The organism is Streptomyces odontomachi (assembly GCF_024435355.1).
GTDB lineage: Bacteria > Actinomycetota > Actinomycetes > Streptomycetales > Streptomycetaceae > Streptomyces > Streptomyces odontomachi.
In genome coordinates, this window is sequence record NZ_JAMJWG010000001.1 from 230,687 (window position 1) to 461,372 (window position 230,686).

Here is a 230,686-nt window from a genome sequence, read left to right on the forward strand (position 1 = left end):
GTCAGGTAGCGCCGCAGCCGCCACAGGGTGAGCGGCTGGCCGTCCGCAGACGGGTCCGGGACGACGACGGCGCAGGTCCCCTCGCCGTAGATCTGATGGGGGAACCCGACGACGGCGACCGCGCGCACCAGCGGGTGGCGGACGAGCAGTGCCTCCACGTCGTCGGCGGGGATCTTCTCGCCGGCCCGGTTGATCACGTCCTTCAGCCGGCCGGTCACCACGACGTTGCCGTCGGGGGTCATCCGCACCAGGTCGCCGGTGCGGTAGTGCCCCTCGGGCCCGAAGCGGCCCGTCTCCCGCTCGGCCCGGCCCGCGTAGGCGGTGATGACGCTGGGGCCGCGCACCCACAACTCGCCTTCCTCGCCGGCGGGAACCGGGCGTCCGTCCTCCCCGACGACGAGCAGCTCATCCCCGGGCGCCACGGGCCTGCCCTGGACGGCCACGACGACTTCGTCGGGGTCGTCGAGCCGGGTGAAGCACACCAGGCCCTCGCTCATCCCGTACCCCTGCTGCAAGCGCCAGCCCAGCTCCGTGCGGACCCGGCCTGCCGTCACCGGGTCCAGGCGGGCACCACCGACCTGGATGACGGGCTTCAGGTCCCGCGGCACGGGACGCAGGGGTGCATACTCCAGCAGCTGCTCGACGAGGGCCGGGACGAGCGCGCAATGGGTGGGTCGCACCGACTCGAACAGATCGAGCAGCAACTCGACGTCCCCTTCCGCAGCCAGCGCGACGGCTCCCCCGCTGGCCAGCGTCCCCAGCACACCGGGGTAGGCACAGGTGAAGCAGTGCGTCGCCGGCAGTGCGGCCAGGTAGACGCTTTCCGGCCCGAGACCGGCGACGACCGAGGCGTGACGCAGGACGAAACCGAGCGCTTCATGGGTGCGAGGAACCGGCTTGGGAGGGCCCGTGGTGCCGCTGGAGAGGAAATACAGGGCAGTGTCTCCAGCTTGCGTCCGGTGCGTAGGGCGCTGGGCAGAAGGGGCCGCCGCGCCCAGCGCCTCCTGGAGGTCGACTTCTCCCGGGCCCAGGGCCTCGCTGCCGCCCAGCACCAGGGTCGTGGCCAGGGCGGACTGGTGATGACGCAGCTCGCGCACCATCTCCGGGTGGTCGAAGGCACCGCTCCGGGCGGGAACGGCTGCCGCCACCGGGGCCAGATCGGCAACCACCGGCAGGAGTTCGTGCCGCCGCAGCGCCGGATGCGCCAGGATCGGCGGGCAGCCCATGCGCAGCAGGGCCAGGGTGAGCGCCAGCAACTCGACGGAATTGGGCAGCTGGACGAGTACCGGACGCGGCGCCTTCAACCCCAGGTCCGTCAGGCCCTGCGCCGCTGCGTCCACGGCTGAAGCGAGCCCGGCATGCGTGAGCGCCTGCGCGCCGACGACCGCGGGACGGTCACCTGCGCCGGCCGCATGACGTAGCACCAGCTCATCGAGCCGCTCGGGGCGCCACCAGCCTCTGGCCCGGTACAGGGCAGGGCTTGCTCCATCCGTCTCCACGGGCATCCCTTCGGCGATCTATCCACGAACTACGCATCATCGGCGTAAGAGACCATAACTGCACTAAAAGCTTCAGGATAGGAGATTCATCGCTTCGTGTGACACGATCTGTCCAGGAGCCTCGCAGGAGGTGAAGTGCAGGGGCAGGGAGCCGGGTCACGATTCCCCGGCCGGCCGCCCATGAAGACGTCCCGACCCGAGCGGCGAGGTGTGCGCGTGTGTCCTCGCCAGCGGGCGACGGGCGGCTGGGGTCCTGCTCGCCCGACCTGGTCGAGCAGGACCTCGCCGGCGCCTTCCACCGGGCCCGCATGACGCTCCGTCCGACTCTCGCTCCTGGCTCAGGAGCACCACAGGCCACCTCCGCCCTGCCGCCGTGGCCGTCCTTACCGGCGAGCCACGGGCCCGCGATCCGCTGCGTACTCGTGGCGCGGCAGCCTCTTCTGGCTGCGATCCATACAGGTGAACCACGTTGGGGCGGGGCAGCGCCTTGCCGCGCGCAGGGAGGACGGGCGGCCGTGCGCACCGAGCCACGTGTCCGTTCGGCAGGACGAGACAACCCGGCTTTTCCGGCGCCTCAACGCCAGCATCTCGCCGCTGACCTGCCGGAACGGTTCGCCGTTACCTATACCGGGCCTGCCACGTTCACCCAGGTCACCCGGGAGGACTTCGCGGGCCTGTGTCTCGCCGAGGTCAACGCTCGGGGCCAGCGTTCCTGACCAGAAACGGCATTGGGGAACCTGCCGGCTCGTACACGCGGCAGGCACCACGATGTCCAGCCCGCCCTCACCATCCGCAAAGGTTGCGCCATGCCCGTACCCCCTCTTCCCACCTCAACCGTGCTGACGACTCTTGCTCTGGACGGGCACAGCCTCACTCTCGATCACGTATCCTCCGCCGCCACCCGGCCCGGCCCGGTGGTCTGCGCGCTGACGGACGAGGCCCGGGTTCGCATGGCGGCCTCGGTACGTGTCAAGAACGACCTGATCGCTTCAGGTGCCGCCCTGTACGGCGTCACCACCGGCTTCGGCGACAGCAGTGACCGACAGATCTCGGCCGCCAAAGCGGAGGCCCTCCAACGCAACCTCTTGCGGTTTCTGCGGGCGGGGGTGGGCTCGTACGCGCCCGACGACGTCGTGCGGGCCACCTTGCTCATCCGTGCGAACTGCGCGGCCCGCGGCTCCTCCGCCATCCGTGAAGAACCCGTCACGCTGCTGCTCGAGCTGCTCCGCGCCGATCTCCTGCCGCTCATCCCCGAACGCGGCTCGGTCGGCGCCAGCGGCGACCTGGCTCCGCTGAGCTACGTCGCGGCCGTGCTCACCGGCGAAGGCAACGTGCGCTGCCAGGGTCGCGAGCTGCCCGCGGCCGAGGCGCTACGCGCGCGCGGCCTGCACCCCGTCCACCTCCGGGCCAAGGAGGGCCTCGCCCTGGTCAACGGCACGTCGTTCATGACCGCCTACGCCACCCTCGCGCACGCCGAAGCCCGCGAACTGGCCTGGATCGCGGAGCTGTGCACCGCCTGGGCCACCGAGGTCCGGCGCGGCCCTGCCGAACAGTTCGACGCCTTTCCCCACACCCACAAGCGGCACCGCGGGCAGGCCGCCAGCGCCGCTCACATCCACCGCCTGCTCACCGGCTCCCGCCTGACCGCCGTACCACCGAGCGCGGAGACCTCCGAGACCGGCTACGCCGAACTCGACCGCAACATCCAAGACCCCTACTCCCTGCGCTGCGCACCCCATGTCATCGGCGTACTGCGCGACACCCTGGAATGGACCGGTCATTGGCTGACAACCGAGATCAACTCCTCCAACGACAACCCGCTGTTCGACGCCGCCACCGGCCGTGTCCACAACAGCGGCAACTTCTACGGCGGACACGTCGCCCAGGCCGCCCAAGCGTTGACCAGCGCCGCCGCCTCCGTGGCCGACCTCCTCGACCGCCAGCTCCAATTGCTCCTCGACGACTCCTACAGCAGGGGCCTCCCCGCGAACCTGGTCGCCCCGGTCGCCTCGGCCGAAGCAGGGGTACACCACGGCTTCAAGGGCACGCAGTTGACCGCCTCGGCCCTCACCGCGGAGGCACTGCACCTGACCATGCCGGTCAGTTCCTTCTCCCGGTCCACCGAATCCCACAATCAGGACAAGGTCAGCATGGGCACGATCGCTGCCCGGCACGCCCGCACCTCGATCGGCCTTGCCACCGAGGTTGCCGCGATCACCCTGCTCGCCCTGGCCCAGGCTGCTGATCTACGGGGCCCGCACCTCCTCGCTCCGGCCACCCGCGCGGCACACACCACGATGCGTCAGTCCATCGCCTTCCTCGACCAGGACCGGCCCCTCGACACCGACATCCATCGCGCCACCGCCCTGATCCGCACTGCCGCCATCCGACGACTTTCCGATGCGAGCGAAGCCGCTCACAGCGTCTGACAGAAGTCAGGCAGAGGGCGAGGCGGCCTCCGACGACGGTGAGGACCTTCTCCCACGTCCCGTCGACGGCTCACCTGGACCCCACAGACGCAACCCGCCCGGAGACGACTGGCGGGACGGCCCTTAGTACGTACAGGGGGCAGTGTCCGTGCCGTTGCGTGCCACGACCACGGTGGCGACTCGTCCGCGGTGCCGGGGGAGTGCCTTCACGGGTGTGCCGTAGCTGAGTTCGGTGAGCTTTGCGTCGTCTGAGACGGGTGCGTTGAAGGCGTAGAAGTGGAATCTGGCGTGCACGGCTGCCGCCTCACCCACGATCGCCTTGGTGCTCTGCCAGGTGTTCGCGTCGACAGCATCGACGGCCACGCTTGCAAGGTAGTACTCGCGGTCGGTCTCACTGCGGAACGCGACCCATGTGCGGTAGCCGTTGGGCGCGCGGCCTGTTCCCCTCATGCTGGTACAACGTGGGATCAGGCCCTTCGAGGGGCGGACGAAGGCGAGGTCGGAGCCGTTTGACGGGGATGCAGTCGTCGGCTTCGGGGCGGCTGAGTGCGTGGCTTTCTGCGGTGCCGGTAATCGCGGAGACGAGGTGTGGAAGCCGAAGTAGAGGCCGGTGATCGCCGAGGCGAGTCCCGCTACTGCTCCGAGTACGTTCCAGGTGTGGATGCCCAGTCCGAATCGTCTGACTTCCCCGAGCTGCCCGCGCCGAGGCTCGGCCGGCTCGACGTCGGAAGCGCCGGGGGCTTCGCGGTTCTCAGTGGTGGGCTCGTCCCCGGAGCGGGAGTCGACACCAGAATCTGAGGAAGGGCTGCTCATCGTTCCCCCCAGGATGAATGCAGCTCGGCAGGGAACTGCTCGACCTTGAGGCTTTTCATCCTAGGCGGGCGGGGTCGCACGAGCTTCGCAGCAGCGATCTGAGGTCTGCGTCCTCCGGCGGTGGACTGGAAGGCGTGGATCAGTACTGTCTGGCGCGGGTCCGGTATCCCGACTGACGTATCGGGACGGCCCCGCGCAGCTGACGCGGCGGCCCACGCAGGACTCGTCAGTCGCCGGTGGCATCGGACCAGGCGGATGCGTGGTCGTACGCCTCCGCCGGCGAAGGCGTACGGTTCGAGGCCGTTCGCACGGCGCTCGGCGGCACCAACGACGCGTACGGATACGTCGCCTCGCAGCGCACACCCGCCCGGGTGCACGCACGCGGCCGGCTTCGTACGAGGCGTCAGGCGGTGCCGAGTGACGGACGTGGGGCGGGCTCGGTGCCCAGGGTCTCGTGCAGCCACGTCTCGCCGGAGGGCGGATGGCGGGTGAGGGTGGGAAGCAGCTGGCGGGCCGCCTGCGTGGCCTGGCCACGGCCCGTGCCGGTGGTGCGGTAGCGGCGGAGGGCGGTCCAGAGGCGTTCGACATCCGGGTCCGGATCGCCGTCGTACGCTGCGCCCTCACCGGCCGATTCGGGCGTGCTGCCGAGGCCCGTGCCGGGTGGGGCGATGTCGAAAAGGGCGTACAGCGCGGCATGACGCAGCCGCAGCTCCGAGCTCAGGGCGGCGGATACGCTCGTGCCGTCGGCCCGGTCGAGCGCGGCGACCGCGCGCGTCAGTGCCTCCCCACCGCGTGCCGGCTCGTCGAGGTGGACGTGGGCGGCGCTCAGGTCGATCAGGGCGGTCACGAGGTGGGGCAGGGTGTCGCAGCGCCGCCAGTGGTCGACGGCCCGGGCGCGCAGGTCCTTTGCGGTCCGGTGGTCGTCGAGGCCTTCTGCCGCACGCGCCCCGTTCCCGCACGCGACGGCCGCGGACCACCAGTCGCCGATCCTCGTGCACGCGGTGACGGCGCGCTGCGCCAGTACGAGCGCCTCGGAGTGGTTTCCCATCCACAGCTCCGCGCGCTGTCTTTGAAAGAGCGCCGACGCCCGTAGCTCCGCGGTGCCGTGTCCCTCAGCAAGTTCATGGGCCTGGCGCGCCAGGGCGCCGGCCTCTTCCGGACCCGCCGTTTCGAAGGCCAGTTTGGAGTTGTTGACGGCGACAGGGACGGCGGTGGCCGCCAGGCCCAGGGCGGTCAGCGCCGCGACCGAGCGCCGGCCGGACGTCAGGGCACCCGCTGCGTCGCCCTGGCTCCACTGCATGAGCGAGATCACGAAGTCGGCCTCGGCAGCGCCTGCGGGCAGGCCGTGGGACCCGGCGATGTCACGGGCCCGTCGCGCGTGCCCCAGTGCGCGCGCACCGTCGGTGTCCCGCAGCAGCTCCGCGTTGTCCCAGCACAGTCGTACGGCTTCGGCCGCTTCCCCGCGGCGCAGGTGGAGGGCGACGCGTACGTCGTTGGCCGCGACCTCGCCGTCGAGTTCGCCGCGTGTCCGGTACAGGCCTGTCACCCCCTCCGCCAGTTCCAGGGCCAGATCGAGCCATCCCCGTTCCTCCGCCATGCGCTGCGCCGCGTGGAAGCGGGCCGGGTCGAGGGCACCGGACAGCTCCGCGTCGGGATCTTCCCGGTTGATCCGGCCGAGCCGGTCGCGCAGGAAGGCGACGGAGCGGTACGTGACGTCATGCACGTCCTCCTCCGGCTCCTCCTGCGCCAGGCGCTCCTTGGCGAAGAGCAGGACCAGGTCGAAGAGCGCGAAGGAGGCGAGCACGCCGCCGGAGAAGGTGGGAACGAAGGCGGCGTGTCGGGCGAGGCTGCGGTCGACGAGCCTGTTCAGGAGCAGCTCCTGGCGCAGCGCCGGGGCGGCGAGGCAGGCGCCCAGTTCCTCGCCGGTCGTCACCGCGCCGGGCACGGCGGCAACCAACCGGAAGGTGCGGCGTGCCGCGGCGTCCAGGTTGTCGTAGCTGAGCCTGATGGCCGCGCGCACCGCTCGGTCGCCCGAGTCCAGGTAGTCGAGCCGGGTCGCTTCCTCCTCCAGCAGGTGCAGCAGGTAGTCCACCGGCAGGTCGGGGCGGCTCGCCAGCCGTCCGCCGACCATCCGCAGCGCCAGCGGCACGTCCGCACAGAGCCGGGCCAACCTGCGCAGTACGGCAGGGTCGTGCCTGCGCTCGGGGTCGCACGCGGCGAGCACCCGGGCCGCGGCGTCGCGCTTCAGCGGCTCCACGCGGAAGACGAGCGACCGGTCGGCGTAGCCCTGGACGCGGTCTCGGGAGGTGACGATGACCGCGCAGGTGGCCGGGGGCTTCACCAGGGGAGCGACGTGGGCGGCGTCCAGGGCGTCGTCCAGCACCAGCAGCACCCCCCGGCCGTGGAGCTCCGCAGCGAACCGGTCGAACAGCGCGGCGTCGCCAAGGCGCTCCCCCGCCCCGAGGTCCGCGCCGGCGTCGAGCCCCAGCGCCTCCGCCGCCATCCGCGCGGCGGTGAGGGCGGGTCTTCGGGCGTTCGGGACCAGGCCGTGGAGGTCGAGGTGGAGGACCCCGCCGGGGAAGTCCGGCACGAGTGCGCGGGCGGCCTCGACGGCCACGGTGGAGGTGCCGACGCCCGGCTGCCCCGACAGGAACGCGGTCGCCTTGCCGTGTCGTGCCATGGCCCTGCGCACCTTGCGGACCACGTCGGCAACCAGATCGGTACGGCCGAGAACGAAGGGATCGGGATCGGGAAGGCGGCACATCCGGGCTGCGACCGAGGCCCGCCGTGCGCGGCGCTCGACCTCGGCAGCCACGGGGGCGGCGGTGGTCGTCCCATCGTGCTGGCCCTGGGCGGGGTTCGGGTCCCGGTTCAGGTCGGGGTCCCGGTTCGGGTCCGGATCCGGCGTACGGATCATGACGGCGCGGGTGGAGGCCGTACGCAGCGCCGGGAGCCGTGCGGTGAGGGCGGTGAGGAAGGCCTCGAGGTGAGGGGTCCGGCCGTCGGTGAGCACCGCCCGCAACTGCCGCCGGCACACTGCGGAGAGTTCGACGAAGAGCTCTCCGGAGAGTTCGTCGACCAGGACGTGCCGAAGGGAGTCGAGCAGCGTGCAAGAGGTTTGGGGTGCGGAGTCGCTCGGGCCGGAGCCGTTCAGTTCGGTGTCCGGTGGCTCGGTGCCGTACGGGTCGTTCTGCGGGCGTACGCCGTCCGGCGAGGCCGACCAGCGGCACAGGGCCTCCTCGTGCTCCGGGTGCGAGAGCAGCAGCACCCGAGGGTCGAGCCCGCGCAGCCGGGTGCGGCGCCGGAAGTCCCGTACGACGTCGCCTGCGCATCGGCCGTGGGCGACGGCCCGCGACAGGAGCCACTCCGCCGCGTCCACGGCCCCGCCGACGCCGCGGTACGCGTCGTCCAGCGCCATCAGCGCACGGGCGGCCTCCACCGCGGCCTCATTCAGGCCCCCGACACCTTCGTGCGCCGCCCGGCCTGGGGCGGGCCCCGGATCCGGGGCGCCGCGGGCGGCCATCGTGCCGGCCGGTCCGCGGACCAGGGCGGTGTCCACGGTACGGAGGGACAGCACGGTGCCGACCTCGTCGGCGAAGACCAGCCGCCGACGCACGTCGATCCCAGGAACGGTCGACAACAACGCGGCGACGTCCTCGACCCGGGCCACCCACACGGAGCCCCGCAGCCAGCCGTCCGCGCTGTTGTACCGCGCCGAGACCACGCCGACGGCAGCACGATCCGACAGTCGCAGCACGGGGGCACCGCTCATCCCCGGCATGACGTCCGCAGACCTGACGCGCCACAGCATCACCCGGCCATCCCGCACGGTGCCGCCCTGCCAGCTCCCCGAGGCATCGAGCGACTGGTAGGTGTGGCCAGGGTCGTCGACCTCGGCGACGCCGGTCACGACGACGTCCGCCTGGAAGGCCACCGGGTGCATGGAGACGGGGACCGACTCCGCCAGCGGCTCGGCCCGGCGCACCACAGCGAGGTCCCGGGGCTCGTCGACCGCCACCACCTGCGCGGGCGCGCGCTGCGCTGCTCCGTTCAGGGCGTCCACGGACAACGACGCACCGGTCCGGTCGCATCCGAGGTCCGCGAGGACGTGCGCCGCCGTCACCAGCACGCCGGGGGACACCTGGAAGCAGGTACCCACGGGCGTACCGTCGACGTCGAGGATCCGGCCCAGGAAGCCGGGGACCCTCGCGTCCGCCACCGCGTCCACCACCTTTGCGCTCCCGTCTCTCCGCGAACGCCGCTGCCGCGTACATCTCCTTACGGACGGCGCAGCCAGGTGCGCAGTTCCGTCTCGGGTGCGTGGTCCCGTCCCGGCATACGCCGCGGGCGGTCAGTCGGCGCGGTCGGCTGCGGTGCCGCTCTGCTCAGCTCGGGGCGCGGGATACTTCAGCCGGACCACCAGCGATGCTTCGCCGGCCGCGCCGGCGACCACGAGGTTGCCCTGTGTGGAGAACTTCAGCCCGAACTCCACCTCCACCTGCTCGGGGCGGGTTGCCTCGTGCCTCAGCCGGCAGATGGCCTCCCCGGTGGCGGAGGCGATCTCCACGATCGCGTCACGCGCGTGGTCGAAGGCGTCCACGACCCGTCCGCTCGCGTTCCGCAACCGCGAGGTCGGCTCCGACCCGGCGACTGCGACCGTCTCGACCAGGAGGTCAACGTCACCAACACGCAGCGGAAGTAGTCGACTTGTCATGCGGACACCTTCCCATAGCGAGCTTCGCCGCGCCGTGCGACAACGGGGACCGGCGAAACCCGCGGCCACCTCGGGTGCAGACCAGGCCCCGCTCATCGGTGCCGGTCTCCTGCACGCGGCCTCGGTGCGTTGGGCCACCAGGCGCGGACGCCCATGTCGCGGACCAGGGCGGGGACGAGCAGGGAACGGACGACGAGAGTGTCCAGCAGCACGCCGAACGCCACGATGAAGGAGATCTGGGCGAGGAACGACAACGGGATGACGATGAGCGCGGCAAACGTCGCGGCGAGGACCACCCCAGCCGATGTGATCACTCCGCCGGTGGCGGTCAGCCCGCGCTGCACGCCTTCGCGTACCCCGTGGAGCAGCGACTCCTCGCGCACCCGGGTCATCAGGAAGATGTTGTAGTCCACGCCCAGGGCCACGAGGAAGACGAAGCCGTACAGCGGCACCGAGGCGTCCGTGCCGCTGAAGCCGAAGAGGTGCCGGAAGACCAGCGAGGACACCCCGAGCGTCGCTGCGAAGTTGAGCGCGACCGTGGCCACCAGGAGCACCGGCAGCATCAGGGATCGCAGGAGCCCGATGAGGATGACGAGGATGATGAGCAGCACCACCGGAACGATGATGGTCCGATCATGGGCCGCGGTGGTCTGCGTGTCGTACCGCTGGGCCGTGTAGCCACCCACCAGCACGTCGGCGCCCGGGATGGCATGCGTGGTCTTCCGCAGCCGCCGGACCGTGTCCTTCGCCGCGTTGCTGTCGGGGGCGTCCTGGAGGGTGGCATCGATCTCCACCCGGTCGCCGACGACTTTCGGCGGACCTCCCGGCCGCCCACCCGCCCCGACCGGTGCTGCCTCGCTCACGCCCTCCGTCGCCTCGGCTGCTCTCGTCACCGCCGAGGCCCGCCCGGCCCGGGAGATCAGTACGACGGGTTGCCCGGACCCGCCTGGGAAGTGAGCGTCCAGCGCGTGCTGGGCCTCGACCGAGGACGCCTTGTTGATGAAGGTCTCGTCCAGGGGCACCCCCGCGGAGTGCAGCGTCGGCGCGAACGACGCGAGGAGCGCCAGCACGACCAGCGTGCCCGCCCAGATGGGCCGCGGGCCGCGGTCCACTCGGACGGCGACACGACGCCAGAGAGCATGCCCACCGCCACCCGACCCGGAGGGGCTCGGACGTGACGGCCAGTAAGCGGCAGGGCCGAGCAGGAGGAGTACCGCCGGTAGGAAGGTGAGGGTGGCCAGCACCGCGCACACGATGCCGATGGCTCCGACCGGCCCGAGCGCCCGGTTGTTGGTCAGGTCGCTGAGGAGCAGTGCGAGCAGGCCCAGGGCGACGGTGGCGGCGCTCGCGGCGATGGCGGCCACGGAGCGACGCAGCGCGTCGCGGGCGGCAGCAAACCGATCACCGTGCCTGGCCAGTTCCTCCCTGAACCGGGCGGTGAGCAGCAGCGCGTAGTCAGTCGCTGCACCGATGACCAGGATGGAGAGGATGCCCTGCACCTGGCCGTCGACGCGCACCACGTCGTGCCGGGCGAGCGTGTACACCACGGCGCAGGCCAGTCCCAGGGCGAAGACGGCGCTGAGGATGACCAGGAACGGCATCAGGACGCTGCGGTAGACCAGCAGAAGGATCACCAGCACCGCCACCAGTGCCACGGCGAGCAGGAGGCCGTCGATGCCGGAGAACGCGTCGGACAGGTCGGCCTGGGTGGCGGCGGGGCCGGCGATCTGAGCACGGGACCCGTCCACGACGTTCACCTCGGACCTGAGCGCGGCGACGGTGTCCGGCAGTTTCCTGCCGAGGTCGGGCCGGAGCTGGATCACGCCCTGAAGGGCCCGGCCGTCCTCGGCGCGCAGCAGGGGTGAAGGTGCCCCGACCGCCCCGTCCACCCGGGCCGCGGCAGCGAGCGCCCGGCCGGCCCGGGCGCGCTGGCTCGCGGTGATCGGGCCGTCGTCGCCGGTCCACACCACGACGGCGGGCAGGGTCTCGCCCTGCCGGAAGTCCTTCTGCCTGTCGAGGACCCGGGTGGACTCCGCGCCCTGCGGGAGGAACGCGGCCTGGTCGTTGGTGGCGACCTCGCTCAGCCTGCCCGCATAGGGACCGAGCGTTCCACCGATGCCCAGCCAGGCAACGAGGACGACCACGGGGACCAGCCAGCGGAACGATCGGGGCTGGCTTGTCATGGACTCTCCCAGGGGTGGCGCGGAGGTGAGCGGGCGGTGACTCCACCGTGAAGTATCTCGACGATGAAGGTTTACTAGACTGTACGCATGCCACTCGACGGCGAAGGCGAACAAGCGGCTCTCGACGACGTCGACCTGAGCGGCTTCGCCAGGGAACTGCGCCTGATGAACAGCGAGTTCAACCGCGTCGCCCACGACTTCGCCCGGTCCCGTGGGTTGCACCCCACCGACGTGCAGGCACTCATCGCCATCATGGACGCCCCCACCTCGCAGGGGTCCGCCATGACGCCGAGCGCGCTGTGCCACCACCTCCAGCTCACTTCCGGCGCGGTCAGTGCCTGCCTGGACCGCCTGGAGCGGGCCGGACACGTTCGCCGGTCCCGGGACACTCAGGACCGCCGGGTGGTCCACCTCGACCACTCACCGGCCGCCACCGCCGTGGCCCGGGCCTTCTTCCATCCCCTCGCCGACAGCACCCGCGTCGTACTGGAGGGCCTCTCCGGCGACGAACGGCGCACGGTGCTGGGCTTCCTGCACGCGCTCAACCAGGAGTTGGCGACGCGGCGAACGGAGGACCCCCGCCCCTGATCTCGACTTACTTCGCCGGCGGGCGGGGCTGATCAGGGCGTACGGAGAAGGCCGTGTCACCTGCCACGGCCACGATCGCGTCCCGCACGAGGATGACGCTCGGCATCCGTTTCTCCGCCGAGGACCCGGGATCGTCCAGCTTCTTCGTGGTCCACCGGGTGGCGCCCGTCGCACGGTCGAGGGCGACCAACCGGCCGTAGCGGTTGGCGAAGTAGAGGGTGCCGTAGGTCGTGGACCGGGTGGGTGCCGAGAGGTTTTCCACCTGCGTGTTCTTCTGCCACATCTGCTTGCCGCTGGTGGCGTCGACGGCGGTGACCGTGCCGTCCGGACGTACGAAGTACACGGTGCCGTCGATGAGGGTGGGCGTCCCCTGCACGGTGCTCTTCAGGGGCACGCGGGTGAGGGATCCGGAGTGCGGGTCGGCGCTCAGGAGGGCCGAGTGCGGGGCGTCGTCCCTGTTGTCGTCCGCAGCGTCCTGGCTTGCGAGCACGGCGAAGACCGGCCGTCCCGCGGCTGAGCCGAGCGGTTCCACCGTCAGGGGCAGTGGACTCAGTTCCTGTGGGGTGCCGTCGGCGGGATCGAGGCGCAGGAAGCCGACTTTGCCCTTGAAGGGGTCCTCCGCGTTCGTGCACAGACCGTAGGGGGCGCCCGCCAGCGCGAGAGGGGCGCAGCCGGTGCCCTGCGACGATGTCGCAGGGGCGCGCCAGAGGTCCTTGCCGGTGGCGGCATCGAGGGCGACGAACTCCTTCGCGCCGTCCGGCATCGCGAGGACGCCACCGCTGAACAGGGAGGCGGGGTGGCCCGCGTCGACGGTGCGGGTCCAGACCTGCTGGCCGGTGGCGGTGTCGATGGCCACGAGCTGCTGGGCCGAGTACACGGAGTCCTCGTCCGGCGGCACCGACACGTACACGAGTCGGCCCCGGACGCCGAGGGGCCGCTCTGCGGCCTGGCTGCTGTCGCCGAACCGCCATCGGACCCGGCCGGTCGCGGCATCGATCCGCGCGACGGTGAAGCCGGTCCCCGCGCAGTACACCGATGACCCGCCTGCCACGCAACCGGAGTCCACGGTGTCGACGTTGACGGCCGTTGACTCCTTGACGGGTCCGGTCAGATCCGTCCGCCAGGACCGCCAGCCGTCGGGCAGTGACACCGGGGCGGCGGAGGCGACGGCGCCGCCGGGCTGCTTGTCCGACGTGTTCGACTTGTCCGAGGTGAAGTAGTACGCCGACACGCCTGCAACGGTGACGGCCAACGCGGCGCCGACGGCGAGGACGAGCCGACTCGGCCGGCGCCGCCCCCGTCCGGGGGAACGTGTACTGCCCTGCGTCTCTGCCCGCGTGTCAGGCGCTTCGTGGCTCTCCCGCGCACCCAGCGTCCCCTGGCCGACCGGCTGTGCCGCGGTGGGCGCCCCGGCCGGCGGCGGGGGCAGGGCGGTGTCCGGCAGCGAGAAGAACAGCTCCTGCAACTCGTCGAGTCCCGGCCGCCGGTGCGGGTCCTTGTCCAGACAGCGCTCGACGATGGAACGAAGCGGTTGTGGAGTACGGTCCAGGGCCGGCTCGCCGTGCACGACCCGGTAGCCCGTCAGATACGGGCTGTCGCCATGGAACGGGCCCTTGCCGGTGGCCGCGTACACCAGCAGGGAGCCGAGCGAGAACACGTCGGACGCGGCGGAGACGTCGCGGGGCGAGGCGAACTGCTCCGGCGACATGAAGGGCGGTGTGCCCATCATCCGCCCGGTCACGGTGAGGGCCTGGTGATCGGCCGCGTGCGAGATGCCGAAGTCGATGACGCGTGGACCGTCCTCGGCCATCAGGACGTTGGCGGGCTTGAGGTCACGGTGCACCACGCCCACCCGGTGGATGTCCCGCAGCGCCTCGACCAGACCCAGCGCCAGCAGACGCAACGCACGCCCGAACAGCGGCCCTTCCTCCGCCACGACGCTGCTCAGCGTGCGGCCCGGCACGTACAGAGTTGCCATCCAGGGCTGCTCCGCGTCGGGGTCGGCATCCACGACGGGTGCGGTGAACGCCCCACTGACCCGGCGGGCAGCCGCGACTTCCTGCCGGAAGCGGACCCGGAACTCCTCATCCTGCGCGTACTGCGCGTGAACGACCTTGACCGCGACCCGGCGTCCTGAGGACGACTCTCCCAGGTGCACGATGCCCATGCCGCCGCTGCCAAGCTTGCCGAGAAGCGCATAACCGCCGATGAAGCCTGCGGACGCGGGTTGTCCGATGTTCCCCGGCATCGACGACAAGTCTTCCCAACCCTCCCGCGTCCCACAAGGCATGTTCTGCCGCAGCGGCCTCAGCGTAGCGCCTCAGCGGTACCGTGATCGACGCTCCGGCCGACGCGGCGTGCGTCAGCCACATGCGCACTCCTCCTCGATCCGCAACCGTCAGCTCAGGTTGAGCCAACTTGGCAGCGACCGAGGCCAGATCGCCGGCAGAGACGTTGTCGTGTCTGCCACGAACTCGTTTACTGCGGGTAGCAGCCGAGAATCAAGGAGGCGCATCAGTCTCATGATCAAGTCAATGGCCGTCCTGACGGCACTCGTCCCGGCCCTGCTGAGCACCACGGTGGGCGTCGCCTCGGCGCAGTCCGCGCCACACGCGACTGCGGCGGTGGTCACCCTGACCTATGACACCGGCGATGCCGGTCAGTGGGCGGGCGCGATCGATCAGGCGGCGCAGAACTGGAACGACGTGCTGCACAACGTGCGCCTGGAGCCGGCCAGTACCCCCGGCTCAGCCGACTACGTCTACGAGGCGACCAGCGGCTGGCCGCAGTCGACGTTGGGGCCGATCTTCCCCGGTGGCAACGGAGACGTGCAGTTGGGCCAGCAAGCGGTGGACGAGGGCTACGACACGATCCGGATCGCGGCGCACGAGACCGGGCACATCCTCGGGCTGCTCGACGACTACAGCGGCCCGTGCTCGGAGATCATGTCCGGCCACGGCCCCGGCACGTCCTGCACGAACGCCACGCCGGACGCGGCCGAGGCGGCGCAGGTCGACAGGAACTACGCCGCCGGCACGCGGGCGGTACTCCCGCGTCACCACCAAGTGGTGATCGACATCTGGTCCGGCAGGGTGCCCACCGGCTCGCGCTGACCGGCCGGCAGCATGCCTTCCGCAGCGTCAACCGGCCGCAGGGTGCCGGCCGGTTGACGCGTGCCGAGGAACCGGCGGTCCAGCGCCCGCTGCCACCTGCTGTCTCTGTCCGCACGCCAGGGCAGTACCAGGTGGCACGGCTCCTGCCCTAGCCGATACCCAGGACGGGCAGGCACTCCTCGACGCCGATCAGCTCGATGTCGTCCCGGCGGACCCGTTCCCACGCGTCCCGAGTGAGCCGCCACCGCTGGATCCGCGCGGGCTCGCCGCGACGGGTGTCCCAGTCCGTGCCGTTCGGTTCGTAGCCGAGGCCACGGGACACGCGGTGGGATGCTTCGTTGTCGACGAAGGCGTCGCTGCCGGCTTCGCGTGCGCCCAGCCCGGCGAAGGCCAAGTGGAGGACCGCCGCCCGCATTTCCCTGCCGAGCCCCCGTCCGCGGCTGGCGGGGGCCAGCCACGAGAAACTGGACACCGTGCCGAACCGTGCGAAGTCCGTGCCGATGAGGTCCTGCATGCCGGCCGGCTCGCCGTCGACGAGCACGGCGAAGTACAGCCGCCACGAGTCCGGGCTCACGCGAGCACGGCCCGCCCAGATGGCGCGCAGCCATTGCCATTCGCGTTCGGGGCTGTCGGCATAGAACGAGATCGGGTCGTCGAACGGCCACGGCTCGGCGTCGGCGACTCCGGCCCGCACGTGCGGCACGAGGAGTTCCAGCAGCTCGTCGGACGCGCCGGCCAGCGTCAGGCGCGGCGTGCGGACTGCGACGTTCAGCGGGGGATAGGTGTGGGCCACGCCCGGACGGTAGCCAGCCCGCCCGGCCGCCGCATCCGCTTTTCCCCAGGCGCCGACGGAGGTAGTCGGTTGCCGTACGCCCGCGTCTTTCCGTATACCCGCGGCGGTGCGGCAGGCCCGGCTCGCCTCACCGGTCCTCGGCAACCAGCTCGTCGGCGCGGTCGAGGACCCGGTCCATGATGGCCAGCCCCTCCCGTGCCTCGGCCTCGGTGATCGTGCACGGGGGTACCAGGTGCACCCGGTTGGAGTTGGTGAACGGCAGCAGCCCCAGCTCCTTGGCCGTGCGCACCACCTCGGCCATCACCGGGCTGCTGCCGCCCGTCGGCGCCACGGGGGTCCGTTCCTCCCGGTCGCCGACCAGCTCGATCGCCCAGAAGACACCGCGCCCGCGTACCTCGCCCACGCTCGGGTGCCGCGCGGCGAGCCCGGCCAGTTCGGGGCCCAGTACGTCGGCTCCGATGGTCCGCGCGTTGTCGATGATCTTCTCGTCCTCCATCGCCGTGATCGCGGCGACGGCGGCGGCGCACGCCAGCGGATGGCCCGAGTAGGTGAGGCCGCCGGGGTAGGGGCGCCGCGCGAAGAAGTCGGCGATCCGCTCGGAGATCGCGACCCCGCCCAGGGGCACGTAACCCGAGTTCACGCCCTTGGCGAAGGTCAGCAGGTCCGGCACCACGCCCTCGTCGGCGCTGACGAACCAGGAGCCGGTCCGGCCGAAGCCGGTCATCACCTCATCCACGATCAGCACGATCCCGTGGCGGTCGCACAGGTCCCGCACCCCGGCCAGATAGCCGGGCGGTGGGACCATGATCCCGGCGGTCCCCGGGATCGCCTCCAGCAGCACCGCCGCCACCGTCCGGGGGCCCTCGAGCTCGATCACCTGCTCCAGGTGTGCCAGGGCGCGCTCGCACTCCTGCTGCTCGGTGGTGGCGTGGAACTGGCTGCGATACAGGTAGGGCCCGAAGAAGCGCACGACACCCGCGGTGCCGTTGTCGTTGGACCAGCGGCGGGGGTCGCCGGTGAGGTTGATCGCGGTCTGCGTGCCGCCGTGGTACGAGCGGTACCGGGTGAGCACCTTCGGTCGCCCGGTGACCAGCCGCGCCATGCGCACGGCGTGCTCGTTCGCGTCGGCTCCGCCGTTGGTGAAGAACACCCGGTCCAGGTCCCCCGGGGTGCGTTCGGCGATCAGCCGTGCCGCCTCGCCACGCTGGTCGTTCGCGTGCTGCGGGGCGATCGTCGACAGCCGCTGCGCCTGTTCGGCGATGGCGGCCACCACACGGGGGTGCTGATGGCCGACGTTGGTGTTCACCATCTGCGAGGAGAAGTCCAGCAGCCTGTTCCCGTACCCGTCCCAGACGTGGCTGCCCTCGGCCCGTGTGATCACCATCGGGTCCAGGGCGGCCTGCGCCGACCAGGAGTGGAACACGTGGCGGCGGTCCAGTTCGTAGGTGCGGGCGGCTTCCGGGCCGAGGTGCCGTTCGGTCATGTCTGCTCGCCTTTCTCAGATGTTCCGCGGGAAGCCGAGGTCCACGCTGCCCTGGCTCGTCACCGGCCAGCGGCTGGTGACCACCTTGGCGCGGGTGAAGAAGTGCACGCCCTCGGTGCCGTGCGCATGGGTGTCGCCGAACAGCGAGTTCTTCCAGCCGCCGAAGCTGTGGTAGGCGACCGGCACCGGGATCGGCACGTTGATGCCGACCATGCCGACCTCGACCTCGTTCTGGAACCGTCGCGCGGCGCCGCCGTCGCCGGTGAAGATCGCGGTGCCGTTGCCGTACGGATTGGCGTTGACCAGGGCCAGGGCCTCGTCGTAGGTGTCCACGCGCAGCACCGACAGCACGGGTCCGAAGATCTCGTCGGTGTAGCAGCTCATCCCGGTGCGCACCCGGTCCAGCAGGGTCGGGCCCAGCCAGAAGCCGTCCGGTTCGCCTTCCGGACGCACCTGGCGGCCGTCGACGACGATTTTCGCGCCGTCCCGCTCGGCCTGGTCCACGTAGGCCCTGACCTTGTCCCGATGCGCCCGCGTCACCAGCGGCCCCATGTCGGTGCCGCGGGTGCCGTCGCCGGTCCGGACCGTCCGGGCCCGGTCGGCGATCCGTGCCACGAGATCGTCACCGATGGCGCCGACCGCGACGACCGCGGAGATCGCCATGCAGCGTTCGCCCGCCGACCCGAAACCGGCGTTGACCATGGAGTCGGCGGCGTGGTCGAGGTCGGCGTCGGGCAGCACGACGGCGTGGTTCTTCGCGCCGCCGAGCGCCTGCACCCGCTTGCCGGCCGCCGTGGCCGTGGCGTACACATGGCGCGCGACGGGGGTGGAGCCGACGAAGCTGACCGCCTTGACGTCGGGATGGACGAGCAGCTCGTCGACCGCTGCCCTGTCGCCCTGGAGCACGTTGAACACCCCGTCCGGCAGCCCGGCCTCGGCCCACAGCCGGGCCAGCCACAGCGCCGCCGACGGGTCCTTCTCGCTCGGCTTGAGCACGACGGTGTTCCCGGCCGCGATCGCCACCGGGAAGAACCACATCGGCACCATCGCCGGGAAGTTGAACGGCGAGATCACCGCGACCACGCCGAGCGGCTGGCGGATCGAGCTGACGTCGACCGAGGTGGAGGCGTTCTCGCTGAAGCCGCCCTTGAGCAGATGCGGGATCCCGCACGCGAACTCGACGACCTCCAGGCCGCGGGTCACCTCGCCGAGCGCGTCGGAGAGCACCTTGCCGTGCTCGGCGGTGATGATCGCGGCGAGTTCGTCCTTGCGCTCGTTCAGCAGTTCACGGAACCGGAACAGGATCGTCGTACGCCTGGCCAGCGAGCTGTCCCGCCAGGCCGGGAACGCGGCGGTCGCCGCAGCGATGACGTGCTGCGCGTCCCGGGCGTCCGCCAGCGCGACCTCACCGGTGACCTCGCCGGTGGCCGGATTGGTGACCGGCGCGTAATCCCCGCTGCCGCCCGGGTAGGGCTGGTTGCCCGCCCAGTGCACGATCCGTGCCGTGGTGCCGTCTGCCATGGTCCGTCCTCACTCGAAAGCGACTGCCGGCGCTGTCCGCCTCCCCTGACCCTGCCGGTCAGCGGGCCGACATGTTGTATGGATCACTGGTGGATTCTTTACAGAGTGTCGATACGCTGGGGCGATGATTCCGACCGTGCGCGAGGTGCTCGGGCTTCCGCTGGTCAAGGCGGGCAGGCCCGAGGTGATCGGTGGCCGGGGCGGTCTCGACCGGACGGTGCGCTGGGTGCACATCAGCGAGTCCAGCGATCCCGCCGGTCTGCTCAAGGGGGGTGAGCTCGTGCTGACCACCGGGCTGCCGCTGCTGGGCGAGCCGGCGAAGGTCGCCGCGTATCTGCGGGTCCTCGCCGACCACGGCGCCGTCGGCCTGGTGGTCGAACTGGGCACGCACGTGAAAGCGGTGCCCGAGCGGCTGGGCGAGGCGGCCGACGCCGCGGGCCTGCCGGTGGCGGTGCTGGCCCGGCCCATCCGGTTCGTCGAGGTCACCCAGCAGGTGCACGAGCTGATCGTGGCCGACCGCTACGAGGAGGTGGAGTTCGCGCGCACCGCGCACGAGGTGTTCACCTCGCTCAACATCGCCCGCGCCTCGATGACCGACATCGTCACCCGGGCCTCGCAGATCCTCGGTGCCCCGCTCGTGCTGGAGGACCTCAACCGGCACGTGCTGGCGTTCTGCGCCGCCGGAGAGCCTGCCGCGCGGCTGCTCGACGCATGGGCGGAGCGGTCCCGCCGCACCGGGTCTGCGCCGGACAGCGCCTCGGCGCCGGACGCCGGCTGGTCGGCGGTCGGCGTGGGCCTCGGACCCGAGCGCTGGGCCCGGCTCGTCCTCCCCGAACGCGCCGACGACCCGGCCCGGGCCATGATGGTCCTCGAACGCGCGGCACAGTCCCTCCAGCTGCACCGCATGATCCAGCAGGAACGCGACGCACTCGTCGGGCACGCACACGGCGGGCTCCTCGACGACCTGCGCGCCGGACGGATCACCGACGACGCCGAAGCGCTCGCGCGCGCCGCGGCCCTGGGCCTCTCGGCCGGCGCCCAGTACGTGCCCCTGGTCGTCCGCTCACCCCGCCACCTCCAAGGCGACGCGATCGGCAAGAGCGCGTCGGACCGGGCCCTCCTCGCCGCGGTCCGCCGGTCGATCACGGCCACCGGGCACACCGCGATCGTCTCGCTGGCCCGGGAAGGCACCGTGGCCGCGCTCTTCTCGTGCGCGAAGCCGGACCGCGCGCTCGCCACCTGCGTGGAAAACCTTCGCCGGCAACGGATGCACCCCGGCACGGCGGACAGCTGGGTCGCCGGAACGGCACCTGCCGCGCCGAGCCTCGTCCGGGCCGCACACGGCCTCACCGAGGCGGACCACGTTGCCGAGGTGGGCCTCGGCCTGGGCGAACTGCGGCGGCTGCTGCGCTCCACCGACGTCCGGTTGCGCGGTCTGCTGACGCTGCTGAAGGACGATCACCGGGTCCAGGCGTTCGTCGAACGGGAACTGGGCCTGCTCCTCGAGCACGACGCCCGGGCGCAGGTGCCGCTGCTGCCCCTGCTGCGCACCCATCTCGACGGTGGCGGTACCAAGGCACGCACCGCCGCGGTCACCGGGCTGAGCCGTCCGACGCTCTACAGCCGTCTGCGCACGCTGGAACGCATCCTCGGTGTCTCGCTCGAATCCCCGGAGTCGAGGACGTCCCTGCACGTCGCGCTGATGGCCTTGGACACCCGGAAAGCCGAGGCGTAGCCGGGCCTCGACCACCGCCACACGTCAACCTCAGAATTCTGAGGAAGAACCACAGAGGTCTTGTGAGGTGCCTCAGTGGTGTGTACTGTCGCCGCAGTGAACGGAGGATGTGGTCACATCGGCGGCAGGGGGCACGGTGGAATCGCAGGACACCGACAGCGTCGGGGCGCGCTTGCGGCGGAGACGGCTCGCGCTACGCATGACGCTCCGTCAGGTAGCCGAGGCGACGGGCCTGTCGGAGGGGTTCGTCTCGCAACTGGAGCGGGGAGTCCATTCGGGCAGCATCGCGACCCTTCAGAAGATCGCGGCGCTGCTCGGCCTCGAGGTGGGCGACCTGTTCACCTGGGACCGGTCGCCCGCAGTGCGTCGGTTCACCGATCAGCAGGGGTTCTCGTTCGGGGTGTCCGGGCGGAAGGTCCGGCTGACACCCAAGCAGTTCAACCACCTCGAAGCGTTCCTCGGCGTGTTCGAGGCGGGCGGTTCCACCGGTGTCGAGCCCTACAGCCACGGCGAGTCGGAGGAACTGCTGTTCGTGGTCTCCGGTGAGGTCGAGGTGACGGTCGGAAAGACCGTGCATCACCTGGCGGCCCTGGATTCCCTTACCTATTCCAGCAGTGAACCGCATCGAGTCATGGAAAAGGCGGGGGACACGGCGATGGTGCTGTGGGCGATGGCACCACCCAGCTACTGATCCACCCCGTTTCCCGTTATCTGTCCAGGTCCACAGCTATCCGTAGCTGTCCGTGCCTGTCCATCCAAGGAGGGTGTAGTGCGCATCGGCGTCGAATGCGGCGGAACTTTCACCGATCTCGTGGTCCTGGACGACGACGGCGTCCTGCGCGCGACCGACAAGGTCTTCTCCACCCCGGCGAGCCCGGACCGGGCTGTCACGGCCGGCCTCGGCGACCTGCCCGAGGAACTGCGTGAGGGCGCGGTACTGCTGCACGGTTCGACGGTCGCGACGAACGCGCTGATCGAGCGCAAGGGTGCGCGGGTCGGCCTGATCGTGACCCGCGGGTTCCGGGACGTGCTCGAACTCCAGCGCCAGGACCGCACCAGCATGTACGACCTGGCCTATCGCAAACCGGAGCCCCTGGTGCCGCGGGAGCGGGTCGCCGAGGTGACCGAAAGGATCGACCGCTCCGGACGGGTACTGCTGTCGCTGGACGAGGACAGCGTGCGCGAGGCGTTCACGGCGCTCGTGTCCGCCGGAGTGGACGCCGTCGCCGTGAGCCTGCTGCATTCCTATGCGGCACCGGCGCACGAGCGCCGGATAGCGGAACTGGCCGCGGCGGAGTTCCCCGATCTCGTCGTCTCGCTGTCCAGCGCCTGCGCGCGTGAGTTCCGTGAATACGAACGCACCACGACCACGACGATCGACGCCTTCCTGCGGCCGCGTATCTCGCGTTACCTGTCCGAACTGGAGGCTTCGGCGCACGAGCTCAAGGTCGCCGAACTCCATGTCATGCAGTCCAACGGCGGCATGGTGCCCGCGCACGCGGCGGGCTCGGCGCCGCTGAGCATGCTCCGCTCGGGCCCGGCGGCCGGTGTCGCCGGCGGGATCGCGGTGGCCCGGAACGCCGGTGTCACCAGCATCGTGACCTTGGACATGGGCGGTACGAGCACCGACGTCGCCGTGGTCCACGACGGCAGGCCCGAGCTGACCACGGAGGTCACGGCGGACGGCCTGCCCGTGCGGGTCCCGATGGTCGACATCACCGCGGTCGGCGCCGGAGGCGGCAGCCTCGTCGCGGTCGACAGCGGTGGGCTGCTCACCGTCGGACCACGGTCGGCGGGCGCGGACCCGGGGCCGGTCTGCTACGGCCGGGGCGGCACCCAGCCGACGGTGACGGACGCCAATGTCGTCCGCGGCCTGCTGCGTCCCGAGACGTTCCTCGGAGGGCGGCTCACCCTGCACACCGACGCCGCCCGTGACGCCCTGCGCCCGCTCGCCGGCAGCCTCGGCCGGTCGGTCGAGCAGCTCGCCGAGGACGTCTTCCAGCTGGCGAGTGTCGCGATGGCCGGCGCCATCCGCGTCACCACGACCGAGCGCGGCCACGACGTCGAGTCCTACACCCTGGTCGCGTACGGCGGTGCCGGCCCCCTGCATGCCGCCACCGTCGCCGAGGACCTCGGGATGAGCCGCGTGATCGTCCCGCCGCACGCCGGTCTTGCGTCGGCCTACGGACTGCTGACCGCCGGGTTCCGCCGAGAGTTCGCCGTCACGCAGCTGACCGACCTCGACGCGCTGCCGCCCGAGGGGCTCGCCCCGGCGCTGAACAGGCTGCGGGACACGGCCGAGCAACATCTGCGTTCCCAGTCGATTCCCCTGCACGACGCGGATTTCGCGTTCTCCGCGGACATGCGCTACCACGGGCAGGGCTTCGAGATGGCCGTCGACCTGCCGCGTGCCGAGAAGACGACGGCCAAGGAGTTCGAAGAAACGTTTCACCTTGCCCATGCCCGTCGCTACGGGCACGCGGAGACCTCTCGAGCGGTGCAGATCGTCACCATCCGGCTGACCGTCACCCGGCCGCGGCCCGAACTGGTCCTGCTCACCGTGGACATCGACCCGTCGCTGCCGGTCGCCGTGCAGCCCGTCATCGAAGGGGGCGCGGCGGTCGAGGCCGCCTTCCGCTCCCGCCGGAGCCTCGCCGTCGGTGCCGAACAGCCCGGGCCCGCGGTTCTCGAGGACGGCACCTCGACGACCTTCGTGCCGACCGGCTGGACCGCCCGCGTCGACGAGCACACCAATCTCGTCCTGGAACGGAGCTGATCATGCGTCTCACCCCCAGCCAGCTCAGCGTCATCAAGTCCGGCCTCGACGCGATCGGCCGTGAGATGGCCGTCAACCTCCGGCGCTCCGCCACCTCCTCCATCGTGCGGGAGGCGCGGGACTTCTCCGTCGCGCTGACCGACGCACGGGGCGAGGTGGTCGCCCAGGCCGAGTGCATCCCCATCATGACCGCAGGCATCGCGCTGGCGCTGCGCGGTGTCGCCGAGCGCATCGACCTGACGAGCCTCACCGAGGACGACGCGCTGCTGATGAACGACCCGTACCAGGGCGGTCAGCACCTCCAGGACATCTACCTGCTCACCCCGATATTCGTGGCCGGGCAGCTGACCGGGTTCGGGGCCTCGGTCGCGCACCACGTCGACATCGGCGGTTCGCACGCCGGCCTGTCGGCGCACGCGACGGAGCTGTACCAGGAAGGCCTGCGGCTGCCCCTCTCCCGGTTCTCGGTGGCACGGGACTTCAACGACCCCAACGGTTTCGTGCGGCAGATCATCGCCGCGAACGTCCGCGTGCCGGACGCCGTCATCGGTGACCTACAGGCGCAGTTCGCAGCGAACGCGACGGCCGCGCGGCGGCTTGCCGAACTCATCGCACGGCACGGCAGCGACGAGGTGTCGCAGGCCATGACGGACGTCAAGGACTACGCGGAAAAGCGCGTGCGGGTCGCCATCGATTCCATTCCGGACGGGACGTACGAGGCGACGGAGACCTTCGACACCACCCCCTGGGGCGGCGACACAGCCAGTATCACGGCCCGTGTGACGGTCACCGGAAGCGACATCCGCGTCGACTTCACCGGCAGCGCCGAGCAGATCCCCGGCAACGTCAACTGCCCCTGGGCCTCCACGGTCTCGGCCGTCCAGTCGGCGGTGCGCTGCATGCTCGAAGCCCCCGACATCGGCTTCAACGAGGGCTGCAACCGTCCCATCAGCGTGTCGGCGCCGTACGGTTCGGTGCTCAACCCACGCCCGCCCGCAGCGGTCCGCGCCCGGCTCACCCCGGCGTCCCGGGTCTTCAACGCGGTGGTGAGGGCGCTCGGGCAGGCCCTGCCCGAGCGGGCGGTCGCCACCGGGTTCGACACCACGACGGCGATCGCGGTCAGCAAGAGCGGCCGGGACGGCTACCAGGTCGCCCTGGAGATCCTGGGCGGCGGCTGGGGCGCCTGCGCCGAGCACGGCGGAGGCGACGGCCTGGACAACCCGATCTCCAACTGCGCCAACGCGCCCGTCGAGGCCCTGGAAACCGACTTCGACCACTTCCGCATCGAGGAGTACGCGCTCGTCGCGGATTCCGGCGGCACGGGTACGCACACCGGCGGCCGGGGGATCCGGCGGACCTATCTGGCCACCGCGGACGGCGTCTCGGTCGCGGGCTACGCCGACCGGCACAGCGTGGGTGCCCAGGGGATCAACGGCGGTGGCCCCGGTGGCACGGGGCACTTCGCGATCCACCGCGCCGACGGCCGCATCGAGGAGCTGAGCTGCGTGTACGAGGAGACCCTGAACACCGGCGACAAGATCGTCATCACCACCGGTGGGGGCGGTGGCTACGGACCGGCCGCCCTGACACCCGCCCCAGACGAGAGGTGACTTCATGAGCACCACCGCCTCAGCGACGCCGGCAGGGCGCATCGCCGCCGCGTCGTTCGTCGGCACCGCCATCGAGTGGTACGACTACTTCATCTACGGCACCGCGTCCGCGCTGGTGTTCAACGCGGTGTTCTTCCCCGAGAGCGATCCGCTGGTGGGCACCCTGCTGTCCTTCGCGACCCTCGCGGTCGGCTTCATCGTGCGACCGCTGGGCGCCATCGTGTTCGGGCACTTCGGTGACCGCTGGGGCCGCAAGAGCACGCTGGTCGTCACGCTGCTGGCGATGGGGATCGCGACGTTCCTCGTCGGGCTGCTGCCGGGCTACGCCACCATCGGGGTGGCCGCGCCGATCCTGCTGATCGTGCTGCGCCTCGTCCAGGGCCTCGCGGTCGGTGGCGAATGGGGCGGCGCCGTGCTGATCGCGACGGAGAACGCACCCGAACGGAAGAAGACCCTCTACGGGTCCTTCGCCCAGTTCGGCAGCCCGGGCGGCCTGCTGGTGGCGACGGTCGTGTTCACCGTGCTGAGCCGGACCCTCGACGAGCAGAGCATGCAGGGCTGGGCCTGGCGCGTGCCGTTCCTGCTCTCGGCGCTGCTGGTCCCGGTGGGCCTGTTCATCCGCCTGAAGATGGCCGAGACGCCGGAATACCGGAAGGCCGCCGAACGGCAGGAGCAGGCACGGGTTCCGTTCCTCCAGGTGCTGACCAAGGAGCTCCGCCCGGCCGTCGTCGGCACCCTCGCCTTCACCGGAGTCTTCCTGACCTACTACCTGCTCACGTCGTTCGTGCTGACCTACGCCACCGAGACGCTGGGCATGTCGACCGCGATCACCCTGCCGGCGAACCTCATCGCGGCGATCGTCGAGGGCGCGTTCATCTACGTGGGTGTGCTGCTCGCCAAGCGCATCACCGCGCGCGGTGTCGCCATCGCCTCGGCGGTCGGCCTGCTCGTCTGGGCGGGCCCGGCGTTCGCCCTCATCCACACCCGCGATGCGTTTGCGCTGTACACGGCCGTCGCGGTGGCGATGGTGTTCGTCGGCACCTCCTACGGGGTGCTCGCCGGCGAGGTGGCGGAACTGTTCACCCGCGAGGTTCGCTACACCGGCACCAGCCTGTGCTACCACCTCGCCGGAATGATCGGCGGCGGGTTCGGGCCGATCATCGCCACCTATCTGCTGTCGCACACCGGGTCCGTGTGGCCCGTCGCCGCATGCACCGGGGCGGTCTCGCTGCTGATGGCCGTCGCCTGCTTCGCCCTGCCCAGGAGGGAATCCGTCCGCGCACCCGCGACGCCCGCGCCCGCCGAGGTGAACGCATGAGCAGCGGATACCGCAACGGCCAGGTCTCGCACTGGCTCGCCGGCACCGGCCCCACCCGGACATCGTGGGCACCCGGAACCGGTCCGCGGGAGGTCGACGTCGCCATCGTCGGAGGCGGGCTGACCGGCTTGTGGGCGGCCTACTACCTCCAGGAGCACCGGCCCTCCCTCAGCGTCGCCGTGCTGGAAGCCGAACACGTCGGCTACGGCGCCTCCGGACGCAACGGCGGCTGGGCCTCGCACCTGATCCCCGGCAACCGCGCGCGCTACGCCCGGGGGCCGCGCGGGGCCGCCGGAGCACGGGACTTCCAGCGGGCGATGTTCGACGGGATCGACGAACTCCTCGCGGTCTGCGCCCGCGAGGGGATCGACGCGGACCAGACGCGGGGCGGCAACCTCGTGCTCGCCACCACCCCTGCCGCCGCGGGCCGCCTCACCGCACGACGGGACGGCGACCTGCGCTTCGGCCTGACCGAGGACCAGGTCCACTGGCTCGACGGCGCACAGGCACGTGCCCGGGTCAACGCCGAGCACGTCACCGGCGGCCTCTACTACCCGGCGGTGGCCCGGATCCATCCCGGCAAGCTGGTGACCGGGCTCGCGGCGGTGGTGGAACGCCGCGGCGTGACGATCTTCGAACGCAGCCGTGTGCAGGCCGTGGGCCCGGGTGGCGTGCGGCTGGCGACGGGCGACCTGAAGGCCGGGCACGTCCTCGTCTGCACCGAGGGATACGGCATTCCCCTGCTGGGCCGCCGCAGCATGATCCCGGTCAACAGCTCGATGATCGTCACTCATCCACTCTCCGAGCGGGACTGGGACGATATCGGCTGGGGCGCCGCCGAATGCCTCAGCGACGCCGCGCACACGTTCGTCTACGCCCAGCGGACCGCGGACGGCCGGATCGCGATCGGCGGCCGGGGAGCGCCCTACCGGTTCCAGTCGGGCACCGGGGGCGACGGCGTCACCCCGGCGGCAACGGTCCGGCAACTTGTCGGCCGGCTCGACCGCTACTTTCCGCGTGCGGGCGTCGAGGTCGCGCACGCCTGGTCGGGCGTCCTCGGCGTCACGCGGGACTGGTGCGCGCGGGTGAGTTACGACCGCGGCACCCGCGTCGGAACGTCGGGTGGATACGCCGGCCACGGGGTCACGGCAACGAACGTGGGAGCCCGCACCCTGGTGGACCTCACCCTCGGCCGCGACACCGCTCTGACCCGGTTGCCCTGGGTCGGCTACCGATCGCCGCGCTGGGAGCCGGAGCCGCTGCGCTGGCTCGGCGTACACGGCATGTACGAGCTGTTCCGCATCGCCGACGCGCGGGAGGAGAAGCGCAGTCTGGCGAAGACTTCGCTGATCGCCCGCGTGGGCAGTCGGCTGGCGGGGCTCCACGAATGACGGCGGGCGGGGTGCTGCTTTGGGCCTCGTCACCCCCCGCATCCGGCAGGATCCAGTCCTCCGGGAAAGCTGCGCCGGGCGTGTGGAAGGGACCGGGGGGCTACGGGCCGATGTGGACGTAGCCGGCCCATCTGGCTGGAAATCGTGGGTAGCGGGCCCGTAGCTCGACCGCCGTCGTGTGCAAGGCCTGTGCTGCCCGGTCCGCGTCCAGCTCGGAGGGCAGGTTCTCGTAGAACAGGCGCGCTGTTTCCGTGGCCGTTCCGTCGGTGACGCGCCACAGGGTGCCGACGACATGGCGGAAGCCTGCCGTGTGGAAGGCGGAGCCCAGGTGGATCACCTCGTCGGCCACGGCCGGGTCGGCCAGTACGGTCTCGCATGCCGACAGGTAGACCAGGTGGCCCCGGCCCGGCCTCACCGCGAGTACGTCGAGTGCTGTCAGCGGGCCGTCGGACAGGTGCAGGGCGCTGTCGACCGGCCGGGCCGTGTAGCTGCTCGCGTGGCAGGCGACGTGGGCCCAGCCGACCTCGCGGAAGGCGGCCAGCACACCGTCCCGGGAAGCCGCCGTGCCGGACAGGTGGCCGAAGGCCGGAAAGCGCTCTGCCAGCCGGGCGGCCTCCGCCGCGGCGCCGCGTAGTGGTGGCAGGCCGGGTGCGGCCGCGACGGCAACCACCTGACCGGTCAGCACCGTGTCCGGCGGGCGCTGGGTCTGTGCCGCGCGCAGCGCCCTGATCGTCGGCGCGTACGACGACACCGCCTCGTCGAGCGCGGCCGCGTGCAACGGCAGTGCACCGAGGAGACCCGTCGGGACCCACCACACCCGCTCGTGCCCCTCCAGACGTTCGAACACCGGCCCTATGACGGTCTCCCGAAGCCAGGACAGCGTGTTCCGCAACGGTTCCTGCGCGCCGGCGGTCGCCTCCTCGTCGTCCGGGGACAACTCCGCGAACGGCAATGCGGCGAGGAACCCCGCCGCTCGCTTGCGCACCTCTGCGTCCGACAGTCCCGGCAGCGGCACCACCGTCACCCCGGCTTCGGTCAGCACGAGCGCGTCGCAGCCGAATCGGCTCACATTCACCGTGATCACCGGGCCGTCGACGGCCGCAGTGATCAGGTCCGACAGGCGGGGCGGTGCGAGGAAGTCCTCGAAACCCGGCGCCATCCGGATCGCCGCGATGGCTCTGTCCCACTCCTGCACGAGTTCGATCCGACGGTCGGCCACGCTCGGGACGCCCGGCACCGCAGGGGCGTGCGGGTCCACCTCCTCGGCCAGCCGGTCACCGGCATCGCGCAGCGCCTCCGCCAGCGCGGGCTCCGCCTGCGCCAGCGGGTCGAGATCGTGCTGCGTGTCCAGCACGTACCCGATCAGCAGCCCGCGACCCTGCTCCAGCAGCTCCAACGCCCGCGCAGGATCACCGTTTCGGATCGCCGCAGCGGCCGCGTCCCTCGCCAGCCCGGTGAGCTGTGACAGCTGCCGCAGATGGTCGCCGTGGCCGAGGTGCCGCGCGGCGAGTCGGGGGAGCAGGTCGATCGCGAGGCCGTATGCGTCGTCGGCGACCTCCCAGCGCTCCGCCTGGGCGGCGAAGTGCCCTCGTGCCTTCGCCGCGACGAGCCGGAACAGCGTCGGCACCGTGTCCACCGCCGCAGCCCGTCCCAGACACGACAACGCCTCGCTCAGATCGCCGGTGTCCCCGTGCCGGTGGAAACGGTCGTGCAGTGCGAACCCGAGCTCCGCCTCATGCGCGGCGCGGTGCCAGCCGGGCAGGCCCACGGTCAGCTCGCGCAGCCGGGCGATGTACTCGTCAGCGAACTCGCCACCGGACGCCCGCGCCCGCGCGTTCAGCGCGTCCACCAGTTCGTGCAGTGCGGCCGTCCGCTCGTCCCCGGTCGTCCCGTCGAGTCGCAACCGGGAACTCTCGATCACCGCGTCGACTTCGTCCAGAAACATCGGGTCAGCGAGGACGCTCTCACCGGCCATCGCCGCCAGCTGGCCATACGGCATGTTGAAGAACGACTTCAGCATGCCGGCCCGCTTGTCACGGTGTTGAAGAATGCGCATGATCTGCGCGAGCTGGTTCGCCCGGTGATCACCGACCGCCTCGGCACGGCGTTGCAGCGCGGTCGCCGCAGCGGCGAATCCCGGTGCGTCCTGCGGGTTGTCCCGGTACCGGTCGGCAGTTCCTCCGTGCAGGGCGATGGCCTCATCCAGGTCGGACAGGTGCCCTGACACCCGGTAGCGCAACACGAGCAGCTCGCACAGCCCCTGCACGCACGCGTCCCGTGACGACTCCGTGTCCGCGTGCCGGTACGCGACCCGGAAGGCCGCTATGCCCTCGTCCACGTCGGGGGAGCCGGGGGCGGACAGGGCACGCTGCCACAGCGCGTACCCGAGGGCCCCGAAATGCTCCACGTCCACCCCGCCTGAGGCCTCCGTGCCCTGGGTGACCTCCCGCGGCGCTGCCACCGCGATCCGGCCGGACGGGGGCACCACCGCGCCGTAGGGGCGGGTGGGCCGCATAGATCATTACGGACATGTCGGAGTTCCCGGCCGCCGGAACACATCGTCTGGGCTGATCCGGGGAACCGGGCGCCGGCATCGGCAGCCATGCAGCCATACCGGCTGCTCGCGCAGCAGGTGCACGAACGGCCGCGCCGGCTTCCCCCGCGGGAGCTACGGATGACGCGGGCAGGTGTCCACCACGGGGTGACGACGCGGGCCTGCGGCGACCCTAGATTTTCGTCCGTTGCCGGGTGTGACCGGCGGCGAGCCGACCACCGTCGTGAGCCGTGCTCCCCTCTTCCTGCTTTCTTCCTGGAGGCCCTTGATGTTCCGCACCTTCGCCAAGGCCATCGCCGCCATCGCGGTTGTCTGCACCGTGGTCGGTGGAGGGCTCGTCCTCAACGAGGAGTACGGCAAGGCCAGCTCGGAGGACAAGGACGCCGCCGCGGGCTCAGCGGGTGACACCTTCACGGGCGTCAAGAAGATCCGCGTGGACGGGCACACGGTCAACGTTTCCTGCTCGGGCCGTACCGGCACCGACCAGCCCCTGGTGATGCTGATGCCCGGCGGTGGCGAAGGCCTGGGCAACATGGCCCAACTCCAGAAGTCCCTCAGCAAGACTCTCCGGGTCTGCTCCTACGATCGCCTCGGCGAAGGCGCCAGCGACAAGGCCGACGGTCCGCAGTACATCGAGGACAGCAGCCGGATCCTCACCCAGGTACTCGACCGCCTCGCCGGCGACCGCCCCGTCGTGCTGGCCGGTCACTCCCTCGGCGGCTACATCGCGGCCCGCTACACCCCGGCCAACACCGGGCGCGTCAAGGGCCTGGTCCTCCTCGACGCCACGATCCCCCACCTCACCCGCGACATGAAACGGACCATCCCCGCCGACGCCCAGGGAGCACCCGCGCAGGTGCGCGACGGTGCGCTCGCCGCCAACCAGGGCAAGAACCCGGAGCAGTTCGTCATCGCCGACGGCCCCGTCCGCTCGGCCGGACACATCCCCGTGCAGATCCTCGAGCACGAGTCCGAGTACACCCAGGTTCCCGAGTACCGGCCTGCCCTGGAGCGGATGTGGGCCAAGGGGCAGCAGGAGTGGCGCGCCATCTCGACCGACAGCCACCTCACCACGGCGAAGGGCAGCGGCCACTACATCCACAAGGACCGCCCCGACCTCGCCCTCAAGGCCGTCCAGGACGTCGCCACCCGCGTCGCCCACCAGCGCTGACGCCGAGCGCCGCGCCGTCCCCCGAGCGAGCTACAGCAAGGTGCCCACCCCGAGGGGACGACCTTCGGCGGCCTGGTGCGTAGCTACCCAGCAGCCCGCGACACCTCTGTGACGGGCCCGACGAAGGAGTTCCCGTGCGGTTCGTCCGGCAGTTCCCTGCCGCGGTGGCGGCCTACGCGCCCGGCGGCAACGCCACCGACGTGGGTGGAGGAGGGCTGAGGCGCCGGGGCGATGGCCGGACGGGGCTGCGGGACGCCACGGCATCAGGCCCGGAGCTGCGCACGGGCGGTGAGCTCGGACCGGAGGGCAGCGTGCACTTCGGCCCCGAGGGCAGCGTGTACTTCGGTCCCGACGGCAGCGTGTACTCCGTGGGCTTCGGTGTGCTGCCGAGGCTCGTCCTCCTGCGGTTGGCCCGCTGCCGCGGAGACATCGTGCCGCGGGTTTTCCGGCCCGGCTCGGAGATCAACTCCCCGGCTACACTTCCCCGATGATCGACCGCCGACGGATCCTGGAGCTGTGGCGCGGGCTCGATGTCACCGTCCGCGACCTCCCGCTCGGGGTGCTTCTTCTCGTCGCGTCGCTGCTGCCGGGCCTGCGGGGCGACGGAACGGAGGTCGGTGGCCTGCCGACCCGGCCCGTCGACCTGCTCGCCGGTGCGGCGGCCGTCCTCCAGTGCCTCCCGCTCGCCGCACGCAGGCGCTGGCCGCTCGTCTGCCTCGCCCTCGTGTCGCTCGGCTTCGCCCTCGACCAGCTCCGCGGCTACCACCTGTTCGCCGGAAGCGCGCTGCCCATCGCCCTCCTGAGCGCCGGTTCGTACGTGGAGCGCTACCGGCGAGCCGCGCTGGCCGTCGCCTCCGTGGCGTTCGTGGCGTTGGCGGTCGAGCTGCGCCGGCGCAGCAGCTCGGACGAGCCGGTCGCCGAGCTGGTGACCTTCTACCTGGCGCTGGCTCTCGCCTGGGGCATCGGCGCCTGGATGCGCTCGGCGCGCGCCGCGGAGGCCGAGCGGCGCAGCCGGGTCGCCGAGGACGCCCGCAGGGCCGAGCGCACGCGCATCGCCCGCGAACTCCACGACGTGGTGACCCACCACGTGACCGCCATGGTCGTGCAGTCCGAGGCGGCACGGTATCTGACCGCCGCACCCGACCGGCTCGACGAGACCCTGGCCGCCGTCAGCGACACCGGGCGGCGGGCCATCACCGACCTGCGGCACCTGCTCGACCTGCTCAACCCGGATCACGGCACCGGGCAGCCCCGCACGCCGCCGGTCGGCCGGGTGCTCACGCTCGTCGAGCAGACGCGGCTGGCCGGGCAGCCGGTGGACTTCACCGAGGAGGGCACGCCCGCCGCGTCGACCGGCAGCTCCGATCTCGTGGCCTACCGCGTGGTGCAGGAGGCCCTGACCAACGCCCTCAAGTACGATCACGGCGGCAGGACTTCGGTCCTGGTGCGGCACGGCGAGAGCGGGATCACGGTGGAAGTGCACACCGACGGCTCGGGGACCAGGGACGCGTCCGCCGGCGGGAGCGGCCGGGGGCTGGCCGGCCTCAAAGCACGGGTCGACGTCCTGGGCGGCGAGTTCAGCGCCGGACGCGCGCCGGCGAACGGCTTCGTCGTCCGCGCTCGGATACCCGCAGGGAGCAGTTCATGAGTGCGCCGACCCGGGTCCTGATCTGCGACGACCAGGCGATGATCCGTGCCGGTCTCGCGACGATCGTCGACGCCCAACCCGACCTGGAGGTGGCGGGTCAGTGCGGCGACGGCCGGACGGCGGTGCGCCTCGCGGCCGAGCTGAAGCCCGACGTGGTCGTGATGGACGTGCGCATGCCCGTCCTCGACGGCATCGAGGCCACCCGGCTGCTGGCCGCGGCGGATGTCGAACACCCCGTCAAGGTGCTCGTGGTGACGACGTTCAACCTCGACGAGTACGTGTACGAGGCGCTGCGCGCGGGTGCCAGCGGGTTCCTGCTCAAGGACGCGCCGCCCGACCGGCTGCTGCACGCGATCCGTACGGTCGCCCTGGGCCAGGCGCTGCTCGACCCCGACGTGACGCGCCGCCTGGTGGGCCAGTACGCCGCCCGGATCCGCCCCGCCCCGGGCGCTCCACGAGACCTCCCGCTGACGCCCCGCGAACTGGAGGTGCTGCGCCTGATCGCGGACGGCCTCTCGAACAGCGAGATCGCCGCAGAGCTCGTGATCAGCCGCGAGACCGTCAAGACCTTCGTATCCCGCATCCTCACCAAGCTCGGCCTCCGCGATCGCGTGCAGGCGGTCGTCTTCGCCTACCGCCACGGGCTGGTGCCCTGACGTCGCCCCGGTCAGCCGGTGCGAGGCGGGCGCAGGCGGATCCACACGGTGAAGAACGTCGACAGGAGCAGCATGGCGGCTCCGCCCCACAGCTTGAGGTTGATACCGCCGGACCTGGCGATCTCCGCGTGGCGGTGGCGAAGACGCCGAGCAGCGCGGGGGAGCGGTACCGGGCGGCGTCGCCCAGCACGCTTTCCCTGCGTCGCATCTGGCGCATGGTCAAGCTCCGGACCGGCCCGACCAGTTCGTCATCCGGCTTGCGGCCCATCGCCTCACGGAGCAGCAGCCGCAGGAGCGCTCCCGCGTTCCGGTCGCGGATGGAACGGTTCAGCGAAGTGGCGGTGGGACGCAGGAGCACGGCTGCGTCGTATGCGGCGGTCCCGCCCGGCCCCGGTGGGCCGGGGCGGTGGCCGTGCCGTCCTGCGCGTGCGGCGTGCACCGGCCGTCCGCGCCGCGGCCCGGTCCGGCCCGGCCCGGCCCGGTACGCGTTCAGCTGCCGTGGACCGCCCGTGCCGCCCGCGCCAGCAGGTCGGCCGTCGCGTCCAGCGCCGTGCCGTCCTCCGGGAGCCGGCCGGTGGCCACCCGTACGTGCGGCGGCTGCGGGGTGAGGCAGAACCGGCTGCCGGGTGAGACGGTGGTGCCCCGGGCGGCAAGCGTGACCAGGGCGGAGGTCTCGTCCGCGACCGGCACCCACAGCTGGAGCCCGTCCAGGTTCCGGGTGGGGACGCCGTGCACGGCCAGCCGTTCCGCCAGCCCCGTGCGGCGCACCGCGTACCGGTGTGCCGCATCTGCCACCCGCTCGCCGGTCGACGGGTCGCACAGCAGGTGGGCCAGCGTGTCCTGGAGGATGCGGCTGGTCCAGCCGGTGCCGTAGGTGCGCAGCACGCGCACCCGCTCGACGACGTCCTGCGGGCCCCCGATGACCGCGAGCCGCAGATCGGGACCGTACGCCTTGGAGTAGGAGCGCACCACCACGGTGCGCCGGGGCAGCCGGGTGCCCACGCTGTGCGCGGGGTGCCGGGCCAGAGGCCCGATGCCGTCGTCCTCCAACACCACGGTGTTCGGCGATCCCTCCAGCGTCGCGGCGAGTGCGCCGGCCCGCCCGGCGGTCAGCGACCAGCCCTGCGGCGTCTGCGCCCGCGGCTGGTAGAGGAAGAGGGCGGGCCGGTCGACGAGCGCCTCGTCCAGCGACCCGGGCAACGGCCCCTCGTCATCGCAGGCCACCGGAACCGCGCGCACCTCCTGCGCGTCGAGGATGTCCAACAGGCGCGGCGCGGTGGGCTCTTCCACGGCCACCCGGTCCCCGGGGACCAGCAGCGCCTGGCACAGCAGGTGCACGCCCTCGAAGCCGCCGCCGACCGCCAACCACGCTTCGGGCGGGAACGGCCAGGAGTCCTGCACGGCCGCCAGCAGTGCGGGGGTGATGGCGGTGCGGGAGTAGTCATGCAGCCGCGGGGTGCGCGCCCCCGCCGCCAGGGCGGCCTCCAGCGGCGGCAGCAGCGCCGGGTCCGGGGCGGCGACCGCCAGGTCGAGGGTGAGGTGGTCGCCGAAGTCGCCCACCCGCTCGTAGCGCACCGGGTGGGTGATGGCCGGCGGGCCGCTCACCACGCTGCCGCGCCGGCCCTGCGTGGTGATCATGCGATGCCTGCGCAGCACCGACCAGGCGTCGGCGACCGTACCCGGGCTCACACCGAGCCGGGCGGCCAGGGCCCGCACCGTGGGCAGCACCGCGCCCGGGGCCAGCTCGCCGCCCCTGATCAGGTCGGTCATCGTCCCGGCGATGCCCCGCGCGCTCGGGTCGGTCAGCCGTCCGGCCAGCGTCTGTGCCGTCAGCCGGCGCGCGGAGGAGTCCGCGCCGTCGTCCACCGCGTCTTGCGTGTCTGTCACGTCGCTCCCTGTGCCGATCGCGCCGCTGCCGCAGCGTAACCACCGGATCACCCTCGGGGAAAGCTATGTTCAGGAACAAAATCGGTCTTGTACGCCCGTGGGCCTGAACAATAGCCTCCTGATTCTGCGGGGACGTCCTGGTGCTTACGGCACGCTGCCGGACGAACCCCACGAAGTACGACGCAAGGAGCGCACGTGTCCCCACCCGTCATCCGTCTCGGACTACGCGACTGGGACCATCTGGTCCCGCTGGCCTCCGGACGGATCGCAACCCCCGGGTTCACCTTCCGGATCGACGCGCGCGACATCACGCCGGACGTCCTGGCCGAACCCGGCCTCGACGGCGGCGAGACCTCCTTCAGCCGCTACGCACAGGCCCGCGCCGCGGGGGACGACCGGCTCGTCGGCATCCCGGCGTTCGTCATGCGCGGCTTCCGCCACCGCTGCGTGCTGGTGCGTTCCGACAGCACGCTCACCCGGCTCTCCGAGCTGGCCGGCACCAGGATCGGGCTCACCGGCTGGCCCGACTCCGGCAACACCTGGACCCGCGCCCTGCTGCGCGCCGAGGGCGTGCGGCTCGACTCCGTCGACTGGCGGGTGGGCCCGCTCACGGCCGACGAGACCGGCAAGGACCGGCTCGGCAGCCGTCCCCTTCCTGGAAACGTCTCCGTCATGGCCGAGGGCGAGTCGCTCGTCGAGGAACTGGCCGCCGGCCGGCTCGACGCCGTGCTGAGCCCCTTCATGCCCTCCGAACTGTTCACCCGGGACAGCCGTTTCCGGCACCTGCTCGCCGACCACGCCGCCGCCGAGCGCGCCTACTTCGGCCGGCACGGCTTCGTGCCCGGCATCCACCTGGTCACCGTGCGCCGCGAGGTCGTCGAAGCCCATCCGGATCTCGCCGGCGTCCTGCTCACCGCCTTGGAGGAGTCCAAGCGCCGCTGGGTGCAGCGCCGGCGGCTGCTCGCCGACACCTCGCCCTGGCTGCTGCGCGAGCTCACCGAGTCCGCGCTGCTCTTCGGCGACGACTGGATGCCGTACGGCACCGACGGCAACGCGGCCATGATCCGCGCGTTCTGCGAGGAGCTGCACGCCCAGGGCATCTGGCCCGAGCCGATCGACGCCGACGCCCTCTTCCCCGATCCGGCGCTGGCCGCCCCCGGCGCGCCGGCCGCCGCCACCCACTGAACCGCGGGTCCCCGCCCACGGGCAGGACCGCCGAGCACGGAGTACCTCGATGCGCACCGCCGTCGGACAGTTCACCGCAAGCCCCGACTGGAAGGACAACCTCACCGCCTGCCGGGACCTCACCACCGAGGCCGTCCGCGCCGGAGCCGACCTGCTCGTTCTCCCGGAGGGCGTGCTCGCCCGCTTCACCGAGGACCGCCACCGCATCCGCGAGGTGGCCCAGCCGTTGGACGGCCCGTTCGTCACCGAACTGGCGCGCGCCACCGAGGGCGAGGCCATGACCGTCGTCGTCGGTGTCCACGAGCCGTCCGGTGACGGCAGGGTCTTCAACACCCTGGTCGCCCTGCGCGACGGCAGGCTCGTCGCCCGCTACCGCAAGCTGCACCTGTACGACGCGTTCGGCGACCTGGAGTCGGCCAACGTGCGACCCGCCGACGAGCCGCCGGTGCTGCTGGAGGTCGCCGGTACCCGCGTCGGCCTGATGACCTGCTATGACGTCCGCTTCCCCGAGCTCGCCCGGCTGCTGGTCGATGCGGGCGCCGAGTTGCTCGCGTTGCCCGCCGCCTGGGTGCGCGGCCCGGGCAAGGAACGCCACTGGGAGGTCATGATCGCCGCCCGCGCCATGGAGAACACCTGCTGGGTCGCGGCCAGCGGCGAGTGCGGCCCGCGCAACACCGGCCACAGCATGATCGTCGACCCGCTCGGCAACGTCCGAGCCCGTCTGACCAGCACCCCCGGTCTGACCTGGACCGACGCGGACCCCAAGGCCACCGCCGCGGCCCGTGACATCCTCCCCGTCCTGGCGAACCGCCGCTTCGCGGTCAGCCCCACCATCCTCGCCCCCGGAGGACCCCGATGAACCCGTTGCCCCCCGTGCACGCCGCCTTCCGCCGACCGCTCCGCCTCACGGTGGCCGCCGTCTGTGCGCTGGCCTGTCTCGGCCTCGCCGCCTGCGGCAGCAACCCGCCGCAGGCGGAGGGCGCCCGGCAGGACGGCGGGAAGTCCGCCGAGCGACCCGCCCTCAAACAGGACCCCGAGCTGCACGCGATGCTCCCGGCGAAGATCCGTGCGTCGAAGAAGCTGGTCTCGGTCAACAACGGCTCCTTCCCGCCCTACGAGATCGCCGGCTCCGACGGCCACAGCCTCACCGGTGCCTCCGCCGACCTCGCCACCGCCCTCGGCCAGCTCCTGGGGGTGAAGGTCGAGCACGTCACGGCGGACGGGCTGCCCAGCTCGCTGACCGGCATCAAGGCCGGCCGCTACGACCTGGCACTCGGCCCGATCGGCGACTTCGAGGACCGCCAGGTCTCCAACGACTTCGTCGACTGGGTACGCGAGTACGTCGTCTTCGCCGTGCAGAAGGGCAACCCGAAGAAGATCGAGTCGCTGGCGAGCACCTGCGGCAGGCGCATCGCGGTCATGGCGGGCGGCTCCGCCGAGGGCGTCATCAAGCAGCAGGCCAAGGACTGCGCGAAGGCGCGCAAGCCGGCCGTGCAGGTGCAGTCCTACAAGGACCAGCCCGGCTCCATCCTCGCCGTGCGGTCCGGACGCGCCGACGCCTTCTTCTCCTCCCAGGCCCCGCTGACGTACTTCGTCCAGCAGGCCAAGGGCCAGCTCGAACTCGCCGGCACCGGAAAGGGCAACGGCTTCGACGACCTCTACCAGGGCGCCGTCATCCCCAAGGACTCCCCGCTGCGCAAGGTCCTCGTCAAGGCGCTGACGAAGCTCATGGACAACGGCACCTACGCATCGGTCATGAAGAAGTGGGACCTGTCGGACAACATGCTCGACAAGCCCGGAGTCAATCTCGGCGGTCCGGCCTGATCCCGCCCACGCCCCGTCCCGACAGGAGTGAGCCGACCATGGCCGCCGCACCTCCACCGCCCACCCACACCTCCCCCGACGCCGACGCCGATGTCGCGCGGGCCTCCGGCGCCTCCCGAGTTCCCGAAGTCGACGTCGCCGGCGCGGCGCCGGTGCGCCGCCCGCTGCGGTGGCTCGCCGTGGGCGTGCTGGCCGTACTCGCCGCCCAGCTCGGCCATTTCCTGGTCACCAACCCGCACTTCGAGTGGGGGACGGTCGGTGACTACTTCGGCGCGCAGATCATCGGTGCGGGCATCGTCACCACCCTGGAGCTGACCGCCGTCGCCATGGCGATCGGCATCGTCCTCGGTGTCCTCATCGCCGTGGGCCGGATGTCCGACAACCCGGTGCTCAGCGGCGTGTGCGGGGCGTACGTCTGGTTCTTCCGGGGTGTGCCCGTGCTGGTCCAGCTCGTCTTCTGGTACAACCTGTCGGCGCTGCTGCCGCGCATCTCCTTCGGTCTCCCCTTCGGCCCCGAGTTCGCCAGCGGGCAGACGAACACCCTCATCACCCCGCTGCTCGCCGCGATCCTCGGCCTCGGCCTCAACGAGGCCGCCTACATGGCCGAGATCGTCCGCGGCGGCCTGCTCGGCGTCGACCCCGGCCAACGCGAGGCGTCCGCCGCGCTGGGCATGTCGCACGCGCGCACCCTGCGGCGCGTGGTGCTTCCGCAGGCCATGCGCTTCATCGTGCCGCCCACCGGCAGCCAGGTCATCAACATGCTCAAGGCGACATCGCTGGTGAGCGTCATCGCGCTGGCCGACCTGCTCTACACGGTCCAGTCCATCTACAACCGCACCTTCGAGACCATCCCGCTGCTGATCGTGGCATGCCTGTGGTACCTGGTGATGACGTCCGTCCTCTACGTCGGCCAGTCGTTCATCGAACGCCACTACGCGCGCGGCGCCACCCGCAACGCCCCCCAGGGCTTCTGGGACTTCGCACTCTTCCGGCGACGGCGCGCCCCGCGCCGTACCGCGCAGGAGCCGCGGGCCGGTCAGCAGCCGCGGGCCAGTAAGGAGAAGACGCCGTGACGACCCCAGCAGCCACCGGGACTCCCGGGACCACCGCGCCCGGGCCCGCCGAGGGCGACCTGCCGATGATGCTCGCCCGCGGCGTCCGCAAGAGCTTCGGGCCGCTGGAAGTGCTCCGAGGCATCGACATGGAGGTCGCCGCCGGCGAGGTCGTGGTCCTCATGGGCCCCTCCGGCTCCGGCAAGTCGACCTTCCTGCGGTGCATCAACCACCTGGAGACCATGGACGGCGGCTCCATCCACGTCGACGGGCAGCTCATCGGCTACCGCGCCCACCGGGGCCGGGTCCACCACCTGCGGCCCCGTGAGGTGACGCGGCAGCGGCGCGACATCGGCATGGTCTTCCAGCACTTCAACCTCTTCCCGCACCAGACGGTGTTGCAGAACATCGTCGAGGCCCCCGTCGGGGTGCTCAGGCGGCGGCGGGCCGAAGCGCAGGAGCACGCCCGCGAACTGCTGGCCCGGGTGGGCCTTTCGGACAAGGCCTCCGCCTATCCGCGGCAGCTCAGCGGCGGGCAGCAGCAGCGCGTGGCGATCGCCCGGGCACTGGCGATGCGGCCCAGGCTGATGCTCTTCGACGAGCCGACCAGCGCCCTCGACCCGGAACTGGTCGGGGAGGTCCTGGCAACGATGCGCGACCTCGCCGGCGAGGGACTGACCATGATCGTGGTCACCCACGAGGTCGCCTTCGCCAGGGAAGCGGCGGACCGGGTGGTGTTCATGGACGGCGGCGTGGTCCTGGAGGAGGGCCCGCCGAGCCTCCTGGACCACCCGGCGCACGAGCGCACCCGGTCGTTCCTCAAGCGCTTCCTGTGACGGGTCCCGGATGAGAGCGACCCAGGGCGCCGTCCGGCGCCGACCTTGGCCCGCGGGGTCGATCCGGCGGTAGCGTGATCGCCATGACGGCTGATGGCGAGGCGCTGGTCGGCGGCATGGTGAACGTGGGGGCGGTCTTCCGGCGGGGCGCGCTGGTGGAGCGCCCGGCGCCGCACAACGCGCGGGCCCTGCATGCCTTCCTTCTCGCGTTGAAGGAGCACGGCTTCGATGCGGCGCCGGCCCCTGTCGGTCTCACCCCGGACGGTCGTGAGCAGCTGACCTTCATCCCCGGCGAGGTGGCTCTGCCGCCGTTCCCGGACTGGGCGATGACGACGACCGCCCTCGCATCGGTGGGGAGCCTGCTGCGCCGCCTGCACGAGACCAGCGCGGCCGTCGAGGTCGACACGCACGCCGCGTGGCCCCGGGACCTTGCCGACCCGGAGGGCGGAACGATGGTGTGCCACAACGACGTGTGCCCGGAGAACGTCGTCTTCCGCGACGGCCGTGCCGCCGCCCTGATCGATTTCGACCTGGCGGCCCCGGGCCGTCCCCTGTGGGACGTCGCCATGACCGCCCGCTACTGGGTGCCCATGGCCGACCCCGCGTCCGTGGCCACTTCTCACCCCCGCCGGGCTGGATGTGCCGGCACGGCTGCGGATCCTCGCCGACGGCTACGGCCTCTCGTCGCGTGACCGCTCCGAGTTGCCCGGCGTCATCGAGCAGGCCACGGCGGTCTGCCGGGCCTTCGTCGCCGCCCGCGTGGCTGACGGCGACCCCGGCTATCTCCAGGCGCTGGCAGAGCGTGGTGGATGGGAACGCTGGGACCGCATGCAGACCTGGCTGGCGGAGGGACGCGAGACGTTCACGGCCGCCCTGCTGAGCTGACCGGCCCGACGGCGTCGTCGCCTGGACCGGCGACCACGCTTCCGACCTCGATGCCCTGCCGCGCCGGCACCGCGACCTACTGCGCCGCGATCACGCCAGGGCCTCCCGCCACCCGGGGAGCCAGCTCCCTGGCACGCGCGCGTACCGCCCCGACGGCCAGGGCCCCATGGTCCGCAAAGGTGGCGTACCGGGCCTCGAGCCAGTGCTCGTCGGGCTTGGTGTGGTGCTCGCGTTCGGCGTTCCTCGCGCGCGTGAAGTACCCGATGGCGTACTCCTTGTGCTTCCCGCCCTCCGCCAGGCACAGGTCGGCGATCTCGTCGAGGAAGGCGGGGAGGAACCTGGGTGCCGTCGTGGCCAGGTGCTCCAAGGTGTCGTCCGCGGCGGACTTGTGGATGCGAGGGCTGCCCCAAAGGCTCCAGCCGAAGTCGTAGGCCGCCTCCAGGGCCTCCCGCTCCTGACCGGGGTGCGCCGCCATCAGCCGCTCGGGAAACGGGAGTTCGGTGTCCTCGGGAACCCGGATGCCGGTCGCGAACGTGTCCGTGAGCGCCCATTCCTCCTGCGACTCCACGAGTGCGTCCCAGTGCCGTGCGAAGGAGGTCCGCAGGAGGAGCGTCATGGTGTGGTCGTCGGGGTGGACGTAGGTCCGCGCGGTGAGCGCCGTCTCGTCGTCATCCGGTGCGGGCGGGTCTGCTGCCGGCTCGACGCCGGCGTCGTCGAGCGCTTCGCGCCACACGGAGTCGGCCTCGGCGAGGGCCATGGGCACGCGCGTGCCTGCGGTGGCCCAGGCCTCGGCCTGCACGCGCGCCTGCCTGGGGTGCTCGCTCAGCGTCCGCCGCAGCTTGTACAGCCGGCGCACGCCCTGGGTGTCCGCGAGCTGGTGGGGTATCTGCTGAAGCTTCTTGCCGCGTGGGTTGCGGTAGACGACCTGCAAGTCGTCGCACAACTCGGCGGTGTACCCGTCCACTGCGTAGCGCCGGCCCATGATCTGGTGCTCGCTCCCCGTCTCGTCCCCCGCGGCCGTCCGCGCCGTCCGGTCAGGCGCGTCCCCTGCCCTGGCGAGCGTCGCGCGCTCGCGTGCCGGCGCCACACGACGATAACGGAGGCCCGGCAGGGGACCGGGTGGGGGAGAGTCGCCGGGCAACTGGGCGGCTCGCCCCGGGCAGCCGGCGCGATGCCGGCAGGGCACCGCGCCGGAGCACGCGGGGTACGCGGAGTGTGGGGGTTACGCGGCGCTACAGCCGCCGATCGACGGCGCGGTGGTGTTGGAGCTGTTGACGGTGAAGCCGAAGCTGGTCGACTGTCCCGCGCTCAGGGTGCCGTTGTGGCTGGCCGCGGTGACGGTCACCACGTTCCCGCTCCGGCTGGCCGTGCCGTTCCAGACCGAGGTGAGCGTCTGGTCGCTGGCGAACGTCAACGGCACCTTCCAGTTCGTGACGCCGTTGCTGCCCGCGGTGATGGTCACCTCACCGTTGAAGCCGCCGTTCCACGAGGTGGTGGTGGTGTACCTGGCGCTGCACGTGCCGGATCCCGGAGGGGGAGTGGTGCTGCCCCCGTCGTCCGGCGGCGTGGTGCCCCCGTCGCTCAGCGTGATGTTGGAGCTACCGGTGCTCTGGTAGCCCTCGGTGGCCATGATCATGTAGTAGTTGAAGGCGCCCATCGGCATCCCGGCTGCTTCCCAGGCGTCGAAGTGGGTGCCGGTGTTGATGGATCCGCTGGTGCGCGAGCTGTTCCGGACGCTCCAGTACTGCTGGAAGGTCTTGGTGCCTTCCACCGACGGCTGGTTGGTCCGTGTGGACTCGTAGATGGTGTAGGTACCGCCGTCGGCGTTGACCGTGCCGCGCTGCGTGCCGCCCGAGCCGGGGTTGTACGGCCCGTGCGCCTCCACGATGTAGTACTCCACCAGCGGGTTGGCGGTCCACCCGTAGAGCGAGAGGTAGCCGTTGCTGCCCGGGTTGAAGGTGCCGGAATAGGTCACGGTTCTTCGGCTGCCGTTGCTCCAGCCGAGGCCGCCTACCCAGTTGTTGGTGTTGCTCCAGGTGCTGCTGTAGTGGCCGGCGGCGCCCAGCGTCATGGAGACGGAGCCCGGGTCGTCGGTCCAGAAGGAGTAGTAGTACCCGTTGTACGTACCGGTGGCGTTGCTGGTGAGGGTCTGGTCGGCGCGGGCCGTGCCGGGCAGCAGCAGGGTTCCTGCCCCGGCGGCTGCCAGTGCCCCGGCACCGCCGAGAAGCAGTTTCCTGCGGCTGACCTGAGGCAGGTTGGGGCGGGGGGTTTCGCTCATGGGTGTTTCCTCCTCGCGGATGGCACCGTCGGTGACCGTGGGATACGCGAGCACACGCCGGCGTCCCTCGACGAGGCGACGTAGCCGGTCGTGCGCATGCCGTGCATGACCTGAAAACGTGACAAGAGTCGGTCTTGGCGGGGAGGTTGTCAATGTTTCCCGCAATGTTTTCGAAAACCTGTCGATGCCATAGATCGCTGCTGCCCTGGACAGGGAGGGTGTAGACGGAGGTCGAGAGAGGCTGGTCGGAAGGCAGTCGACCTGCCGTTTACGAAAATTTTCGACGCTTCCGACAGGTGCCGCGACAGCGAGGCGGGGGCGACGACACCTGGGCACGCTCACAGCAGTGCGTGCACAGGAAAGGGGCCACCCGGCCCACTGCCGGACAGCCCCTCACGCATTATTCTTGAACGTTATTCCAGGCCCAGTCGCTTTTTCTGCGGCGACTCACCACCCGCTGTCCCACGGCGTCCGGTGCACCGGCCGCAGTCGTTCAGATGGTGGGAGTGTCATCGACGACCTGCTTGTGCGGCTCCATGACGAACTTCCAACCAGCGCTGGGCTCCATGAACTGCGCTCGGGTGGGGTAGATGTCCCAGGCGCGGCGGTCGCGGACACCGTTCGCGCTCTTGCGTCCCCGAGTTGGCTCCTCGAACAGGTCGACCTTGATATCCGGCACCTCGATGACTTCCTCGGCCCAACGCTGAACGAGTCCCGCGCCGAAAGCATTCCGAGCGGCGGAGTAGAGCGACTCCAGCGACTCCGTGCTTCCGTCGGGTACGAAGAGGGCGAGGTTCAGGAGGACGCCGGCGCTCTGGAGGACCTCGATCTCTTCCCCGGTCTCGTCGGCGACCCAGATGCCGCTCTCGTCCTTGTCGTCCGGGAGCACGTGCAGGGTCTCGCCGTAGACCGTCCTCGCGACGAAGGATCCTCCCTCGAAATACTTACCTGCCTTCGTCAGGAAAGCCGGTGCGAAGCAGCCGAGGGGAAGGATTTCCGTATCCGCCGAGACGAACATCTCGTCTTTGGGACCCAACTCCGATACTTCCTCGGCCGTAAGGCGTCGGGCCGTGATTTTCTTGGTGTTCATGCTCTTCCCCTTCTTGGTGCTGCGCCCCGAATTACTTGCAACTCTATCATGAATCGGACTGCTGTCGTTGGGACTTGAGCCCGGACGGAAAAGCATCACCGGGAACAGAAAGGGTTTTATCGCATTTCTTCAAACCTGTGCTTAGCGGTCATCTCGACCGGTGGATTGAAGTGCGCGCGCCACGGCGGACCGAGTAACTGGGGGACGGTGCGACGATGCAGCGATGCGCGAGGTCGATGAGCTGATCACCCCGCTCTCGGACGGCGTTCACCAGCCGCGCAGACCGCGTCCCCGTCGCCCGGCCGCAGACCCGGCCTGACCGGGTCCGCGCCGGCAGGAGGGCCGTCAGCGGTGACTCAGCACGTTGACGACCCGTCCGCTGGGGTCGCGGACGAAGAACCGGCGCACGCCCCACTCCTCGTCCTGCAAGGCGTGAATGATCTCCGCGCCGCTCGCCCGCATGACCGCATAGGCCGCATCCACGTCATCCACCTCGACACTGATGTCGGGGGTGACGGGCGCAGTCCTGTCGCCGGTCATGACGCTGATCTGTGCCGTCGGGCTGGACGGGGACGCGAGCGTCATGATCCAACCGTGGTTCATGACCTCCTCGAAGCCCAGCAGGCCGTAGAACTCCCGGCTCTCCTGCGCGGCCTCCGACCGGATGTTGGGCACGACACGACGAATGGCCATCCACGACTCCAAACAAGAAGGAAGGAATGAGGTCTCTGTCTCCCCAGGAGTACTACGCCACGTCAACCGCCGCACGCGTTTTCGATACGCGTCCTGGATGAGTGAGTCCGAAGTCCGTGCTGGCCGCGACCATGGCCAAGGAAGGGCGCCCCACGCACGATGCCGCACCCTCCCGCGACGGGCAGGTGCGGCATCGTGCGTGGGGCGTGGGCGTGGACCCGAAAAAAGGCGGTCAGGCATCCGCCGGCGGGGGCTCCGTGGCGGCGACGCGCATGTCCGTGCGGTGCGGGGAGGCCGCGACGTTCCGGCCGACGATGCGGCCGGAGACCATCGCCCAGCCGATGTGCAGGCCGTGGTTGAGCAGTTGCAGGCCGCCCTGGCCGGTGGACCCGGCGGCCCACAGGCCGGGCACGGGTGTGCCGTCCTTCCGTACCACGCGCAGCCGGTCGTCGACGCCGAGACCGCCGTCGGCGAGCGTGATGTAGGCGTTCATGGGGCCCAGCGCGTAGAACGGGCCCTGCGTGACCCCGTTACCCAGGTGCTGGCGGCCGTGGTCCTCGTCCTTGCCGTCCAGCACGTTCCGGTTCCACCGGTCCACCGTGGCGCGCAGGGTGGCCGGGTCGAAGCCGATCTCGTCCGCCAGCTCCTCCAGGGTGTCGGCGCGGTGGTACACGTCCGGCCTGTACCGCTTGTAGTCCCGCACGTACGCGTACGCGACGCCCGGGAAGGTGGAGACCGGGTTCGGCCAGGCGGAGAACTTCCGCGCGATCTGCTCGTCGAACACCATGAACCCTGTGTTGCTCCCCGTGGCGGCCACCGCCCGGGCCATCGCCGAGTCCGTGTCCTCGTTCGCCAGGCGGCGCCCCTTGTCGTCCACGAGGATCGCCCCCGCCCGGTACATGGTGACGTTCGGGCCGATCCAGCTGGTCAGCGCACCTCGGATCACGTACGCCAGCAGGTTCTTCGGCAGCCGCTCCACGACGAACCGCAACACCCGGTTCAGCGCCGGGACCGCCGGCAGCATCTTGATCAGGTCCGGTCGTTTCGACGGCGCGAACCGCAGGCCCTCGTACAGGCGATCCATCTGGAGGGTGTACCCGCCGGCCTTCTCTCCCAGGGTGAACCCGTCACCCGTGTTCGCCGGGTTCACCGGCGGGATCCTCGCCGCGTCCTCGCCCACGTGCTTCGCCTTCAGCTCCGTCGAGGCGGAGTAGTCGCCCGTCGTCAGGACCACGCCCCGGCGCCCGAAGTACCGGGCGCCGTTCGCCGCCGCACCGATGATCTCCCCGTCGGTGTTGCACAGCAGCTCGTCCACCCGCACCGACGTGTGGATCTGCACGCCCAGCCGGCGGCACTCCCGCAGCAGCGCGTCCCGGTAGGCCCGCGAGTTCGGCAGCACGTTGTGCATGCGCGGCTTCTCGTACGGCGGCTCCGGCGTGGGGCCCAGGAACTGCACCCCCAGCGACGACAACCACTCCACCGTCGGCCCGGCGTTCTCGGCCAGGATCCGCCGCAACGACTGGTTCTCCCGCGCCTCGTACGGACCGTTCGCCGTCTTCATGTCCGCGACGAACAGTTCGATGCTGTCGTTCACCCCCGCCCGGAACTGGTAGCTCGTGTTCGCCGCTGTGAACGACCCGACGGACAGCGCCGTGGACCCACCCACCTGCGGGCACTTCTCCAGGACGACGACCGACACCCCGCTGCTCGCCGCCGAGATCGCGGCCGCCATGCCGGCACCCCCGGCACCCACGACCAGGACGTCTGCGGTGTGGACCATGATGTTTCTCCTCGTCAGGTTCCGTGGCTCAGATGCCGGCCGGCAGATCGGCCTGCGGGCGGCGCCCGGCGCTCGCGACCCGGGCGGCGCTGCGTCCGGCCCGCCGTCCGGTGATGTAGGCAGGGGCGAGACCACCCGCATACCCGTGGTGGGACAGCCCGCCGATGTCCGCCCCGGCGGCGTGCAGGCCGGGCACGGGGTGGCCGTCGGCGTCCAGGACGCGGGCCTGGTCGTCGACGCGCACGCCGCCGAACGTGAAGGTGATGCTGGGCTGCACCATCAGCGCGTAGAACGGGCCGGTCTGCGGAGCGCGGGCCTGCGCGCACACCGGGTGCCCGCCCGCGAACCCGCCCCCGGCGGAGGCGGCCGAGACGTAGTCCTGGAGGGTCCGTCCCAGGACGGCCGGGTCGATCCCCCAGGCGGCAACCTGCGTGACCAGGTCCTCCAGGGTGTCGCCCTGGGCGTGCAGGGCCCCGTTGTCGACGGCGATCTGGTAGCGGTCCACGACACCCAGCCCGGGGAAGGGCTCATCGGTGCCGACGGTGGCGCGCACCTGGTCGTCGAAGATCAGCACGCCCTTGGCCTGCGGCTGCTGTAGGAGGTCCTGGTTGAGGATCTCGTCGCCCAGGGTCTCGTCGACGAACCGGCGGCCCGCCAGGTTCACCAGGACGGTGTGGTCGGAGTAGTACTGCGAGTTCGGCAGGAAGTCCGCCGGTTCGAAGCTGTTCACGGGGGCTCCGACGAGGTGCCCGTAGAAGGTGCCCATGCCGGTGCTGCCGCCGGCCCCGGCCTGCCGGGCCAGGCGCAGGCCGTCGCCGACACTGCCCGGGTTGGAGCGCAGCAGCAACCGGTCGGCGTTCGGTCCCATCGCACGGGTCAGCTCGTCGCGCGCCCCCTGGAAGCCGCCGCCCGCCAGTACCACCGCCGGGGCCTCGTACCGCACCAGGCCCCGTGCGGTGCGGGCCGACAGGCCGGTGACCGCGCCGTCGTCGTCCTGGAGGACCCGGAGCGCTGCCGTGCCGGTGCGGCACGCGCCACCGCCCGCCTCCACCTGGACCCGGCACCAGGCAAGGATCGCGCGCATGTCCGTGGCGTAGCCGATGCCGAACGTCATGATGTCCGTCTTCGGGGTGTCCGCCACGTGCTCGCCGGTGGCACGTAGCTCCTGTAGACACTCGGCGTAGTCCGCGACGACGGCGCGCCCCAGGGCCTCGTCCCCGAGGGGGACACGGCGACGGTAGGCGTCCAGGTCGGGGGCGGTCCAGAACATGCCAGCCGACAGGGCCGTGGACCCGCCGAACGTGTCCTGCTTCTCCAGGAGCGCCACCCGGGCGCCCTGCCGCGTGGCCGCCACCGCGGCCGAGGACCCGGCGATACCGGACCCCACCACGACGACGTCGAACCTCTCCGTGCGCACGGTGCTCATGCGGTGGCCTCTCCCTGCTCGCTGCTGACCTGGCTCTGCGGCTCGGCACCGGCGAGGGTGGCGCCGAGCAGGTGTCCGAACACCGCGCCCTTGCCGAGCGATGTGCCGGTGATGTAGGTGGCCCCGTGAAAGCCGCCCACGACCTCCCCGACGGCGTACAGGCCGCCGATCGGCTCGCCGTCGACGGTGGTGACCCGAGCGTCCGGGGTGACGGTGACCCCGCAGTAGGTCGTCGTCATCAGGGCCTTGGCCGGGTAGGCGTAGTACGGTGGGGCGTCGAGCGGCGTCAGCTCGCCCACGCCGTTGCACAGGCCCGTGCGACCCTGCTCGTCCGCGGCGTTCCCGGCGACGGCGGCGTTGTACCGCTCGACCGTGGCGACCAGTGCCTCCGGGGTGACGCCGGCCAGGCGGGCGACCTCCTCCACGGTGTCGGCCTCGTGCAGGTGCCCCAGCTCCTGAAGGGTGTCCATGTCCTTGAGCGGGATGCCGCGGTGGGACTGCGCGCGCACCCGCGAGTCGAACACCTGTATGCCGAGCCCGTCGGGCTGGTCCAGGACGGCCCTGCCGAGCGCCTTGTAGTCGATCGACTCGTCCACGAACCGCCTCCCGTCCGCGTTCACGACGATCGCGCCCATGTAGTAGGCGGTCAGCAGCTCGTGGTACTCCTCGCCCGTCTCCGGGTGGGAGCCGTAGGTCGCCGCCACGAACGACATGTCCGCCATCCCCGCGCCCAGCCGCCAGGCCATGCGCAGGCCGTCGCCGGTGTTGCCGCGCCCGCCGTACGGGATGGCTGCCAGCTGCTCCGGCGCGAAGACCTTCAGCAGTTCGGTGCCGCGGCTGAAGCCGCCCGTGGCCAGCACGACGCCGCGGCGCCCGGACAGCTCCACCGGCCCGTCCGGGCCCTGGGCCAGGACGCCCACGACCCGGCCGTCGTCGGTCAGCAGCCGCTGCGCGGCCGTGCCCGTCAGCGTGGTGCCGCCCGCTGCGACGAACGCCGCGTGCAGGGTCGCCAGGACCTCCTTGATCGCGCTGTTGTGCCCGCGTGCGGCCGACATCCCGGAGCTGATCGCCACCTCCCGGAACCGCACCCCGTGGTCCTTCAGGAACCGGTAGGCGATGTGCTGGTGGGCCAGGTAGGCGTCCACCAGGTCCGGGTCGTTCAGGTGCCGGCCGCCCTCCAGCAGGTCGCGCCGGAACAGGGCGTCGGAGTCCTCGATGCCCTCCTCGGCCTGCTCCGGGGTGCCGGAGAAGGCGAACCAGCCGCCGCTCATCGTCGAGGAGCCGCCCAGGGTGGGCTGCTTCTCGACCAGCAGGACGTCAAGGCCTGCCTCGGCGGCCGTGGTCGCGGTGGTCTGCCCGGCGATACCGGAGCCCAGGACCACCAGGTCGTACGCGCTGCGGTGCTGCATGGTGCGGTAGCTCTCCTCATCGGGATCGGTGTACGGGGTCGTGCGCGCGGCCACGGGGCCGGCAGCGGGGTCAGGCGCGGGGTGCCCAGCCGCCGTCGACGTCGATGCTGGTGCCGGTGATGTAGGACGCCTGCGGGGACAGCAGGAACGCCACGGCCGCCGCGACCTCCTCGGGGCGCGCGTACCGGCGGGCCGGGACCTGCTCCACGATCGAGCCGGTCGGCGGGACCTGGCCCATCATCGGCGTCTGTACGAACCCCGGGGCGACCCCGTTGACCCGGATGCGTCGCTCGGCCAGCTCGTGCGCCAGGCTGATCGTCAGGTTCGCCAGTGCGGCCTTCGAGGCGCCGTAGACCATGGCCGACGGCAGGAACGGCGGGTGCAGGGCGCCCGCCGGGCCGCCGGTCCCCGTACGCCCCGCGATCGACAGCAGGTTCACGACGCTCGCGCTGCCGTCGTCGGGCATCAGCCGGGCGGCCTCCCGCACCAGGAAGAAGGGTGCGGCCACGTTGACCGCCATCACCTGGTGGAACAGGGCGTCGTCGATCTCGCCCAGCCCGATCTTGCGCCCCTCCCGCTTCGGGGAGATGCCGACGGCGTTCACGACCGCCCCGATCGGGGCCAGCCTGGTGGCCGCCGCCGCGAGGTCCGCGTTCACGGCCGACGACGTCAGGTCGCCGCCGAAGGCGAGGTGGCCATCGCCGGGCAGGCTCTTCGCGGTGGCCTCGGCGCGGGCGCCGTCGACGTCCGCGACGACCACGCGGTAGCCGGACAGCGCCAGCCGGGCCGAGATCACGGACCCGATGCCTCCGGCGCCACCGGTCACGATCGCGGAGCGCTCCGGGCTCGGGGCCCCCGCGGTCTCCGGGGTCTCCGCGGCCTCCGGGGTCTGCGTGGGCAGGCCAGGGGTGGTGGTCATGTCAGGCACCTCCGACGGTGTGGTTCCCCTGCCGCAGGGCTGCGGGCGGGACATTGCTGGTGGGGTGGGCTCCTCGGCCGGGTCCCCGGCGGGGGGCCATGGCACGGCGGCGGTCGAAGTGGTGACGCGCTTTCAGGCGCCCACGTCGGTGCGGCCTCCCCGCTCCCAGGCTCGATGCGACCGTATGCACTCGCTTGCGAGTCGCGCAATATAAAGTAGATTCGTTGCATGGAGCGCAATAAAGAGTTTCGCGTGGAGGCGGCGCACCGCGTGCTCGTCCTCGTCAAGCTGCTGGCCTCGGCGGGCTCGCTGAGCGTCACGGAGGCCGCCGCCGCCCTCGACGTCAACCCGTCCACGGCCCAGCGGCTGCTGGCCACGATGGCCGGAGACGGGTTCGCCCGGCAGGGCGAGCGCCGGCGCTACCTCCCCGGCCCCGAGCTGGCCCGCCCCGCAGCGAACTCCGCCCCCACCCTGCGCGACCAGGTGCGTCCCTACCTGGAGCAGCTCTTCGAGGAGGTCGACGAGACCGTGCACCTCGCCACCCTCGTCGGCACCGAGATCCACCACGTCGACGGTATCGAGGCCACCGGGCACGTCATCCGGTTCGGCCTGCGCACCGGCGTGCGGCTGTCCGCGCACGTCACCTCCGCCGGCAAGGCCATGCTCGCCAGCCTCTCCGACGACGACGTCCAGGCCCGCTACCAGGTGGCCTCCAGCGGGCGCCGGCGACGCCCGCTCGGGGCCGACATGGACCAGCTCCGGGAAGCCCTGGACAAGGTGCGCAAGCAGCGCATCGCCGCCAACTTCGAGGAGAGCGAGGTCGGCGTGGCCGCGTTCGCCATCAGCCTCGGCAGCCAGGACGGGCAGCACGCCGCCCTCAGCATCGCCCTGCCCGTCATGCGGTGCGGCCGTGCCGACGTCGCCCGCTTCGGCGAGGCCCTCGTCGCGGTGGCCGACCGCTACCTCGCCGACCGGGGCCGGGCACGCTGAGGCGGGGTGGACACCCTCGTCGGGAGGGCCCCACCGCCGCAGCTGCGTGAAGGACACGTCAGTCGATCTGCCGGCCCAGCTGCGCCAGCGGGACCTTGTGGGTCTCGTCGGCCGTGGCCACGGCGATCGCGGAGATCACGCAGGCCAGGGAGGTGAACGCGGCCGCCGGCCACCAGGAGTTGCCGGTGGCGGCGGAGACGGCCTGGATGATCGTCGGGGAGAACCCGGTCAGGACCATGCCCAGTTGCAGGCCCACGGCCATGCCGCTGACGCGGAAGCGGACGTGGAACATCTCGCTGAAGAAGGCCGGGTACACGGCGTTCGTCGCGGCGAACCCGAGCGTGATGCACAGGAAGAAGCCCAGGTAGATCATCGGCACGTCGGCGTTCCCGACGGCCCAGAAGAACTGCCACACCGCCACGGCACCGAACAGGTTGCCGCCGATCAGCACCGGACGGCGGCCCACCCTGTCGCTCAGCGCGGCGAACAGCGGCTGCGTCACCAGGGCGGTGGCGTACCCGAACACCACCGCCCACAGCATCGTCGCGGAGGCCACGCCCGCCACCTGCGTCGCGTACGTCAGGCCCCACACCGGCACCACCGAGCTGATGACGATCAGAAAGGCCGCGAAGACCACGCGCACCACGTCCGCGGGCTGGTGTCTGAAGACCAGGCCGAGGGGCGCCTTGGCGACCTTGCCCTGCTCCTTCTGCTCCCGGAACGCCTTCGGGTCCTCCAGGGCGCGGCGGATGACCACGCCCACGATCACGATGACCGCGGAGACCCAGAACGGCACCCGCCACCCCCAGGCCAGCATCTGCTTCTCGGGAAGCGCCGCCACCCCGATGAACGCCAGGGTGGCCAGGATGTAGCCCACCCAGATGCCGTTGATCATCCACGAGCAGTACAGGCCCCGGCGTCCCTCCGGGGCGTGCTCCAGCGTCAGGGAGGCCGAACCGGAGGCTTCGCCGCCCACCGACAGGCCCTGGAGCAAGCGCAGCGCGATCAGCACGGTCGGCGCCCACATGCCGATCGTGGCGTAGGAGGGCAGGCAGCCGATGAGGAACGTCGCCACGCCCATCGCCATCAGCGTGATGATCATGATGTTGCGGCGCCCGAACCGGTCGCCGATGTGACCGGCCAGGAACCCGCCCAGCGGGCGGGCCACGTAGGCCACGCCGTAGGAGCCCAGGCTCAGCAGCAGGCCCATCGCCCCGGCATCCGGGAAGAACACCTGGCTGAACACCAGGGCCGAGGCCGAGGCGTAGATGTACATGTCGTAGTACTCCAGCGCGGAGCCCACGAAACCGGCGGCGGAGGCCTTCTCGCCCTGGCTCGGGCCGCGCTTGCCGGAGTCCGTGGAGGCAGGGACCGTGCCGGGCTCCGGGCGCCCCCCGGTCGCACCGGAGGCAGAGCCGGATGACCTGGTCGTCGTTGACATGGTGCGTCGTCCTGTTCGTCGGGAAGCGTGCGTCGTCGCGCGCCTCGGTGTCAGTAATCCGCCCGGCCACCCGAGGCGTCGTACACGAACCCGGTCGTGAACGAGGCCTGCGGCGAGACGATGTAGGAGACCAGGTGCGCGATCTCCTGGACGGTGCCGAAGCGGTGCATCGGGATCAGGGACTTCTGGACCTCCTGGCGCTCCGGCGTCATGCCCTGGATGAGGGGCGTCTCCACCGAGGCCGGCGCGACGGCGTTCACCGTCACGCCGGAGGCGGCGTACTCCTTGCCGACGGCCTTGACCATCCCGATCACCCCCGCCTTCGCGGCCGAGTAGGCCGCCATCTGCGGGTTGCCCTCCTTGCCCGCCACGGAGGCGATGTGCACGACCCGTCCGTAGCCGCGCGGCAGCATCAGCTCCAGTGCCGCCCGCGTCACCGTGAACGCACCCCCCAGGTTGAGGTCCACGATCCGCTCGAACGTCTCCTGCGACGTCTCCACCGTGGGGGCGACAGGGCCGAGGATCCCGGCGCAGTTCACGACGATCTCGACCGCCCCGAACACCTCCTCGGCACCCTTGAGCGCCGACTCCACCGAGGCCACGTCCGTGATGTCCACCGGGCCCGTCATGCCCGCCGCCTTGTCGCCCCACGAGGCCGACGGCAGGTCCAGGGCCAGCGTCTTGATCCCCTGCGCGCGCAGCGCCTTGACGATCGCGGCTCCCATGCCGCTGGAGGCGCCGACCACGACCGCGTGCTGCTCCTGCGGTACCCCGCCCCCCGGGCCCCGGCCCACCGGCTCGCGCTGTTGCTCGTCTGCTGCCACGGTTGCTCTCCCTGCGTGAACGTCGTCGTCCGCTGTCCACCGGGGCGCCCGCCCCGGCCATGGCGTGACGGTAAGCAGACTTGCGGTGACGGCAAAGAGTTCAGAAGGAAATTGCGTGCAGCGCAATAAGCGCATGGCGGTGCCGAGCGCACCCTTGACGATGGCCGCCATTCGTTTTCGGCCAGTCCAACCCGTCAGTACGCCCGAGACGTCCGCAGCACGCATCACCGATCCCGCGTCCATGGGTGTGCGGCGTCCCGTGCTCGCATGGCCCGGTCGGGATCGGTCCCTGGAAAGTGCGGCGTGCGAGGGGCCTGAGTGAGCAGGGGTGGGGACGATCTCGGATCGCGCGGAGGGCGGGTGTCGAAGCCGTGGAATGAGGGTCCGAAGTGACATCGCGCCGCCGTGGCCGAGATAGGACTCGAAGACCCAGGCTTGTATCGATAGCGTGACGGAGTCCATTCGGCTCGGCACTGACCCTCCGAGCCGCGCGGTCGCGGCACATCAACTCTGTAGTCATTGTTCGGTAGTGTGGAATGTGGCGAGGGGCGTTGCTGTCAGTCAACAGGGCACTTGACCGCTGGCCGTGATCGATACATTTGAGCTCGCTGGACCGAGTTCTGCGCACGCGAGGATTCTGAGTGGACCTCGCGGCATTTCTTGAAACACCACCTCTGATTCCTCGAATCCGCTATGTGCGCGCACCCGCAAGAGCTGTCGGCCAACGGGCGTCCGTATGGCGCGAGGCGCGACTGCGACGGCAGTAATCGATGGCGGTCGTCGATGGGGCAGATGCGGTATGCATTCGTCTCCTGGAACGCCATTGCGGCACTGTATTGACAAGTGTTGAAGCAGGGTGCCAGCCTTTTGCGGGCCTGGATCAAGTCGTGATCGCGTCCAGGGTGGCGATACGGCCGGCCATCCATCCAGGCGTTCACCGAATGCTGCTCCGCCGTTCCGCTTTGAGTTACAAGAGAAACGGACATGCCGCAATGGACCTGAATCGTCAGGAAGTCGACCGTGTTCTCGCCGAGGTCGAGAAGCTGAAGCTCATCAATGCGACCGAGCGCCGCGAGGTGCTCTCCGTCATGGACGAGGACTTCGCCTTCGCGGACGCCGTCCGCTTCACCGACTCCGTGCACGCCCACGTCAAGGTCGAGGACGTCGACGCCCTGCCGCACGCCGAACTGACGGCGCTGGGGTACCGGCCGGAGAACGCCGAACCCGGCTACATCAAGTACTCCACCGACGTGGGTGTCCACTTCATCTTCTCTTCGATCCCCATCGCGCAGGACGACAGCATCCCCGGCGCCGTGACGCTGGCCAAGCCGTTCATGGACCACGTCGGCATCGACATGCGGGACGAGTCGGAGGCCACCCGTGCCGCCTTCGACGCCGTCGTGGACCGCGCCGCCGAGCTCGGCTGGCGGGAGGCCACGCAGGCCGGACCGGTGCACTGCTGCCACACCCAGGTCGCCGGCAAGCACTGGACGTACCCCCCGGAGTGCTGGACGGGCTGGCGCCGCCCGGTCGAGTTCGCGTTCGGCACGCTGAAGATCTTCGACAAGATCATGGGGTGCGATCTGCGTCCCATCGACCCCGGTCACCCTCTCGCCGGTACCGGCACGCCGACCTGCTGCGGCGCGGCTCCGGCGGATGCCGAGGCGGACACCCCGTCGGCTGCCCTCAGTTGACCGGCCTTTCGCGGCGGGTGAGGACCAGCCCATGAGGATCGCCGTCTGCGGCGGTGTGTACTCCAACCCCTACGCGCTGGCCTCCTTCTGCGAGGACGCACGCGCGCGAGGTGCACAGCGCCTTTACTGTCTGGGAGATCTCGGTGGCTACGGCGCTGAACCGGAGCCCGTGTGGCCGCTGCTCACCGACAACGACGTGGTGTGCGTGGCGGGAAACTACGACGTCGCCATCGCGGCGGGCGGCGCGGACTGCGGGTGCGGTTACCGGGACCCCCGGGACCAGCAGTACGCCCAGATCATGTACGACCACACGCTGGCCCACACCAGCCGGCGCTTCGCGGCCTGGATGGGGGAGTTGCCCACGGAGCGTCGCGAGACGATCCACGGGTGCGAGGTGCACTTCGTCCATGGCTCGCCGCTGGCGAACAACGACTTCTGGTGGGAGTCGCTGCCGGACGAAGCACACGCCGCGCGGGTCGCGAGCAGCGGTGCCGACGTGATCCTCGCGACGCACTCGGGCCTGCCGTGGATCCGCCGGTTCGGGCAGACCCTCGTCGTGAACGTCGGCGTGATCGGCCGGCCTGCCAACGACGGAACACCACGTGTCTGTTACGCACTGCTCGACATCGACCACGGGCGCGCCGCACCCCGGCTCGTCTCCCTCGCATACGACTGGCGGGCACAGGCCCGGTCGATGCGCGAGGCCGGACTGCCGGAGGCGTTCGTCAGCACCAACGAAACCGGCTGGTGGACCACCTGCCTGGAGATACTGCCCACGGAGGAGCGTTCCCGGGGGCGTTACCACGTCTACGACTCCAGCGTGCCGGAACTGCTCACGGCCACCGGACACCCGGGCCCGTGGCCGGATCCGGACCCACACTTACCCGTTCGACCCCTCGTGGGGTCTCCGCTCTTTCCCTCCCGCGTCTGGGTCGAGAAGTCGGTCGGCCGGGCCCCCGCCCTGCTCGCCGGCGCGGCGGCGGCCGGTATCGCGGAGGTGCGGGAGCTCGATGACGCGCACGGCGCCGACCCCGACACGATGGCGCTGCCCGAGCTGACGCTGGGGGAGAAGGGCTGGCGCTGGCACTACGGGGACGGCGCGGCCCCGCTGGACCCGACCGAGGGCGGGCAGCCCGTGGGACGTGAGGACGTCGCGGGCGCGGTCCGAGCGGTCGTCCGCAGCCTGCTGGCGCAGTTGCAAACCTCCGGAACCCTCACCCCGCCCCGGTACTGCGTGGGCTAGGCCCTGTCGTCAAACTCCCGCCGGACCGCCCTTCGGGCAACGACGGGAGTTTGACGACAGGACCTAGCGCCGCACCAGGCCCCGCAGGGCCGGGAGCCCCCACCCGCCGGGAACCCATACCCACCGGGACCAGGCGACGCGCGCAGCGGTGCGCGCACAGGCCGTGCCGCAACGGATCGACGACGACGCAGAGGAAGGAGGGGGATGCCCGCATCGTCCCCGCCCGAGGCCGTGACACTCGGGGCCCGACTGGACAGGCTGCACTGGTCCCGTACCCATCAGGGAATCCTTCTGGCGCTGGGCGCCGGATGGCTGTTCGACTCCCTGGAGATCAACCTCGTGGGCAACGTCATCAGCCCGCTGAGCGGGCACTTTCATGCCAGCACCCACCAGGCGTCCTTCATCTACTGGGTCTGGCTCATCGGCATCATGCTGGGCGCGGCGGCGGGCGGCCGGCTCGCCGACCGGTTCGGCCGCCGTCGCCTCTTCGTCCACACCCTGCTGTGGTACAGCGCCTTCACGATGCTGACCGCGCTCAGCCCCTCGCTGGACGTCGTCTACTTACTCCGCTTCAGCACGGCGCTCGGGGTGGGGGCGGAGTACGCCATCATCAACGCGGCCATCGCCGAGTTCATGCCCGCGAAGGTGCGCGGCACCGCGTCGGCCGGCGTGATGAACTTCTGGTCCATCGGTGCCATCGCCAGCGGTGTGATCGCCTACGTGATGCTCAACACCCTGAGCCTGCCCACCACGGTCTCCTGGCGTTACGGCTTCGCGCTCGGCGGTGTGCTGGCCCTGGTCGTGCTGCTGTTCCGGCGCCGGGTGCCCGAGTCACCGCGCTGGCTGGTCTCGCAGGGACGGTTCGAGGAGGCCGAGAAGATCGTCGCCCGGCTGGAACGATCCGCGGGCGTCACGCCCGAAGCAGCACATGCGCCGATCCGGGCCGGGGCGGAGTCGGGCGGCTCAGCGGTGGAAGCGGTCGTGGCGCTCGTGCGCCGCCACCCGGGCCGGCTGGCGCTCGGCTGCCTCCTGGACCTGTCCGAGGCCTTCGGCTTCTACGGGATCTTCGCCGTGCTGTCGATCGTCGTCCTCAAGCGTCTCGGATACAGCGACGGCGAGATCCCGTTCTTCTTCATCCTGGGCAACGTCGGCGGGCTCATCGGCGGGACCGCCATGACGCTCGGGTTCGAACGCATCGGTCGCCGCGGCACCGTCGGCTTCTACTACGGCGCGTCGGCGGCCAGCGTCGGCGTCCTCGCCGTGGCCACCGAGTCCGGTGGCAAGACGGCCACGTTGCTGGCGTTCATGCTGTCCTGCGCCTGCGCCACGGGTGCCTGGACGGCGGCGTACCCCACCTTCACCGAGCTGTTCCCGACGCATCTGCGGGCCGCCGGTGTGGGCATCAGCGTCGGGGTGGGTCGGATCGGGGCGGCGTTCGGCACGCTCTACCTCCCGGACCTCGCCGAACGGCTCGGACCCACGCCGAGTTACCTGCTCATCGCCGCGTTCTGGGCGGTCGGTCTCGTGGCCATCGTGGTCTGGTCGCTCGCCGGCGGTGTGGAGGGCGCCCGGCAACCGCTGGAGGCGCTCAGCACCCCGGCACCTCGCCAACCGGCCCCCGCGAACCCCGTGCCGGCCGAAGGGTGAGTCCGCCCGAAGGCAACGGGGAAGGCAGCCAGGTCCTGGCGCGTCAGTCGACCTTCGGGCTGCGACGCTCGATGAGGATGACGTCGCGCCAGCGGCCGTGCTGCCGGCCGATGCGCTCGCGCGTGCCGATGATCCGGAACCCGGCGTGCCGGTGCAGGGCGAGGCTCGCCGCGTTCTCGGGGAAGATGCCGGACTGCACGGTCCAGATCCCCGCGGCCTCCGTGGAGCCGATCAGGGTGTCGAGCAGCGCGCGGCCGACGTGCCGTCCGCGCGCCTGCGGGGCGACGTAGACCGAGTGCTCGACCACCCCGGCGTAGGCCGCACGCGGTGACACCCGGCCGGCGGCGATCCAGCCGAGGACCTGACCGGTGGCCGGGGCGAGCGCGACGAAGCGGTGCTCGGGGAGCTTCGCCGCGTCGAACGCGTCCCAGGTGGGCGCTGTCGTCTCGAAGGTGGCGTCGCCCTCGTCGATGCCGGCCTGGTAGATCGCCAGGACGTCGTGGGCGTGAGCCCTGGTCAGCGGGGCGATGGTGGGGGCGGCAGGGCGGGCCAGGGACACGGCGGGTTCTCCTGATGGGGCACGGACGTGGGCCGGATCGGTGCTCAGGTCAGGATGGCATCGAGGGCGAGGTGCTGCCCGGAGGCGTGCGTGACGCGGAGAACGGTGCTCGTCGAACCCGTGCCGGCGGCGCGCGCGGACCGGGTTCGCCCGCCCCTGCCCAGACGGCTTCCTGAACGGTGACGTCACGTCAAAATGCGTTCGTGAACGCCAAGTCAGCCGGTTTCAGGTCGGGCGCGGAGCGGTCCGCGAGGGCCCCTTGACGCTCGACTCGCGCCACCCGTACCTTCATCCGCATGCTGAATCGGTAAATCTCGATTCAGTGGGACTCGGCCGTTCAGCCTGCGACCGGAAAGGGGGAGCCGCGTCATGCCCGACCGTCACGACACGCAGCCCACCCCGTCCGCCGCAGCCGCTGCGGCCAGCCCCGAGCTGCTCGTGCCGGCCGGCTTAGCGGAGCGGCCGACGTCGGCTCCCTGGCGCTCGTTCGCCACCACGATCCTCATCGGCTGCGCCATCGGCACGCTGCTGTGCGTGTTGAACGTGCTGGTGCTGTTCAAGACCGGTTCGTCGTTCGGCGGCTCGGCACTGGTGGCGCTGCTGGGTGCGGCCCTGCTGCGGCTGGTCCGGCGGCTTGACTGGCAGCACCTGTTCATCGTCTTCTCGCTGGCCTCCAGCGGCTACGTGGCCACCGCCGCCCTCGACACCGGGATCGGCGCGATGATGCTGCGCACCGGGCGGGTGCCCGGCTGGGCCGTGCTGATCGCGCTGGCCATCGGCGCGAACCTGTGCGGCGCCCTCATCGGGGTCCTGGTCGCACGGAGCTTCGTGTTCGCCGAGCGGCTGCCCTATCCGACGCTGCGGCCCGCGGTGACCCTGATGAACGCCCTGACGCGGTCCGGCGACGAGCAGACCAGGAGCGTGCGCCGGGTCCTGCCGCTCACCGCCGCCGCCGGAGGTGTGCTGGCGCTGGGCGCGCAACTCTGGGACCGCGACACCACCCCCGCCCTGCCGGGCCTGCCGTCCTACCTGGCGCTGTCCCTGTCGCCGCTGCTGGTGGGTCTCGGCATCCTGATCGGCCCGGTGGCGTGCGGCTGGATGGTGCTCGGCGCGCTCTACGCCGTCGCGATGTGGCTGGTGCAGCAGGGCGGCGGGGCGGAACCCTCCTACGACCACCACCTGGCCTACCCGTGGGTCCTGGCCTGCGGCGTCGGCATCATCCTGGGCTACTCGCTGATGTCGCTGGTGAAGGTGCGCGGCCCACTGGCGCACGCGCTCACCGCCGCATGCCGCCCGCTGCTCGCCTCCCCGACCGGCCGCCGCTGGTCCCTGGCCGTCGCCGTCACCGCCGCGGCGGTACTGGGCACCATGGCCGCCACGCAAGGGCCCTCGGCGCTCGAACGCGTCGGCCTGGTCGTCCTCGCCGCGGCACTGGTGCTGGTGTTCAGCCTCTTCCTCAACCGGGCCGGCGGCGAGGTCGGCATCGCACCGCTCGCACCGACGCTGTACCTGAGCGTGGCCCTGCTGGCCGCGCTCGGCCTGGGCTCCACCACCGTCACCCTGGCCTCCGCGACCATCTGCAGCACGGCCGTCGCCTCGCTCTACTACAGCTACGCGGTGAAGGTGGCCGACAGCGCGCCCGAGGAGGAGTCGGTACCCGGGCGGCGCATCCTGTGGACGCAGGCGATCGGAGGCGTGATCGGCGCCGTCCTCGGCATCAGCGTGATCGTTTTGCTGGCCAGGCTCCAGGTGATCGGCGGGACGGGCTTCCCCGCCCCGGTCGCCCAGGCGCTCGGCTTCATCGACTCCACCGTGCGCGGCAGCGGCGGCTACACCGGCACGATGGGCCTGGCCATGGGCGTCGGCGGCCCGATCGGCATCGCGCTGACCTTCGTCGGCAAGGCCATGCCGACCATGCTGGGCCTGGGCATTCTGCTGCCGCCCGGCTACGCGCTGACCGTCGGCCTGGGCGGACTCGTCCGCCTCGGCGTGCTGCACCACCACCCGGACCGCAGGACCTCACTGGAGACCGCCGCATCCGGCCTGATCATCGGCGAGGGCGTCGTGATGGTGATCGTCCTGGTACTACGCGCGCTCGGCTAGCCGGCACCGGCATGCCGCAGCGCGCCCGAAAGCTTCCTCCGCTGGACCCGGCGGAGGATGGAGGGCACGGCAGAGAACCGCACAGGAAGGAGGTGTTGACCCATGATGGAGATCGCGAACATCGAGGACGCTGAGGTCGAGGAGAAGAAGCCCGACTGCTGCACCGCACTGCGCGGCCGCAAGAACCTCGACGTGCAGGCCAACGTGATGCTGGCCGACCCCGAGGGCTGCGAGTAAGACACGCACGATCCGTTAGAGCACTGCCTGACCGGCGAACCGGTCGATGCACCTGCCGTGCCCTCACCTATTGCACCACGAGCCACACCGGTTCAGTCGATAGGAGTAGTGCCCCATGCACGTGAGCGCCAACACCGTGGAGTTCCGGGTCGAGCTCCCGCCCGATCTCATCGGCCCCGAATACCTGGACCGCGAAGGCAAGGCCTCCGTCCTCGCCAACGCCGTGTCCGGAAGCATGGACCTGGTCACCCGTAGCGAGGTCGCCGCGCTGGAGCGCCTGCGCGCCGGCCACGCCACCGAGGCGGACCGCGGCGACCTGGCCGCCTTCAAGGACCGCGGCTACCTCTACGAGGACGAAGCCAGCGAACGGACCGCGTACCAGGGCGTGGTGGACGGCTACTTCCGGGCGATCCAGGAAGCACCGTTCCAGTTCATGTTCATCCCCTCCTTCGTGTGCAACCTCGCCTGTCCTTACTGCTTCGAGGGCGAGTTGACCACGAAGAGCCCGCAGATGAGCGACGAGATGATCGAGGCCGCCTTCGACTCGATCCCGATGATCCAGGAGCTGCACGACAACTCCGGGCTGCCCTACATCACCCTCTTCGGCGGCGAGCCCCTGCTGGACACCGCCTACCAGCGCCGGGCGGTGGAGGAGATCCTGCGCCGGGCCTACGACCGCGGCTACCCCTCCACGGCGATCACCAACGGCGTGGACCTGGACTCCTACGTTCCGCTGCTCAAGCAGTACGGCTGCGAAGAGGTGCAGGTCAGCCTCGACGGGACCCCGTCGGTGCACGACCAGCGCCGGGTCTACCGCAACGGTCGGCCGACCTTCCACCGCATCGAGCGGAGCATCGACACCGCGCTGGCCGCCGGCATCCACGTCATGATCCGGCTGCTGGTGGACCGCGAGAGCGTGGCCGACATGCCCGCCTTCGCCGAGTACGCCAGGAACAAGGGCTGGATCGACAACCCGCTGGTCACCCTCTTCTACGGGTTCACCAAACAGACCACGTTCCTGTACGTCACCCCCGACCATCCGGAGGAGAAGCGCCGCAACATGGTGCGCGGCGACGTCAAACCCGGGCTGCGTGACGCGTTCTTCGAGATGCTCCAGGACAACCCCCTGGTCGACGAGATGCTCCGGCCCGACCCGGCGCGCATCCGGTCGGCCGTCATGGAGGGCGACCGGGTGCACCCCAACCTCCAGGGGTGCAGTGCGGGCACGAGCGTGATCGCCTTCGACCCCAACGGCAAGCTCTACGGCTGCCCGGAGACGGTCGGCCGTCCCCAGCACGCCTGCGGGAGCTACGCCCCCGAGTTCCGGTACGCGCGGGCCTACCGCGAACCGTGGCGGCACCGCCACGTCGACACCGTCGAGATGTGCCGCCAGTGCAACGTCAAGTTGTTCTGCGGTGGTGGCGGCTGCCCGATCAAGGCCTGGGCGGCCAGCGGCGGCGACTTCGACACGTGCTACTGCCCCAAGGTCGAGACCATCAAGACCAACGTCGAGCACGAACTGAGCTACCTGCTCCCGATGCTGCTGCGCCGCAGAAGCGCCACCACCACCGCGCCCAAGAAGGAGGGGACATGGCAGCAAATGACGCAGGCGGGTTCGTTCCCCTGGATGAGCTGACCGGCCCGCGACCCGTGCTGGCGGTCGAGACCGCCGTGCACGTACCGGTGGAGACCGCGGTCAAGGAGCGCTACGACACCCTTGCGCAGGCCGGCGCGAGCAATCTGTGCTGTGCCCCGCAGGCCGTCTACGGCTCCGATGAGCTGGACGGGGTTCCGCAGTGGGTGCTGGACCTGTCCAGCGGCTGCGGCGCGCCGCTCGGCGCCATCACGCTCGACCCCGGCCAGACCGTCGCCGACTTCGGCTGCGGCGCCGGTCTGGATCTGATCCTGGCGGCCCGGCGGGTCGGCCCCACGGGACGCGTCATCGGGATCGACGGGTCGATGAGCATGGTGCGCACCGCCCGCCGTGCGGTCAAGGAGATGGGCCTGGCCAACGTCGACGTACGGGTCGGCGACATCCGCCGCCCGCCGTTGCGCTCCGGCAGCGTCGACGTCCTGTTCAGCAACTGCGTCCTGGGCATGTTCCCGGACAAGGCCGAGGTGCTGGCGGCGATCGGCGACGCCCTGCGGCCCGGCGGCTACGCCGTGATCTCCGACGTCGTCTACCTGGACGAGGTGCCCGAGGGAGCGGTCAGCGCGGACGCAGCCGACGCCGACGACTACGCACGCTGCGTGGTGGGGCTGACCGCCGAGCAGTACCGGCAACTGGTCACCGACGCGGGCTTCGAGCACGTCGTGATCCGCGACGACGGCCAGGTCTCCTACCGTGACGGGGCCCGGGTCGCCAGCGCGACGATCCTGGCCTACCGCGGCGCCGCGCCCGAGGCGCCATGCTGCTGACCCGTGGCACACGGCGGCCGTTCGCCGCGGCGGGGCTGCGTGCGGACGAGTATGCGGAAGTGCGCCGCGAGCGCACCCGCCTGCTCACCGCCGTGTGGCGGGGCGGCGCCCTGGAGAGCGTCAACCGCGTGGTGGACGAGGGCGGGTGCGCGCGGGTGCTCAGCCCGCGCGGCTCGTCCTTCGTCTGCGCCACCGAAGCGGACCTGGACGACGTCCTGCGCCGGGCCCGCCACCAGGCGGACCGGCTCGGGGCCGCCCCGGTGCGTCCCGCGGACCGCGAGCCGGCCCGCGGCAGTCACGCGCCGGCCGTACCCGAACCGGCCACCGACGTCCCCCTGGACGAGCAGCTGGACCTGCTCGCCGGCTGGCACGCCCGCGCCCTGAACGCCCATCCGGACATCTCCGGCGCCCTGGTGTACTACCGTCACGCGACCACCACCGTGGACCTGGCCACCAGTGACGGCGGCGAGGTCAGCTGGACGCGCGCCGACCTGACGCTCCAGATCACCCTCTACGCGGGCGCGGGGGACACGCGGGGCGCCGGCTCGGTCTCCGTCGGCAGCCACGGTGACTTCGCCGCGGTGCGCGATCTGGCCGCGCGCATCGACGAGGCCGCGGCCACCGCGGTGGACCTGGCCCGTGCCCCGGCCCTGGAAGCGGGCAGCTACGACGTGGTGTGCGACGGCCCGCTGGCGGCCACCTGGGCCCACGAGACGGTCGGGCACCTGGCGGAGGCCGACCACCAGCAGGGCGCACCCGCCGCCATCGAGGCGCTGCGGCCCGGCCGCCGGCTCGGCCCGGAGGAACTGACGATCGTCGACCGCCCCGGCCCGCCGACCGCGCGCGGCCACGTCCCCGTCGACGACGAGTGCACCACCGGCCGGGAGGTCACCCTCATCGACCGGGGACGCGTGGGCACCCCCCGCCTTCACGACCTGCGCACCGCCGCCGCCTTCCACGAGGCACCGACCGGCAACGCCCGAGCCCTGAACTACCGTCACCCACCCCTGCCCCGCCTCCGCACGACCTGCGTCGAGGCGGGCACCAGCACGCTGGAGGAGATGATCCAAGGGGTGCGGTCCGGGTTGCTCGCCCAAGGACTCTTCGGCGGGCAGACGAACCGCTCCGGATTCGCCTTCCTGCCCGCCGCCTGCCGCGTCATCCGCGACGGCGAGGTCCGGGGCCTGGTCAAAGGCGCCGTGCTGACCGGCGACGTGCTGGACACCTTCGCCACGGTGGACGCGGTGGGGCGGGAGGTGTGGCGCGGCGACACCTCCGCCAGTTGCGGCAAGCAGGGCCAGACCCCGCTGCCGGTCTCCTGCTGGGCACCGGCGCTGCGCCTGAGGGGGCTGCACGTCGATGCCGGCTGAGACGACGCACCGGCTGGACGACACGGTCGCGGCCATCCGCACGGCGGCCTCGGCCCGTACCCCGAACTGGCAGCTGCTGGCGCTGGACCGCCGCGAGACCACCGCGGAGCTCTCCTGCGGGCAGATCGACGCGGCCCGTGCCGCACAGGAGACCACGGCCTGGCTGCGCCTGGTGGTGGACGGCCGGGTCGGCACCGCCACCACCAGCCGCCCCGACCGCGTCGACGACCTCGTCCGGGACGCCTGGGACTGCGCCCGCCACGGACCCGAAGCCGGGCAGGACACCGAGCCCCCCACCCTCGCGCACGAACGGCGCCTGCCCGATGGCGGCCGGCGCCCCGGTGCCGCCCCGCCGACCGCTGACGAGGTGCTCGCCGGCACCGGTGAACTCGCCGGCGAGATCGCCGGCCTCCAGCGGCGTTCCGGACTCCACGTGCACGGCACGATCACGCGGGTGGGCGAGGCGGTGCACGTCGCCTCGCCCACCGGCGTCGTGCACGACCGGCTGGGCCACTGGGGCGTCGCCGCCGTCGCGGAACGCCCCGACGCGGAAGGCATGCAGGTGAGTTGGCACTCCTGGACCGGTCGCCCGGTGCTCGCGGACGAGGTCGCCGACTGGACGGTCGCCACCGGAGGCTGGCGGGACCTGCCCGCCCTGCCCTGCCCGACGGACCTGCGGGAGGTGCTGCTGGCTCCGGGCGCGGTGCACGCGCTGCTGTCTCCCGTGCTGCGCTCGCTCAGCGGCCCCGCCACCCAGGGCCGCTCCTTCCTCCCCGCCGACCTGGGCGAACGCCTGCTGAACAAGCGCCTGACCGTCACCGACGGAGCACACCCGGACGCGCCGGCGAGCGGCGCGGCGGACGGACTGCCCCGCCCGGTGGTCGACGACGAGGGCGTGGCCTGCCACCCCCTCGTGCTGGTCGAGGCGGGCACCCCCTGCCGGCGCTACCACACCCGGCACAGCGCCGCAGCCGCCGGTGTGCCGCCGACCGGACACGGTTTCCGGGGCAGTGCGCTGCGGCGCAAGCCCTTGCAGCCGGTCTCCGCGGTCCTGGGCGACGTGCGGGTGCACGCTGACGCCGCCCTGAGCGGCTCCTGGCGCTCCCTGCTGTCCTCGGTCGAGTCCGGCATCGTCGTCGAGTCGCTGCTCGGCGCCGAACAGAAGGGCAGGCTGTCGCCCGTCGTCGAGGGCGGCGTGCAGCAGGGGTTCGTCGTCCGCCGCGGTCGGGTGGTGGGGCTGCTGCGCCGTACCCGGTTCCGGATGGACGTGCGCGAGGCGCTCGGCGCCGAGCTGGCCGGCGTCTCGACGCAGAGCTGGCCGGTCAGCAAGGTGTGGACCGGCACCCTGCCGTTCCTGCTGGTCCGGGCGGCGGGCTCGTAGGCCCCGACAGGCCCGACGGGCTCCGACGGGCTCCGACGAAGGAGGGGATCCCCACGTACGACGCGATCATCGTCGGCGGGCGGGTGGCCGGCTCGATCACCGCCACCCTGCTGGCGCAACGCAACTGGCGGGTGCTGCTGCTCGACCGGGCACCGCTGCCCAGCCCCGCGGTCTCCACGCACTTCTTCGGCCCCACCGTGCTGGCCTTCTTCGCGGAGCTCGGCGTACTCGACCGGGTCCGCGCCACCGGTGCGCCGCCCCTCGCCCACTGGCACCTGCACCTGGGGGACAACTACTACGGCGGGCCCATGCTGCCGCGGGCCACGCACCCCTACAACCTGTGCGTCCGCCGGGAGACCCTGGACGGCATCCTGCTGCACCGCGCCGAGGCCGAGCCCCTGGTGGAGGTGCGAGACCGGTGCTCGGTGCGTGCCCTGCTCCGTGAGGACGGCCAGGTGATCGGCGTCGCCGGGGCCGGCTGGGAGGAGAAGGCCCGGGTGATCGTCGGCGCCGACGGACGCGGCTCGCTGGTCGCCCAGCAACTCGGTGTCCGGCCCGAGTACGACGCCGGCGCCCTGCGCTGCACGTTCCACGCCTACTGGCGCGGGGTGCACCCCCTTCCTGAGCCGTCCTTGGAGCTGTGGCACGACGACGGCGACGTCATCCAGACCGGACCGTGCGACGGTGACCAGTGGGTGGTGATGGTCTCGACCCCACCGGAACGGTTCGAGCAACTGCGCGCCGACGGCGGCGCCGGTTACGAACGGCGCCTGCGCGCCATCCCCGCGATGCGGGCACGGCTGCGCAGCGCCGAGCGCATCTCCCCGGTCTTCGCCGGCAAGAACCTCCGCAACTTCCACCGGCCCGCCGCCGGACCGGGCTGGCGGCTGGTCGGCGACGCCCTGTGCCACAAGGACCCGCTGTTCGGCGCGGGCATCGCCGACGCCATCGCCGCGGCCCGAGTCCTCGCGCCGACCCTGGACGCGGCGCTGAGCGGGAGAACCAGCTGGGAGGAGAGCGCCGCGCAGTACGCGCAGGAGACCGAGACCAGGATCGCCCGCCGGATGCGCCAGGGCCTCGAAGAGCTGACCATCCGACCCCCCGCCCCCGGGCAACGCGCCTGGATCCGCAGCGTGCTCGGGCACCCCGGCCTCGCCTTCGAACTGGCCGAGCACTGCTCCCACCTGTTCGCGGCCCTGCCCGCCGACCGCCAGACGTTCTGGCAGAAGGCGGCCGACACCACCGCCGAGGTCCTCGGGTTGCCCCCGGCCGCCCGGCTGACCCCCGACGAGGACACCCGGTGACCGGCCCTGACCTGCCCGGCTACCTGGCGCCCCACGCCGCCGACCTGGCCGCCTTGCAGCGCACCGTCGCCCATGAGCGATGGCTGGCCGCCACCGGCCGCGATCCGGGCCCCGCCCAGGACGCGGCACGGCACCCCGCGCGCCTCGTCGACGGCTCCCTCGTCCGCACCGCGCTCGACCACGGCGACCTCTCCCTGGCCCACGAACTCGTGCTGTGGTACTTCCGCACGGCGCTGGCGGAACCGACCCGCGTCCTACGGGCCGCACAGCGCACCCGCACCGCCGACGTGGACGGCCGTGCGCTCAGCCACGCCGAACTCCTGGCCGCCCGGCGTGCCGCGGGCTCCACCGCCGAGCGCGAGCGGCTCAGCCGTGCCGTGACCGAGGTGAACGCGAGGCTCGACCAGGAGCGGCTCCGCTGGCTCGACCAGCACGCGGCGGCCGTGCACCGGCTCGGGTTCCCCTCGCACGGCCACCTGGTGCGCGCGCTGCACCCGGACGCCGACGGCTGGGTCGCCGACGCCGAGGACTACCTCCGGCGGACCCGCGACGACTTCCTGACCCGCTGGCGGCGCTGGCAGGAGCGGGACGGCCTGGCCGCCCCACGCCTGCTGGACACCCGGACGGTCGCCGAACGCGCCGGCACCCTGGACGACCCGCTGGCCGCGGTGGCGGCGACCGTGCAGGAATGGGGCCTGTCCGCGGCCCTGGCCCGGATCACCGTCGACAGTGCGGCCCGCGCCGGAAAGCTCACGTTCTCCTTCTGCTCGCCGGTGGACCCGCCCCATGACGTGCGGATGTCGGTCAGCCCTGGCCGTGCGCTGCGCGACCTGCCGCCGCTGCTGCACGAGTTCGGGCATGCGCTGCACTTCACCGCCGGTCTTGCGCACCCCTGGGACCTGTGGCGGATCCCCACCCCGCTGACCGAGGCCGTCGGCTTCGCCGTGGAGCACGTCGTCCACCAGCCGCCGTGGCAGGAGCGACGGTTGGGTGGGCCGCTGTCCGCCGAGGCGGCCGACCGGTTGCGCTTCGGACGGGAGGCGGTGCGCAGGATGATCGCCACCAGCCTCTGCTACGAGATGGCCGTGCACGACGGGCACCGCGACCCCCGTGGCCGGTACGAGGAGCTGTTCGGCCGCGAGTTCGGCATCACCGTCAGCGGCACGGAGGCGTTCAACCGGCTCCAGGCCTACCTGGAGGGCCAGCCCTGCTACCCGCTCGTGTACCACCAGGCCTACCAACTGCGCGAACCGCTCTGGCAGCACCTGGTGCGGCAGGGCGGACCCTACTGGTGGGCGGGCGAGAGTGCGGGTGACGCCCTGCTGGACCTGTTCGCGGCGGTCGGCCGCACGGCACCGGCGGACTGGTCAGCGGCCGCCCTCCAGGCCCCGCGGTCACGCGCTTGAGGCCTCCAGCGCGCGGTCCCTGCGCCGCAGGGCGACGGCGCGGGAGAACTCGGCGCGTGCCTCTTCGATGATCCGGTGCAACGCGGCCGGCACCTCGGCCTGGAGCAGGTGCTGCGCCCCCGCCGTGACGGTGTCCTCCGCGCCCCACCAGGGGAACAGCAGGCGGGAGAGCTGACCCGCCTGCTCCGCAGGGCGTTGTCGCCACACTGCGGGGATGTCCGCGAAGTACCGCCGGGCGAACGGGGCCAGGGCACCGCGTTGTCCGGGCGGCGCGAACCCGGTGGCCGCGGCGCGGGCCAGCGCCACCGGCACGTCGGCGATCAGCACGGCGCGCCGCCACGCCGCCTCCTTGGCCGCCGCGTCCGGCAGCGCGGCACGCGCACGCTCCCTGCGTGCCTGCGCCGCCGTCGACTCGTCCGCACCGGCTTCGGCGTCGAGGTCCGTGGCGCTCAGCCGGCCGTGGGCGGCCAGTGCGGCCAGCAACCGCCAGCGCAGGTCCGCGTCGAGCGTGAGGCCGTCCGGCAGCGCCCTGCCCGCACACCACTCCTGCACGCGCTCCAGCAGCTGCGGCTCCAACTGCGCCTCCGCGAGCGCCCGGCAGCAGATCAGCCGCTGGTCGGGGGTGGCGTGGCTGCCCGACACACCGTCGACCAGCGCTGCGGTCAACGCCGGCCATCCCCGGGCCGTGGCCCACTGCGGGTCGACGTAGCCGGTCAGGGCGGTACGGGCCTGCCGCAGCACGCGCTGGAGGACACCGGACTGCCGCTCGGTGGCCATGCCGCAGGCCACCACCTGGAGGAAGTCCCGGGCGGGCAGGGCGGCGTCCTGCACCATGTCCCACAGCGACGACCAGCACAGGGCGCGGGCGAGCGGGTCGCGCAGTGCGGCCATATGGGTGCGCAGCCCGGCCACCGACTCGGGGTCCAGGCGCACGCGGCAGTAGCCCAGGTCGGCGTCGTTGGGCAGCACCAGCGTGCCGCGTGACCGTCCGACCAGCGCGGGCACCGCCACCTCGGCACCCTCCAACGCCACCGTGACCTGATCGACGCGGACCAGGGCAGCACCGGCCGAGCCGTCGGCGGTCGGCTGGTAGACGCCCACGGCGACCTTCTGCGGGCGGTGCGTGTGCGCCGGGCCGTCCTGGACGAGCCGGAAGCGGGTGAACCGGCCCGTGCCGTCGGTGGCGAAGTCCGCCCGCAGCACGCCCGGCCCGGTGGTGCGCAACCAGCGCTCCGCCCAGCCGTGCACATCGCGTCCGGACGCCTCGTGCAGGCACGCCAGCAGATCGGCCGAGGTCGCCGTGGCGTACCGGTGGCCCTCGAAGTAGCGCCGGAGCGCGGCCAGGAACGCCTCGATCCCGGTGTACTCGACCAACTGCCGTATCAGCGCCGCACCCTTGGCGTAGGTGATGTAGTCGAAGTGCGCCTGCGCCTGCTCGACGTCCTCGACGGCGAAGGCCACGGGGTGCGTCGAGGCGAGCCGGTCCTGTGCGTAGGCCCAGGCCTTCTTGGTCGACGCGAACAGCGCCCAGGCGTCCGGATGCCGCCCGAGCTCGCTCTGCGCCCACAACGCCGCCCACGTGGCGAAGGCCTCGTTGAGCCACAGATCGTCCCACCAGCGCAGCGTGACCAGGTTTCCGAACCACATGTGGGCGATCTCGTGCAGCAGCATCTCGTCGCGCCGCTGCACCGCGTTGCGGGTCGGCTGGGTGCCGTACAGGAAGTCGTCCACGGCGGTGATGCAGCCGGCGTTCTCCATCGCGCCGGCGCCGAACTCCGGCACGAAGCAGACGTCGAGCTTGGGAAACGGGAAGGGTACGCCGAAACGGGACTCGAAGAAGCCGAGACCGGCCTTGATCTGGCCGAAGAGGTCCTCGGCCGCCAGGCGCCCGGCCAGTGAGCGGCGGCAGAACAGGCTCAGGGGGACTGCTCCGGCACTGCCGGGGAAGGAGTCGTCGACCCTGGCGAACGGACCGGCGGCAAACGCGATGTGGTAGGTGCTCAGCGGGTCGGTGGGCTGGAAGGTGCAGCGCACCGCGCCGTCCGGCAGCTCCTCACGCGCGACCAGGGGAGTGTTGGACACCGCCTCCCAGCCGTGCGGAACGACCAGCGACAGGTGGTACGGGGCCTTGAGATCGGGCTGGTCGAAGCAGGCGAAGGCGCGGCGCGCGTGGGTGGTCTGGAAGTGGCTGTAGACGTAGCACGTCCCGTCGGCCGGGTCGACGAAGCGGTGCAGCCCGTGGCCCTCGCGCGCGTAGGTGTGGACGGCGTCCACCGAGAGCTCGTTCTCCGCGGCGAGCGCCGGCAGCCGGATGCCCTCGGGGAGGCGGTCGGCGTCGGTGAGGGGGCGCCCGTTGAGCTCCGCACGGGTGATGTCCCGCGCCCGCGTGTCGACCCAGGTCGCCGCTCCGGGACTCGGGCTGGAGAAACGGATCGTGGAACGGCTGCGGAAGGCCGGTACCGGTACGTCGCCCGAACCGGCCGCGTCCCGTAGATCCACCTCGACGCGGTACCCCTGCACCCGCAGTACCGCGCTGCGTGCCTCGACCTGGGTGCGGATCAGTGGAGAAGTGCTCAGGGCAGCCCCCGAGAGGGTGGTGGCTCTGCTGCGTAGGCGCAGTGACGAAGCCGATCTGGTCGGGCCGGCGGGCCCGGGATAAGCTCATGGACTCAAGGTGGAACTTAGGGTGGGAGGCTGACCATGGACAAGAGTCAGGTTTCAGCCATGGAGCCGGCGGACTGCCGCACCGCGCTGACCGGCGTCTCCCTCCGCCCGGAGCGCATCACCGACCTCGCCCGGTGCTACAAGGCACTCGGCGACCCCGTCCGCCTCCGCCTGCTCCTGCTGATCGCCGGGACGCTGGAGGGCGAGGTGTGCGTGTGCGAACTCGTCGATGCCTTCGACCTCGCCCAGTCCACCATCAGCCACCATCTGAAGATCCTGCGCGATGCCGGCCTGGTCGCGTCACAGCGCCGCGGGACCTGGGTCTACTACTGGATCAACCCCACGGCCCGTGAAACCCTCCGACCGGTCCTCGGGCCGCTCCTGCACGAGGCGGCCGGGGCGGCGGCCTGCTGAAACGGCCCGCGGCTGAGCAGTCAATGACGTCGCCCTTGCCGAAAATCTCGTCCGCGCTGAGCGTGGCTGAGCCCCCTCACGATCGATGAGGGGGCCAGGTCCGGTACCAGCGCGGGTGCTGTATCCAGCACGTACAGGGACCCTGGTGCCGCGCGGGCGCCTGCCGTCCACGGCGTGCGCGGTGTGACGCGGCTTGGGTGGCGGCGGGCCGCCGACGGTGGTGGCGCGGTGCGCGCGACGTCGTTCGCGCTGCGGGACAGGGACCCGGGGGCCTGGGGGCGCGGCTACCGGAGGACGATGTCGCGGCCCGGTCCGCCTTCGACGGTGTCGTTCCCGGGGCCACCGCTGACCAGGTCGTCGCCGCCCTCGCCGTCCAGCGTGTCGTCGCCGGGGCCGCCGAGGACGATGTCGCGGCCGTCACCGCCCATGGCGTGGTCGTCGCCCGGACCGCCGTACACGACGTCGTCGCCGCCGTAACCCTCGATCATGTCGTCGCCCCGGCCGCCCCACATCTGCTGGTTGCCGTCGTCACCCATCAGGTCGTCCATGCCGTCGCCGCCGTACAGGACCCCGGGCCCCATGACCATGTCGTTCCCGGAGCCGCCCAGCACCGTGCGCGCGGTGTGGGCGTGCAGCGTGTCGTCGCCGGGGCCGCCGCTGACGGTGTCGACCGCGGGGTCGAAGGCGGCGATCGTGTCGTCGCCGTCGCCGAGGAAGGCGTCGATCCTGTCGGGCCGGGGGCTGTCGACGGGCAGCTCGCAGACGACGAAGGTGGTGTCCTCGGGTCTGGAGTACGCGCAGTGGTCGCCGGGTTCGATCGGCACCACGTCGCTGAAGCCGATCCGCCGGACCTCGTCACCGGTGTCCATGGAGAATATGTCGAGGCTGTCGGCCTGTCCTGCGGCGGCGGTGAAGACGATCGACTGGGTGGCCCAGTCGGCGCCGACGCGGGCCTTCGCCTCGGCGGCGGTGGGGGTGGCGGCTGCCGGGACGGCGGCGAAGCCGGTGGCGAGCAGCGCCACGGCGACCGCGCTGACGGCGGCTCGGTTCCGGTTCATGAGACCTCATCTCGGGTGGTGATGATGGATCGACCTGCCGGCGGGGGCTGCCAGCCGGGGTCGGGCGAGCGGTCGTGAGGGCGGCGACCTCGTTGCAGCCCACCCCCGAATCGCGAGTGCCTCTATGTCCTTCCTCAAGCCTGAGGTGTTCATGCGACGGTTGTTGCGGGGCAGCGGGGTTCGCGGGAGGCGCCGTTGCGGGCCGTCGTGAACAGCGGGCTGACGCGCTTCCCGTCTCCGGGTGCGGGTGAGCCGTGCATCGAGAAGGAAGAGGTCGACGGCGATCACGGCGTCGCCTCCCGGGTGTGCGTCCCGTGAATCGGATGCCCGGCATCACCAGCGCTTTACCCGTCTTATAACGTGCAGGGTACAGCCAATGGTTGCCGCGCTCTGTCCCCAGTGCTACGGGTGCGCGGAACCGGACTGACGCCGAAGAGGGGAATCACACGTGGCATCCGCATCCGCCCCGCCGCCGTGGCAGCCGGGGCCCCCGCCGTATCCACCCACCGGCGGGGTCCAGCCCCAACCGGGCGGATACCACCCGCCACCCCAGCCGGGTGGATACCAGCCGCCGCCCCAGCCCGGCATGGGGTACCAAGCGACGCCGGCACCACCGGGTCAACTGCCGTCACAGGGTGGCGGGTTCACGCCGCCGCCCTCTCCTAGGCGCCGCCGCCCCGGGCGGACGGCCGGCACCTGGGGCGTCGTTCTGATCGTGCTGGGCGTGTTCCCGCTGCTCGCCGGGTTGGCGGTGCTCGCGGCGGCCGTCAAGAACGCGCGGCACGACGAGGCCAATCCGGCGTTCCCTGCCAGGGCCTGGCACAACCTCAGGTCGGACCAGATCTTTCCGGCCCACCTTGAGGACACCTCCGTCATTCAGGAAAACACCGGCTGGACGAGGCAGGGCATCCTCCGCAAGGGCTTCTCCTGCGCCGAGAACCTGGACGGCCCGTTCCTGAAGCAGGCCGAGTCGGCCGGCTGCCGCAACGTCATGGCGGCCACCTACACCGACGACACCGGCAAGGTCGCCGCCACGGTGGCGCTCGTCGTCATCCGCTCGCAGAAGGCCGCGGAATCCCTGGCCGCCGAGTTCGAGGAAACCGCCGAAGCGGGCAGGACCACCGACCTGGTGAAGCCTCCCGTCAAACCGATCGCCGTGCCCGAGACCCCGGCCGCGCAGTGGCGGGCCTTCGGCGGCCACGTCGACGCGGTCGGGCTGAGCGACACCGACGCACCCTACGTCGTGGCCGTCACCGCCGGCCCGACCGACCTCAAGCGCGACTACGGTCGCCTGCCCGGCGACTGGGAGGACCAGGGGCCTGCCGAGGTAAGGCTCTTCCCGCAGGCGGCCGACGACCTCGCGGGCATCTACAGCCGCTCGTTCCCGAGCGTCATCGAAGGCAAGGAGACGTCGTGGGGCACCTGAGCGGGAAGCGGCTGTTCCGGCCCGATGCGGGCCGGTCCGCGGGCCTGGCGAGGGGCCGCCTGCGGCGCCCGACCCTCGCGGCCCTGGCCGGCGGCCTCACGGTCGGGCTGGTCGGCACCGCTGCGGGCACCGCCGCGGCGGCCACGCCCGGTTGGGAGCAGCAGGCGATGTCCGTGCCGGCGGCGCACGCGGTGAGCAAGGGGGACGGCGTCACGGTGGCCGTCATCGACTCCGGCATCGTCACCGACCAGCCGGTGCTCGCCGGCCGCGCCGAGAACGGCCCGGACTTCCTCCATGAGGACGACCAGAACGAGTCCTGGTACGGCCTGCACGGCACGGCCATGGCCTCCGACGTGCTGGACGTCGCACCGGAGGCGAAGGTCCTCGGCCTGCGGGCCATCCGCGACGACGAGGACCCGAAATACAAGACCTGGAACGAGGCGATGAAGGAGGGCCCCGGCGGCGGGGACGCCATCGACGCACTGCGGGACGCCATCTACTACGCGGTGAAGCAGCACGTCGACGTCATCTCGATGTCGCTCGGCGACGACAACTCGTTCGCGAGCTACGACGAGGGCGACGCCAAGGCGATCCAGTACGCGCTCTCCCAGGGCGTGACGGTGGTCGCTTCCGCCGGGAACAGCGGCGACCTGAACGAAATCGACGAGACCGGCAACGGCGGCGGCGAGAACAACGTCGGCTACCCGGCCGCCTACCCGGGGGTCCTCACGGTCGCGGCCACCCAGCCGGGCGGTTCCCGGGCCACCTTCTCCTCCGTCCACAACTACGTGGACGTCGCGGCACCGGGCGTCGACATCAACAGCGCCGACCACAGCGGCAACGGCAGGACCCCCATCGACGGCACCTCGCCGGCCGCCGCGCTGACCTCGGGGACCGTGGCGCTGCTGCTGTCGAAGTACCCCAAGCTGTCGCCCGCCCAGGTGACACGGGTGATGGAGCAGACGGCCTCGCACTCCGCCAGCTATTCGCCGCTCACCGGCTACGGCCAGATCGACGCCGCTTCGGCGCTGCGGGGCGCCGCGAAGGTGAAGGGCACCGGGACGATGCCGGTCGGCGACCTCGGCACCGGCCGGCACTTCGGCCCAGGCGACGACGGCACGCCCGCGCGTACCGAGGCCGGCATCGACAGCGGCTACCTGGAGCTGGCAGCGGCGATCGGTGTGCCCGGGTTGCTGGCGATCATCAGCGGAATCCTGCTGACGGTCCGGGCGCGCAAGGCCCGTCGGTCCGCGGCTGCCCCCGCGTTTCCGGCCGCTTACTGACGGCCGGGACCGGGCGGCCCGTCGTCCTCTTCCGGAGACGGGCCGCCAGCGGGTGGCGAGGGGCTCGTTGGCCGCGCGGTCCAGGTGAGCGAAGCGGGGGGTGGCGCGACGATCCGGCCGGATACCGGTGATCCGGGACCCGACCTGGCCGGATGATCTGCCGGCACCCCGCGGCGAGTCCAGGGGACTCCGGCTGTACAGACCCTTTACGTCGAGGGTCGTTCCGTGCCTCACTTATGACGCGGCCATGACATGTGTGAGCCGTGTGTGCGCATGTGAGCCGTGCGGAAGACCCCCGGATCCACGAGCAGCCTGCCGCCTCGGGGCGGCGGTGGCAGTCGGCGTTCGGGCTACGCGAGTAGAACCGCCCTGTGCAGAGCACCTTGCGCAGCCGTCCCGCTCATCACCCCAACACGCAGGAGGAACGCCTTGTTCTCCCGAATCCGCAGCGCCACGACCACGAAACGAAACGTGCTGGCGGTCGCCACCCTCGTCGCGAGCACCGCGGTGAGCGCGACCATGATGACGGGCCCGGCCAGCGCCGAGCCCAACCCGCCCGGCAGCACGCTCCCGCTCGGCGCCGGGTACATGGGTGTCGGGTACCTCCAGGACAACAAGGACCTCGCGGCGGACCCGACCCACTCCGCGGGCGCTTCGGGTCTGGCGAGCCCGAGTTTCGCCCCGAACCCGCCGCCGGGAATCGACGTCTCGCACTACCAGGGGAGCATCAACTGGTCGTCGGTGAAGGCGGCGGGCATCCAGTTCGCCTACATCAAGGCCACCGAGGGCACCACCTACAAGGACCCCACCTTCAGCGCCAACTACCTGAACGCCTATAACGCCAAGGTGATCCGGGGTGCGTACCACTACGCGCAGCCGGGCTCCTCCAGCGGCGCGAGCCAGGCGACCTATTTCGCCGGCAACGGCGGTGCCTGGTCGGCGGACAGTCTGACGCTGCCCGGGATGCTGGACCTCGAGGGCGGCTGCTACGGCCTGTCGACCTCGGCGATGCAGTCGTGGATCCTCGACTTCTACAACACCTACAAGGCGAAGACCGGCCGCGACGTCACCATCTACACCAGCGCCAGCTGGTGGAACTCCTGCACCGGCGGCTGGAGCGGCATGTCCGCCAGAAGCCCGCTCGTCGCAGCGAGCTGGACCTCCGCGGCGGACCCGACCATACCGAACGGCTTCCCGTTCGCGACGATCTGGCAGTACACCGACGCCGGATCGGTGAGCGGCATCTCGGGCGCCGTGGACCGCGACCGGTTCAACGGCGACAGCTCCCGCCTGCTGGCCCTTGCCAACAACACCCCCTGACAGGCGCCTGAACACCTCGGCCACCGCGGGAGGCGGACGATCGCCCGGTACGGGTGACCCCCGCGGTGGCACCGACCGAGCCAGGCCGGCACACGACTGACGGTGGGGGACTCAGCGCAGGTCGAGGGTGCCGACCCGGATCTGATGACGGAGGGATCCGGTCAGGGCCAGCCAGCTGACGGTGCCCCACAGGAGGAGCACCCCGCACTCGGCGACGACCGCAGTGAGGGGCACGGCGTCGCCGGCCACCACCGCACGCATCGCCCGCAGGCCGTGGGTGACGGGAAGCACGGAGGCGATGGCGTCGCCGGCGCCTGTGCGAGGCGGAGCCGTGTTGACCCCCGCGAACGTCATCCACACGATCGTCGCGCCCGCCGTCAGGTACATGCGGCTCTCCGGCCACCGGAGGCTGATCCCCGCCAGGGACAGGGCCATGCAGTAACCGCTGAGCGTGATCAGGATCTGGAGGAGGAAACAGACGGGCAGCATCACCGGACGGACTTCGACGCCCAGCATCCAGCGCAGCAGGACCAGTGCGACGCAGGAGGTGACGATCCCGTCGGCGGCCCAGTACAGCCCACGCGACATCATCACGGGAAACGGCCCGTTACGGCTGAGCAGCAGGAACTGAAGGGTTCCGCCACGGCGTTCGCCGACGCTGGAGGAGACCACGCCGAGCGCGCCGAGCGGCCCCAGGATCACCGCGTTGCCCAGCGCCATGTAGTCCTGCGCGGCGGCCGAACCGATGGCCTGGCCGACCATGGAGAAGAACAGCACCTGGCACAGCAGCCGGGCCATCCAGCCGAACAGCCATGAGCGCCACGTGTACATGGCACGGTAGTCCTGGTAACTGCTCAGCAGGCCGTAGCCGATCTGGTGGAGCAGTGCACCGACCCTACGCATAGAGCATCGCCTCCCCGCGGCGCGCCTGCGCAAGGGCCCGGCGCAGTACGAGTGCGCCGGCCACCAGCTGCACGACCGACAGGACCAGCAGGGCGGTGAAGGCGCTCCGGTGACCGTGTCCTCCCCCGGCCATGGCGTCGCGCAGCAGCTGCGCGCCGTAGGAGAGGAAGAACAGTCGCGCGAGCCACTCGACGGGCGCGGGCAGTGAACTGGTGGGAAGTATCAGGCCGCCGAGGATGTAGAAGGGATAGGTGAGCACGTTCCTCAGGAGGCGCCCCATGGGCATGAGGATCATGAGCGCGCTCACCAGGAGAGCGAAACCGGCGGTTCCGACCACGAGCAGCAGCGCTGCCGCCAGCGCGGTGACGGGGTGGCGCACGGGGAGCGCAAGGCCGAATCCGACCCGCCCGATCGCGATGACCTCCACCAGCACGGGCAGACTCAGCGCGGTGATGGCGAGGATCCGCGTCACCAGGGAACGCAGGTAGGCGTCCGGGGTGAGCAGGGAGGGTTCCAAGGTGCCCTCCCAGCGGTCGTGGTCGACGACCTCCGCCGCGACGAACATCGCCTGGGACCACATGCTCATGGCGAACGCGGTGAGGGCCACCGTGCCGGACAGTTCCGGTGCACCGTACGAGCGGACCGTGGTGAAGAAGACGATCGCGTAGAGGGGGACGACGAGCACCGTGGTCAGCAGTCGTGGGGAGCGGATCATGAGCAGCCACTGCACCTGCACGAAGGCGAACATCAGAGGGCGAACTCCCGGTCCTCGATGATGGTGCGGTAGACCTCGGCCAGGGTCGGCGAGGACACGGACAACTCGTGGACACCGGAGGCGGTGAGGGTCCGCAGCGCCTCGGACAGCGCACCGTCCGCCGTGATCCCGAGCGTGAGATGACCTTGGGGGGTCGATCCGTGCACGGTGACGCCCGCGATCCTCGCGACGGCTTCGGCGGTGGCTGCGGGAACACCACCGGCGGTCACCGTCCTGGGCGCCCGAAGCCCCCGGAGGAGGTCTTTCGGGGCGCCCTCGCGCAGGATCCGGCCGTGGTCGATCAGTGCCACACGCGAGCACAACGCCTGTGCTTCCTGCATGTCGTGGGTGGCCAGGAGCACGGTCGTGCCGCTGTCGCGCAACTCCTCGACCAGCCCGCGGAAGCCCTGGGCGGCATGCGGGTCCATGCCGCTGGTCGGCTCGTCCATGACGAGCACCCGCGGGTCGCGGAGCAGCGCGCGGGCCAGATGGATCCGCTGCACCATGCCGCGCGAGTACGTCTCCACCCGGTCGTCGGCACGTGCGGTGAGGCCCAGACGCTCCAGCAGCTCGTCGGCGCGGCTGCGGCAGCGGCGGCCCGTCAGGCCCTGCATCGCGCCCCAGTACCGCAGGTTCTGCCGGGCGGTCAGCCGGCCGTAGAGCCCACGCTCGCCGCCGAGCACCAGGCCGATGCGCTCCCGCACCGCGGGCGCCTCGCGCACCACGTCGAGGCCGTCCACCCGGGCCGACCCGCTGGTGGGCAGCAGCAGCGTCGTGAGGATGCGCGACAGCGTCGTCTTCCCCGCGCCGTTGGGGCCGAGCAGCCCCACGACCTCGCCGCGCTCGGCATGCAGCCGCACCGCGTCGAGTGCGGTGACCTCGCGGCCCTTGCGGCTGCGGAACCGGCGGGTGAGATCGTCGACCTGAACGGTGCTCATGACAGTGCCTCCTCGGCGGCGTGCAGCTTCCGGAGTTCGGCGAGCGCCGAGTCGTAGGCCGACGGGTCCACCAGCTCCGTTTCGACCAGCAGGAACTCCCCGACGGGGCACCGCAGCAGCACGCCGTCGGCGAACTCGTGGAAGTGCGCCCCGTCGTCCGGGCGAGGCGCGGGGCCGGCCGGCAGGTGAAGGCCGTGCAGGGGCCTCGCGGTGTCCACGTGGGGCCGTCCGGTCGTGGCGCCGTCGCGCTGCCCGCTCCGTACGCGCCGGCGTTCCAGCTCCTGTGCGGCCGGGGTGCGCAGCAGCGTGAGCAGGTGGGTGTTGACAGCCGGTCTCGGCACGTCCTCGGCGTCGTCGAGCGCCTGCGCCAGCCGCAGCAGTTCGGGCGTGAGGCGGTAGCGTTCGCCGGCCGCGGCCAGCGCCGCGGGGGCCGGGCAGCCGGCGCTGTCCAGGGTGAAGGCGAGATCGAGGACGTCCTTGATGGTGAACGACCGCTGGAACGCCTCCTCAGCAAGGGCCAGCAGATCGCCCATGGCCTGGTCCTCGGGCGGTTCGGCCCGCACCGGAACCACCCCGGGCAGCCCGGGGTAGGCGAAGGTCGCCAGCTCGACGCGGTGTTCGGCGTCGAGGACGGGGTCAAGGCCGGGCCAGCGCAGCACCACGACCCAGTGCGTCCGACCGGTGCCGTCGAGCACCGTCACGTTGACATCGCTCACCGGCCGGGTGCCCAGCACCGAGATGGCCGCCCGCCACAGGGCGGTCTCGTCGGGAACGTAGACGTCCAGGTCGCCGCACGGGCGCAGCACCCCTGCCGGATAGCGCTCGGCGAGGGAGGGGCCCTTGAGCACGCGGGCTCCGGGGATGTCGGCCAGCAGGTGGGTGGCGAGTGCGCGGTAGTCCTCGACCCTGGCGCGCATCCGGCGGATCTCGTCCGTGCAGCCGCTGCCCAGGCTTTCGCCCTGGCGGGCGGCGACGGAGAGCACCAGGGGAACCAGGCGGCCGGGCAGCTCGCGGGCGCCTCGGACGAGGTTCCGCAGCGGTTCCTCGGGGTCCAGGCCCAGGGCCCCGAAAAAGGGGGCCAGGGTGAGCGGAGCCGGGCCGCAGGAGCGTTCGTGCGTTCCTTCGCACGTCACCATGTGTGCTCCCAGAAGACGTGGTCGACCGACCAGTCGCCGCGCAGCAGGGCGTGCAGCACCAGGTCTGCCTGGCGGGCGGTGGCCTTCTCGCGCGGGTGCACGACGTGGCCGCGCAGCGGGCGTCCCCGGGTGGCCTGCACCGCGGCGGCGACCAGTGCCGAGGTGGCCGCGCGCCGGTGCGCCGCGTCGTCGACCAGGATGTCCACCAGTTCGGCGAAGACCTCCCCGGTGACCTCGTCCCGCTCGTCGAACAGGACGGTGCCGTGCCCGATGGGCAGGTCCGCGACGTGGGCGATGAAGGACCGTCGTGCCGGGCTCGTCAGGATGCCCTCGATGCCGCTGTGCCCGGCCGCTATCTCCTGGCCGGGGTAGGCGTTGCGGAAGGCCTGCACCAGCCAGTCGCGGATGCGGGAGTCGTCGTCGGGCACGGCGGGACGCACGCCCACCGCCGACTCGGGACGGGGCGGCGCGCCGTTCTCCGCAGAGCCGTGCCGGATGTAGGTGAGCCGGGGCAGCCACGGCGAGGGCAGCCGGACGTCGCCCACCACGCGCAGGAGAATCGACTGGGCCGCCGCGTGGCGCTCGTACAGGCGGTCGCAGAGGGCGCCGAGCGCGTGGGGGTCCTCGGGCAACCCGGCGTCCGTGTATTCGACCAGGACCTGCCGTCGGCCGGTGAACGGGTCGTCGTACCGGTCGGACACGAAGCGGTGTCCGAGCGTCTCGTCCAGGAGACCGGCCTGCTGGGCCCGTTCCAGGTAGCTGTCCGTCGTGGTCACGACGCCACCGGGCTGGCCGTGGCCCAGAAGCCGTCCCGTATCCGTGCCGCAGCCTCGCGCAGATCGTCGGAGTCCACCGCGTCGATCCGGGCGACCTCCTCGGTGGGGGACCACGCGTCGGCTGCGCTGCTGCGCAGGGCGAGGAAGCGGGCGCAGTCCAAGGGGGTGTCCATGGAAGTGAGCACGTGCATCCGTGCCTGGCGGCGGGCGGACGCGAGATCGTCGGGGTCGGGCCCCCGGGTGGCGACCTCGTCGAGCGCGCCCTGGATCACGGCGAGGGCCGCGTCGCCGTTGCCCGGCTCCACACCGGCCAGCACGCGCCACGCGCCGGTGAGCGCGTAACCGCGGTTCCACGCGTGGAAGGTGTAGGCGAGTCCCGCTTCGCCGCGCAGCTTGCGGTACAGCAGCGACGAAGGGCTGGAGCCGAGCAGTTGGGCCAGGACGTTGTAGTGCGGCCTGCGCGGGTCGTGGTCGGGCACCGAGCGTGCCCCCGCGCACAGCCAGGTGAACTCCGTCGACCAGCGCACCGGCTTCGGCGGTGGCGGCGGCGGCACCTCGGGCACGGTGCCGGGCACGCTGCCGATCGCGGCGAGGGTCTGCGGCCGCATCCCCGCCACCTCGGGATCGACCGTCTTCGGCAGCCTCGGACCGACCACGATCACGGACAGGGACGAGGTCAGCAGGCGCTGCTCGTGTGCCGCAGCGACCGACGCGGTGTCGCACCGCTCGATGTCGTCCTTCCGTCCGCCCACCGGGCGTCCCATGGGGTGGCCGGGGAAGAAGTCCGCCAGGAACGCGTCCTGGACCACGTCGCTGTGGTCAGCGGCGGCGGCCGCCAGCTCCTGGAAGACCGCACGCTTCTCCTGCTCCAGGACCCCGTCGAGCCAACGCGGTTGCAGGACGGCCTGGTACAGCAGCGCGACGACCTCTTCGGCATCGTCCGGATGCACCTGGGCGTAGAAGAGCATGCGGTCCACACCGGTCTCGGCGTTGGCGTGCCCGCCGAGCCGCTCGACGTGCTCGCTCAGCGACGGAACGGAGCCGACCGGCGTTGACATCAGAACGTGCTCCAGCACATGGGCGAGCCCGCACTGCCCCAGGGGGTCGAGTTGCGCCCCGTACCGCGATGCCAGGCACACGGTGGTCGTGCTCAGCCGCTCATCGATCAGGCTGACCACGGGGACAAGGCCTTTCTGCGATGTGAACTCGTACACGTCAGCCCTTCGTCCGGAAATTCGCCTTCGTCGAGCGGGTATGCCGCCACCCGGAAAGGTGGCGGCATACCTCATTACGCCGCTATTCAGCGGTCCTGCGGCTTCACCTTGTCCAGGCGGGGCCGAAGGATCGAGGCGTGCTTCACCATGATTCTCTCCTTGGTTGGATTCGGATCGGGCGAGAAGCACGTTAAGTGCCGCCCGACGGCTGCGGCAATGGCGATTTCCGCCTTGCGCACATCGAGGTGCACACGGTCCCGGTTGTTGCTGATTACGGAAATTACGCTGCCTCAGCGGACCTCACCGCTGCTAGGTTCCGGCTCATGGCAGCACAGACACTCGACGCATTGGTCGGCGATCCGAACTCGTCGTTCCGGTCGCACTGGCGCAGCCGGCCCGGGGTCTTCACCGTCGAGGGTGGGATGCCCAGCCCCTTCACCCTGGCGGACCTGGACGCGGCCCTGGCCGGCGGGCTGCTCAGGGAGCCGTACGTCGAAATGTGGCGGGACGGACGGCGACTTCCCGGCAAGGAATTCACCTCGTCCAGAGCCGTCGGGACAGCGGCTCCCACGGGATTCGCGGACGAAAGGAGGATCCACGCACTCCTCGACGAGGGGGCGACCATGCTGTTGCGCTGCGTCGACCAGTGGCACGAGCCGACCCGCGAAGCGGTACGGGACCTCGCCGACGAACTCGGCCGTGCCGTCGAGGCGTTCTTCTTCGTCACCCCTGAGGGAAAGGCCGGACTGCCGCTGCACCGGGACGACGGGGACGTCTTCGTCGTCCAGGTGACGGGCAGCAAGAGCTGGCACGTGCACGAGGGCCCGGCGGACGCCACCTGGCACGCGGGCCGGGTGAAGGCCGACGAGCCGCAGCCCGCCGAGTTGTTCCACACCGTGCTGGGTCCGGGCGAGATCCTCTACGTCCCCCGCGGCTGCGCCCATCGCGCGACCGGCCAGGACGGCCTGTCGGCGCATCTGTCCCTGGCCGTACGGGAGATCGGCGTGCGGGATCTCACCGAGAGCGTCCAGGAATGCGTGCTCCAGGGCGCGGACGACGCCATGGCCGCAGGGGAGGCAGGGCCGCTGCCCCTGTCCGACGCCGCCCTCGCCGCCGAGGCCAAGCGGATCCTGGGCACGGCACGCGAACGGCTGCTCGGCCTGACCGAAGACGACCTGGTGGCCCATGCGCGGCGGCGGCACCTGACGAGGATGCCGGTGCGGCCACCGGGACCCTCGCTCGGGGAGCGCGCCGCGGCGCGGTCGACACCTGCCCGCTGACAGGAGCTGGAAACGGGGCGGTAGCAGCTCGGCATCCACGTGCGGCATACGGCAAGATCAACAGGATGCTGATCATCCGTATATCGGGCTCGGTGACTCTTGTCTGGCCGGTGATCAAGGCCAGAACGAGGTGATGTGAAAGTCATGACCGATCGACCCGGGCAGCCAGCGCACGCGGTGTTCCGACTGGCCCTTCCGAACAGCCTGACCCTCGACGAACGCCAACTCAAACTCCTTTCCTTACTGCTGGCCGGCAGTACGGATGTCAGCGCCGCGCACCGGCTGGGAGTCAGCCGCCGTACCGTGACCAACATGCTGCGTTCCCTCATGAACCAGCTCGGTGTGAACAATCGTTTTCAACTCGGCGTCGCGCTCGGCACGTATTCACGCTGCGAAACCGGGATGCGAAAACGCCGATAGACGCCCCCGGGTATCCGATCCGCCCCCCTGCGCTGCCGGCCACGATCGCAGCACCTCGAAAAGCGTGAAATGACGCAACGTCGCACAGGAGCGGAAGCAATGACCTTCCCGATCGAAATTCACGACGATATTCACGACGATGTCGTGTACCGGGTCCTGCCCGGTACACGCGCCCTTTCCGCCTTTCCGGCAGACCGGGCCGGCCGTCGCGCCGAACGCCGGGACGGCCACCGGGACGGCCACCGGGGCGACGGCCTGGACGGCGGCCGGGGCGACGGCGGCCCGACGGGCAGATCGCCCCCCTCGCCGGCCCACCCGGGCCCGTTCCGCCCCTGCGAAGCCACCGGCACCTGGCCGGCGACGCGACGGAGGCGCCTGATCGTGCGCGCCCGGCGGCACCCTCTCGGGACCGTCGTTCGGGCCGGCCGGCTCAGCTGCCCTGACACGGAACGAAACCTGCGCCGGCAGAGCCCACGCGACCGACTCCGCGCGTGCAGCCCCACCCGTTCGACGTTCCACCAGGGGGTTCGCAACCGGTTGCGGGTGTATGGCCGCTCCTTACCTCTTCGCTGACCTGGAGTTCTCGCTTGCCACTCTTCGAGAAGACGAACCTCCGCGGGATCACGCTGCGCAACCGCCTCGGTCTCGCACCCATGAGCCAGTACTGTGCCTCCGACTACCACGCCAACGACTGGCACCTGGGCCATTACCTGTCCAGGTCCATCGGGATCGGGCTGGTGATCGTCGAGGCCACCGCCGTGTCCGAGCAGGGCGCGGTGACCGCGTACGACCTGGGCCTGTGGCACGACGGGTTCGTGCCGCGGCTCGCCGCGGTCGCCACCGCCATCCGCTCGCAGGGCGCCGTCGCCGGCATCCAGCTCTCGCACGGCGGACGCAAGTCGAGCCGAACCCGGCCCTGGGAGGGGGACCGCCCCCTCGATCCCGCGGCGGGCGGATGGCCGGTCGTCGCTCCGAGCCGCATCCCGTTCGCCGACGGCTATGCCGTCCCGCACCCGCTCGACGCCGCCCAGATCACCCGGGTCATCGAGGACTTCGGAACCGCGGCCAAGCGGGCGCACGCAGCGGGCTTCCAGTTCCTCGAACTGCACGCCGGCCACGGCCGACTGCTGCACAGCTTCCTCTCCCCGCTGGCCAACACCCGCAGCGACGAGTGGGGCGGCAGCTTCGACGCGCGCTGCCGGCTGCTGATCGAGGTCGTGCACAGCGTCCGCCGGTACTGGCCGGAGCATCTGCCGCTGGCGGTCCGGCTGTCCTGCGTGGACTGGGCCGAGGGCGGCTGGACGCTGGACGACAGCGTGCGGCTCGCGGCGCTGCTGACCGAACACGACGTCGATCTCGTCGACTGCACCTCCGGCGGCATCCGGCGACCGCTGGCCGTCCAGCCGGCACCCGGCTACCAGGTCGGATTCGCCCGGGAGATCCGCCGGCGAGCCGGCATGGCCACCGCTGCGGTCGGGCTCATCCGAGACGTCCGGGAGGCAGACGATGTCATCGAGGCAGGCTCGGCCGACGTCGTGCTGATGGGGCGCAGCCTGCTGATCGACCCGTTGCAGGCCGTGCGGTCGGCGTCGATCGGCCTCGCCCCGCTGGACGCGGTGCCGCACCAGTACCGGCGTGCGGTCGCCAGCCTGGCCACGGCCACCGCGGGCAGCGCCGACTTCATCCCGGAGCTGTGATGGCCGGCCCGCCGCCCCGGACAACCGGGGGGTTCCTGTGATCGTCTCGCACGAGCACCGCTTCATCTTCGTACGCACCCGCAAGACCGCCGGCACCAGCGTGGAGATCGCACTGTCCGGCATGCTCGGGGAGGACGCCGTGATCACCTCGCTCAGCCCCCGGGACGAGGCGCTGCGCAGGCAGTGGCGGGGCCGCGAACCCCAGAACCACCTGGAGCCGGGGCGCCGGCCGGCCCCCGGCTGCCCCGTGCTGCCGGGCCCTGGCGCAGGCGTCCGTTACTACAACCACATGGCGGCGGCCGACATCCGGGAGCTGGTGGGCCATCAGGTCTGGCAGCGCTACTTCACGTTCTGCTTCGAACGCAACCCCTGGGACAAGGTAGTGTCGCTGTACTATCACCGGTACCGCACCGAACCGCGCCCCGGGATACACCGATTCCTGCAATCGGGCGAGGCCGCCGACGCACTGAACTGGCCGCTCTACACGGAGCACGGCCGGCCGATCGTCGACCTGGTCGGCCACTACGAAGACCTCGACCGTGACCTGCGCACCGCGCTCGCGCAGGTCGGCCTTGCGGTGCCGAAGGAGTTACCGCAGGCCAAGACGGTGTTCCGGCCGGCCGGCCGCCCGTACTGGCGGGAGCTGGGCCGCCGGGAGCGTGCGGAGATCGGCGAACTCTTCCGGGACGAGATCGCATGGCACGGATATGCATGGCAGGACGGCACGGAGCGGACATGCTGATCGAACTGGCGGGAATCGACGGATCCGGCAAGAGCACCTTCGCCGAGCGGATCATGCGGCTCTTCAACTCCGCGGGCGTCCCGTGTTACCAACGCAGTTTCCGCAGTACGTACAAGCGGATCGCCGCGGACATCTCGGCCCGGCACGGGCACCGTCACTGGAGCGGGCTGTTCGAGCCCAACGAGATCGAGGTGGCACAGGCCTTCGAGATGGTGCACACCGTGTACCAGCAGGTGCTGCCGCTGGACCTCGACGCCCAGGTGATCGTCATGGACACCTACGTCTCCTCGTGGCTGGCCACCGCAGCGCTCTGGCGCAGCGACGCGTTGGAGAGGCTGCGGGAGGTCTACGCCCTGCTTCCCGCACCCGACGTGTCGATTCTGCTGGAGGTGCCGGTCGAGGAGGCCGCCCGGCGGATCAGCCGCCGCCCCAAGGGCGACCACATCTTCAAGACCGGCTCGGACTCGGTCCTCGCCCGCTACGCCGAGGCCTTCGAGCAGACCCGTGCACTGGTACCGTACGCGCAGAACACGGTGCCGGCCGTCGGCGCCCTGGAGGAGACCTGGGAGGCGGTCCGCACTGCGGTGTTCGCGGCTGCCGAGGCCTCCGGTCGTCATCCAGCGGCCCTGGGAAGGCCGCAGCGATGAGACTCTGGCCCTTTTATTCGGACGCCGCCGCCGAGCAGGTCACCGCACTGATCCGGGCGGGCTCCCTCGCCGCCATGGTGAAGACACCCGAGATCGCCTCCTGCGAGGCGCAGCTGACCGAGGCGCTGGCCCCGACCCACGAGGCACTGCTGTGCACCTCGGGGACGGCCGGGCTGGCCACCGCTTACGCAGCCCTGGGCCTGGAACGGGGCAGCGAGGTGCTCGTGCCCGCCCACACCTTCCGCGCAACGGTGACGCCGCTGCTGATGCTCGGCCTGCGGCCGGTGCTCTGCGACTGCGATCCGAAGACCGGGAACGTCGACCTCGCGGACGCGGAACGCCGGATCACCGCGCGCACCCAGGCACTGGCGGTCACCCACGTGTGGGGCCGGCCCGTCCCGCTGGACACGGCCCGGGAACTGGCCGACCGCAGGGGCCTGGCGCTGGTCGAGGACTGCTCGCACGCGCACGGCGTCCACTGGCGGGGCCGCCCGGTGGGGACGGCGGGCGACGTCGCCGTGTTCAGCCTCGGCACCACGAAGATGGTCTCCGGTGGCATGGCCGGCGCGGTGCTGACCGGCGACCGCGGGACCTTCGAACGGGCCGTCGCCTTCGGGCAGCCCAAGCACCGCGGCCTCGCGGACGTGCAGCAACCCGCACTGCGTGCGCTGCTGGAGACCGGAGTGGGCAACAACTTCCGCGTCTCGCCGATCGCGGCGGTGCTGGTGGCAGACCACCTCACCCGGCTCCCCGCGACCTTGGCATTACGCGAGCGCAACCTCGCCGCCGTCACCGAGCACGCCCGGCTGCTCCCCGGCCTCGAGCCCGTTGCGACGGGGCCCGACCGCACCGCCGGCACCCTCTACAAGCTGCACTTCAGGTGGCGGGGCCGCGCCTCGGCGGACGACGTCGTGGCCCTGCTGCGCGGCCTGGGCGTGCGGGTGCGCCGACCGCAGGCGGGCCTGCACCGCACCCCGCTGTTCCAGCGCCCCGAACTGCTGGCCGCGTTCCCGTCCGTGCCGTCGTTCGACGCCTGCGATCCGGCCGCGTTCCCCCAGACCGACCGGTTCCTCACCGATCTCGTGGAGTTCGACGGCCTGGACCTGTACGAGGACGATCCCCAGGCCGTCGCCCGGTACGCCCGGGCCTTCCAGACGGCGGCGGATCGGCTCGACGCGGACACGCAGGGCGCGCCGTGCTGATCGAACTCACCGGCATCGACGGTTGTGGCAAGTCCACCCTGGCAAGCCGCCTGCACGTGCTGCTCGACGCGTACGAGGTGCCCTGTGACCAGCACGTGCTGCGCAGCACGCACAAGCGGCTGCTCAGCGCGCTGGGGCAGGAGCACGGATTCCCCGGCTGGCAGGGGCTGTTCACCCCGGACACGGTGGAAATCGCACACGCCCTGGAGATGCTGGATCTGGTGCGGACCACCCTTGTCCCGCTCGACCTGCGTCGCCGGGTGGTGCTGACCGACACCTACGTCTCGCGTTGGCTCGCCACGGCGGCCCTGGTCGGCGCCGGGAACCTGGAGACGCTCGCCCGGCTCTACCGGCGGCTGCCGCACCCGGACCTCTCGATCCGACTGCACGCCGACCCCGGCGATGCGGTCGACCGGATCGCCCGGCGGCCGAAGGGGGACCGGGTCATGGGGCCCGGAGCCGTCCAGCGCCTGCACCGGTACCAGGACGGCTTCCGGCGCACCGCTCCGCTCCTGCCGTACCCGCAGCACCACGTACCGACCGACGCCGGGGTCGGCCAGACCCTGGCACACGTAATGACGCTACTCCGCTCCAGCAGCGCCGTCCCGGCGAAGCTGCGCGAGCGGTTGGCATCTGCCGAGGGAGAATCTCTGTGAAAACCGACCGTCCGTCCGGGGCACCCGGCGCCCTCGACGAGGAGACGGCTGTCCGCCTGCACGGCCCGTGCGCCGTCCGGGGAACCCTGCGTGTTCCGGGTGACAAGTCCATCTCCCACCGGGCACTGCTGCTGGCGGGGCTGGCCAGGGGGCGGAGCCTGATCCGGGGGCTGTCCACCGGCGACGACGTCCGGCACACCCGGCAGGCGCTCGGCGGCTTCGGAGTCGGCTTCACCGAGACGGCCGAGGGCCTGACGGTCGACGGGGGCCTGCGGGACGAGCCTGACGGGCCGTTGGACATGGGGAACGCCGGCACCGGAATCCGGCTGCTGGCCGGGGTCTGCGCCGGCCAGCCCATGTTCACCGTGCTGACCGGGGACCGGTACCTGCGGGCCCGTCCGATGGATCGGGTGGCGCAGCCGCTGCGGGCCATGGGAGCCGTGATCGACGGGCGCAACGACGGATCGCTGGCCCCGCTGGCGATCCGTGGCGGCACGCTGTCCGGCATCACCTACCGGGTGCCCGTGGCCAGCGCCCAGGTCAAGTCCTCGGTACTGCTGGCCGGTCTGCACGCCAAGGGCCGCACCGTCGTGATCGAGCCCACGGTGACACGTCGGCACACCGAGGAGATGCTGCCCCTCTTCGGGGCGACGGTTGCGATCGACGGGACCGAGGTCGAGGTGCGGGCGAGCGAGTTGCACGCGTGCGACGTGACGGTGCCCGGAGATCCCTCGCAGGCGGCCTTCTGGGTCGTCGCCGGACTCACCGCAGCGGACAGCGAGGTGGTGGTGGAGCAGCTGTACACCGGCCCCGGCCGCGGCGGTTTCGTCGACGTACTGCGCCGGATGGGCGGTGACCTGGACGTCGACACCGGGACAGGGACCATCCGGGTACGCTCCAGCCGGCTCCGGGGCGTCCGGATCGGACCGCAGGACATCCCCGACATGGTCGACGAGGTCCCGGTCATCGCGGTCGCCGCGGCCCTGGCCGAGGGCACTACGGTCATCTCCGGCGCCGCCGAGCTCAGGGTCAAGGAGAGCGACCGGATCAGCAGCACCGCCGCGATGCTGCGGGCGTTCGGCGCCCAGGTGACCGAGACGGACGACGGGATGGTCATCGAGGGCGGCCGGGCGCTGCACGGTGGCATCGTCGACTCCCACGGTGACCATCGGATCTCCATGGCCGCCGTGGTGGGTGCCCTGAGCGCCTCGGGCGAGACGGTCATCACCGGATGGGACTCGGTGGCCACGAGCTACCGCGGCTTCGCCGCCGACCTGCAGAAACTGACGTCCGGCGCCGAGGGCATCGCCGCCGCACCGGCGGACACGACGGCCGCCGCGCTCACATGACGCCCTGACGACACGCCCGTGCCGGGCCCGGCGACCGCGTCAGGTGGTATCCGGGCCCGGCCGGGGAACCGGGTCACGGTGGTGCTGCCCGACCGCCACACGGTCAAGGGTGAGGTCGCACGGGTGGCCAAGGACGCCTTGGCCGGAGGCAGCACGACGGACGGTACCGCCGGCCGCCGGCGCCGCATGTATACGCTGCGAACATGAAGATGATCGATCTGGAGCCGGGCGATGCGCGCCTTACCGGCGACCTGCTTCCCGTGCTGCATGAGCTGCGCCCGCACCTGACTGCGGAGCTTCTCCAGAACGTGTATGAGGTCGGCTACGCGGAGGGGCTCCGGTTCACGGCGGCCTACGACGACGAGGGTTCGTGCATCGCTGCCGCGGGGTGGCGGGTGATCAACAACACCAGCTCCATTCGTAAGATGCACATCGATGATCTGGTCACGGTGAGCACGTGCCGTTCCACCGGTGTGGGAGGACGTCTTCTGAGCTATCTGGAGGACCGCGCCCGCAGCCTGGACTGCCGCGTGGTCCAACTGGATTCCGGAACGCAGCGCACTGACGCCCACCGCTTCTACCTTCGTCAGCGTTTTGGCATCTCCGCGTTCCATTTCAGCAAGCGCCCCAGCTGAGCGATGAAGGCACGACGACCCTCCCTTGCCACCCCGAAGAACGCCCCTGGCGCATGACCCGCCCCCCCCGCGCGGGTCATGCGCCGGTGCGTCTCGCGGACGGCCTGTCAGGCCGCGGCGAAGAACGTCCCCAAGACGGCATTCGCCAGGTCGCCGACCTGGAACCAGCCGGGCCGAGGCCCTGGGCCGTGGAAGTGCCAGAGGAAGCGCAGGTCGTTGCCGCAGTACCAGTCCCAGCCGTCGTCCGCCGCGGTGACCCCCACGGAGGCCCCCGCCACCAGGAACCCGGGGTCGCTGAACGGCGCCGTGTCCTTCCACGTGCCGTCGGTCGAGAGGGTCGCCACGGTGAACGTGCCGTCGCCGGCCGCGTAGCCCACCGCGATGCCGTCGGGACCTGTCGCGGCGGCCAGATGGGCGCCACCTGGCACGTCGGCGGGACCGTTCGGGTTCGGCTGCGGAGGGCCGGACAGGCCGCCGCCCTGCTTCGGGTGCGCGGCGTACAGGCGCCCGTCGAGGCCGGTGAAGAACAGGGTCAGCGCACCGGCGCCGTCGGAGATCACGGCGACACCGCCGGCCGGCGCGGCCGTCCCGGGCTGGGTGAGCGTGACCGAGACGGGCGTGCTGGTGGCGGCCGAGTACCACTGCGCGCGCACCGAGCCCTTCCCGTCCACGAAGAAGACCCCCTGGTAGGGCTCGTCGCCGCCGGCCGAGGCCAGGTCACTGCCGGTGTACGACGACGAGCCGTTGTTCAGCATCAGCCGCGGCGGGGGCGTGCACGGATTGCTGATCTCACGCGTCAGCGCCGGGCTCGCCGCCCGCTCGGCCTCCTGGCGTGGCGGGATGCCGGAGACCACGACCCCGGGGCCCCTGCCGGTGTCGAAGGCGGTGATCGCGGCACCGGACGGCGCGACGCCGGTCAACGTGATCGGAAACGGCTGCTGTGCCGTCGGGCAGTCCTGGTACACCGCTCCGTCGAGGCCCACGAAGAACACCGAGAGCGGATAGCCCTTCAGGCGTACGGCCGCAAGGCGGGCGCCGGGCTCCGCGGTCTTCGCCGGTCCGAGCTGGGCCGGCCTGGTGAACGTGCCGTCCCCGAGGCCCTCGTATCCCCACAGGGCGCCGTCGTCGCCGATGTAGTAGGTGTGCGGGTCGGACGGTGGTACCCCGGTGGCCTGCGCCGCCGGTGCGGCGAGCAGGCCGACCGCGGCGAGCACACCCGCCGACGCCAGAGCCCATCCCGTCCGCCGTGTGCGCCGCCCCGACCGGCGCAGACGGGAATTGCATAACCCGAATCTCATGTCCCACTCCTGGCTTCCCAAAGCTGGATGACGCGGTCATCCTGGCAACCTGCTCTGGATAACGTCTGGATGCCGTGCGGCGGGCACAGGGGAGGTTCCGGTGGTGGGGCGCGACGACGGGCAGGAGCAGCTGTCGGTCCGATTACTCGGGCCGCTGAGGGCACGCATCGGTGCACGGGAACCGGCGCTGGGGCCGCCGTTGCAGCGCGCCGTCTTCGCCGTGCTCGCCGTCCGCTGCAACCAGGTGGTGTCCAGCAGCGAGCTGATCGACGCCGTCTGGGGCGAGGATCTGCCCGGGCGTCCCGAAGGCAGCGTGCACACCTATGTGGCGGGCCTGCGGCGCGTCCTGGAGCCGGGACGTCCGCGCCGTTCCCCGGGCCGCTATCTCCAGTCGCACGCCTCGGGCTACCGGCTCAGCGTGCCGGGTGAGGCCGTCGATCTCGTCCGGTTCCAGCAGCTCAGGGACGAGGGTCGCCGGGCGTGGCAGGCCCGGCGCGCGGCCGTCGCCGAGCGGCTGTTCGGCGAGGCGCTGACGTTGTTCGACGGGATGGTGCTGGGCGGTGTGCCGGGGCCGTTCGCGCAGACGCAGCGCAACTGGCTCGCGGAGGAGCGGCAGTCGCTGGCCGAGGACCGGGTCGACGTGCTGATCGCCCGCGGCCGGTACGACGAGGCGATCGCCGAGGCCCGGCTTTCGACCGGCGAACAGCCGCTGCGGGAGCGGCCCTGGGCGCAGCTGATGCTGGCGCTGTACCGCGCGGGACGGCAGTCGGAGGCGCTGGTGGCGTACGAGCGGGCCCGTGCCGTGTCGGTCGAGTGGCTGGGCCTTGATCCGGGGCCGCTGCTGGCCGGGGTGCGGCAGCGGATTGTGACGGCCGACCCCGGGCTGCTCACGGATGCCACGGGCGGGCCGGAGCCGGAACCGCAACCGGAGCCGGCCGCGGCGGAGGAACGCTGGGTCAACCTGCCCCGGGACACCGGGTTCTTCCAGGGGCGGACCCGCGAGCTGGCTCGGATCCTCGCTGTGTCGGACGGCGGGGTGTGCGCGATCGACGGCATGGCCGGCGTGGGCAAGACAACGCTCGCCGTCCACGCGGCGCACGCGCTACAGCAGTGGTATCCGGACGTGCGGCTGCACATCGATCTGCACGGGCACACGTCGGGCCGGCGGCCGGTGACCGCGGCGGCGGCGCTGGAGAAGCTTCTGCTGGCGGTGGGCGTGCCGGGCGACCGTATCCCTGCGCAGGCCGACGACCGGGCCGCACTGTGGCGGTCCAGGATCGCCGGTCGGCGTGCGCTGCTGGTGCTGGACAACGCGGTGGACGCGGGCCAGGTGCGACCGCTGCTCCCGGGTTCCCGCGACTCCCTGGTGCTGGTCACCTCGCGGCGCAGGCTGTCAGGGCTCGACGCGGGCGAGTCGCTGAGCCTTCAGGTGCTGCCGTATGCCGACGCGGTGGCCCTGTTCTCCGCGGTGGCCGGCAAGGAGCGGGCTGCGGCGGAGCCCGAGGCGACCGGCGCTGTCGTACGGGCCTGCATGCTGCTGCCGCTGGCCGTGCAGATCGCCGCCGCCCGGCTGCGGCACCGCCCGGCGTGGAGCGTGGCGCATCTGCGCCGGCGGCTGGCCGACGAGGAACGCATGTTGGACGAGTTGACGGCCGAGGACCGCAGCGTCGCGGCGGCCTTCTCGCTGTCGTACCGGTCGCTGGACGCCGCGCGGCAGCGGATGTTCCGGCTGCTCGGCCTGTTCCCAGGCGCCGAGATCGGCCTGCCCGCGGCCACGGCGCTCGCCGCGACCGACGCCGCGCGGGCCGACCGGCTGATGGAGGACCTGGTCGACTCCCAGCTGCTGGACGAACCGCGCCCCGGCCGCTACCGGCTGCACGACCTGCTGGGCGTCTACGCGGCCCGCGAGTGCACCCGCACGGAAGCAGCGCAAGAGCGGCGGGCGGCGCTGGCGCGGCTGCTGGACTTCTACCTGGCCACGGTGGACGGCGCCGAGGACCTACTGCGGCCGCAGCGGCTCGACCGCGCGGACGCAGCCGCGGCCGGGGCCGGCGAGGTGTTCGAGGACCGGGCGTCGGCACTGGCCTGGCTGGACGCGGAGCGTGGCACTTTCGCGCCCCTGATCCGGGTCGCCGGCCGGGACGGCCACCACCGACACGCCTGGCAGCTGGCCCGCTGCCTGTGGGGGTTCTTCGAAACACGGGGGCACTGGGCGGACTGGATCGTCTGCCACGAGCTGGCTCTGCCCAGCGCCAGGCTGCTCGGCGACCGGCTGGCGGAGGCGCGCCTGCTGGTCGGTCTCGGTGTCGCGCAACACGACCTGCGGCAGTACGAAGGCGCGGTGGACCACTACCGGTCCGCGCTCGCGCTGATGCGTGAGATCCGCTTCCGCGAGGGCGAGGCGGGGGTGCTGACCAATCTCGGCAACACCTTGCGCCGGATGGGCCGGCTGCCGGCGTCCATCGACTGCCAGGAGCAGTCCCTACAGATCTGCCGGGCGATCGGCGACCCGGCGGGCGAGGCCATTGCGCTGGCCAACCTCGGTGAGCTGTACCGCGATGCGGGGCTGGCGGCGCAGAGCGTCAGCGCGCAGGAGCAGGCGCTGACGATGTTCCGCAAGACGGGCGACCGGCGGATGGAGGGCAGCGTGCTGGACGGCCTGGCCCGTACCCATCTCGCCATGGACAGTGTGGAGCCGGCCCTCGCGTACGGCCGGGAGGCGCTGGAGTGCCGCCGTTCGTGCGGCGACCGGTCGGGCGAGGCGGAGACGCTCGACTGCCTCGGCGGCATCCATCTGCGCGACGGCCGGCCCGACCTGGCGGACCGCTTGTGGCGGGAGGCACTGGCCCTCGCACAGGAGCTGAACGCCCCGATCGCGGCGGACATACGGCAGCGGCTTGCGACGCTCTGAGGAGCGGAATTCCGGCCTCTCGGCCCGCGTCGTCGTCGGCGGGCGGCGGGCGGACGCAGAAGCGAATCGTCCTTGAAATCCGCCACCTCTTTCGGAGGCGCCGCAGAGCCGTCGTCGCTCTGGCTCACCCCAGCGCGTGCATGGAAGCGGTGACGTAGGCGTCCAGCCGCTCCTCCACGGCCCGCGTCGTCAGCTCTGCCCTCCCCGCCTCCCGCCACGGCTTCGCCACCAACTGCACTTCTTCTGAGAACGCCAGTGCGTCCCTCACCCGCCAGTACAGCCGCTCGCTCGCGGCCGCGGCCAGCATCCCGCCGGCCTCCTCATACGCCGCAGCGAACCGCAGACCCCACGCCGGGCCGTGCAGCATCGCGAGATTGGTGGCACAGTGCGCGACATCGAGGTCCGCCGGGCCCCAGGATGTCCCCGCCCAGTCGACGACGCCGCTGATCCGGGGACCTGCCGGGCTCGGGGGCGACACATCGAACAGCACGTTGCCGGGCTGGAAGTCCCGGTGCAGGAAACGCCCTTCGTAAGGCGGCGGGGGCTTGCGGATCAGGTCGATCGCCGCGGTCCATGCCGCCGTGTCTGCGCCCTTCGGAGTCACGACGGTTTCGGCAGTCGTCAACGTCACGAACTTCCTGGGCCGCTCGGCGGGACGCAGTGCATGGATCGCCACGAGTTGACGGGCCAGCAGAGGGACTCGCGTCTCCAATCCCTCGTCGTCGAGGACCGTCCGGCCCGCCAGATGCGTCATGAGGAGCGACGGATACTCGCAGTGCTCGGCGGTCGGATCGACGGCAACCAGTCCAGGAGCCGGCACGCCGGTCTCCGCGAGCAGGGTCAGGGCGCCGGTCTCCCTGAGCAGCGAGTCCTCGGCGTGCTCCACGAAGAACGGGTCGACGTAGGTCCGCAGCACCAGGTCGCGGGTGCCTCCATCGCGCGTGCCGATGGTCAGCCGCCGCATTTCGGCGGTGACACCGCCGTGCAGCGCCTCGATGGCGACGATCCGTTCGCCGGCGTCCAGGTGCCGACTCACCCAGGCCAGGGTCAACGGCCGGAGGGTCCCCGCCTCATCGTCATGTGTCACCGTGCCACCTCACCATCCGGGCGGCGGCCCGCGCAAAACCTTTGTCGGATGCGATGGCAACTCGGCTACCCGGGCGGGCAGCAGGGCACCGGTCTGCTGGGTGAACATGTCGCCGATGGCCCGGCGTGGCGAGAGTTTGACCCCGGCCCGCCGTTGTGGCGCGGTCGGCCGTCGTGGTGGCACCGCTTCGAGTCCGTGGTGGACGCGTGCCGTCCGGTGTTGCGGGTGCGATCAGGCAGTTGGCTCAGCCTCGGTGCCGGAACAGGCTTGTCCAGGTGCGCCCGGCAGTCCAGTATGAACGCGTTCAGTTGCCTTCCTCGCCCTGGAGTTTCCCGATGGGCTTACGTCCGCAGCGCCAGGTCGATTCCAGTAGAGCGCACCCGGCCCGTGTCTACGACTGCCTGCTGGGCGGCAAGGACAACTATCCGGTGGACCGGGAGCTGGCCAAGCGAGTACCCGGCTTCTTCCGCGATGCCGCACGGCAGAACCGGGCTTTCATGCACCGTTCCACCGCCTGGATCGCCCGCGTCGGCATCGATCAGTTCCTCGACATCGGTACCGGTATCCCCACCACGCCCAATCTTCACCAGGTCGTCCAGGGCGTCAATCCCAGAGCCCGCGTTGCGTACGTCGACAACGATCCCCTCGTCATGCGCCATGCCGAAGCGCTCCTCACGAGCGCGCCCGAGGGGGCGACCGATTACATAGAAGCAGACGTACGCGACACCGCCCGGGTCTTGGAACATGCCCGCACTTTCCTGGACTTCGACCGGCCGATCACCCTGTCGCTCGTCGCGCTGCTGCATTTCATACTCGACCAAGAGGACCCTTACGGCATCGTCCACGCACTCGTGGAAGCGCTGCCCTCCGGCAGCCACCTCGTGCTGTCCCACACCAGCCTCGAGCTCTATCCGCAGTATGCGGAGCAGGTGGCCAGGACCTACAACAGCCAGATCCCGACCCAGTCCCGGACCCGCGCCGAGATCACACGCTTTTTCGACGGCCTCACCTTCGTAGGGCCCGGTCACGGTGTGGTGACCGCGCCGGAATGGTTCACGGGCGACGACGCGCCACCCCGGGAACCGAGCGCGGTCTACGTCGGTGTGGCGGTCAAGCGGTAGTTCCAGCCGCCCCGGCCGCGTGGCTGAGTCGCAGGTGCAGACGCCCGTATTCCCCGTTCGGGTTCTCCTTCGCCCGGGCGCACCACCAGGCGGCGGACACAGCAGCCATGGGCGTGAGTGGTTGAATGGGGATGCGCTGGTCTGAGGGGCGCTGCATACTCGGCGCATGGCCTTGCCCTCCGGTCGGTTCCGGGACCCGCGCAGCACGGAGTACGACTACATCAGCTCGATCGTCGTGCGATGCCCCGGTTGCGCGAAGGCCGCTCGTGTCGTGCCGGCGCCCGAAGGCCCCGACCCCCGGGGACGGATGTTGTTCAGGCCGCGACGTCTGGTCTGCCGTGGTTGCGGACTGTCACGGGTGTGGAGCGGCCGCCGTGTCACGTTCTCCCGTGGTACAGCTCAACCCGCGACGGATCCGTACTTCGGCATGCCGCTGTGGCTCCAGGTGGAGACCCGCCACGGGTGGTTGTGGGCGTACAACCTCGAACATCTCGACCTGATCCGCCGTTTCGTCCAGGCGTCGCTGCGCGAACGAGCGCCCTGGTACGACACCGGACAGAAGATGACCCTGGTGGCACGCCTTCCGGCCTGGATCAAGCGGGCGCAGAACCGAGACGAGGTCCTGCGTGCCGTCAGCCGGATCCACGCGTCGCTGATCGCCGCGTGAGCCCTCCTACCTTCGCGTCCCGGTCCCTGATGAGGTGAGGAACGCTCCGCGGTTTCGACGTGCGTCGATCAGCTCCTTTCCGTCCGGGGACTTCGTGGGTTTCCGCATGACAGTCGTGCTGGCGTCGCATTCTTCACCGAGGGCGCGTACATCGAGGGTGCTGCCCGGTGGACAGCCAGAGCCTGATCCGGAACGGCCGCCCCTGGATTCCCGTGATGGGCGAGTTCCACCTCAGCCGTTATCCGGCCGGCGAGTGGCGGGAGGAGCTCCTCAAGGTCAAGGCCGGCGGCATCGACATGGTGGCCACCTACCTGTTCTGGAACCAGCACGAGAACGAGCGCGGTACGTACCGGTTCGACGGCGACCTGGACGTCCGCCGTTTCGCGCAGCTGTGCGGCGAGGTCGGCCTGACGCTGGTCGTCCGCCTGGGCCCCTGGTCCCATGGCGAGTGCCGCAACGGCGGGCACCCGGACTGGCTGAGCGAGGTCGACTGTACGCCGCGCACGAACGACCCCGCCTATCTCGCGCTGGTCGAGCCCTACTACCGGCGCATTGCCGAGGAACTGCGCGGGCTCCTGCATGACGACGGCGGGCCGATCGTGGCGTTCCAGGTGGAGAACGAGCTCTACGACCAGCCCGAGCATCTCGCCACGCTTCGCCGCCTGGCTGAGGACCTGGGAATGCATGCGCCGCTGTGGACGGCGACCGCCTGGGGCGCGGCCGACCTCCCGCACGACACGCTGCTGCCGCTGTACGGCGGCTACCCCGAGGCCTTCTGGGAAGACGCCCAGATCGGTCCGGCACGCGAGATGCGCCGCCACTTCTTCTTCACGCCGATCCGTGACGACCACGCCATCGGCGCCGATCTGCGCACCGCCGTGGGCACCGGTACCCGGTCCGACACCGGTCGCTACCCGTATGCCACCTGCGAGCTGGGCGGTGGCATGGCCATCGCCTACCACCGCCGTCCCCTCGTGCCGGCAGCAGACGTCACCTCGCTGGCCCTGACCAAGCTGGGCAGCGGTTCGGTCTGGCAGGGCTACTACCTGTACCACGGCTGCTCCCAGCGGACCGATCTCGAGGAATCCAACCAGGAGAGCCACGACACCGGTTACCCCAACGACCTTCCGCGCGTCACCTACGACTTCCAGGCGCCGCTGGGCGAGTACGGGCAGGTACGCGCCGCCTTCCACGGCCTGCGGTTGCAGCATCTCTTCCTGCACGACTACGGAGCCGGTCTGGCCCGGATGCCGATCTCGTTGCCCGATACGGAACCCGGCTCGCTCGATGACCGGACGACGCTGCGGTGGTCCGTCCGCGCGGCCGGCGCGCAGGGCTTCCTGTTCGTCAACAACCATGAGCCGCACGTGACGCTGCCGGAGCACGAGGGCGTTCGGTTCCGCGTCCACCTCGGAGGCGACCGGAGCGTCACCCTGCCGGCTCAGCCGGTCACGGTGCCGTCCGGGGCGCACTTCGTGTGGCCGATCGGCCTGGACCTGGGCGCCGGGCTGCGGCTGGACTGGGCCACGGCCCAGCCTGCCACGCGCCTCGACGTCGAGGACACCACGCTCACCGTGCTCGTCGCCGTCGCCGGCATCCCACCCACGCTCGCGCTGCCCGCCGGCGTCCAGGTCGAGGGGCCTGCCCGGGTGGAGAACGGTCCCGAGGGCACGCTCGTAGAGGTGTCCGATCCGGGGACCGGGGCCTTGCTGACCCTGACCGGGGCGTCCGGCTCCGCGCAGGTCCTGGTGCTGTCGCACGAAGAGGCGCCGCAGCTCACCAAGGTGACGTCTTCGGACGCGAACGCGTCGCCCTCAGCGGCGACCTGGTGCTGGTGGACGGTGCCGAGCTGCGCCTGCACATCGCGTCCGCGGATCCGTCCATCGCCCTGCTTCCCGCACCGGCCGCGCTCCTCGGCCCGGGTGTCGTCCGGAGCGGCCCCGACGGCGCCTTCACCCGATGGTCGCTGGTGCCGCCACCGCAGCTGCCGCAGCCCACCCTGGAATCCCTGAACGATCAGGCGGTCACCGCCCCCGCCCGCACGCTGTGTTCGGGTTCGGCGGCATCGACTGGCTCGGCTCGCCCGGCTGGGCGCGGGTGACCGTGGTGATCCTGGTGCTGTGGCGCTGGACCGGCTACCTGACCATCTTCTTCCTCGCCGGCTTGCAGAACGTGCCGCGCGAGCTGTACGAGGCGGCGGCCATCGACGGCGCCGGACCGGTCGGCCGCTTCCGCAACGTCACGGTCCCCTGCCTGCGTCCGGTCACCGCCTTCGTCGCCGTCACCGTTCTCGTGAGTACGGCGCAGATCTTCGAGGAGCCGTTCCTGCTCACCCAGGGCGGTCCCGGCGAATCCACGCTGTCCGTGGCCATGTTCATCTTCCGCGCCGGCTTCCAGCGCCAGCAGCTCGGCTATGCGGCGGCCGCCGGAGTACTGCTCTTCGTGGCCGTGTTCGTTCTCGGCAGGCTCGCCATGCACCTGCTGGGGGTTGGAAGGGATGACCGACGACCACCGCCCAGCACGCTGCCGAGCGCGCACCCCGCCGAGCCCGGCCCAGGGCCGGCCGCATCCTGCTGTACGCGTTCCTGGTCGCCCTGCTGCTCGTCTTCGCGCTGCCCCTGCTGTGGGCCGTCTCGTCCTCCTTCAAGAACCGCGGGGACATCTTCGGTTATCCACCCAGACTGTGGCCCTCGCCGGCGACACTGGCCAACTACCGGGGGCTGCTGGGCGGCAACCCGTTCTGGAGGTGGTTGCTGACCAGCACCGTTGTCGCGATCATCGCGACCGCAGCCTCCGTGGTGCTGTGCGCGCTCGCGGGCTTCGCCTTCGCCAAGTACCGCTTCCGGGGCAAGAGGATCCTGTTCAACACCATGTTCAGCTCGCTGGCGGTGCCGTTCGCGGTGATCGTCGTCCCGTTGTTCATCATGGTCGCCAAAGCACACCTGACCACGCCGTACTTCGCCCTCGTGGTCCCCTGGGTGGCGCCGGCGTTCGGCATCTTCATGATGCGGCAGTTCGCCGAACAGTCCGTCCCCGACGCGATCCTGGACGCCGCACGGGTCGACGGCTGCACCGAGTTCGGCCTCTTCTGGCGCGTCGTCCTGCCCCTGCTACGCCCCGCCCTCGGCGCTCTGGGCGTGTGGTCCTTCCTCAACAGCTACAACCAGCCTGATCTGGCCGCTCATCGTGATCAGCAACCCGGGCGACTACACCCTTCCGCTGGGCATCCAGGCCCTCTTCGGCGCGACCGGCCGCCAGTACCACCTGGTCCTGGCCGGCGCCGTGCTCGCCGCCATCCCGAGCCTGCTGGTCTTCTTCGTGCTGCGCAAGCAACTCCTCGAGGGTCTCACCGCCGGCGCCGTCAAGAGCTGACGCCGCACCCGCGGCCACCAAGGTCGTCCTACGCAAGCGGAGGATGCCCGTCACCCTGTCCCAGGGGCCCGTCACGCTCTCCATCGAAGCGTCCGCCGCGTCGGGTGCGGCGGTGTCGATGGACGGAGTCCCACTCGTGCGCCAGTAACCCGCCGGACCGACCGCCCCGCCCGCCGCCCCGTCCGTCCCCCTCCCCGGCCAACCAGGAAGAAGGCACGATGGCCTACACCCCCGTACCCCTGCCACCGCAACTTCCCGAGCGACTGACCATCACCCTGTGGGACTTCACCTGGTACACCCGCACAGGACCGGGAGAACCGTTCGAGGATCTCGACCGCGTCTTCGACGAGGCCGTCGAACGCGGCTACAACACCATCCGGATCTGCGCCATGCCGTTCCTGATCTTCGGTTCCGGCCTCTGCGGGGACATGGAGTTCGGCCCCCTCGGAGGCGAGTACGGGCAGGGCACCCGCTGGTACGACGTGCGCCACCGCGTCCGCCTCGACCCCGGGGCCCATCTGCTGGACCTCCTGCGGGCCGCGCAACGCCACAACGTCTTCGTCATCCTCTCCAGCTGGGAGTACCAGCAGAGCAGCTCCTTCGCCGGCGATCGCCGGTGGTTCGACGCGCTGATGGCGGTCAGGCCCGAAGACCGGCCGGTCCGTCTCGCCGACGCCTTGGCGGACCTCTGGGAACTGGCGGAGGCCGAAAGGCTGGCGGACGTCATCGCGTTCGTCGAACTGCACAACGAGGTGCAGGGCGGCTACCTCACCGAGGACCTCCCCGGACGCGAGACGGCCGTGGTGGAGCTGCGTCGTGCGTGCCGACTTCCAGGACTCTGCCTCCCTCCATCACGGCCACCCGGTCGGCGTCGTGAGCGGTGTGCAGCCGGTGGGCGACGGCCAGCACGGTGCGGCCCTCGAGAACGGCGGAGAGGGAACGTTCGACATGACGCGAGGTAGTCGGGTCGAGCATCGCCGTGGCCTCGTCCAGTACGACGGTGTGCGGGTCGGCGAGGATGACACGGGCCAGGGCGAGCTGCTGGGCCTGTCCGCCGTCGAGGCGGTGTCGGGTGGTGCCCAGCTCGGTGTCCAGGCCGTCGGGCAGGTCGTCCAACCAGTCGTGCGACCGCTGCGACCGTCGCGGAGTCGGGCCGCGATCGTCGCCTCGGTGCGCGCGTCGACCGCCAACGTGGGCTCGGCAGCGAGGAGCACCTCAGGATCGGCGAGCAGGGCGCGGGCGAGGCGGATGCGCTGCCACTGGCCGCCGGAGAAGTTCCGGGCCTGCGACTCGACGACCGAGGACGGCCCGTCGGGCAGGCCCTTGACGATGTCCTCCGCAGCCGCCAGGTGCAGTGCGCGCAAGACGGACTGATCATCCGGATTCAGCCGTCCGGCAACGGCCTCGCGCAGCGTGCCGTGTCACCTTCGTTGTCGGCAACCAGGATCCGAGCACGAAAATCCCGAGGCGCCAGGGAGTCGAGGCGGCTGTCGCCCCAGACGGCCTGCGACGGTCGAAACCGCCCCAGGCGCTCGACGACCGCCTGGGCCTCCTGCGGCCGTGCGCTCACCACCGCGGTGAACAGGCCGGCAGCGACCTCGACGCCGGAGGCGGGATCGCCCACGTCGACCGCTTCGCCGGTCCCGTCGTCCGTGGCGGGCGTCGCCGCCGTGTCCCGCCCCACGTTCAGGAGCGCGATGACGCGCCGTGCGGACACCATGGCTCTGGAAAGGTACAAACCGTCCTCGATCAGATCCGTGACGGGCACCACGAGGAAGGCGACGTAACCGCAGACGGCGACGAGGTCTCCGATGGAGATGGTGTGCCGGGCGGCCATCCGGGCGGCCAGCCAGGTCACGGTGGCCAGGAAGAGCAGGGGGAGGCCGATGCCGAGGGTGGGGATCCAACTGGAGACGGACGCGACCCGGAAGCCCTCGGCACGCAACCGCCCGGATTCTCGCACGTAGCGTCCGGCGAAGCGGTCCTTCCCGCCGACGGCGTTGAGCAGCCGCAGGCCCTCGGTGATGTCGACCAGCCGGCCCGTCAGGTCACCCTGCCGCTGCCGGTAGTCCGAGCCGACCGCAGCCGGCTGAGCAGCGGTCCCACGGCGGCCGCGACCACCGGGGCCCCGAGCAGGACGACCAGCGCCAGCAACGGCGAGATGGACAGCAGCATCCCGGCCACCACGACGTGGGCGACGACGGTACCCGCTCCCGGACCGGTAAGGGTCAGACTCTGGCTGATCACCCACACGTCGCCGATCCCGATCGTCGTCATCTCGCCGGCCGTGACCTTGCGGCTGAGTGTGCTCCCCAGCCTGGTGGAGTGTTCGACGACAGCGTCGACCGTTCTGAAAGCGGCGTCCATCCGCACCTTCGTGAGGGTGCGGTGACGGGCGATGGCAACCGCAGCGTTCAGCACACCCACGACGAGAAGCACCAGGACCCAGCCCACCAGCGAGGAATAGTGCCCCGGTCGCAAACCGTCGTCGACAGCGGCCGTGGAGCGCTGGGGCTGAACCTCGATCCTGGGCGGCGTCGACGCCCATGGCCGGCACCCTGCCCGCCACCCCATCCACGTACGCGGAGCACTCCTGGTCACCGTCACCACCACGGACGGATCGGCCACCAACCGGTACCGGACCCGGATTTGAGTACGTGTACTCAGGCTCCGAGCGCGGTCCCTTGCCAACCTGGCAGGCATGATGACGACAAGCACCAGCCACTGGACGAAAGGCACCCTCGTGGCCGCTGTGGCGGCCGTCGCCTGCTATGCGGTCTGGGCCGCCCTGCGGCACTGGGCGCGCGACGTGGATGATCCGGGCGCCATGTTCGCCGGGCTCTTCGACTTACTCTTCGCCAAGCTCATAGGACTGCTGGCGATGCCGGTACTGCTGTGGGCCGGCATGCGGTTGCTCGGCGAGCCGCGCAATCTCGTGTTCCTGGGCGCGGCCACGGTGCTGTGGTTCTTCGTGGGCAACCGCATGGCCGAGAACTCCTCCGTCATCGACGTGGCCGCTTTCGTCTACCTGTTGGTCTTCGCGGGACTGTGCGGACTGCTGTCGCTGGCCACGGCGGGGGACTAGGGGCCATCGGCCGCGTCGTGGGGCGGGTGGCCGCCAGCGCGGGTACGTCGTCAGTGGGAAGTGGCGATGACCTGGTCGATCGCCGGCCCGAGGAAGGCGAGCGTCAGTTCTGCCCGGCGGTTGATCCACTGCTGGTCTGCGGGGCCGGGGGTGCCGTAGCGGCGCCGTCTGATGTCGTCCACGACGTCCGCGGGGGCGCCCAGTTCGGCGAGTACGTCGAGGGCCTCGGCCTTGGTGATCAGTCTGCCGTCCTGCAAGGTCGTTGCTGCTCTGGCCAGGGTCAGCAGGCCGAGGTCGACCCAGATGTCGCGCGTCCACCGTTCCGGGTGGTCCAGGGCCGGACGCCAGAAGTCCTGAAGGTCCTTGACGATGAAATCGGCGAGCTGCCCGTCAGCGACCCGTGGCAGGTGCTCGGTCGGTGGCCGACCGTGCAGGACGAGTCCGAACGCGTGCAGTTCGCGCCTGGTCACCGGTGTGATCGGTCGGTGCATCAGCTCCTCGTGGGCCCACGTGAGGTGTGAGCGTGCGGGGTCATCCAGCTCGGTGACAGCGGGGTAGCTGCAATGCAGCCTCGACGCGAGGGGGATGTCCCTGCCCAGGGCCTCGTGCACCTCGCCAAGTTGCCGTTCCTCGGCTGCCGTGCACGGCCGGCGGAGGAGGGCGATCAGGTCGAGGTCGCTACGACCCGGCCGGTAGTCACCTCCGGCAAGTGACCCGTGTGCCCATACCGAGACCAGTGGCACTACCGGCCGGAGGGCGCTGACGAATCGGTCGATGAGACGCTCGGTGTTCTGATCTGCCATGAGGAGAGTCTGGCGCCAAGGTGGCGCGGAGCCGTCGGCTGGGAGGCTCGCAGCCACCCGGCCACGGTCTCAGCCGTCCAAGTGCCCCCGCGCTCGCCTGCGGCGACGCATATCCGATGGGGCGATGGACATCCGGTCGGCACGGGGCACGAGGAGGGCTGAGCGGGTCGGGCGTACCGTTACAAGCCGCGTAGTCGGTGTTCGATCTGGTCCTCGTCGGCGCCTTCGACGAGAAAACGGATCTTGCCGTCCACCGAGGTGACCGGCGCGTCCCGTCGCTCCGAAGCGGAGTACTCGACCAGCCACTCCGGGCGGTCGGTCGGAGCGCTCGGCTGCGGGCCGCCGGTCCACAGCAGCCAGCCGGTCGGTGCGGCCACGCGGTCCGGTTCCACGGGTGTCGTCCACAGTCCTGCGGACAACAGGCAGGACGCCAGGGACAGGTCGACGCCGTAGGTGTGGTGGACGCCGTTCTTGATCAGCGCCCCGCCGACGCGGCAGGCGACCTCACCCGCGAAGAAGGCGCCGGAGGTGTCTTCGAGGAACTCCAGGTGCAGGGCGTGCACTCCATGGCCCTCGGGCAGGTTGGCGACGAAGCGCTCGGCGGTGTCGATCAGCAGTTTCGCACGGGGTGAACCCGTGTCGAGCATGACGGAGGCCAGGTTGTCGGTACGGAACCGGTGCGGCGGGCTGAGGTAGCGCGACGGCGAGACAAGCAGCGTCCTGGCGCCGTCGACGAGTACGTCCACGTGGTAGACGGTGCCCTCGACGTAGCGCTCGGCCATCAGGCCGCCGCCGTGCAGGGCGCCGAGCAGGTCAGGGTCGTCGAGGCAGGCCTGCCGGATCGCCTGCCCGTCGGCCAGCACCCGTACCCCGATGGCTCCGGCGCCGTCACGGGGCTTCACCACGATGGTGCCGAGATCCTCCTGCGCCGCATACAGGTCGGCGCCGCAGCGCACCTCGCGATGCGGCACGGCTGGCACCGGGAGCCCGTCGAAGAGGCGCTTCATCGCGACCTTGTCACGGAACATCAGTGCCAGTTCCGAGCCGGTACCGTCGATTCCGAAGAGGGTGCGCGCCTCGGCGGCCCGCAGCACGTCGTCCTCCGAGTTGACGAATATCCGGTCCGGTCGGTCGGAGGCGCAGAGCCGGAGCAGCTCGGCGGTCGCAGCGGGTGACGCGTAGTCGTCCACCACGACGCGGTGCACGCCCTCGGCCAGGTCCCCGGCCGGACGGTCGGTGTCGGCCGAGGTGAGCAGGGTGATCCGGGCCTGCGGGTCGGCCGCCCGTATCCAGTGGTCGTACCGTGCTGCGGAGTGCGGCCGTTGCAGAATCAGAATGTGCATGCTTCTTACCCTCTCGTCGGTACCGGGACAGTGATCGAGCCGGGCACTCGGCAGGGGCAGCAGCGGGACCACACCGAGCAGCAGCGCGGCGAACGCGGCCCGTCCGGCCACCCCAGCCGAGTTCGACTGCGGTGATGAGCGGAGGGGCCCGAGCACGTCCTGGACGCTGTTTCGCAGTGCGAAGACCGAGACTACTCGGCCTTGCGGTGCTCAGGCGCACCGTTGGTTGGACAGCTCCCGGGCGACGACCGGGTGTCACCGTTGCCAGGGCCGCGAGCAGCGGTGCCGCGGTGAACGGCGCGGCGTCCGCCAAGCCGGCGAGCAACGCTGCCAGCGGGGGAGAGAGGCCGATGGATCCCTGTCCACGTGGTGAACAGCGCGGGCAGGCTGGTGACAGCTCACGCAGGGTGACACGGGTTCCGGCACCCACAGGGTTCCAGGCTAAGCGTCTGCTTAGTATGCTTCCGTGCATGACAGGTCCCCGAGCTGGCCGCCGCTGCCACCAACCCCTGAACGCCCTGCACTCCGCCGTGTACTTCTCACCGGAGTTCGACGCCGAGACGGAGGCTCTGGGGCTCGTCAAGGAACCCGGCGCCTACCTGAACGCCTCTGGTTACTTCGCCGCACGCTCCGCCGCCATGGGGCCCGTCGGCCCCGGTACGGTCACGGCGACCTTTTTCAACTTCAGCCATGAACTGATCGCCCAACACATCCCCGCGCTCTGGAAGATCGCCGCGCCCGAGCAGGTGCTCAAGGCCCGTCTGCGCGCCGCCGACCGGCTGCTGCGACGGCTGCTGGGCGAGGAAGCCTTGGCCTCCAAGGAGATGGTCGAGGCCGCTGAACTGGCGCTGCGCGCCACCGAGGGCTGTGACCATTCGGGTCGCCCGCTGAGCGCCGCAGAAGCCGACCAGCCTGTGGCGCAGGAGCCGCATCTGGCGCTCTGGCAGGCGGCGACCATACTTCGGGAACACCGCGGCGACGGCCACATCGCCCTGCTGATGCACGCGGGCCTGGACGGTCTGGAGGCCCTTGTCTCGCACACCGCCTCCGGCCGTGGCTTCACCACCCGCGCCGCCCGGGCCACCCGCGGCTGGGACGAGGCGGAATGGTCGGCTGCCCAGGGCCGGCTGCGGGACAGAGGCCTTCTGGATGCGGCCAACGAGCTGACCGAGGCGGGAACGACCCTCCGCAAGGACCTGGAGAACGAGACGGATCGCCTGGCCGCCGCGCCGTACGACCACCTGGGGGCAGCCGGGGTCGAGCGCCTCACGGAGCTGGCCGGAGGGTTCGCCGTGACGGCACTGGGCAACGGGGCGTTCCCGAAGGGAATCTTCGGCAAGGCCTGAGCAGGTGCTCAAGGCCCGCCTCCCGGGCCGTGCACGTGCAGCACATGGCCGACCTTGCGGTCAGCTGACGCCCGATGCGCGCTCCGCGCCCTGCTCGCCCGCGCCGGGACCCCTCCCCGGGCGGCCGCCCTACCGTGCGGCGTGGCAATGGAGTTGCCCGCCGCGACGCCGCTGGTTCGGGCGCCCCGGCGCCGGGCGGGTCCGAACGCGGAGCAGGGAACGGGTGATGACGGTGACACGTGGGGAAGGCGGCATGGCGGGCGCGCCGGGTGCACCGGATGTGCCGGGGAAGCAGGAGCCGTACTTCCCGGAGTACCGGGCGGACACGGCACCGACCGGGGCCCGCGGTCTCGGCGTGCCGAGCATCGGACTGGTGGGCATCACAGCCGGGCTGGCGCAGCTGTCGCGGCAGGGGGCGCCACCGATCGTGCTGTTCGGGCTGCCCGTGCTGCTCGTCCTGCTCTACGTCGCGCTGCGCGTCATGGTGGGCCGCAGCATCACGTCCACCGGCAGCAAAGGCATCACGGTCCGTACGCCCTTGCGTACCGTCCAGGTCGCATGGCCGGACGTGCAGGCCGTCGAGATCCACGGCAACCCGGCGACGGCAGGCGAAGCCCGCGCCGTCAACCGCACCGTCAGCGTCTATTACGTCCGCGACGGCGTCGCCCGCGTCGTCGTCCTGCCGCACCTCAACAACCGTACGCACGCCGCGCTCGACGCCGAGGTCGAGCGGTTGCGGGCCCTCTGGACGCGGCTGCGCGGCCCCGGCTGGCAGCAGCTGCCGCAGGCCACGGCGCGCCTGGAGAAGGCACACCGCACCCTCGGCCGCAGCGCGGCCGTCCTGGTCGGCCTCGGCGTCGGCGCCGGCGTCTTCGTGCTCTTCACGGTGATCATGCTGGCGCTGCTGATCGGCGGCTACTACGACGACCGGACGGACGTGCCCTTCCTGCTGACGCCGGGATTCCTGATGCCCGTGCCCGCCGTGGTGTGCGGCGTGGTGGCGGGGGTGCTGAACGCACGGCGGCGGGCCCGGCGCGGGCAGGCTTGAGCGTCGGACAGCCTGAGCGTCCGGAGACCGGCCGAACACGCGCGGGCTGAGTAACCACATGGGCCCGGCCCGCCGCTCTGGAGCGGCGGGCCGGGCCCATGGCGCCGCTATGCGGGAACGGCCTGCGTTGCGCGGCCGGAAGCGGCGGCCTCCTTAGGGGGTGCGATGACCGAGCTGGTCGCCACGGTGAGGGCGCCAGCGACGGCGATCACGATGAAGGTCGCGTCGGTCCCCCAGGCGCCGTGCACGGCCCCGCCGATCCAGGGGCCGAGGATGCCGCCGAGCCGTCCGAAGCCGAGCATGAACCCGGTCCCGGTGCCGCGCGCCTGGACGGGGTAGGCCATGGCGCACGTGTTGTTCAGCATGAACTGGCTGCCGATCAGGAAGAACCCGGACGCCGTGGTCACCGCGACGATGATGAACGGGTTGTGCGTGAGGATGACGCTCACCGTCGCCAGGGCACCCACCGTGCACCACACCGCCAGGCTGCCCCGCCGCCCGAGCCAGCGGTCGGCGACGTACCCGCAGAGGATGCCGCCGAGGAACGGGAGGCTGTGCAGCGCGGCGCCGGTGCCGAAGCCCAGCGAGAAGCTGTCGCCCCGCTCCAGCAGCAGGTTGGGCGTCCAGGTGGACAGTCCGTAGTTGACGAAGAGCAGCAGGAACGCCGACAGCCACAGTCCGACGGTGGTCCGCAGGTACGGCGGGCGGAGCGGCAGCAGCCACTCCTTGCGCGAGCGCGTGGCGTGCCCGGCGTCCGGCCGGACCGCCGCGAAGACCCCCTCGCGGTAGGCGGACGCGCGCTCCGGCCGCACCCGGCCCAGCAGCCGGGCCGCCTCGGCGGTGCGGCCGTGCGCCGCGAGGTACTCGGCGGACTCCGGGAACACGGCCAGGAACGCCAGGCCGACCACACCCGCCCCGGAGCCCACGTAGAACAGCACCTGCCAGCCGTGCTGCACGGTGTACAGCACCCCGATGACCGAGGCCCCCACGGCGCCGAGCGAGAACCCGGCGGCGGCGAGCGACGCCAGCCGGAACCGGCTCTTGCTGGGCAGGTACTCGTTGATGTACGCGGTGCCCAGCGGCATGACCACGCCGAGGCCGAGACCGGTGACCACCCGGATCGCGAGGAAGCCGCTGTACGAGTCCACGAACACCGCGGTGAGCAGGCTGAACACGCCGGAGACCAGCAGGCCGCCGATCATGGTGGGCCGGCGGCCGAACCGGTCGGCGATGACGCCCTGCACCAGTGCCCCGAGCATCACGCCGACCAGTCCCGCTGAGACCAGGAGCCCGGACTGGGCGGAGTTCAGGTGCCAGCCACCGGCGACGTAGTGGATGACGTACGAGGGGGCCAGCACGTCGTAGCCGTCGAACCAGATGGCCAGCAGGACGAGGCCCACCAGCATCCAGTGGAACGGGCGTAGGGGTGCCTCGTCCAGTTCGGTCCTGACATCTATCACTCTGTCGTCTGTCACTCTGTCGTCCATGGTCAGGCTCCTTCGGCTGCACGGGGGTGGGAGGGGGCGGGCCGGGGCGGGGGTGGCGGTGCTAGCGGGCGGGACCCAGGTCGTCCGGGTCGGTGAGGACCTCGATCAGGGCGGGCCGGCCGCTCAGCTGCTTGACGGCGGCCGGGAGCTCGGCGGGGTCGTGCAGCCTCGTCGCGTCCAGGCCGAAGCCGCGGGCGACGGCGGCGATGTCCACGCCGGAGATGTCCTTGCCGGGATACTCGCCGGTGCGCTCCGCGAGCCCGCCGTAGCGGCGCAGGGCGGCCGCCACGGCGGCGTAGGAGCCGTTGTTGATGACGACGAAGGTGACCGGGATGCGGTACCGGGCGGCGACCCACAGGGCCTGCGGGCCGAACTGGAACACCCCGTCCCCGAGGACCGCGACGACGTGCCGGTCCGGAGCGCCGAGCTGGTAGCCGAGCGCCGCGCCCATGCCCCACCCCAGCGATCCGGAGGACGAGGTGAGGAACGAACGGGGCGAGGTCTGCGGCAGGGCGCCCAGCAGGGCGACCTCGGAGGTGGTCGCGTCCTCGACCACCGTGGTGCGGGAGTCCACCACCTCGGCGAGGGCGGCGGCGACCTCGGCCACGGTGGCCGGACGGCCCTCCCCCACTGCCTCAAGGGCGTGGGTGGTACCCCCACGGCGGGACGCCGGGAGAGGCTGGGACGGTGCGGTGGCGGCGGCCGGGGCGTGCCGTGCCGGTGCCGCGGGGCGTTCGGGGAGCAAGCCGAGCAGTCCCCGGGCGATCAGCGACTCGTGCCCGACGAGCGCCTCGTCGACGCCGTGCACCCGGGCGAGTTCGGCCGGATCGGTGTGCGTCTGCACCACCGTGGCGCCGGGCGGCACGGGGGACGGGCGCCCGGTCTCGAACTCCACGAAGCACCGGCAGCCGAGGAAGAGCAGCAGGTCGCTCCCGGCCACGGCGGGGTTGCCGGGTGCGTAGGAGCCGGCGAACCGCGGGTGGTCCGTGGGGACCACGGACCGCTCGAACCCGGTGCGGTCCTCATGGCAGACCGCGGCGCCGATCCGCTCGGCCAGCGCCAGCACGTCCGCGGTGGCGCCGTGCCGGCCCGCCTCCGCACCGGCCACGATCACCGGCGTGCGGGCCTGCGCCAGCAGATCGGCCACGGCCCGTAGGCGGTCCGGATCGGGGGCGGTACGGGCCGTGATGCGGTGCTTCCCGGGCGGCGGCACCGGTGCGGTGCAGGGGGCGTCCATCAGGTCCTGGGACAGGCCGAGCCAGACCGGTCCCGAGGGCTCGGCGGTGGCCAGCCGCAGGGCCTGGGTGAGGTCCTCGGGGATGAGGTCGGCGGTCGACGACTGCCAGGCGCGCTTGACGAACGGCCGGGCCAGGTCGCCGGTCGACGCGAGGGTGGTGAACCCGCCGTGGGCCTGGATCGACGAGGGCTTGAGGCCGGTGAGGACGACGACCGGGGAGTGTGCAAGCCGTGCGGCGTCCAGGTGGGCGAGACCGTTGGCGAGCCCGAGGTGGGTGTGCAGGTATGCGACCGCGGGCTCGCCGGTCGCCCGCGCGTACCCGTCGGCCATGGCGACGGTCACGGATTCGTGGGTGGTCAGCACCACCTCGAACTCCGGATGGCGCAGGGTGGCGTCCAGGAAGGCCGCCTCGGTGCTTCCGGGGCAGATGAAGACCCGCCGGACGTCCCAGGCCAGCAGGGTCTCAAGGACGGCGTCGGCCGCCGTGCGGTCGGGGTGGTCGGTCATCTCGGCTCCACGGGGGTGCGGGCCCGCGCGGGTGCGGGTCCTGGTAGTCCGCTGGTGTCCGTCCAGTCGGCGACGGTCTGCGGTTCGGTGCAGGCCTCCAGGGCGGGGAGCCCGTGTCCGCGGCCCAGCCCGCTGCTGTTGAACCCGCCGAACGGCATGTCGACGCCGGAGGCCCCGACGCGGTGGACGTTGAGGAAGACGCTGCCGGAGCGGATGCGGCCGGCCAGCTGCCGGGCGTGGGCCCGGTCCTCGCTCCAGACGGAGGCGGCAAGGCCGTACTCGGTGTCGTTGGCCATGGCCACCGCCTCGTCCTCGGTGTCGAAGGGCAGCACGGGGACGGCGGGACCGAACTGCTCCCGGGTCACCAGGTCGGCACGCGGATCGATGTCGGTGACCACATGGGGCAGCAGGAAGTGCCCGTCCTGCCAGGTCGCCGGGTCCAGCTTGCGTCCCAGTTCGTGGACGGTGGCGCCGCTCGCCCGGGCGTCCGCGACCAGGGCGGCGACCTTGTCGAACTGGGCCCGGTTGTTGAGCGGCCCCATGGTGGCGCGCTCGTCGAGGCCGTCGCCGACGGTGATCTCGTCCACGGCCGCCCGGAAGCGGTCGGTGAAGTCCCGGTAGTGGCTGCGGTGCACGTAGATCCGCTTGACGTTGAAGCAGACCTGCCCGCTCATCCCGTAGACGCCCTGGACGAGTTCGGACACCAGCCGGTCGGTGATCCGCGCGCTGTCCAGGACCAGTGCCGGATCGTTTCCGCCGAGCTCCAGGCTGACCCGCTTGAGGGTGCCGGCGGCACCGGCCAGCACCCGCCGCCCGGTGTCGGTGGAGCCGGTGAAGAAGACCTTGCGGACCAGGGGGTGCTCGACCAGCGCCGCTCCCGCGGAACCGGTGCCGGGCACCGAGTTGAGCACGCCGTCGGGCAGTTTCGCGGCGAGCGTGCGCAGCACCCGGTGCAGGGCCAGCGGAGCGAGCTCGGAGGGCTTGACCACGACGGTGTTGCCGGCCATCAGGGCCGGGGCGATGCCGAGGAAGCCCAGGTAGACCGGGGAGTTCCAGGGCACGATGACGCCGGTGACGCCCATCGGGCGGCGGGCCAGCCAGACCGTCCCGCGCGAGTCGGAGCGCAGCACGCGCTCTTCGGCGAGCTCGGTGGCGAGTGAGGTGTAGTACTCCAGGATGTGGGCTGCTCCACCCACGTCAAGACGGGACTCCCAGCGGAGCTTGCCCTGTTCGCGGGTGAGCAGGGCGTCAAGATCCGTGGCGAGCGGGCGGAGTTCGGCGACGGCGTCGAGCAGGACCGCGGCCCGCTCGTGCGGGGACATGCCGGACCACGGGCCGAAGGCGTCGTGCGCCGCGCGTACGGCGGCGTCGACGTCGGCGGGGGTGCCGAGCGCGGCCTGACCGACGACCTCGCCGGTGCGGGCCGGGTTGCGAACGGTGGTGCGGGCCGCGGCGGTCAGCGGGGTGACGCGGTTGCCGACGAGGACCTCGGCGTCGACGGAGGCGGCGGCGGTCACCGGACCACCCGCAGCGTCATGGAGCCCAGCCGGCTGATCCGCGTCTCCAGGCTGTCGCCGGCCTGGATCGGGCCGACCCCGGGGGGAGCGCCCGTGAAGATCACGTCGCCCGGGAGCAGGGTCATCATCCGTGAGGCGTAGGAGACGATGGCGGGGACGGGGGTGATGAAGTCGCGGGTGTTCACGTGCTGGCGGTGGTCGTCGCCGTTGCGGACCAGGTCGATCTGGAAGTCCGCGGGGTCGCCCGCCTCGTCGGCGGTGGTGACCCAGGGGCCGATGGGGGAGAAGGTGTCGTAGCTCTTGCGGCGCGAGCGGTCGGCGGCGCTGCGGACGGTGATGTCCAGCCCCACGGTGTAGCCGAGGACGTGGTCGAGCGCGGTGTCCTCCGGGATGTCCCGGCCGCCGGAGCCGATCACGATCACGAGTTCGGACTCGTGGTGGATCTCCTGGCCTGCGGCGACGACCTCCGCCGGCAGCACGATGTCGTCCGCAGGGCCGCTGATCGACGAGGGCGCCTTGAGGAAGACGTCGAAGTCCATCATCCAGGACTCGATGTGGCCGAGGGTGCGCTGCTGCACGTCGTGCATCTCGGTCACGTGGTCGCGGTAGTTGCACGCACAGGCGATGATCTTGGACGGGTTGAGCACGGGTGCCCCGAGCCGCACCCCGTCCAGCGGCAGCGCGGGGCCGGCCTTCGCTGCGGCCTCCAGATCGGGACGGAGCGCGGGGAAGTCCCGGCACAGGGCGCGCCACCAGCCTGCGGTGACGGGGTCGGGGTCGTGCGCGGGCAGGGCCGCGGTGACGTCGACGACACCGCCGGCACCGTCGTCGGTCACCACGCCGAGGCGGTTCTCCCCGAAGAGGGCGAGCTTCACTGGTGGTCCTTTCGGGGGGTGGAGCGGGGGGCGAAGACGCCGGTGACCGGCTGCGGCGCAGCGAGCCGCTGCTCGCGGTGGATGCCGAGGGCGCGCAGCACCGGGGTGTCGGCGAGGGTGAAATGGTCGGACCGGTCGTCGGCGTGGTGCTCGACCGCGGACCAGGAGGGCACGACGAAGGCGTCTCCCGGCTCCCAGTCGAAGCGGACGCCGTCGATGACGCTGTGTCCGGTCCCGTCCCGGACGACGTGGATGCGGTTGCCCGTGCGGCGCACCGGCAGCGTGCCCCGGCCGGCCAGGATGCGTTCCACCCCGCAGGCCAGCGTCGGCAGGACGCTCGCTCCCGACTCGGGATTGGTGTACTCGACCGTGACGGAGGGCGCGTCGGGTGCCGCGGCGCTTGCGCGGCACAGGCGGGCGTCGGTGTCGGCCCAGCGGTACACCAGGAGCGGCGAGGAGGCGGGGTCGAGCGCGGTCGAGACCGCCCCGTCGGTGTGGCGGTGCGGGTCCCCCGCGTAGCGCTGCTCGGAGCGGTTGTGCTCCCCGTCCGCGGGCTGGGTGAACTCCGGGTGGGGCTCGAAGAAGACGCCGTCGAGCGCCTCGATCATCGGCAGGTCCAGGCCGTCGAACCAGAGCATGTCGCCGTCGCCGGTGTTGGTGTGGTCGTGCCAGTTCCAGCCGGGCGTCAGGACGAGGTCCCCGGCGTGCATGTCGCAGGGGTCGCCGTCGACGGTGGTGAACACGCCGGTGCCGGACAGCACGAACCGGATCGCGCCGGGCGTGTGCCGGTGGGCCGGGGCGCTCTCGCGCGGGCCGAGGCACTGGACGGCACCCCAGAGCGTTCCGGCGGCGTAGGGCCGGCCGCCGAGACCGGGGTTGCGCAGGCTCAGCACCCGGCGCTCCCCGCCGCGTTCGACGGGGACGAGGTCGATGGCGCGGGCGGCGAGCGGGCGGTAGGTGCGGGCCGACCAGAGCCAGGGGACGGCAGCGGGCCGGGGGTGCGGGGTGAGCAGCTGCTCGGTGATGGTCCACAGCGGCGCCAGGTCCACCTCGTCCACGTCCTGGTAGAAGGAGGCGAGTGCGTTCTCCTCGTCGTGGTGGACGGTCATGCCGGCGTCCCTTCGAGTTCGGTGTGCGGGGTGCCGATGCCGAACCGCTGCACGCTCTCCAGGAGGGAGACCCGGCGCAGCCAGGCACGGGCGCGTTCGGGGTCGGCGGCCAGGGCCCGCAGCTCGCGCTGGTTGGCGAGCCGGGTCTCCTCGTCCGTCTCGCGCAGCCGGTCCGTGTTGCGCTGGGTGTCGGCCTGGACGTACTCCAGCGCGATGCGGCGGCGGCACCGGGCGAAGCCGTCGAGTTCCGCGTCCGCGTCGGCTCCCTGGCCGAGGATCCGCACCAGGCGCCGGGTGAGGTCCATGGCGTCGTGGATGCCGCTGTTGAGCCCCACACCGCCGACCGGGCTGTTGACGTGGGCGGCGTCGCCGATCAGCAGGGCCCGTCCGGTGCGGAACGTCGCGGCCACCCGCTGGTTCACGCGGTAGATCTGGTGGTCGATGATCGGATAGCCGCCGGCGAGCGGCGCGACGCTCTGCAACTGGCGCTGCATCTCCTCGGGCGCCGTGGCCTCCTCGTCGCTGGTGCCGGACGGCACCGGCCAGAGCACCCGCCAGGCCTCCGGAGTGCGCAGGATGAACAGCCACTGCTCCGGGTCGGCGATGTAGTTGACCTCGGCGATGCCGGGCACCTGCGCCCTCATGTCGACCGGGGTGCTGACGATGAGGAAGCGCTCGGGGTAGGTGAACCCCTCGAAGGCGATGCCGAGCTGCTTGCGCACCGTGCTCCGTGCGCCGTCCGCGCCGATGACGTACGCGCCCCGGAGCCGCTCGCTGCCCTGGGAGGTCTGCACGGTGACCGCGACGCCGTCGGCGTCGGTGTCGAGGTCGGTGAGCCGGGCGCCGAAGCGCAGCTGGACCAGGGGGTCCGCGAGCAGCCGGTCATGGAGGAAGCGGACCAGCCGCTGCTGGTTGAGCTGCAAGCGGTAGGGGAAGGGCGTCTCGTCGCTGAGCAGCCCGAGGTCGAACTCGGCGACCAGGCCGTCCCGGCGGTCACGGAACTGGTACCGGGGCACGACCAGGCCCTCGGTGTGCATCCGCTCGGTGATGCCGATGTCCTTCAGCAACTCGAGGGTGGCGGCGTGGAAGGTCGAGGCGCGCCAGTCGGGCTGGGGTTCCGGAGCGGACTCCACGACGACGGTCGGGATGCCCGCCTGCGCCAGGACAGCGGCGGCGGTCATACCGACCGGACCTGCTCCGACGACGATGACGGGAGGAGTGCTTGGGTCGATCATGCTGGCGACTGTAGGAAGAAATTCCAGCATTGGGAAGATTTATAAGAAATGCGGGACTAGAATTCTCCTATGCCGAATACTTCGCACGGCCCGAGTTCCCTCAGCTCGGTCGACAACGCACTGAGGCTGCTCGCCCTCCTCAGCGACCGCCGGGTGCTGCGGGTCGCCGAGGCGGCGGACCTGCTGGGGGTCGCCAGATCCACCGCGCACCGGTTGCTCTCCTCGCTGCGCACCCACGGGTTCGCGGTGCAGGACAAGGCCAACGGCGCCTACCGCCCCGGACCCGTCCTCATCGAGCTGGGCCTCGCGGCGACCGGGCGCGTCGACATCCGGCAGCTGGCCCAGCCGGCCCTCGAGGAACTGCGCGACCGCACCCGGGAGACGGTCAGCGTGTCCCTCCTCGAAGGGCGGGACGTGCGCTTCGTCGACTGCGTCGAGGGCACCCGGTCGGTTCGGGTCGGCCTGCGCACCGGCAAGGTCATGCGCGCCCACTGCACGGCCGCCGGCAAGGCCCTGCTCGCCGCACTGCCCCTCGCCGAACTGCACCGCCGCTACCCGGACGGCGAGCTGGAGGGGCAGACCGGGGCATCGGTCACCTCGTGGGCGGCCCTGGAGGCGGAGCTGGCGGAGATCCGCGCCGGCGGGCTCGCCTACAACCGCGAGGAGGGGGAGCTGGGCATCTGCGCCGTGGCCGCCGCGGTGCGCGACGTCACCGGTGCGCCCGTCGCCGCGCTGGCCGTGGTGGTCCCGTCGGGCCGGATGGACACCTCCCCGGGCCTGGGTGCCGCCACGCTCGACGCGGTCCGCACCTTCGAGAAGTCACTGCACACCGTCTGCTGAACGCACCGTCTGCTGACCGGGCATCAGCCGCCGCCGCACGCGGTGATGACGCCGCCGCTCATGTGGCGCGCATGTCCTGGGTGCCGATGACCGTGAGCAGGTCGAACAGGTCGGCGCTGTCCGTGCCCACTGCGGGGGTGAACCAGAGCAGTCGTTGCCGGCCGTCCTCGCTGAACAGGTTGAGGCAGTTGACCTGCATCAGACCGAGCGTGGGATGGTCGAGGCGTTTGCGGTCGTCTCGCCGGAACGCGACGTCGTGGTCGGCCCACAGCGCGGCGAATTCGGGGGAGAGGCCGAGCAGCGCACCGATCATGGAGCCGGCTTCGGAGTCCTTCGAGTCCCGCCTGGCGGCGGCTGCCCGTAGATCGGCCACGAAAGCGCGGGACTGGACCTCGTGGTCGGCTTCCGGGTAGAGCCGCCGGGCTTCGGGCTCGGTGAACCACCGATGGACGAAGCTGGCCCGGACGCCCCGGAAACCGGACTGGTCTCCGAGTAGGGCCACCGCGAGCGGATTCTGCACCAGGGTGACGTGCAGGTCGGTGATCACCTGCGCGGGCGTCGACGTCAGGCGCTGGAGCAGATCGAGCATTCCGGGGTGCACATGCGAGGCGGCTCCGCCGTGCACGGGCAGCGGGCGACCCGCCAGATGGTAGAGGTGGTCGCGTTCGTCGGCGGTCAGCCGCAGCGCCCTGGCCAGGGCGGCAAGCATCTGCGTGGACGGCTGGGACCCGGCCCCGCGCTCGAGCTCGTTGTAGTAGTCCACCGATGCCCCGGCGAGCTGGGCGACCTCGTCACGTCGCAGCCCGGGCACCCGGCGACGGGGCCCGGCGGGGAGCCCCACCTCGGCCGGACGGATGCGTTCCCGGCGCGAGCGCAGGAAGGACCCCAGTTCGGCGTGTTTCACAGAACTCATGTGCGCCATTGTGTGCACGGTCGGGGCCACGGACACAGGGGATGACATCCCCTGGTTCCGCCGGTCGGCGCCGTTCACCCTGGAGTCATGAACGCAACTCCCTCCGCCCGTCCCTCGCCGGCCACACGGGTCGCCGTCGGCACCGGCGGATCACGGGGCGGCCGATCGCGCTGATCCTCGCCCGGGAGCCGCGTGGCCGGGACATCACCGTGTCGGCCACACCGTCCACGCCGGCCGCGCGCCCCACGGGCCGCGACACGAGCCGCACGCCGCGCATGCCGGCACCCGACCACTCCAGCACCCTCCGGGGAACGGCCACCGGCCGCACCCCTCGGACAGCTGCTTCCGCCGCCGCGGAGCAGCCGATTCAAGGAGAGACATCCATGCCTTTCGCCCATTTCAAGGTCCCCGCCGGCACCATCACCGCCGAGGACAAGAAGAAGATCGTCGAGCGCACCACCGACCTGTACGCGGAGATCTACGGTGAGCGGGCCCGCCCCACCACCGTCGTACTCGTCGACGAGGTCGCCGACGGCGGCTGGGGCGTCGGGGGCAACGTCCTGACCGCCGCCATGCTCAACGGCGACGACTGACTCCGACCACCGGTGGGGGCCCGGCGCCACAACGCCGGGCCTCCCACGGCCGTTACCTCACGAGCGGTCAGGCACGGAAACCCCCGTTGCCGTCCGGGCCACCGCCCAGACCGAGCACCGGGTCGCTGCACGGCGAGAAGAGAGCGGTGAGCGGGTTGTAGCCCTCGGCTTGCAGCACGAAACGGTCCGTGGGCGCTGAGGAGGTCCCGATCGGGAGGGTCCAGGTGTAGGTCGCGCAGACGAAGTCCCACTGGTTGAAGTCGATCGGCCAGCCGGGCGTGACGCAGCCCTGGAAGAAAGAGGAACGCGCCCGAGTCTTGCAGGCGTAGATCCACACCGTGTTGACGGACGGTTGACGGCGACGCCCAAGGCCCCGATCGACGGCGTGCCCGGCGCCGCCTTCGCGGACACCGACCCCGCAACCGGCAGGGGAGCCCGGCCGGTCGGCTACTCGGCTGTGACGTGTCGCGGTCTCCCAGCGCCTGACGGTCGGCGCCCCGTGCCCTACGGGCGCGCGTGTGTCTGCCGGTAGGCGGCCGGGGGCTGGCCGTAGGCCGCGTGGAACAGCCGGGTGAAGTGGGCGATGTTCTGGAAGCCCCACTGTGCGGCGATGACGGCCACCGGGCGACGGGACTGGGCCGGATCGGTCAGGGCCCGACGGCAGCGTTCGAGCCTGCGCCTGCGGATGTGCTTGCTGACGGGGGTGTCGCTCTCGGTGGCGAACAGCTGGTGGAGCGAGCGCTGCGACATGTGGTGCGCCGCCGCGATCATCGCGGGCGACAGCCGGGGCTCGGCCAGATGGGATTCCACGAACGCTTCGATGCGGGCGAGAAGCACCTGGCGGCGCGAGGAGGGGCTCAGGGGCGGCGACTGTCCCCGCCGGCTCGCCAACCCGATGGTCAGCAGGTCGACGACCACCGCCACCAGGCGGGTCGCGGTGTGCTCGTCTCCGTCGGCGGCACTGCGGGTCAGCTGGGCGACGGTAGCGGCGAGAAGCCGGCCCGTGGGCAGGTGCGCGGACAGGTTGCTGCCGATGGCCGTGTCGGCGTCGTCGGGGTTCAGCGGCATCAACCGGTGTGGGATGGCCAACGTCACCTGGCGCACCGCCTGCTCGCCGTGGCCGCTCGGAGACGTCGACGATCGGTGCCGGGCCGCCAGACGGTAGGGGCGGCTCGTGTCGAGGAGGGTGGCCTGTCCCGGCGTGATCCGGCACTCGTCGTCGCCTCGGGCGACCACGCTCGCGCCGTGCAGCTGTAACTCGATCTTGTACAGCTCGGGGTCACCGGCGTGGATCAGGCGCGGTGTGCGTTCCACGGTTATCGGCTGCCCGGTCTTGTCGATCAGCAGCGAGCCGCCCAGGTTCCAGCAGGTGAACGCCGCTCGGTAGTCGCTCGACGAGTCCGGGCTCATGCGCAGGGGCACCAGCATGTCCCGCACCCCTTCGTGCAGGAAGTCGAGCCGGTCCGCCAGGGGAACGGCTTCCGTCCGCAGCACCGTCGGCACGGGGCAACCACCTTCAGCTCTCGCGCCATCCGTTCTCAGCCGGCGCGGCCTGCACCGAATGTACACGGCGGAGCGCCCGATCCAGCGCCCTTGGTCCAACGGTCTGCACGCACGGTCAAAGACGTCCCCGAGGGCGGTTGCCATGCTCACCGAGCGATTCCCACGACGACACGTCGTGCGGACGAAAGACGGGAGAGGTCCACGATGACGTCAACGGGGTCCGAAAGGGCGCGACTGGCCGCGACCATTCTGCTGACCGTGGTTGCGGTGGCGAATTTTGCCCTGATCATCAGGATGATCGTGATCTGGCTGACCCTGCGTGAGGGCCTCGGTGCCGCGATCTTCATGGGGGCGGTCTTTCTCGCGCTGAGCATCGCCTACGGGCGATGGGCGAGGGGGGCCTGGCGCGGCGACTCCGAAGCCGTCGAGAGGGGCGGCAAACTCATGTTCGTCCCGCTGATGCTCTTCGTGTTCGTCGTCGGGACGGCACTGAAGAAGGCCGTCCCAACGGGGGGAGCGGTGCCCTGGATCGCCCTTGGGGCAACGGCCCTCATGGTGTTGCTTCCGGCAGCCGTCGGGATCGCGCTGATGCGGCTTTCCCACAAGGTCGAACCCCGTTCCTGACCATGCAGCGTTGCAACCGTGCCGCACAGGACGCGTCGTAGCCCCGCCGTCCACCGATCGGTGGACGCGGGCGTCGACGATCGGTCGACGGCGGATGGCGGCGTGGGCAGCGATGCTCTTGGCATGAAACATCTGAAGGACGATGAACTGACTTCCGCGCTCTCCGCCGAGCTGGGCCAGGAACTGCGCGCCGCCGTGTACGCCCGGGTCGACACCGTGTTCAGTCCGGTCCGGATGCTGACCCCGCTGGGCAACTACCTCATCGCCCGGCCGGCGGCGCGGGCCGCGGCGCACCGGATCACCGAACGCACCGATGTACCGCTGGACGCGGCGATGATCCTCGGCATCACGGCGGACGCCCTGCACGTCTGGCGGGCCGACCCGATGCTGAACCGGGTCGGTGAGCACGTCGGTCAGGTCTCGCTCGACCGCGTCACGGACATCGCGGTGACCCCGGGACGGAGCTGGCAACAGGTCACGATCGTGCTCGCGGAGGGGGAGAAGATCGAGGTCGAGGGGCGGGGGGCGGCGCACGCCCTGGCCGCCGCCTACCGGGAGCGCCCCGCGGGTTGATCTGGTACCGCATACTTGTCCGCGTGTCAGAGACCCTGCCTCCCGTACCGGACGACCACGCCTGGACTCGGGGAGCGATGATGCGCGACGCCTACTACGGGGTCGTGCTGGCAGGGTCGATCGCCGCGGTGTGGGGTACGGACGCCGGCACCGGCCGTATCGTGTCGATCGCCGCGCTGTGCGCGTTCGTCCCCTGGTACTGCCTGGTCGGGCGCCGGGCACGGCGGGACCGTCCGGTACCGGCCTGGACCCTCTGCTACCAGCTCGGGGCGCTGGTCCTGCTGGTCACCGCGCAGCTGGCCAGCTTGACCAGTTCGGTCCTGCTGTTCGCGCTGATCCCGCAGTCGTTCATGCTGCTGCCGGTCGGCTGGGGCGTTCTCGCGCTGGCGGCGTTCAACGTGGTGCCGGTGGCCGAGGCGCTCAGCGCGCCGAGCTTCCGCGACCTCGCGTGGGTGGGCGTCCTGGTGCTGTGCGTGGCGTTCGGGGCGCACTTCAGCTGGTGGATCCAGCGGATCATCCAGCAGAGCCGGGAGCGCGCCGACCTCATCGCACGGCTCGCCGCCGCCCGCGCGGAGCTGGCCGAGTCGGAGCGGCAGGCGGGGATGCTCGCCGAGCGGCAGCGGCTGGCCATGGAGATCCATGACACGCTGGCGCAGGGTTTCACCAGCATCCTCATGCTGTTGGAGGCGGCCGACTCGGCGCCGCCGGAGCAGGCCCGGGTGTACCGGGAGCGGGCGGCACGCGCCGCCCGGGAGAACCTGGCCGAGGCGCGCGCCCTGGTCTCCGCGCAGCCGCCGACGGAGCTGGCCGGTTCGTCACTGCCCAACGCGCTGCGCCGGCTGGTCGAGCGGCTCGGCGAGGAGACGGGTGTGACGACGTCGTGGGAACTGACCGGCGAACCACGGCTGCTGCCCGCCGGTACGGAGGTGGTCGTACTGCGGTGCGCCCAGGAGGCGTTGACGAACGTGCGGCGGCACGCGGACGCGGGGCGGGCGGCGCTGAGCCTGCGGTACCTGCCGGACGGGGTCCGGTTGGAGGTCTCGGACGACGGCGCCGGCTTCGACTCGCCCGTCGCGACGGGCTTCGGCCTGGCCGGCATGCGCGAGCGCGTCACGCAGGCCGGCGGCCACCTGGCCATCCGCAGTACACCGGGTTCCGGCACCGTGCTCACCGTGGAGGCGCCGGCATGATCCGGGTGTTGCTCGTGGACGACCACCCGGTGGTGCGGGAGGGCCTGCGCGGGATCCTCGGCGCGGAGGACGGCATCGAAGTGGTGGGCGAGGCCGGGTCGGCGGCGGATGCGGTCGCGGCGGCCCGGGCGTACGAGCCGGACGTGGTGCTGATGGATCTGCGGATGCCGGACGGTGACGGGGTGCAGGCGACACGGGACCTGCTGGCGCGGGACCCGGACTGCCGGGTGGTGGTGCTCACCACGTACGACAACGACGCCGACATCCTGCGCGCGGTGGAGGCCGGCGCCACCGGATACCTGTTGAAGGACGCCGGGCGGAGCGAACTCGCCGGTGCGATCCGCGAGGCGGCGCGCGGGAAGACGGTGCTGGCCCCGGCCGTCGCGGCGCGGCTGGTGTCCCGGATGCGCTCGTCGGTCGACCTGACCCCGCGCGAGATCGAGGTGCTGCGCCTGGTCGGCGCGGGCCGGACGAACGCGGAGATCGGTCGGGAACTGCTCGTCAGCGAGGCGACGGTGAAGACGCACCTGCTGCGGACGTTCGGGAAGCTGGGCGTCTCGGACCGCACGGCGGCCGTCACCGTGGCGTTGCAGCGCGGCATCCTCCCACCGTACTGACCGCGGTGAGCGGGTGACCGGCACCGACGACGCGTATCATCCGGACGTGGCCACTGCTGCTTCACCTCGCGTCCTCGTCATCGGGCTTGATCCGTACCGGGTGCCCGGGCCATGGGACCCTGAGCCGGTGGCCAAGGCGATCGAGGCGGGACTGGCCAAGTTCGCCGAGCACGGCGTGGGCGTCGAGACCTGCCTCGTCTGCCTCGACGGAACCGATGACGTGGCAGCGGTCGTCGGGCAAGCGCTGCGCGCCCATCCGTGGGAGTGCGTCACCGTCGGCGGTGGCCTGCGGCACTCGGACGACCAGGTTGAACTGCTCGAGCTGGTGATCAACCTGATCCGGCGGCACGCACCCGACGCCGCCATCGCGTTCAACGACAACCCGGCCACCACCTACGAGGCCGCTGCCCGTTGGATCGGTGGAGCCCACGGCGCAGGGCCGGCCGGCTCGCTCGGGGCGTGAGTCGGGCCGCGTGACGACACCTCGTCAGGTCGCGGTGCCCGGCGACCCGTCGTGACCGCGGGCGATGCGCCCATCACGCCCTCCCACGCAGGGCCGCCCGTAAGGCCTCTTCGTCGGTCGGGGAACATCCCCGGAACTGTCACCGGACAGTCGTCACTCCCGGCGCCCAGCTTCGCGAGCACGAACTCCAACCGCAGGCGGCACCTCCTCGCCCGCCAAGCGACCCTGCCGGCCGAGCCGCTGCTTGCCGACTCCCTGCCCGACTGAGGGTCGTCCCGACGTCCCGCGGGATCCGCCCGTCGGGGCGCCCGGGAGTTGGAAGTGCCAGACCACCGCGATCGGGGAATCGTCCATGGCCGCGGCCGATGCCTTCGGGCACCAGTGCAGCAGGTCCCAGGACTGATGGGTCGGGAGCGGGTCCGGTGCGGTGTCGGGGTCGAGGGAGCGGGGTGGGCGGCAGGGTTCCTCGCAGTGTCGGACCTGGAAGCCCAGTGGGAGGGCCGCGGCGAGGTAGGCGCTGAGTGGGCGGTGGTATTCCGTGAGCAGGGACGGGCGGCCGTCCGGGCCGGGTTGGCGGGGCAGGGCCGGCCGGAGGTAGGACACCAGCAGGTGGGCGTCCGAGATCACCAGGTTTCCACCGGGTCGCAGGACACGCGCGAACTCGGCCAGCACCGGGCCGAGGTCGGGGAGGTGGGCCAGGGCGAGCGCGCAGACGACGGTGTCGACGGCGTCGTCGGGAAGCGGCAGCCGGTACAGGTCGGCCTCGTGGAAGTCGACATCCGGCAGGCGCTTGCGGGCCCGGGCGAGCATGGCCGGTGAGGCGTCGACGCCGATCACGTGGTGGCCGAGTCCATGCAGGTAGGCGGTATGGCGGCCGGTGCCGCAGGCCGCGTCCAGGGCCGTGCCGACGGGCAGGCCGTCCAGGATGCGTCGGACGACCGGCTGCTCGATGTCGATCATCTGGTTGCCAGGGCCGTCATAGTGCGGCGCCCAGGCCTGGTAGACGTCGGCCGTGCTGATCGTGCCCGGACTCGCCGTGACCCCCTCGGTGTGCGCGAGGGCGGGTGCGTCCAGCAGGGCACGGATCTCGGCGATCCGCGCCTCGACGAACTCCCGGTCGGCACTCCCCTCCCTGAAGCCACGCAGCAGTGCGGCGCCCTCGATGCCCAGCAGATATCCCAGAGGGCTCAGATAGGTCATCCCACGGACCGTATGGGTACGCACCCCGAGGCTCCACCGGTTTTCCGGCGCTTCGGGCAGCGGTGATGGGCGGGTCCTTCCGGGGAGTCCGGAGGTCAACCAGGTGGTGTGTCAAGCAGGAGCGTGGGCGCCGCTCGACCACCGAACGCGGGCAGGACCTCGGAACCGAGCAGTTCCAGATGGTCGAGGTCGTCGACGTCGTAGATGTGGAAGTACACGGTGTCGGCGCCGTCCCCGGCCAGTTCGCCGATGCGGTCCACCACATGGGAGGGAGTTCCGCAGGCCGCGTTGGAACGCATCACCTCGGACCCCATCACGTCCGCGCGGCGCATCCACTCCTGGCGGGTGGAGCCACAGGCCACCGGCAGGATCACCGAACGCCTGACGGTGGCCGGGTCGCGGCCGACCTCCGCGCAGATGCGGGTGAAGGTATCGAACCGCGCTCTCGCCCCCGTGCCGAAGGTGACGTTGAACTCGTCGGCGAACCGCGCGGCGAGTTCAGGGGTTCGCCGGGGCCCCGCACCGCCGACGATCACAGGTGGACGCGGGGACTGGCGGGGCCGCGGCGGTGCCGGGCAGTCGTCGATCCGGTAATGACTCCCCTCGAAGGAGAACCGCTGTCCGGCCGGAGTGCTCCACAGCCCCGTGATGATGGACAGTTGCTCCCCGAGCCGGTCGAACCGGGTGCCGACGGCGGGGAAAGGGACGCCGAAGGCGCGGTGCTCGCGCTCGTACCAGCCGGTGCCCAGGCCGAGTTCGACGCGCCCGTCGCTCATGGCGTCCACGGTGGCGACGATGGTGGCCAGCAGCCCCGGTGAGCGGAACGTCGCCGCGGTCAGCAGGGTGCCGAACCGGATGTGCCGGGTGTCGCGGGCGAGGCCGGCGAGGGTGCTCCATGCCTCGCTCGGCACGGTGTGCGGGTCGTCGGGGTCCACGCCCAGGAGGTGGTCGGATCGGAAGAAGGCGTCGAAGCCGTGCTGCTCGGCTGCGCGGGCCAGCCTGAGGATCGCGTGGTAGTCGGCCCCGTGCCGGGGCTCGACCAGGATCCGCATCCTCATCGGGCCTGGGGAAGGAAGAGATGCCACGGCGAACGCCTCTCGTGCTCTGTACAGAACGGCTCTGTACTGAACGGGTCTGTACGGGTCTGTACCGAACCGCGCTGAACAGAGCGGCTCCGAACAGACGGAATGATGTGGATCGGGGGTCTGCGGCGGGGCGGAGCGGAGGCGGGCGGCCTCAGCGCCTGGCGGTCGTGCGGCTGTCCTCCCGGCGTGCCGGCGTGCCGACCTCGCTACGGCGTCAGGCCCAGGAAGCGACGGCAGTTGGTCCAGGTGATGGCCTCGTGGTCCTGGGCAGGGAGGTTCAGGGTGCGCAGGGTGCGGTCGGCCGGGGATTCGCGTTCCATGGCGGGGAAGTCGCTGCCGAGCATGAGCCGGCGGGGGCCGAGCAGGTCGATCAGATAGCGCAGGGCGCGCGCGTCGAAGACCAGCGCGTCGTAGAAGAAGCGGCGCGCAACGTCGAGCGGGGAGCGCGCCCCCGGGGTCGGGCGGACCGGCGGCTCCTCGTTCCATGTGCCGCCCCAGAAGTACCGGGCGCGCGGCAGCATCAGCGGGAAGCCGCCCGCGCCGTGGCTGAAGCCGATCCTCAGGTCCGGGAACCTTTCGGCGGTCCCGGTGGACAGCAGGGAAGCCGCGGCCAGCGACGACTCCGTGCTGAAGCCGTAGGTGCCGGTGGCCGAGGCCGGGAGCCGGTCGCCGAGGGCGGGGGCGAGCGCGTGGACGTAGAGCGCGAGGCCGAGCCGTTCCGCCTCCGCGTAGAAGCCGTGGAAGCGTGCGTCGCCGAGGGAGGCACCTGCGATGTTCGAGCCGATCTCCACGCCGCGCAGGCCGAGGCGGCTGAGTTCGGCGAGCTCGGCGGCGGCCAGGTCCGGGTCCTGGAGCGGCACCGCTCCGAGCCCGTGGAAGCGGGCCGGGGCGAGGGAGACCAGGGAGGCGAGGAACGCGTTCACCGCCCGGTGGATGTCACGCGATGCCTTCGCGGGGATCGCGTAGTTCAGCAGCGGCGGCATGGGGGAAAGGACCTCGGCGTCGATGCCGAGCCTGTCCATCTCCTCGATACGGCGCTCCGCGCTGAAGAACACGTCGCGGGCGGTGTAGCGCAGGGCGCCCGCGGTGAGCAGCCGGGAGCCGTCGCCGTCCGCGGGCCCGATGCAGGGCCAGGTGCCCGGGTCGGCGTCCGCGCTCGGCTGCGGGAGCGCGGGCGGCAGGATGTGGGCGTGCGAGTCGATGATCATGGTCAGGCTCCTGGGCTGGGGCTCGTGAGCCCGTGGGCTGGGGCTCTTGAGCCCGGTGGTTCCGGGGGCGGTCTGCGACGCGCGTGGCCGGTGGCCACCGCACCGGCGCACGGTCGCCACCGGGGCCCACGCGGGCGTCAGCCGGCCGGCCGGACGGCGACATGCACGGCCTGCTCGCCGGGGACCTCCCCGGCCAGGACGTTCAGTGCCTTGACGGTGTCGGCCAGTTCGAAGGTGTGGGTGTGGAGCCTGGCGAACGGAAAGCGGCCGGACTCCAGGATCCGAATGGCCTCCGCGTAGCCCCGCGAGTCGACCCCGTACGCCCCGACCAGGGTGAGCGCCTTGTTGACGACCAGATCGGAGTCCAGTGGGATCTTGGTGCCGCCCTTGAGGCCGGCGACGACGATCCGGCCGCCGTGCCGGACGGCGCGCAGCGCGTCGTCCAGCGGCTGGGCGGCCAGCGGGGTCATCTCCAGGACGACGTCGGCCAGTTCGCCGTCGGTGATCTCGGTGACCCGGGCGACGGTGTCCTCCTCGTCCACGACGATCGTGTGATCGGCGCCGAACTCCCGGGCCAGCGCCAGCTTGTGCGCGTCCGAGGCGAGTCCGGTCATGATGACCGTGCCGGCGCCGGCGGCCTTCGCAGCCGCGGCGGAGAGGATGCCCCGCTGGCCCGCGCCCAGGATGAGGACGGTGTCACCGAGCCCGACCTGCCCCAGGTGGGAGGTCCAGCGCACGCCGGCGCCCAGCGGGTTGTACATCACCGCGATCTCGGGGGGCAGGTCGCCGCGTACCTTGTGCAGGACGGCGTTCGGGTGGAGATAGACATACCCGGCCAGGCCGCCCCACAGGCCCGGTGCCCGGTCGACGGGCGTGTAGCCATGGGTGGCTTTGCGGTGCTTGCAGGACATGTACCGCCCCGACAGGCACAGCAGGCAGGCACGGCAGGGCACGAGGACCTCCAGCGCGACCCGGTCGCCCGGCTGCACACCCCAGCGTTCGGCCGCCGCGTCGCCGATCTCCTCGATGATCCCGAGCGGCTCGTGCCCGGGTACGACGGGATAGCCGCCGCGCATCGGGACCCGGCCGTGGAAGGTCTCCAGGTCGCTGCCGCACAGCCCGTTGGCCTCGATGCGCAGCAGCCCGTCGTCGTCGCCGGTGCGCGGCCGGGGCAGGTCACGGAGTTCGATGGCGCCGGGCCCGGTCTGCACGGCCGCGCGTACGGTGTTCGATGCCATGCCGCTCAGCTCCCCGCGTTGATGACGACGGCCTTGACCTGGGTCCAGTCCGCCACGGCGTCGGCGCCCATGGATCGTCCGAAGCCGCTGTGCTTGTAGCCGCCGAAGGGAGCGCCGATCGCGCCGACGGGTCCACCTGAGCCGAACGTGTTGACGGAGACCTGGCCGGCCTCGACCCGGCGGGCCAGCCGCACCGCACGGCCGACGTCCCGGGTCCAGACGGTGGCCGTCAGCCCGTAGCGGGTGCCGTTGGCGACGGCCACCGCTTCCTCCTCGTCCTCGTAGGTCAACACCGACAGCACCGGACCGAAGATCTCCTCCTGGGCGATGCGCATCCCGGGACGCACCCGGTCGAAGAGGGTGGGCTCGACGAAGTAGCCGCTGTCGTACCGGTCACCGGCTGGCTTGCCGCCCCCCACCACGACCTCGGCGCCCTCCTCGCGGCCCGCCGTCAGGTACTCCAGGACCCGCTGCTCCTGCCGGGCGCTGATGAGCGGGCCCATGTCGACGGGCTCGTGCCACGGCCCCACCCGCACCGCACGGAATCCTTCGGCGAGCGCCTCCACCAGCCGGTCGTGCATCGAAGGGGCGACCAGCACCCGCGACCCGGCGGCGCACACCTGGCCGCTGTTCATGGTGATGGTGCGCACGATGGTCGGCACCGCCCGGGCGAGGTCGGCGTCCTCCAGCACGATCTGCGGGGACTTCCCGCCGAGCTCCAGGTGCAGCGGTACGAGATGGCGCGCGCAGGCCTCCATCACCGCCCTGCCGGTGACGGGCGAGCCGGTGAAGCTGACCCGGCGGATCCCGGAGTGGGCGGGGAGGGCCGCGCCCGCCTCGGTGCCGAACCCGGTGACGACGTTGAGCACGCCCGGCGGGATGCCCGCTTCCAGGGCGAGCCGGGCGAGGTAGAGGGGAGTGAGCGGGGCGTCCTCCGCGGGTTTGAGTACGACGGTGTTCCCGGCGGCGAGGGCAGGGCCGGCGTTGAAGACGGTCATCGGGCCGGGTGCGTTCCACGGGATGATGACGCCGACCACGCCGTACGGCTCGCGCAGGGTCATGCCCAGCACGTCGGGCGTGTGTGAGGGCAGGGTGTGGCCCTGGACCTTGTCGGCCTGGCCGGCGAAGTAGGTCAGGTGCGGGGCGAGCGGGGACGGGCCGACCGGGCGGCCGACCTCGGTGGCCTCCAGCTGCTCGATCAGCGCCTCGCGTTCGCGTATCAGCTGCGCCCAGCGCAGGAGCAACTCGGCGCGGCGGGAGGGGCTCGTGTCGCGCCAGGCGGGCAGCGCTGCCTGAGCGGCGCGCACGGCGTCGTCGATCTCCTCGGCGCCGCCGCGCGGGACACGGGCCAGCACCCGGCCGGTGGCCGGGTCGATCACGTCGATGCTGTCCTTGGTGCGGGCGGGAACCCACTCCCCGCCGATCAGGTGGGTGCCGTCGGACAGCAGCGTGTGGATGTCGAGCGGGACGGGCGCGAGGGCGGTGCCCCCCGTCCGAGCGGAGTCGGCAGACGTGGGCGAGGTCATCGTGCTCCTTCGGTGGCCAGGGCGGCATCCCCGGCGTGGGCCTGGTTGCCGGTGATGCGGGCGGCGGCGTGCTCGGCGGACATCACCACGGACAGATGCGGGTTGGCGCGCGGTGTGTCCGGGAAGATCGAGGCGTCGACGACGCGCAGGCCGCTGGTGCCCAGTACCTTCAGATCCGGGTCGACCACGGTGGCCGGGTCGTCGGGCGCGCCCATCCGGCAGGTGCCGGACAGATGACGGTTGTCGGTGGCGGTCCGCAGGATGTCGGCGGAGCCGGGGATCGTGGCCGGCTCGTCGAGGAGCGACCGGACGGCCTGGTGAGCGGCGAACCGGGCCATGAGCTCCAGCGACTGCTCCATCCGCACGAAGTCGCGCCGATCCGTGAAGACCCGCTGCTCGACGCGGGGTTCGACGAGCGGGTCCGCCGAACGCAGCGTCAGCTCACCGCGGGAGAAGACCTGCTCCTGCTGGGCGACGAGCATGCCGCGGCCCTGGGAACGGCCCTGGCTGTCGTACATGCCGTTGTTGGGCACCATGAACATGTCGTTCTCGCCCGAGCCGCCGAGCCCGGAGGAGTACCGCAGGATGCAGTTGGTGACCGGCCGGTCGGGGTCGGTGGGCAGGTCGGCGCGGGTCGGGACCGGCACCATCAGCATGCCGTGGTCCTGAAGGTTCCGGCCGACGGGCAGCTCCGCGAGCAGATCGATACCGAGGGTGGCCAGCTGCGCGGCGGGGCCGATCCCGGACCGCATGAGAAGGGCGGGGGAGTGCACGGCGCCCGCGCAGAGCACCACGTCGCCGCCGGGCGCGAGCCGGATCTGCTCCCCGTCGACCAGGACCACGCCGCGGGCCGTGCCGGTGGCCTTGTCGATGGTGACGGTGGCGACCTGGGCGTGGCCGCGGACGGTCAGGTTGGGGCGAGCCCGGTGGGGCTCCAGGTAGCCGTCGGCGGTGGTGACCCGGCGGTGGTCGCGCATGTTGAGGGCGAACGGGCCGACGCCGGTGGTGCCGGGCGCGTTGTGGTCCGCACACCACTGGTAGCCGAAGTCCCGGGCCGCCTCGGCGAAGGCCAGGTCGAGCGGGCCCCAGGCGTCCTGCGGGGTGCGGCCCACCGGGATCGGGCCACCGGTGCCGTGGTAAGGGTCGTCCGGATGGTCGAGTTCGTCTTCGAGCCGGACGAAGTACGGCAGCACGTCCTGGTACGACCAGCCGGCGGCGCCACCACCGGCCCAGCGGTCGTAGTCGTCGGGCATCCCGCGGATCGCGAACATCGCGTTGACGTTGGAGGTGCCGCCGACTCCGCGGCCGCGGCCGTAGGGGGCCTCCGGCTGGGCCGGGTTGCGGATGCTGGTGACGTTCTGCCACCAGAACTCGGGGTGCGCCTTCGGGTCCATGTTCAGCCGTACCGTGCGGAAGGCCTCCGGGAGCGTCGCGGTGCGCCAGTCCGGACCGGCTTCCAGCAGCAGCACCTGCGCGTCGGTGGTCTCGCTGAGCCGCCCGGCGAGCGTGGCGCCCGCCGATCCGGCTCCGACGACGATGTAGTCGTAGTCCTGGGGTGCGGTGGTCATGTTGCTCAGCTCCGGGATCGCTCAGGAGAGTTCGGGCTCAGGAGAGTTCGGCGGGGGAGGACTCGGTCACGGCGCTGGGCTGCTCTCCTGCCGGTGCGGCGGTCCGGGCGGCGGAGCGGTCTGCGCTGATGGCGCTGAGGGCCCGCCCGGTGGTGGGGATGGCGAGGGCGAACACGACGAGTGCGCCGAAGGCGTAACCGGAGCCCAGCAGGAGCTGCGAGGTGCTGGGACCGGCCGATGCCAGCACCGGGACCAGTACCAGCGACTGCGCGATGCCGCCCACCTGCCCGAGGCCGCCGGCCAGCGAGGCACCGGTGGTGCGGGCGTGCGTGGGGAAGATCTCGGCCGCGTAGTTGTACCCCGGCACGAAGATCAGCGAAGCGAAGCCATGCAGCAGGACGGCCGCGACCAGATAGGAGACGAGGCTGCCGTGTCCGGCCGTGACCACCACCGTGCTGGCCGTCGCGATCAGCAGGCCCGTCACGATCAGCGTGCGCCGTTCGAGTCTGTCGACGACCAGCGGCATCAGCAGATAGCCGCAGACACCGATGATCTGCCCCATGCTGGTGAGGCTCGCCACCGTGGTCAGCGACATGCCGTAATCGGCCAGGATGCTGGGCTGGAAGGTCAGCGTGGCGCGGACCGACCACTGCACACCGAACCAGAAGGCGGCGGCGACCAGCAGCCGTTGCAGATACGGCGGCCTGAGCAGCGCACGGACCGGAAAGCGCCCGGGGACCTGCTCGGACGCCTCGACCACCGGCACGGTGAGGGTCTCTCCGGACCGGCGTAGCCGCTCCTCCATCGCGTCGACGATCGCGCACGCCTCGGCCGTACGGCCCTTCAGGGCGAGCCAGCGCGCCGACTCGGGGAGGATACGGCGATGGGCGCCGATCAGCAGGACGAAGGCGAGCGCGCCCACGCCGTAGACCCAGCGCCACCCGTTCGCGTCCAGCGGTACCAGCCAGCCGGACAGCAGGCCCGCGCCCATGCCGCCGACGCTGGAGGCGAGCACGGTGATGGAGACGTAGCGCCCGCGTCGCTTGGCGGGCGAGAACTCCTGCACGTACGAGGTGCAGACGGCCAGGCCGCCACCGGTGGCGAAGCCGGAGAGGACACGGAAGACCACGAGGGACGGTGCGTCCCAGGCGAGCGCGCACAGCAGTGCGGTGAGGCCGAGCGCCGCCATGCCGAGGACGTAGGTGCGGCGGCGGCCGAGGATGTCGCCGAGCCCGCCGAAGAGGAAGGCGCCCAGTGCGGTGGTGATGGCGTTGCCGGTGAGCATGACCGTCACCTCGGTGGTGCTCAGCTGGAAGTGGCCGGTCATGGCCTTGAGGGTGTAGCCCACGATGGTGACGTCGTAGATGTCGATGAAATAGGCGAGGCCCAGGATCACGAACGCGAAGCGGGCCAGGCCCCAGCGGGGCAGCCGGTCGATGCGCGCGTTGACGAGGTCGACGACCTCCGAGTCGCCGCCGGAGCGAGCAGGGCTGATCGGCACGGGAGAGGTCCCTTCTCACGCAGGGGAGGGTCGTGCTGCGAAGGGGTCGGCGGAGCACGGAGGACGGTGCGCCGACGGTGAAGAGGGCGGCTCGACGCAGCGGTTCGGGTGTCCTGCGTCACGCTCATGGAAGACGCTTGCTCTGACGGATGTCAACAAGCTCGTCATGCTTTTCTGTTGACGGCTGCCATGAATGTGCATAGGTTCCCGGACGGCAACACGTTGCCGGGAGCCGAGCTGGACAGTGCGCGTCACACCCTTCGACGGCCTTCCTCCCATCGCGCCTGTCCCGCCGCGCCGGCGTGAGTGCCCCCGGCCGTCCCGGTATTCCGCCCGCAGCGAGGGAAGGACCGCCTTCCATGCCCATCCCCGGCTTCATCCGCCAGCCCGCGCTCGACCGCACCAGCGCGGCACTGCGCGCCCAACTCGCCTACGTCGCCGCCCACTCGCCCTTCTACGCCCGGCTCTGGGAACGCCACGGTGCCGACCCGGCAGCCGTACGCTCCGCCGCCGACCTGCCTCGACTCCCCTTCACCGAGAAGCAGGCGCTCCGCGACAGCCAGGTGGGAGCACCGCCCCTCGGCGAGCACGCCGCTGCCCCCATGGCCGACGTCATCCGGCTCCACGCCTCCACCGGCACTACCGGGCGCCCCAGCTGGGTCGGTGTCACCCGCTCCGACGCCGACGGCTGGACCGAGGCCGTCGCGAACGCCCTGCGCACCCAGGGGCTGACCCGCGACGACATCGTCATCCACGGCTCCGGGCTGACCCTCTTCGTAGGCGGCCTCCCCGTCCGCGACGCGGTCGAGCGGATCGGTGCCACCCTGGTCCCGATCGGCACCGGCGCATCCGAGAAGGCGCTGCTCGCCCTCCAGTCGATGCACGTCACCGCGCTCCACTCCACCCCCTCGTACGCCCGCTATCTCGCCGACTACCTGCGCGAACGCGGCCACGACCCAGCGTCGTTCGGCGTACGGAAGATCATCGTGGGCGGTGAGCCGGGTGGCGGTGAGCCGGCCTTCCGCGCCCAGGTCGAGGCGGACTGGGGAGCGGTCGTCACGGAGGGGCTCGGCAACGCCGACATGGCGCCGATCATCTTCGCCGAGCCGCCGGGCGCGGGCGGGATGCGGCTGACCGCCCAGGACATCGTGCTCGTCGAGCTCATCGACCCCGACACCGGCGAGCCGGTCCCCGCCGAGCCCGGCGCGAGCGGCGAACTCGTCTACACCGCCCTGCACCGCCAGAGCTGCCCGCTGGTCCGGTTCCGCACCCGCGACCGGGTCACCGTCACCGGCCGCGACACCGACGGCGCCCCGCTGATCCGCTGCGTCGGACGCACCGACGACATGCTCATCGTCCTCGGCGTCAACGTCTTCCCGTCCGCGGTCCGCGACCTGGTCCAGGCCCTCCACCCGCGCACCACCGGAGCCCTGCGGATCCTCCTGGACCGCCCGGGGCCGCGCGTCGAACCGCCGTTGCGGATCGAGGTCGAGCAGGGGGTGCACGAGACGGACGCCGCGCTCGCCGCCGAGCTGGAACAGCTGGTCAAGTCCCGCCTGACCGTGCCCGCTTCGGTCCGGCTCGTGCCACCCGGCTCCCTCGAGCGGTCCGAGATGAAGACCCGCCTCGTGCACATCGCCGACGGCAGCTGACCCGCGCGGGCCCCGGAGCCTTCGGGATCCGCCGACCGGACGGGGGACGGATACGTTATGTCCATGACCGAGACAGCCGACGGCGACGCCTTCGACGCGGACCCTGGTGACGAGGCGGCGCAGCGCGCCCGCGGCCCGCAGCGCCTGCTCATGATGCTGCTCGGCGACTACTGGTTCGACCGCCCCGAAGCGTTGCCGTCCGCCGCGCTCGTCGCCCTGCTCACCGAGTTCGGGGTGAGCGAGGTCGGCGCGCGCGCCGCGCTGAGCCGGCAGGCCCGCCGCGGCCTCCTCGACGTCGAAAAGCGCGGCCGCCGCACGTACTACCGGCTCAGCGCCCGCTCCGTCGGCCACTTCACCGACACCGGCGCCCGCATCGCCGGCTTCGGCGCCGACGACGCGGCACGCGGGTGGGACGGCCACTGGTCGCTCGTCGCCTTCTCGGTCCCCGAACAGCAGCGCGCCGTACGCCACACCCTGCGCGAACAGCTCCGCTGGCTCGGCTACGCGCCCCTCTACGACGGTGTGTGGGTCTCGCCGCACGCCCGCGAGGAGGAGGTGCGCGCCGTCCTCACCGAACTCGGTGTGATCACCGCGACGCTGTTCACCGGCACGCCCTGCGCGCTCTCGCCGGCCGCGGGCGATCCGCTCTCCGCCTGGGACCTCGACGCGCAGGCGGCCACCTTCGAACGGTTCACCAAGCGGTGGGGCGTATGGCGCAGGCGCGCCGAGGACGGCGGCGTCAGCCCGTCGGAAGCACTGCGGGCCCGCACCGAACTCATCACCGACTGGCGGGTGCTGATGGCACACGACCCCGCGCTGCCGGCCCAGCTGCTGCCGCCGCACTGGCCGCTCGCGGCGGCCCGTGCCGTCTTCGTCGCGGTGTACGACGCGCTGGGCCCGCTCGCCGAGTTCCGGGTACGCCAGCTCATCGCGCTGCACGACACCGAGCTTGCGGGGCTCGCGACGCACCACACCGTGGCGGACCTGGCGAGGCTCTAGACCACGCGCGTCCCACCCGCCCGTGCCTGCTGCCGGGTGGGACGTCGGCATGTCCGGGCCGGGGCAGCCGGAAGTCCCGAACCGTTGCCGCGTACCCCCTTGACGCAGCCGATCAATTGTCGGTGAATTGACTCACGCTCGTCATGGCAAGTGTCGTGTATTCCCGAGAGATTGATCCGCCGAGCATCCCCGCCCCGATAAGCGCCCCGACAAGGGAGGTACTGGTGCCGAGCACCATCCTGGACCCCACCGGAGGCAGTTCCCCCGCCGCACCCGACGACGGCCGGCCCGCCCCACGCACGACCGGCGTCCGGCTGCGCGGGGCCCGCATCGGACTGCTGGAGAACACCAAGCACAACGCGGCCCTCCTGCTACGGGAGCTCGGCGCACTGCTGACCGCCGAGCACCACGTCGCCGGCCTCGTGCCGTACACCAAGCGGAACTTCGCCGTTCCCGTGCCCGACGACCTGCTCGACGAGCTCGCCGACAGCTGCGACGCCGTGATCACCGGCGTCGGCGACTGCGGCTCGTGCAGCGGTTCCGCCGTCGCGGACGGCATCCTCCTCGAACGCCACGGCGTGCCCACGGCCGTCATCTGCTCCGACGCGTTCACCGCCAGCGCGGACGCGATGGCCGAACTCACCGGGGACCGCGACTTCCCCTATCTGACGACCGCCCATCCCGTGGCCTCCCTCACCCCCGACCAGGTGCGCGAACGCGCCCGGCACCTCGTGCCCGAGATCGTGGCCCGGCTGACCGTCGCCGTCAGCGGCACGGCGGCCGTGGCTCAGGGGACCACCGGAACCGACGCCGGCGAGGGCGCGGCCACCACCACCGCCCGCGCCGCCGCGACCGGAGGCGCCCGGTGAGCGGCACTCCCCGGATCGACGTCGCCTTCGACGCGGACCAGACCCGGCAGGCCATCGAGTACGGCTATGCGCGCGAGTGGTCCGACGGACTGCCGCTCGTCCCCGTCACCCCCGCCCTCGTCGACCGCTTCCTCGCCACCACGCCCCGCGATCCGGCCGAGGTCATCGGCACCATGGAGCACCTCGGCCGGTCCTGCACCGTCGAACTCGCGGCCGTCAACGCCGCCATGGCGGGCTGCGAACCCGCCTGCTTCCCGGTCGTGCTCGCCGCCTGGAGCGCGCTCATGCTGGAGCGGGCCGCACGCGGCGGAGCCTGGCAGTCCACCTCCGGGCCCGCCCCGCTCATCGTGGTCAACGGCCCGATCCGCAAGGAACTCGGCTTCAACTCCACGGGCGGCGCCCTCGGCCCCGGCTTCCGCGCCAACGCCACCGTCGCCCGCGCCCTCGGTCTCATCGTCCGCAACGCCTTCGGGCTGCGCCCGCACGGACTCGAGCAGTCCACCCAGGGCGTCCCGGGCCGCTGGACCCTGTGTCTGGGCGAGAACGAGGAGGACAGCCCCTGGGAGCCGCTCGCCGCGAGCACCGGCCTCGGCGCCCCCGACGCCGTCACCGCCACCCTGCTGCGCACCTGCGCCTACGTCGACAACCGGCACACCGCCGACCCCGAACAGGTTCTGTGGGACCTGGCCGACGCCATGTCCGCCACCGGGGCGATCATCTTCCGGCACACCGCCTGCGCGCTCATCCTCGGCCCCGACCACGCCCGCTTCCTCGCCGACGCCGGATACGGCCGCCGCGACGTGCAGCAGTGGCTGTACGAGCACGCCGGGCGCACCGTCGCCGACCTGCGCCGCGCCGGCAAGGACGGGGTCGGCGAGGACAACGGCGTGCGGTACGCCACCGGGACGGCCCCCGAGGCCCCCGGCGGCGAGGAGTTCGTACGGTTCCTCCCCTCGCCCGAGTCGATCCCCGTCCTCGTGGCCGGCGCCCACGGGGCCGCCATGTCCATGGTCGGGCGGATCTTCGGCAACTGGTCGGGTGGCGCGGTCCCCGTCGTCCGTGGCGAACCGCATCCCCATCCCCTCAAGGAGGCCTGACGTGCTCGACACCGAAGCGCTGGCAGCGGTCCGGCGCACCCTGGAGGCCGACGGCTTCCACCTCGACGCCCGCGAGGACGGCGGCCGGCTGCATGTCACCGTCACCGCCGACCCCGGGACGTGCGGCGACTGCCTCGTGCCCAAGGACGTCCTGCGGCAGATCCTGCACCGGGCCCTCGGCACCCCCGTGCGGTCCATCGACGTGACGTACCCGCACGACACCCTCGCGAAGGACACCCGCGCACCCGACACCCTGGGCGCACCCGACAGCCTTGAGGAGACCGCCAGGTGACCGCCGACTTCGATGCCCCGCACGACCCGATCGCCGCCGCCGACCCCACCGCCGACGGCCAGTGGCTGCGCGGTCGCGGCGCCCTCGTCACCGGGGCCGGGCTCTCCGGGGCCGAGGGCGGGGTCGGCCATGCGATCGCCCGGGTCTTCGCCCGGCACGGCGCCGTCGTCGCCGTCCTGGACCGCGACCCGAAAGCCGCCGACCGGACCGTCGAGGCGATCGTGACGGACGGCGGCTCGGCTTTTCGTGTCGACGCCGACGCCACCGGCGACGAGGACTGCCGGCGTGCCGTCGCCCAGTGCGCAGAGCGCTTCGGCGGCCGCCTGGACCTCCTGGTCAACAACGTGGCCTCGGGCGAACGGTCCGGGATCCTCGAGGTCGGCACGGACGACTGGGACCGGCTCATGGACGTCAACCTCAAGAGCGCCTGGCTGATGACGAGGCATGCGGAGCGGGTGATGGCGGACGGGTCCGCGATCGTCAACATCTCCTCCGTGGGGGCCCGGACGCCCGGCCCGGGCATGGTCTACAGCGTCGCCAAGGCCGGCCTGGAGAACCTCACCAAGGGCGCGGCGAGCACGCTCGGCCCGCGCGGCATCCGCGTCAACTGCGTGCAGATCGGGGCGATCTGGTCGTCGATGGCGGCCCGTAACATCCCCGCCGAGGCCCGCGAATCCCGCCGCCGCGCCATCGTCCTCGGCACGGAGGGCACGCCATGGGACCCGGCGTACGCGGCCCTGTTCCTGGCCAGCGACAAGGCGCGCTGGATCTCCGGGCACATCCTCAGCGTCGAGGGCGGCGGCATGGGCCGCCCGCCGCGTTGAACGGCCCGGCGCACCCGGCCGCGGCCCGCACGACCCGCCCACGGAGTGGGCCGACCGCTTCAGGCGCTGTCAGCCGCATTCGGCGGACGTGTGGCGGCGGTAGTCGGTGGGGGCGATGCCGTAGGTCGCGCGGAACGCCCGGGTGAAGGTCTCGTGGGCGCCGAAGCCGTGCTGGCGGGCGATGCGGTGGACGGGAACGGTTCGGAGCGTGGGGTCGCCCAGGGCGCGACGGGCCTTCTCCAGGCGCTGGGTACGGATCCAGGCGGACACCGTGGTGCCGCGCGGCTGGAACAGGCGGTGCAGATAGCTCAGGGAGATGTGGAGGGCCGCGGCTATCGCCCGTGGTGACAGCTGCGGATCAGGCAGATTGTCCTGTACGAATGCGTCGATGCGCGTGAGCAGTGCCTGTGGACTGTTCTCCTCGTAGGCCGTGTCCTCGGCGTCGAGGTGGTGGGCGAGCACGGCGAGGAGCAGGTCCTGGGCCACCGCCCCTATCCGGAGGGCGTCGGCTGCCTGGTAGGCGAGGGTGTCGGTGGCGATGCCCTGTATGAGGCGTCCGAGCAGGCCTCCGATTCCCGTGTCCGCGGGCAGCGGCCGGGCCATCAGGCGATCGAGCCTGTCCACCGGCACCGCCAGTGCCCTTCGGGGGACGAAGAGACGCATGAGCGTGGTGACGTCGTCCGCGTCGTCGCCGTGGCCGCCGTGGCCGTCTTTCCCGCCGCCGAGGTGCAGGTGGAAGGGGCGTGAACTGTCATAGAGCGAAAGCTGAGATGGGCCCAGTACCGTCTGCCGCTCCGCCTGCTGGAGGCCGAGGCTCCCTCTCAGCGGCATGACGAGGCCGATGAGTTCCGGGTCCGCCTGGCGGATCAGGTGCGCGGTCCGCTGCACCTGGAAGGCGGTGGTGGCGAAATGGGCGAGGTTGACGGGGCCGAGGTCCAGTTCCCTTATGGTGGCGCGGAAGGTGGCGGGCGTTCGGCTGACCACCCGCATGGGGTGTCTGCTGGTGCGCCACATCGAGTCCAGCGCCGCGAAACTCTCGACGGGCCGTAAGGCATCACTCTGAAAAACCGTCTGGACCACCATCGCCCCCGCCCATGACTGTCGGAGTTCTCTCGGGCCCTGGTGGTACCCCGGCCCGACGTCGTCATCATACGGACCGACGAGCGCGGGGCCGGACGGGCTGCCGCGCGGTCGGACAACCGGTCCGGCGCCGTTTCACCGCTGGTCCTTCAGCCAGGCGGGCCCGGGACGCCACGCGATCACGTCGCCGGGTGTTCCGTAGATGGACGGTCAAGGGGCGTAGACGCATGGTCAAGGACATTCCCTGCGTCGGCCGGCAGGATTCGAGCGTAATCAGTTGGAACTCGAAAACGAAGTCGACTCAACAGAGCCGACTCCAGGAGGACAACGAATGCGTCGAATTGCGACGACAGCCGCGGTGACGGGTTTGCTGCTCGCGCTCGGAACGGGTGCCAGCGAGGCGGCAACGCCGACCCTCTCTTCTGCGAGCCCGACTCTCATGAACACCGCCAGCTTCCCATGCACCGTGCCGCAGGGTTCCTCCGTCAATTACTCGTGGACAGAAGGAATAACGTCCACCACGGTGTACTACAACAACCACTGTTCCAGTGGAATATACGTCACCATGCACTTCAACTTCAGCAGCGAGTGCTGGCTCACCCCGGTCGGCAAGGGCAGCTCGATCTGGAAACCCGATTTCTCACGCATCACCGAAGGATGCTGAGAGCCCGTCCTCTGCTGATGCAACGGCGGATTTGAGCACAGCTGGCCAGGAGACCCTGTTCCAGCCGGCTTGGGCGTGGCGCGCGCGTGGTGGTGGCGCGCCGCGCCCGCACTCTTGCCGAGGGCGACTGGACCGCCCCGGAGTTCTCAGGGCTTGCCGGCCTACTCCGGTCGCAGTTCCGTGCGCAGGAGTGCGAGTGCCGCGCTGACCGGTGGCACGATCAGCGCGGTCAGGAGCAGCAGGCTCGCCGCGGCCGGGACGATCTCCATCACGGCGCCGGTGGCGTAGGGGTTGTCGTTCGTGAGCCGGAGCACGGCGAGCCCGACCGGGTGGGCGAGGGGCTCCGCCGCACGGGACAGGGCGTCGTACGCGGCGACGACGAGGGCGGTGAGCAGGAGGCAGACGCCGAAGGCCCGCCACCGTCGGTTGCCGCCCGTCAGTGTCCAGGATCGGCGTACGGCGGTCCGCGCGGTGGACGCGCCGTTCACCGCGGCGGCGTTGGCGAGGCCCAGACGCCACCACACGACGAAGGCAAGCGCGAGGACGACGAGAGGCAGGCCGTAGCCCAGCAGCCGGTAGGGCGTACTGGTCGATTGGGAGAGCCTGTCGACGTCGATGTCCATCACGCCCCCGTTCTCGAAGAACATCCACACGACCAGGGCGAGCAGTGCCAGGGGACCCGCGCACACGCTCGTCAGCAGGTGCACGCGGAAGGCGAGCCAGGTGTACGGGCGGCAGCGTCGCCACAACTGGCCGGGGCCCAGGCGCCGGTCGCCCGCCTGCGCGTCACGGACGGCCACGGCGCAAGCGGTGTGCAGCAGGGCGAGGACGAAGACGGCGAGCGGCAGCAGCAGCCCCATGAAGGGGACGCTCCTGAGGAAGATGGAGGTCCGCTGCTCCGGGAAGTAGCCCACGGGCGGGTCCTCATAGGCGATGTCGGCGCGTGCGTACTTCCACGTGAGGGCGAAGTCGTGCCAGGTGAGGGCGAACGCCGCCGCCACCAGCGCGCAGCCCACGAGCGCGGCGAACAGCGCGACGCCGAGGGAGAAGCCGTACAGGCCACGCCACGTGTCGCGGAAGAGTCCCAGGGTGCCTGCGGTGAGTCGGCGCCGGGGTGGCGGCACCTCCTGGGTCTCCTGGGTCTCCTGGGTCTTCGCGCCCCCCGAGATCCTCGAGACCCGCGAGATCTGCACTCCGTCCGGCACCGCCGCCTGGCCCTTCTCCCGCGTCACCGCTCGCGCACCTGTCCGTCCTGTGTCCGTGACGACGTCGGACTGTCGCCAGCGGTGGGCATTATCCCTTGGACACCCGCCGGGTCGCAGTCGCCGACCAGCCGGCCGTCGCCGGCGTTCTCACGGCCTGGGCGTGACGTGCACCGGGCCGGGCCACGATCGCCCCGAGACCGGGCCACGATCGCCCCGGTCAGGCTTCGGTGAAGTCCTTGAGCATCTCGTCCAGGTCGTCCAGCGTTTCGGCGACCGGCGTTCCGAACCGTGCCTCGCGGAGGACGATGCACGTGGCAGCGAAGTCCGCGAGTTCGGTGATCAGGGTGAAGAACTCGCCCTGGTCCCGAGCGAAGGTTGCCCCGAGCACCTCGCCCCCGCTCGACTGGTCCACCAGCAGCGCCCGGATCACGGGCACCGTGTTGAGCTTCGTGCCTCTTTGCGCGGCGACGGCCTCAAGCTCGCGGAGCAGACCGTCGACCGTCTGCTCTGCCTGTTCCGCGAGGGCAAGGGCGAGCACGGTCGCTGCGGTGGCCGCGCCGCTGGCGAGCAGGAAGATGCGGTCGGTGCCGTTCTCGTCCGCGTCGGCGTGCGCGGCCGCCGCCACCACGCGTCCGGTGGGCGAGTCTCCCTGGCGCTGCGCGGTGCTGTTCGCCGGATCCATCGCGGCCAGGATCAGTTCCATGACGGGCATGCCCCCGTGCGGTGCCGGGCGGCGTCGCTCGGAAGCGGCCCGCTGGCGTCCGACACGCTTGTTCTTGCTGCTGGTGCTCTTCTCCTTGGACACCCGCCCACTCTTCCGTATCCCACCCCATCGCGGTGTGCGCTTCACCGACTTCGCTACGTGATCGAGGAACCGGCCGGGTGTACTCCGGTCGCGGTCGCCCGGTGCCGCCGCTGCCGGTACGCCACCGTGAGCGCCGCCAGCAGGGGGCCCCACAGCAGCAGGGGGGCGTAGCAGAGCACGAACACGGCGAGGTGCCAGCCGTGGAAGGTGAGGGGGTTGCCCTCGGGAAGCGGCCGTCCCTGGAGGGTGCGTCCGGCGATGCCGAGCACGGCGGTGGTGGTCCACAGGACGGTCAGTGTCGCGGCGCCCAGCGCTGCGGGGACGACGGCGACCGGTACCGGGACGGCCCGGCCGCGCAACCGCGGGATCCAGCGCGGGAACGTCTGTCCCCAGGAGGCGATCAGCCCCACCGCGGTGAACGCCAGCAACTCGGAGACGACCGACAGGAGGATCACGTACGCCTGGGGCGGCAGCCAGGACGGCAGGTCCCCCGCTCCGCCCGAGCCGCTCTCGTTCAGAGGCACGTGGAAGACCACCTCCGCGATCCGCCACAGCCCGGACGGCAGCACCGCGAAGGGAACGGCGTACGCGGCGACCCGCGCCCAGCGGGGCACCCCGGGAACGGGCGCGTGGGCGGCCCGCCAGGCGGCGCGCAGCCGTCCCGTCGTGGCCGGTGGCCGGACGCTCCCGGATGCCGGAGGCACGGCTTCGCGGCGCTCGGTGACGGGAGCGCAGCACCGACGGGTGCGGACGAGGTAGGACCGGGTGGCCACGGCCAGGGCGAGGCCGTAGCCGCAGAACCCGCCCAGCCCGCACCAGATGACCTTCAGGGCGTCGGCGGAGGAGGGGAAGTCGCCCCGCGGGACGGTGACGAGGCCCGCGCTGCCCAGGGCCGCGTACCCGATCCCGACCAGCCCGTAGGGGGCGAGGGTGGCGGCGCCGAGCAGGGCGGGTGCCAGCGGCAGCCACCGGGGCACCCGGCGGCCGGCCAGGAACGGCGTCCAGCGGGGGAGGGCCTGACCCCAGGGGCGGACCAGGCCCAGCAGCAGGAGGATCCCGAGCGCGGCGCACAGCGCGGTGGGGTCGACGCCCCAGGCCTCCAGGGTCGGCCACACCCCGGAGCTGCCCTGCTCCCGAGCCGCCGAGAGGATGTCCGCGCCGGTGACGCCGGCGAAGGTGGCACCCAGCGCCCAGGCCGTCTTCATCGCGATGTAGGGCAGGAACGCGGCGCACCCCGCGTACGCGGTCCAGCGCACCGAGCGGGGTGCCGGGCCGGGCGCGGGTCTGACCAGGCGCGCCGGTGCGTCGTGCACGGCTGCGCAACGCGGGCACGCACGGCCTGAGCTGTCACGGAACACGCGGGCGGCGCCGATGAGCAGAACGGCGCCGACCGCCGCCAGCACCTGGTGGGCGGCCGAGAGTGGGCTGTCCACCTGCTGGTTGAAGACGAGCGTGATCAGCTCCATGAGCAGGCCGAAGGAACCCGCGACACAGGCCGCGGCAGCACCCAGCAACAACGTGAGCACGACCGTCGCGGGAAACCGCCGTCCCCACGGCCGGACGACGGCCGCCGCCCCCGCCCCCGCCACGCCGGCCGTTGCGACGACAGCCCAGTCCAGGGCAGCGGGGCCCGAGGCGGGCCCGAAGCGGACGAGGGATGAGCCGGTGAGCGCCGCGGCCAGACCGGTGATCCCGTAGACCACGGCCCAGCACAGTGCGGCCCGGCACACCATGGCTCGTCCGCCGTCCACGCGTCCGGCCTGCCGGAACGGGAAGGGAGAGCGGACGAACGAGCGTGAGGCCCGCGACCGCTCCCCGGCGGTGGCGCGGCGCGCCGTCTTCGATCTGGCTGTCAGCACCATGTGGCGAAGCGTCACACGCCCCTCGTCGCACGACATCCACCCATTGGTCCGTCCCCGTACGCCTCCGGGCTGACGGCCAGCCCACCCACGGGCTGACGAGCCCGGCCGCGCCCGGCCTGGTCAGCACCGTGGCCGTCCGGCTACACGGCGGCGACCTCACCTTGGACGCCGGTGACCGTCCCGACATGGGGCCCGACCACACGAGCTGCGCCGTTCGCGGCGGCGCCGCAGTTACGCCGTGCACCGCAGATCGGCCGACGGACGGTGCCCGGTCACGAGGAAATCGGTCACCGATCGGTCGCCGCAGGCGTTGCCGTTGGCGAGGTAGGAGCCATGGCCGCCGTGGTCGACGGTGACCAGGCGGGCGCGGTCGCCGAGGGCGGTCCGCATGCGCAGGGCGCCGAAGTAGGGCGTGACCGGGTCCCGGAGGTTCTGGAGCATCAGAATGTCGGACGGCCCGTCCGAGGTGATGCGGACCGGCTTGTCGGCCGGTTCGGTGTGCCAGAAGGCGCAGGGGGTGACGTTCACCGGTTGCCCCGCGGTGAGCGGGTGCCGGATGCGGTCGGTTGCCACGGCGCGGGCGTAGCCGGGAACGTCGTGGGGCCAGCTCACGTCGTTGCACTGCGTCGCCGTGAACACGGCGGCGTCCCGGTCCGGCAAGGGCGTGGCGTATCCGGCGGGCAGGGCGAGTGCGGTGTGGGGGTCCTCGGCCGCCTTGATCAGCTGGGCCAGCCAGGGGAAGCCGGCGTCGTTGTAGAGCGCCTGCTGGACGGCCTGGCGCAGGATGTTTCCGGTGAACGGCTTGTCCGGTGTAGTGGTCTCCCGGGGGGTGCGGTCCAGCCGGTCGGCGAGGGACAGCACCAACGGCCGTACCTCGCTGGCGTGTTGGGCCAGCCGTAGCCCGTCGGTGTCGCGGGCGGGGTCGGCGGCCCAGCGGGCGAAGTCGGGGAACCGCTCGTCGGCGCCGGCCGCCGTGTTGGCGAGCCAACCACGTTCCACTCGTGCCGGGTCGGGGTCGTCGGTGCTGTCGAGCACCACCCGGTCGGTGTGCCCGGGGTGCTCCTGCGCGTACGCGGCGGTCACATACGTGCCGTACGACACCCCGTACATCGACAGTTGCGCGGCACCGATGGCCTGGCGGAGGCGCTCGATGTCGCGCACCTCGTTCGCCGTGGAGTAACTGCGCACCACGGCACCGCCGTTGCGTGCGCAGGCGTCGGCGATGCGACGGGCGCGGGCGACGCTGTCGCTGATGTCGCCACCGGGACCGGGCCAGCTGCGGAGGTTCATCACGTCCCGGTCGTCCGTACGCAGCCCGCAGCCGACTGCCGTGGAGCCACCCACCCCGCGCGGGTCGAGGCTGACCAGGTCGTAGGCGCCGTGCAAGGCCTCGCGCAGCGCCGGCCCCCGGTGGGCGAGCGTGTCGACGCCGGAGCCGCCCGGGCCGCCCGGGATGACGAACAGGGTGCCGCGCCGGGCGGCCGGGCGGTCGCTGACCAGGCGGGTGACGCGCAAGGTGAGGCGGGCGCCGTCCGGATTCCGGTAGTCGACGGGAACGGACAGATCAGCGCACTGCTGGTCGGCGGGGCCGTCGGGCTGAGCACACGGATTCCAGGCGAGCGTTGTCGCCGACGCTGGACCGGCGACGGCGAGGCATGTCGCACCGAGCGAAAGGACACCCAGTACCACGGCGAGTTTGTGCTTCATCGTTGTCTCCGGGGTGAGAGGGGGTGACGGCCGGTTGCGAGGGTGTCCGTGAGGCCGTCCGCCACCCGGACGCCAGCGCAGTCCTTCGTGAGGTGACGGCCGTCGATGCTGATGACGAAGCCACGTTGGCAGTGCGGAGGGGCCCGTGACCTCCCCCGGCGGTGGGTTCGCTCTCCCCCACACGGGGGGTGCACGTTCGCAGGCTGCGCCTTCGATGCCGACGCCACGGTGCCTGGGTGAGGTGAACCAGCGGCGGCCTTGACGGGCGGGCCGGCCCGTCGCCGTCATGGACCGCGGTCCTACGGGAGCCCGGCCGGGAGAGTCTTCAGCGCACCAGGAGATCGACGGCGACCTTCAGCCGATCGAGGTAGAACTCCCGTGACGTGGCCTGATGCTTGAGGCCGAGCGATGCGCTGATCATCGTCTGCGCGACCAGGGGTGCCGCTTCCTGTCCTGACTCGACGGCGATGGCGGCCGTGATCAGTTCCTCGAAACGGCGCGGCGTGGTTTCGACGATCTCTCCGAGGAGGTCGGGGTTGTCCTCGATGACCGTCGCGACGTCGCGCGTCAGCGGGCCGATGTAGCGGCCTGCCCAGTGGTCGAATGCTTCGACGAGGCGCTCTGGAAGGGGGCGGTCCGTGTCGGCCAGGACGTGCTCGACCGCCGTGATGTCCCGTTCCAGGGCCTGGGTCACCGCGGCACGGAACAGGGTCTCCTTCGAGGAGAAGAGAAAGTAGAGCCCGGGCCGGGAGATGCGCGCCGCCTGTGCCACCTCCTCCATCGAGGTCTTCCGGTAACCGAATCGGGCGAACGTGACCATGGCGGAGTCGAGGACCAGGGTCCGGCGGTCGGTGTCGGCGACGGGCGACGGCGGGTGGCCGGCATCGGGACTGCTCATGGAGCGAGCTTAGGAGCGAGAAGCGAACTATACAAATCAGGTCTAGTGCGTATAGTCGATGTCATGGCTCACGCACTCGTCTCCACGCCCTTCACCGCCTCCAGCACCGCGGACGAGGTGATGCGAGGCGTCGACCTCGCCGGCGTTCGGGCGATCGTGACGGGAGCTTCTTCAGGGCTCGGGATCGAGACGGCTCGTGTGCTGGCCGCTGCCGGGGCGGACGTGACGCTCGCCGTCCGGAACACGGCCGCGGGCGGCGCCGTCGCTGAGCGGATCGCGAAGTCGGCCGAGGGGATCCGTCCCCGCGTCGCCCGGCTCGACCTTGCCGACCGGGCCTCCGTCACAGGGTTCGTCGACGCATGGCCCGGCCCGCTGCACCTGCTGATCAACAACGCCGGCGTGGTCACCGGCGGCCTCGAGCGAACGCGCGAGGGCTGGGAGCTGCAATTCGCGACCAACCATCTTGGCCACTTCGCCCTGGCCACCGGCCTTCATGACGCGCTGGCCCGGGGAGCGGCCGACCGCGACGGAGCGCGGATCGTCTCGGTCAGTTCGACCGCGCACATGCGCTCCGGAATCGACTTCGACGACCTCCACTTCGAGCGTCGCAGCTACGACCCGCAGATCGCCTACGCCCAGTCGAAAACGGCGAACTCTCTCTTCGCCGTCGAGGCGACCCGGCTCTGGGCATCCGATGCCATCGTCGCCAATGCGGTGAACCCGGGCGGTATCGCGACCGGGTTGCAGCGGAACTTCAGCGCGGAACAGAAGGAGTCGCTCGCCGCGGCCGAGGCCGCCGGAGTCTTCACGTACAAGACGGTCGAGCAGGGGGCGGCCACCAGCATCGTCGCGGCCGTCGCCCCCGAGTTCGCCCACTCCGGAGGCCACTACCTCGATGACGCGCAGGAGGCCTACGCCGTGCCGAACGACGCCGACCTCGCGCAGCACCCGCACGGTGTCAAGGAATGGGCACTCGATCCCGCCATCGCCAAGCGTCTCTGGACCGTCTCGACCGACCTGCTGCGCGCCTGACCTCTGGATGTCGCGCAGATTCTCGCCGTTGCCGCGCTCGATGGACCAGGGGCTCCAAGCAGTGACATGGCGGCGCGACCTGCCGTGCCGGCTCTCCAGGGCCACCGCCGGCAGATCAGGCCGCAGGTCGACGGGACGAAGGCGTCGTTGAAGTCCGAGGCGTCGTGTCGGTCCCCTCGCACGGGTGGCGGTGATCGCTCCGTTGCGCGGACCGTGACGTACATCGCGCCCGAATTAGACCATTCTGCCCCTTTTATTTATGTGATCACGTTTTCGGGTCACGTAGGGTCGCCCTACCGGGAAGTCTGGACGCGTACCGGGCTTGCGGTCGAGTGACCGGGTGCATGTGGGTGATCCATGCGGCCGGCAGAGACAGAGCAGGACGGAAACCCTCGTGAAAACACCGCCTACATCCGGCCGCCGCTCGCGACGGGCGCTGGCCGCGGTCGCACTCACCGGTTCTGCGCTCGCCGCGCTCGCGACGGCCACCCCCGCCGGGGCGGTCACCTCCGCGGCGCCGGCCGCTCCGGCAGGGGTGACCTCCTCCGAGGCGTGGGTCGGCGGCGCGCAGGTGCTCTGTACGTCCCACCGGTCCGGTCTTGCGCCCCGGCTGGCGCAGGACATAGCCGGCTCACTCCGCGGTCGCCAGGGAACCTCGGCGCTCGCCCTCTACGACCGGAGCACCGCCACCACGTGCTCACTCAACGCCGACAGGGCCTTCGACTCGGCAAGCGTGGTCAAGGCCACGGTGCTCGGGGCGCTGCTGCGGCAGGCCATGGACGGGCATCGCACGCTGACGCCCCGGGAGGTGGCGCTGAGCACCGCGATGATCACCAAGTCGGACAACGCCGCCACCTCCACCCTGTGGCGCCAGATCGGACACGACGGAATCAATCGCTTCCTCACCCTGGCGGGAATGCGGCACACCGTTCCGGCGGCCGACGGGCGCTGGGGACTTTCCCAGGTCACCGCCGGTGACCAGCTGAAGCTGCTGCAACTGCTCACCTCGGACAACCCGGTCCTCGACCGGCCGGCGCGCACCTACGCCCTGAACCTGATGCGGCGGGTCGTCCCCGAGCAGCGATGGGGGGTGTCCGCCGGGGCGCCCGGCACGGCGGCCGTCCATCTGAAGAACGGCTGGCTGCCGCGTACGACCCACGGCTGGCGGGTGCACAGCATCGGGGCCTTCACGGACGGTGGACACGACGACGGGATCGTCGTTCTCTCCCAGGGCGATCCCACGATGGACTACGGCATCACCACCATCCAGGGCGCTTCCCGCGTCATACACCGCGATCTGGGGCAGGCCCACGTGCGGTGACCACCGGGGCGACCTCACGCGCGTCTGGCTCAGCGGTGGGACTGTTCGCCTTGGGCGATTTCCACGTCGCGGTGTACGGAGACGGCCCCGGCCAGGGCGGAGGCTCCGGCGGACCCGCACAGGAGGGCCACGGCCAGCAGCGCGGGGATCAGACGCCGGGTCGGGGCCTTGGCGAGGAGGGCCTTGACGCGGGCTGGGACGGGTCCGGTGACCGCGCCGGAGGCGAACTTGGGCAGGCTGACGCGTACCCGAGTGGTGGCGAGGGCCGCTCGGCCCACGGCCTTGGCGGTCAGCCCCCGGTCGCCTGTGGCGTGCGCGGCGGCCTCGTCCGCGGCGCGCTCGGCCGCGAACGAAACCTGAGGGGCGACGGCGGCGAGCGCGGGGTGGCACCAGCCGGCGAGCTGGGAGGTGGCGAGGAAGAGGTGGTGGCGTGCGGCGAGGTGGGCACGTTCGTGGGCGAGGAGTGCCTCGCGTTCTTCTTGGGCCAGCGCGCGGAGCATCCCGGTGGTCACCACGATTCGGTCCGCGGCGCGACGGCCCCCGGGCAGGGCGTAGGCGTCCGGGCGGACGTCGTCGATGACGCAGAGCCCGCCGGCGTGCGGAAGATCGTCGATATGGTCGTGGGCAGCGCGCAGCCGTCGTACTTCCGACAGTGTTCTGCGTGCCGCGGTGAGACCGGTGGCCGTCAGGGCGCCGCAGGACAGTGCGGACAGGGTCATGACGGCCGCTCCTGGGCCGGCTTGGAGCGGCTGGATGAGCTCGGCGAGGCTGGCGAGCACCGGAACGGCGAGAACGAGGGGGAGCAGGAGAACCCCCAGGGACGCCACCGCTCCTACCGCCAGTGCTGCCGAAGCCGACGTGAGCGTCCACAGGGCGACATCGGGCCGTACCCGCGTCACCACTCGCCGGGCCAGCGGTGGTAGCGCGAACGGCAGGATCAGTGGGACCAGCAGGAGCGTGATCAACGCCCGTCTCCCCCCAGCAGGCGGCGAAGCTCCGCCTCGTCGTCCGGGCTGAGCCGCTCGACGAACCGGGCCAGCGCCATGCTGCGGTCTCCGTCCTGGTTGAGTTCGCGGTGCATGCGCCGGGCGGTCAGGCCGTGGGCGTCCTCCACGGGGGAGTACACGAAGCCGCGTGAGCCCTCTTCGCGTTTCACTGCGCCTTTGTCGTGGAGGCGGGCGAGCAGGGTGGCCACGGTGGTGCGGGCCAGTGACTGCGGTAGGGCCGTCCTGACCTGCGCAGCCGACATCGGTTCTCGTCCGGCCCAGAGTGCCGCGAGGACGCTGGCCTCCAGTTCGCCCGCTGGTCTGCGCTCGCTGTCGGAATCCGGCATGGAACCTTCCACTCCCCGAGGTTCGTCGTCTACAAGATTGTAGACGCATGGGTGGGGCCCGCGGCCAGCGGGCTGGCATGGGTGACGCTCCGCACGGCGCCTCGCGCACGGCGCGTGGTCGCGCGTGTCAGCCGAGGACGTGCGTGGTCAGCAGGCCCAGGAGGAGGGTTCCGATGATGATGCGGTAGATCACGAACGCGTTGAAGGAGTGCTTCGCCACGAACTTCAGCAGCCAGGCGATGGAGGCGTAGGCGACCACGAAGGAGACGATGGTGCCTGCTGCCAGGGGAGCGGCGCCCACGCCGGTGCCGAGGGCATCCTTCAGTTCGTACAGGCCTGCTCCGGTGAGGGCGGGTATGCCGAGGAAGAACGACAGCCGGGTGGCGGCCACCCGGTCCAGGTCGAGTACCAGCGCGGTGGACATGGTGGCTCCCGAGCGGGAGAAGCCGGGGAAGAGCAGTGCGAGGATCTGCGAGCAGCCCACGAGCATCGCGTCCTTGAAGGTGACGTCGTCCTCGCCGCGGCGGTGCCGGCCCATCTGGTCCGCGGCCCACATGACCCCGCTGCCGACGATGAGGGATGCGGCGACCACCCACAGCGATGCCAGCGGTCCTTCGATCAGTGGCTTTGCCAAGAGGCCGACGATCACGATGGGGATGGTGGCGTAGATCACCCACCAGGCGAACTTGTAGTCGTGGTCCGTGCGCTGCTCCTTGTGTGCCAGGCCACGCAGCCAGGCTCCGGCGATTCGTATGATGTCGCGGAAGAAGTAGACGAGGACTGCGGCGATCGCTCCTACCTGGATGACGGCTGAGAAGCCCACCACGGAGGCGTTGTCGACCGGGATGTCCATGAGGCCTTCGGCGATTTTCAAGTGGCCGGTGGACGAGACCGGCAGGAACTCGGTCACTCCCTCGACGGCGCCCAGGATGACGGCCTGGCCGATGTTGATCACACTCATCGGAACTCTTCCTTACGGCAGGAAACAAGGGAGACACGGCGGGGAGTGAGGCTCTCGTCGACACGGGAAGCCCGGATCCGACCCGAGCGCGAACACTCTGGCGGCTGGCTGCTCGGGTCGGGTCCGCGACCGGCCGGCCAGCCGAGGGCATCGACGGGCGAGTACCGATCAAGCAGGTCCGCTGCCGGTCTACAGTACTGTAGACGATATGGGTGGGCCCCGAGTTCCCGTGCTGCGGGGTCCGGACTCACCCGCAGCGGGGCGCCTCGCCTCAGCCTGCCAGCGCCCTCGCGAACGCCCCCGGCGGCTGTGTCACACCGCTGCACGTCGTCGACGCGGCGGCCGTGTCGCCGTCGTGGCCGTCGCACTGCCGGTCGCGGGCGGTGGACCACAGGGACACCCAGGCGAGGCCCTCGCTCCGTGCGAACGACCGCAGCCGGTCCGCGTCCCGGAGCGTGAACGTCTCGTTGCGCACGTCGTTTTGGCCGATCATCGCGGTGACCGCCAGATGCCGCCAGGCGGATGTGTCCGAGAGCCGGAAGACCTGCTTCATCTGCCGCTGGGCGGCCCGCGCTGCCTTCTCCGCGTAGGAGCCCATGTCGCCGCCGTAGTAGGTGCCGTAGTTCATCGTCATGATGTTGACGGCCGAGACGTCCACCCCGTGACGGGCGGCGGACTTCAGGACGGCAAGGCTGTCGGAGTTGAAGCCGTGCGGCATGACGGGCAGCGTGAGGGTCACCTGCGTGCCGCGCTGTTTCTGGAGCAGCGCCATCGCCGCGGAGCGCAGTTCGGTCGCCCGGTGGTCGGCCAGGACGCCCGCCTCGATGTCGAAGTCGGCCCGGCCGGCGCCGGCCGCGTCCAGGGCCCGGCCGTAGGCCGCCGCCAGCGTGCCGGCCCTGGTACAGGTGGTCGCCGGCTCGCGGCCGCCCAGGCCGCCGAAGGAGACCCGCACTGCGGCGCCCGAGTCCTTCAGCCGCCCGATCCGGGACCGCACCCCCGCGTCGTCGATCGCGCGACCGGCCCAGCCCGGGGTGCAGCCGCCGCGGGAGTTCGCGAAGGCCAGGTTGTAGACGTCCGGGGAGCCTGCGGAGTCCGACGGCGCCGCGGCGGTCGCGCTCACATACGGTGCGTAGCCGGTGCCGACCGGAGCGTACGACCTGCCGGACGGCCTCGGCGCCGGTCGGGAGTGCCCGGGCGCCCGGCGGTGCGTACTGCCGGCGGTGCCTTGGTCGGACAGCGATGGCCGGCCACCCGCAGGCTGCGAGGCGTGCGGGTCGGACGCCGTGCCGTGGCGTGCCCCAGACCCGTCCGGTGCACCCGAGGAGCAGCCCGCCACGCCCAGGCAGACCGGGCCGCTCAGAGCGACGACACAGGCGAGGGCGGCGACGGGGTGACGGCCCCGCCGCCGCCCGGCTCCGGCTGCGCGGCCGGCGCGCCCGGCCGAACGCCTCGACATCGCTCACACCTCTGGTTCGCTCGCGTACTCGTGCGGATCGTGCCTGCTCAAGAGCTACGGACCAGTGGGCCACGCAGCCGGACGGGGACGGCCAGGGTTCGGCCTGACCCGTCGGACAGATGCCATGGCGACGGTAGTGCTCGAGTGCCGCTGCGGAAAAATCGAGCGACTTGTGCTGCTCGCACCACGCACGACGAGCTGTGTCGCTTCACCGACGCGGCTCGGTCGGCGAAGTCACACGGCGACGCTCAGGCCTTCGGGATGCTCGGGACCTGGCCGGTCGCCGAAAGGGACCACCCGAGCTTCCGGAACGTGGCGATGTCGTCGTGCAGGCGCGGCATCGGCGGTTCGAGGTCGATGAGCTCGTAGACGGTGACGCCGTCGAAGCCGATGGAGCCGAGGGCCCGGGCCTAGCGCTCGAAGTCGACCTCGCCGCGATCGTCACACCCAGGGCCGCAGCCCGCTCCAGCAGGATCTCCAGCGCCTGGTCGAGCCGCCAGCGGCAGGCGTCGTCCGGAGCCGGGGACAGTGCGTGCCGGCGGCCCGGCATCACGATCACCATGCCGGCTTCCAGAGGCGTGTGCGAGTTCCAGTTCGCCGAGTACGGCGTCGACACTGGCGCGGCGGAAGTCGTTGCCGGGGCTGATCAGATTGATGTCGAGGAACCCCGGATTGGTGGAGGTGACCGCCAACCCCCGGGCGGTCGGCAGGCGGCGCAGCTCGTGCCGCTCGAACTTGCCGAACCCGGCCCGCACGACGTGAACGTGGCCGGCGGCCGGTGAGCGATCCGGTAGTTGGCGTCCGCGATGAAACCGGCCATCGACATGTCGGTGCCGCTTGCCGAGGCACGACGGACCGCGGGCGATACCGCTGGTGCCGCGGCGCAGCCTGCGGTCCATTGCACTGAGCGCAACGCTTGCACCGAGATCTCGGTGGCGTTCGTCGCGGGGGTGTACCCGTACTTCTCGGCAGTTCGTGCGTGACGTCTTTACACGTGCGTGTTGCTGAAATATCTTGCTGCAAGTTTCAGCATGTCCATGCATACCGTGTGCGGCATGCGTAGGGACTACGGCTGCTGGCGCGTGTGGCCTTCCCCGTCGACACGTAGGAGTCCTCTGTGCTCTTCACAAAGAGCAGTCCGCGCCTGATCAGACGTGGCCATGTGCACGCCGACGTGGTGAACGTTCCCGGCGAGATCGGCGCCGACTGCACCTGCCCCGAGTAGCGCGCGCACCCGGGCGACCGCGCCGGTACGCACGCGCTGCCACGCATCCGGTGGACGCGTGGCGGCGCCCTCCCCGCACGTCGTGCGATCCGATGACGGTGCGCCCTCGCCCCTGCCCGCTCACGGGTCGGCCGGCCGACCGGCGGCCGGCCCGTGAGGCCCGAATCCTCAGGTCGTCAGGGCGGATGTCCCCTGGCAGAGCGCCTGAGGAACGACCCGAGACCCCTCCGGAGTAGCCATGTTCACACCCACACATCCGGCCCTGCGAAGTTCGCGTGCCGCCCTCCCCGGTGCGCGCAGCGCGCGCCGCGCCCTTCTTGCGGCGTGCATCGGTGCGGCACTGCTCGTCGTGGCCGGACAGACAACCGTCGCCGCGCAGGGGTCGGGCGCGGCGTTGCGCGACACCCAAGGCCCGTTCTACGCCACCAACCCCGCCGGCCAGGTCGGTCGGTCCGCCGCGATCACCGTCGACGGTGCGGCCACCGACTGGACACCGGACATGATCGTCGCGCAGGGCGTCGCCAACGACGACCCGCGGATCTTCCGCGGCAGCCACGAAGGCCCGGTCTACGACCTGTACTCCCTCTCCGCCGCCTGGGACGACAGCAACCTCTACCTGATGTGGCAGATCACCAACGTCACCGACGTCGTCGACCCCGCGCAGTCGTTCCCGCAGAGCGGAAACGGCAAGCCGTACGCCGTCGACATCCCCATGTCCGTCGCGCTGGACGTGGACCCGGCGTCCGGCACCGACGGCATCCTCGACGGCGAGGACGACGGGGTGTGGGGGATCCACAGCACCTTCTCCACCGAGCAGGGCGTCGACGAGCTGATCAACTTCTCCAGCAAGCCGGGCGTGGGCACCCCCGCCCTGTTCACGCTCAACCCGCGGGGCGCCTTCGACTACCAGCCGGAAGACGTCCACACGTTCGAGGAGGCCGGCATCACCTATGCCCATGCCGACGGACTCGCCGTCGACGACCTCGTCGGCATCAACGCGACCGGGAACGCCGGGTACGTGCCTGCCGACCTGCTGGACGAGTCCCTTTACAGCAACCTCCTCGACGCCGGCCACGACCCGCAACAGGACGCCACCTACGAGATGGGCATACCGCTGGCGAGCCTGGGCCTGACACAAGCAGCGCTCCAGGAGACAGGGCTCGGCGTGCTGCTGATGACCACCTTCGGTGAATCGGCCATCAACTCCCTGCCCCAGGATCCGGCCGTCCTCGACCACGCCACCGAGCCGTACGGTGCCGACCCCTCCACCTCCCACGAGAAGGAGGACGGCGACCAGTTCACCGTCCCCCTCGCCCGCATCGGCCACGCGTAGCCACACCCGACGCAGGCAGCCCGCCGCCGGCTTCTCGCCGGCGCAACCGCACCCGTCTGCGCACGACCCGACAGGCCCGCACACATCTCCCACCTACAAGGGGACACCGCAATGAAGCCACAGGACAGCACGCCCACCGCCGCACCCCCGCGGCAGGCCCGCACGGCTGCGACCCGGCTGGTGCTCGCGACCGCAGTCGTCGCCGGCGCCGTCCTCCCGCTCACGCTGGGCGCCGCCACCCAGGCGGCCGGCGACAGCAACGGCGGTGACGTCATCGCCAACCTGTTCGAGTGGAACTGGACGTCGGTCGCCGCCGAGTGCACCGACGTGCTCGGCCCGAAGGGCTACGGCGCCGTCCAGGTCGCCCCGCCCGAGGACTCCATACGGCTGGCCGGCTCCACCCACCCCTGGTGGGAGGTCTACCAGCCGGTGGGATACGACCTCAACAGCCGGATGGGCAGCGAGGCCCAGTTCGGGTCCATGGTGTCGGCCTGCCACGACGCCGGCGTGAAGGTGTACGTCGACGCCGTGATCAACCACACCTCGGGCAACGACCAGGCCAGCACGGACTCCTACGGCGGCGACACGTTCGACGTGTCGGCCAAGACGTACGACCAGGTGCCGTACGACGCGTCGGACTTCCACGCCTACCCCGACGACTGCCCCAACTCCGACATGGCGATCAACGACTGGAACAACCAGAGCCAGGTCCAGGAGTGCGACCTGTCGAATTTGGCCGACCTCAAGACCGAGTCCGACGACGTCCGCACCAAGATCGCCGGTTATCTCAACAAGCTCATCGGCGACGGCGTCGACGGCTTCCGGGTGGACGCGGCCAAGCACATCAACCAGAGCGACATGGCCGACATCATCTCCCGGCTCGACGACACCAAGTGGGGCGAGCGGCCCTACGTGCTCCAGGAGATCGCGCTGGGCGGCAGCGGCAACCTCGCGCCCGCCGCGTTCGAGGGCAACGGCAGCGTCATCGGCTTCGACTACGCCAATGCCATGAAGAGCCAGTTCCAGGGCAACATCGCCAACCTCAAGACGTTCGGTGAGAGCTGGGGCCTGGAGCCGAGCGACAAGGACGGCGCCATGGTCACCAACCACGACACCGAACGCAACGGCGCCACGCTGAACTACAAGAACGGCTCCCAGTACACCCTGGCCACCGAGTTCATGCTCGCGTGGGGCTACGGCATCCAGCCGACCGTGTATTCCGGCTTCGCCTTCGGCAACTCCGACGACTCCCCACCGGCCGGCACCGACGGCACCGTCAGCGACACGGACTGCTCCTCGAGCGCATGGGTGTGCACCGACCGGGTGCAGGGCATCGCCAACATGGTCGGCTGGCACAACGCGGCCCAGGGCGAAGCCGTCGCGAACTGGTGGGACAACGGCGACAACGCCATCGCCTTCAGCCGCGGCGACAAGGCCTGGATCGCCCTCAACAACAGCGGTTCCAGCGTCACCCAGACCTTCACCACCGGCCTGCCCGCAGGCACGTACTGCGACGTGGTGCACGGCGACCCGGACTCCTCGGGCGACTGCTCCGGCGCCACCGTCACGGTCGACGCGTCCGGCACCGCGTCGGTGACCGTACCCGCCGGAGACTCCGTTGCCCTCCACCAGTAGGTAGGCACCGAGAACCTCCCGGCTCCACCGGCGAGGGCCCAGGGCTACGAGAGATAGCCCCGGGCCCTCGCCATGCCACGTTACTCCGTGGCACGGCGGCAAGGCCGCAGTTGACCAGCGGGTGCGCCCCCCCGGGTTCCGCTCCGTTCCCCCCTTCCCCTCCTAGCGCACATCTTGTATACCAAGAGTGTACGTAGAAAATATCCGCTCGATCGCCCGCGTTGACGCCGGTTCCCTGGGCGTCGTCCGCACGAGTGAGCGCTTGAAAGAGCACATGAAAGAGCACATGAAAGAGGAGTGGATGACTGTCGAGTCACCTGCGGTTCCCGTCGCTCTGACCCCGCTGGGGAGCGGCGCCGCCGTGACGGTCGATGCTTCACGGGTCGTGGTCGCCGGCTACACCGGACGCGACCGGGCCGCCGTGCAACGGCACATCGACGAGCTCGCCGAGATCGGCGTGGCACCGCCGGAGCGCGTGCCGATGTACTACCCCATGCCGCCGGGCACGTTGGTGACGGACGAGAGCGTGCGGGTGCGGGGGGCGCGCACTTCGGGCGAGGCCGAGCCGGTGATCATCGTCAGCGGGGGACGTACGTACCTGGGCATCGGATCCGACCACACCGACCGCGAGCTGGAGAAAGAGGACATCGGGGCCTCGAAGCGGGTGTGCCCCAAGCCCCTGGGGCCCTCGGTCGTCGAGGTCGACCTGGCCTCGCTCGACTGGGACGCCTGCCGGCTGCGGAGTTGGGTGGACGGCACGCCCTACCAGGAGGGGCTGCTCCGTGAACTCACCCATCCCACGCACCTGCTGGAGGGCCTGGCCGCCGGTGGCGCGGACGGCCCCACCGGCGACGTCGTGCTGTTCGGCGGCACCGTTCCGCTGCTCGCCGACACCTTCCGGTTCGGGCAGGCCTGGCGGGTCGCCCTCGACCTTCCCACCGGTGAGGTGATCGAGCACCACTACACCGTCCGCCGCGAGAACTGAGCAGGAGACGACGATGGCCAAGCCCGAATTCGAGTTCTTCCCCGTCAGCGACGTGGCGTACACGGTCTGCGCGGGCGACGACCCCCTCATCACCGAGCGCATCCTCTCCCGGGACGAGGAAGGCGGCGTCGCCACCCGGATCCTGCGCTACGCGCCCGGCGCTGACTCGTCCCCGATGGGCGTCCAGATCCACGACTTCTGGGAGGAGGTCTACATCCTGGAGGGCTCCTTCACCGATCTGACCCTCGGCCGGACCTTCACCGCCGGCATGTACGCCTGCCGACCGCCGGGCATGCCGCACGGGCCCTGGCGCACCGACGAAGGGGTGCTCACGTTCGAGGCCCGCTACCGGTCGGCGCCATGACGAACGGGACGACTCGAGCCCGTGCGGCAGCACGTACGACCCATGACACAGCCGTATCCGACCGAGGTGAGACGAACGTGCCCCACCCCTCTCAGACGCCCCTCGAGATCGCGATCGCGGGTGCCGGTCCGGTCGGCATGACCCTGGCGCTGGGCCTGGCCATGGACGGTCACAACGTGACGGTCCACGAGGAACTGGACGGCCTGTCGACGGAGTCACGCGCGTCGACGTTCCACCCCTCGACGCTGGAGGAACTGGCTGCCTACGGCGTCGTGGAGGACCTCGAAAGGGAGGGCCTGCGCGTCCCCGACTACCAGTACCGTGACCGCCGCGAGGGCCTGATCGCCCGGCTGGACTTCTCCCTCATCAGAGGGCTCACCAAGTTCCCCTACCGGATCCAGGTCGAGCAGAGCTACCTGACCCGCGTCATCCTCGGCAAGCTCGCGGCGCACCCCAACGCCACCGTGCGGTTCGGGTCGAAGGTCACCGCGGCCCGTACGGTCGGCGCGCGCGCCGAGTACACCGTCGTCCGCGCCGGTGCCGCGCGTACCGAGACGGCCGACTACGTGGTGGCCGCCGACGGAGCGAGCAGCGCGGTGCGCAAGTCACTCGGCATCGGCTTCGAGGGCATGACCTATCCGGAGCGCTACATCGTCGCCTCCACGACCTTCGAGTTCCGCGAGGTGATGCCCGACATCTCGTGGGTCAACTACATCTCAGACCCCGACGAGTGGCTGCTCATGCTGCGCACTCCGCACTACTGGCGCATCATGTTCCCGCTCGGCCCCGACGAGGACGACGACCGTGCGTCGTCGTCCGCCGAGATCCAGCGGCGGCTGCACGGCGTCCACGCCCTGGACGGTGACTTCCCCGTGCTGCACACCACGGTCTACCGGGTGCACCAGCGGGTGGCCGACACCTACGCCGCCGGCCGTATCGCCCTGGCCGGCGACGCCGCGCACATCAACAACCCGCTCGGCGGCCTCGGGATGAACAGCGGCCTGTTCGACGCCTTCGCGCTCCGTGCCGCCTTCGCCGAGGCCGCTGCCGGGGCGGACGGTGTGGCGCTGCTGGCGAAGTACGCCGAGCAGCAGCGCGACATCTCCGTCGAGTACGTGGGTGCGCAGACCGACCGCAACTGGAAGCAGTTGCGGGAGTCCGATCCCCAGCGGCGGCGCGCCCAGGCGATGCGCATGCGTGACATCGTCGCCGATCCGGAAGCACACCGTCGCTTCCTGCTGCGCTCCTCGATGCTGGAACGCCGGCTCGCGGCGTGAGCCCGTCCCGCCGGCCCGGTGCGGCCCCGGCTCCCCGTCGTGTCCAGCTCGCTGCGACACCGAAGCGCGTCGACGACGACCGCGCATCCCACCGTCGGACGGCGAGTGCCGTCCGTGACTCAAGGAGACCCGTCTCGTGTCTGCGACGACCACCCCGTCCTCATCGGGTGCCACGCCTCCGAACACCAGGCAGCTCGCGGTCGTAGCGGGCGCCAGCCTGATCGGCACGGCCGTGGAGTGGTACGACTTCTTCCTCTACGGCACCGCGGCCGCCCTGGTGTTCCCCGAGGTGTTCTTCCCCGACGCCGACCCCGTCGTGGGAACCCTGCTGTCCCTGTCCACGTACGCCATCGGGTTCGTCGCCCGTCCGCTCGGCGCCGCGGTGCTCGGCAACATGGGTGACCGCAAGGGCCGCAAGGGCACCCTGATCTGGACGCTGCTGGTCATGGGCGTGGCGACGTTCCTGATCGCCTGTCTCCCCGGTTACGGCACGATCGGCGTCGCCGCACCGATCCTGCTGCTCGTGCTCCGCCTGGTGCAGGGTTTCGCGCTGGGCGGTGAGTGGGGCGGCTCGATCCTCATCGCGGCCGAACACAGTACGGCCAAGGCCCGGGCGTTCTGGACGTCGTTCCCCGCCACCGGGCCGTCGGTGGGCAACCTGATGGCCGCGGGTGTCCTCGCCATCCTTCAGGGAGTGATGTCCGACGGTGCCTTCATCGGCTACGGCTGGCGCATCGCGTTCGCCCTCTCGGCGCTGCTGGTCGTGATCGGCCTGCTGCTGCGCAACCACGTGGCCGAGACCCCCATGTTCCAGCGGGCCGCGCGGCGCCGGGAGCCGGCGCCCGGGTACCCGGTGGCCGACGCCTTCCGCTACCACTGGCGCCGCATCATCCTCGCCGTGCTGCTGCGCTTCGGCGACAACGTGAGTTTCTACCTCTTCGGCACCTACGTGCTCAGCTACGTGACGGGCGCCGACCTCTTCAGCAAGGGCACGGCGCTGACGGCCGTGACCATCAGCATGGCGTGTTGCGCCGTCGCGCTCCCGATGTTCGCGGTCATCGTCGACCGGCGCGGGCGCAAGCCGGTCCTCATCGCCTCCGGGGTGAGCTACGTGATCTGGCCGTGGGCCGGATTCGCCCTCATCGACAGCGGCGGCTTCGCCGGCCTCGCCGCCGCCGTGATCGTGGCCATGCTGGCGCACGCCCTGTTCAACGCCGTCAACGGTCCCATTTACGCGGAGCTGTTCCCGACCGAGGTGCGCTACTCGGCGATGTCCGTCGCCTACAACATCTCGGCCGTCCTCGCCGGCTCCCTGGCGCCCATCATCGCCGTCGCGCTGTACGCGCACTACGGCTCGTCGCTGCCGATCGCCGGGTACGCCGCCGGGATGGGCCTCATCGCCACCATCGCCTCCTTGTTCACCCGCGAGACCCGCAACGTCGACATGGAGCACGTGGTCCCGGACCCGGAGCGGCGGCCCGCCCCTGACCCCCACGAGGTGGTCGACCCGGCGGTGGCGGCCAAGCGGTGACAGCCGCTTTCAGCCATGGGTCGCTGCCGCGGCAGACACCGTGTCGTGCCGCGGCGGCGACCTGCGCGGTCCCCGGCGGGAAGCCGCGTCGTCCGGAGCTTGCCGGGTCCCCGCTACAACGTGAGCAACAGGGTGAGCGTGATGCGCAGATGATCGTCGATCGCCTCGTGGAGCGCGGCGACGTCACCGGCTGCCAGGGCGTCGACGATGCGCGCGTGTTCGTCGCAGACCTCGCTCCACCGCTCATGCCGGCTGCGTACGGCGGCGTAGCCGGCGCGGATCTGGCGGTCCCTCAGCCCGCCGTAGGTCTTGGACAGCAGGGCGCTGCCCGCGCTGTCCACCATCGCCTGGTGGAAGCGCCGGTCCACCGCGATGAACTCCGCAGCCAGGCTGTCGTCCGCGCGCGCCGCCAGCTCGCGCTGTGCTGCGAGAATCTCGCCGAGGGCGACCTCCGGTCGATGGCCTCCGGCGAGGATCTGGGAGGCGGCGTGCCGTTCCAGAAGCCCGCGCAGGTCGAAGAGCTCGTTCACCTCGCGGGCCGACATCGGCGGGATGTAGACACCGCGCTTGGGCTCGATGCGCACCAGGCCGTCCGCGGCGAGGATCAGAAGCGCCTCGCGGACCGGCGTGCGGCTCACCCCGACCGCGGTCGCGATGACCTGCTCGTTGAGGAACGTCCCTTGCACGGACGGGTCGGCGAGCACCTTCTCCCGCAGGTACCGCAGGGCGCGGTCACGTCCCGACAGGGCCTTGGGAGGATCAGCCGCTTCTAGCATACGAGAAGTATACAAGGATCGTCCCACCGGGACGGCGGCAATCAGCCAACCGCGACAGGACAACGAGATGAGGAGTCGAAGCATGCGCATCGCGCTCGCGCAGATGGTCAGCGGGGCCGACCCCGAGGCGAACCTCGCGGCCGTGGAAAAAGGCCTGGAGGACGCGGTCAGGGCCGGTGCGTCGCTGGTCGCGTTCCCCGAGGCGGCCATGTGCGCCTTCGGTAACCCGCTGGCGGACGTCGCCGAACCGCTCGACGGACCATGGGTGAGCCGCTTCGCCGCGCTCGCCGACCGGCACGGTGTGCTCGCGGTCGCGGGCACCTTCACGCCCACCGGGGAGAAGGGCCCGGACGGGCGGGCGAAGGTCGCGAACGTCCTGGTGGCCGCAGGACCGGACGGAGTGACGGGCTACCAGAAGATCCACCTCTACGACGCCTTCGGCTTCGCCGAGTCCGACACCGTCGTCCCCGGCACCGCGCCCGCGCTGATCTCTCACGAGGGCATCGGAATCGGCCTCGCAACCTGCTACGACGTCCGGTTCCCCGCCCTCTTCACCACCCTCGCCGACCGGGGCGCCGAGCTGGTCGTCGTCGCCGCATCCTGGGCCGGCGGTGCGGGCAAGCTCGAGCAGTGGCGGCTTCTGACGCGGGCGCGAGCGCTCGACAGCACCTGCTTCGTCGCGGCCGTGGGCCAGGCGGATCCGTCCGCGGCCGGGGGAGCGGCGGGGCGGGGGGCGCCCACGGGCATCGGCCACAGCGCGGTGATCGACCCGACCGGCCAGGTCATCGCGGAAGCCGGCGCCGCGCCTGAACTGCTGGTCGCCGACATCGACCTGGCGAGGGTGCCCGAGGTGCGCAAGGCGCTGCCCGTGCTGGCCAACCGGCGCGTCGGCGGCAGTTCCGGCTGAGTCGGGCTGGGTCGGGCTGGGTCAGGTTATGCGGAGGGTCCGCCCGGACTTCGGGCGGACCGTGCTCCAAGGCGCCGTGATGGCGGCGTGGGCGTAGCGGACGCCGACCGGAGTAGACAGAATCGGACTTTTTTGGGTGCGGGACTGACAACAGTCGACCGTGGTCTTCTTTTTTTGACAGGTCATCGCTTGTCATGGGCATGTCTGATGTATATGCGGGCAACCACCCTTAGGCCTTCCCGAGAGGATCACATCAGCGTGAAAAGTCTGAAGTCCACGGCGGCCGTCTTCGCCGCCACAGCAGCCGTCGTCCTGGGTTGCGGCCTGGGTACCGCCTACGCCAGCCCTGCACACAGCGTGGCACGTCCTCAGGCGGCGGACGCCGGTGTCTGCACCTCCGCTGCCGTCTCCGGCCACTCCGTCCGCGGGGCCATGTCCCGGAGCCAGGTCCACAGCCGGCTCTCCTCCCTGACCGCGCAGCACCGTGCGCAGTACGGGATCTCCGCCAAGGGCCCGCTGGGCACGGCAGGCAGCGACTCAGCGCAGCAGTTGCGGGTCGACATCCATCCCGCGCAGGGCACCGCGTTCAAGTCGATGTCCGGCGCCGACGGCTCCTGCGCCACCCAGTCGGTCTCCACCCAGCTCACGGTTGCGGACAGCTTCACCACCATCTACACGCCGACCATGTACCCGCCCGGCGGCTCCTGCGTCGAACTGGTCACGGTCTACACGAGGTCCGTTCGCTCGGTCTCCGCCTGGGACTGGTGCCAGAGCGTCACCTTCGAGGCATCCGTAGCGATCAACAGCTCCTTCATGAGCACCTACACCAACGGCTCCGGTGCCTACACCGGACGGGTCATAAGAACGTCGGCGTCCTCCAACACCTGGTCCGCGGCGCTCTACAACTATGCGACCGCGCGGTGGGACAACCTGTTCACACAGTCCGGAACCAACCAGTCCGGTCGCACCGACGGCTGGGACATCGAGGAGCTCTACTCCACGGTCGCCTCCTCCGGCCAGGCCTACTCCTGTGCCGACATGGCCGGAGTGACCTTCGAGTCCAGCAACATATCGGTGCGGAACAACGGTGCCTGGTCCACCGCGAACTCGTCGAACTCGGACACCCACTACGACCAGCCGAACAGCGCCTTCTACTGCCCGAGCCGCACATACCAGATGGTCAGCGCCTACGACCACTGGAAGGCCGTGGGCTGATCCCGCACGGCGTCCCGCACGTCCCCGTGCGGGCCTCGGCCGCCCCCGCCTGAGCGGGCTGCCGACCCCGCCCGATCGCCCCGCGCACCGTCCGATGCGCGGGGCGTCGGCCAGGGTGGCGCTCGCCGACGTCCATCACCCTCGCCCACGCCTGTTGGATCGCGCGAGGAAAGAGACGACGATGGCACCGTCTTGACGAAGGACTCCCCTGCCCATGGCCGCTGCACGGTGAGATCACGCCCGGCATCGCGCATGCCGTCCGTCCTTGCCGCCGGCGCCCCCGGTGGCGACAGAAGCAGGGACGGGCTCTGCCGTTGGCGACCCCCTCTTGTATAACGTTGGAAGGAAGGGTCGTTCGCATGACAGACACGCCCCCCGTGCTCCGTCCAGATGCACGACACGGCAGGCTCGGGAGGCCGGCAGATGACGGTGAGTCTTAAGGACGTCGCAGAGCGTGCGGGCGTCTCCGTCAAGACCGTCTCGAACGTGGTCAATGCCTTCCCGCACGTCACCCCGGCCACCCGGGCCCGGGTCCAGCAGGCCCTCGACGAACTGGGCTACCGTCCGAACCTGACCGCCCGTCACCTCCGGAAGGGCCGCACCGGACTCATCGCGCTGGCCATCCCCGAGCTGGGCAACCCGTACTTCGCCGAACTGGCGGGAGCGGTGATCGACGCGGCGGCCCGGCACGAGTACACCGTTCTGCTCGACCACACCCAAGGCAGGCGCGAGCAGGAGATCCAGGTCTGCCGGGGCTTCACCGCGCGGGTCATGGACGGGTTGATCCTCAGCCCCCTGGAACTCGAACCCGAGGACCTTGCGGCCCGCACCGACGGCGCCCCGCTGGTGCTGCTCGGCGAGCGTCGCTACGACCTGCCCTTCGACCACATCGCCATCGACAACATAGCGGCCGCGCGCGCCGCCGTGCGCCATCTGCTGAGCCTCGGCCGACGCCGCATCGCGTTCCTCGGGGCGCGCCAGAACCGCACCCACCAGCCTGCCCACCTGCGGCTGCTGGGCTGGCAGGCGGAGCTCGCCGCCTGGGGCGTGCCGGTCGACGAGGCGTTGGTGGCCCACACCGACGGTTGGGATCACGAGGACGGTTCCGCCGGCATGGCGCGGCTGCTGGACCTGGGACAGTTGCCGGACGCGGTGTTCGCGTACAACGACCTGATCGCCATCGGCGCGATGCGGGTGCTCTTCGAACGCGGACTGCGGGTGCCCGAGGACATCGCGGTGGTCGGCTTCGACGACATCACCGAGGCCCGTTACGGCGCCGTCACGCTCACCACCATCGCCCCGGACAAGCAGGCCATCGCCCGGTTGGCGGTCGAGTCGGTGGTGGGGCGGCTGAAGAGTGCGCAGTCCGACGCGGCGCCGCTTCCCTCGCGTGAGCTCCAGCCGGGTTTCCGGTTGATGGAACGGGAGAGCACGCTGGGTCGCCGATCCGGCTGACGCGGCGTCATGTGACGTGCGGGGCCCGGACGTAAGGTCCGTACCAGCTGTTGCCGGAGGTATTTACACCGCCCTTTCAACGATGTAAAAACCTTCCGGATGATCCACCGGCACCCGGCCCACGCTTCCCGGAGTGCTTCTCACGCTGTCCGGAACAGGGGTGTCCCCATGAAGCCGCATGCTCGCAGCACCGTCACGACCAGTGTTCTCCTTGCCGTCGGCCTGGCCGCGAGCCTTGCTCTGACCGCCGGCTGCACCAAGTCGGAGTCGGGGGACGACACCGGCAAGGCGGCCGGCTCCGGCGGTGACCAGCAGGTGGCCCAGGGCAGCGGCGGCAAGACGTGCGCCATCGGCGACTACGGGGCGAAGAAGATCGACCTCAAGTCCGCCACCGTCGGCTTCTCGCAGTCGGAGAAGGAAGCCAATCCGTTCCGTATCGCCGAGACCGCCTCGATCAAGCAGGAGGCGAAGAAGCGTGGTGTGAAACTGCTCGCCGTCAACGCGCAGTCCCAGTTCTCCAAGCAGATCAGCGATGTGCAGGACCTCATCGCCAAGGGCGCCGACCTGCTGGTGATCGCCCCGCTGAACTCCGACGGCTGGGAGCCCGTGCTCAAGTCGGCGAGTGCCAGGAAGATTCCCATCATCACGATCGACCGGCAGATCACGGCCGAGCCCTGCAAGGACTACGTGAGCTTCATCGGCTCCGACTTCACCAAGCAGGGCGAGCGTGCAGCGGACCAGATGATCAAGGCGACCGGCGGCAAGGGCGAGATCGCCATCCTGCTGGGTACCGCGGGCAACAACGTGACCACCGAGCGGACCAAGGGCTTTGCGGACCGGATCAAGGCCAAGGCCCCCGGTCTGAAGGTGGTCTTCCAGCAGACCGCCGAGTTCACCCGGGAGAAGGGCCAGTCGGTCACCGAGCAGCTCATCCAGTCCAAGCCCGGCATCAAGGGCATCTACGCGGAGAACGACGAGATGGGCCTCGGCGCCGTGAACGCGCTCAAGAGCGCCGGCAAGAAGCCGGGCGACATCAAGATCGTCACGGTGGACGGGACCCGCAACGGCGTGCAGGCCATCGTGGACGGCTGGATCTCGGGCGTCATCGAGTCCAACCCGCGCTTCGGTCCGCTGGCCTTCAGCACCCTCGACTCCTTCACCCAGGGCAAGGCCGTCGGCGAAGACATCGTCATCAAGGACGGGGAGTACGACGGCTCCAACGCCAAGGCGGACATCGGCAAGGCGTTCTGACCCGCGGCCAAGGGAGCCCACCCCCTGCCGGGGGGCGTATCCCCCCTGCGCCCCCGTCCACGCAATCCAGGAGAGCAGCGGTGACCGCATCCGTGCCACCCGGCGCAACCGGCGCACCCGAGGCATCAGGCGTGCCCGGCGCGCCTGCTGACGTCCTTGCCGTGCGCGGCCTGACCAAGCGTTTCCCCGGCGTGCTCGCCCTGGACGGGGTGGACTTCACCCTCCGCGCCGGCCAGGTGCACGCGCTCGTCGGCGAGAACGGGGCCGGCAAGTCCACCCTGATCAAGGTCCTCACCGGTGTCTACCGGCCCGACGAGGGGACCCTGCTCCAGCAGGGCGAACCGGTCGCCTTCAGCACCCCGCTCGCCGCCCAGCACGCGGGCATCTCCACCATCTACCAGGAGGTCAACCTCATCCCTCTGATGAGTGTGGCCCGCAACCTCTTCCTCGGCCGGGAACCGCGCACCCGCCTCGGCCTGATCGACTTCGCCCGCATGCACCGTGAGGCGGCCCGCATCCTGCTCGACTACGGTGTGGACGTCGACGTCCGCAAGCCGCTGCGGACCCTCGGTGTGGGCGCCCAGCAGATGGTCGCACTCGCCCGTGCGGCCGGCGTCGACGCCCGCGTCGTCATCATGGACGAACCCACCTCCTCCCTCGAACCGCGCGAGGTGGAGACCCTCTTCGGCGTCATCCGGCGGCTGCGCGGCGACGGCATCGCCGTGGTCTACGTCAGCCATCGCATGGACGAGCTGTACGCCGTCTGCGACACGGTCACCGTGCTGCGCGACGGCCGTGTGGTGCACACCGGACCGCTCGCCGGGACCGACCGGCTCCGGCTCGTGTCCCTGATGCTCGGGCGCGACCTGCGCGAGGTACGCGCCGAGGGGCTGACGAAGTTCAGCGGCGCGCACGACACCGGCACCGAGCCGGTACTGCACGCCGAGGGCCTGACCCGCCGCCATCAGCTGCACGACGTCTCGCTGCGCATCCGCCCCGGCGAGGTCGTCGGCCTCGGCGGGCTGCTCGGTTCGGGGCGCACCGAGACGGCGAAGGCCATCGCCGGTGCGCTGGCGCTGGGCGCCGGCAAGGTCACGGTCGCCGGCGTGCCGGTGCGCACCGGGTCGACCGGGGCCGCGATCCGGGCCGGCATCAGCCTGCTGCCGGAGGACCGCAAGTCCGAGGGGATCGTGCCGGGCCTGTCCGTGCGGGAGAACATCGCGCTGGCCGCGCTGCCGCGGATGTCCCGCCTCGGCCTGGTCTCGGAGGCCCGTATCGACGCCGTCGTGGAGACCTTCATGACACGGCTGCGCATCAAGGCCGCGAGCCCCCACCAGAGGGTCGACGAGCTGTCCGGAGGCAACCAGCAGAAGGTGCTGCTGGCCCGCTGGCTCGCGGTACACCCCAAGGTGCTGCTCCTGGACGAGCCCACCCGCGGCATCGACGTCGGCGCCAAGGCCGAGGTCCAGAAACTCATCGACGAACTCGCCGAGGACGGCCTCGGCGTGCTGCTGATCTCCTCCGACGTGGAGGAGCTGATCGAAGGGTCGGACCGGCTGGTGGTGCTCAGGGACGGTGCGGTCGTCAGGGAACTGGTCGGCGACGACGTCACCGAGGACGGGCTGCTGCGGGCGATAGCCGAGGAGGCCGCGGTCCATGGCTGATCTCGCGCTGCGCAAGACGGCGTTCGCCGACCGGGCCACCCTGGCCCGCCGGCTCCAGGACTTCGGGGTCTACGCGGGCGTCGCCGTCCTGCTGCTGTTCAACCTCCTCTTCACCGACCACTTCTTCTCCGTCGAGAATTTCCGCACCCAGGCCGTCCAGGTCGCCCCGGTCCTGATCGTCGCCCTCGGCATGGCGCTTGCCATCGGTTCCGAGGGCATCGACCTGTCCGTGGGCGCCGTGATGGCGCTGGCCACCTCGCTGATCTCGCTCTACCTCGGCTACGGCCCCTGGCTGGCGCTGCTCGTCGCCCTGCTCGGCGGCGCCGTGGTGGGCCTGGTCAACGGCCTGCTCATCGCCGTCGTCGGTGTGCAGCCCATCGTGGCCACGCTGGCGTTGATGGTCGGCGGGCGCGGTATCGCCCTCGTGATGCTGCCGCAGCTCAAGGACGTCCGGGACGGCGGGATGGGGGAGCTCGGCTCCGGTGAGCTGGCCGGCATCCCGTATCTGGCCCTCATCGCCGCCGCGCTGGCGGTCCTGATGGGCTTCATGATGCGCCGCACCACGTTCGGACGGCAGCTCCTCGCGATCGGCGACAGCCGCCCGGCCGCGCAGCTTGCGGGGCTTCCGGTGCGACGGGTGCTGATCGTCGTCTATGTCTGCTCCGGGCTGCTCGCCGCCACGGCCGGTTTCCTCTCCACGGCCCGGCTCCAGGCCAGCGACCCCAGCTCGCTCGGGAACCTGATGGAGCTGTCCGCGATCACGGCGGTGGTCGTCGGCGGCACACCGTTGACCGGCGGCCGGGTCCGGGTCGGCGGCACCGTGGCCGGCGCCGTGCTGATCCAGCTGCTCACGGCCACCCTCATCAAGCACGATCTGGCGTCGTCGTGGACGCAGATCGCCCAGGCCGTGGTGATCGTGCTCGCGGTGTACGCGGCACGGGAGAGGGGCAAGCGGTGACCGTCCCGAAGACCGCTGAGAACACTGCCGGTCAGCGCCAGGCCGCCACCGCGGCGGACGGCGGCGAGCGGGACTCCGCGGCCGCCTCACGCGAACGCCTGAGCGCGCTCGCCCAGCAGCACGGCGCCCTGGTGGCGCTGGTGGCCCTCACCGTCGTGGCCTCGTTCTCCTTCGGCTCGTTCGCCACGGCGGACAACGTGGAGAACATCGCGATGTCCTCCTCGTTCCTCGCCGTGGTGGCCCTCGGCATGACCTTCGTCATCGTCACCGGCGGCATCGACCTGTCCGTCGGGTCCGTCTTCGTGCTCGGCGGTGTGCTCGCGGCCTGGGGCTCGCGGTACGGGACGGCGGTCGCCGTGCTGCTTCCGCTGGCGGTCTGCGGGCTGATGGGTCTGGTCAACGGCCTGCTCATCGCCAGGACCCGGCTCGCGCCGTTCATCGTCACCCTCGCTGCCATGCTCGCCGCCCGCGGGATCATGCTGGGCGTCACGGACCAGGGCGCCACCACCTTCCTCGTCGACAAGGACGCCTTCTTCGCCCGGCTCGGGCAGGGCGGCCTCGCCGGGATCGGGGTGCCGGTCTGGATCACCGTGGTGCTGTTCGTGGCGGGTGCCGTCGTGCTGCGCCGCAGCCGGTTCGGCCAGCACGTCTACGCCGTCGGGGGCAACGAGGGCGCAGCGGCGCTGATGGGCGTCCCGGTGGCCCGCACGAAGACGCTCGTCTACACGCTCTCGGGGCTGCTGGCGGGCCTCGCCGGAGCGCTCAACGCCGCCTACCTGGCCTCCGGTGTGACGATCCTCGGGTACGGCATGGAACTCGACGCCATCGCCGCCGTGGTGATCGGCGGCACGCTGCTCACCGGCGGACTCGGCTATGTGAGCGGTGCGCTGGTCGGTGTGCTGCTGCTGAAGGTGATCCAGAACGTCATCAACCAGATCGGCTCCCTGGACTCGGCCTACCAGCAGGTGGTCAGCGGGGCGTTCCTGGTGCTGGTCGTGGTCGCCCAGACGTGGTTGGGCCGGCAGCGGCGGGTGCTCTGAGCGGGCCGCGTCGGCTCGATCGGAGCACCGCACCGTTTTGCCGGACCAGGATCGGGCAGGGCAGTTCAGCAGACGGGCACCGCCGAGGAAGGACAGCACACCACATGAGCGTTCCCCACACACCCATGCCGCGGTTCCACCTGGCGATGCCGGTCGACGACCTGGCCGCCGCACGGCAGTTCTACGGCGGGGTACTCGGCCTGGAGCAGGGCCGCAGCGCTGACACCTGGGTGGACTGGAACCTCCACGGCCACCAGTTCGTCACCCACCTCGCCCCCGCCGGCCCGGAGCGAGCACACAACCAGGTGGACGGTCACGACGTCCCCGTGCCGCATTTCGGCCTCATCCTGAGCCCGCCCCAGTTCCAGGCATTGGCCGAACGGCTCCGTGCCGCAGGCACGACCTTCGTCATCGAACCCCACGTGCGCTTCGCCGGCCGGCCGGGCGAGCAATGGACGATGTTCCTCCTCGACCCGGCCGGCAACGCCCTGGAGTTCAAGGCGTTCGCCGACGATTCCCAGATCTTCGCCGACTGACACGCCCCGTCGGGTTCGTACGGGCTGAGCGGTCTACTCGAAGTCGCAGCCGGGGTTGGGCGCGTCCTCGGACGTGGGAGCGCCCTGCGGCAGGACGTACAGCACATCCAGGACCAGCGGTGTGGTCCCGAGGTTGCGCCCGATGTGTACCTCGTCCGGCGGTTCCGTGATCGTGGTGCCCGTCGGGTACACACCGTTGGACCGGCAGGTGGAGTCGAAGTGGCTGAGCGTGCCCTGCTGGACGTAGCCGTAGACGGTGCCGTCGTGGAAGTGCCAGCCGGTGCTCTGGCCCGGTGGCACGGTGAGCGTCCGCAGGACGTAGTCCGTCCCGTCGATGGTGGTCTGGGAGATGGTCGTGCCCGTGACGCCCGGTCCGGCCGGGGTGGCGAAGGCCGGTCCTGTCCCGGCGGACACACCGAGCACGGCGGCCGTGACCAGCCCCACTCGCAACAGGTTTCTCCGCATGCCGTTCTGCCTTTCCCGTGGTGTGAGGGCTTCCGCCCGCGGTGACGAGGGCGCCGTCAGGACGGTGGGGAGACCGGCCGCCGCATGACGCCGAGCAAGCGTGACATGCGTATGCGTCAGGTGCGGTCTCCCAGGTGCAGAACACGCCAAACCTTCCTGGCACGGTCCGGGCCGTCGCCCGCCCGGACCTCGTGCACCGTACCCACGGGGAAAGTACGCAGCGGAGAGGAACCCCAGCCGGCACACGGCTGGGGTTCCTCGAGGCGGTGAGTGCCGGTCAGCAGATGGACAGGTCAGTGCTGGAGGGTGAGGACACCCGGCCGCCAGGGCAGTTTGTTGTAGTCGCCGCCCGCGCTGGGGGACTTGCCCTGGTAGAGGAATTGCAGGTTGCAGGGGTCGATGGTCATGGTCTGGTCGGGGTTGTTGCGGACCAGGTCGCCGTGGCTGATGTCGTTGGTCCAGCTGGCGCCGCTGTTGGCCTTGCCGGCGAAGGGGTTGCTCTCGCTGGCGGCCTGCGGGGTCCATGAACCGCTGAGGCTGGAGGACGTGAACGAGCGGAAGTAGCGCCCGTTCGAGCCGATCGCCTCGACGATCATGAGGTACTGGTTCTGGTCCTGGACCTTGTAGACCTGCGGTGCCTCGAAGAGGTTGTTCGTCGAGTCGCTCATGACCTGCGTGTACGACGAGCCGAAGTTGCCGGGGAAGTTCCCGATCGGCATGCTCGCCCGGTAGATCTTGCCGTTGTCACCGGCGAAGAACAGGTACATGTTCGAGCCGTCGGCGATCAGGGTCTGGTCGATCGGGCCGGTGCCGGAGCCGGAGATGCTGCCGGTGAACAGTGACTGCGGCGAGGACCAGCCGTTGGGGTTGGTGGGGTCGCTCGACGTGCGGTACATGAAGGGCGACGCGCCCCACTGGTAGGCCAGCACCCAGATGTTCTTGGGGGCGAAGTAGAACAGCGTGGGCGCCACCGCGGACTGGCTCATCCCGGTCTGGCTGGCCGAGCCCATGTCCGACCAGTTCGTGAAGGAACCGAACGCCATCGAGCCCCAGTTCGACCCGTAGTTCGTCCCGTAGACCAGGTGCTTGCCGTTGTAGACCACGTTGGTGAAGTCCTTCAGCGCGACCCACCCGTTGGCCGGTTGGGCCAGCACACCCGTCGACGACCACCGGTACGTCGACGGAAGGGAACACGCTGCGGCCGCCGACGGGGTGGTGGTGACCGCCTGAGCCGGGTTGGCGACGAGCGTCGCCGCCAAGGAGACCAGGGCCGCGGCCCCGGCGGCGAGCGTCACGGACAGACGGGTGCGGCTGAGCTTTCCTCTGAGCATGGGAACCTCTTGATTCTTGGGTAAACGGTTCCGGTTGGCCCCGTCAGAGGCTCTCCGGACGGTCGGTGAGGTGCGGTTCCTGGCGGTCAGGACCGAGGCTCGGCGCCGGCCGAGGCACGGGAGGGCTGATGAGTGGCGCGCTCGTGAAAGGTTCGTCATATCGAACAAGGGTCGAAGTGTCGAGCATGCTGGATGATAGGGGACCGGTGAACAGCGTCAATACCTATCGCAAAATTCGCCCCCTGCGGCGAAACGTTTCGCAAGGTTCTGCCGCTGAACATCGCAGGTCAAGCCGATTGAACGGCCTGATCGGGCGGATGCACAGCCTTTGGGCGCCGGGGCGAAGCCCGTTGAGCGGGCGGTGTTGGGATGGCTGGACGCCTCTCGGGTTTCGTACCTTTCGGGCCGTCTTGTTGGCGAGGCCCCGCGGTGGTGGAGGCGTGGAGGCCCGTCGGGAATGACGACATACGATTCGTATCGCGAACGACGTGGGTGTCCTCAGGCTTCCTGGACATGCGAGAAACGGCCGGCGACGCGGAGGTCGGCGGTGATGGCGTCGGCCGTCGCCCGCAGTTCGGGGAGCACGTCCGCCACGATCTCCCGGGTGGTGCGGCGACCGCTGTGCAGGGCGACGTTGACGGCAGCGACCGCGCGGCCGGTGCGGTCGTGGACCGGTACGGCGATGGAACGGAGGCCTTCCTCGAGCTCCTGATCGACCAGCGCGTATCCGCTGGCGGCCACCTGGTCCAGAACGGCGGCCAGCTCCTCACGACCCGTCACGGTGTGCGGGGTGAGGGAGGTCAGGTGGGCCCGTGCCAGGTGCCTGGCCCGGTCGGCGGCAGGGAGGGCACCGAGCAGCACCCGGCCCGTCGAGGTGGCATGAGCCGGAAGACGGGTTCCGACGGTGACGTCCACGCTCATGATCCGCCGGGCCGCGACCCGCGCGGTGTAGCGCACCTCGTCCCCGTCGAGCACCGCCAGCGACGTCGAGTCGTGCACCCGCTCGGTGAGCGTCGTCAGATGGGGCTGGGCGATCTGCGGCAGGCGGAGGTCGGACAGCGGCGCGTAGCCGAGCGCCAACACGCGGGGGGTGAGACGGAAGGTTCCCGCCTCGGACGTGACGTATCCCAGGTGGGTGAGGGTGATCAGGGCCCGGCGTGCGGTGGCCCTGGCCTGGCCGGTCGCCTGGGCGACGGCGGTGAGGGGCAGTGACTCGCGGCCCGGTCCGAACGCGGTGAGCACACCGAGCCCGCGGGCGAGCGAGCCGACGAACCCCTGGCCGAGTTCCTGCTTCGAAGCCGAGATCCATGAGGCCCGGTGGGCGCCGGGCGGCGCCGGCTCCGGATGCGGGGCCTCCCGCAGTCGCCGTTCCATCGCGGCGACCGTCTCGCGCACGGTGGGCAGCAGCCGCTCCCGCAGGTCCTCGGCGCTGTGCCGGCTGGTGTGGCTGACCAGGCTCGCCACGCAGGCCAGGGTCCCGTCCGGGGCGTGCACCGGCAGGGAGAGCGCGACCAGGCCCGGCTCGATGAGCTGGTCGTCCAGCGCCCAGCCCTGCTCGCCCGCCTGCCGTGCCCAGGCGATGAACTCCGCCTCCGCCGGCACGCGGGCGGCATCGCCCGGAGGCAACGCGGGAAAGCCCACGCCGTCCGGATCGGCCGCCCGGCGCCGCCGCCACCGCTCCCAGTCCGCCTCGTGCCAGCCGGCGGCGACCAGGGGTCCTGGACCGCAGCGCTCGACGGGCAGCAGGTCACCGACGCGGAAGCTGACGGACAGTGCGCGGCGCCGCGTGGTCTGGTGGATGAAGCGGACACCGGCACCGTCGGCCACCGCGAGCGAGACCGACTCGTTCAGCTCGCCGGCGAGTTCGCGGGCGTACGGGCCCAGCAGGTCCGGCAGGCGCAGCCCCTCCAGGTAGGCGTTGCCGAGTTCCATCAGCGGCGGGGCGAGGACGGGTGTTCGTCCGTCCATGCGCAGATAGCCCATGCGCTCCAGGGTCCCGGTGAGCCGGTCGAGGGTGGCGCGGGCCAGGCCCGTCGCCCGCTCCAGTTCGGGCAGGCTCAGTGCACCGTCGGTGTCGGTGAGGGCCCGCAGCACCGTCGTACCACGTATCAGCGGGGCGACGGCTTCGGCCGGTGCTTGATCGGCGGCTGCGACCGGACTGGGCGGCAGGGGCATGGGGCCTCCGTGCTGTCGGCTCAGCAAGGTGGCGGTGCCGGCCGCCGACCTCGTCACCACCGCGCGGACGGCCCGCGCCGGACGGACGCCATCTTTTCAGGTCGGCCGTCAGGGCGAGAAGCAGGCAGTGCGGGGAGATCGGGTGCAGCGGGAGCTCCCCAACCGGTCGACCGGCCGGCCGGCCGGCGGTGCCCGGCTGGGGGTGCCAAGGCCGGCTGCCTCCAGACGGCTGAGGGGCTCGAAACCATGGGGCGAAACATTCGGGTGCCGAACCGAACTTCTACCGGTGTGATGCCGGTGCCGATCAAGTGGTCGGGGCGCCGAGTTGGAGCAGGGATCTGTGTTCACGAAGGCAGAAGGCCCTTAAGTTCCGATTCTTCGGTGATAGTTGAGCGAAACTGTTCGAAACATCGGGGTCTTAGTTGCGATTGAGTCCGGTCTCCGCGAGGGGTATTGACGTCCTTCGCTCGCTCTCTATCATCGCTTGCTGTCCGACTATTCGACTGTCGTTCGTTATTTCGAACAACGTTAAGGGCGGAAGGGTCGGAATCGCTCACCCGAACGGCGTACGGCAGCCCCCACACCATCCGTTCCGGTAAGGCGTAGCCACGCGTGTCGTCCGTGCTGGAGATCGACGGCACAGGCGATGGACCCGTGGCACGCCTCCGGTCGAGCCATGGAGTTACCCGTGCCCCTCCTCCACGTGGGAGTCCGCGCTCAGCCGAGCCTGCGGGCGAGTGGGGTCCGAACCGCCTTCCGCCAGGCCAGAGCGCAGGGCAGCCCGCTGTCCACACACCTGCATTCCCTCAGCAAAGGAGAGACCTCGCATGTCCTGGCTCGATCACGTCCACAGCCGGCGGGAAACCCTGGCGAAGGCTTCCGGCCTGGCGGCGGCGGCCGCTGTCCCCGTCGGGGCGGCTCCGGACGCCGCGGCGGCCGCTCGCCCTCCCGTGCAGCAACCCTCCGCTGCTGCCGCGTCGTTCTCGAACCCGGTGGTCTGGCAGGACTTCGCGGACGTCGACATCATCCGTGTCGGTGACACGTACTACTACTCGGCTTCCACGATGCACTACTCGCCCGGTGCGCCGATCCTGCGCTCCTACGACCTGGTCAACTGGGAGTTCGCCGGCCACTCGCTGCCCACCCTGGACTTCGGCGCCAAGTACGACCTCGACGGCGGGCGGGCCTACATCAAGGGCGTGTGGGCGTCCTCCCTCAACTACCGGCCCAGCAACAAGACGTTCTACTGGATCGGCTGCATCGAGTTCAGCAAGTCGTACATCTACACCGCCCCGGCCGTCGAGGGACCGTGGAGCAGGCTGACGACCATCAACAACGCCTACTACGACTGCGGGCTGCTCATCGATGACGACGACACGATGTACGTGTCCTACGGCAACACCACCATCAGCGTCGCCCAGCTTTCCGCGGACGGGAAGAGCCAGGTGCGTGCGCAGCAGGTGTTCTCCACGCCCTCCAGCGTGGGCACCCTGGAGGGCTCCCGCTTCTACAAGATCAACGGTAGCTATTACATCTTCCTGACCCGGCCCGCCAACGGCCAGTACATCCTGAAGTCCACCAGCGGGCCCTTCGGCCCGTACACCATGCGCCAGGTCCTGCTCGACATGCCGGGACCCATCTCCGGCGGTGGGGTACCGCACCAGGGCGGGCTGGTGCAGACGCAGAACGGCGACTGGTACTACATGGCCTTCGTCGACTCCTACCCCGGCGGCCGGGTCCCGGCCCTGGCCCCGATCACCTGGTCCTCCGACGGCTGGCCCACCATCCAGACGGTCAACGGAGCCTGGGGCGCCTCCTACCCCTTCCCCAACCTTCCCGCCCACCCGGTCACCCCGCTCATCGGCGTCGACACCTTCGACGGCACCAGCCTCAAGCCGCAGTGGGAGTGGAACCACAACCCCGACACCAGCAAGTACACGGTGGACAACGGCCTGACCCTGCACACCGCCACCGTCACAGGCGACCTCTACCAGGCCCGCAACACCCTCACCCACCGCATCCAGGGACCCACCTCCACCGCAACCATCACCCTCGACCCCTCCGCCATGAGGGACGGTGACCGGGCCGGACTCGCCCTGCTGCGCGACTCCTCCGCCTGGATCGGCATCAAACGCGACAACGGCGCCACCCGGGTGGTGATGGTGGACGGGCTGACGATGGACAGCAACTGGAACACCACCGGCACCGGCACGGAAAGAGCGAGCGCCGGCGTCTCCGGCGACCGCATCTGGCTGCGCGCCCACGCCGACGTCCATCCGGGTGCGCCCCGCCCCGCCACCTTCTCCTACAGCACCGACGGCACCACCTTCACCACCCTCGGCCCCACCTTCACCATGGGCAACAACTGGCCGTTCTTCATGGGCTACCGCTACGCCATGTTCAACCACGCCACCCAGGCGCTCGGCGGCTCGGTGAAGGTCGAGCGGTTCGAACTGGTCACACCCTGACCGCAGCGCTTCCCCGCAGCAGGGCCACCGAAGGACAGGCACCTCGGCGGGGCCCGGGGCCCTCGGCCCCAGAAGGCGGCGTCCGCCCAGCCCGTCCGGCCGGGCGGTCGACCGCCGTTACCCCACACACCCGCACTTCCAGAGGAGCGGAATGAACATTCGGATCGGAACTCGTCGGCGCGTGACGTTAGCTGCGGGGCTGTTCACCGCTGCCGTGCTGACCGTCGCCGCCACCCAGTCCAGCTCCGCGGCCAGCACGCTGGGCGCACAGGCCGCGCAGTCCGGCCGTTACTTCGGCACGGCGGTGGCCAACTACAAGCTCAGTGACGGGACGTACTCCGGGATTCTCGACCGGGAGTTCAACATGATCACCCCGGAGAACGAGATGAAGTGGGACACCACGGAGCCCTCCCGCGGCTCGTTCAACTTCGGCCCCGCGGACTCGATCGTCAGCCACGCCCAGGCACACGGCCAGCGGATGCGCGGCCACACCCTCGTCTGGCACTCCCAGCTGCCGAGCTGGGTGAGCAGCATCTCGGACGCGAACACCCTGCGCAGCGTGATGAACAACCACATCACCCAGGAGATGTCCCACTACAAGGGCAAGATCTACGCCTGGGACGTGGTCAACGAGGCCTTCGCCGACGGCAGCAGCAACCACCGCAGCTCGGTGTTCCAGAACGTGCTGGGCAACGGCTTCATCGAGGAGGCCTTCAAGACCGCGCGCTCGGTCGACTCGTCGGCGAAGCTCTGCTACAACGACTACAACATCGAGGACTGGAACGCGGCCAAGACGCAGGGCGTCTACAACATGGTCAAGGACTTCAAGTCCCGCGGTGTGCCGATCGACTGCGTCGGCTTCCAGAGCCACTTCGGCACCGGCGGCCCGCCGTCCAACTTCCAGACCACGCTGTCCAACTTCGCCGCCCTAGGCGTGGACGTGCAGATCACCGAGCTGGACATCGCCCAGGCGTCGAGCACCAACTACTCCAACACCGTCAGGGCGTGCATGAACGTCTCGCGCTGCACCGGCATCACGGTGTGGGGCATTCGCGACAGCGACTCCTGGCGCAGTGGTGACAGCCCGCTGCTGTTCGACAACAACGGCAACAAGAAGGCCGCGTACAGCGCCGTCCTGAGCGCACTCGGCGGCTAGTACCGACCTCATGACGGCCGGCCGACAACGGGGGAGATCCCTCGTGGACCGATGGGGGAGGACTCCGCTCCGGAACTCGCGGCAAGCAGAGCTCCGCCGATCGCCCACCAGCCCCGCGTCGGCCGGCCGTTCGACTTGCGGAAGGGCCCCGCAATCCACCGCGCCAGCATGTCCGAAGGAGTACGGCGAATGCGTCGCCACTGGAGAAAGCCCGTGTTGACAGGCAGCGCCGTGGGGCTGCTGGCAGCTTGTGCGCTGGCGGCCACCGGCCCCTCGGCGTCGGCCGCCACCGTCACGACGGCCTGGCAGAACGGCCGTTTCATGGTGGACACGCCGAACGTCGTGCGCCGCTCGGACATCGTCCTGAAGCATGCCAACACCGACGTCAGCGGGTTCGTCCCGCTCGGCAACGGCACGCTGGGCGCGTCGGCGTGGGCCGCGGACGGCTTCACCGCACAGCTGAACCGCAACGACACCTTCCCGGACCGCAAGTCGCCCGGTCGGGTGGTCATCCCCGGGCTGAGCAAGCTCACCGGAGCCTCCGACTTCACGGGCCACCTCGACCTGTACGACGGCACCCTGCACGAGTCCGGCGGCGGAATGACCCTGACCGCCTATGTGCGGGCCGACACCGCGCAGCTGGTCGTGGACGTCACCGGTGCCGACCCGAACAGTACGCAGACCGCTCAGGTCAGGCTCTGGAACGGCCGCAACCCGAGCGCGCAGGCGTCCGGTTCCGTGGCGACCCTGTCGGAGACCTGGACGGACAGCGGCACGACCGGTGCCTCCGGCCGGACGTTCGGCACCTTGGCGGGGATCAGCGCGGGTGGCCGCGACGTCCAGGCCAGCACGCCGGACGCGCGCACCGGCCAGGTCAGCTTCCACCCCGACAGCGACGGCTCCTTCCGCGTCATCGCCGTCTCCCCGGGCTGGACCGGCGGCGACGCCATCGGCACGGCGACCCAGCTGTTCGGCAGCGACCTGACCCGCCCCGCCGACGACCTCGCCGCCTCCCACGTGGCCTGGTGGCACGACTACTGGGACAGCGCGGGCCTGATCAAGATCACGTCCAGTGACGGCTCGGGCGAGTACTTCGAGAACATGCGCACCCTGTACCTCTACGACATCGCCGCGTCCAACCGCGGCTCCCTGCCGGCCACCCAGGCCGGCGAGGCGAACCTGTTCGCCGTCGCTCAGGACTCCCAACCCTGGTATCCGGCCGGGTACTGGTTCTGGAACATGCGTATGGACATCCAGGCAGACCTGTCGGCCGGCGTGTCCTTCCTGAACGCCCCCATGTTCAACCTCTACCGCGGCAACCTCGACAACATCGCCGCCTGGACCGGCCAGCACTACCCGAACCACCAGGGGTTGTGCGTGCCGGAGACCATGCGGTTCAACGGCAACGGGTACTACACACCGGACTGGGCCGAGGGCAACGCCTCCTGCGATTCGACGATCGCCCCGTCGTACAACTCGCAGACCGTCACCAGCGGCGCCGAGATAGGCCTGTGGGTGTGGCAGACCTACCTGATGACCGACGACACGTCCTTCCTCGCGCAGAACTACCCGTTGGTCAAGGGCGCCGCACAGTTCCTGCTGTCGCACGCCAGGACCGGTTCGGACGGGCTGCTGCACACCACTTCCAACGCGCACGAGACGCAGTGGGCGGTCGACGACCCCACCACGGACGTGGCCGCCATGCAGGCCCTCTTCCCGGTCGCGGCCAGCGCGGCCCGGACGCTCGGCGTCGACTCCGACCTGGTTGGCCAACTCGACGCGGCCATCCCCAAGCTACGACCGCTGCCGCGCACCGACACCGCCACCCAGACGCAGGTGCTGGGCCCGTCCGCAGACTCCGCCGGAAACGACATGATCGCCCTGTCCGGCCAGCCCACCGCCGAGAAGCACAACGTGGAGAACCTGGGCCTGGAAGCGGTGTGGCCGTACAACCTGATCGGCGACAGCGGCAACCAGTCGGACCTGGCCAAGCGCACCTACGACCATCGCAGCTACGTCACCGAGAACGACTGGAGCTTCGACGCGTTGCACGCGGCACGGCTCGGCCTGGGCGACGAGATGCGCACCGCGATGATCGCCAACATCCAGAAGTACCAGGTCTTCGACAACGGCATGGCCAGCTGGGACGCCAAAACCGGCACACCGTACCTGGAGGAGCTGGGCGTCGACGCGTCGGCCGTCAGCGAGGGCCTGGTCCAGGACTACGACGGCACCCTGCGCGTCGCCCCGGGTTGGCCCAGCGGCTGGGACGCCGACGGCACCGTGTACATCCAGCATCGGGGCAGGGCCCATGTCCAGATCCGCGGCGGCCAGCTGACCACCGTCGCCGTCGAGGCCGGCGCCGACGGGAACGTCACCGTACGCAACCCCTGGGCCGGGCAGAACGTGGAGGTCGTGGACGGCTCCGGACGCACGGTACTGACCGACCAGACCGGCTCGACGCTCACCGTTCCCGCCGAAGCCGGCGCGTCCTATCTCATCCAGCGCGTCTCATCGCCGACCACCTCGCTCCCCTTCGAGCAGGTCGGCGGCGGCCCCGCCACCACTCCGAAGGGCCTCAGCGGGCGCCACATCGGCGTGTCCTGACCGGCTCGCCGGTGCGCGGGGCACGCGGCCCCGCACACCGGCGTCGCACGACGGCACTACGGGCGGCCATGCACCTTGCCTCGTGTCGCACGACACCGGGCCTCGCGTACTCGGCCGCGTGCAGCCCCCATCCACCTCAAGGAGGAAAACAGTGAGGCATTCGTTCGTCCTGCCGTCAGGACGCGGCGGCCGTGGCCGGCGCTCGCCCGTGGCGGTCGTCGCCTGCTTACTGCTGGCGCTGGTCGCGGTGCTGGCGGCCACGTTCACCTCGTCGGCGCCGGCGTCGGCGGCCGGCACGGGTCCCTGTGACCTCTACGCGTCGGGCGGCACGCCGTGCGTGGCCGCGCACAGCACCGTGCGCGCGCTCTACGGCTCCTACAGCGGCCGGCTGTACCAGGTCCGGCGCGCGTCCGACAACGCGACGCGGGACATCGCCGCCGTGAGTGCGGGCGGTGCGGCCGACGCGGCTGCGCAGGACTCGTTCTGCTCCGGCACCTCGTGCGTCATCACCTGGGTCTACGACCAGTCCGGGCACGGCAACGACCTCGGCTACCAGGGCCCGGGCGGAATCGGTGGCTCCGACGTGGCCGCGAACGCGACCAGCGAGTCGCTCACGATCGGCAGCAACAAGGCGTACTCGCTCTACATCAACCCCCGGAACAGCTACTGGCGTGACGGCCACGCCTCGGGTGTGCCCACCGGCAGCGCGCCCGAAGGCATGTACATGGTGACCAGCGGCACACACGTCAACAACGGCTGCTGCTTCGACTACGGCAACAGCGAGACGACCCGCAAGGCCGACGGCGCCGGGGCCATGGACGCCATCAACTTCAGCACCTCCTGCTGGTTCGGCGGCTGCTCCGGCAGCGGCCCCTGGGTCCAGGCGGACCTCGAATACGGCCTGTACCCCGGCGGCAGCACGTCCTGGAACCCCAACCAGCGCGCGTTCACCAGCAAGTTCGTCACCGCGACCCTGAAGAACAACGGCACGTCACGCTTCGCCATCAAGGGCAGCAACGCGCAGTCCGGCAGCCTGTACACCCTGTACGACGGCGGCCTGCCGAACGGATACAGCCCCATGAGGAAGCAGGGCGCCATCATCCTGGGCAGCGGCGGTGACTGCTGCAACGGCAACACCAACCTCAGCGCCGGCACCTTCTACGAGGGCGCCATCGTCTCGGGCTACCCCTCCGACCAGACCGAGAACGCCGTCCAGTCCAACATCGTCGCCGCCGGCTACCGCTGAGCACCCGATCTCTCCTCACGACCCGGCCGGACGAGGGCGACCGCTGGTTGCCGCCTTCGTCCGGCCGTTTCCCTTGCCCCGTCATGCCGGCCCCGTCCGCGCCATCTGACGCAAGGTGGGAAACCCTTTTCTCGATCGGCACGCGGGAACAGCGCAGGCCAGTAGCCACCCGAACGCCAACATGCCCGCGCTGCACCAGCTTTGCCCGTGTCAACTCTTGACGCCACCCATGCCGGCGCCTACCTTTCCGGATGAGAAAAGGTTTTCCTTCTTGCGTAAAGTTGCTCGCGCAGTGAGCGGGTCGGCCCGGAGGTTCGTGGGGCGGCGACATCGGTCTTCGACGGCTACGGCGGGCGTCCTTCTTCGCGCTACTCCGTTATCGACACTCCGTCAGGAGGACATTTCGTCATGCGTGGATGTGCGCACCTCCATCCCGGCCGGCCATTGGGTCGAGCCCTCGGCTGCGCCGCGACGGCGCTTGCCGTGGCAGCGGCCGCGCTCACCGGCACAGCCGCCCAGGCCGCCCCGACCGCTTCCGCGACGCTGGTGGTCAACGCCGGCCAGGTGCTGCGGCCCGTGACACACGTCGCGTCCGGGTCCCTCTACGGCCTCGCCACGGCGACGGTTCCCAGCGACAGCCTGGTCGAGCCGCTCAAGCCCAACACCTTCGTGCAGATGGCAGCGGGCGGCAAACAGCAGGCGGCCGGAGATGTGCTGGTGGTGGCGCCGGAGGCGGCCAGGGCGGGAGCCAAGGTGGTCAACCGCCTGTCGGACTACTACGCCGGCTGGCCCTACCAGTTCAGCTGGAACAACTGGCTCAGCGTGGTCGACCAGCAGATCCAGAAGACCCAGGCCTCCGGGATCACCAACCTCGCCGCGTACGAGCTGTGGAACGAGTCCGACAACACCTGGCTCTCGTCCAACGGCACCTTCAACGACTTCTGGGTGAAGACGTACAACGAGGTCCGGAAGCTGGACAGGTCGACGCCGATCCAGGGGCCGAGCTTCTCGGACAACATCAGCGACATGCAGAACTTCCTGCAGAACGCGGTCGCCACGAACACCGTTCCGGACATCATCTCCTGGCACGAGCTGATCAGCTCGTCGAAGATCGCGGGTGACGTGGCCAAGGTCACCGACATCGAGAAGAGCCTGGGCATCACGCCCCGCCCGATCGCGATCGAGGAGTACGCGTCCCCGTCCGAGGTGGGTATCCCCGGCAAGCTGGTCGGCTACGTCGCGAAGTTCGAGCGCCTGGGGGTCCATGACGCCGAGCTCGCGTTCTGGAACGGCTACGGCGCGCTCGGCGACCTGCTGACCGGCACCGGCGGCAGCCCGAACGGCGCCTACTGGCTGTACAAGTGGTACGGCGCGATGAGCGGGAACATGCTCACCACCACGCCCCCGGCGTCCACCGGCCTGGACGGAGCCGCCTCCCTCAACAGCGCCCGCAACCAGATCGACGTCATCTTCGGCGACGGGGCCGGCGACTCGGCCGTGACCGTCAACGGGCTCGGTTCGCTCTCCGCTTTCGGCTCCAGCGTCCACGTCAAGGTCGAGGACACGCCGTCCCGCGGACGCACCACCGCGGTGTCGGGGCCGAGCACGGTCTTCGAGGGTGACTATCCCGTCAGCAACGGCTCCGTCACCGTGCCGGTGACGACGAACGCCTCCGACGGCTACCACCTGGTGATCACCCCGTCCAGCGGTTCGGCCGCCGGCACGTACCAGATCCTCAACAAGAACAGCGGCCTCGCGCTCGGCACCGCCGGCGGCGGCACCGGCCAGGGCACCCTCGTCGACCAGGAAACCCCCAGCACCTCGGCCACCCAGACGTGGACCCTGGCGTCGGCGGGCTCCGGCCTGTACAAGATCCGCAATCAGGCCAGCGGGCTGCTGCTCGGCATCACCAACGCGGGCACTTCCAACGGTGCCACCGCCCTCATCTGGGGTGACAACGGCACGGCCGACCACCTGTGGCAGCTGGTCCCGGACACCGGGGGCTACTACAAGATCGTCAACTCGAACAGTGGCCTGCTCCTGGGCGTGACCAACGCGAGCACGGACTCCGGTGCCCAGGTCCTGCAATGGGAGGACAACGGCACCGCTGACCATCTGTGGCGGCTCGCCACACGCTGACACGGGACATCCGCCCACGTGGTAGCCGCGGTTCCGCATCACCCGGGGCCGCGGCAACCAGCCGCCGTGTTGCAGCCAGGGAGGCGGTGCGTTCCGGCGGTCAGGGCGTACGGGTGGGGTCGGCGAGCAGATCGGCGCGGTGGGCCTGGATCCACTGCCCTATCCGCCCGCTCCGCCAGTTCCTGTCGTACGCAGGAAGCACGATCGCCGTCAGCCGGCCGCCCGTGCGCGGATCGACGTCACGCGCACCCTGATTCCGGGCGATCTGTCCTCGGACCAACCTAGAAGCCCCGGGACTCACCGTCAGACGGCCCTTACCGATCAGCGCGGCCTGCCCACGCCGCCGGGTCGTCGCGATCACGGCCATGGACAGCAGGCCGGCTATGACGCCGGCCCGGCCACCCGCCATCGTCGGTTTGGCACCTTTGTTGATGAGGTCCGCCTTGCCGAGGAAGTACACCTGGTCCCAGGGCAGCTCCAGCCGGCAGTGCCGTTCCAGAACCACCGCCCCACGGGACGAGAGTTCCAACCTGGCGGTGCCCCATGTCTCGTCGAACTGGCGCTTCTTCGCCACCCACATCACGATGCCGAAAGCCGCCGACGGAACGATCGCCAGTGGCCAGCTCAGCGAACCAGCTCCCAGCACGTGGAACACCAGGACGAGAACGAGCAGTATCGGGAAGATCGTCGCGAGGAGCTCGAAGAGGAATCTCCGTGCCCACGCACCGATGGTCACCGTGCAGGGAAAGGTCTCCGCTGACGCGAAGTCGTTCGGGGCTGAGGTCACGTCCCATACTCCTGATCTTCAGTCACTGGCTTCTCCACTTTCGTCCGCGGCCGCCGCGGCACCACGGGTGCTCGTCACCGACGGTCCTCCTCGCGCCAGGCCATCGAAGCGAGCTGGCTGAGCTGCGCCGGTGGGACGTGGCGATGCGGGCCCGTGCTCCGGCTGAACGCCAGGGGGAGTGCAACGGCAACAAGGGCGAAGCCGGCCAGCAGGTACCACATGTGCGTCTCCTTCGGGGACGGTGAGCAGCGATCAGGGCGCGGCCGTGGTGCATGCGGGAGCGCGAAGCGGGTCGGGCACGGTGAGCGTCGTGTTGTCGTGGCGGGCCTGCTCGGCCGCCCACACGACACGGTGGCTGGCCAGGGATTCGCGGGGCCCCGAGCGGATGCGGCTGGTGTCGCCGGTCGCTACGGCGGTGAGGAAGGCAGCGATCGCGGCGCGGTCACCGTCGCCATGGTCGGCGACACCGTGCTCGGCACGGGCCGGCACCTCGATGGTGGTCGCGGCGACCGCCGGGTGGCCGCGGAAGTCGTGCACCACGACCTGCTTGCCGTCACACTCGATGCTGCCGTGCGTGCCGAAGATCCGCGTCCTGCGGTGGCCCATCTCGGTGAACGCGGTGACGGTGTGGGTCGCCGTGACGCCGTTGCCGTAGTCCAGCGCGACGACCTGGTGGTCGACGACGTCGTTGTCGCAGGCGTAGACGCAGCGCCCGTACGGTCCGGTCGCGAGCGCCTCGCGCAACGCACCCTCGGTCAGGGTCGGGGTGACCACGCTCAACGGCCAGTACTCACGGTCGCGATCGCCGAAGCACGACCGGTACAGCCGCGGTGCGGAGAACGGGCAGTCGGGCTCCAGCGCGCAGTCGAGACAGCGGTCGGCCGCACCTGCCGGCTGGTTGTCCCTGGTGAAGTGGCGCAGCCCGCCGAAAGAGGCGACTCGCACCGGCTGCGCCTCGATCAGGTAGGACAGCCAGTCGATGTCGTGGCAGCACTTGGCCATGAGCAGCGAACTGGACTCCTCCTCGCGCCGCCAGTTGCCGCGCACGTAGGAATGCGCGAAGTGCCATGCGCCGACGGGTTCGAGGTGCTCGACGTTGACGATCTCACCGATGCGGCCGTCGCGGATGAGATCCTTGACGACATCGGTATAGGGCATGTACCGCAGCGGATGGAGCACGGCAAAGACGACGCCCGCGCGTTCGACCGCGGCGATCATTCTGGCCGCGTCGGGTTCGGTGGGCGCCATCGGCTTCTCGCACAGGATGTGCAAGCCGAGTTCGGCGAAGCGCACACACGGGTCGGCATGGTCGTCGTCCTGAGTGGTGATGAGTACCGCGTCGGCCTGGCCCGCCGCGTGTTCCACAAGGTCACGCCAGTCGCGGAAACAGGCTTCCGGCGGCAGACCGTGCTCGGCGGCGAGACGTTCGCGCCGCAGGTCGTCGGGTTCGGCGACGGCCGTGATCAGTCCGCCGCTGCTGCGGATGCGCCTGCTGTGGTCCCTGCCGCGCACTCCCGCGCCGAGCACGGCGACGCGAACGGGGCTTTCCGGAGAGGCGTTGCCGGTTGTCATGACCGTCTCCTTGGCGTTGCGTTGGGCAACTGGGGCCTGGCGTCGTCGAGCATGTGGTCGAACGCCTGCCGGCGGGCGCGTTCGGCCGCGCCGAGCAGCACCGCGCGGCGACCGAGCGTGGACAACCGCAACTCCGGTTCGAACATGCCGTGGCAGGCGAGCTTGAACCGGTTCGCGAGCGGGCGGTGGATCGCCGGCCCGGCAAGGGAGAGCGCGCCACCGAGCACGATCAGCTCGGGGTCGATGGTGTGCACGATCTCGGCGAAGGCCATGCCGAGCAGGTCGACGAACTCGGCGACGTCCTCGGCCGCGGCCGGGTCGCCTGCGTCGGCCGCGGCGAACAGCTGCGCCGCCTCGGCCTGCCGGCCGTAGAGCCAACTGCTCGCGCGCCCCCACCAGGAGTCGCGGATGTTCGCCGCCTCACCGGCCTGGTGGTGCGCGCCGCGGTGCAACCGCCCGCCATGGATGATGCCGAAGCCGACGCGACGACCGGCGAGCACGACGACGACGTCCTCCGTGTTGCCCGCGACGCCGAAGCGCTGCTCGGCGAGCACGGCGAGGTTGGCGTCGTTGTCGATGGAGACCTGGGTCGATGGGAACCGGTCGGCCAGCCAGGTGCGCAACCCGTCGCCGTCCCAGTCGCGGGAACGGATGACGGCCGAGCGTGCGATCCTGCCGTCCGCTCCGACGATGCCGGGGACGGCGACGGCGACCGCGCGCACCCGGTCACGGCCGATGCCCGCGCCGGCCAGCGCCGCCTCGCTCGCGCGCGCCACCGCCTCGAGCCGGACCGGCATCGGGTCGAACGGATCGACCCTGATCGGCTCCGGTTCGGCCGAACCGGCATCCAGCCCGGGCCGGGGGCCCGCGAGGTCGTCGACCCTGGCGCGCACGGTGTTCGCACCGACGTCGATCGCGAGCAGGTGACCGAAAGCGGGTTGCAGCCGGTAGAGCACGGCGGGACGGCCGCTGGCCAGTGCGACCGGCTCGGACCCGCCGACGACACCCAAACTGACGAGCAGGTCGAGCGCACGCTCCACGGTGGACCGGGAAAGACCGCTCGCCGAGGCGAGCTCGGTGTTGGTGCGCGCCTCGCGGTCGTAGAGGCAGTCGAGGACGGCCTCGGCATTCCACCGGCCGAGGTCGGTGGTGTTGGTCATCCGACGGCGTCCTGGCGTCACGTCAACTCCTCCGTATGTAACCAGACTTATGATAGGTCTGCGCATAAGTGGCGTCAACTGCGTTTGCCCGAACAGCAGATATGTGTTCACGTCGATCTGCCCACCCGAGGGCGGGCGGCGGGACGATCCCATCGATGCGGCAGGATGCGTCCGTGCCACGGTCAGGCGAGACAGCACATGTCGCAGCCCATGACGAGCGCGCATCCACCAGCACCGCGAACCCGGCAGCGAGCAGCGACCGGACGCGGCAACCTGAAGACCTGCTCAACACGGGCATGGACCTCTGCACGGCACCCCCGGCCCCGCCCCAGGGGTATCACCGCCTCGTCCGACTCCGCGTACAGGTTTCCCGCAGGCCTGCTGGAGCCACGGCCGGGCGCGCACGGCCGGCACGAACCGCCGAGGCATGCCCCTCTGCCGCATCCGACTCGCGGCGCCCAGCCCAGGGCACCCGAGCGACGAGTCGATGTGCTCGCCGGGCTCCGGGGCCGACGAGGATGTCGACGAGCACGGCACCTCGGATGGGCTGCGTTGCCTCCGACCTCTCTCCACCGCGGTCGCGGCGCGCCCGGAACGCGCAGAGCGATCTCTTTCCGGGCCGGGTGGGGCAGGAGTGACCGACCGGCCGTTTGAGGGGCGGATGGCGTAGTGCGGTATCGCCTGTTCGCCTGACGGGGCCGGCACACGGGCCATGTCTCCTCCCCGCATGCCCACCACGGTGCATTGTCGTCTGAGACGCTCTCCACCGGATGGTTGCGGCCCGGACCTCGCCCAGACCACCGCTTGCGGTGAAGGGCTCACCCGCGTCCCCCTGCTCGGCACGCGCCGTTGCACCCTCAGCGGGCGGACGGCCGGACCATCGGCGGCGGGCCGGTGGCCCCGGAAGGAGGGGCGTGACGGTCTTCGCGTGGAGACGGGGGCTGCCGGAGGCTCGACCCGTCTGGGCGCGGCGCGGTCAGGAAAGGAGACGCGTGGGCATGCGTCAGCGAACGGCCAGCGCTCTGACGACGCGCGGCGCCGTGAACGTGGCGCCGAGCGACACCTTCTGGGATGTCGTCGTGCTGCTGTCGGACGACGACGTCACTGCCGTGCCCGTCGTCAGGGAGGAAGGCTCGGCGCCGGGTGTGGTGTCCGAGGTGAATCTCCCACGGAGCCAAGCCCGTCGGCCGGAGCCGTCCTGCGGCCTCACGGAGATCCTCCCGCGCTGCGCCCGCAGGCTGGACGGCCCTGGTGAGACCGCATGAGCCACCATCCCAAGGCTGCCAGGATCGTCGTCGGGGTGGACGGGTCCCCCTCTTCCAAGAAGGCCCTGGGCTGGGCCCTCAGCCAGGCGGAGAGGACCGGCGCACAGGTCGAGGCCGTGACGGCATGGGAGTATCCGCAGTTCTACGGTTCGGTGGGGTGGACCTTCCCCCAGGGGGGTGAAGAGGCGATCAGCACGGCTGCCGAGGTGGTCCTCGAAGAGGCGGTCACGGAGGCCGTCGAGGGACATCCGGACACCGTCGTGCACACCACGGTGACCTATGGCGGCCCCGCCGAGGTACTCCTGGAAGCGGCCAAGGGCTCGGACCTGCTGGTCGTGGGAAGCCGCGGGCACGGTGCCATGGCCGGCACGCTGCTCGGCTCGGTGGGACACAACTGCGCTCAGCATGCCCCCTGCCCCGTGGTCATCGTGCGTCACGTTGCGTAGCGGCCTGTCAGCTCCCGCGGTGCTCGTCGCCTGCCTCTGCGGACCGCCTTCCGCGCAGCCGAGTCGCCGTAGCCCGATGGGCAGGTGATGATCGGTTGTGAGGGACGGCGGCGCCGTCCGGGCCCCCTAGGAGGAGTTCTTGCGGGTGCGATGAGTGACAGGCCTGTGGTGGTCGGAACGGACGGTACCCCGGCCGGGAACGCGGCCGTGGACTGGGCCGTCGACGAGGCGGCACGCCGACGGGTGCCGCTGCGCATCGTGCACGCCGCCGTGTGGGCACACTATGCCGGCGGTCGGGGGTCGCTGGCGGACGCCGTGACACGCGACGCCGGAGCCCGTGCTCGCACCCGTCGTCCCTCGGTGGCAGTGGCGGCAGAGGTGGTGTTGCGTGATCCGGTTCCCGCGCTGCTGACCGAGGGTGATGCCGCTGTCCTGCTCGTGCTGGGCAGCCGGGCGCTCGGGAGGTTCGCCGGGGCGCTGCTGGGATCGGTCAGCCTTCCGGTGGTGGTGGCGTTGCCCTGCCCCGTCGTGGTGGTCCGTGACCTGCCCGCGCCGCCGGAACCGCATGATCCGGTCGTGCTCGGCGTCGGCGAGCACGGCAGTGCCGCCGCCGTGACCGTCTTCGCGTTGGAAGCAGCCCGCGGACAGGGGTGCCCCCTGCGAGCCGTACACGCGTGGCGGGTGCCTCGGGTGGAGGGCGCCACGGCGCACACAGGGCAGTACGACGATGCCAGGAACTCGTGCCGGAGCGCGGCCCAGCACCGCCTGGATGACGCTCTGAGCACCGTTCGGGGCCCGATCCTGACGGGCGGGGTGCGTCGCGTCCTCGGCGAGGGCCCGCCGTCCGAGGTCCTGTTGGGGGCATGTGAGGAGGCGTCACTGCTCGTGGTCGGAGCCCGGCGCCGGGACACCCGCGTGGGTCACCGGATCGGCTCGGTGAACCGCGCCGTGCTCCGCCACGCGCCCTGCCCCGTGGCGGTCGTACCGCACCTTTGACCATCCGACGGCGCACTGACCGGACACGACGAAACTGCACGAACGAGGAAGGCGGTGTGTCATGGAACTTTCACTGGTGGTGGGCGTGGACGGGTCCGAGTCCAGCTTTCGCGCCACGGACTGGGCTGCAGACGAGGCCGCGTGCCACGGACGCTCCCTGCGACTGGTGTACGCCTCCCTGTGGCAGCGCTACGAGGGCAAGGCCATGGCCCTCAGCCTTGAGCGGTCGTCGGAGCGGACCATGGCGGAGAACATCCTGAGCGCCGCAACCCAACGCGTGCAGTCGCGTACGCCCGGCGTCAAGGTGATCACCGAGGTGATCCCCAAGGACACCGTGGTCGCCTTGCTGCGCGAGAGCCGGAACGCCTTCGCGGTGATCACAGGGGTACGGGGACGCAGCGAGTTCGCCGGACTGCTGCTGGGATCGGTGAGCCTGTCGGTCGCAGCGCTGGCATGGTCCCCCGTGATCGTGGTGCGCGGCGACGAGGCCGGTATCGAGGGTACGCACGGGCGCATCCTGTTGGGCATCGGCGATGCGGACGCCGACTCCCCGGCCGTCCACTTCGCCTTCCGGGAAGCGCAGGCGAGGGACTGCATGCTCGACGTGGTGCGAGCCTGGCGCGCCCCCAGGTTCGACGGGCCCGAAGCCGGCGCCGACGACGAGCGCACCCACGAGGAACGCGCGTCGGCCCTGCTGGAGAGCAGCGTCGACGCGGCCACCCGGACCTATCCCGACGTACGGGTCCGGCATGCCGTCATCCAGGGGCCGCCCTCGCAGGTGCTTCTAGCCCGTACGGCCGCGGCGGACCTCCTGGTGGTCGGGGCCCGCCGGCGACAGAGCCAGTTCGGCATGCAGATCGGCAGGGTCGGACACCGCGTCCTGCACCACTCGCTGTCTCCCGTGGCGGTCGTGCCGCAGCCGGTGTGAATGGGACCCTACGGAGCGGCGGACAGGGCATAGCGGGTGATCTCGTCGGCGACCCGTCGTACGAGAGGGCGTACCGCCGCTCGAACCTCCGGGGACATACGCATGCCCGGGGCAGTGTCGGCCGTTTGCACGGTGTACACGACCAGGCACCCGGGCAGCAGCTCCAGTGCACCGGCCAGTTCGACGGCGGCACGCAGGCCGAGTCCGTGCGAGCCGGCACCGTCGCGTCGGGCCATCCGCAGCACGGCGTCCCCGTCCAGCCGGCGGATGCGGCCGGGCCGTCCCGAAGCGGCGCGTGCGGCGTCGACCACGATGGTGAGATCGGTGTTCTGCCACAGGGACAGCAGGCGTGCCGGCTCGCCGTCGCACACGAGCAGCCTGGTGCCCGGCGGGAGCGGACGGCGCTCGCCGCGCCGCGCCAGAGCGGTGACCACCACCCTGCCCGCCGCATCGTCGCGCCGGAAGTCGTTGCCGATACCGATGACGGTGATGCACGGGTGCTGTCGGGGCACGTCCACGGACCGGGCCTTCCCGAGCCGGGACGGGCGCCGGGCCCAGACCGCGCCGGGCTCCCCCGAACGAGCGAGGGGCAGGGCCACCCGGCCCACAGTGCGAACCGGCTACGCATCTGCGCCCCTGACCGGTGCACATACTGGCCCCAGGCAGCGGACGCCAGGTCGGGAGGTAGGTCACGGTGCAGACCGAGGATGCCGTGGTGCTCGGCGAGGACGGCCTGAACGCGCTGGTCACCGTGCTGGCCGGGCGCGGCCGTACCATCATCGGGCCGACCGTGCGCGACGGTGCGATCGTGCTGGCCGAGATCTCCAGTGGCGACGAGCTTCCCTACGGCCACGGGGTCGAGCTGGAAGCCGGCCGGTACCGGCTGACGGCACGCGGGGACGGAGCAGCCTTCGCCCACAGCGCAGGCCCCCAGTCGTGGAAGACGTACCTGCACCCGCAGCGGGAGCGTCAATGGACCGCCGAGCGTGGAGCCGACGGTGGACTGACGATCACGGCCGAAGAAGCGCAGGCGCCGTCGTACGCGTTCCTCGGCGTGCGCCCCTGCGACCTGCGGGCCATCGCGGTGCAGGACCGGGTTCTCGCCGGTGGCCCGCACACCGATCCCGCCTACCGCAGGCGGCGTGAACGGGCCTTCCTGGTGGCGGTGGAGTGCACCGAGCCGGGGGCCACATGCTTCTGCGTGTCCATGGGCACCGGGCCGGCTGTCGAGGACGGTCACGACCTGGCGCTGACCGAGGTGATCGACCGGGCGGGCCACCGCTTCCTGGCGCGGGCGGGCAGCCCGGAGGGCGCCGACGTGCTGGGTGAGCTGCCGAGCAGGCCCGCTGATGGCGCGACACGGACGGTGGCGCAGCAGCAGGTCGCCGGCGCCGCCCTCCGCATGGGCCGCACGATGCCGCCGGTCGACCTGAAGGTGCTGATGCGCGACACGCTGGGCGCCGACCGCTGGGACGAGGTCACGGCACGCTGCCTCACCTGTGGAAACTGCACCATGGTCTGCCCCACGTGTTTCTGCACCACCACTGAGGACGTCACCGATCTCACCGGGGAGCACGCAGAGCGCTGGCGTCGCTGGGAGTCCTGCTACGACCTTGAGTTCACCCACCTTCAGGACGGGCCGGTCCGGGCCTCCCCGCAGAGTCGCTACCGGCAGTGGGCCACCCACAAGCTGGGCACCTGGTACGACCAGTTCGGCAGTTCCGGCTGCGTCGGCTGTGGCCGGTGCATCGTGTGGTGCCCCACCGGAATCGACATCACGGAGGAGGCACACGCGCTGAACGACGAGCGGGCAGCGGCGGTGCACCACGAGGAGCAGGCGGCTACGGCGGCCCGGCGGGCAGACCCGTGACGGCCACCGGCCACGGCTTCCTCGACACGCTCGCCCCCGGCCATCGCACGCGGCTGCTCGGCTTCGCCCATGAGGCGTCCTTCCCCGTCGACGCCCGCCTCTTCGACGAGGACGAGGAGGCCGACCGGTTCTGGGTCCTGCGCTCCGGACGTGTCGTCCTCGACGTCCACGTTCCGGGGCGCGGCCGGGAAGTCGTGGAGACCCTGGGCGAGGGGGATCTGCTGGGCTGGTCCTGGCTGTTCGAGCCCTATCGGTGGCACCTGGGTGCACGGGTCCGGGACGCGGTACACGCCCACGAGTTCGACGCGCGTCAGGTGCGTGCCGCCGTCGAGGAGGATCCCGTGTTCGGACTCGCCGTCACCCGGTGCGTGGCGTCGGTGGCGATCGGACGGCGGCTGCGGGCGTCGCGCATGAGGCTCCTGGACCTGTACGCGCCGCCCGAGGGCGCGCCGACGACGTCCGGAGGCGAGAGGTGACCGTGTCGCGGGTGTCCCCCCGCCCGGCCCTGCCTCCGGCGGCGTACCGCGTGGTGACGCGGACGGCCGACGGGCCCGGCGTCGCGACGCTCGTACTGGAGCCGGCGGGCGCCGCGCTGCCGCCGTTCGCGCCCGGCCAGTTCGCCATGGTGTACGCCTTCGGCCGGGGGGACATTCCCCTGTCGGTCAGCGCGATCGAGGGGGAACGGCTGACCCACACGGTGCGGGCCGTGGGCGCGATCTCCCGCGCGCTGCATGACGTGCGACCGGGCCGGACGCTGGGGGTACGCGGGCCGTTCGGAACGGGGTGGGACCTGTCGGCCGCCTTCGGGCGGGACCTGCTGATCGTGGCGGGCGGTATCGGCCTGGCGCCGCTGCGGCCGGTGGTGAACGCGGCCCTGGCCGCACCCGGACGGTACGGACGACTCCACGTCCTCATCGGGGCCCGCACGCCCGGCGACCGGCTCTACACCGCGGAAGCGGAGAGCTGGCGGGCGGCAGGTGCCCGGGTGGGCGTCACCGTCGACCGGCCCGACGGGGCGTGGACCGGCGACGTCGGCGTCGTCACCGGGCTGCTGGATCGGGTGGCGTTCACCCCCGCCAGGGCCGCGGCCTTCGTCTGCGGGCCCGAGGTGATGATCCGGGCCACCGCCCGCGAACTGGTGCACCGTGGCCTCGCACCGGACCGGATCAGGGTGTCCCTGGAGCGCACCATGCACTGCGGCACGGGGCACTGCGGCCACTGCCAGCTGGGGCCGCTCCTGCTCTGCCGCGACGGGCCGGTCCTCGACTGGTCCCGTGCCCGGCCCCTGCTCTCGGTACCGGAGCTGTGAACATGACCGCCGACACCCGCCGAGCGACCCGGCGTCCGCGACTCGCGGTCTGGAAGTTCGCCTCCTGCGACGGCTGCCAGCTCACCCTGCTGGACTGCGAGGACGAACTCATGGACATCGCTGACCAGATGGAGGTCAGCCACTTCCTCGAAGCCTCCAGCGCCCCGGAACCAGGGCCTTACGACCTCTCGCTCGTCGAGGGCTCGATCACCACACCGCAGGACGCAGCGCGCATCCAGCATGTCCGGGAGGCATCCCGGTACCTGGTGACCATCGGCGCCTGTGCCACCGCGGGCGGCGTCCAGGCGCTGCGCAACCACGCCGACCTGGCCGAGTTCCAGTCCGTGGTCTACGCCCGGCCCGACTACATCGAGACCCTGGCCACCTCCACCCCGGTCAGTGCGCATGTGCCCGTCGACCTCGAACTGCGCGGCTGCCCGATCGATCGCGGCCAGCTGATCGAGGTCATCACCGCCTACCTGTCCGGACGCACCCCCGACGTGCCACGGCACAGCGTGTGCTTCGAGTGCAAGCGCAGCGGCACGGTGTGCGTGACGGTCGCCCACGGCACGCCCTGCCTCGGCCCGGTCACGCACGCCGGCTGCGGTGCGCTGTGTCCCGGGTACGGACGCGGCTGCTACGGGTGTTTCGGCCCGTCGAACTCGACCAGTTTCGGTGCCTTCGTACCGCTCCTGCGGCGCGACGGCATGGACAGCCTCGACATCGTCCGGGTACTGCGCACCTTCAACACCGCGGCCCCCGAGTTCGACGCGACCTCCCGGAAGGAAGCACAGCAATGATCCGCCGCGGATCCAGGGTGCTGCGTGTCGGCTCCCTCGCCCGAGTCGAGGGCGAGGGAGCACTGCACCTGAGCCTGCGGGGCGACGAGGTGGAGGAGGCACGGCTGAGGATCTACGAACCCCCGCGCTTCTTCGAGGCGTTCCTGCGCGGCCGCGCCCACACCGAGCCGCCCGACCTCACCTCACGGGTGTGCGGCATCTGCCCGGTCGCCTACCAGACGAGCGCCTGCCGCGCCGTGGAGAGCGCCTGCCAGGTCACGGTGGAGGGCCAACTCGCCGCCCTGCGCCGCCTGCTGTACTGCGGGGAGTGGATCGAGAGCCTCACCATGCACATCTACCTGCTGCACGCCCCCGACTTCCTCGGCACCGACAGCGTGATCGGCCTGGCCCGTGCCCGCCGCGCCGACGTCGAACGCGGCCTGCGCCTCAAACAGGCCGGCAACGCGATCGTGGAACTCCTCGGCGGCCGTGCGATCCACCCGGTCAACGCCCGCCTCGGCGGATTCCACCAGGTCCCGTCGGCCGCGCGGCTGCGCCCGCTCGCCGAACGACTGCGCCGCGCTCGTGACGACGCAGCCGACACGGTGCGGTGGGTGGCCGGCTTCGACTTCCCCGACGCCGGATGCGACAACGAACTGCTCGCGTTGGCCGAGCCCGGCACGTACGCCATCGAGTCGGGCACCCCGACCGCCATGGCGGCACCCGGTGCCGCTGGACTGCCTGCCGACTCGAACCGCTCGCTGCACACCCGCGCCTTCCCCGTGCACGACTTCGGCGAGCACGTCACCGAGACCCAGCAGCCGCACTCCACCGCGCTCCACGCGACACTCGACGGACGCCGCTACCTCACCGGCCCGCTCGCCCGCTTCGCGATCAGCGGACGCTGGCTGCCTCCCGCGGTCCGCCAGGCCGCCCGCGAGGCCGGTCTGGGCGACCCCGGCAGGGACGCGGTGTGCCGCAACCCCTACCGCAGCGTCATCGTCCGGGCCATCGAGGTCCTGTACGCCGTGGACGAGGCCCTGCGCCTCATCGACGGCTACGAGCCACCACCACACCCCGGTCGGGAAGTGCCGCCGCGTGCGGCCACCGGCCACGGCGCGACCGAGGCCCCCCGTGGCCTGCTGTACCACCGCTACACGCTGGACGCGAACGGAACGCTCACCGACGCCTGCCTCATCCCGCCGACCTCTCAGAACCAGGCCGCGATCGAGGAGGATCTGCGATGCCAGGTCCAGGAACGCCTCGAACGCGGCACGCCGACGGATGCGGAGCTGACCACCCTGTGCGAGCGGGCGATCCGCAACCACGACCCGTGCATCTCCTGCGCCACCCATTTCCTGGACCTCACCGTCGTGCGGAACTGAAGCGAAGCGGAGGCCGTGGCACGGCGCCCGCCACGGGGGCCTCGCCTGTCCCGTCAGCCGTTCCGCTGCTGGCTCCCGCCCACCTGGTACGGCCGCATCATCTCGTTGTCCTCGTGTTCGACCATGTGACAGTGCCAGACGTAGCGGCCGGGCAGGTCGAACAGGGCCTTCACCCGCGTGATCTCGCCCGGATAGGCGATCACGGTGTCCTTGAAGCCGCGCTCCCAGCTCTCCGGCGGCATGGGCGCTCCGCCGAAGGACTGCCGGTCGACCACCTCGAATTGGACCTCGTGGATATGGATCGGGTGGGAGTCCGGGCTGAAGTTGTGCAGTTCCCACAGCTCGGTGGCGCCCAGCCGGGGGTTCTCCGTGATCGGGTCGGCCCAGTCGAGCACCACGGGGTTGCCGGCGGCATCGACCGTGCCGAGCGACGGCCGGATCGGCGTGCCCTGAGGCACGGGCGGAGTGAAGGCGGAGGCCACCTCGTTGAGGGAGAGCCGGCGGGTGACGCTCGCCGACCCGAGTGGCGTGATGTCGGGGAGGGTGAGCCGGTCCGGCGGGACGCTGGTGTCCCGGCTCTTCAGCGGGGTGACGACGAATTTCATCACCTGCCCTGTGGTGGCCGGATCCGCCACGGGAAAGTCCACACCTGGTTCGCCTCGGCCGAAGGGCATGTCCGCGCCCTCGTTGACCAGGTACAGCTCGGTGCCTTCCGCGACACCGGTGAAGTCGACGATGACGTCGGCCCGCTCCGCGTTGGCCAGCAGCAGCCGCTCCAGCCGCACAGGGCTGGGCAGGAACCCGCCTTCGTTGCCGATCTGCCAGAGCGGCAGAGCCGCTGTGGCCGGCCGGGTGGTGGGACTGTCCGCGATCTTCAGGATCAGGAACCGGGCATTGCACCCGTTGAGGAAGCGCAGCCGGTAGCGGCGCGGTTCGACCTCGAGCAGCGGCCAGGTGCGGCCGTTGACCACCATGGTGGTGGCGAAGAACTCGGGGTTCCAGATGGGGGGCACATCGGTGGTGGGGATGTACGGGCCGGTGAAGCCGTCGAAGGACGCCCGGCTCGTGGGGTAGGAGAGCGAGCCGTCGGCGTTGAACGAGCGGTCCTGGATCGCGAGGGGGATCTCGTGGTACCGGGTGCCGGGCGGATCGCCGAGGGCCGGCGCCGGCCCGGGCAGCACTCCGGAGGGCAGGTCGGACGGGCCGCCGCGGAGCAGGTAGAACCCGGCGGGGCCGGCGTAGACGTTGAGCCGGGTCATGCCCAGGGTGTGGTCGTGGAACCACATGGTCGTCGCCCGCTGGCGGTTGACGTACTGGAAGGTGGCGGTACCCGGCTGCCAGGTCAGGCCGTGCGCGTCGGCGAACTTCTCCTGGAACTCGCGGTAGAAGGACCCTTCCGTGGCGTACCCGCCGGGTACGTTCCTCGCACGTGGCAGATACCACGCTTCGGCGTAGCCGTCGCTTTCCTCGGCGTTGTGGCCGCCGTGCAGGTGAGTGACGATCGGGACGGGCCCGGTGTAGGGGCCTGGCGTCGAGGTGAAGCTCGGCCGGGAGTCCCGCCCGGACGCGCCGCCCGGTGGGTTCGCCCAGTGCAGGGTGGGATCGACTGCCAGCAGGTGCGGCAGGAAGTTCCCCTTCGTGTCGACGAGATCGTTCACCCAGGTGACGCGGACGGGTCGCCCATACGTGGCCTCGATGGTGAACGACGGGTAGTGGAACGTGCCCTTCCGGGTGAGTGAGCCGTATCCCCACACGGCGGTGGACGGCAGAGTCGGCGGCAGGATCTGCTGGTTGAACTGCCGGACGCCGATGACATAGGTGTCGATGCCGTTCCGGGAGGCCGCCTTCGGCATCGCCGGTGGGACCACCAGGGGGGCCACGTATTTCGGGATGCTCGTGGGGTCCAGCGCGGGGGTGGCGCCGGCCGCCCGGACCGCAGGGGCCCCGTCCGGGAGGGATGCCGCCCCGGAGCGGCCAGGAAGGACCAAGGCCGCTCCGGCGGAGGACCCGGCTGTGAGCAGTGTTCTTCTTGCAATCATCCCTACGGCTTTCCATTTGCCCGATCTGCATGGAATCAGCGCTGAATTTATACTTTGTGGGCAATGGGTGGTGAAACGCTGACTGCGTGTCACGTCATGAGTTCGGTGACCAGGCAGAGCCGAAGATGATGCACGGCGCGACTCCGCACCGCGACGGAAGCCGGCGGGCGCACGCGATCCGTGGCTCAGCGCGGTCCGTCGGTCCCCCGCGCACGGTGCAGCACGACCTTGAGGGCGCCGGTCTCGGTGCCGTGGGAGAAGACCTCGTATGCGTCTTCCATGCGGTCGAGGCTGAAGGTGTGGGTGACGAGTTGCGAGATGCGCAGGCTTCCGGACGTCACGAGGTCCAGCAGCCAGGGGGTGGAGAAGGTGTCGACCTGGCCGGTGCTGATCGTCACGTTCTTGCGCCACAGCGCCTCAAGATGCAGCGTGGCCGACCTGCCGTGCGTGCCGATGTTGGCGATGTGCCCGCCGGAACGCACGACCCGGGTACAGAGGACGAAACTGTCCGGACCACCGGCGGCCTCGATCACCACGTCGGCGCCGGGCCCCTCGGCCAGCTCGGCGATCAGCGATCCGGGCAGCTCGGCGGCGTCGGCGCCCAGCTGGGCAGCGGCTTCCAGCCGGGCGGGAGACAGGTCCACCGCGATGACGCGCCGGGGCGAGTAGATCCGTGCCGTGATGACGGCGGCAAGACCCACGGGGCCGGCACCCACCACGGCGACGGTGTCCCCGGGGCCCACCTGGCCGTTGCGCACCCCGACCTCGTAGGCGGTGGGCAGGACTTCGGAGAGCAGGACCGCGTCCTGGGGCGACAGGGTGCCGGGCCATCGGTGGGTGGAGTGGTCGGCGTGGGGTACTGGCACCAATTCCGCCTGTGTTCCGTTGATCAGGTTCCCGAGGATCCACCCGCCGCCGCCGTGGCACTGCCCGTACGAGCTGTCCCGGCAGGACGCGCAGTGGCCGCAGGCCGAGACGGCCGACACGATCACCCGCTCCCCGGGGGAGATGGAATGCACCTCGCGGCCGACTTCCAGTACCTCGCCGACCGCTTCGTGGCCGAGGACCGTCCCTGGTTCCACCTCGGGCAGGTCGCCGCGCAGGATGTGCAGGTCGGTACCGCAGATGGTGGTGGTGTCGACCCGCAGGATCGCGTCGGTCGGGCACTCGATCGCCGGATCGGCGACCCTGTCCCAGGAGGTCCGGCCGGGACCGTGGTAGACGAGTGCACGCACGGTACTCACTCCCTCGCTGTTCCTCTCCACCGTCGCCCTCGCGGAACACCCGGGCAACACGGGTGCGCTTGCGCCCCTTCGGTCGACAGAACCTAGGCCCTGTCGTCAAACTCCCGTCTGCTCGGCGACGCCATGCACGCACTCTCGCCGCACCGGGCACAAGCCCACGTACATCCAGTACGCGGACTCGCGCCCGGCACGCCGAGAGCACGCACCTGACGCCGCCGAGCCGCCCTTCGGGCAACGACGCGAGTTTGACGACAGGACCTAGCCCGGCTCCATGTAGGGGCGGCGGAAGACCGGCGCGTGGCCGGTGGCGTGGGGGCGTACGGCCGCCAGCGCCTGGGCGACCGCGGTTTCCAAGGGGCCGCCGGTGTCGATCACGACGGCTTGCGGCCACGGGGGCTCCGTTGCCGCCATGGCGGTGGCCACCTCGAGGTCGGCGTCGGATGCACCGGGCGCACGAGTGGTCAGGCGGGCCGCCGACACGTCGTCCGGAACCTGGCAGTGCAGGGCGACGAGGTCGGAGTGGGTGCGTCGGGCCATGCGCACGGCGGCTTCGCGCTGTGCCGCGTCGGACCAGGTGGCGTCGAGGACGACGGACTCGCCCATCGACAGCAACCTGGCTGCGCGATCGAGCAGGGCCGCGTAGGTCTCGTTGGTCCGTTCGGGTGTGTAGAGGCCTTCGTGGTAGCCGGCGGCGGCGGACTGCTCCGCCGGGATGCCCGCCAGTTCCTTGCGGAGGCGGTCGCTGCTGAGCAGCGTGACGCCCAGACGATCGGCGAGCGCGCCCGAGAGCGTGGACTTCCCGCTGCCCGGCAGCCCACCGACGAGCGTCAGGCCGACAGTGCAGGCCCGCAGGTGGCGCAGGGCAGTCGTGATCAGCCGGCGTGCTGCCCCCTGGGCGTCGTCGGCGCCCTGGCGGGCCTGGATCAGTGCGACCTTGGCGCGGACGAACGCACGGTAGGCGACGTAGTGGTGCCGCAGGGAGGGCGGTGCGGGGTCACCGGAGTACTCGCTGTACGCGGCGAGGAAGAACGCCGCGGCCTCGGGAGCACCGAGCCGCTCCAGGTCCATGGCGAGGAAGGCGGCGTCGTCGAGACCGTCGACGTAGCGCAGCCGGTCGTCGAACTCGAGGCAGTCCAGGACGCGCGGACCGTCGTCGAGGCAGAAGACGTCGTCCGCGAGGAGGTCCCCGTGGCCGTCGACCATCCGCCCCTGACCGATGCGACTGTCGAACAGTTGTTTGCGGCCGGCGAGGTAGCTGCGCACCATCCGCTCGATCTCCGCCATGCCATCGGGCGCGGGGCTCTCTCCCGCCAGCGCGCGGACCTGCGCGAAGCTTGCTTCCCAGCGCGACGACAGGGCATCACGGGTGCCTTCCTCGTCCACGGCCGGGCTGCGAGGCGCGTCGGCGTGACGGGTGGCGAGCAGCCGGGCAACGGTCCGCAGGGCATCGTCGACGCTCGCGCCTTCCTTCACGAGCCGGGAGAGACGGCGCTCAGCGGGCATGCGGCGCATCACCACGAGGGGCTCGGGCAGCTCCGCGTCAGGGCCGCGGAATTCCCCCACACCGAGATAGACGTCGGGGGCGAAGCGGCGGTTGAGGGCGACTTCCCGCTCGCACGCGGCACGTCGGGCTTCGACCGTGGAGTAGTCGAGGAACGCCAGGCTGACCGGCTTCTTGAGCTTGTAGACGCGGTTCCCGACGAAGAACACCAGCGCCGTGTGGGTCTCGCACACCTCTGCACGCGGGAGCGCACCCGCCTCGGGCAGGCCGACGGTGCGGGCTGGCTCCATGTCGACTGCCTCCGCTCGTACGAAGCCGGGACGCCGGTGAGCGTGTCCGCCCGCCCGGGCAGCACCGCGGCCGTCCGCGACATCGGTGGCTGCCTGGGCGGCTGTGCGGGTACTCGAGGCGCGGCATCGGAACCGACGCGCCGAGCACGGCTCCTCTCCTTCGAGGACTACCCCACATCTCCGCACGGCGCATGCGGTCATCGATGCGACAGGGCTCGGACGAGACGCCGGACCAGCGAGAGAACGAGAGAAGGAGGCCCGTGGTGCATGCGGTCGCGCCGGACAACGAGGCCCCTGACATGATCGCCGCCGCCTGGCAGCGGGCAGGGACGGCCGCACCAGCGGTTCGGCGGCGGAGGGAGGTGGCTCCCGCGCCCGCACGCTCTTGCAGGTCCGCAGGTGAGGGGACGGGACCCGCACCGCTGTCGAAGAGGTGACGCTGATGTCCGAGGCGACGACCACTGATCTGTACGAGGTCACGATGGCGATGTCGTACGTGTCCGAAGGCATGGCCGCTCCGGCGACGTTCAGCCTGTTCGTCCGCCACATGCCGCCTGACCGTGGGTTTCTGGTGGCGGCCGGAGTCGAGTCGTCGCTGGACTTCCTCTCCGGATTCCGCATCGGCCCCGATGACGTCGAAGCCTTCGCTTCGGCGCTGCACCGGCCGCCGCGCGACCTGGAGCCGTTGCTCGGCATGGAGTTCACCGGCGAGGTGCGGGCGGTGCCGGAGGGCCGGATCGTGCTCGCGGGAGAGCCGCTGCTGGAGGTGACCGCTCCGCTTCCGCAGGCGCAGCTGGTCGAGACCTACCTGCTCAACCAGCTCAGCCATCAGACGGCGATCGCCTCGAAGGCCGCGCGGTGCGTCCTTGCCGCGGCGGGGCACCCTGTCGTGGACTTCTCCCTGCGACGCACCCACGGCCCGCAGGCCGGTTTCCAGGCCGCCCGGCTGAGCGCGATGACGGGCTTCGCGGGGACGAGCAACGTTGCGGCGGCCACCGCTGAGGGCCTGCCGGCCGTCGGCACGATGGCCCACTCGTACATAGAGGCGTTCCAGTCGGAGGAGACGGCGTTCCGTGCCTTCGCGCGGTCCCATCCGGGCCCGGTGACGTTCCTCGTGGACACCTACGACACCGAGACGGGCGTGCACATCGCGGCACGCGTGCTGCGGGACCTGCGTCTCGGGCCCGGTTCGGCCGTACGTCTCGACAGCGGCGACCTCGGGGCGCTGGCCGTACGGGCGCGCGCCGTCCTGGACTCCGCCGGGCTGCCCGACGTGCAGATCGTCGCCAGCGGGGGCCTCGACGAGTACCTCGTGGACGACCTGGTCCGCTCCAAAGCGCCGATCGACGTCTACGCCGTCGGCACCCGGGTCGGGGTCTCGGCCGACGCGCCGTACCTGGACTCCGCCTACAAGATGGCCGAGTACGACGGCCGGCCGGTGATGAAGCTGTCCTCGGCCAAGGTGACCGCTCCCGGCCAGAAGCAGGTGTTCCGTCGCCCTGGATACGACGACGTCATCGGGCTGCGTGAGGAGCAGCCGCCCCAGCAGGGCGTGCCGTTGTTGGAGACGGTGATGCGGGACGGGCGACGCACCCGCGTGCGGCCCGTGCTCGCGGAGTGCGCGGACAGGTTCGCCGTCGATCTGGCCGAGCTGCCGTCAGCGGCCCGCCGGATCCGGGCCCCCGTTGCGCCGCGGGCGGCGACGTCAGAGCGGCTGACCGCGCTCACCGACCGGGTCCGGAGTCGTATCCAGGATGAGGCCCGTGCGTCAGCCGCGAACCAGCGGAGGTCCTGACATCACCGTGCGTCGTCTTCAAGGCCCGTTCGAGGGGCGGTTTCCCTGGTGAGGTGGGGTTCGACACCGACGACCCCCTCCACGGCGCGGACGAGGCGCACGGCGACCGAGATGAGCGAGGTGTCGTGGATGTGCCCGCGGAGGGTGACGACTCCGTCGTGCACGTCCACATGGATGGCGTGGCTGAAGGCCGGGAAGAGGTAGGACACCACCGTGCGGCGGACCTCCTCCTCGATGTCCTCGTCCGGCCGCAGGAAGACCTTCAGCAGGTCGGCACGGCTGACGATGCCCTGGAGCACGCCCTCGTCATCGGTCACGGGGAGCCTTTTGATCTGCCTGACGGCCATGATCCTTGCTGCCTGGGCCAGGGTGGCGCCAGGGTCGACCGTGAGGGCAGGGGCGCTCATGAGCTCCTCCGCCGTCACCGCCCCCGCCTTGGCGAGGTCGGCCATGCGCTGGCGTCCTTCGTGGAGGTTCGGCACGCTGTCGCGGAACTCCTCCTTGGACAGCAGGTCGGCTTCGGAGACGACACCGACGACGCGCCCTTCGCCCTCCAGGACCGGCACGGCGCTGACCTTCCACTGCTGCATGGTCTGGACGATCTCCTTGAAGGTGGCGTTCCGCCCGACGGCCACCACCGTCAGGGTCATCACGTCGCTCACGATGTGTGGGGTCTCCCGCACGTGAGACCTCCTCCTCTCGCCTTCTCGGCCCGTCCCGGCTCGCGCCGTAGGGCGCGACCGGAGCGCCGAGGAACCCGCACTTGGCCACGTGCTGTGCGGGTACGTCGCCAGATGGTCGCGGACCGGATCGGGGCCGCCCCCATGCGGCTGCTCGATCGACCCGGCACGTGAAGGCCGAGGGCGACGACCGTCCCGAGAAGGATGATCCAGAACGGGCGGCCCTGCTGCCCCCGTCCACGCAACCACCATGGCCAGACCCCACCACCGCCGCAATCCGGCGTGGTGCAACCCGGACCGACGTCCGCCGAGGACCGATCCGTGTGTCGCGGTGGACCCGGGGCGGTGCGACCCTGTCCAGGGGGGTTCTCGCAGCGCAGTGGCCAGGAAGGAAGACGATGGTGACGATGGACCTCCCGCTGGTGGTAGGTGTCGACGGATCGGATTCCAGCCTGGAGGCGGTGGACTGGGCGGTGGACGAGGCAGCACGCCACGGGCTGCCCCTGCGGCTCGTCTACGGCTCCCTGTGGGAGCGTTACGAGGGAGGCCGCCCGTCTTTCCGCTCCGACCGTCCCGCCGAAGTGCTCATGGCGGAGCACATCACCGCGTCCTGCACACAGCGCGCCCGGCTTCGCAACCCAGAAGTGAAGGTGTCGAGCGAGGTACTGCCCGACGACGCGGTGGCTGCGCTGCTGCACGCGGGTCGTGAGGCCTTTGCCCTGGTCACGGGCTCCCGCGGGCGCAGTGAGATCGCCGGGATGCTGCTGGGCTCGGTCAGCCTCACGGTGGCCGCCCGTGCCGGGTGCCCGGTCGTGGTGATGCGCGGTGGGGAGCGGAACCGGCAGGGCTCCTTCGGCCGCGTGGTGGTAGGCGTCGGTGACTCCACTCAGGGATCGACCGCCGTACGGTTCGCTTTCCACGAGGCCGTGGCGCGCGGCTGCGGCCTAGACGCCGTGCGGGCCTGGCGCCGCCCCGCCCCCGAGCATCCGGAGCGTACCCCGGTCGCGGACGACTCCGACCGTACCCACGAGGAACGGGCCTCGGCGTTCCTCACCGACGCGCTGGGCGAGCAGACGCGCAGTCATCCCGAGGTCGATGTACACCGACACGTGGTGGAAGGACCCGCGCACAAGGTCCTCCTGGACGCATCGGCCGACGCCGACCTGATGGTCGTCGGAGCTCTGCGGCGGCACGGCCACTTCGGACTGCAACTCGGTAGGACCGCCCACGCGCTGCTGCACCACTCCGCATGCCCCGTTGCGGTCGTTCCGCAACGAGCCTGAACCGGTGGGCGGATTCGCGGTCCGGTCCACCTCGCCGACGGAGAGGGCAGGGACGACGGATGTCGGAGTGGATCTGGGAGTACGAGGGCTACGACCCCGCTGCCGAGCGGTTGCGCGAGTCGCTGTGCACGCTCGGCAACGGTTACTTCGCCACCCGCGGCGCGGTGCCCGAGAGCAGGGCGGGCCTGGTGCATTACCCGGCGACCTACGTGGCCGGGTGCTACAACCGCCTGGAGTCGACCGTGGCGGGGCGACGGGTGGTCAACGAGGACCTGGTGAACCTCCCGAACTGGCTGCTCCTGCGGTTCCGTCCGCGCTTTGCTGACGGCTCCACAGGGCCGTGGTTCACCCCCGACGCACGGCGGTTGCTCGACTACCGGCAGACCCTGGACCTGCGCCGTGCCACCCTGACGCGCTCGTTCCGGTACCGCGACGAGGTCGCGGGCATGCTGACCGTGACGCAGATCCGTCTGGTGCACATGGCGGACCCGCACCTGGCCGCGCTGCGGACCGTCTTCACAGCCGAGGAGTGGTCCGGCGAGCTCGAGGTCGAGTCCGCTCTCGACGGTGACGTGATCAACGAGAACGTGCACCGCTACCGGTCCCTCAACCGTAAGCACCTGGCACATGTGCACACCGGGGCGGAGGAGCCCGGCACGACCTGGCTGCGGTGCCGCACCAGCAGTTCCGACGTCGGCATCGGTATGGCGGCCCGCACCGTCGCCGCCGGGCGGCCACCGACGTCGTCGGAGCTCCGTGCCTCCCGCCACCGTGCCGTTCACCGACTGGTGATACCGATCGCTCCAGGCCGACCCGCCATCGTGGAGAAGACCGCCGCACTGCACACCGCACGAGACCGCGCGATCAGCGACCCGCTGGGGGCGGCACTCGACCGGGCGAGTGCGGCTGCGGACTTCGCGGCACTCCTGGACTCCCACGTCACCGCGTGGAGGCAGTTGTGGGCGCGCGCAGACATCCAGGTGCCCGGTGAGGCGGGCCGCATCCTGCGGCTGCACCTGTTCCACGTGCTCCAGACACTGTCGCCGCACACCGCGGAACTGGACGTGGGCGTGCCGGCCCGCGGACTGCACGGTGAGGCATACCGGGGGCATGTCTTCTGGGACGAGCTGTTCGTGCTGCCGTACCTGAACCTGCACTTCCCGGAGGTCTCACGGGCGCTGCTCGACTACCGCCACCGCCGGCTGCCGCAGGCCTGCCGGGCGGCCGGCGAGGCGGGTCGGGCCGGGGCGATGTACCCGTGGCAGAGCGGCGCCGACGGACGCGAGGAGACCCAGCAGTTGCATCTCAACCCCCGATCGGGCCGCTGGCTGCCGGACAACTCCCACCTCCAGCACCACGTCGGCTCCGCGATCGCCTACAACGTGTGGCAGTACTGCGAAGCGAGTGGCGACACGCAGTACCTGCACACCAAAGGCGCGGAGATGCTGTTGCAGATCGCCCGCTTCTGGGCGGACAGCGCAACCTTCGCCCCCGAACTCGGCCGCTACCGGATCCGCGGCGTGCTCGGCCCGGACGAGTACCACGACAGTTATCCGGACGCCGTCCAGCCGGGCCTGGACGACAACACGTACACCAACGTCACCGCCGCGTGGGTGCTCAGCCGCGCCCTGGACCTGGTACGGCGACTGCCCGCATGGCGCCGGCAGGAACTGTTCGAGCGCATCGGACTGGACACCGGTGAACTCTCGAAGTGGGAGGATGTCTCCCGGCGGCTCAGGGTGCCGTTCCACCAGGGTGTCATCGAGCAGTTCGACGGTTACGGCGACCTTGCCGAGCTGGACTGGGACGCCTACCGCGCACGCTACGACAGCATCCGGCGCCTGGACCGGATCCTCGAGTCCGAGGGTGACACGGTCAATCGGTACAAGGCGTCCAAGCAAGCCGATGTCCTCATGCTCGGCTACCTCTTCGCGCCCGCCGAACTGCACGACCTGTTCCACCGACTCGGGTACGCCATGGACGACGAGACATGGCGCAGGACCGTCGACTACTACCTGAAGCGCACCAGTCACGGCTCCACCCTCAGCGGGCTCGTACACGGCTGGGTCCTCGCACGGGTCAGGCGGGCCGAGGCATGGACGTACTGCAAGGAAGCCCTGGAGGCCGATGTCGCCGACATCCAGGGCGGCACGACCGGCGAAGGCATCCACCTCGGCGCCATGGCCGGGACCCTCGACCTGGTGCAGCGCGGCCTGACCGGCCTTCAGACCCGGCAGGACGCCCTGTGGCTGGACCCTGTGCCGCTTCCGGCGCTGTCCGCGTACGGGTTCTCGCTGCGGTACCGCGGTCACTGGGGCGTCAGCGTGCGCGTGCGGAGCGGGCAGCTGCGCATCGGCGTGCCCGAATCCGAGGAGTCACCGATCCGCGTGGTCCTCACCGACGGGGCCGTCACCGTCGCACCGGGAGACACCTGCACGCTCACGCTGGCAACCCGCTGACCGGTTCGGCGCTCCGGGGCGGACGCGACGGGACGTCACGGATCCGGCCGGCTGTGCCGCTCACATGGTGCGGGTCTCGGGCGCCAGAGGCCGCAAGGTCTTCCAGAACGGCGAGCCGGAGGCGGGAATCTGGAGCGCCGGCCTGGCCCAGGGCCTGGTCGACGACATTCCCACGGTCCGGGACCTGGTGCACCGCATCGTCGCCGAGGCCGACGCCCTGATCTCCGGACGGCTGGCCGCCGTGTGCGGGGCCTGACCGTACGGGGCATCACCCATGCGCCCGGGACCGGGCGGCGGTCGGCGCCGCGGGCGCGCACGTCTCCCAGGTGCTGCCGTCGGGGCGCACGGCCAGGGCCCGCACCCCCGGCTGCCGGGCGAGCCAGGATCGGGCCTCGGCGCCCATCGCGTACGCAGCCGTCGCCCACGCGTCCGCGTCGGTGAGATGCGCGCTGAGCACGGTGAGCGAGGCGAGGCCGTCCGGCACCGGGGCGCCGGTGTGCGGGTCGACGATATGGCACCCGCGCTCCGCCGGTCCTGACGTGGCGATGGCAAGGGGGCCCGCGTGGTGTGCCACGACGGCCACGAGCCGCCCGGGGCGCAGCGGGTCGGTGACACCCACCCGCCAGGGCCCGCCGTACAGCTGAATGTCGCCGCCACCGTTCACACAGACGTCCCGTGCGCCCCCGGCCAGCAGCAGCCGTGCCGCGCGCTCCACCGCCCAGCCCTTGACCAGCCCCGTCGGGTCGAAGCTGCCGGAGTAGTGGGTGCTGAACCAGCCCCCGGTCCGTTCCTCGGCCCGCGTGCAGAGTCCCAGGACCTCGGTCACCTCGGGCGAGCACGCCTCGGCCGTGAGTTCGCCACGGGCCAGCCGGGACACCTCGCTGTGCGGCCGGTACGGGGAGAAGGTGGCGTCGACGTGGTGCAGCCAGGCCTCCGCCGCGTCGAGTGCTGCCGGGTCGACCGTGCTGCCGCGCGCCGTGAGGGAGAAGACGGTGCCCATGGTGTGCACGGTGCGGTGCAGCGCGACGCCCTCAGCCATGGGCCTTGTCCAGCGCGCTCTGGAGCGAGGAGACATAGCCCTGGCTGGTGTAGGAGGCACCGGAGACCGCGTCGATCTGCGCGCTCTGCGCATCGAGTGTCTCGTGGACGAGGACGGGCACGGAGTACGACGCGATGTCGCGGCTGCGCGGGTCGCCGTCCGGGGTCTGCACGGCGCGGGCGGCGGTGATCCTCGAGCCGGTGAGGGTGATCTCGACCTGGACCGGTCCGTAACGGGTCTGGACCGTTTCACCGGTGAGGGTCCGGGTGCCCCCCGCCGTGCTGGTTGCTGACGGGCTCGTCCGCGGGGGAGACGAGCCCACGGCGGTCGCCGGCCGGGCGTGTGGCTTGAGCGACAGGGCCAGCACGCCGACGGTGACGGTTGCCACACAGGTCAGCACGGTGCGACGGAGCGGGTGGGAGCGCATCGGGACGTCCGTTCCTTTCTGCCGGCAGGCATGGGCCGACCGCTGGGGTACACGCCGGCTCGTGCTGCCCCGGGTGCGGTCCTACAGGGCGAAGGACTCGTGGTGGATCTGGCGCGCCGGCACCTTCGCCGCGCGCAGGGCGTCGTACACGGCCTGCGCGAAGCCGGGCGGCCCGCACAGGTACACGTCGTGCGTGCGGACATCCGGCAGCAGCCGCAGCAGCGCATCGGCGGTGATCACCGTGCGGCGGCCGTCCGGGGCGTTGAGCACGTAGTGCACCCGGGCCCCGCGCGCCTGCGCTATCCGTTCGAGTTCGCCGCGCAGTGCCAGCTCGGCGGGGGTGCGGGCGCGGTAGAGGAGGGTGAGGTCGCCGGCATCGGCGGGCAGTGCCTCGAAGAGCGTACGCAGCGGAGTGATCCCGGTACCGCCGGCGATCAGCAGCACGTTGCGGCGGCGGCGCCTTGCCGGGGTGAGCGCCCCGTACGGGCCCGCCGCCCACACCCGGGTGCCGGGCGGCAGGAGCGCGAGCGCCGCGCTGTGGTCGCCGAGTGCCTTGACGGTGATGCGCAGCGCACCGCCCGCGGGCGGCGCCGACAGGGAGTAGGGGTGCGAGGTCCACCACATGCCTCCGGTCAGGAACCGCCAGCGCAGGAACTGCCCCGGTGCGGCGGTCAGCTCGTCCATCCGGCGCCCGCTCATCCACACCGAGGTCACGCCCGGCGCCTCGCGCACCACCGCCACGACACGCAACCGGTGCCGGAGATTGAGCCGGACGGGGGCGAGTACCCGGAACCACGACACCAGGGCCGCCGCGCCCACGTACAGGACGTACCAGGCGGCCCGTGCGCCCGGGTGCACGGAGAGGTCGGCGCCGAGCGCCAGCTGGTGTCCGAAGGCGAGGAAGACCGCGGCGTAGGTGAGAACGTGCAGGTAGTACCAGACCTCGTAGCGCACCCGGCGCCGCACGGCACGCGCCGAGACGACCCCCACCACGATCAGCACCACGGCCCCCGCCGCGCCCTTGAGCATCTCCGGGTAGTGGAACACGATCGTGTCGAGCTCGGCGAGCGGGCCGGCGCCGCCCTGGGCCGCGTACCCGAGGGTGATCAGCACGATGTGGGCGACGAGGAGGCAGATCGTCCAGCGGCCCGCCGAGGCGTGCCAGCGGGCGACGCGGTCGCTGCCGACGCGCTGTTCGAGCAGTGGCACGCGGGCCATGAGGACGACCAGCAGGGCGCACATGTAGCCGCTGAGGAGTCCGGCGATCCGGCCGGCGCCGGTCAGCCATCCGGCCGTGCCGATCACGGCGTCCGTGTCCTGCCACCACAGGGCGAGCACGGCGAGGCCGCCGGCCCAGGCCGCGGCCAGCAGGGGCAGGGCGGGGGAACGGTGGCGTGCGGGGCGGGGGGCGCGGTGGCGGACGGGCGCCGGGCTCTGGGTGAGGGTCACGATGGCGGGAGCCTCCTGTCTCCTGCGGGCTGGGTCCACTGTGCGAGGTGAAGTTCTGAGCGGGCTCTGAAGTGACTCCCGCGCCGCCGGGGAGACCCGCTTCGGTCCGGGCTCGGCGGCGGTCCCAGAAGAACGGCGGTCTCGGAAAGAACGGCGGTCTCGGAAAGAACGGCCGTTTCAGAAGAGACGCACAGCAAACAGAGAGACCCTGGTTCTGCGACCCTGTCGTCCGGGGAAGCCCTGGACGGCGCACCCGAAGGGTTGCCGTGTGCCAGCCCGCGAACCGTTCCCGTACCGCGAGGTCCGCCAGTATGTCCCAGCGCTCCACCCTCACCCGCCCCGACGGGGGCCCCGTGCGCGTGCTCGTCGTCGAGGACGAGCCCGACCTGGCCGAAGTCGTGAGCGGTGTGCTGCGTTACGAGGGGTGGCAGGTGCAGACGGCGGCCACGTGTCGTGCGGCCGTCGAGGCGGGGCGGGAGTTCGGGCCCGATGTGGTCGTCCTCGATGTGATGCTGCCCGACGGGGACGGGATGACGGTGCTGCGTGAACTGCGGGCCGCTCAGCCGGACGTCTGCGTGCTCTTCCTCACCGCTCGGGACAGCGTCGAGGACCGCATCGCCGGGATCACCGCGGGCGGCGACGACTACGTCACCAAGCCGTTCAGCCTGGAGGAACTGGTGGCACGGTTGCGCGGGCTGCTGCGCCGGGCCGGTATGACCAGGGAGCGGGCCGAGCGTGCGCTGCTGACCGTCGGGGATCTGGAGATGGACGAGGAGGCCCACGAGGTCAGCCGGGGCGGCATCGGTATCGAGCTGTCGCCCACCGAATTCGAGCTGCTGCGCTGTCTGATGCGGCATTCGCGCCGGGTGCTCAGCAAGGCACAGCTCCTCGACCTGGTCTGGCCCTACGACTACGGGGGTCAGGCCCATGTCGTGGAGCTCTACATCTCGTACCTGCGCAAGAAGATCGACGCCGGACGGGACCCCATGATCCATACGGTGCGGGGCGCCGGGTACGTCCTGAAACCGGCCGTGCGATGAGGCGGCCCGCACCGCTCAGCGGGCTCGTCCGGCTCGCCCACCGGACCGCACCGGCCGCCTGGCCCCGGCTGCGCACCCTGCGGGCCCGGCTCACGGGCGGGCTCGTGGTGCTGCTCGCGGTCAGCTGCGCCACCGTCGGGGTGGCGGCCGTGCTGGAACTCGACGGCTTCCTCACCGGCCGTCTCGATCAGCAGCTCGCGCAGGCCGGAACCGACTTCCCGGCCAGCCTCGAACACCGCGACCAGCCCAACGACCATGACGGCGACGAGTACGCCGACACCCGCCACCAGACCCCCGGTACCCTCGGCGTCCGCCTCGTGGGCGGGCACGTCACGAACGCCGCCGTGGTGCGCTCCGGCTCCCACCTGAAGGTGACCTTGACCCGCGCCGACCGGTCCGCGCTCGCCGGCGTACCGGTCAACGGCCGTCCGCACACCGTCGACCTGGCGGCTTCGTCCCTCGACGACTACCGGGTAGCGGCCTCTCCGGGGCGCGACGGGGACGTGCTGATCACCGGCCTTCCACTGGAGCCCGTCGAGTCGGCGGTACGCCACATCGAAGCAGTCGCGGCCGGTGTCTTCGGCGCGGCCCTCGCGATCACCGGGGTCGCGGGTGCCCTGTGGGTGCGCTGGTCGCTGCGTCCGCTGAGCCGTATGACGGCCACCGCACGGCAGGTCAGCGGTCTCCCGCTGGCCAGCGGCGAGGTGGCGCTGCCGCCGCGCGCCCCGGAATCCGACCCGCGCAGCGAAGTGGGCCAGCTCACCGCCGCTTTCAACCGGATGCTCGGCCACGTCGAGGACGCCCTCACCGAGCGGCACGCCAGCCAGGAGCGGCTGCGCAGCTTCTCCGCCGACGCCAGCCACGAACTGCGCACCCCGGTCGCCTCCGTACGCGGCCACGCCGAACTGGCCCTGCTCCATCCGGGCGCGGTGCCGTACGAGGTACGGCACGCTCTGGAACGCATCGAGGCCGAGTCCGCCCGCATGGGCACCATGGTCGACGAACTCCTGCTGCTGGCCCGTCTCGACGCGGGCCGCCCCCTGGCACGCCAGCCCGTCGACCTCACTCGCCTCGTGCTGGACGCGGTGGCCGACGCACGCGCGGCGGGCCCCGGGCACCGCTGGATCCTGGAGCTGCCCGAGGAACCGGTCACCGTGCCCGGCGACGGCCACCGCCTCCACCAGTTGCTCGCCAACCTGCTGCTCAACGCCCGCCTGCACACCCCCGACGGCACCACGGTCACCGTCCGCCTGACCGCATCGGGCGACACCGTGCACCTCGCGGTCCTGGACGACGGCCCCGGCATCCCCGAAGAGCTGCTGCCCAGCGTCTTCGACCGCTTCACGCACGGCGGGGGCCGCCGCACCCCGGGCACGGGCGGCGGCACCGGACTCGGCCTGTCCATCGTCGCCGCGGTGGCCGAGGCGCACGGCGGCACGGTCACCCTGGACAGCCGCCCCGGCCGGACGGCGTTCACGGTGGGGCTGCCGCGGTGAGAGCAGCCCGGGACCCCGGGGCCGGCGTCGTCCTCGGCGGCCCGCCGGCACGCGCGGCAGCGACGCGCGAACCCGGGTGGTTCCGGCCAACGGGTGTCATGCCCGGCCCGGGGTCTCGTCCTCGCCGCCCTCGGCGGCTCGGTGCAGCAGGTTCGCCAGCTGGTGCGCCAGCTCGTCCGGCAGCTCGCGGCGCCAGGCGAGCAGGATCGGCGAGACGGTCCGGGGCGTGCTGATCCGGGCGAAGCGCACGCCGCGATGCGGCCCACGTGCGACGGCGGCGGACAGCAGCGCCACCCCGTCGCCGGCCGCCACCAGTCCCAGTACCAGCGGGGTCCCCAGCGCCTCGTAGCGGATGCGGGGCACGAAGCCGGCCTGCGCGCAGCCCGAGAGGATCGCCGGGAGCAGTCCGTGGTCGACACGGCGCTCGTAGACGACGAAGTCCTCGCCGGCCAGCGCGGACAGCGGGATCTCCGCGGCGGCCAGCCGATGGCCGGCCGGCAGCGCGGCCACCAGCTCGTCGTTGTGCACCACCACCGAGTCGATGCCCTCGCCGGCCGGAATGGGCCCGCGGACCACCACGCAGTCGTAGCGCTCCGCCACCAGGCCGGCCAGGAGATCCGCCGTGTGCCCCTCGCGCAGCTCCCACATGACGTCCGGCCGCAGGGCCCGCAGACGGATGATGGCCCGGGGGAGCGCGTGCACCGCCATCGCCTCGACGCAGCCGAGCGTCACCGAGCGCGCCGGTGCCTCGGCCACGTCGCGGACCCGGTCGCCCGCCTGCCTCCAGCGCTCGAGGATCGCCTCCGCCTCCTGGCGGAAGAGCGCGCCGGCCGGGGTGAGCCGGACCCCGCGCGCCGATCGGTCGAACAGCGTGGCGCCGACGGCCGCCTCCAGCGCCCGCACATGCCGCGTCACCGGCGGCTGCGCCATGTGCATGCGCGCCGCCGCACGACCGAAGTGGAGTTCGTCGGCAACCGCGAGGAAGACTCTGAGCTGCTGGAACGTGGGGTCGATACCCATAACGGTATCGACGCTACCAATACCCGTATTGGACGGTCACGGGAACGCCGTCGAGACTCGGACGGACATTCGACCGCCGGGCGCCAGCGGCGGGCGACGAGCTCCGGGAGGACAGCATGACCGGCTCACCCGTCACCGGCGCGGCCGAGCGACGCAAGGTGTTCTGGGCGGCGACCATCGGAGTCTCCGTCGAGTGGTACGACTACGCGGTGTACGGCGTGCTCGCCCCGGTCATCGCCGACCGGTTCTTCGCCCCGGGCGACCGTCCCGCAGCGCTGCTCGCGACGTTCGGGATCTTCGCGCTGTCGTTCCTGGTGCGCCCGCTGGGCAGCATGTACTTCGGCAGCATCGGCGACCGGTACGGCCGGCGGAAGGTCACGGCCACCGTCATCCTGCTGATGTCGCTGGCCACCGGCTTGATCGGGGTGCTGCCGACCTACGACACCCTCGGCATCGCGGCACCGTTGCTCCTGCTGCTGCTGCTGCTGCTGCGCATGGCCCAGGGCCTGTCCGCAGGTGGCGAAATGGGTGCCCCGACGATGCTCTACGAGCACATCCAGCCGGGGCGCCGCGGGCTCGTCTTCGGCGTGTTCAACCTGTCGTCGTACGTCTCCAGCCTGACCGCGCTGGGGCTCACCGCCACGTTGACCAGCATGCTCGGCACCGACGGGATGAACGCCTGGGGATGGCGCCTGCCGTTCCTGCTGGCGCTCCCGGTCGGCCTGATCGGCCTCTATCTGCGCACGCGGGTACAGGAGTCCCCCGTCTTCCGCGAGCTCGCCGAGCGCGGGCAGGTGCCCTCCCGGCCGGTGCGCAGCCTGTTCGGTGCGCAGCGCCGTGCCCTGGGCGCCTACGGCGCGATGATCATGATCAACGCGGTCGCCTTCTACGTGCTGAACACCTACCTGCCGACCTACCTGTCTACGAGCGCCGGGGTGCCCCGCACCACCGCGCTGTGGGCCTCGGCGCTGATCTCGTTCACGATGATCCTCATCCAGCCCCTGTACGGCCTGCTGTCCGACCGGGTCGGGCGGAAGCCGGTCTTCCTCGGCGCCGTCGTCGGCCTCTTCCTGCTGAGCGTGCCGGCGTTCTTCGTGGCGGGCGCCGGCGGCTTCGCCATGGTGTACCTGGGGGAGCTGCTGTTCGTCCTGGCCGCGGCGCCGACCAGCGCGTTGTCCGCGGTCGTCGGCCTGGAACTGTTCCCGCCCGGCGTGCGGTACAGCGGCGTCGCGATCGGCTACAACTTCGCCTACGCCGTCTTCGGCGGCACCGCGCCGTACGTGGCCACCTGGCTGCTGGACACCACCGGTTCCCGGCTGTCGCCGCCGATGTACATCATGGCGATCGCCGTGGTGTCGTTCCTGGTCCTGTGGCGGCTGCTCCCGGAGACCGCGCCCTGCGTCACCGCACCGCACGAGCACCCTGCGGACACCGAGGCCACGCCGGCATGAGGGCGGCGGAGACACCCGGCGTCGACCGCGAACGGGCCCTGGAAACGCTGCGTCGCATGGTCCGCTTCGACAGCCGGACCGAGACCCCCCAGGAGAGCTCGGTGGTGGACTGGCTGCTCGGCGAGCTGGCCGGGATCGGCCTGCGCGTGCACCGGCAACCGGTGGGCCCCGGCCGGTACAACGCGATCGGCGTGTGGCCCGGCAGCGGTTCGGGCACCTCGCTGATGTTCAACGGGCACGTGGACACCAACCCGCTCACCGAAGGGTGGACGGTCGACCCGTGGGGCGGACTGGTGGACGAGACCTTCGTGTACGGCCTCGGCGTCTCCAACATGAAGGCCGGGTGCGCCTCCTACCTGGAGGCGGTGCGCGCCCTGGCCGGGGCCGGCCTGCGACCGCGCGGCGACGTGCTGCTCACCTTCGTGGTGGGTGAACTCCAGGGCGGCGTGGGCACCCGCCGGCTGATCGAGGACGGCTGGCGGGCGGACTGCTTCGTCAACTGCGAGCCCACCGATCTCACGGCGCTCACCGCGCACGCCGGCGCGTTGACGTTCGAGGTGGAACTGCACGGCTCGACACGGCACATGTCCAAGCGTGAGGAGGCCGCTGACGCGTTGGCCGCGGCTGCCGACCTGGTGCCGGCGCTCAACGCCCTCACGTTCGCCGGTGCGGCCACCGCCGAGGCGCACCGGGTGAACCGCACGCACGTGGGCGTCGTGCGCTCCGGCCTCGGCAGCGACCTCCTGGGCACCCGACCACCGCAGGTCGCGGACGTGGCCCGACTCGCCGGCAGCGCCCGCTACGGCCAGGGGCAGACCCCGGACACCGTGCTCGCCGAACTGACGACCGAGGTCGAACGCGTGTGCCTGCGCCATCCGGGGGTGCGGGCCGCGGTGGCGCGCACGGACGGCGCCGGGCCGACCATGGACCAGCCGTTCTTCGTCGACCCGGAAGAGCCGGTGGTCACCGCGGTGAACGCCGCGTACCGCGCCGTGCGCGGCGAGGCTCAACTGACCGGCGCGATCCGGCCCTACTGCTTCTACGGCAGCGACGCCTCCCTGTTGCAGCACGCCGCGGGCATGCCCGGCCTGGTGTGCGGGCCCGGCGGCAAGTACAACACCATGCCTGACGAGCGGGTGGAGATCTCCGACTACCTGGACATGGCGCGGGTCCACCAGCTCACCATCGACCGGATCTGCGGCCTGGCGGGCTGATCGACAGCGAAGTCAGGCAGCCCCGGTGCCACCGCCACGGCACAAGCTGCACGACGCCGAACGCCACCTCGACGACGAGGAACAGCCACAGCACCCGCGTGACACCGTGGGCCAGCGCGTACGCCTGCCATGCCGCGAACAGCGTGCGCGCCACCCCGTCGAGCAATCCGTGCACGGGCAGCGGCTTGACGATGCGCAGGACGGCCCAGACACACACGACCGAGCCCATCAGATTCGCGTACAGGGTCTGCATCGGGTCGAGATCGGGCATGGCGCCCAGCCCCAGGCCGTCGCCCAACGCGGACAACGCGTCATGCACCAGCGCGTACGTCCACGGCGTCGCGAACCCCGCCGTGACCGCGAGGTCGTACCAGGCGCTTGCGCGAACGACCCGAAGGTAGCCAGGGCGCGCGGGGGTGACGAGAGAGATCACTATGAGGCTCCTGCCGGTCTCGTGACAGCGACGCCTCACGCTAAACAGTGGAGCACGCTCCAAGGTCAAGCCCGCGGGCCGGCGCAGACGGTGGAGCAGGCGGCGCAGACGGTGGAGGAGGCGGTGCACACGGTCGACGGCGGCCGCCGGCAGGCCGGCGCCCGCGCTTCGCTGCCCCTGAACGCTGCCGGCCCGGGCGGTATTGATACATTCATGTTCGATTACGGTTCATTGGTATTCCGAACCATCATGTCGTCCGGCGTGAGGGTGGGGGCACGTCGGCCACAGTCAGGCCAACGCCGTCAAAGCCCGGGCGGATCTGTCGTCTGCGGCGGTGCCGTGATGACGCGCGTCGAGCCGGTGCAGGCCGCTGCCTGCACGATCAGGGCCCTGCTCCGGCGGGGGCCGCACGGCGGTCGCGGTCATCCGGCAGCCCACAGGTGGCGGACGAGGGCCTGGCGACTTGGGTGGTTCTGTCTTTCCCTGAAAGGTTGAGAAGTGACATCACAACAGGGTGAGATCAGTCCCCCTCTGGACAAACCACACGACAAACTCGACAGCAGCGTCCTCCTCGTGGCCGGCGTGATCGTGCTCGGCGGGATCATGTCGATCCTGGACATCACGGTGGTGTCGGTCGGTCTACAGACCTTCCAGAAGGAGTTCAGCGCGACCTCGGCCCAGGTGGCCTGGACGATGACCGGCTACACGCTCGCTCTGGCCAGCGTCATCCCGCTCACCGGCTGGGCTGCCGACAGGTTCGGCACCAAACGGCTCTACCTGCTCGCGATCATCCTGTTCGCCGCCGGCTCGTCGCTGTGCGCGGCCGCCAACTCCCTCGAGATGCTGGTCACGTTCCGGGTCGTCCAAGGCCTCGGCGGCGGCATGCTGATGCCGCTCGGCATGACGATCCTGACGCGTGCCGCCGGACCCGAGCGGGTCGGCCGGGTGATGGCGGTGCTCGGTATACCCATGCTGCTCGGCCCGATCTTCGGGCCCATCCTGGGTGGCTGGCTGATCGACGCCGCCTCTTGGCACTGGATCTTCCTGATCAACGTGCCGATCGGCGTGATCGCGCTGGTCTACGCGGCGATCGTGCTGCCCAAGGACCATGTGCAGCCGTCGGAGACCTTCGACTGGCTGGGCATGGTGATGCTCTCGCCGGGACTCGCGACGTTCCTGTACGGCGTCTCGACCATCCCCGAGGCCGGCACGGCCTGGGACAGGGGCGTGCTCGTGCCCGCAGCCATCGGACTGGTCCTGATCGCGGCATTCGTACCCTGGGCACTGCACCCCCGCAACATCCACCCACTGGTCGACCTGCGGCTGTTCCTCAACCGGAGCATGAGTATCGCGGTGATCGCGATGTCCCTGTTCGCCATCGCGTTCTTCGGCGCCAGCCTGCTGTTCCCGCTCTACTTCCAGCAGGTGCGCGGCGAGTCGGCGCTCGACTCCGGGCTCCTTCTCGCCCCGCAGGGCGTCGGCGCGATGATCACGATGCCGATCGCGGGGATGCTCGCCGACAAGATCGGCCCCGGGAAGATCGTGCTGACCGGCATCGCGGTGATCACCGTCGGCATGGGCATGTTCACGCAACTGGAGGCCGACACCTCCTACAGCTACATCCTCACCGCGCTCTTCGTGATGGGCCTCGGGATGGGCGCCGCGATGATGCCGATCATGGCATCGGCGCTGGCCACCCTGAAGGACCACAACATCGCCCGCGGTTCGACGCTGATGAACATCGTCCAGCAGGTGGCGGCCTCGATCGGCACCGCCCTGTTCTCGGTGCTCCTCACCAACGGCCTCAAGGACATCGTCCCGGCGTCCCCCAGCGACCTGCGCGACCAGATGGGCGACGCCTACGCCACGGTGTTCGTGGTGGCGGCCATCCTCATTGCCGTCGTCCTGGTCCCCGCCGCCCTGCTGCCCCGCAAGAAGGTCAAGGCGGCCGACCCCACGGCGATGATCGGGCACTGAGCCCCGTGTCCGCCCGGGCGTACGTCCGGGCGGACACACGACGCCCGGCCCGGCTGACGCGACGCCGCCGGGTGAGAACCCGGAAACGAGCCGTTCACACCACGTGGGCTTCCCGGGAAACAAGCAGTTCCTAGCGTGTCCGCTCATGGACGCGAAGCTGTATACGCAGCCGGACACCGTGCCGGATCCGGCCGCGATACCTGCGACACCTGCGACGCCTGCCCCCGCCCTGCGCGAGGCGATCTACGCCAAGCTGCGCACGGCCGTGCTCGACGGCGACTTCGGCCCGCGTGAGCGGCTGGCCGAAATGCGGCTTGCCACGCGATACGGGGTGTCGCGCACCCCGGTACGCGAGGCGCTGGCACGACTCCTGGCGGACGGACTGATCGAGCGGGGCGACGCCGGCTTCTTCGTCACGATCCCCAACCTGACCCAGCTGAAGCACTTCTACGAACTCCGGGTCACCCTGGAGCTACGCGGCATCGCCCGCGTGATCGAGGACCCCTCCGTCCGGCACGATTCCGCAGTCGTCGCGGCCGAGTTGGACCGCTGGTACGCGATGCGTGAGAGCCGGCCGGCACCGGACCCGCGGTTCGTGGTCCAGGACGAGCGGTTCCACGCCGAACTCTCCCGCGCCTCCGGCAATCCCGCGCTGACCGACGCCCTCGTGGCGGTCAGCGAGCGCATCCGCCGGGTCCGCATGTACGACTTCCTCACCGAGGACCGGGTCGAGACGACCGTCACCGAGCACATCGAGATCATGGAACTGGTCCTCGCCGCACGCCTCGACGACGCGTACCGGGCCCTGCACGCCCACGTCGGTGACTCGATGGCCGTGGTGATGGAACGCGCGCAGCGCGCCATGACGCAGATGGCCCTGCACTCCGACCGCATCTGATCGGCTCCGGCCTGCCCTGACGACCGGCTTCGAGCGTCCCGCCGACGACGTCCCTCGGGGGCCCGTACCGGAACAGCACCCGCACCCATCCCCGGCAATTCCCAGGAGGTGACATGAGCACAACCGAGTCACGGCTGACAGCAGAGCCCTCGAAGCCCATGACCGACCAGGCGACCAGGGAGACGCTGGAGGACTACACCCTCCGGTTCGCGCCCCGCAGTTACCGCCGCTGGTCGCCCATGGTCGTGGCCACCACCGCCCTCGGCGGCATCGCCTACATGGCCGACTTCTCCATCGGCGCCGGCATCGGCCTGGCCCACGGCACCGGAAACGCCCTCGTCGCGATAGCCGTCGCCGCCATGGTCATCTTCGTCACCGGTGTCCCGCTGGCGTACTACGGCGCCCGCTACAACATCGACCTGGACCTGATCACCCGCGGCTCCGGCTTCGGCTACTACGGCTCGGTGCTCACCAGCGTCATCTTCGCCAGCTTCACCTTCATCTTCTTCGCCCTGGAAGGCTCGATCATGGCCCAGGGCATCAAGCTGGGCCTCGGACTGCCGCTGTGGCTGGGCTACCTGGTCTCCACCTTCATGGTGATCCCGCTGGTGATCTACGGAATGAAGGCGCTGAGCAGGCTCCAGGTGTGGACCACCCCGGTCTGGCTGCTGCTGATGGTCGCCCCGCTGGTCTACCTGGTCGCCAAGGACCCGGGCACGGTCGACCGCTTCTTCGCGTACCCGGGCACGGCCGGCGACGGGGGCGTCAACACCGCATCCGTGCTGCTGGGCGCGGGCGTGTGTCTCTCCCTCATCGCGCAGATCGGCGAGCAGATCGACTACCTGCGCTTCATGCCACCCAGGACCGAGGCGAGCAAGCGCAGCTGGTGGACCGCCGTGCTCATGGCCGGCCCCGGCTGGGTGGTGCTCGGCGCGCTGAAGCAGGCCATCGGCGTCTTCCTCGCCGTCTACATCCTGGCCGAGGTGGGCCCGGCGGCGGCGACCGAGCCGATCCAGCAGTTCCGCGGCGCCTTCGACGCGATGATGCCGTCCTGGATGGTCATCCCGCTGGCCGTGGGCCTGGTCGTCATCAGCCAGATCAAGATCAACGTGACGAACGCGTACTCGGGTTCCCTGGCGTGGACGAACTCCTTCACCCGCGTCACCCGGCACTACCCGGGACGCCTGGTCTTCGTCCTGGTCAACCTGGGTTTCGCGCTCGCCCTGATGGAAGCCGACATGTTCAGCTTCCTCAACAGCATCCTGAGCTTCTACTCGAACTGCGCCATCGCCTGGGTCGTCACCGTCGCCACCGACATCGGCATCAACAAGTACCTGCTGAAGCTCTCCCCGCTCCGGCCGGAGTTCCGCCGCGGCATGCTGCACGCCGTCAACCCGGTCGGCGTCGTCGCCTTCGTCGCCGCCTCCGGCCTGTCCATCGCCCTGTACTTCCACGCCCTCGGGGACACCCTCCAGCCGTACTCGCCGGTCGCCGCGGCCGTCATCGCCTTCGTCCTCACCCCCCTCATGGCCGTTGTCACCAAGGGCCGGTACTACCTGCGCCGCACCGACGACGGCATCGAGGAGCCACTGCTCGACGCGGCGGGCAACCCGAGTGCGACGACATACGACTGCCATGTCTGCCGCCAGCCCTACGAACGCCCTGACCTGGCCTTCTGCGCCACCCACAACGCGGCCGTGTGCTCGCTGTGCCTGAGCACCGACAAGGTCGGCGACCACGTCCTGCCCGCCCAGCCGTCCGGCGCCTGAACCCGCTTCCCGTCCCGAGGAGTCGTCGTCGTGTTCGACACCCTGCTCGTCGCCAACCGCGGAGAGATCGCCTGCCGCATCATCCGCAGCGCGCACGCCCTCGGACTGCGGACGGTCGCCGTCCACTCCGACGCCGACCGTACGGCCCCGCACGTGCGGATGGCCGGCGAGGCCGTCCGGCTGGGCCCGGCGCCCGCGGCCGAGAGCTATCTGCGCGCCGACCTCGTCCTGGCGGCGGCGCGTGCCACCGGGGCCGGGGCGATCCACCCCGGCTACGGATTCCTGTCGGAGAACTCGGCCTTCGCCACCGCGGTGGAGGAGGCAGGGCTTGCCTTCGTCGGACCCACGCCCGCCCAGCTGGAGGTCTTCGGCGCCAAGCACACCGCCCGGGCGGCGGCGCTGGCCGCGGGCGTGGCCCTGCTGCCCGGCAGCGGGCTGCTGGCCGACGAGGCGGCGGCACTGCGCGCGGCGCAGGAGACCGGCTATCCGGTGATGCTGAAGGCGACCGGCGGCGGGGGCGGCATCGGCATGCAGGCCTGCGCGGGGCCCGAGGAACTGCGCGAGGCCTTTTCCCGGGTGACCCGACTGGCCCGGGGCAGCTTCGGCGACGGCGGGGTCTTCCTGGAGCGGTACGTCGAGCAGGCCCGCCATGTCGAGGTGCAGGTCTTCGGCGACGGCGACGGCGGGATCGCCGTCCTGGGCGACCGTGACTGCTCCCTGCAACGCCGCCACCAGAAGGTCCTGGAAGAGGCTCCGGCCCCCAGGCTCCCGTCCGGTGTGCGCACCGAACTGCACGCGGCCGCACGGGAGCTGTGCCATGCGGTGGCCTATCGTTCGGCCGGAACGGTCGAGTTCGTGTACGACCCGGTGCGCGAGGAGGCGTACTTCCTGGAGGTCAACACCCGTCTCCAGGTGGAGCACCCCGTCACCGAGGAGATCCACGGCGTCGACCTGGTCGCCTGGATGCTGCGGCTCGCGCGCGGCGAGAGCGGCTTCCTGAGCGAACCGCCCCAGCAGGGCCACGCGGTCGAGGCCCGCATATACGCCGAGGACCCCACCCTGCACCACCGGCCCAGCTCCGGCCTGCTGACCCGCGTCCACTTCCCCGAGGGCGTGCGCGTGGACGGCTGGGCGGAGACCGGGCAACGGGTCCCCACCGCGTACGACCCGATGCTCGCCAAGATCGTCGCCACCGGCCGGAGCCGCGCGGCGGCGTTCGCACGGCTGGCCGAGGCCCTGGACGACACCCGGGTGGACGGCGTGGAGACCAACCTCGGCCTGCTGCGCGCCGCCTGCCGCGAGCCGGTCGTGCTCGACGCCCGCCACACCACCGCCACCCTCGCCGGTCTCACCGACCCGCGCCCCCGCATCGACGTGGTGCGCGGTGGTGCGCAGAGCACCGTCCAGGACTGGCCGGGCCGCACCGGCTACTGGGAGGTCGGCATCCCGCCCGGCGGCCCCATGGACGACCTCTCCTTCCGGCTCGGCAACACCGCCGTCGGCAACCCCGAGGGCGCCCCCGGCCTGGAGTGCACCCTGGAGGGCCCCGCCCTGCGCTTCTCCCAGCCGGCCGTCGTCTGCGTCACCGGGGCCCCGGCCGGGGTCACCGTGGACGGCCGCGCCGCCGAGCAGTGGCAGCCGCTGGAACTGGCGGCCGGCCAGGTACTGGAGATCGGCACCGCGCAGGGCCCCGGCATGCGCACCTACGTCCTGGTACGCGGCGGTCTCGACGTGCCCGGCTACCTGGGCAGCGCCGCGACCTTCACCCTCGGCGGCTTCGGCGGACACGCCGGCCGGGCCCTGCGCACCGGCGACGTCCTGCGCCCCGCGGCCCCCGCCGCCGACGCCCCGGCACCCGCACCCGTCGTGGCCGCCGCGCGCCCCCACTTCACCGCCCACTGGCGCATCGCCGTCAGCGAAGGCCCCCACCCGGCCCCTGACTTCCTCACCCGCGACGGCATCAGGACCGTCTACGAGAGCGACTGGAAGGTCTCCGCCCAGTCCGCGCGCACCGGCGTGCGCCTCCTCGGCCCCCGTCCCGACTGGGCCCGCGCGGACGGTGGCGAGGCCGGACTGCACCCCTCCAACGTGCACGACACCGCCTACTCCGTCGGCGCGGTCAACCTGACCGGTGACACCCCGGCCATCCTCGGCCCCGACGGCCCCAGCCTCGGCGGCTTCGCCTGCCCGGTCACCGTCGTGCGCAGCGAGCGCTGGAAGACCGGCCAGCTGCGCCCCGGCGACACCGTGCGCTTCGTGCCCGTCACCGAAGAGAGCGCCGAAGCCCTGCGCCGCACACCGGCCCTGCTCACCCTGCCGGCGTCCGGCGGCCTCGACGGCGACGACGGCGTACTGGCCCGCCGCCCCGCCACCGGCACCACCCCCGAGGTCGTCTACCGGCGCGGCGCCGACGACAACATCCTCGTCGAGTACGGCCCGATGACCCTCGACCTCGCCCTGCGCATGCGCGTCCACGCCCTCGCCGAACACCTGCGCGCCGTCGGCCCGCGCGGGCTCGTCGACGCCACCCCGGGCGTGCGCTCCCTGCACCTGCACGCCGACCCCGACGTCCTCCCGCTGCGTACCCTGCTCGGCCTGCTCCAGGAGGCCGAGGACCAGCTGCCCGCCACGGCCGACCTGACCGTCCCCAGCCGCGCGGTCCACCTCCCGCTGTCCTGGGACGACCCGACGGTGGACGAGGCCATCGCCCGCTACACCGCGTCCGTGCGCGACGACGCCCCCTGGAACCCGTCCAACATCGAGTTCATCCGCCGCGTCAACGGTCTGGCGTCGGTCGACGACGTACGCCGGATCGTCTTCGCCGCCCAGTACCTCGTCCTCGGGCTCGGCGACGTCTACCTCGGCGCGCCCGCCGCCACCCCGCTCGACCCGCGCCACCGCCTGGTCACCACCAAGTACAACCCCGCCCGCACCTGGACCGCCGAGGCGGGCGTCGGCATCGGCGGCTCCTACCTGTGCGTCTACGGCATGGAGAGCCCCGGCGGCTACCAGCTCATCGGCCGCACCGTCCCGGTCTGGGGCGGGCTGCGTCCCCCGCGCTCCTTCGCGGACGGCACTCCCTGGCTGCTGCGGTTCTTCGACCGGATCGTGTGGCATCCGGTGAGCGCGGCCGAACTCCTCGACATCCGGGCGGACCTGGCCGCCGGGCGGACCTGCCTGGACATCCGCGCCGGCACCTTCTCCCTCGCCGAGCACGAGAGCTTCCTGCGCGAGAACGCCGACGACATCACCGCCTTCCGAACCCGCCAGGCCGCCGCCTTCGCGACGGAACGCCAGGCATGGGAGGCCGCGGGCGAGTTCGCCCCCCGGACCGAGCCGGAACCCGCCGGCACCGTCGTGGCCCCGCGCTCCCTCCCGCCGGACGCGAGCCTGATCGAGGCCCCGCTCAGCTCCACCGTGTGGAAGGTCGAGGTGCAGCCCGGCACCCGGATCGAACCCGGCCGACCCCTTCTGAGCCTGGAGGCCATGAAAATGGAGGTCGTGGTCCGGGCCCCCGCGCATGGCGTCGTCACCGACATCCTCGTCACCCCCGGACAGCAGATAGCCGCCGGCACCCCGCTGGCCGTCGTCGTAGGAGAGGAAGCAGCGTGACCCAGAGCTGCGCCGCACGCGTCACCGCCGCCTACCGCCGCATCGCCGAGTGCGACCGGCCGGAGGTGTGGATCACGCTCCGGCCCGAGGCGGCGGCCCGTGCGGACGCCGAGGCCCTGGACGCCCGGCTGTCCGCCGGGGAACGGCCACCGCTGGCGGGCGTCCTGGTCGCCGTCAAGGACAACATCGACGTCGCCGGTCTACCCACCACCGCCGCCTGCCCCGCGTACGCCTACACCCCGGACGTCTGTGCACCGGCCGTGCAACGCCTGCTGGACGCGGGCGCGATCGTGCTCGGCAAGACGAACATGGACCAGTTCGCCACCGGCCTGGTCGGCACCCGCAGCCCCTACGGCCCCGTCCGCAACGCCCGCCACCCCGCGAAGATCTCCGGCGGCTCCAGCTCCGGTTCCGCGGTCGCCGTCGCCCTGGGCATCGCCGACATCGCCCTGGGGACCGACACGGCGGGCTCCGGACGTGTCCCGGCCGCCCTCAACGGCATCGTCGGCATCAAACCCACGCTGGGCCTGGTGCCCACCACGGGCGTCGTCCCGGCCGCCCGGTCCTACGACGCGGTCACCGTCTTCGCCCGCACCCTCACCGAGGCCCAGCAGGCCCTCACCGTCATGATCGGCATCGACGGGGCCGACCCGCGCGGCCGCACCTGGCCCGACGACGTCCGCCTGTCCGCACCGCCGCGGCCCCGGATCGCGATCCCGGGGGAGGAGGACCTGCGCCCGCTCTCGCCGGCGGCCCGCGCGGCCTTCCACACGGCGGTGAAGCAGCTGGAGGCCGCCGGGGCAGGGCCGGCGGTGACGGACGTCGGTCCGCTCCTCCAGGCGGCGAAGCTGCTGTACGACGGTGCGCTGGTCGCCGAGCGCCATGCCGCGATCGGCGGGTTCATCGCCCGCGACCCGTCGGTCGCCGACCCGACGGTGGCGGGCATCGTCCTCGCCGCCGCCGAGCTCCCCGCCCATGCCCTGGCCACCGACCAGGAACGCCTCGACCGGTACAAGGCCCTCGCCCAGCGCACCCTGTCCGGCTACGACGCGCTGCTGCTGCCGACCACCACCGAGCACCCCGACATCGCCGCCGTCCAGGCCGACCCCGTGGCCGTCAACTCCCGCCTGGGCACCTACACCAACTTCGTGAACCTGCTGGACATGGCCGCGGTCGCCGTGCCGGCCGGCGAGGCCGACGGCAGCCCCTTCGGCGTCAGCGTCATCACCCGCGCCTTCGAGGACCAGCCGGCCCTGGACATCGCCGCGCTCCTCACCGGTGAACAGGCACCGGCACTCCTGCCCGGTACGGGAGTCGACCTGGCCGTCTTCGGCGCCCATCTGCGCGGCCAGCCCCTCAACCACCAGCTCACCGACGCCGGTGCCAGGTACGGGGGAGAGGTCACCACGGCAGCGGCGTACCGTCTCGCCGCGCTCGACACCACGCCCGCCAAGCCCGGCCTGGTCCGCGTGGGCCCATCGGACGGCGCCCGGATCACCGGGGAGCGCTGGACCCTGTCTCCCGCCGCCCTCGGCCGCTTCCTCGCCGCCCTGCCCGCACCCATGTCCCTCGGCCGTGTCGAACTCGCCGACGGCACCTGGGTCCTCGGCTTCCAGTGCGACCCGCACGCCGCGGCCTGCGGCACCGACATCACCCACCACGGCGACTGGCGCGCCTACCTGGAAGCCACGGCCTGCGGCGCTCCGGGGGATCGGGGCCGTACCGATCCGAGGTGACCGGCCGGTCAGGAGTCGTGGCGGGTGCTCGACGCGCTGCCCGGGACAGGCTGCACCACGCCCGTCGTCGCCGCGGTGGGGGACTCCTGCTGCGCAGTCCGCACGAGTGCATGGACGCGCTTGCGCTCTCCGGGACCGTATGTCTCCTTGACCAGGAGAGCCGCGGCCAGTCCCACGATCGCGGCCGCGGTGTAGAGCAAGGCGGCCCCGGGCCAGCCGAGCCAACCGACGGCGGCAGCGGCGAGGAGCGGCGCGAACCCGCCGAGCGCGGCCGCCACCTGGTAGCCCATGGAGGCACCCGAGGCACGGGTGGAGGTGCGGAACTGCTCGGTCAGGAACGGTCCCTGCACGCCGGTCAGCGTGGCGTGCACGAAGCCGATGCCGAACACGAAGACCACGACGACCAACGCGGTGTTGCCGCCGTTGGTGAGCAGGTACATCGGAAAGGCGAAGGCCACCGC

At 71.3% G+C, this 230,686-nt stretch carries 188 protein-coding genes and 8 pseudogenes (2 of these 196 cut by a window edge); 113 read left to right on the plus strand and 83 right to left on the minus strand.

Annotated elements, in window-relative coordinates:
* Nucleotides 1-1,499, minus strand: partial view of an AMP-binding protein gene (locus tag NQO67_RS00955; RefSeq protein ID WP_255945306.1) — the 5' portion only. The gene continues 163 nt to the left of window position 1, outside the view; the window shows 1,499 of its 1,662 coding nt (coding positions 1-1,499); it begins with the start codon at nucleotides 1,497-1,499; its stop codon lies off the left edge, out of view.
* 806 nt (nucleotides 1,500-2,305) lie between these two features.
* On the opposite strand from NQO67_RS00955, the gene NQO67_RS00960 reads away from it, so the two are divergent.
* Entirely contained in the window at nucleotides 2,306-3,928 is a 1,623-nt protein-coding gene (locus NQO67_RS00960) for an HAL/PAL/TAL family ammonia-lyase (protein WP_255945308.1), read from the plus strand.
* A 123-nt stretch (nucleotides 3,929-4,051) separates the two neighbouring features.
* Here NQO67_RS00960 and NQO67_RS00965 read toward each other — a convergent pair whose 3' ends face one another.
* The 4 genes from NQO67_RS00965 to NQO67_RS00980 form a co-directional block, all read right to left on the minus strand.
* Nucleotides 4,052-4,378, minus strand: coding sequence for a hypothetical protein (locus tag NQO67_RS00965; protein ID WP_255945310.1), 327 nt, complete (start codon nucleotides 4,376-4,378; stop codon nucleotides 4,052-4,054).
* A 766-nt stretch (nucleotides 4,379-5,144) separates the two neighbouring features.
* Nucleotides 5,145-8,960 (minus strand): trypsin-like peptidase domain-containing protein, encoded by a 3,816-nt coding sequence (locus tag NQO67_RS00970; protein ID WP_255945312.1) that lies wholly within the window; start codon nucleotides 8,958-8,960, stop codon nucleotides 5,145-5,147.
* A gap of 132 nt (nucleotides 8,961-9,092) precedes the next feature.
* A complete protein-coding gene (locus NQO67_RS00975) occupies nucleotides 9,093-9,455 on the minus strand; it encodes a CU044_2847 family protein (protein ID WP_255945314.1) in 363 nt (120 codons plus the stop codon).
* Between the two features lie 92 nt (nucleotides 9,456-9,547).
* Nucleotides 9,548-11,638: an MMPL family transporter gene (locus NQO67_RS00980; RefSeq protein ID WP_255945316.1), complete on the minus strand. Its 2,091-nt coding sequence runs from the start codon at nucleotides 11,636-11,638 to the stop codon at nucleotides 9,548-9,550.
* 87 nt (nucleotides 11,639-11,725) lie between these two features.
* Between NQO67_RS00980 and NQO67_RS00985 the strand changes: the two genes are divergently transcribed.
* Nucleotides 11,726-12,226, plus strand: a complete 501-nt coding sequence (locus NQO67_RS00985) for a MarR family winged helix-turn-helix transcriptional regulator (RefSeq protein ID WP_255945318.1) — start codon at nucleotides 11,726-11,728, stop codon at nucleotides 12,224-12,226.
* Between the two features lie 7 nt (nucleotides 12,227-12,233).
* Here NQO67_RS00985 and NQO67_RS00990 read toward each other — a convergent pair whose 3' ends face one another.
* Complete coding sequence (locus tag NQO67_RS00990) at nucleotides 12,234-14,474, minus strand: serine/threonine-protein kinase (RefSeq protein WP_255945320.1); 2,241 nt, start codon at nucleotides 14,472-14,474, stop codon at nucleotides 12,234-12,236.
* Between the two features lie 274 nt (nucleotides 14,475-14,748).
* Here NQO67_RS00990 and NQO67_RS00995 point away from each other — a divergent pair, with 274 nt between their 5' ends.
* Nucleotides 14,749-15,339 carry a snapalysin family zinc-dependent metalloprotease gene (locus tag NQO67_RS00995; RefSeq protein ID WP_255945322.1) on the plus strand — a complete coding sequence of 197 codons (591 nt, stop codon included), beginning with the start codon at nucleotides 14,749-14,751 and terminating at the stop codon, nucleotides 15,337-15,339.
* Between the two features lie 148 nt (nucleotides 15,340-15,487).
* Here NQO67_RS00995 and NQO67_RS01000 read toward each other — a convergent pair whose 3' ends face one another.
* The 3 genes from NQO67_RS01000 to NQO67_RS01010 form a co-directional block, all read right to left on the minus strand.
* Nucleotides 15,488-16,132, minus strand: coding sequence for a GNAT family N-acetyltransferase (locus NQO67_RS01000; protein WP_255945324.1), 645 nt, complete (start codon nucleotides 16,130-16,132; stop codon nucleotides 15,488-15,490).
* 127 nt (nucleotides 16,133-16,259) lie between these two features.
* Nucleotides 16,260-17,615 (minus strand): aspartate aminotransferase family protein, encoded by a 1,356-nt coding sequence (locus NQO67_RS01005; RefSeq protein WP_255945326.1) that lies wholly within the window; start codon nucleotides 17,613-17,615, stop codon nucleotides 16,260-16,262.
* Nucleotides 17,616-17,630: 15 nt separating this feature from the next.
* On the minus strand, nucleotides 17,631-19,136 hold the full coding sequence (locus tag NQO67_RS01010) for a CoA-acylating methylmalonate-semialdehyde dehydrogenase (protein WP_255945328.1): 1,506 nt from the start codon (nucleotides 19,134-19,136) through the stop codon (nucleotides 17,631-17,633).
* Nucleotides 19,137-19,260: 124 nt separating this feature from the next.
* Here NQO67_RS01010 and NQO67_RS01015 point away from each other — a divergent pair, with 124 nt between their 5' ends.
* The 6 genes from NQO67_RS01015 (at nucleotide 19,261) to NQO67_RS01040 (ending at nucleotide 27,966) form a co-directional block, all read left to right on the plus strand.
* Nucleotides 19,261-20,871 carry a PucR family transcriptional regulator gene (locus NQO67_RS01015; protein WP_255945330.1) on the plus strand — a complete coding sequence of 537 codons (1,611 nt, stop codon included), beginning with the start codon at nucleotides 19,261-19,263 and terminating at the stop codon, nucleotides 20,869-20,871.
* 136 nt (nucleotides 20,872-21,007) lie between these two features.
* On the plus strand, nucleotides 21,008-21,562 hold the full coding sequence (locus NQO67_RS01020) for a helix-turn-helix domain-containing protein (protein ID WP_255945331.1): 555 nt from the start codon (nucleotides 21,008-21,010) through the stop codon (nucleotides 21,560-21,562).
* A 78-nt stretch (nucleotides 21,563-21,640) separates the two neighbouring features.
* On the plus strand, nucleotides 21,641-23,647 hold the full coding sequence (locus NQO67_RS01025; protein WP_255945332.1) for a hydantoinase/oxoprolinase family protein: 2,007 nt from the start codon (nucleotides 21,641-21,643) through the stop codon (nucleotides 23,645-23,647).
* 2 nt (nucleotides 23,648-23,649) lie between these two features.
* Nucleotides 23,650-25,257, plus strand: coding sequence for a hydantoinase B/oxoprolinase family protein (locus NQO67_RS01030; RefSeq protein ID WP_255945333.1), 1,608 nt, complete (start codon nucleotides 23,650-23,652; stop codon nucleotides 25,255-25,257).
* Between the two features lie 4 nt (nucleotides 25,258-25,261).
* Nucleotides 25,262-26,575, plus strand: a complete 1,314-nt coding sequence (locus NQO67_RS01035; RefSeq protein ID WP_255945334.1) for an MFS transporter — start codon at nucleotides 25,262-25,264, stop codon at nucleotides 26,573-26,575.
* Nucleotides 26,572-27,966 (plus strand): NAD(P)/FAD-dependent oxidoreductase, encoded by a 1,395-nt coding sequence (locus NQO67_RS01040; RefSeq protein WP_255945335.1) that lies wholly within the window; start codon nucleotides 26,572-26,574, stop codon nucleotides 27,964-27,966. Before NQO67_RS01035 ends, NQO67_RS01040 begins: the two co-directional genes overlap by 4 nt.
* Before the next feature lie 100 nt (nucleotides 27,967-28,066).
* On the opposite strand, the gene NQO67_RS01045 is transcribed toward NQO67_RS01040, so the two are convergent.
* Complete coding sequence (locus NQO67_RS01045) at nucleotides 28,067-30,481, minus strand: CHAT domain-containing protein (RefSeq protein WP_255945336.1); 2,415 nt, start codon at nucleotides 30,479-30,481, stop codon at nucleotides 28,067-28,069.
* A 307-nt stretch (nucleotides 30,482-30,788) separates the two neighbouring features.
* Here NQO67_RS01045 and NQO67_RS01050 point away from each other — a divergent pair, with 307 nt between their 5' ends.
* The 4 genes from NQO67_RS01050 (at nucleotide 30,789) to NQO67_RS01065 (ending at nucleotide 33,995) form a co-directional block, all read left to right on the plus strand.
* Nucleotides 30,789-31,691 carry an alpha/beta fold hydrolase gene (locus tag NQO67_RS01050; RefSeq protein WP_255945337.1) on the plus strand — a complete coding sequence of 301 codons (903 nt, stop codon included), beginning with the start codon at nucleotides 30,789-30,791 and terminating at the stop codon, nucleotides 31,689-31,691.
* Nucleotides 31,692-31,825: 134 nt separating this feature from the next.
* Complete coding sequence (locus NQO67_RS01055) at nucleotides 31,826-32,182, plus strand: hypothetical protein (RefSeq protein ID WP_255945338.1); 357 nt, start codon at nucleotides 31,826-31,828, stop codon at nucleotides 32,180-32,182.
* Complete coding sequence (locus NQO67_RS01060; RefSeq protein ID WP_255945339.1) at nucleotides 32,179-33,339, plus strand: sensor histidine kinase; 1,161 nt, start codon at nucleotides 32,179-32,181, stop codon at nucleotides 33,337-33,339. The genes NQO67_RS01055 and NQO67_RS01060 overlap by 4 nt, the downstream gene beginning before the upstream one ends.
* On the plus strand, nucleotides 33,336-33,995 hold the full coding sequence (locus tag NQO67_RS01065) for a response regulator (protein WP_255945340.1): 660 nt from the start codon (nucleotides 33,336-33,338) through the stop codon (nucleotides 33,993-33,995). The genes NQO67_RS01060 and NQO67_RS01065 overlap by 4 nt, the downstream gene beginning before the upstream one ends.
* A 489-nt stretch (nucleotides 33,996-34,484) precedes the next feature.
* Here NQO67_RS01065 and NQO67_RS01070 read toward each other — a convergent pair whose 3' ends face one another.
* Nucleotides 34,485-35,882, minus strand: a complete 1,398-nt coding sequence (locus NQO67_RS01070) for an aminotransferase class I/II-fold pyridoxal phosphate-dependent enzyme (protein ID WP_255945342.1) — start codon at nucleotides 35,880-35,882, stop codon at nucleotides 34,485-34,487.
* A gap of 195 nt (nucleotides 35,883-36,077) precedes the next feature.
* Here NQO67_RS01070 and NQO67_RS01075 point away from each other — a divergent pair, with 195 nt between their 5' ends.
* From NQO67_RS01075 to NQO67_RS01100, 6 genes and pseudogenes are all read left to right on the plus strand, one after another.
* Nucleotides 36,078-37,067 carry a substrate-binding domain-containing protein gene (locus NQO67_RS01075; RefSeq protein ID WP_255945344.1) on the plus strand — a complete coding sequence of 330 codons (990 nt, stop codon included), beginning with the start codon at nucleotides 36,078-36,080 and terminating at the stop codon, nucleotides 37,065-37,067.
* A 49-nt stretch (nucleotides 37,068-37,116) separates the two neighbouring features.
* Entirely contained in the window at nucleotides 37,117-37,926 is an 810-nt protein-coding gene (locus NQO67_RS01080) for a nitrilase-related carbon-nitrogen hydrolase (protein WP_255945346.1), read from the plus strand.
* Nucleotides 37,923-38,891, plus strand: coding sequence for an ABC transporter substrate-binding protein (locus NQO67_RS01085; RefSeq protein ID WP_255945348.1), 969 nt, complete (start codon nucleotides 37,923-37,925; stop codon nucleotides 38,889-38,891). Before NQO67_RS01080 ends, NQO67_RS01085 begins: the two co-directional genes overlap by 4 nt.
* 38 nt (nucleotides 38,892-38,929) lie before the next feature.
* Nucleotides 38,930-39,964: an amino acid ABC transporter permease gene (locus tag NQO67_RS01090; protein WP_255945350.1), complete on the plus strand. Its 1,035-nt coding sequence runs from the start codon at nucleotides 38,930-38,932 to the stop codon at nucleotides 39,962-39,964.
* A gap of 65 nt (nucleotides 39,965-40,029) precedes the next feature.
* On the plus strand, nucleotides 40,030-40,779 hold the full coding sequence (locus NQO67_RS01095; RefSeq protein WP_255946660.1) for an amino acid ABC transporter ATP-binding protein: 750 nt from the start codon (nucleotides 40,030-40,032) through the stop codon (nucleotides 40,777-40,779).
* 83 nt (nucleotides 40,780-40,862) lie between these two features.
* Nucleotides 40,863-41,664, plus strand: a pseudogene (locus NQO67_RS01100) (phosphotransferase).
* 76 nt (nucleotides 41,665-41,740) lie between these two features.
* Here NQO67_RS01100 and NQO67_RS01105 read toward each other — a convergent pair.
* From NQO67_RS01105 to NQO67_RS01140, 8 genes are all read right to left on the minus strand, one after another.
* On the minus strand, nucleotides 41,741-42,751 hold the full coding sequence (locus tag NQO67_RS01105) for a hypothetical protein (RefSeq protein ID WP_255945352.1): 1,011 nt from the start codon (nucleotides 42,749-42,751) through the stop codon (nucleotides 41,741-41,743).
* Between the two features lie 135 nt (nucleotides 42,752-42,886).
* Nucleotides 42,887-43,942, minus strand: coding sequence for a glycoside hydrolase family 11 protein (locus NQO67_RS01110; RefSeq protein WP_255945354.1), 1,056 nt, complete (start codon nucleotides 43,940-43,942; stop codon nucleotides 42,887-42,889).
* A gap of 493 nt (nucleotides 43,943-44,435) precedes the next feature.
* Entirely contained in the window at nucleotides 44,436-45,032 is a 597-nt protein-coding gene (locus NQO67_RS01115) for a hypothetical protein (RefSeq protein WP_255945356.1), read from the minus strand.
* A 345-nt stretch (nucleotides 45,033-45,377) separates the two neighbouring features.
* Complete coding sequence (locus NQO67_RS01120) at nucleotides 45,378-45,725, minus strand: VOC family protein (protein ID WP_255945358.1); 348 nt, start codon at nucleotides 45,723-45,725, stop codon at nucleotides 45,378-45,380.
* A 232-nt stretch (nucleotides 45,726-45,957) separates the two neighbouring features.
* On the minus strand, nucleotides 45,958-47,505 hold the full coding sequence (locus NQO67_RS01125; protein ID WP_255945360.1) for an FAD-dependent oxidoreductase: 1,548 nt from the start codon (nucleotides 47,503-47,505) through the stop codon (nucleotides 45,958-45,960).
* A 28-nt stretch (nucleotides 47,506-47,533) separates the two neighbouring features.
* The gene (locus NQO67_RS01130) at nucleotides 47,534-48,931 is read right to left on the minus strand and encodes an FAD-dependent oxidoreductase (protein ID WP_255945362.1); all 1,398 of its coding nucleotides are present in this window, start codon (nucleotides 48,929-48,931) and stop codon (nucleotides 47,534-47,536) included.
* Nucleotides 48,928-50,394, minus strand: coding sequence for an FAD-dependent oxidoreductase (locus tag NQO67_RS01135; RefSeq protein ID WP_308295606.1), 1,467 nt, complete (start codon nucleotides 50,392-50,394; stop codon nucleotides 48,928-48,930). The genes NQO67_RS01130 and NQO67_RS01135 overlap by 4 nt, the downstream gene beginning before the upstream one ends.
* 16 nt (nucleotides 50,395-50,410) lie before the next feature.
* On the minus strand, nucleotides 50,411-51,259 hold the full coding sequence (locus NQO67_RS01140; protein ID WP_255945364.1) for an SDR family NAD(P)-dependent oxidoreductase: 849 nt from the start codon (nucleotides 51,257-51,259) through the stop codon (nucleotides 50,411-50,413).
* A gap of 228 nt (nucleotides 51,260-51,487) precedes the next feature.
* Between NQO67_RS01140 and NQO67_RS01145 the strand changes: the two genes are divergently transcribed.
* Nucleotides 51,488-52,249: an IclR family transcriptional regulator gene (locus NQO67_RS01145; protein ID WP_255945366.1), complete on the plus strand. Its 762-nt coding sequence runs from the start codon at nucleotides 51,488-51,490 to the stop codon at nucleotides 52,247-52,249.
* Between the two features lie 58 nt (nucleotides 52,250-52,307).
* Here the strand turns inward: NQO67_RS01145 and NQO67_RS01150 are convergent, their stop codons facing one another.
* Both NQO67_RS01150 and NQO67_RS01155 read right to left on the minus strand, forming a co-directional pair.
* Nucleotides 52,308-53,690: an MFS transporter gene (locus NQO67_RS01150; RefSeq protein ID WP_255945368.1), complete on the minus strand. Its 1,383-nt coding sequence runs from the start codon at nucleotides 53,688-53,690 to the stop codon at nucleotides 52,308-52,310.
* A 50-nt stretch (nucleotides 53,691-53,740) separates the two neighbouring features.
* Entirely contained in the window at nucleotides 53,741-54,514 is a 774-nt protein-coding gene (locus NQO67_RS01155) for an SDR family NAD(P)-dependent oxidoreductase (RefSeq protein WP_255945380.1), read from the minus strand.
* 992 nt (nucleotides 54,515-55,506) lie between these two features.
* Here NQO67_RS01155 and NQO67_RS01160 point away from each other — a divergent pair.
* From NQO67_RS01160 to NQO67_RS01170, 3 genes are all read left to right on the plus strand, one after another.
* Nucleotides 55,507-56,208: a hypothetical protein gene (locus NQO67_RS01160; protein WP_255945382.1), complete on the plus strand. Its 702-nt coding sequence runs from the start codon at nucleotides 55,507-55,509 to the stop codon at nucleotides 56,206-56,208.
* Between the two features lie 31 nt (nucleotides 56,209-56,239).
* Nucleotides 56,240-57,451: a metallophosphoesterase family protein gene (locus NQO67_RS01165; RefSeq protein ID WP_255945384.1), complete on the plus strand. Its 1,212-nt coding sequence runs from the start codon at nucleotides 56,240-56,242 to the stop codon at nucleotides 57,449-57,451.
* A 204-nt stretch (nucleotides 57,452-57,655) separates the two neighbouring features.
* Nucleotides 57,656-59,098 (plus strand): MFS transporter, encoded by a 1,443-nt coding sequence (locus tag NQO67_RS01170; RefSeq protein ID WP_255945386.1) that lies wholly within the window; start codon nucleotides 57,656-57,658, stop codon nucleotides 59,096-59,098.
* A 43-nt stretch (nucleotides 59,099-59,141) separates the two neighbouring features.
* Here the strand turns inward: NQO67_RS01170 and NQO67_RS01175 are convergent, their stop codons facing one another.
* The gene (locus NQO67_RS01175) at nucleotides 59,142-59,651 is read right to left on the minus strand and encodes a GNAT family N-acetyltransferase (protein WP_255946663.1); all 510 of its coding nucleotides are present in this window, start codon (nucleotides 59,649-59,651) and stop codon (nucleotides 59,142-59,144) included.
* 375 nt (nucleotides 59,652-60,026) lie between these two features.
* Between NQO67_RS01175 and NQO67_RS01180 the strand changes: the two genes are divergently transcribed.
* From NQO67_RS01180 to NQO67_RS01215, 8 genes are all read left to right on the plus strand, one after another.
* A complete protein-coding gene (locus NQO67_RS01180) occupies nucleotides 60,027-61,760 on the plus strand; it encodes an OPT/YSL family transporter (protein ID WP_255945388.1) in 1,734 nt (577 codons plus the stop codon).
* Between the two features lie 102 nt (nucleotides 61,761-61,862).
* On the plus strand, nucleotides 61,863-61,997 hold the full coding sequence (locus NQO67_RS01185; protein WP_255945389.1) for a hypothetical protein: 135 nt from the start codon (nucleotides 61,863-61,865) through the stop codon (nucleotides 61,995-61,997).
* A 115-nt stretch (nucleotides 61,998-62,112) separates the two neighbouring features.
* A complete protein-coding gene (locus tag NQO67_RS01190; RefSeq protein ID WP_255945391.1) occupies nucleotides 62,113-63,633 on the plus strand; it encodes a radical SAM/SPASM domain-containing protein in 1,521 nt (506 codons plus the stop codon).
* Nucleotides 63,588-64,415 carry a methyltransferase domain-containing protein gene (locus tag NQO67_RS01195; RefSeq protein ID WP_255945393.1) on the plus strand — a complete coding sequence of 276 codons (828 nt, stop codon included), beginning with the start codon at nucleotides 63,588-63,590 and terminating at the stop codon, nucleotides 64,413-64,415. The genes NQO67_RS01190 and NQO67_RS01195 overlap by 46 nt, the downstream gene beginning before the upstream one ends.
* The gene (locus NQO67_RS01200) at nucleotides 64,406-65,785 is read left to right on the plus strand and encodes a TldD/PmbA family protein (protein ID WP_255945395.1); all 1,380 of its coding nucleotides are present in this window, start codon (nucleotides 64,406-64,408) and stop codon (nucleotides 65,783-65,785) included. The genes NQO67_RS01195 and NQO67_RS01200 overlap by 10 nt, the downstream gene beginning before the upstream one ends.
* A complete protein-coding gene (locus tag NQO67_RS01205; RefSeq protein WP_255945397.1) occupies nucleotides 65,775-67,166 on the plus strand; it encodes a metallopeptidase TldD-related protein in 1,392 nt (463 codons plus the stop codon). Before NQO67_RS01200 ends, NQO67_RS01205 begins: the two co-directional genes overlap by 11 nt.
* On the plus strand, nucleotides 67,118-68,470 hold the full coding sequence (locus tag NQO67_RS01210; protein WP_308295607.1) for an NAD(P)/FAD-dependent oxidoreductase: 1,353 nt from the start codon (nucleotides 67,118-67,120) through the stop codon (nucleotides 68,468-68,470). The genes NQO67_RS01205 and NQO67_RS01210 overlap by 49 nt, the downstream gene beginning before the upstream one ends.
* A complete protein-coding gene (locus NQO67_RS01215; RefSeq protein WP_255945401.1) occupies nucleotides 68,467-69,876 on the plus strand; it encodes a hypothetical protein in 1,410 nt (469 codons plus the stop codon). Before NQO67_RS01210 ends, NQO67_RS01215 begins: the two co-directional genes overlap by 4 nt.
* Here NQO67_RS01215 and pepN read toward each other — a convergent pair.
* Nucleotides 69,865-72,495, minus strand: a complete 2,631-nt coding sequence (pepN, locus tag NQO67_RS01220) for an aminopeptidase N (protein ID WP_308295615.1) — start codon at nucleotides 72,493-72,495, stop codon at nucleotides 69,865-69,867. The two genes, NQO67_RS01215 and pepN, sit on opposite strands and share 12 nt — an antisense overlap.
* Nucleotides 72,496-72,576: 81 nt before the next feature.
* On the opposite strand from pepN, the gene NQO67_RS01225 reads away from it, so the two are divergent.
* On the plus strand, nucleotides 72,577-72,954 hold the full coding sequence (locus tag NQO67_RS01225; RefSeq protein ID WP_374118879.1) for an ArsR/SmtB family transcription factor: 378 nt from the start codon (nucleotides 72,577-72,579) through the stop codon (nucleotides 72,952-72,954).
* A 284-nt stretch (nucleotides 72,955-73,238) separates the two neighbouring features.
* On the opposite strand, the gene NQO67_RS01235 is transcribed toward NQO67_RS01225, so the two are convergent.
* Nucleotides 73,239-74,012: a calcium-binding protein gene (locus NQO67_RS01235; protein ID WP_305125246.1), complete on the minus strand. Its 774-nt coding sequence runs from the start codon at nucleotides 74,010-74,012 to the stop codon at nucleotides 73,239-73,241.
* 715 nt (nucleotides 74,013-74,727) lie between these two features.
* On the opposite strand from NQO67_RS01235, the gene NQO67_RS01240 reads away from it, so the two are divergent.
* From NQO67_RS01240 to NQO67_RS01250, 3 genes are all read left to right on the plus strand, one after another.
* Nucleotides 74,728-75,438: a hypothetical protein gene (locus NQO67_RS01240; RefSeq protein WP_255945403.1), complete on the plus strand. Its 711-nt coding sequence runs from the start codon at nucleotides 74,728-74,730 to the stop codon at nucleotides 75,436-75,438.
* Nucleotides 75,426-76,721, plus strand: coding sequence for a S8 family peptidase (locus NQO67_RS01245; RefSeq protein ID WP_255945405.1), 1,296 nt, complete (start codon nucleotides 75,426-75,428; stop codon nucleotides 76,719-76,721). The genes NQO67_RS01240 and NQO67_RS01245 overlap by 13 nt, the downstream gene beginning before the upstream one ends.
* Nucleotides 76,722-77,240: 519 nt before the next feature.
* A complete protein-coding gene (locus NQO67_RS01250; RefSeq protein ID WP_255946686.1) occupies nucleotides 77,241-78,041 on the plus strand; it encodes a GH25 family lysozyme in 801 nt (266 codons plus the stop codon).
* Between the two features lie 111 nt (nucleotides 78,042-78,152).
* Here the strand turns inward: NQO67_RS01250 and NQO67_RS01255 are convergent, their stop codons facing one another.
* From NQO67_RS01255 to NQO67_RS01285, 7 genes are all read right to left on the minus strand, one after another.
* Entirely contained in the window at nucleotides 78,153-78,944 is a 792-nt protein-coding gene (locus NQO67_RS01255) for an ABC transporter permease (RefSeq protein ID WP_255945407.1), read from the minus strand.
* A complete protein-coding gene (locus NQO67_RS01260) occupies nucleotides 78,937-79,692 on the minus strand; it encodes an ABC transporter permease (RefSeq protein ID WP_255945409.1) in 756 nt (251 codons plus the stop codon). The genes NQO67_RS01255 and NQO67_RS01260 overlap by 8 nt, the downstream gene beginning before the upstream one ends.
* The gene (locus NQO67_RS01265) at nucleotides 79,692-80,636 is read right to left on the minus strand and encodes an ABC transporter ATP-binding protein (RefSeq protein WP_255945411.1); all 945 of its coding nucleotides are present in this window, start codon (nucleotides 80,634-80,636) and stop codon (nucleotides 79,692-79,694) included. The genes NQO67_RS01260 and NQO67_RS01265 overlap by 1 nt, the downstream gene beginning before the upstream one ends.
* Complete coding sequence (locus NQO67_RS01270) at nucleotides 80,633-81,772, minus strand: nucleotidyltransferase family protein (protein ID WP_255945413.1); 1,140 nt, start codon at nucleotides 81,770-81,772, stop codon at nucleotides 80,633-80,635. Before NQO67_RS01270 ends, NQO67_RS01265 begins: the two co-directional genes overlap by 4 nt.
* Nucleotides 81,766-82,548: a GNAT family N-acetyltransferase gene (locus NQO67_RS01275; protein WP_255945415.1), complete on the minus strand. Its 783-nt coding sequence runs from the start codon at nucleotides 82,546-82,548 to the stop codon at nucleotides 81,766-81,768. The genes NQO67_RS01270 and NQO67_RS01275 overlap by 7 nt, the downstream gene beginning before the upstream one ends.
* The gene (locus tag NQO67_RS01280) at nucleotides 82,545-83,762 is read right to left on the minus strand and encodes a M16 family metallopeptidase (RefSeq protein WP_255945417.1); all 1,218 of its coding nucleotides are present in this window, start codon (nucleotides 83,760-83,762) and stop codon (nucleotides 82,545-82,547) included. Before NQO67_RS01280 ends, NQO67_RS01275 begins: the two co-directional genes overlap by 4 nt.
* A gap of 86 nt (nucleotides 83,763-83,848) precedes the next feature.
* Nucleotides 83,849-84,013: a hypothetical protein gene (locus NQO67_RS01285; protein ID WP_255945419.1), complete on the minus strand. Its 165-nt coding sequence runs from the start codon at nucleotides 84,011-84,013 to the stop codon at nucleotides 83,849-83,851.
* 72 nt (nucleotides 84,014-84,085) lie between these two features.
* On the opposite strand from NQO67_RS01285, the gene NQO67_RS01290 reads away from it, so the two are divergent.
* From NQO67_RS01290 to NQO67_RS01330, 9 genes are all read left to right on the plus strand, one after another.
* Nucleotides 84,086-85,042 (plus strand): JmjC domain-containing protein, encoded by a 957-nt coding sequence (locus NQO67_RS01290; RefSeq protein WP_255945421.1) that lies wholly within the window; start codon nucleotides 84,086-84,088, stop codon nucleotides 85,040-85,042.
* Between the two features lie 144 nt (nucleotides 85,043-85,186).
* On the plus strand, nucleotides 85,187-85,462 hold the full coding sequence (locus NQO67_RS01295; protein ID WP_255945423.1) for a LuxR C-terminal-related transcriptional regulator: 276 nt from the start codon (nucleotides 85,187-85,189) through the stop codon (nucleotides 85,460-85,462).
* Between the two features lie 587 nt (nucleotides 85,463-86,049).
* The gene (locus NQO67_RS01300) at nucleotides 86,050-87,159 is read left to right on the plus strand and encodes an NADH:flavin oxidoreductase/NADH oxidase (protein WP_255945425.1); all 1,110 of its coding nucleotides are present in this window, start codon (nucleotides 86,050-86,052) and stop codon (nucleotides 87,157-87,159) included.
* A 37-nt stretch (nucleotides 87,160-87,196) separates the two neighbouring features.
* Nucleotides 87,197-87,901: a sulfotransferase family protein gene (locus NQO67_RS01305; RefSeq protein WP_255945427.1), complete on the plus strand. Its 705-nt coding sequence runs from the start codon at nucleotides 87,197-87,199 to the stop codon at nucleotides 87,899-87,901.
* Nucleotides 87,895-88,548, plus strand: coding sequence for a nucleoside/nucleotide kinase family protein (locus NQO67_RS01310; RefSeq protein WP_255945429.1), 654 nt, complete (start codon nucleotides 87,895-87,897; stop codon nucleotides 88,546-88,548). The genes NQO67_RS01305 and NQO67_RS01310 overlap by 7 nt, the downstream gene beginning before the upstream one ends.
* Nucleotides 88,545-89,750, plus strand: coding sequence for a DegT/DnrJ/EryC1/StrS family aminotransferase (locus NQO67_RS01315; RefSeq protein ID WP_255945431.1), 1,206 nt, complete (start codon nucleotides 88,545-88,547; stop codon nucleotides 89,748-89,750). Before NQO67_RS01310 ends, NQO67_RS01315 begins: the two co-directional genes overlap by 4 nt.
* On the plus strand, nucleotides 89,744-90,406 hold the full coding sequence (locus NQO67_RS01320) for a nucleoside/nucleotide kinase family protein (protein ID WP_255945433.1): 663 nt from the start codon (nucleotides 89,744-89,746) through the stop codon (nucleotides 90,404-90,406). The genes NQO67_RS01315 and NQO67_RS01320 overlap by 7 nt, the downstream gene beginning before the upstream one ends.
* Complete coding sequence (aroA, locus tag NQO67_RS01325; RefSeq protein ID WP_255945435.1) at nucleotides 90,403-91,755, plus strand: 3-phosphoshikimate 1-carboxyvinyltransferase; 1,353 nt, start codon at nucleotides 90,403-90,405, stop codon at nucleotides 91,753-91,755. Before NQO67_RS01320 ends, aroA begins: the two co-directional genes overlap by 4 nt.
* 203 nt (nucleotides 91,756-91,958) lie before the next feature.
* Nucleotides 91,959-92,390 (plus strand): GNAT family N-acetyltransferase, encoded by a 432-nt coding sequence (locus NQO67_RS01330; protein WP_255945437.1) that lies wholly within the window; start codon nucleotides 91,959-91,961, stop codon nucleotides 92,388-92,390.
* Between the two features lie 107 nt (nucleotides 92,391-92,497).
* Here NQO67_RS01330 and NQO67_RS01335 read toward each other — a convergent pair whose 3' ends face one another.
* Complete coding sequence (locus NQO67_RS01335) at nucleotides 92,498-93,688, minus strand: hypothetical protein (protein ID WP_255945439.1); 1,191 nt, start codon at nucleotides 93,686-93,688, stop codon at nucleotides 92,498-92,500.
* A gap of 100 nt (nucleotides 93,689-93,788) precedes the next feature.
* Here NQO67_RS01335 and NQO67_RS01340 point away from each other — a divergent pair, with 100 nt between their 5' ends.
* Nucleotides 93,789-96,599 carry an AfsR/SARP family transcriptional regulator gene (locus NQO67_RS01340; protein ID WP_255945441.1) on the plus strand — a complete coding sequence of 937 codons (2,811 nt, stop codon included), beginning with the start codon at nucleotides 93,789-93,791 and terminating at the stop codon, nucleotides 96,597-96,599.
* 124 nt (nucleotides 96,600-96,723) lie between these two features.
* On the opposite strand, the gene NQO67_RS01345 is transcribed toward NQO67_RS01340, so the two are convergent.
* The gene (locus tag NQO67_RS01345) at nucleotides 96,724-97,686 is read right to left on the minus strand and encodes a phosphotransferase family protein (protein ID WP_255945443.1); all 963 of its coding nucleotides are present in this window, start codon (nucleotides 97,684-97,686) and stop codon (nucleotides 96,724-96,726) included.
* 335 nt (nucleotides 97,687-98,021) lie between these two features.
* Between NQO67_RS01345 and NQO67_RS01350 the strand changes: the two genes are divergently transcribed.
* From NQO67_RS01350 to NQO67_RS44855, 7 genes and pseudogenes are all read left to right on the plus strand, one after another.
* The gene (locus tag NQO67_RS01350; protein ID WP_255945445.1) at nucleotides 98,022-98,807 is read left to right on the plus strand and encodes an SAM-dependent methyltransferase; all 786 of its coding nucleotides are present in this window, start codon (nucleotides 98,022-98,024) and stop codon (nucleotides 98,805-98,807) included.
* Nucleotides 98,808-98,973: 166 nt separating this feature from the next.
* On the plus strand, nucleotides 98,974-99,474 hold the full coding sequence (locus NQO67_RS01355) for a hypothetical protein (RefSeq protein WP_255945447.1): 501 nt from the start codon (nucleotides 98,974-98,976) through the stop codon (nucleotides 99,472-99,474).
* Between the two features lie 167 nt (nucleotides 99,475-99,641).
* Nucleotides 99,642-101,486: a beta-galactosidase gene (locus NQO67_RS01360; protein WP_255945449.1), complete on the plus strand. Its 1,845-nt coding sequence runs from the start codon at nucleotides 99,642-99,644 to the stop codon at nucleotides 101,484-101,486.
* The gene (locus NQO67_RS01365; RefSeq protein WP_255945451.1) at nucleotides 101,434-102,231 is read left to right on the plus strand and encodes a carbohydrate ABC transporter permease; all 798 of its coding nucleotides are present in this window, start codon (nucleotides 101,434-101,436) and stop codon (nucleotides 102,229-102,231) included. Before NQO67_RS01360 ends, NQO67_RS01365 begins: the two co-directional genes overlap by 53 nt.
* A 113-nt stretch (nucleotides 102,232-102,344) precedes the next feature.
* Nucleotides 102,345-102,572, plus strand: a pseudogene (locus tag NQO67_RS44110) (ABC transporter permease subunit); the annotation flags it as partial.
* 88 nt (nucleotides 102,573-102,660) lie between these two features.
* Nucleotides 102,661-102,846, plus strand: coding sequence for an ABC transporter permease family protein (locus NQO67_RS44115; RefSeq protein ID WP_255946788.1), 186 nt, complete (start codon nucleotides 102,661-102,663; stop codon nucleotides 102,844-102,846).
* A 218-nt stretch (nucleotides 102,847-103,064) separates the two neighbouring features.
* A pseudogene (locus NQO67_RS44855) lies at nucleotides 103,065-103,244 on the plus strand (cellulase-like family protein); the annotation flags it as partial.
* 370 nt (nucleotides 103,245-103,614) lie between these two features.
* On the opposite strand, the pseudogene NQO67_RS01385 reads toward NQO67_RS44855, so the two are convergent.
* The 4 genes and pseudogenes from NQO67_RS01385 to NQO67_RS01400 all read right to left on the minus strand — a co-directional run.
* Nucleotides 103,615-103,965 (minus strand): annotated as a pseudogene (locus NQO67_RS01385) (iron ABC transporter permease); the annotation flags it as partial.
* A gap of 131 nt (nucleotides 103,966-104,096) precedes the next feature.
* Nucleotides 104,097-104,210: pseudogene (locus NQO67_RS01390) on the minus strand (hypothetical protein); the annotation flags it as partial.
* A 20-nt stretch (nucleotides 104,211-104,230) separates the two neighbouring features.
* Entirely contained in the window at nucleotides 104,231-104,809 is a 579-nt protein-coding gene (locus tag NQO67_RS01395) for a hypothetical protein (protein ID WP_255945453.1), read from the minus strand.
* A gap of 80 nt (nucleotides 104,810-104,889) precedes the next feature.
* On the minus strand, nucleotides 104,890-105,267 hold the full coding sequence (locus tag NQO67_RS01400) for a hypothetical protein (RefSeq protein ID WP_255945455.1): 378 nt from the start codon (nucleotides 105,265-105,267) through the stop codon (nucleotides 104,890-104,892).
* Between the two features lie 280 nt (nucleotides 105,268-105,547).
* Between NQO67_RS01400 and NQO67_RS01405 the strand changes: the two genes are divergently transcribed.
* On the plus strand, nucleotides 105,548-105,931 hold the full coding sequence (locus NQO67_RS01405; RefSeq protein WP_255945457.1) for a hypothetical protein: 384 nt from the start codon (nucleotides 105,548-105,550) through the stop codon (nucleotides 105,929-105,931).
* 50 nt (nucleotides 105,932-105,981) lie between these two features.
* Here NQO67_RS01405 and NQO67_RS01410 read toward each other — a convergent pair whose 3' ends face one another.
* Together NQO67_RS01410 and NQO67_RS01415 are read right to left on the minus strand one after the other, a co-directional pair.
* On the minus strand, nucleotides 105,982-106,734 hold the full coding sequence (locus NQO67_RS01410; RefSeq protein ID WP_255945459.1) for a nucleotidyltransferase domain-containing protein: 753 nt from the start codon (nucleotides 106,732-106,734) through the stop codon (nucleotides 105,982-105,984).
* Between the two features lie 179 nt (nucleotides 106,735-106,913).
* Complete coding sequence (locus NQO67_RS01415; protein WP_255945461.1) at nucleotides 106,914-108,077, minus strand: ATP-grasp domain-containing protein; 1,164 nt, start codon at nucleotides 108,075-108,077, stop codon at nucleotides 106,914-106,916.
* Between the two features lie 470 nt (nucleotides 108,078-108,547).
* Here NQO67_RS01415 and NQO67_RS01420 point away from each other — a divergent pair, with 470 nt between their 5' ends.
* Nucleotides 108,548-109,423, plus strand: coding sequence for an SCO6745 family protein (locus NQO67_RS01420; RefSeq protein ID WP_255945463.1), 876 nt, complete (start codon nucleotides 108,548-108,550; stop codon nucleotides 109,421-109,423).
* Nucleotides 109,424-109,649: 226 nt separating this feature from the next.
* Nucleotides 109,650-110,471, plus strand: a complete 822-nt coding sequence (locus NQO67_RS01425) for a hypothetical protein (protein WP_255945465.1) — start codon at nucleotides 109,650-109,652, stop codon at nucleotides 110,469-110,471.
* 107 nt (nucleotides 110,472-110,578) lie between these two features.
* Here NQO67_RS01425 and NQO67_RS01430 read toward each other — a convergent pair whose 3' ends face one another.
* The 6 genes from NQO67_RS01430 to NQO67_RS01455 all read right to left on the minus strand — a co-directional run bounded on the left by NQO67_RS01430 (nucleotide 110,579) and on the right by NQO67_RS01455 (nucleotide 118,438).
* Nucleotides 110,579-111,958 carry an MFS transporter gene (locus NQO67_RS01430; protein WP_255945467.1) on the minus strand — a complete coding sequence of 460 codons (1,380 nt, stop codon included), beginning with the start codon at nucleotides 111,956-111,958 and terminating at the stop codon, nucleotides 110,579-110,581.
* Nucleotides 111,959-112,019: 61 nt separating this feature from the next.
* Complete coding sequence (locus NQO67_RS01435) at nucleotides 112,020-113,702, minus strand: thiamine pyrophosphate-binding protein (RefSeq protein ID WP_255945469.1); 1,683 nt, start codon at nucleotides 113,700-113,702, stop codon at nucleotides 112,020-112,022.
* Complete coding sequence (locus NQO67_RS01440) at nucleotides 113,699-115,219, minus strand: aldehyde dehydrogenase family protein (protein WP_255945471.1); 1,521 nt, start codon at nucleotides 115,217-115,219, stop codon at nucleotides 113,699-113,701. The genes NQO67_RS01435 and NQO67_RS01440 overlap by 4 nt, the downstream gene beginning before the upstream one ends.
* Nucleotides 115,216-116,094, minus strand: coding sequence for a fumarylacetoacetate hydrolase family protein (locus NQO67_RS01445; protein WP_255945473.1), 879 nt, complete (start codon nucleotides 116,092-116,094; stop codon nucleotides 115,216-115,218). Before NQO67_RS01445 ends, NQO67_RS01440 begins: the two co-directional genes overlap by 4 nt.
* A complete protein-coding gene (locus tag NQO67_RS01450) occupies nucleotides 116,091-117,203 on the minus strand; it encodes a cupin domain-containing protein (RefSeq protein WP_255945475.1) in 1,113 nt (370 codons plus the stop codon). Before NQO67_RS01450 ends, NQO67_RS01445 begins: the two co-directional genes overlap by 4 nt.
* Nucleotides 117,200-118,438 (minus strand): FAD-dependent oxidoreductase, encoded by a 1,239-nt coding sequence (locus tag NQO67_RS01455; protein ID WP_255945477.1) that lies wholly within the window; start codon nucleotides 118,436-118,438, stop codon nucleotides 117,200-117,202. Before NQO67_RS01455 ends, NQO67_RS01450 begins: the two co-directional genes overlap by 4 nt.
* Nucleotides 118,439-118,507: 69 nt before the next feature.
* On the opposite strand from NQO67_RS01455, the gene NQO67_RS01460 reads away from it, so the two are divergent.
* Nucleotides 118,508-119,278 (plus strand): IclR family transcriptional regulator, encoded by a 771-nt coding sequence (locus NQO67_RS01460; RefSeq protein WP_255945479.1) that lies wholly within the window; start codon nucleotides 118,508-118,510, stop codon nucleotides 119,276-119,278.
* 58 nt (nucleotides 119,279-119,336) lie between these two features.
* On the opposite strand, the gene NQO67_RS01465 is transcribed toward NQO67_RS01460, so the two are convergent.
* Complete coding sequence (locus NQO67_RS01465; RefSeq protein WP_305125248.1) at nucleotides 119,337-120,200, minus strand: helix-turn-helix transcriptional regulator; 864 nt, start codon at nucleotides 120,198-120,200, stop codon at nucleotides 119,337-119,339.
* 374 nt (nucleotides 120,201-120,574) lie between these two features.
* Here NQO67_RS01465 and NQO67_RS01470 point away from each other — a divergent pair, with 374 nt between their 5' ends.
* Nucleotides 120,575-120,784 carry a 4-oxalocrotonate tautomerase family protein gene (locus NQO67_RS01470; protein ID WP_255945483.1) on the plus strand — a complete coding sequence of 70 codons (210 nt, stop codon included), beginning with the start codon at nucleotides 120,575-120,577 and terminating at the stop codon, nucleotides 120,782-120,784.
* 67 nt (nucleotides 120,785-120,851) lie between these two features.
* Here the strand turns inward: NQO67_RS01470 and NQO67_RS01475 are convergent, their stop codons facing one another.
* Entirely contained in the window at nucleotides 120,852-121,121 is a 270-nt protein-coding gene (locus NQO67_RS01475) for a hypothetical protein (protein WP_255945485.1), read from the minus strand.
* Between the two features lie 167 nt (nucleotides 121,122-121,288).
* Nucleotides 121,289-122,287: an AraC-like ligand-binding domain-containing protein gene (locus NQO67_RS01480; protein ID WP_255945487.1), complete on the minus strand. Its 999-nt coding sequence runs from the start codon at nucleotides 122,285-122,287 to the stop codon at nucleotides 121,289-121,291.
* 204 nt (nucleotides 122,288-122,491) lie between these two features.
* Here NQO67_RS01480 and NQO67_RS01485 point away from each other — a divergent pair, with 204 nt between their 5' ends.
* From NQO67_RS01485 to NQO67_RS01505, 5 genes are all read left to right on the plus strand, one after another.
* Nucleotides 122,492-122,911 carry a hypothetical protein gene (locus tag NQO67_RS01485; protein WP_255945489.1) on the plus strand — a complete coding sequence of 140 codons (420 nt, stop codon included), beginning with the start codon at nucleotides 122,492-122,494 and terminating at the stop codon, nucleotides 122,909-122,911.
* A 123-nt stretch (nucleotides 122,912-123,034) separates the two neighbouring features.
* Nucleotides 123,035-123,484: a hypothetical protein gene (locus NQO67_RS01490; protein ID WP_255945491.1), complete on the plus strand. Its 450-nt coding sequence runs from the start codon at nucleotides 123,035-123,037 to the stop codon at nucleotides 123,482-123,484.
* 23 nt (nucleotides 123,485-123,507) lie between these two features.
* Entirely contained in the window at nucleotides 123,508-124,674 is a 1,167-nt protein-coding gene (locus tag NQO67_RS44125) for a sensor histidine kinase (RefSeq protein WP_255945493.1), read from the plus strand.
* On the plus strand, nucleotides 124,671-125,291 hold the full coding sequence (locus NQO67_RS01500) for a response regulator (protein WP_255945495.1): 621 nt from the start codon (nucleotides 124,671-124,673) through the stop codon (nucleotides 125,289-125,291). The genes NQO67_RS44125 and NQO67_RS01500 overlap by 4 nt, the downstream gene beginning before the upstream one ends.
* Before the next feature lie 46 nt (nucleotides 125,292-125,337).
* On the plus strand, nucleotides 125,338-125,754 hold the full coding sequence (locus NQO67_RS01505) for a hypothetical protein (RefSeq protein ID WP_255945497.1): 417 nt from the start codon (nucleotides 125,338-125,340) through the stop codon (nucleotides 125,752-125,754).
* A gap of 153 nt (nucleotides 125,755-125,907) precedes the next feature.
* On the opposite strand, the gene NQO67_RS01510 is transcribed toward NQO67_RS01505, so the two are convergent.
* The 7 genes from NQO67_RS01510 to NQO67_RS01540 all read right to left on the minus strand — a co-directional run bounded on the left by NQO67_RS01510 (nucleotide 125,908) and on the right by NQO67_RS01540 (nucleotide 135,080).
* Nucleotides 125,908-126,954, minus strand: coding sequence for a class I SAM-dependent methyltransferase (locus NQO67_RS01510; RefSeq protein WP_255945498.1), 1,047 nt, complete (start codon nucleotides 126,952-126,954; stop codon nucleotides 125,908-125,910).
* 95 nt (nucleotides 126,955-127,049) lie between these two features.
* Nucleotides 127,050-128,012, minus strand: coding sequence for a TIGR03560 family F420-dependent LLM class oxidoreductase (locus NQO67_RS01515; RefSeq protein ID WP_255945500.1), 963 nt, complete (start codon nucleotides 128,010-128,012; stop codon nucleotides 127,050-127,052).
* A gap of 233 nt (nucleotides 128,013-128,245) precedes the next feature.
* Complete coding sequence (locus NQO67_RS01520) at nucleotides 128,246-129,247, minus strand: amidohydrolase family protein (RefSeq protein WP_255945502.1); 1,002 nt, start codon at nucleotides 129,245-129,247, stop codon at nucleotides 128,246-128,248.
* Between the two features lie 137 nt (nucleotides 129,248-129,384).
* Entirely contained in the window at nucleotides 129,385-130,485 is a 1,101-nt protein-coding gene (locus NQO67_RS01525; protein WP_255945513.1) for a zinc-dependent alcohol dehydrogenase, read from the minus strand.
* Between the two features lie 5 nt (nucleotides 130,486-130,490).
* Nucleotides 130,491-132,011, minus strand: coding sequence for an aldehyde dehydrogenase family protein (locus NQO67_RS01530; RefSeq protein WP_255945515.1), 1,521 nt, complete (start codon nucleotides 132,009-132,011; stop codon nucleotides 130,491-130,493).
* Nucleotides 132,008-133,579: a GMC family oxidoreductase gene (locus NQO67_RS01535; protein ID WP_255945518.1), complete on the minus strand. Its 1,572-nt coding sequence runs from the start codon at nucleotides 133,577-133,579 to the stop codon at nucleotides 132,008-132,010. The genes NQO67_RS01530 and NQO67_RS01535 overlap by 4 nt, the downstream gene beginning before the upstream one ends.
* Before the next feature lie 37 nt (nucleotides 133,580-133,616).
* Nucleotides 133,617-135,080, minus strand: coding sequence for an MFS transporter (locus NQO67_RS01540; RefSeq protein WP_255945520.1), 1,464 nt, complete (start codon nucleotides 135,078-135,080; stop codon nucleotides 133,617-133,619).
* A 359-nt stretch (nucleotides 135,081-135,439) separates the two neighbouring features.
* Between NQO67_RS01540 and NQO67_RS01545 the strand changes: the two genes are divergently transcribed.
* The 6 genes from NQO67_RS01545 to NQO67_RS01570 all read left to right on the plus strand — a co-directional run bounded on the left by NQO67_RS01545 (nucleotide 135,440) and on the right by NQO67_RS01570 (nucleotide 140,813).
* A complete protein-coding gene (locus tag NQO67_RS01545) occupies nucleotides 135,440-136,732 on the plus strand; it encodes a phenylacetate--CoA ligase family protein (RefSeq protein ID WP_255945522.1) in 1,293 nt (430 codons plus the stop codon).
* A 63-nt stretch (nucleotides 136,733-136,795) separates the two neighbouring features.
* Nucleotides 136,796-137,731 (plus strand): PaaX family transcriptional regulator, encoded by a 936-nt coding sequence (locus NQO67_RS01550; RefSeq protein ID WP_255945524.1) that lies wholly within the window; start codon nucleotides 136,796-136,798, stop codon nucleotides 137,729-137,731.
* Between the two features lie 224 nt (nucleotides 137,732-137,955).
* Nucleotides 137,956-138,600, plus strand: coding sequence for a UGSC family (seleno)protein (locus NQO67_RS01555; RefSeq protein ID WP_255945526.1), 645 nt, complete (start codon nucleotides 137,956-137,958; stop codon nucleotides 138,598-138,600).
* Nucleotides 138,597-139,697 (plus strand): hypothetical protein, encoded by a 1,101-nt coding sequence (locus NQO67_RS01560; protein ID WP_255945528.1) that lies wholly within the window; start codon nucleotides 138,597-138,599, stop codon nucleotides 139,695-139,697. Before NQO67_RS01555 ends, NQO67_RS01560 begins: the two co-directional genes overlap by 4 nt.
* Nucleotide 139,698: 1 nt before the next feature.
* On the plus strand, nucleotides 139,699-139,989 hold the full coding sequence (locus NQO67_RS01565; RefSeq protein ID WP_255945530.1) for a hypothetical protein: 291 nt from the start codon (nucleotides 139,699-139,701) through the stop codon (nucleotides 139,987-139,989).
* Nucleotides 139,986-140,813: an SDR family NAD(P)-dependent oxidoreductase gene (locus NQO67_RS01570; protein ID WP_255945532.1), complete on the plus strand. Its 828-nt coding sequence runs from the start codon at nucleotides 139,986-139,988 to the stop codon at nucleotides 140,811-140,813. The genes NQO67_RS01565 and NQO67_RS01570 overlap by 4 nt, the downstream gene beginning before the upstream one ends.
* Nucleotides 140,814-140,882: 69 nt before the next feature.
* Here NQO67_RS01570 and NQO67_RS01575 read toward each other — a convergent pair whose 3' ends face one another.
* On the minus strand, nucleotides 140,883-141,797 hold the full coding sequence (locus tag NQO67_RS01575; RefSeq protein ID WP_255945534.1) for a helix-turn-helix domain-containing protein: 915 nt from the start codon (nucleotides 141,795-141,797) through the stop codon (nucleotides 140,883-140,885).
* Nucleotides 141,798-142,224: 427 nt separating this feature from the next.
* Here NQO67_RS01575 and NQO67_RS01580 point away from each other — a divergent pair, with 427 nt between their 5' ends.
* The gene (locus NQO67_RS01580) at nucleotides 142,225-142,557 is read left to right on the plus strand and encodes a hypothetical protein (protein WP_255945536.1); all 333 of its coding nucleotides are present in this window, start codon (nucleotides 142,225-142,227) and stop codon (nucleotides 142,555-142,557) included.
* Between the two features lie 161 nt (nucleotides 142,558-142,718).
* Here NQO67_RS01580 and NQO67_RS01585 read toward each other — a convergent pair whose 3' ends face one another.
* The 5 genes from NQO67_RS01585 to NQO67_RS01605 all read right to left on the minus strand — a co-directional run bounded on the left by NQO67_RS01585 (nucleotide 142,719) and on the right by NQO67_RS01605 (nucleotide 149,034).
* Nucleotides 142,719-143,789: a hypothetical protein gene (locus NQO67_RS01585; protein ID WP_255945538.1), complete on the minus strand. Its 1,071-nt coding sequence runs from the start codon at nucleotides 143,787-143,789 to the stop codon at nucleotides 142,719-142,721.
* 190 nt (nucleotides 143,790-143,979) lie between these two features.
* On the minus strand, nucleotides 143,980-144,567 hold the full coding sequence (locus tag NQO67_RS01590) for a hypothetical protein (RefSeq protein WP_255945540.1): 588 nt from the start codon (nucleotides 144,565-144,567) through the stop codon (nucleotides 143,980-143,982).
* A 53-nt stretch (nucleotides 144,568-144,620) separates the two neighbouring features.
* Nucleotides 144,621-146,429: a hypothetical protein gene (locus NQO67_RS44130; protein WP_308295608.1), complete on the minus strand. Its 1,809-nt coding sequence runs from the start codon at nucleotides 146,427-146,429 to the stop codon at nucleotides 144,621-144,623.
* Nucleotides 146,430-146,660: 231 nt separating this feature from the next.
* Nucleotides 146,661-148,136, minus strand: coding sequence for an alpha/beta hydrolase (locus tag NQO67_RS01600; RefSeq protein WP_255945542.1), 1,476 nt, complete (start codon nucleotides 148,134-148,136; stop codon nucleotides 146,661-146,663).
* Nucleotides 148,137-148,461: 325 nt separating this feature from the next.
* Nucleotides 148,462-149,034 (minus strand): TetR/AcrR family transcriptional regulator, encoded by a 573-nt coding sequence (locus NQO67_RS01605; protein WP_374118880.1) that lies wholly within the window; start codon nucleotides 149,032-149,034, stop codon nucleotides 148,462-148,464.
* Between the two features lie 63 nt (nucleotides 149,035-149,097).
* Here NQO67_RS01605 and NQO67_RS01610 point away from each other — a divergent pair, with 63 nt between their 5' ends.
* Nucleotides 149,098-150,066 (plus strand): SDR family NAD(P)-dependent oxidoreductase, encoded by a 969-nt coding sequence (locus tag NQO67_RS01610; RefSeq protein WP_255945544.1) that lies wholly within the window; start codon nucleotides 149,098-149,100, stop codon nucleotides 150,064-150,066.
* Between the two features lie 394 nt (nucleotides 150,067-150,460).
* Entirely contained in the window at nucleotides 150,461-151,387 is a 927-nt protein-coding gene (locus NQO67_RS01615) for a serine hydrolase (RefSeq protein ID WP_255945546.1), read from the plus strand.
* Between the two features lie 29 nt (nucleotides 151,388-151,416).
* Here NQO67_RS01615 and NQO67_RS01620 read toward each other — a convergent pair whose 3' ends face one another.
* From NQO67_RS01620 to NQO67_RS01635, 4 genes are all read right to left on the minus strand, one after another.
* Nucleotides 151,417-152,352 carry a M48 family metalloprotease gene (locus NQO67_RS01620; protein ID WP_255945548.1) on the minus strand — a complete coding sequence of 312 codons (936 nt, stop codon included), beginning with the start codon at nucleotides 152,350-152,352 and terminating at the stop codon, nucleotides 151,417-151,419.
* Entirely contained in the window at nucleotides 152,349-152,720 is a 372-nt protein-coding gene (locus tag NQO67_RS01625; RefSeq protein WP_255945550.1) for a BlaI/MecI/CopY family transcriptional regulator, read from the minus strand. The genes NQO67_RS01620 and NQO67_RS01625 overlap by 4 nt, the downstream gene beginning before the upstream one ends.
* 127 nt (nucleotides 152,721-152,847) lie before the next feature.
* A complete protein-coding gene (locus tag NQO67_RS01630; RefSeq protein WP_255945552.1) occupies nucleotides 152,848-153,681 on the minus strand; it encodes an undecaprenyl-diphosphate phosphatase in 834 nt (277 codons plus the stop codon).
* Between the two features lie 271 nt (nucleotides 153,682-153,952).
* Nucleotides 153,953-154,801 carry a chitinase gene (locus tag NQO67_RS01635; RefSeq protein WP_255945554.1) on the minus strand — a complete coding sequence of 283 codons (849 nt, stop codon included), beginning with the start codon at nucleotides 154,799-154,801 and terminating at the stop codon, nucleotides 153,953-153,955.
* A gap of 662 nt (nucleotides 154,802-155,463) precedes the next feature.
* Here NQO67_RS01635 and NQO67_RS01640 point away from each other — a divergent pair.
* The 7 genes from NQO67_RS01640 (at nucleotide 155,464) to NQO67_RS01670 (ending at nucleotide 163,487) form a co-directional block, all read left to right on the plus strand.
* Complete coding sequence (locus NQO67_RS01640; RefSeq protein ID WP_255945556.1) at nucleotides 155,464-155,919, plus strand: hypothetical protein; 456 nt, start codon at nucleotides 155,464-155,466, stop codon at nucleotides 155,917-155,919.
* Between the two features lie 681 nt (nucleotides 155,920-156,600).
* Nucleotides 156,601-157,695, plus strand: a complete 1,095-nt coding sequence (locus NQO67_RS01645) for a hypothetical protein (protein ID WP_255945558.1) — start codon at nucleotides 156,601-156,603, stop codon at nucleotides 157,693-157,695.
* 111 nt (nucleotides 157,696-157,806) lie between these two features.
* Complete coding sequence (locus tag NQO67_RS01650; RefSeq protein WP_255945560.1) at nucleotides 157,807-159,330, plus strand: alpha-amylase; 1,524 nt, start codon at nucleotides 157,807-157,809, stop codon at nucleotides 159,328-159,330.
* Nucleotides 159,331-159,631: 301 nt separating this feature from the next.
* Complete coding sequence (locus tag NQO67_RS01655) at nucleotides 159,632-160,315, plus strand: DUF2848 family protein (protein WP_255945562.1); 684 nt, start codon at nucleotides 159,632-159,634, stop codon at nucleotides 160,313-160,315.
* A 13-nt stretch (nucleotides 160,316-160,328) separates the two neighbouring features.
* Nucleotides 160,329-160,679, plus strand: a complete 351-nt coding sequence (locus NQO67_RS01660) for a cupin domain-containing protein (protein WP_255945564.1) — start codon at nucleotides 160,329-160,331, stop codon at nucleotides 160,677-160,679.
* Between the two features lie 77 nt (nucleotides 160,680-160,756).
* On the plus strand, nucleotides 160,757-161,956 hold the full coding sequence (locus NQO67_RS01665) for an FAD-dependent oxidoreductase (protein ID WP_255945566.1): 1,200 nt from the start codon (nucleotides 160,757-160,759) through the stop codon (nucleotides 161,954-161,956).
* A 136-nt stretch (nucleotides 161,957-162,092) separates the two neighbouring features.
* Nucleotides 162,093-163,487: an MFS transporter gene (locus NQO67_RS01670; RefSeq protein ID WP_255945568.1), complete on the plus strand. Its 1,395-nt coding sequence runs from the start codon at nucleotides 162,093-162,095 to the stop codon at nucleotides 163,485-163,487.
* Nucleotides 163,488-163,600: 113 nt separating this feature from the next.
* Here NQO67_RS01670 and NQO67_RS01675 read toward each other — a convergent pair whose 3' ends face one another.
* Entirely contained in the window at nucleotides 163,601-164,263 is a 663-nt protein-coding gene (locus tag NQO67_RS01675) for a GntR family transcriptional regulator (RefSeq protein WP_255945570.1), read from the minus strand.
* 82 nt (nucleotides 164,264-164,345) lie between these two features.
* Here NQO67_RS01675 and NQO67_RS01680 point away from each other — a divergent pair, with 82 nt between their 5' ends.
* The 8 genes from NQO67_RS01680 (at nucleotide 164,346) to NQO67_RS01715 (ending at nucleotide 173,289) form a co-directional block, all read left to right on the plus strand.
* Nucleotides 164,346-165,170 carry a carbon-nitrogen hydrolase family protein gene (locus NQO67_RS01680; RefSeq protein WP_255945572.1) on the plus strand — a complete coding sequence of 275 codons (825 nt, stop codon included), beginning with the start codon at nucleotides 164,346-164,348 and terminating at the stop codon, nucleotides 165,168-165,170.
* Nucleotides 165,171-165,428: 258 nt separating this feature from the next.
* The gene (locus tag NQO67_RS01685) at nucleotides 165,429-166,385 is read left to right on the plus strand and encodes a hypothetical protein (protein ID WP_255945574.1); all 957 of its coding nucleotides are present in this window, start codon (nucleotides 165,429-165,431) and stop codon (nucleotides 166,383-166,385) included.
* A 423-nt stretch (nucleotides 166,386-166,808) separates the two neighbouring features.
* Nucleotides 166,809-167,840 (plus strand): LacI family DNA-binding transcriptional regulator, encoded by a 1,032-nt coding sequence (locus NQO67_RS01690; protein WP_255945576.1) that lies wholly within the window; start codon nucleotides 166,809-166,811, stop codon nucleotides 167,838-167,840.
* A gap of 168 nt (nucleotides 167,841-168,008) precedes the next feature.
* A complete protein-coding gene (locus tag NQO67_RS01695; protein ID WP_255945578.1) occupies nucleotides 168,009-169,091 on the plus strand; it encodes an ABC transporter substrate-binding protein in 1,083 nt (360 codons plus the stop codon).
* A gap of 131 nt (nucleotides 169,092-169,222) precedes the next feature.
* A complete protein-coding gene (locus NQO67_RS01700; protein WP_255946692.1) occupies nucleotides 169,223-170,755 on the plus strand; it encodes a sugar ABC transporter ATP-binding protein in 1,533 nt (510 codons plus the stop codon).
* Nucleotides 170,748-171,713: an ABC transporter permease gene (locus tag NQO67_RS01705; protein WP_255945580.1), complete on the plus strand. Its 966-nt coding sequence runs from the start codon at nucleotides 170,748-170,750 to the stop codon at nucleotides 171,711-171,713. Before NQO67_RS01700 ends, NQO67_RS01705 begins: the two co-directional genes overlap by 8 nt.
* A complete protein-coding gene (locus tag NQO67_RS01710; RefSeq protein ID WP_255945587.1) occupies nucleotides 171,710-172,753 on the plus strand; it encodes an ABC transporter permease in 1,044 nt (347 codons plus the stop codon). The genes NQO67_RS01705 and NQO67_RS01710 overlap by 4 nt, the downstream gene beginning before the upstream one ends.
* A 104-nt stretch (nucleotides 172,754-172,857) precedes the next feature.
* On the plus strand, nucleotides 172,858-173,289 hold the full coding sequence (locus tag NQO67_RS01715; protein ID WP_255945589.1) for a VOC family protein: 432 nt from the start codon (nucleotides 172,858-172,860) through the stop codon (nucleotides 173,287-173,289).
* A 33-nt stretch (nucleotides 173,290-173,322) separates the two neighbouring features.
* Here NQO67_RS01715 and NQO67_RS01720 read toward each other — a convergent pair whose 3' ends face one another.
* From NQO67_RS01720 to NQO67_RS01730, 3 genes and pseudogenes are all read right to left on the minus strand, one after another.
* On the minus strand, nucleotides 173,323-173,754 hold the full coding sequence (locus NQO67_RS01720) for a cupin domain-containing protein (RefSeq protein ID WP_255945591.1): 432 nt from the start codon (nucleotides 173,752-173,754) through the stop codon (nucleotides 173,323-173,325).
* A gap of 293 nt (nucleotides 173,755-174,047) precedes the next feature.
* Nucleotides 174,048-174,947, minus strand: a pseudogene (locus NQO67_RS01725) (non-reducing end alpha-L-arabinofuranosidase family hydrolase); the annotation flags it as partial.
* Between the two features lie 636 nt (nucleotides 174,948-175,583).
* Nucleotides 175,584-177,260: an IclR family transcriptional regulator domain-containing protein gene (locus NQO67_RS01730; protein WP_255945593.1), complete on the minus strand. Its 1,677-nt coding sequence runs from the start codon at nucleotides 177,258-177,260 to the stop codon at nucleotides 175,584-175,586.
* A gap of 827 nt (nucleotides 177,261-178,087) precedes the next feature.
* Between NQO67_RS01730 and NQO67_RS01735 the strand changes: the two genes are divergently transcribed.
* The 5 genes and pseudogenes from NQO67_RS01735 to NQO67_RS01755 all read left to right on the plus strand — a co-directional run bounded on the left by NQO67_RS01735 (nucleotide 178,088) and on the right by NQO67_RS01755 (nucleotide 186,876).
* Nucleotides 178,088-179,728: a glycoside hydrolase family 43 protein gene (locus NQO67_RS01735; RefSeq protein ID WP_255945595.1), complete on the plus strand. Its 1,641-nt coding sequence runs from the start codon at nucleotides 178,088-178,090 to the stop codon at nucleotides 179,726-179,728.
* 151 nt (nucleotides 179,729-179,879) lie between these two features.
* Nucleotides 179,880-180,881 (plus strand): annotated as a pseudogene (locus NQO67_RS01740) (glycoside hydrolase family 10 protein); the annotation flags it as partial.
* A gap of 216 nt (nucleotides 180,882-181,097) precedes the next feature.
* Complete coding sequence (locus NQO67_RS01745; protein ID WP_255945597.1) at nucleotides 181,098-183,491, plus strand: glycosyl hydrolase family 95 catalytic domain-containing protein; 2,394 nt, start codon at nucleotides 181,098-181,100, stop codon at nucleotides 183,489-183,491.
* Between the two features lie 292 nt (nucleotides 183,492-183,783).
* Nucleotides 183,784-184,737, plus strand: a pseudogene (locus NQO67_RS01750) (arabinofuranosidase catalytic domain-containing protein); the annotation flags it as partial.
* A gap of 483 nt (nucleotides 184,738-185,220) precedes the next feature.
* Nucleotides 185,221-186,876, plus strand: a complete 1,656-nt coding sequence (locus NQO67_RS01755; RefSeq protein WP_255945599.1) for an RICIN domain-containing protein — start codon at nucleotides 185,221-185,223, stop codon at nucleotides 186,874-186,876.
* Nucleotides 186,877-186,976: 100 nt separating this feature from the next.
* Here the strand turns inward: NQO67_RS01755 and NQO67_RS01760 are convergent, their stop codons facing one another.
* The 3 genes from NQO67_RS01760 to NQO67_RS01770 form a co-directional block, all read right to left on the minus strand.
* On the minus strand, nucleotides 186,977-187,663 hold the full coding sequence (locus NQO67_RS01760; protein WP_255945601.1) for a hypothetical protein: 687 nt from the start codon (nucleotides 187,661-187,663) through the stop codon (nucleotides 186,977-186,979).
* A 252-nt stretch (nucleotides 187,664-187,915) separates the two neighbouring features.
* Complete coding sequence (locus NQO67_RS01765) at nucleotides 187,916-189,235, minus strand: Gfo/Idh/MocA family protein (RefSeq protein WP_255945603.1); 1,320 nt, start codon at nucleotides 189,233-189,235, stop codon at nucleotides 187,916-187,918.
* Complete coding sequence (locus NQO67_RS01770; RefSeq protein ID WP_255945604.1) at nucleotides 189,232-190,395, minus strand: ROK family transcriptional regulator; 1,164 nt, start codon at nucleotides 190,393-190,395, stop codon at nucleotides 189,232-189,234. Before NQO67_RS01770 ends, NQO67_RS01765 begins: the two co-directional genes overlap by 4 nt.
* Nucleotides 190,396-191,393: 998 nt before the next feature.
* Here NQO67_RS01770 and NQO67_RS01775 point away from each other — a divergent pair.
* The 4 genes from NQO67_RS01775 (at nucleotide 191,394) to NQO67_RS01790 (ending at nucleotide 194,030) form a co-directional block, all read left to right on the plus strand.
* Complete coding sequence (locus NQO67_RS01775) at nucleotides 191,394-191,660, plus strand: CBS domain-containing protein (RefSeq protein ID WP_255945605.1); 267 nt, start codon at nucleotides 191,394-191,396, stop codon at nucleotides 191,658-191,660.
* Complete coding sequence (locus NQO67_RS01780; RefSeq protein WP_255945606.1) at nucleotides 191,657-192,106, plus strand: universal stress protein; 450 nt, start codon at nucleotides 191,657-191,659, stop codon at nucleotides 192,104-192,106. Before NQO67_RS01775 ends, NQO67_RS01780 begins: the two co-directional genes overlap by 4 nt.
* A gap of 150 nt (nucleotides 192,107-192,256) precedes the next feature.
* Complete coding sequence (locus tag NQO67_RS01785) at nucleotides 192,257-193,102, plus strand: universal stress protein (protein ID WP_255945607.1); 846 nt, start codon at nucleotides 192,257-192,259, stop codon at nucleotides 193,100-193,102.
* Between the two features lie 61 nt (nucleotides 193,103-193,163).
* Nucleotides 193,164-194,030 carry a universal stress protein gene (locus NQO67_RS01790; protein ID WP_255945608.1) on the plus strand — a complete coding sequence of 289 codons (867 nt, stop codon included), beginning with the start codon at nucleotides 193,164-193,166 and terminating at the stop codon, nucleotides 194,028-194,030.
* A gap of 8 nt (nucleotides 194,031-194,038) precedes the next feature.
* On the opposite strand, the gene NQO67_RS01795 is transcribed toward NQO67_RS01790, so the two are convergent.
* On the minus strand, nucleotides 194,039-194,629 hold the full coding sequence (locus tag NQO67_RS01795; RefSeq protein WP_255945609.1) for a hydrogenase maturation protease: 591 nt from the start codon (nucleotides 194,627-194,629) through the stop codon (nucleotides 194,039-194,041).
* 95 nt (nucleotides 194,630-194,724) lie between these two features.
* On the opposite strand from NQO67_RS01795, the gene NQO67_RS01800 reads away from it, so the two are divergent.
* The 5 genes from NQO67_RS01800 to NQO67_RS01820 are packed head-to-tail and all read left to right on the plus strand — an operon-like array spanning nucleotide 194,725 to nucleotide 199,373.
* Entirely contained in the window at nucleotides 194,725-195,900 is a 1,176-nt protein-coding gene (locus NQO67_RS01800) for a 4Fe-4S dicluster domain-containing protein (RefSeq protein WP_255945610.1), read from the plus strand.
* Complete coding sequence (locus tag NQO67_RS01805) at nucleotides 195,897-196,376, plus strand: cyclic nucleotide-binding domain-containing protein (protein ID WP_255945611.1); 480 nt, start codon at nucleotides 195,897-195,899, stop codon at nucleotides 196,374-196,376. The genes NQO67_RS01800 and NQO67_RS01805 overlap by 4 nt, the downstream gene beginning before the upstream one ends.
* 11 nt (nucleotides 196,377-196,387) lie before the next feature.
* Nucleotides 196,388-197,209, plus strand: coding sequence for an FAD/NAD(P)-binding protein (locus NQO67_RS01810; protein WP_374118881.1), 822 nt, complete (start codon nucleotides 196,388-196,390; stop codon nucleotides 197,207-197,209).
* A gap of 2 nt (nucleotides 197,210-197,211) precedes the next feature.
* Nucleotides 197,212-198,009: an NADH-quinone oxidoreductase subunit B family protein gene (locus NQO67_RS01815; protein ID WP_255945612.1), complete on the plus strand. Its 798-nt coding sequence runs from the start codon at nucleotides 197,212-197,214 to the stop codon at nucleotides 198,007-198,009.
* On the plus strand, nucleotides 198,006-199,373 hold the full coding sequence (locus NQO67_RS01820) for a Ni/Fe hydrogenase subunit alpha (protein WP_255945613.1): 1,368 nt from the start codon (nucleotides 198,006-198,008) through the stop codon (nucleotides 199,371-199,373). The genes NQO67_RS01815 and NQO67_RS01820 overlap by 4 nt, the downstream gene beginning before the upstream one ends.
* Before the next feature lie 53 nt (nucleotides 199,374-199,426).
* On the opposite strand, the gene NQO67_RS01825 is transcribed toward NQO67_RS01820, so the two are convergent.
* The 3 genes from NQO67_RS01825 to NQO67_RS01835 form a co-directional block, all read right to left on the minus strand.
* Nucleotides 199,427-201,253, minus strand: coding sequence for a multicopper oxidase family protein (locus NQO67_RS01825; protein WP_255945614.1), 1,827 nt, complete (start codon nucleotides 201,251-201,253; stop codon nucleotides 199,427-199,429).
* Between the two features lie 344 nt (nucleotides 201,254-201,597).
* Nucleotides 201,598-202,647, minus strand: coding sequence for an alcohol dehydrogenase catalytic domain-containing protein (locus tag NQO67_RS01830; RefSeq protein ID WP_255946696.1), 1,050 nt, complete (start codon nucleotides 202,645-202,647; stop codon nucleotides 201,598-201,600).
* A gap of 267 nt (nucleotides 202,648-202,914) precedes the next feature.
* Nucleotides 202,915-204,447, minus strand: coding sequence for a bifunctional aminoglycoside phosphotransferase/ATP-binding protein (locus NQO67_RS01835; protein ID WP_255945616.1), 1,533 nt, complete (start codon nucleotides 204,445-204,447; stop codon nucleotides 202,915-202,917).
* Nucleotides 204,448-204,889: 442 nt separating this feature from the next.
* On the opposite strand from NQO67_RS01835, the gene NQO67_RS01840 reads away from it, so the two are divergent.
* Complete coding sequence (locus tag NQO67_RS01840; protein WP_255945618.1) at nucleotides 204,890-206,242, plus strand: nicotinate phosphoribosyltransferase; 1,353 nt, start codon at nucleotides 204,890-204,892, stop codon at nucleotides 206,240-206,242.
* A gap of 2 nt (nucleotides 206,243-206,244) precedes the next feature.
* Here NQO67_RS01840 and NQO67_RS01845 read toward each other — a convergent pair whose 3' ends face one another.
* Complete coding sequence (locus NQO67_RS01845; RefSeq protein WP_255945620.1) at nucleotides 206,245-206,925, minus strand: CBS domain-containing protein; 681 nt, start codon at nucleotides 206,923-206,925, stop codon at nucleotides 206,245-206,247.
* 404 nt (nucleotides 206,926-207,329) lie between these two features.
* Between NQO67_RS01845 and NQO67_RS01850 the strand changes: the two genes are divergently transcribed.
* The 3 genes from NQO67_RS01850 to NQO67_RS01860 all read left to right on the plus strand — a co-directional run bounded on the left by NQO67_RS01850 (nucleotide 207,330) and on the right by NQO67_RS01860 (nucleotide 210,920).
* Nucleotides 207,330-208,205 carry a universal stress protein gene (locus NQO67_RS01850; RefSeq protein ID WP_255946698.1) on the plus strand — a complete coding sequence of 292 codons (876 nt, stop codon included), beginning with the start codon at nucleotides 207,330-207,332 and terminating at the stop codon, nucleotides 208,203-208,205.
* A gap of 59 nt (nucleotides 208,206-208,264) precedes the next feature.
* A complete protein-coding gene (locus NQO67_RS01855) occupies nucleotides 208,265-210,664 on the plus strand; it encodes a glycoside hydrolase family 65 protein (protein WP_255945622.1) in 2,400 nt (799 codons plus the stop codon).
* Nucleotides 210,665-210,728: 64 nt separating this feature from the next.
* Nucleotides 210,729-210,920, plus strand: coding sequence for a hypothetical protein (locus tag NQO67_RS01860; protein ID WP_255945624.1), 192 nt, complete (start codon nucleotides 210,729-210,731; stop codon nucleotides 210,918-210,920).
* A 12-nt stretch (nucleotides 210,921-210,932) separates the two neighbouring features.
* On the opposite strand, the gene NQO67_RS01865 is transcribed toward NQO67_RS01860, so the two are convergent.
* The 3 genes from NQO67_RS01865 to NQO67_RS01875 all read right to left on the minus strand — a co-directional run bounded on the left by NQO67_RS01865 (nucleotide 210,933) and on the right by NQO67_RS01875 (nucleotide 213,582).
* Nucleotides 210,933-211,703, minus strand: coding sequence for an FAD:protein FMN transferase (locus NQO67_RS01865; RefSeq protein WP_374118882.1), 771 nt, complete (start codon nucleotides 211,701-211,703; stop codon nucleotides 210,933-210,935).
* A complete protein-coding gene (locus NQO67_RS01870) occupies nucleotides 211,696-212,130 on the minus strand; it encodes an FMN-binding protein (protein WP_255945626.1) in 435 nt (144 codons plus the stop codon). Before NQO67_RS01870 ends, NQO67_RS01865 begins: the two co-directional genes overlap by 8 nt.
* Nucleotides 212,131-212,211: 81 nt before the next feature.
* Entirely contained in the window at nucleotides 212,212-213,582 is a 1,371-nt protein-coding gene (locus NQO67_RS01875; protein WP_374118896.1) for a ferredoxin reductase family protein, read from the minus strand.
* A 308-nt stretch (nucleotides 213,583-213,890) separates the two neighbouring features.
* Between NQO67_RS01875 and NQO67_RS01880 the strand changes: the two genes are divergently transcribed.
* Nucleotides 213,891-214,619, plus strand: a complete 729-nt coding sequence (locus NQO67_RS01880; RefSeq protein ID WP_255945630.1) for a response regulator transcription factor — start codon at nucleotides 213,891-213,893, stop codon at nucleotides 214,617-214,619.
* Nucleotides 214,616-216,115 (plus strand): sensor histidine kinase, encoded by a 1,500-nt coding sequence (locus NQO67_RS01885; protein WP_255945632.1) that lies wholly within the window; start codon nucleotides 214,616-214,618, stop codon nucleotides 216,113-216,115. The genes NQO67_RS01880 and NQO67_RS01885 overlap by 4 nt, the downstream gene beginning before the upstream one ends.
* A 96-nt stretch (nucleotides 216,116-216,211) precedes the next feature.
* On the opposite strand, the gene NQO67_RS01890 is transcribed toward NQO67_RS01885, so the two are convergent.
* Nucleotides 216,212-217,135, minus strand: a complete 924-nt coding sequence (locus NQO67_RS01890; protein ID WP_255945634.1) for a LysR family transcriptional regulator — start codon at nucleotides 217,133-217,135, stop codon at nucleotides 216,212-216,214.
* A 116-nt stretch (nucleotides 217,136-217,251) separates the two neighbouring features.
* Here NQO67_RS01890 and NQO67_RS01895 point away from each other — a divergent pair, with 116 nt between their 5' ends.
* The gene (locus NQO67_RS01895; protein WP_255945636.1) at nucleotides 217,252-218,586 is read left to right on the plus strand and encodes an MFS transporter; all 1,335 of its coding nucleotides are present in this window, start codon (nucleotides 217,252-217,254) and stop codon (nucleotides 218,584-218,586) included.
* Nucleotides 218,583-219,800 (plus strand): M20 family metallopeptidase, encoded by a 1,218-nt coding sequence (locus tag NQO67_RS01900; RefSeq protein WP_255945638.1) that lies wholly within the window; start codon nucleotides 218,583-218,585, stop codon nucleotides 219,798-219,800. The genes NQO67_RS01895 and NQO67_RS01900 overlap by 4 nt, the downstream gene beginning before the upstream one ends.
* On the opposite strand, the gene NQO67_RS01905 is transcribed toward NQO67_RS01900, so the two are convergent.
* Entirely contained in the window at nucleotides 219,766-220,233 is a 468-nt protein-coding gene (locus NQO67_RS01905) for a hypothetical protein (protein WP_255945640.1), read from the minus strand. The two genes, NQO67_RS01900 and NQO67_RS01905, sit on opposite strands and share 35 nt — an antisense overlap.
* A gap of 498 nt (nucleotides 220,234-220,731) precedes the next feature.
* Here NQO67_RS01905 and NQO67_RS01910 point away from each other — a divergent pair, with 498 nt between their 5' ends.
* The 5 genes from NQO67_RS01910 to atzF all read left to right on the plus strand — a co-directional run bounded on the left by NQO67_RS01910 (nucleotide 220,732) and on the right by atzF (nucleotide 230,225).
* Nucleotides 220,732-222,210, plus strand: coding sequence for a DHA2 family efflux MFS transporter permease subunit (locus tag NQO67_RS01910; RefSeq protein ID WP_255945642.1), 1,479 nt, complete (start codon nucleotides 220,732-220,734; stop codon nucleotides 222,208-222,210).
* 145 nt (nucleotides 222,211-222,355) lie between these two features.
* On the plus strand, nucleotides 222,356-223,108 hold the full coding sequence (locus NQO67_RS01915; protein ID WP_255945644.1) for a GntR family transcriptional regulator: 753 nt from the start codon (nucleotides 222,356-222,358) through the stop codon (nucleotides 223,106-223,108).
* Between the two features lie 113 nt (nucleotides 223,109-223,221).
* A complete protein-coding gene (locus NQO67_RS01920) occupies nucleotides 223,222-224,877 on the plus strand; it encodes a purine-cytosine permease family protein (RefSeq protein WP_255945646.1) in 1,656 nt (551 codons plus the stop codon).
* Nucleotides 224,878-224,907: 30 nt separating this feature from the next.
* Nucleotides 224,908-228,489, plus strand: coding sequence for an urea carboxylase (gene uca / locus NQO67_RS01925; RefSeq protein ID WP_255945648.1), 3,582 nt, complete (start codon nucleotides 224,908-224,910; stop codon nucleotides 228,487-228,489).
* Nucleotides 228,486-230,225, plus strand: coding sequence for an allophanate hydrolase (atzF, locus tag NQO67_RS01930; protein ID WP_255945650.1), 1,740 nt, complete (start codon nucleotides 228,486-228,488; stop codon nucleotides 230,223-230,225). The genes uca and atzF overlap by 4 nt, the downstream gene beginning before the upstream one ends.
* An 8-nt stretch (nucleotides 230,226-230,233) precedes the next feature.
* Here the strand turns inward: atzF and NQO67_RS01935 are convergent, their stop codons facing one another.
* Nucleotides 230,234-230,686: the end of an MFS transporter gene (locus NQO67_RS01935; protein WP_255945651.1), read on the minus strand. 948 nt of this gene lie beyond the right edge of the window; only the last 453 of its 1,401 coding nucleotides appear in the window; its start codon lies beyond the right edge, outside the window — the gene reads right to left on this strand; its stop codon occupies nucleotides 230,234-230,236.

Excerpts from the sequence above, each read along its gene's own strand:
- NQO67_RS01410 (WP_255945459.1), bottom strand. The coding sequence starts at position 106,734 with ATGGCAGATCAGAACACCGAGCGTCTCATCGACCGATTCGTCAGCGCC.
- NQO67_RS01645 (WP_255945558.1), top strand. The coding sequence starts at position 156,601 with ATGTTCACACCCACACATCCGGCCCTGCGAAGTTCGCGTGCCGCCCTC.
- NQO67_RS01835 (WP_255945616.1), bottom strand. The coding sequence starts at position 204,447 with ATGGAGCCAGCCCGCACCGTCGGCCTGCCCGAGGCGGGTGCGCTCCCG.
- NQO67_RS01420 (WP_255945463.1), top strand. The coding sequence starts at position 108,548 with ATGACAGGTCCCCGAGCTGGCCGCCGCTGCCACCAACCCCTGAACGCC.
- NQO67_RS44130 (WP_308295608.1), bottom strand. The coding sequence starts at position 146,429 with ATGGTGCTGACAGCCAGATCGAAGACGGCGCGCCGCGCCACCGCCGGG.
- NQO67_RS01650 (WP_255945560.1), top strand. The coding sequence starts at position 157,807 with ATGAAGCCACAGGACAGCACGCCCACCGCCGCACCCCCGCGGCAGGCC.
- NQO67_RS01330 (WP_255945437.1), top strand. The coding sequence starts at position 91,959 with ATGAAGATGATCGATCTGGAGCCGGGCGATGCGCGCCTTACCGGCGAC.
- NQO67_RS01165 (WP_255945384.1), top strand. The coding sequence starts at position 56,240 with ATGAGGATCGCCGTCTGCGGCGGTGTGTACTCCAACCCCTACGCGCTG.
- NQO67_RS00975 (WP_255945314.1), bottom strand. The coding sequence starts at position 9,455 with ATGACAAGTCGACTACTTCCGCTGCGTGTTGGTGACGTTGACCTCCTG.
- NQO67_RS01915 (WP_255945644.1), top strand. The coding sequence starts at position 222,356 with ATGGACGCGAAGCTGTATACGCAGCCGGACACCGTGCCGGATCCGGCC.
- NQO67_RS01255 (WP_255945407.1), bottom strand. The coding sequence starts at position 78,944 with ATGCGTAGGGTCGGTGCACTGCTCCACCAGATCGGCTACGGCCTGCTG.
- NQO67_RS01350 (WP_255945445.1), top strand. The coding sequence starts at position 98,022 with ATGGGCTTACGTCCGCAGCGCCAGGTCGATTCCAGTAGAGCGCACCCG.
- NQO67_RS01365 (WP_255945451.1), top strand. The coding sequence starts at position 101,434 with ATGGTCGCTGGTGCCGCCACCGCAGCTGCCGCAGCCCACCCTGGAATC.
- NQO67_RS01355 (WP_255945447.1), top strand. The coding sequence starts at position 98,974 with ATGGCCTTGCCCTCCGGTCGGTTCCGGGACCCGCGCAGCACGGAGTAC.
- NQO67_RS01295 (WP_255945423.1), top strand. The coding sequence starts at position 85,187 with ATGACCGATCGACCCGGGCAGCCAGCGCACGCGGTGTTCCGACTGGCC.
- NQO67_RS01060 (WP_255945339.1), top strand. The coding sequence starts at position 32,179 with ATGATCGACCGCCGACGGATCCTGGAGCTGTGGCGCGGGCTCGATGTC.
- NQO67_RS01855 (WP_255945622.1), top strand. The coding sequence starts at position 208,265 with ATGTCGGAGTGGATCTGGGAGTACGAGGGCTACGACCCCGCTGCCGAG.
- NQO67_RS01435 (WP_255945469.1), bottom strand. The coding sequence starts at position 113,702 with ATGACCGACCACCCCGACCGCACGGCGGCCGACGCCGTCCTTGAGACC.
- NQO67_RS01530 (WP_255945515.1), bottom strand. The coding sequence starts at position 132,011 with ATGACCTCGCCCACGTCTGCCGACTCCGCTCGGACGGGGGGCACCGCC.
- NQO67_RS01015 (WP_255945330.1), top strand. The coding sequence starts at position 19,261 with ATGATTCCGACCGTGCGCGAGGTGCTCGGGCTTCCGCTGGTCAAGGCG.
- NQO67_RS01235 (WP_305125246.1), bottom strand. The coding sequence starts at position 74,012 with ATGAACCGGAACCGAGCCGCCGTCAGCGCGGTCGCCGTGGCGCTGCTC.
- NQO67_RS01095 (WP_255946660.1), top strand. The coding sequence starts at position 40,030 with ATGATGCTCGCCCGCGGCGTCCGCAAGAGCTTCGGGCCGCTGGAAGTG.
- NQO67_RS01730 (WP_255945593.1), bottom strand. The coding sequence starts at position 177,260 with ATGCCCCTGCCGCCCAGTCCGGTCGCAGCCGCCGATCAAGCACCGGCC.
- NQO67_RS01120 (WP_255945358.1), bottom strand. The coding sequence starts at position 45,725 with ATGGCCATTCGTCGTGTCGTGCCCAACATCCGGTCGGAGGCCGCGCAG.
- NQO67_RS01145 (WP_255945366.1), top strand. The coding sequence starts at position 51,488 with ATGGAGCGCAATAAAGAGTTTCGCGTGGAGGCGGCGCACCGCGTGCTC.
- NQO67_RS01785 (WP_255945607.1), top strand. The coding sequence starts at position 192,257 with ATGAGTGACAGGCCTGTGGTGGTCGGAACGGACGGTACCCCGGCCGGG.
- NQO67_RS01545 (WP_255945522.1), top strand. The coding sequence starts at position 135,440 with ATGCCCATCCCCGGCTTCATCCGCCAGCCCGCGCTCGACCGCACCAGC.
- NQO67_RS01705 (WP_255945580.1), top strand. The coding sequence starts at position 170,748 with ATGGCTGATCTCGCGCTGCGCAAGACGGCGTTCGCCGACCGGGCCACC.
- NQO67_RS01605 (WP_374118880.1), bottom strand. The coding sequence starts at position 149,034 with ATGAGCAGTCCCGATGCCGGCCACCCGCCGTCGCCCGTCGCCGACACC.
- NQO67_RS01270 (WP_255945413.1), bottom strand. The coding sequence starts at position 81,772 with ATGGTGACGTGCGAAGGAACGCACGAACGCTCCTGCGGCCCGGCTCCG.
- NQO67_RS01625 (WP_255945550.1), bottom strand. The coding sequence starts at position 152,720 with ATGCCGGATTCCGACAGCGAGCGCAGACCAGCGGGCGAACTGGAGGCC.
- NQO67_RS01485 (WP_255945489.1), top strand. The coding sequence starts at position 122,492 with ATGACGTCAACGGGGTCCGAAAGGGCGCGACTGGCCGCGACCATTCTG.
- NQO67_RS01465 (WP_305125248.1), bottom strand. The coding sequence starts at position 120,200 with ATGGCGCACATGAGTTCTGTGAAACACGCCGAACTGGGGTCCTTCCTG.
- NQO67_RS01265 (WP_255945411.1), bottom strand. The coding sequence starts at position 80,636 with ATGAGCACCGTTCAGGTCGACGATCTCACCCGCCGGTTCCGCAGCCGC.
- NQO67_RS01200 (WP_255945395.1), top strand. The coding sequence starts at position 64,406 with ATGCTGCTGACCCGTGGCACACGGCGGCCGTTCGCCGCGGCGGGGCTG.
- NQO67_RS01125 (WP_255945360.1), bottom strand. The coding sequence starts at position 47,505 with ATGGTCCACACCGCAGACGTCCTGGTCGTGGGTGCCGGGGGTGCCGGC.
- NQO67_RS01425 (WP_255945465.1), top strand. The coding sequence starts at position 109,650 with ATGACGGTGACACGTGGGGAAGGCGGCATGGCGGGCGCGCCGGGTGCA.
- NQO67_RS01450 (WP_255945475.1), bottom strand. The coding sequence starts at position 117,203 with ATGACCGTCCACCACGACGAGGAGAACGCACTCGCCTCCTTCTACCAG.
- NQO67_RS01035 (WP_255945334.1), top strand. The coding sequence starts at position 25,262 with ATGAGCACCACCGCCTCAGCGACGCCGGCAGGGCGCATCGCCGCCGCG.
- NQO67_RS01520 (WP_255945502.1), bottom strand. The coding sequence starts at position 129,247 with ATGATCATCGACTCGCACGCCCACATCCTGCCGCCCGCGCTCCCGCAG.
- NQO67_RS01180 (WP_255945388.1), top strand. The coding sequence starts at position 60,027 with ATGCCCGACCGTCACGACACGCAGCCCACCCCGTCCGCCGCAGCCGCT.
- NQO67_RS01735 (WP_255945595.1), top strand. The coding sequence starts at position 178,088 with ATGTCCTGGCTCGATCACGTCCACAGCCGGCGGGAAACCCTGGCGAAG.
- NQO67_RS01870 (WP_255945626.1), bottom strand. The coding sequence starts at position 212,130 with ATGCGCTCCCACCCGCTCCGTCGCACCGTGCTGACCTGTGTGGCAACC.
- NQO67_RS01525 (WP_255945513.1), bottom strand. The coding sequence starts at position 130,485 with ATGGCATCGAACACCGTACGCGCGGCCGTGCAGACCGGGCCCGGCGCC.
- NQO67_RS01065 (WP_255945340.1), top strand. The coding sequence starts at position 33,336 with ATGAGTGCGCCGACCCGGGTCCTGATCTGCGACGACCAGGCGATGATC.
- NQO67_RS01010 (WP_255945328.1), bottom strand. The coding sequence starts at position 19,136 with ATGGCAGACGGCACCACGGCACGGATCGTGCACTGGGCGGGCAACCAG.
- NQO67_RS01470 (WP_255945483.1), top strand. The coding sequence starts at position 120,575 with ATGCCTTTCGCCCATTTCAAGGTCCCCGCCGGCACCATCACCGCCGAG.
- NQO67_RS01460 (WP_255945479.1), top strand. The coding sequence starts at position 118,508 with ATGCCGAATACTTCGCACGGCCCGAGTTCCCTCAGCTCGGTCGACAAC.
- NQO67_RS01840 (WP_255945618.1), top strand. The coding sequence starts at position 204,890 with ATGTCCGAGGCGACGACCACTGATCTGTACGAGGTCACGATGGCGATG.
- NQO67_RS01655 (WP_255945562.1), top strand. The coding sequence starts at position 159,632 with ATGACTGTCGAGTCACCTGCGGTTCCCGTCGCTCTGACCCCGCTGGGG.
- NQO67_RS01315 (WP_255945431.1), top strand. The coding sequence starts at position 88,545 with ATGAGACTCTGGCCCTTTTATTCGGACGCCGCCGCCGAGCAGGTCACC.
- NQO67_RS01765 (WP_255945603.1), bottom strand. The coding sequence starts at position 189,235 with ATGACAACCGGCAACGCCTCTCCGGAAAGCCCCGTTCGCGTCGCCGTG.
- NQO67_RS01550 (WP_255945524.1), top strand. The coding sequence starts at position 136,796 with ATGACCGAGACAGCCGACGGCGACGCCTTCGACGCGGACCCTGGTGAC.
- NQO67_RS01005 (WP_255945326.1), bottom strand. The coding sequence starts at position 17,615 with ATGACCGAACGGCACCTCGGCCCGGAAGCCGCCCGCACCTACGAACTG.
- NQO67_RS01920 (WP_255945646.1), top strand. The coding sequence starts at position 223,222 with ATGAGCACAACCGAGTCACGGCTGACAGCAGAGCCCTCGAAGCCCATG.
- NQO67_RS01600 (WP_255945542.1), bottom strand. The coding sequence starts at position 148,136 with ATGAAGCACAAACTCGCCGTGGTACTGGGTGTCCTTTCGCTCGGTGCG.
- NQO67_RS01160 (WP_255945382.1), top strand. The coding sequence starts at position 55,507 with ATGGACCTGAATCGTCAGGAAGTCGACCGTGTTCTCGCCGAGGTCGAG.
- NQO67_RS01030 (WP_255945333.1), top strand. The coding sequence starts at position 23,650 with ATGCGTCTCACCCCCAGCCAGCTCAGCGTCATCAAGTCCGGCCTCGAC.
- NQO67_RS01680 (WP_255945572.1), top strand. The coding sequence starts at position 164,346 with ATGCGCATCGCGCTCGCGCAGATGGTCAGCGGGGCCGACCCCGAGGCG.
- NQO67_RS00990 (WP_255945320.1), bottom strand. The coding sequence starts at position 14,474 with ATGCCGGGGAACATCGGACAACCCGCGTCCGCAGGCTTCATCGGCGGT.
- NQO67_RS01080 (WP_255945346.1), top strand. The coding sequence starts at position 37,117 with ATGCGCACCGCCGTCGGACAGTTCACCGCAAGCCCCGACTGGAAGGAC.
- NQO67_RS01890 (WP_255945634.1), bottom strand. The coding sequence starts at position 217,135 with ATGGGTATCGACCCCACGTTCCAGCAGCTCAGAGTCTTCCTCGCGGTT.
- NQO67_RS01415 (WP_255945461.1), bottom strand. The coding sequence starts at position 108,077 with ATGCACATTCTGATTCTGCAACGGCCGCACTCCGCAGCACGGTACGAC.
- NQO67_RS01115 (WP_255945356.1), bottom strand. The coding sequence starts at position 45,032 with ATGAACACCAAGAAAATCACGGCCCGACGCCTTACGGCCGAGGAAGTA.
- NQO67_RS01205 (WP_255945397.1), top strand. The coding sequence starts at position 65,775 with ATGCCGGCTGAGACGACGCACCGGCTGGACGACACGGTCGCGGCCATC.
- NQO67_RS01140 (WP_255945364.1), bottom strand. The coding sequence starts at position 51,259 with ATGACCACCACCCCTGGCCTGCCCACGCAGACCCCGGAGGCCGCGGAG.
- NQO67_RS01865 (WP_374118882.1), bottom strand. The coding sequence starts at position 211,703 with ATGGCTGAGGGCGTCGCGCTGCACCGCACCGTGCACACCATGGGCACC.
- NQO67_RS01130 (WP_255945362.1), bottom strand. The coding sequence starts at position 48,931 with ATGAGCACCGTGCGCACGGAGAGGTTCGACGTCGTCGTGGTGGGGTCC.
- NQO67_RS00965 (WP_255945310.1), bottom strand. The coding sequence starts at position 4,378 with ATGAGGGGAACAGGCCGCGCGCCCAACGGCTACCGCACATGGGTCGCG.
- NQO67_RS01885 (WP_255945632.1), top strand. The coding sequence starts at position 214,616 with ATGAGGCGGCCCGCACCGCTCAGCGGGCTCGTCCGGCTCGCCCACCGG.
- NQO67_RS01660 (WP_255945564.1), top strand. The coding sequence starts at position 160,329 with ATGGCCAAGCCCGAATTCGAGTTCTTCCCCGTCAGCGACGTGGCGTAC.
- NQO67_RS01675 (WP_255945570.1), bottom strand. The coding sequence starts at position 164,263 with ATGCTAGAAGCGGCTGATCCTCCCAAGGCCCTGTCGGGACGTGACCGC.
- NQO67_RS01820 (WP_255945613.1), top strand. The coding sequence starts at position 198,006 with ATGATCCGCCGCGGATCCAGGGTGCTGCGTGTCGGCTCCCTCGCCCGA.
- NQO67_RS01880 (WP_255945630.1), top strand. The coding sequence starts at position 213,891 with ATGTCCCAGCGCTCCACCCTCACCCGCCCCGACGGGGGCCCCGTGCGC.
- NQO67_RS00995 (WP_255945322.1), top strand. The coding sequence starts at position 14,749 with ATGATCAAGTCAATGGCCGTCCTGACGGCACTCGTCCCGGCCCTGCTG.
- NQO67_RS00960 (WP_255945308.1), top strand. The coding sequence starts at position 2,306 with ATGCCCGTACCCCCTCTTCCCACCTCAACCGTGCTGACGACTCTTGCT.
- NQO67_RS01500 (WP_255945495.1), top strand. The coding sequence starts at position 124,671 with ATGATCCGGGTGTTGCTCGTGGACGACCACCCGGTGGTGCGGGAGGGC.
- NQO67_RS01260 (WP_255945409.1), bottom strand. The coding sequence starts at position 79,692 with ATGTTCGCCTTCGTGCAGGTGCAGTGGCTGCTCATGATCCGCTCCCCA.
- NQO67_RS01860 (WP_255945624.1), top strand. The coding sequence starts at position 210,729 with ATGGTGCGGGTCTCGGGCGCCAGAGGCCGCAAGGTCTTCCAGAACGGC.
- NQO67_RS01170 (WP_255945386.1), top strand. The coding sequence starts at position 57,656 with ATGCCCGCATCGTCCCCGCCCGAGGCCGTGACACTCGGGGCCCGACTG.
- NQO67_RS01405 (WP_255945457.1), top strand. The coding sequence starts at position 105,548 with ATGATGACGACAAGCACCAGCCACTGGACGAAAGGCACCCTCGTGGCC.
- NQO67_RS01250 (WP_255946686.1), top strand. The coding sequence starts at position 77,241 with ATGATGACGGGCCCGGCCAGCGCCGAGCCCAACCCGCCCGGCAGCACG.
- NQO67_RS01225 (WP_374118879.1), top strand. The coding sequence starts at position 72,577 with ATGGACAAGAGTCAGGTTTCAGCCATGGAGCCGGCGGACTGCCGCACC.
- NQO67_RS01775 (WP_255945605.1), top strand. The coding sequence starts at position 191,394 with ATGCGTCAGCGAACGGCCAGCGCTCTGACGACGCGCGGCGCCGTGAAC.
- NQO67_RS01715 (WP_255945589.1), top strand. The coding sequence starts at position 172,858 with ATGAGCGTTCCCCACACACCCATGCCGCGGTTCCACCTGGCGATGCCG.
- NQO67_RS01850 (WP_255946698.1), top strand. The coding sequence starts at position 207,330 with ATGGACCTCCCGCTGGTGGTAGGTGTCGACGGATCGGATTCCAGCCTG.
- NQO67_RS01110 (WP_255945354.1), bottom strand. The coding sequence starts at position 43,942 with ATGAGCGAAACCCCCCGCCCCAACCTGCCTCAGGTCAGCCGCAGGAAA.
- NQO67_RS01630 (WP_255945552.1), bottom strand. The coding sequence starts at position 153,681 with ATGAGTGTGATCAACATCGGCCAGGCCGTCATCCTGGGCGCCGTCGAG.
- NQO67_RS01455 (WP_255945477.1), bottom strand. The coding sequence starts at position 118,438 with ATGATCGACCCAAGCACTCCTCCCGTCATCGTCGTCGGAGCAGGTCCG.
- NQO67_RS01430 (WP_255945467.1), bottom strand. The coding sequence starts at position 111,958 with ATGGACGACAGAGTGACAGACGACAGAGTGATAGATGTCAGGACCGAA.
- NQO67_RS01150 (WP_255945368.1), bottom strand. The coding sequence starts at position 53,690 with ATGTCAACGACGACCAGGTCATCCGGCTCTGCCTCCGGTGCGACCGGG.
- NQO67_RS01190 (WP_255945391.1), top strand. The coding sequence starts at position 62,113 with ATGCACGTGAGCGCCAACACCGTGGAGTTCCGGGTCGAGCTCCCGCCC.
- NQO67_RS01085 (WP_255945348.1), top strand. The coding sequence starts at position 37,923 with ATGAACCCGTTGCCCCCCGTGCACGCCGCCTTCCGCCGACCGCTCCGC.
- NQO67_RS01790 (WP_255945608.1), top strand. The coding sequence starts at position 193,164 with ATGGAACTTTCACTGGTGGTGGGCGTGGACGGGTCCGAGTCCAGCTTT.
- NQO67_RS01510 (WP_255945498.1), bottom strand. The coding sequence starts at position 126,954 with ATGACCTATCTGAGCCCTCTGGGATATCTGCTGGGCATCGAGGGCGCC.
- NQO67_RS01780 (WP_255945606.1), top strand. The coding sequence starts at position 191,657 with ATGAGCCACCATCCCAAGGCTGCCAGGATCGTCGTCGGGGTGGACGGG.
- NQO67_RS01770 (WP_255945604.1), bottom strand. The coding sequence starts at position 190,395 with ATGACCAACACCACCGACCTCGGCCGGTGGAATGCCGAGGCCGTCCTC.
- NQO67_RS01580 (WP_255945536.1), top strand. The coding sequence starts at position 142,225 with ATGCGTCGAATTGCGACGACAGCCGCGGTGACGGGTTTGCTGCTCGCG.
- NQO67_RS01050 (WP_255945337.1), top strand. The coding sequence starts at position 30,789 with ATGTTCCGCACCTTCGCCAAGGCCATCGCCGCCATCGCGGTTGTCTGC.
- NQO67_RS01815 (WP_255945612.1), top strand. The coding sequence starts at position 197,212 with ATGACCGCCGACACCCGCCGAGCGACCCGGCGTCCGCGACTCGCGGTC.
- NQO67_RS01335 (WP_255945439.1), bottom strand. The coding sequence starts at position 93,688 with ATGAGATTCGGGTTATGCAATTCCCGTCTGCGCCGGTCGGGGCGGCGC.
- NQO67_RS01195 (WP_255945393.1), top strand. The coding sequence starts at position 63,588 with ATGGCAGCAAATGACGCAGGCGGGTTCGTTCCCCTGGATGAGCTGACC.
- NQO67_RS00980 (WP_255945316.1), bottom strand. The coding sequence starts at position 11,638 with ATGACAAGCCAGCCCCGATCGTTCCGCTGGCTGGTCCCCGTGGTCGTC.
- NQO67_RS01290 (WP_255945421.1), top strand. The coding sequence starts at position 84,086 with ATGGCAGCACAGACACTCGACGCATTGGTCGGCGATCCGAACTCGTCG.
- NQO67_RS00985 (WP_255945318.1), top strand. The coding sequence starts at position 11,726 with ATGCCACTCGACGGCGAAGGCGAACAAGCGGCTCTCGACGACGTCGAC.
- NQO67_RS01310 (WP_255945429.1), top strand. The coding sequence starts at position 87,895 with ATGCTGATCGAACTGGCGGGAATCGACGGATCCGGCAAGAGCACCTTC.
- NQO67_RS01185 (WP_255945389.1), top strand. The coding sequence starts at position 61,863 with ATGATGGAGATCGCGAACATCGAGGACGCTGAGGTCGAGGAGAAGAAG.
- NQO67_RS01690 (WP_255945576.1), top strand. The coding sequence starts at position 166,809 with ATGACGGTGAGTCTTAAGGACGTCGCAGAGCGTGCGGGCGTCTCCGTC.
- NQO67_RS01045 (WP_255945336.1), bottom strand. The coding sequence starts at position 30,481 with ATGCGGCCCACCCGCCCCTACGGCGCGGTGGTGCCCCCGTCCGGCCGG.
- NQO67_RS01895 (WP_255945636.1), top strand. The coding sequence starts at position 217,252 with ATGACCGGCTCACCCGTCACCGGCGCGGCCGAGCGACGCAAGGTGTTC.
- NQO67_RS01515 (WP_255945500.1), bottom strand. The coding sequence starts at position 128,012 with ATGAGGATGCGGATCCTGGTCGAGCCCCGGCACGGGGCCGACTACCAC.
- NQO67_RS01040 (WP_255945335.1), top strand. The coding sequence starts at position 26,572 with ATGAGCAGCGGATACCGCAACGGCCAGGTCTCGCACTGGCTCGCCGGC.
- NQO67_RS01610 (WP_255945544.1), top strand. The coding sequence starts at position 149,098 with ATGGCTCACGCACTCGTCTCCACGCCCTTCACCGCCTCCAGCACCGCG.
- NQO67_RS01695 (WP_255945578.1), top strand. The coding sequence starts at position 168,009 with ATGAAGCCGCATGCTCGCAGCACCGTCACGACCAGTGTTCTCCTTGCC.
- NQO67_RS01720 (WP_255945591.1), bottom strand. The coding sequence starts at position 173,754 with ATGCGGAGAAACCTGTTGCGAGTGGGGCTGGTCACGGCCGCCGTGCTC.
- NQO67_RS01490 (WP_255945491.1), top strand. The coding sequence starts at position 123,035 with ATGAAACATCTGAAGGACGATGAACTGACTTCCGCGCTCTCCGCCGAG.
- NQO67_RS01900 (WP_255945638.1), top strand. The coding sequence starts at position 218,583 with ATGAGGGCGGCGGAGACACCCGGCGTCGACCGCGAACGGGCCCTGGAA.
- NQO67_RS01090 (WP_255945350.1), top strand. The coding sequence starts at position 38,930 with ATGGCCGCCGCACCTCCACCGCCCACCCACACCTCCCCCGACGCCGAC.
- NQO67_RS01535 (WP_255945518.1), bottom strand. The coding sequence starts at position 133,579 with ATGACCACCGCACCCCAGGACTACGACTACATCGTCGTCGGAGCCGGA.